Raw genomic sequence first — 223,942 nt, 5'->3', positions numbered from 1 at the left:
GAGCGGCACGCTCGCGCTGGATATGGATGTGCCGGTGATTGCACTTGGACAGGCAATCTACGACATTCCCGACATCACGTTTCAGGACGGCCTCGACCGCTTCTGGACCGAAGCGACCCCGCCGGATCGCGGCACATTCAATGCATTCCGCCGCGTTCTGGTTGAGCGTTGTCTGATCCCGGGCGGCTTCTTCTCGGAAGAAGCGCTCGACAAAGTGGTGCGTCACGCGGTTGCACGCTTCGAGGGCAAGGGCCTCCTGCCCGAATAACCTCGCCGCACCTCAGCCGATAGCTCAGCTGGGTGCGACGATGTTGTCGTCCGAATTGCGGTCCACGTATTTGTTGTAAGGGTCGATGCCGACAAAGGCAGGGCGGCGATCGGTCACGATCGTGATCTCCTGCTCACCCGACTGAACCGCACGGCGTTCGAGCAGGATCACATTTTCCGCTGCGAACTCTTCGCCACCGGGTCGTTCCGTGAAAAGCCCGACTTCAATCTGGTCGCTGAGATCGGCTTCGGTCTCGACCCCTTCGCCATCGGCATACAGTTTCGCCGCAGCCACGGTCAGCGTTGTTTCGAAACGTCCATCGTCGAGCTCGCGCACGACAGCTTCCTCTGCCTTGAGATCGTAGACCGTGATCCGCTGCAGGAGGTCGCGCACAAGGCCGCGCTCTTCCTCGCTACGGGCAAGTGTATAGAAGCCGTCGACGAGATCGGTCGAGGTCGCATAAGGCTGCGCCTTGAAGCGATAGCGGTCGAGCAAGCCGGACAGCATCTCGTTGACGCGGTCCTCACCGAGGCGATCCTGCAGGAGGTACATGACCACCGAACCTTTTCGGTAATGGATGTAACCCTGGTTCTCGACTTTCTCGAGCGGAAGTTCCTCGATCGCCTCTGACCCGCGCGCGGTGAGGTAATTGTCGAGCTCGAACTTGAGGAAGCGGCGCATCTGGTCCTCGCCGTAAAGCTCCTTCATCACCATAAGCGCCGAATATTGCGCGAGTGTCTCGACCATGATCGTGCCGCCCTGCATGTCCGCGCTGATCAGCTGGTGCGCCCAGTACTGGTGCGCCACTTCGTGGGCGGTGATGTAGGTGACGTAGTCAATCTCCCCGGGGTCGGCGAGATTGGCGAGAAAGCCGATGCTCTCCGAATAGGGCATCGTCCCGGCAAATGCCTGTGCGAAGCTGGCGTAACCCGGAAACTCTATGATGCGTGCGTGATCGAACTGATATGGTCCGAAGTTTCCACGGTAATAGGCGAGCGAGCGCTCCATCCCATTGAGCATGCGCTCGACGTTGTAGGGATGCTGCGCATCGTAATAGACCTGCAGTTCGACCCCGTCGGCCATTCGTGTCGCGATCTCATAGTCGGCTGACTGGATCGAGAAGAAGCCGAGGATAGGATTGGTCGACTGGAACCGCGCCGTGCGGCGATCGCCCTCGGTGACGTCCGAAATGCGCGACCCGGGAGCGATGGGGACCTGGTCGGCGCTGGTTGTGATCGTGATGTCCGAATTCACCCAGTCGACATTGCCGACATAGTTACGATTGCGAGCCTCTTCATCACCCAGCTTGGCGGGGCGCAGTTCTGGTTCCAGCCCATAGCGACGACGGGTCGCACGGTCCTGAAGCAGCCCGCTGCGATCCATGCCAAGTTGCGGTGCAAACTCGCTGTTGTTGAGGAATGTCCCGTTCTCGACGAGCCTTGTGCCGTAACCGGTCGTGGTGAGTGCAGCATGTTCGCGCCTGCTCTTGAAGGTCAGCGTGCCCGTCGCATCGACTGCCATCGGCTGATCGAAACGATAGATCCGGTGCTGATAGGCCTCGTCATTCTCGACCAGCGTCGCCCCCCGAATCTCGACCTCGAGAAGCTCGGTGTCGGGATCGGTAAGGCGCACGTGAAGCATTTCGACCGGAGCGCCCGTGTCGTTGACGAGGTTATAGGTCCCGCTCACCTCTAGCCGCCGCTCTTGTGGGAAGATTTCCACGTCGAGTGTCACGTCGGTCAGCGAAGGCGCGGCGAGCGACTGATACTGGAGATACTTCTTCTCGTACTCTGCCAGAAGTTCTTCCTGCGCATCCTGATTGCGGTAGGTGTTCTGCACATTCATCTGGTTGAAGAGGAACGCGCCCGTCCCTGCTGCAACAACAATCCCGGCAATCCCGAGCGCACCTGCACCCGAGGCAAACCGGCGAGGCAATTGGCCGATGCGCGGGGCGAGCTTGGTTTCGGTCCCACGCCGCCATAGCATGTGGGCGAGCACCGCCAGCAACAGGGCTATACCGCCCCAATAGAGCCGCAACCACCAGCCTAGCGTGCCTGCTACAGCATCGCCGTTCATGTCCGAGACCGGGCTGAAGCCCGTTGTCCCGTAAAGCAGCAGCGGATGATCGAAGCCGAGATTGTCGAGCGTGATTGCCCCGACGAGGTAGAGCACCATGATGCCCCAGCCGACGAATTTGTTCGGGCTCAGCGCCTGCACGAAGACCGACAGGATCGCGATCAGCACCATATCGATCGTACCGGGCAGGATGTACCACATCAGGTACTTGTCGAACTCGAAGTTGAGGTAGCCCCGGAACGCCTGGATCACCATCGCAGCAGCGACCGAAATCAGCAGCGTAGAAAGCAGCACGAAGGTCACAGCGATAGTCTTGGGGACCATGTAGGCCCAGCCGGGAAGCGAGGTGCTGTCGATCACTTCGTGAAACTTGCGGTCGCGGTCACGCCAGACGAGCTCGCCGCCGTAATAAATCGCGATAATCACGGGAATGATACTAAAGGTCCCGGCAAGGATCGGGATCAATGAGAACGTGGCTGGTACCGGAGGTGTGCCGTAAACTTCGTTCCCGAATGCGAGAGCGGTCACAGAGTTGAACAGGCCGATCAGCATGAGCACTCCGAATGCCGGGCTGCGAAGCACCTGGCCCATCTCGAACTTTGTGGTCTTGATCAGGCGCGCCCAGCCGGCTTTTTCCGGCTCGGTCGGCGGAAGAGTATCGACGGTGAGCGGCTGCGTGCGAGCAAGCTTCTGCGCTTTCTTTTCCATCCGCTTGGCCTTGCGGGCCGACACACCCTTATCGGAAAAGCTGAATCGCCAGAACGCGACGACCAATGCAAGCGCTGCAATGCCGAGCACCGCGATGCGATTGATCAGTATCGTTCCGGTAAACTCGGGCAGCCGCGAATTGAGCTCGGCCGCGGTCCAATAGCGCGTCTCATTCGCCACCGCGCTGAAACCGAGCGGGTCAACCAGCGCTGCGAAATCGCGGTATTCCGGCTCCCCGCCGACCACGACGTTGAAGCTCACATAGGCAACGAGGAAAGCGACCACCGCGACGTATGAGTAAATCATCGAGCGCGTGATTGTTGCGACGGCGAAGAATATCGCGCTCAACAGAATAACCGTAGGCGCCGCGAACAAAGCGTAGCTAACCGCGTAGTCCGCAAACCTGTTCGGGCCGACAGTCTCCGGGTCGATCCATGGCATGAGCGATCCGAAAAAGACCGCAAAAGGCACGACGGCAAATGCCAGAAGTGCAGCGAGGGCCGCTCCGGTGAAGCGCCCGATGAGGTACGCAAAGCGCGTCACCTGTGTAGAGCGAACCATCGGCCCGAACCCGCTTTCATCGTCGCGCACAACGACGTTGGCGACAAATGCCGTGGTCACGAACATGAAGAACAGCGTCAGCACCATCTGCGTCTGCAGGATGGCGAAGGGGCTGTTTACGTTGACATTCCCTCCCCCGCCGATCTGGATGTTCTCCGACGCTGTCGCGCCGAAGGTCAGCAGGAAGAAAATGACCAGCGCCACCCAGAAAACCGGGTTGCGCAACTGGTAACGCAGCTCAAAAAGCGCGATCGATCCGAACATTGGTGCCCTCCCGTCCTGCGCGCTTACGCGGCGACCGTTTCAGCATTGTCGCTGCGGCGTGAGGCGGCGAGGGTCGAGAAATAGACATCCTCGAGGCCACCGTCGACAGACGTGAAGCCATCGCCAGGATCGTGGTCGCACAGAATGTGGATGATCGTGCGGCCAGCAAACAGGCGGGTCGAGATGACCTCGTACATGTTGCGATAGGCATCGAGCTCACTGCGCTCGATCGTCTTTGCCCAGATCGTGCCACGCGCCTTATCGATCAAGTCCTTGGGCGCGCCTTCGAGCTTGATCTGACCGGTCACCAACACAGCCATCGACGGGCACAAATCGGCAACGTCCTCGACAATGTGGGTCGACAGGATCACCACGACATTCTCACCGATTTCAGCGAGCAGATTGAGGAAGCGATTGCGTTCTTCCGGGTCAAGACCGGCGGTAGGCTCGTCGACGATGATCAAGTCGGGATTGCCGATCAAAGCCTGAGCGATGCCAAACCGCTGACGCATGCCGCCGGAGAAGCCTGCGATGGCTTTCTTGCGCACGTCCCAGAGGTTGACCTGTGCAAGCAGGGTCTCGACCGTCTCCTTGCGTGCCGAGCGAGAAGATAGTCCCTTCAGAACCGCCATATGGTCGAGCATGTCATAGGCCGAAACGCGCGGGTAGACACCGAAGTCCTGCGGAAGATAGCCGAGGCGTTTACGGAGCGCTTCAGGTTCAGCGAGGATATCGATCCCGTCGAAAGTGATCTTGCCCGAGGTTGGGGTCTGCAGCGTTGAAACCGTCCGCATCAGGGTGGATTTGCCTGCACCGTTGGGCCCCAGAAGCCCGAACATTCCCTTGGGAATGCTCAAAGACACATCATCGAGGGCGCGCACGCCGTTGGGATAGACGTGGCTGACGTTCTGCAGTTGAAGCATGTAGTGATCCCTCCTGTTGGGCAGGAAGGTAGGTTGGTGTGTTACTTGTGTAAAGCGCCTAGATTGAGCGCTGTCTGCCAACGGCTAATGTTGATCGACGAGGGTCTGTCCCGCTCAGCGCGCCCGTGAAGGCGCGATCAGGACGGCGTTCGCAATGAGAAGGTCGAGACCGTCGAGATAGGCGCGGGTGGACGGATCGTGTGCAAATCCGATCGTCATGCCGCGCCCGGTCGGCTGCGCCAAGAGGTAAGGCTTGAAGGCAAGCTGGCGGCGGTTTTCTTCCCAGACATAACCGCTTGCGATGAGATCATCCAAAGCCGCAAAGCGCAGAACATTGGACCCTTGCGAGCGATCCAGCGGAGTAAAGATCTGAGATCCGCTGGCGAGGACCACTGCGCCATCGTCATAACCGGCGGAAAGGAAGTTCTCCTCATCAGCCACCGTATTGAGCAGTGCCCCGGGCAGGGTGTCCGGGAGAGCCTGCTGATCGGCGATGGCTTCGCGATATTCTTCCTCGCTTTCGAATTCCTGAGCCTTCGCGAGCGCCCCTTCCGTTCCTTTCTTGCCTTCCGCTGTAAGGCCAAGAGCGGCCTCGCGTTTTACCGCGAGGAGCGGATTATCGCCGCTTGCAAAGCTGCCCACGCTGCGTCCAACTGTTACGAGCACCCCGCCCCGCTCCACGAATTCGCGCAATGTCGACAGTCCACGGCTTCCCAGATCGCTCGCAGGCGAACCATCAGGGATGAGGACGACATCATAGTCGGAAAGATCGGCACGGCCGAAACGGTTGGTGCGAATTGGCACGACCGGAAGTCCGAGGCGCTGTTCTAGCACATAGCGCATCGCGCCTGCGCTTAGTTGCGAGATGCCTTCGTCCCAGGCCATGGCCACCTTAGGCAGAGTCAGGTCGACGAACGCTTCACTACCAAGGTTCGGACCGTCCTCGACCCAGCTGCTTTCAAGCGCCACGGTATGAGCACCAATCTCGCTGGCAAGGGCAGCCAGCTTGGCCATTTGTTCATCGGTGTTCGGGCCAGCCGGGAAAACTACAGTGCCGCGCGGATAGGTGCGCCCATTCTGAGTGAACGCCTCGTCAGTGGTTCGCGCCTTGAGGCCATTGCGCAGAGCAAGCGTTACAAGCCGCGCCTGACCGCTATCGGTCCAAGGGACGGCAACAGCGAAATTGCCGGCACCCTGCGCAAGCGGCGCAATGGGCGTGTCACCTGACAGTATATCGCCCGAAACCGCGTTGCCGCACAGGTTGACGTCAACGCCCGACATCAACCCAACCGACCATGCAGTTACATCGTACAGCTCATGGGGCAGATCTTCAGAACGGCGGCGTTCCTGTTCGGTGATGAATTGCGGCGGGAGTGCGGTGTCGCGATCGAGCAGGCTGCGAACAAGGCGCGCAGCTGGCTGAGCTTGCGGCACTGCGAGATATCCCTGCGGATAAGAGCGACCGCAAGCTGACGCCGAGCCTGACCGCCTCAGGACAGTGATACCTTGCGCAGCGAGTCTGCGGCCCAAGCTTTCGGCGTTCCAGCGCCGCGATGCGAGGTCGATGATATAGGCGCCTTGACCTGCGCCGCCTGTGGCATTGGCCGCGCGATAAGCTGCGAACTCGCTCAGGAAACGGTCCGCATTCTGCGCCACTGCTTCCGCTGTCGATATGCTCGCGATGAAATGGTTACGAACGGTGTGGCCGTAGGTGAGCTCGCTACCATCCGGGCGTTCCCACAACAGGCCACGAGATGACGCCTGCTCGTACGTGCTACCGATCGCGCCGTGATGGGTATTCCAGGTATCGCCATATCCGGGGTAGAACAGGTCGAAGATTTCACGGGTGTAATAAGGCTCACCCATCGCGTCGAAGTATGACGCGTTGTTGCGCCCGATGATCGCATAAGCGCGGCGCTGTGCATCGGTGATGTTCGGGTTGATCGGCTCGGCCGCTGGCGAGAAGAAGTAGGTGGAATCCCCACTCATTTCGTGCAGATCGACTACCACGACCGGGTTCCATGCACGGATTGCTGCGACCTTGCCGCGGGTCTCAGGCTGGCTCAGAGTAAACCAGTCGCGGTTGAGATCGAACATGTAGTGATTGACCCGGCCACTGGGCCACGTCTCATCGTGCTCCGCCGCCTGACGATCACCTGCTGGCACTATGCCGGTCGCGCCGCGGAAATGATTCACGAAACGCGCACGCCCGTCTGGGTTCTGCATAGCGTCGATCGCGACAATCGTTTCAGAAAGTATCGCATCGACCCGCGCATCACCTTGCGCTGCGAGCAGATGATAGGCGGTCATGAGGGCGGCATCGGTGGATGAAATCTCGTTCCCGTGCACACCATAGGTGAGCCAGGTCACAGGAAGCGCATTCCCATTGCCGGTACGACCGGCAGCGATCGTCGCAAGGTCTGACTGGATGGCATCGATCCGCGCCATGTTTTCACTCGATGTGATGATCAGGTAGTGCAGCGGGCGTCCTTCCCAGCTCGTGGCATACTGGACCATCCGCACCCGGTCTGGAGCTGCCTCTACCAGCGCACGCAGATAACGGTCTGCCTCTGCTGGCGACGTTATGCGGTCTCCGGGCGCATGACCTACGGTCTGGGTGAGGGTGGGAATGTCGGGGTCGAACTGGGCATCGAGGAAGGACTGCGCGTGAGCCATTGAGGGAAAGACCAGAGCGGCAAACACGGCCATCGCCGCGGCAAGAATTCGGTCTGTCAATTCGCGCATCTTTTGCCAGTCCTTTTTGGTCAACATGGTGCCCATCAGGCCCGCCTGTTCGGCCAAACATCATTCCCGGTCAAGCTGTAGGTTTCGCCGAATGACTCTTGAGGCGTCATGACGCGTAACAAAATTGCCACGCACGGCGCCAATCTGCACGATTCAACTGTAACCTTCTTGACACACATCGCTTCTGAGTCCGACCATGGTGCATCGCAACAAACACAGGGACTGACATGAGACCTCTCAAGATTTCTGGACAGGCGCTTTTACTCGCCGCCGCAAGCACCATGCCGTTCACAGCCTATGCCCAGTCAACTCCTGACGGCGATGAGGCTGGCGATGGTGAAGAAAACCGCATCGTTGTCACTGGATCGCGCATCGCGGTCGATCCCAATATCGGTTCACCTGCACCTGTCATATCAGTCGATGCTGAGGCTCTGACTCAGGCGGGTACGCCTGACGTTGTCGATGTCCTGCGGGATATTCCTGCGCTCTCGACCTCGACCACCGCAGAAGGTTCGATCGACGGTGTGTTTGCTGAAGCGGTCGGTCAGTCGATCCTCAACCTTCGCGGCTTGGGCGCAAACCGTACCCTCGTTCTGGTCAATGGTCGTCGTCATGTCTCTGGCGTCGCCGGCGAACAGGCTGTCGACATCAACTCTATTCCAACTGCCCTGATTGAGCGCGTCGAAACGCTCACCGGCGGCGCATCGTCGATCTACGGTGCTGACGCTGTGACGGGTGTTGTGAACTTTGTGCTCCGTGACGACTTTGAAGGCCTTCAGGCCAACGTTCAGTCGGGTATCTCCGACCAGGGCGATAGCTGGCGTATCAACGGGGACGTGACGTGGGGCGTCAACTTCGACGATGGCCGCGGTAACTTCGTGATCTCGGGCGAATACGCATACGGCGAAGAGCTTCAGTTCGGCGACCGTGCTTTTTCGCGCAACAACGGCATCTTTGATGACCAAGCAAACCCGGCGTTGCGCTTCCAGACCGGTGAACTGAACGCGACCGACACGCCCAACTTCATTGCCAACGGTTCGGTAATTGGAGGATTGATTCCGACGTCAGCCGACGGGTTCACGCCAACCGCTGCGGAGCAGGCTCTTATTGCTCGTTCGGTGAATGCGCCTCGTCGTTTCATCGCATTCGATCCCCGCTTCTCGCTTTCGTCGGCAGGCGGTATCGTGGCACCAGGCGATATCGGCCTTAGCGATGGTCCGGATATCAACGGCAACGGCACGCCAGACTGCCTCGAATCCGCAGTTGGCTTCAACAGCACCTTCAATGCTGGCGCCTTCGGCCTTGCTGGCGGTTGTGCGGTCATCAACAATGATGGCTCGCTCAGCGTCTACCAAGACGGCCTGATCACCGGCCTGTTCAACCAGTTCGGCGGCGACGGCATTCCGAACAACTTCGACGTGAACTCGCTGATCCCGGAAACCGAGCGTTGGTCGGTCAACGCCAACCTCACCTACGAGATTTCGAACGCAGCAACCTTCTTCTTCGAAGGTAAGTACGTGTCGAACTCCGCCGAATTCCAGGCGCAGCCGAACACGTTCTACGATCTTCTGACGATCCGTGCGGATAACCCGTTCATCACGCCTGATCTTCAGCAGTATGTCGCACCGCTGTTCTTCGGTGATGGCGTTGAAGAAGGCCTCTACCTTACTCGCGACCCAGCTGACCTTGGGCCGAACCGCAACCGCAACGAGTTCGAAACCTATCGTTTCGTTGCAGGTTTCCGCGGCGATACGTCGGACTACTTCTCGTACGAGGTTTCGGCGAACTACGGGAAGTTCAACCAGACCACGCTCGACGCGAACCGCGTCATCATGGACCGCTTTTTTGCAGCCATCGACGTGGTAACCGGCCCTGGCGGAAGCCCGATCTGCCGTTCGGACATCGACCCCACCGCCCCGGCCACGACGCCGTTCGGCATCCCGGCGGGCGATCCCGGCTTCTTCACCTTCAATCCGGGTGACGGTCAGTGCCGTCCTGCCAATGTTCTTGGCGGTGTAGGCGCGATCAGTCAGGAAGCGATCGACTTCATCACCACCACCGTGGTCAATGAGTTCGAGCTCGAACAGCTGGTATTCAGCGCGATCTTCACCGGCAACACCGGCGCTTTCCTCGAACTTCCGGGCGGTCCGATCGGCTTCGCTTTCGGTCTCGAGTATCGCGAAGAGGAATCGACTTCGGAATTCGACCCGCTGGTTCGCGGTGTCATTCCAGTGACGACGCCTGACGCAACCGAAGGAGCGCTGCTGCGCGACCTAGGCTTCTCGCAGAACTCGCTGGTGTTCGACCCTGCTTCGGTGATCAGCAATGCTGGTGGCCAGTATGACGTCTATGACATCTTCACCGAGGTCCGCCTGCCGTTCCTCGCGAATGTTCCGGGCGCAGAGTTGCTCGAGCTGAGCGGTTCAGCCCGCTTCTCAAGCTATTCGACCGTTGGCGATACCTTCACCTGGAATGTCAGTGGCCTTTATGCTCCGACACAGGATATCCTGTTCCGCGGCACCTACTCCGAAGCGGTGCGCGCACCGAACATCAACGAGCTGTTCAACCCGGCTCAAGGTGCGTTCTTCCGCCCGGTCGATCCGTGCGACGTGGGTAACCTCGTGACCGCTCCTGATGCCGCGCTGCGTCAGGCGAACTGTACCGCGTTCTTCAATCAGATCGGCTTCGACCCAACCTTCGGTACGGGCACTTACAGCTACGTCGATCCTCTGACCGCGCGTTTCTCGGGTTCGATCAGTGGTAACCCGAACCTTGAGGAAGAAACCGCCACGACCTGGACGGTTGGCGCCCAAATCACGCCGCGCTTCCTGCCTGGCTTCGTCCTCAGCGTCGACTACTACAACATCGAGATCGAGGACGCGATCAACCCCGTCGGTTCGCAGGACATCGTCGACAACTGCGTCGATAGTGCCAGCATCGAAAACGCTTTCTGCGGCCTGATTGATCGCAACCCAGCAACCGGTGGTTTCACCTTCCTGAGGCAGAGTTCGCTGAACTTCGCCCGTCAGGAAACGGCAGGTGTCGAAGCGGTCATGCAATATCAGTTCGGCGTCGGTCCACTCGACTTCACGCTGAATGCGAGCGGCACCTGGGTCGACAAGCTCAACAACTTCTTCGATCCGAGCGATCCGACGCTGGTTGATCCTGAGCTTGGCGAATTGCAGCGTCCCGAGTGGGCTGGCCGTGCTTCGCTTACTGCAGACTATGAGCGCTTCAGCTTCACCTGGTCGACCACCTATCTCGACTCGATGGGCCTTCGCGCCGTTGAGATCGAAGAAGTGGGCAACACCGGTGCAGACACGTTCTCGGTCGCCAACGGCCTTTCTGGTGACGCGTTCATTCACGACATCCAGTTCAGCTTTGAAGCTTCGGACATGCTGAACATCTATGGCGGTGTGAACAATGTCTTCGGTCGCAACCCGTTCCTCACCGAACAGGCCTACCCAGTGAGCCCGGTCGGCACCCTGTTCTTCCTGGGTGCGACGGTTACGATGTAACCATCGGCTCTCAGCCCAACGCAAAGGGGCGCGAAGGTTTCGACCTTGGCGCCCCTTTTTTGTGTTCGCCTGTCGCGGCCAGCGTCAGACGTTCCCGTGCTCCTTGCGAGCAATCTCGTGTAGCCAGTCTGCATGACGCGGCGCTTTTTTTGTCTGGCTCCACTCGTCCAGCATGAGCGGCGCCACGCGCTTCAATTCGGCATATTGTTCATCGGTTCCAATGTCCGCAGCGAGTTCGACGCGGTGGCCATTGGGATCGAAGAAATAGATCGACTTGAAGATGCCGTGATGCGTCGGGCCAAGCACATCGATACCTTCAGCTTCAATGTGCTCCTTTGCGGCAAGCAGCGCCTCTTCGTCCGGCACGCGGAAAGCGAGGTGCTGGACCCAAGCGGGCGTGTTCTCGTCGCGGCCCATGTCTTTCTGATTAGGCAGCTCGAAGAATGCGAGGATGTTGCCGTTCCCCGCATCGAGGAAGACGTGCATGTAGGGATCATACTCGCCGGTTGAAGGGACGTGATCCTCGGCAAAGGCGGTGGTGTAGTCCATGCCAAGGACGCGGCCATACCATTCGACCGTTTCCTTGGCGTCCTTGCAGCGATACGCCGCGTGGTGAACACCGCCCAGTTTGACAGGATGGCTCATTCTGCCGGTTCCTTGTCGGCAGTGTCGAGCACGCCGCGCGCGATCTGGTCGCGCTCGATGCTTTCGAACAGCGCCTTGAAGTTACCTTCGCCAAAGCCGTCGTCGCCCTTGCGCTGGATGAACTCGAAAAAGACCGGACCAACCTGCGCCTCCGCAAAGATCTGAAGCAGAAGGCGCGGCTGTCCGCCTTCGGTCGTTCCATCAAGCAGGATGCCGCGCATCTTGAGGTCATCGGCATTCTCGCCATGACCTGGCAGACGCTCGTCGAGCATCTCGTAGTAAGTCTCCGGCGGCGCGGTCATGAAGGGCACGCCGAACTCCTTGAGGCGATCCCAGCACGCGACGAGGTCTTCGCAGATCAGTGCGATGTGCTGAATGCCCTCACCGTTGAATTCGCGCAGGAACTCCTCGATCTGGCCCTTGCCGCCTTCGCCCTCTTCATTGAGCGGAATGCGGATCTTGCCGTCAGGCGCGGTGAGCGCCTTTGAGGTCAGTCCGGTATATTCGCCCTTAATGTCGAAGAAGCGGATTTCCTGGAAGTTGAAGAGCGTCTCGTAATAGTCCGCCCAGTATTTCATACGGCCGGTGTAGACGTTGTGCGTGAGGTGATCGATCGTGTGAAAGCCCGCGCCCTCGGGATAGGGATCGACGCCCGGCAGGTAGTCGAAATCGATGTCGTAAATGGTGAGGCTCTTGCCTTCGGCTCCAGCATAACGGTCGACGAGGTACAGAATTGCGCCGCCAATGCCGCGGATCGCGGGGATGCGCAGTTCCATTGGACCCGGCTCGTTTGCGACCGGCTCAGCGCCCTGTGCGATCAGGTGATCGTATGCCTTGGCAGCATCGCGAACGCGGAAGGCCATGCCGCAGGCTGAGGGGCCATGCTCGCGCGCGAAGTACCATGCTGCGCTGCGCGGCTCGTAGTTGACGACGAGGTTGATGCCGCCCTGACGCCAAAGGTGCACGTCCTTTGAGCGGTGCTTGGCCACCAGCGTGAAGCCCATCGCCTCGAAAACCGGCTCGAGCACGCCTTTTTCGGGCGCACAGAATTCGACGAACTCAAAGCCATCAAGGCCGGCGGGATTGTCGAACAAGTCTCCGGGGTGCTGTGTCATCAATGCGTCTCTTTGTTTCAAACTGGTTACGTTTGAAACTAAATACGCTCAATCGGCCCTTTTGTCAAAGAGCATTCACTCCAATTGGGTTTGCAAGCCGGAATGGATCAGGGCAGGCTATGCGCAGTCGGAGGGACGCATGATCAAGACCAAGGGTATCAACCACGTCGCGCTTGTCTGCCGCGACATGCAGGAAACCACGAAGTTCTACACCCAGGTCTTGAACATGCCGCTGTTCAAGACAGTCGAATTGCCGGGCGGCGGACAGCACTTCTTCTTCGATTGTGGCGGCGGGAGCGCGGTTGCGTTTTTCTGGTGGGAGGACGGTCCGCCAGCCGCTCCCGGCATCGCGTCGGTCCGCAAGTTTCCTATGGACGCCAAGACCGCTGTGGGGTCGATGAACCATCTCGCTTTCGACATGGCCGAAGAAGAACTCGAGGCAGCGCTCGATCGACTTGAAGAAGCTGGCGTCGAGCACACACATACTGTGGTCAATCACGATGACAGCCCCGCAGGCATGTCGCGCGAGATGCACGAGGGTGTATTCGTACGCTCGGTTTATTTCACCGACCCGAACGGGATCATGTTGGAATTTGCGGCGACGACCAAGCAATTCGGTCCCGGCGATATCACGCACAAGCCTGCAACGGCAGCAGACAGGGTGGAGGCGTAGAGCATGCCGCGCTTGAGAGAGGTGCCCAAGGACGAGGCCGACGAGAAGATCGCGTTGCCGCTTTATGCGATGCTGTTTGGCGATCGCGATCCGGTGGCCGAACCTGGAACGGCTACAGGAACCCCAGGCGATTGGTGGACCGTTTTTGCGAACTCGCCGGCTACGCTCAAACATGCGGCGCAGGGGTTCGCCTACTACCGCGATCCTGCTCGCAAGCTTGACCCGGTGCTACGCGAGTTGGGCCAGACATGGGCGGGATGGGCTTGCGGAAGCCAGTTCGTTTTCTCACAGCACTGCAAGTCGCTACGCGGCCTTGCTTATCCCGAAGACAAGATTGAAGCGCTGCCGGTTTGGCAGACCAGCGACCTGTACGATGCTCGCGAAAGAATGGTCCTTGCCTACGCGGACAGGCTGGTATCGCATCACGGCCGGGTTCCCGATGCGCTATTCGAAGCGCTCAAGGCCGAGTTTTCCGACGAGGAAATCCTCGAGCTCACCTACACGACCGCGATGTACATGATGCACGCCATGATGAGCCGCGCGCTTCGCACCGAATTCGACGACCGCGACGATCCCATTACCGAAGTGCCCGCGCCCGAAGGCTTCGACGCGCTCGACTTCCTCGGTGGCAATCGCGAGAACGACTAGGCGATCCGGGCGATGTTGCGTCCGCGTTCGTCGCGGATGACCGCAAGCTTCGCTCCGAATGGTTCGCCGCTCTCGAAGATCCTGCGTGTGGCCTCGTCGGCGAGGTCGGCATTGCCTACGACCCTCTCCCCATCTGCATTCCGTCCGATCCAGACAGCATCGCTACCGCTCTTGGAGTGGTTGATCGTGTAGCTTTCCAGCGTCGCGCTTTCGAAAGGCTGGTCGCTGCGGGCTATACCGTTGGCAGTCTTGGGAACCTTCACCACCCGTTCTGCGCCCCAATCGGCTGCATCGGCCGAATAGATCCCGGTCGCATACTTGCTCATCCAACCACCATTGGCGCCGACCAGAGCATAGCTGCCTCGGTCAACACGCACTCGCTCCACCGCTTCGCAGATTGCGTGAGCGGAATAGTTGTTCCCCGCACCGCCAAAGAAGGGCAGACCGCCAGTGAGCGTGAGCCCGCGCGGGTCGTCATGCGCGATGCCAAAGTGATCGCACTGGTTGAATACTGGGATTGAGAAGCACGAATAGAAATCGAGATAGCGCATGTCGGCCATCTCTTTCCCCGCGAGTTCAAGAGCGCGCTCGACCGACGCAATCGAAGCAGGGTTCGCCGCGAGATCGGGCCGCTCGCTTAGCTCCAGCTCCGTCGCGGAAGTGACCGCATGGATATGCACCCACTTCTCTTCGGGCACGCCGAGTTCGCGAGCCTTGCCTGCACTCGCGATAACGATTGCCGCTGCCTGGTTCACCTGATCGCGGGCAACGGTCATGCGTGCGTATGGCTCCGCGACGATGCGGTTGCGATCCGTCACCGTGGCAAGTTCCTCGGCGCTGCGTTCGACCGGGGCGGCAGAATGCGGGTTTGCCGCGGCAATCTTGGTGAAGGGTTCGAATAGCTCGCCAATGTCGCGGCGATACTCCTCCAGCCCTTTGCCAAGCTTCGCCCGCCGGGCGTTTTCGGCGATGGCGTAAAGCGGGATCGCGCCGGTCGCGCCATGAGCGAAGAGGCCCATCTCCATCATGCCATCGAGGCCGAAGCCGCGATCCTCGAACTCGCCGCCGGCTTTCTCGGACCAGTCCGGCTTTTCTCCCTTTGCTGCCAGAGCGAGGGCAGTCGAGATCGCTTCGGATCCGACAATGACTGCGCAATCACTCTCGCAGGCAGCAATGGCCGACGCAAATTCGCCGACATATTGCTGATTGGTCTGTCCGCCAGTTGGCGAGAGGATCAGCCGCTCAGGCCTTGCGCCAACACGCCTCGCCACTGCACCGGGGATGTTATCGGGCGCGCCAAAAGGCGGCTCCTTGCCAGGTCGCGACATCTCGAATGCACGGATCGAAGCAAGGGTATCTATTGCCCCCGCCACCGATCCGTCAGCCGTACAGTCGGCGATAGCTGAGGCCAGTGCGCGGCCGCTCAGATCGGCGTAGGACAGGGCCTCGTAACCGGGCTCGCCGACCCGCTCAGAATACTGCCCTACACCGATGATGACAGGTGTGTTGTCGGGAACCATCTTTGCGGATCAGTCGACGAAATCGTCCACGCGCTCGATGATGATGGCTGGCGCCATACCGCCTGCAGCACACATGGTCACAAGGCCGCGCTTGAGGTCACGCCGCTCGAGTTCGTCGACCATCGTCCCGATCAGGATCGAGCCGGTTGCACCGATCGGGTGACCAAGTGCGATGGAACCGCCATTGACGTTGACCTTGTCCCAGTCGAGTTCGAGGTCGCGCACGAATTTCGCAGCAACCACGGCGAATGCTTCGTTGATTTCGAATAGGTCGATATCGTCAAGGCTCATCCCTGCCTTCTCGAGCACCTTCTTCGCTGCAGGAACAGGCGCGTTGAGCATCAGCGTGGGGTCATCCCCCATGTTGGCAGTTGCGACAATGCGAGCCCGCGGCTTGAGGCCGTGCTTCTCGGCATAGGCTTTCGAGCAGACCAGCACCGCAGCCGCGCCATCGACCACGCCCGAGCTGTTGCCCGCATGGTGGAAATGCTGAATCTCAACGTCCGGATACTTCTGGTTTACGAGGCCACGGAACGTGGTGCCCTTCGCATCAAGCGGAACGTCTGCGATCTTGGTAAAAGCTGGTTCAAGCTTGGCGAGATCGTCCATCGTCGTCTGCGGGCGCGGATATTCCTCGCGGTCGAGCACCACCGTGCCATCGTCGAGCGTCACGGGAACCACCGACTTGTCGAAGCGGCCTTCGCTGATCGCTTCGGCAGCGCGCTGCTGCGAGCGATAGCCAACCTCGTCGAGTTCTTCGCGGGTAAAACCTTCGATGGTGGCAATGGCGTCGCCACAGATTCCCTGGTGCGATTGCGGGTGAACGCCCTGAAGGCGCTCGTTGTAGCTGCCCATCATCATCGGCTTGATGCCCGCCTGCATCTTCTCTTTGGTCATCGCAGCGGTGAGGCTCATCATCTCCGTACCGCCTGCGACAATGCAGTCTTCCATGCCGCTCATCACCTGCGCAGCTGCAAGGTTCACCGAGGTGATGCCGCCGCCGCAGAACCGATCGAGCGTCGTACCCGAAGAGGTAATGTCATAGCCTGCATCAAGTGCAGCCATGCGGCCCATGTCGCCGCCCTGCATGCCGTCCTGCGTAGAGACCGACCAGATCACATCATCGACGGTCGAGGTGTCGAGGCTGTTACGCTCGGCAATCGCCTTGAGAACCGTCGCAGCGAGATGCTGAGGGTGCTGTTCAGCTAGAGCGCCCTTGCCCTGCTTGCCGATCCCGCGCGGAGTGCGCACTGCGTCGATGATGTATGCTTCTGCCATTTGGGGTCTCTCTCTCGTTTTCGCCGATAATCCGGTTGACGTATCCGTAAAGCCCCTGCACTCCTTGCACAAGAATGAGTTTCATTTTGCAATCCCAAGATTCGAGAAACTGGAGAGAGAGCCTGTGTCCGAAGAAGTACTGACCGAAGTTCAGGACGGTGTCCTGATCGTCACCATCAACCGTCCCGAAGCCAAGAACGCCATGACCAAGGCCGCAGCCGAGGGTATTGCTGCGGCCATGGATCGCCTCGATGCCGAAGACGACCTGCGCGTCGGCATCCTGACGGGCGCGGGCGGCACGTTTTGCTCCGGGATGGACCTCAAGGGCTTCCTTCGCGGAGAGAGCCCGACGGTCGAGGGTCGCGGCTTTGGAGGCGTTGTGCAGGCACCTCCTTCCAAGCCGCTGATTGCCGCGGTTGAAGGCTACGCGCTCGCTGGCGGGCTTGAGCTCATGATCGCCTGCGACCTCGTGGTGGCAAGCGCTGGTGCGAAATTCGGCATTCCCGAAGCCAAGCGCGGCCTCGTTGCAGCGGCGGGCGGCGTGATGATGCTGCCGGATCAGATTCCTGAGCGCATCGCCATGGAGCTGGCCCTCACGGGTGATTTCATTGACGCACCGCGCGCATACGAGCTTGGCCTGATCAACGAAGTGACCGACGGCTCGGCCATCGACGCAGCGAAGGCGCTTGCGGCTCGCATCGCTGCAAATGGCCCGCTTGCGGTTCGGGTGTCGAAGCAAATCATCAAGGAATCGCGCGGTTGGGCGATGGAAGATCGCTACACAAAACAGGCCCAGCTCATCGCGCCGGTCTTCGTGTCCGAAGACGCCCGCGAAGGCGCAGCTGCCTTCGCCGAAAAGCGCGCGCCCAACTGGAAGGGCAAGTAAGTTTGAAGCTGGTGCAGGCCGCCTCCGGGAGAAGGCGGTCTGCGTAGCTTTTGGGATTCAACGAGAGAGGAACACACCATGCCCGTCATCGACGTGCCCCAGCCCGAATTCATGGAAGACGAAGAGATTTCGATCTTCGCGGATGCCGTGGGCAAATTCTATCAGCAGCATGCGCCCGAAAAGCGCGTCCAGAAATGGCGCGATGAAGGCCAGGTCGAACGCGAATTCTGGAACGAGGCTGGCCAGGCTGGCCTTCTCGGCGTGTCCGTGCCTGAGGAATATGGCGGCCACGGCGGCGACTTCCGCCACGACATCGTCGTCATCGACCAGCAGGCCAAGCACAATGTCGACGGCTTTGCGGCAAGCCTGCACAACACGATCATCCTACCTTACCTCGTTCGCTACGGCACCGAGGAGCAGAAGCAGAAATACCTGCCCAAGCTGGTGACCGGAGAGCTTGTCAGCGCCATCGCCATGACCGAGCCAGGCGTGGGAAGCGATCTTCAGTCGATCACGACCACCGCCCTCAAGGATGGCAACGGTTACCGGATCAACGGGTCGAAGACCTATATCTCGAACGGTCAGACCGCCGACTTCATCGTCGTCGTGGCTAAGACCAACCCGGAAGAGCGCGCCAAGGGCATCTCGCTTATGCTGCTCGAAACCGAAGGCGCCGAGGGCTTCCAGCGCGGACGCAAGCTCGACAAGATCGGTCTCGATGCCGCCGACACCTCTGAGCTGTTCTTCGACAACGTCTTCGTCCCGGCCGAAAACGTTCTCGGCGGTGAAGAGGGCAAGGGCTTTTACCAGCTGATGGGAGAGCTCGCACAGGAGCGCCTCGTGATCGCCATGGGTGCAGCCACGGGGATCGAGAAAGCGCTCGAGACCACACTTGACTATGTGAAAGAGCGCAAGGCGTTCGGCCAGACCATCTGGGATTTCCAGAACACCCAGTTCGTGCTCGCCGACCTCAAGGCGCGCGGTACGGCTGCCCGCGTTTTCGTCAACGATTGCATCGCCAAGCTGCTCAAGGGCGAGCTCGACGTCGCAACCGCTGCCATGGCGAAATACTGGGTGACTGAGCTTCAGAGCGAAGTCGTCGACAAGTGCCTGCAACTGCACGGCGGCGCCGGCTACATCAACGATTACCCGATCGCGAAGATGTACCGCGATGCACGCATCACGCGTATCTTTGGCGGTTCGAATGAAGTCATGAAGATGCTGATCGCTCGCTCAATGTAATCGGCTCTCAGAGCGTCATACAAAAAGGGCGGCCCGGTTTCCCGAGCCGCCCTTTTTTGTGTCCGATCCCTTCAGATCAGAATTCGGTACGCAGCGTCACGCCGTAGGTGCGCGGCTCGGCGATGAAGGCCGAACGGGCCGAGAAGCCCGGGCTTGCACGAAGCGTGGTGTTGAAGGTCACGTTGCGAGTGATCTCGTTGGTGAGGTTCACCGCCCATGCTTCCAGCGTCCAGCTCTTGTCCTGGGCACCGATACCAGCGCGCATGCTAATCATGGTGTTGCCGTCCTGAACATCGAACGGAAGCAGCTGAGCGCCGTTCGAACCTGGGTTGGATGCCTGCGTCGAAGTGCGACGATCGCTCTCCGTGCGGACCTGGCCGTTGAGGAACCACTGCAGATTGTCGCCCAGGTCACGCTCATAGGTAGCACCAACGATGGCGACTACGTCCGGAGCGTTGGTCAGGTCATTGCCGCACAGTTCAGTAACCTGCGCAAAGGTCACATTGCCTGCACAATCATCCGGATAGGACGCGTCGGTATAGGTCAGACCAAGATTGATGGTCAGGTTCTCATCCGGACGGACCACCGATTCCAGTTCGAAACCCTGACTGACAGCTTCCGGCACGTTGAACGTCTGGAATGCTGCGCCGGTGAACTCGAGGATCTGCAGGTTGTCGAATTCCTCGCGGAAGATTGCGATGTTTGCGGTCACTGCATCATCGAGGAACTGCGCCTTGATGCCGAGTTCGTAGGCGTCGACTTCCTCGGATTCGAAGGTCGGATCCGCGCCGCCGATTGCTGCGGTCACGTCGAGGTTGATACCACCTGCCTTGTAGCCGTGCGTAAAGCTTGCATAGGCCGTGATCGGAGCCTCGAACTCGTAGCTAATCTTACCGGTGTAGATCAGTTCTTCGTCTTTGAAGGTAGCCTGATATTCCTGCGGCAGCGGCAGGGTTGCTGTGCCAATCGCCGGAGCGGTGAAGCCGAAGCAGCCAAGTCCGATGACAACAGGAACGGCGGCTGCCGGAATAAGCCCAGCGTTCAGCGCCGCCACACCGTTCAAGCAGGCCGGGTTGTTCGAAGCGATCTGCGTGTAGCCGCCTTCTTTCTTCTCGTCCGAATAACGCAGGCCCAGCGTAAAGCTCAGCCCGTCGGTCACTTCGAGCACGTTGTGGGTGAAGACCGAGAAGCTTTCCGCTTGCTGATCGTAGCGGTTCGTTGCCGTCGTGCCAGCCGGATTGACACCGGTGAGCAACTGGATCGGTGCCGGGCCAAGCGCCCCGCCAGCGAACGCGCCATAAAGCGCATCGGTATCCTCGCCGAGCGAGAAGTCGGTGACCGCGCTGATGTCCTCATCGGAATAGAAACCACCGATCAGCCAGTCGAGACGGCCATCGAATGCTTCGCCCTGAATGCGAAGTTCGTGGGTCATCGTCTGAATTTCGGTGCGAAGATCATCCACGTCGAAGAAGTCGACGCCGGTGAAGTCGGTGTCATAGTTCTCGTTCGACTGATAATCGCGATATGAACCGATATAGATCAGGTCGACAGCATCGCTGAGAGGGACCTGGATCTCACCGGTGACACCCCACTGCTCGACGTCTGACATCGGCACACGGTTGGCGGTGACGGTGCGGTCATCCATTGCGTCCTGCATTGTGGACGTGTCGAACTGATCGCGCGCCACGAAGGGCTGCACCTGGCGACCGCGCGGGCCAAGGCCCACTGCTGCGAAAACGCCGTTGGATTCGTTCTGCGCAGCAAGCAGCTCGATGGGCGAGCAGCACTGGTTGTTGTTCGCCGAGTAATCGAAAATGAAGCGTGCAGTGACGCCGCTTTCACCCTCGTAGCCCAATTGAGCGCGGACAAGGTGCTGGTCAATCAGGCCGGATTCGCCGATCTCGTTTCCGTTGGGATCGAGAATGTCGATGAAGCCATCGCGCTCACGATATGCGCCGGTCAGGCGCAGCGCGAGTGTATCTTCGACCACCGGCACGTTGATCGCGCCCTGAACATTGATGAGATCAAAGTTACCGTAGGTCGCGTTTGCGAAGCCGCCAAACTCGGTTACGTCAGGGCGGTTCGTCGTAATGTTGAGAGCACCAGCCGACGTGTTGCGACCGAACAGAGTGCCCTGCGGACCGCGCAGCACTTCGACCCGCTCGATGTCGACAAATTCGCTCAGCGCGACGCCAGGGCGCGACTGGTAAGCGCCGTCGATGAAGATACCGACCGCACTTTCGAAGCCGATGTTGTTGGAAGTCGTACCGACACCGCGAATACGCAGCACAACCGTACCCGAAGCGATCTGTGCCTGCGAGGTCGAGAAGCTAGGGCTGACCTGCGTGATGTTCTGGACGTTGACGACGCCCTGCCGGTCGAGCTGCTCCTGCGTCGCAGCAGTCACGGCAATTGGAACGTCCTGAATATCCTGTGCACGACGCGTTGCCGTCACAATAATCACCCGGTCATTAGCCGCAGGCGATGGCTCTGCTTGCGTCTCATTGTCCTGAGCAAATGCGGGTGCGGTGAATGAACTGCAGGCCATCAGGCCAGCAGCGTAGGCTGCGAGCTTACGTGTCATAGACTTCTCTCTCCTCTACCACCCGACTTGTTGGCCGGTGTGGTTCAACTCCAACTCGCGAGACTATCAGCGCTTTTCGGCCTGCCAAGTCGTGGAGGCGGGTTCCTTGGAAAGAGTTGTAGATATGTCACAGTTTGCGCTGCAGTGCAGCATAAATTGCAGCAAAAAGGAGCAAATGTGAACGAATCTTTCCCGCAGCGCGGCAAAAGACTCACAATCCAAGCCGCACGCCAAACCAGAACGTGCGCGGTACGCCGAGGTCAATCGCACCGCCAGCGTTGCGGGTGACGATGGTTTCGTCGAGGAGGTTCTCGGCTCGCGCGACCAGCGACAACTCACCCTTGATCGGAATTTGAGCGAACAGATTGAGCGTCGTCGCCGCCGGAAGCAGGTCGGTTTCCTGATCGTCCTCGAACTGAGAGCTGACGTGGCGCACCGTGCCTGCGAGCCGCCAGCCTTCCACCGGCTCCCATGCCAAGGTGGCGGAAGCGGCGAATTCGGGCGTTTGCGGTGGGCGGTTGCCGTCGAGTGCAGCCGACGTGCCGTCTCCGGCGATCTCGGCATCGGTGTAAGCGAGCGACGCGTCGAAACTCACTTCGCCCAGCCGAAGCACCACGGCTCCTTCGATACCCTGCGCCTCGATGGCGGGCAGGTTCTGGCGCTGGCGAAGGTTCGGGGCGAGGGTCACATTGGCAATCGCGTTCTCGACCTCGTTGTCGAAAGCGGTGAGCGAGATGACCAGTTCATTCACCGGTTGCCAGTTGAGGCCGATCTCGAAGCCTTCCAGCCGCTCATTCTCAAGCGCGGCGTTTGCCTGCGTCACGACCGGGAAAACCACGAAAGGCCGGTAAAGCTCATTCAAGGTCGGCAGCCGCAGCCCGGTATACGCCGCGGCGCGAAGGTCGAGGCGGCGCGTCGCGTAGAAGGACGCGCCCGCACGCCAACTGAGCGCCCAGTCGGAGCGGTCAGGTGCCACCACTTCGCTGACCAGCGCGCCATTGGCATCGACTGCGCGGAAGAAGCCGTTTTCGATCCGCGTGTGATCAGCGCGCAGGCCTCCGGTCAGCACTACAGGTCCAATCGACCAGTCGTCCTCGACGAAAAAGCCAAGATTACTGTTCACTCCGCCTGCATTGCGGCTCTCGCGAAGCGCGCCGGTGAAGGCGCTGAAAGCGTCCTCGAACAGCTCGCCATCGGCGCGGCGATAATCGGCACCCACGCGCAGGTCGTGACCCTCTGCGATCGGCGGGCGGATCTCAAACTTGCCGCCGATTCCGGTCGAGGGCGTGTTGCGCTGATCGAGGACGCGGGTGAAGCGGGTCGATGAGATGATGACATTAGAAAAGTTGCGCGCCTGGACGTAGGCAAGCGCGTCGAAGCCCCAGTCTCCGCGCCCGACGATACGGATGCTTGCGTCCTGACCCTCATGGGTTGAATCGGCCCCGTCGAAGCGCAGCGTGCGCTGATCGTCGAATAGGCTAACGCGCGCCTGCAATTCGACATCCGGGCTTAGCGGCGCAACTCCGCGCAGACCCACGTTCCAACTGTCGAAGGCCGCGCGCGCACTGGCAGGGACGCGCTGGCTTTCGGGAGCGGTGAAGAAGCCTTTGCCCCGATCCCAGCGTCCACTTGCAACCGCGAAGCCGCTACCCAGTTTGCCCGCAACGATGCCGGTCGCCTCGGTAGCGCCGCGATCATTGGCAAGCAGGCTCGCATTGACCCCGTCGATCGTGCCAAGCCCGGCGCTTTCCAGTTCAATTGTCCCTGCAAGCGCGCCCGAACCGAACGGCCCCGAACCGCCGCCGCGCGTCACGCGAATATTGCCAAGCGTCTCGGGCGCAATCGCGGAAAGCGGAATATAGCCAAAGAACGGATCGGCAATCGGAACGCCGTCGAGCAGCACGAGGGCGCGGCTGGTCGCGTTGCCGCTCAGTGCCCGCAAGGTCACGCCTTGCGCGGTCGGGTTCGACGAACGGCTGTCCGAGCGGCGAAATTGCTGGAAGCCTGCGACATTGGCTAGCACGTCGTCGAGGCGCCCCGAACCGGTCGATGTGATGGCCTCGCGGTCGAGCTCTATCGTCGAATAGACGATGTTCGAGAGCGCCGGCTCAAGTCCTTCGCCGGTCACGACAATCTGCGTGCCTTCGTCTTCATCGTCCTGCCCGGCCTGCGCAAAGGCGGGGAAGGCGGACGAAAGAGCGATGGCGGAAGCGGCAAGACGCAGGGGGGTATTCATAGGACGGGGCGCCTAACGCGTCTTGCGGGCAAAGTCAGTTGCAAATTGCCATCAAGACTCGCTTTTGCCTGCGACGTGTGTTTACATTGTTGTCAATTGGCCCTGAGTGCCAAGGGGAAGAGAGAGACCTGATGTTAGCAACACCCCCAGATTTCGATGTGCTGATCGTCGGCGCAGGGATTTCCGGTATCGGCATGGCCGCGCACATGACGATGAAGGCGCCGCACCATTCCTACGCCATCGTAGAGCGACGCGAGAACCTCGGCGGGACATGGGACCTGTTCCGCTATCCCGGCATCCGCTCGGACAGCGACATGCACACGCTGGGCTATGACTTCGAACCGTGGCGGCATGAGAAAAGCATCGCCGATGCGCCTGCAATCCTCGACTACCTCAACAAGATCGTCGACGAGCGCGGCATTCGCGAGAACATCCGTTTTGGCCACAAAGTCATAAGCGCCGACTTCCGCGAAGACGAGGCGCGCTGGCATGTGGAGATGGAGCTGGATGATGGCTCGCGCACGCGCCTTACCGCCAACTTCCTATACCTGGGCTCTGGCTATTACGATTATGACGAGCCGCATGATGCAGGGTTCGAACTTGACGATTTCGAAGGTCAGGTGATCCACCCGCAATTCTGGCCCGAAGACCTCGACTATGCAGGCAAGAAGGTCGTGGTGATTGGTTCGGGCGCGACCGCTGTGACTATCGTCCCGTCGATGGCGGACAAGGCCGCCAAGGTCACGATGCTTCAGCGCACGCCGACATGGATGTTCGCGCGTCCAGCAAAGGACCGGATCGCGAACTTCCTTCGTAAGGTGCTGCCCGATAGCGTCGCTTATGCGATCACCCGCTTTAAGAATATCCGGATGCAGGATTACGCCTTCAAGACCGCGCGCAACAAGCCGCAGAAGGTCAAGGATGCACTTTACAAGGGCATCGAGAAAGCGCTCGGCCCTGGCTACGACAGGGACGCTTTCACACCGCCTTACAATCCGTGGGAGCAGCGGCTGTGCCTCGTTCCCGACGACGACCTGTTCGAAGCGATGAAAGCAGGCAAGGCCGATGTCGTCACCGGCCATATCGACAAATTCGAAGCAAACGGCGTGCGCCTCAAATCGGGCGAGTTGCTCGAGGCTGACATCATCGTGACCGCGACCGGTCTGAAGCTCGCGATTGCGGGCAAGATCGCAATCAGCGTGAACGGCGAAGCGGTCGATTTCTCGCAGCGCTATTACTACAAGGGCTGCATGTATTCGAACTTGCCCAACCTTGCGGTGGTGTTCGGCTACATCAACGCAAGCTGGACGCTGCGCGCGGATATCAACTCGGACTATGTCTGCCGCGTGCTCAAGGAGATGCGCGCCCGAGGCGCCGATATCGCAAACCCGGTGCTGACGCCCGAAATGGAAGCGAATATCGAGGAAGAGGATATCTTCGCAGGCTTTTCCAGCGGCTATCTCGCCCGCGCGAAGGACATCAATCCAAAGAACGCGACCGAGTATCCTTGGCGTCTCAACCAGGAATATGTCCTCGATAGAAAGCGCATGGCGAACGATCCTGTTGCCGACGGCATCCTCACGTTCACGCGGGCCGGAGCCAACGCTCAAGCCCCCGAGGAGCAGCTCGAAGCGGCGGAGTGATTTTGGAGCCGATAGCGGTAGCAATCATCTGGGAGTTGGCTTAAGCCTGCCCCCATGAATTCCCCCGACAAGATCTGGACCGCAGGCCTCGTCATTATCGGCGACGAGATCCTTTCGGGCCGCACCCACGACAAGAACATCGCGCAGGTCGCAAGCTGGCTTCAGGTGCAGGGCATCCGCCTTGCCGAAGTGCGCGTGGTAGCCGACGATGAAGATCGCATAGTCGAGGCGGTGAACGCCTTGCGAGCCGATAACGACTACCTCTTCACTACCGGCGGGATTGGGCCGACGCATGACGACATCACCGTCGATGCGGTCGCCAAGGCGCTGGGCGTCGAGGTCATCATTCACCCCGAAGCGCGCGCATTGCTCGAGCGCTATTATGCCGACAAGGGCGGCCTTAACGAAGGGCGTCTGCGCATGGCGCGCGTTCCCGATGGGGCGCAGCTCATACCCAACCGCATGTCTGGCGCACCTGGTATCCGGCGCGGCAATGTCATCCTGATGGCGGGAGTCCCTCACATCACAGCCGGCATGCTCGATGCCCTGACCGGCAAGCTCGAAGGCGGCGCGCCATTGCTTTCCGAGACGATCGGCTGCTGGAGTGCCGAGAGCGAAGTCGCACACTTGCTTCGCGAAGTCGAAGAGGCGCATGAGAACTGCCAGATCGGCTCCTATCCGTTCTTCCGGGACGGCAAGGTCGGGGCGAATTTCGTGATCCGCTCGACCAGCGAAGAAGACCTAAAGAGCTGCGTTGACACCTTGACCGATGGCCTCGCTACGAACGGATACGACTTCACTCCGGGCGGTATCTGACGCGCTCGGCCACATCCCAAACGCGGCCTTAACCCTTCTGCGCTATCGCGATCCTCGCGATGACGTGCGTCTACATCACCATCGATACCGAGTATTCCTCGGGCCTCGTGCGCGACCTTTCGGCCGATAGTCGCAAGGACAACTTCGCACGCTCGGTCGCCTGCCTGACGCCTGACGGGCCCGCCGGTGTGACGCACAAGCTCGACCTGTTCGAGCGTTACGGTATCAAGGCGGTCTTCTTCGTCGACCCCATGCCCGCACTCGTCTGGGGCGTGGCGGCGATCGAGGATGTGGTCGCGCCGATCCTTGAGGCAGGGCAGGACGTGCAGCTGCACTGCCATACCGAATGGCTGGCTCTCGCAGGCGATGCAAACCCGCTTGCCTCAAAGCGGACGGGACAGAACCTGTTCGATTTTGGCCTCGAAGAGCAGACCGAGATCCTCGAGTATGCGCGCCGTACGCTAATAGCAGCGGGCGCGCCAGAACCGGTGGCTTTCCGGGCAGGCAATTACGGCGCGGACGACAACACACTGCGCGCTCTCGCCTCACTCGGCCTCACCTACGACACCAGCCACTGCCCCGCGCTTCCCAGCGGCGCCAGCCGTATCTCGCTCGGCCCCGAAGTGCGCGACCCGGTCGAGCACATGGGCCTGATCGAAGTGCCCGTGGGCAGCATCGGGACGCTCGGCAAAGGCCAGCGTCACGCGCAGATCACCGCGCTCAGCCTGTTCGAGATGCGCGCCGCGATCCGTCACGCACGTGACAGCGGGCGAGATACCTTTACGCTCGTCACCCACTCCTTCGAGCTCATCAATCGCCGCAAGCTCGCGATCAACCGCATCGTGAGACGCCGCTTCGAGGGGCTGTGCAAGGCGCTGTCCTCAATGGAAGGCGTAACCACCGGCACCTACCGCGACAATCCGCCGCGCGTGGCCGAGCATCCCACCAGCCTTCCGCTCCCCGCCAGTGCGATCCGCACCGGCCACCGCTATGCCGAGCAGCTTGTTTCCAACACGCTTTACGGAGCGCTGTGAGATGGACGAGGTCGCAGCCATCGACTTCACCATCGGCTCGCGCCGCCTGCTGTCGGTGGGCCGCGAGTTGGCGACATGGGGCTTCAGTCTCGAAGACGTGCTCGCAAGCGAACCGCGTCTGGAACCGCCGTCGCCTGGGCGTGACGGGCTGCGCGTGTTGTCGGCTCCTGTGAGCATGTTCCCCGCAATCACCGCCCGCTTCCCTCGCCATCTCGTGGGCGGACGGCAGGACTACCGTCGGCACTACATCGACATGTCGGGCAGCTACGAGGACTACCTCGCGCGTTTCTCTGGCAAGACCCGGTCGACCCTGCGTCGCAAGGGACGCAAGCTTGCCAAGGATGCGGGCGAGTATGAGATCAGCGAGCATCGCACGCCGGCCGAGGTGGATGAGTTCCTCGATGCCGCCCTGCCCCTATCGGCAAAGACCTACCAGGCGCGGCTGCTCGATGCCGGTCTGCCGGATAGCGACGCCGCGCGCACCCGGATGCTCGAAGTAGCCGAGGCAGGCCAGATGCGCTGCTTCCTGCTGTCCATTGATGGCGCGGCCATCGCTTATCTCTCGCTTCCTGTCAGCGGGCGCACCTTGGTTTACGAGCATCTCGGTTACGATCCCGACTTCGCTCGCCTGTCGCCCGGTACTGTCCTCCAACTCGAAGCGCTCCAGCGGCTGTTTGCCGAGGAGCGCTTTGACTACTTCGATTTCACTGAGGGCGACGGGGCGCACAAGGCGATGTTCGGTACCGATCACGCCGAGTGCGCAAGCTTCGTTCTGCTCGATCCGACGCTTGCCAACCGGGCGCTTTTGGGAGCGCGGGCTGGCTTCGACGGGGCGGTCAGCACGGCCAAGGCCCTTGCCGAGCGGACAGGTGCGCTCGCAAAGGTGCGCTCCGCTCTCAAGGCCTGATTTACGAGCGCGGGCCGGTGTGCTGGCGCTTCTGCCGCGCGGTGGCGCGTTCGGCGTCGCTGAAGTCCGCTTCCTCGTCCGAGCGGTTGGCTGCCCATGCATAGATGATCACGGCGATCAGCGCAGCAGCGCCGACCACCGGCGCAAGGCGCGCATCGGTCAGCAGCGTGGCGATGAAGAGGATGAGGCCTCCCGCGATGAGGATGGCTTTGGTGTTCATAGCAATGTCTCCTTTGCCTAACCAATGGCCGAACCGGGCGGATGGTTCACTTTTGGGTGAATGAGCAACCGGCAAGGAGGCTTGCGCGGCGAGCAACCGCTCGGTTTGTCGAAGCGTTCAGCGCCTCGAACGCAGGCGAAATTCCTTGAGCCTCGCAAGCCGCGGGCTCGACGCCATCCGGCGGACCCGTGCGACCATCGCGCCGGGCTTGGATTTGAGTTCGCTCTTGTCGGTATCGCTCGAAAGCCAGGCAGACAGGGCAAGCTGCGCAAGCGCGACGAGCGCGATCAGCGTGCCCACCGCCATCCCGATCATCGGGTCGTAATTGAACAGGATCGCGAACACGGCGAGCGCGGCGAACGTCACGTACCAGCCCAGCATCGAGGCCGAGGCGTCGTCGTCTTCCTGTTCGGGATCAATCTGCTGCGTCATTGGGATATTGGCTCCACCAGCATCCTCCATACAGCCTAAACCAAACGGGGGCCAGAAGCGCGTGGCTTCCGACCCCCGTATGTCAGTACGTAGCGATGTAGGAAAGCGTTACGTGGTGTGTTCACGCGCCCCATCCGGGGCGCGGTGTCCTCGCGCCTTTCGCGCTGCGGGCGGCCGGTCGGCCTTGCGGTCCCGTACGGGACCGAGCCAGGGCCAAAACGACTGCACAGCAATCGCAAGCGCGACTGCGCGCCCGCAGCGACGCGATCGCCAGATCGCGTGAGCGAGGAGGAGTGAGCGCGGATGCGCTCACTCACCCAGCAAATTACGCGCCCTCAACTTCGCCCATGTCGATCTTCAGGCCCGGGCCCATGGTCGAGGTCAGCGAGACCTTCTTCACATACTTGCCCTTGGCGCCTGAAGGCTTCGCTTTCACGATCGCATCGGTGATTGCCTTGAAGTTGGCCTTCAGCGCATCGTCGTCGAACGACAGCTTGCCGATGCCGGAGTGGATGATGCCCATCTTCTCGACGCGGAACTCGACCTGGCCGCCCTTGGCGTCCTTCACGGCCTGTTCGACGTTCGGGGTGACGGTGCCCAGCTTCGGGTTCGGCATCAGGCCCTTGGGCCCGAGGATCTTACCGAGGCGGCCAACGACGCCCATCATGTCGGGAGTTGCGATAACGCGGTCATAGTCGAGATCGCCGTTCTGCATCTCTTCCATGAGGTCTTCAGCGCCAACCTTGTCAGCGCCTGCAGCGGTGGCCTTTTCGGCGTTGTCGCCGCGTGCGAAGACCGCAACCTTGACGTCCTTGCCGGTGCCCGAAGGCAGCGAAACCATGCCGCGGACCATCTGGTCAGCGTGGCGCGGATCGACGCCGAGGTTCATCGAGATTTCGACGGTCTCGTCAAACTTGGCCTTGTGCTCGCGCAGGGTCGCGATGGCTTCGTCCACCGAGTAGAGCTTTTCAGGGTTCAGCTCGGCAACAGCCTTCTGCTTCTTGGTCATCTTCGCCATTGGTTCAGCCCTCCACCACGTCGAGGCCCATCGAACGCGCGGAGCCTTCGATGATCTTCATGGCCTGGTCGATATCGTTTGCATTGAGGTCGGCCATCTTCGCTTCCGCGATTTCCTTGACCTGGCTCTGCTTGATGGTGCCGGCAGAGGTCTTGCCCGGTTCGCTCGAACCCGACTTCAGCTTGGCAGCCTTCTTGAGCATGTAGCTCGCAGGCGGGCTCTTGTAGGTGAAGGTGAACGAACGGTCCGCGTAGACGGTGATCGTGGTCGGGATCGGGGCGTTCTTCTCAAGGTCCTGCGTCGCGGCGTTGAACGCCTTGCAGAATTCCATGATGTTGACGCCGCGCTGACCCAGAGCCGGGCCGATCGGGGGTGAAGGGTTCGCAGTGCCCGCGGGCACCTGCAGCTTGATATAGCCTTCGATTTTCTTGGCCATCACTGGCCTCCTTTCGCACTGTTGCCCGCGCGCTTGCGCACCGGGCTCATGTTAAGCGGTCCAGCGCTTCGATCGCTCGAAGCTCCCGCACGGTTTTCTCATCTGAGTGACGAGAAGCGGCGCAGATAGCGGTTTTGCGCCGCAATGCAAGGGGAAAGGCGGCTCTTCGGGCGCGGGTTGGACCACGCAAGGGGGTGCTTTGAAAAAGTAGCGCAGCCCCGCAAGTGCCTGTTGTTGCGCTAGAATGTGGCGGATCGGGTTGTAGGATGTGTGACCTTTCAATCTTGCGCCAGCTGGCCTGCGCGTGAAGGCCGACCTTGTAGTGGCCGCAAGGCGAGTAGGAAAACGCTTGTTGGATCGCCCGATTCCGCCGCAGAGGTGTATTACTCGCACTAGACACCCAGTTCATCTCGCCCTAACGCCGAGCGCGATTTGGATATCGAGGGATCGGACTATGCCAACGACAGATCAGCTATTCGGCTATGCGGGACAGGCCGCGATGGTCGGTTGGGTCATTCTCATCTTTCTGCCTCGGCGCTGGGCGCTGCTGACAGCGATCCCGCGCTTCGTCATACCGCTGGGTCTTTCGCTGCTTTATGCGGGTCTTGCGATGAGCAATTTCTTCCTCGTCGAAGGCGGCGGCTATAGCTCGCTCGACCAGGTCGCGGCATTGCTCGGCAATCGCGAGATGCTGCTTGCCGGATGGGTGCATTACCTCGCTTTCGACCTCTTCATCGGCGGGTGGATCGCGGTGAAGGCGGATGAGGCAGGCGTGAACCGGTTGATCCAGGCGCCGATCCTGCTGCTGACCTTCATGTTCGGTCCCGTTGGGCTTGCACTCTTCCTGCTGATGCGCGCGGGTTATTTCGCGAAGCCAGAAGCGGCGCTTGCCAAGCAGCCCACCCAGCAGGAGGTGCCCGCATGATGGCGACCCGCCCCGTTTCCGCGCCTCGCATGGCGCTCGCGCCCATGCTCGACGATGATCACACCACCCGGCTGAATCTGACGCTGGCGATCTTCATGTTTGCCTCGTTCCTCGTCTTCACGCCTGCGTGGCTGATGGATACGCGCCTGCTTGATAGTGCAGCGGTGTGGACCAAGCCGCAGAAGTTCAACATTTCGCTCGGCCTGCACTTTTTTACGATTGCGGTTCTCTTGCAGCTGGTCCCGCGCGATGTGCGCACCGGGCCGGTGCTGATCGGCTTCTCTTATCTCGCAGCCATCGCGCTGGTGTTCGAATTCGTCTGGGTCTCACTGCAGGCCGCGCAGGCCAAGCGCTCGCATTTCAACTTCGACAGCGGGTTCGAGGCGATGATGTACGCGCTCATGGGCCTTGGCGCGTTCTTCCTGATGACGATTGCCATGGCGCTCGCGGTGCAAATCTGGCGCAAGGGAGATCGAACGCGGCGCGGGCTCTGGCTTGGCGCTATCGTCGGGCTGACGGTTGCCTTCTTCTCGACGCTGTATTTCGGCTTCACCATGTCGAACAGCGGCCGCTATGTCGGCGCCGAACTGAGCGGAGGCGGCGCAACCGTACCATTCTTCGGCTGGAGCCGCGAATATGGCGATCTTCGCCCCGCGCATTTCGTCAGCTTGCACATGATGCAGACGGTGCCCCTGGCCGGGTGGCTGGCAGATCGGTTCGGCTGGAACGCCGTACTGGTCGTGAGCGGCGTTTCGCTCGTTCAGCTGGCACTCGCAGCTGCTCTGTTTGCGCAGGCGCTTGCAGGGCAGCCTTTCTGGCCGGCCTAGGCGGTAACGGTGATGTCGGCGGGCGGATGGCCGGCAAACCAGCGCTTCCACGCCGCTTCGAGCCCTGCCTCGAAGGCGCGCGTATAGAGCTTTGTGTCGAAGAAGGGCGCTGCCGTGCGGCTTCTGGCGAACTTCTCGCGGATCGTTGAAAGCCGGTCCGCGTCCGTGGCCAGCGCGACGATCAGCGTCTCGTATTCTGCATCCGAATGTGTGACGAGCTCGTCCAGACCCGCCGCGTGCAGTACGCTTGCCGCCACTCGCGCGGCGAACTGATCGCCCGCCCGCGTCACGATCGGCAGGCCGGCCCACAGGCAATCGCTCGCGGTGGTGTGCGCGCCATAGGCGCTTGTGTCGAGCGCGAGGTTGGCGTGGCGATGGCGGGCAAGGTGCTGCGTGCGCGGCAGGTGATATGCGAAGACCAGCCGATGGGGGTCGATCCCGCAGCGTTTGGCTTCCATCCGCAGATTGGCTTCGGCGACCGCGTCGGAGCGGTAGAGCCACAGGACGCTTCCCTCGACAGCGCCAAGAGCCCGCATCCAGAGCGCGAAGCGGTCGCGCGTGATCTTGTAGCTGGCGTTGAAGCAGCAGAACACGAATGCATCGCCCGGCAGGCCGTGATCCGCTCGCGTGTCGCTTGGCTGAGGTACCGCGGCGCTGTCATCGCCCGGCTGATATGTGTGCGGCAGGCGAATGATCCGCTCGCTGACATGCGCGCGCTGCGCATCGGGCAGGACGGTCGGATCGGCGAGAATGTAATCGATGAAGCCCGCCCCCATCGTGCCCGGATAGCCGAGATAGTTGACCTGCACCGGAGCAAGCCTGTGCGCAAATACCTGACTGCGCGAACCCGTCGTATAGCCCTTGCAATCGAGCGCGATGTCGATCTCCAGCTTGCGCGACAGGGCGACGATCTCATCATCGGTCAGGCACGCAACGTCGTGAAACTGGTCAACGGCTTGCTCGGCCAGAGCGCGGTATTCATCCTCGCGCGCCTCGCCATAGCTGAAGGCGTGGATCTCGAACCGGTCGCTATCATGCGCAGCGAGCAGCCCAGCAATCAGGTGCATGGTCGCGTGGTCGTGAAAATCAGCTGAGAAATAGCCGATCTTGAGCTTCTCCGGACGCGCAGCGCGCCGCTCGATCGAGGCTGGTGCGATATTGCCAAACCGCTGCATTGCCCAGTTTCGCGCCCGCGCCAGCTGACGCGCGGGTGCGTCTTCGAGCGCCAGCAGCGAAAATGCGGGCACCGCACCCCCGCTCACCCCCAGCTGCGCAATTGCGCCCGCATGCTCTTCCAACGCGTCCCAGTCGCACATCTTTGCAAGCGATTGAACGAGCCCTGCCCGCGCCAATGAATGACCGGGCTGCGCCTTGAGGACAGCCCGGTATTCCTCCACCGCTTGCGTAATTTCGCCATGCTCCTGCTCGAGCGAGCCGAGATTGAAGCGCGCTGTGACAAAGTCCGGCTGCGCTTCAAGCGCACGCTTATAGGCCTTGCGCGCTTCCTCAAGCCGGCCCGCTTTCTTGAGCGCATTGGCATGGGTGTTGTGCACCTCGGCAAGCTCGGGCCGCAGGGCGCAGGCCTGCTCCAACTGCGCGATTGCCTCGTCGAGACGCCCTTGCGCGATCAACACACCGCCCAAATTGTTGCGCGCCTGTGCAAGCGATGGGTCAATGGCGATGGCGCGTTTGTAGGCCGCCTCGGCGCCTGCCGGATCGCCCTTGTCCTCCAGCACGAGACCGAGATTGTAGGCCGCGCCTGCGAAATTGGGGCTCAATGCCTCGAGCCGACGGAAGCTCTCTTCGGCAATCGCAGTCTGGCCAAGCACGCGTGCGCAGGCACCGGCAAGGTTCCACGCCGCCATTGTATCAGGAAATTCGCGCAGCATCGCCTGCGCCGAGCCGAGCGCGTCGGCAAACCGTTGCTGGCGATAAAGCGCGGTAAGCGCATCGATCGCCGATCGCGGCGCGACCCTTTGGGTGAGCCCGGCAATCCCGGCCGACGACAGGCCAGAGCCGTCCGCCGCCCCGCTTCGCGGAACGCGGCTGATTTTCACCGGTGGCTCGCCTGATTTTCCCATGCGAAGGCGAGACTACGGACTTTGCCGATGTGCGCCAAGAGCAGCGCTCATTCGGGGCGGTCCAGTTCGTGGACCGGGAGCTTCATCCCCTTGGTGCGGCTGGTGAGATGAAATCGGTGGCACAGCGAGCATTTGTACGCGCGTAGCGTGAATGGCGCGCGCGCAGCCGCTTCCTCCGCCTCCTCGCGCGTCGCAAACCGTTTCTTGCGATTGCAAATGGCGGGACGAGTTTTCATACACGGGGTACTAACCCAGGGGCGGCAAGCCCACCAGCGCGCGGCCCTCCTCAGTCTTGATCGAGAAGTCCGTACCCGCAAATTGCCGACCACCGTCGCCGCACAGAAACAGGATAGCGCGCGCTGCCGCTTCGGGTGATATATGGTCCGAGGGATCGAGCTTGCTAACTGGGTTCATTCCCGATTGACGGATTTGGTCCATCATCGGAGTGGCGACGGTGCCAGGGCTCAGACCAACAAAAGTGACCCCGCGTTCAGCATATTCCCTGTGCCCGACTTCTGTCAGCTTACGTGCGGCTGCCTTGCTCGCGCAATAATGGCTCCACCCTTCAAGTGCGCTGTTCACAGCGCCTGAACTCATGTTGATCACCGTTCCAGAGTGTTGCTCAAGCATGTGAGGCAGGACAGCGCGGATAGCATTGAAAACACCAATGACATTGGTGTTGATCGCCTGCGCCCATAGGTCGGGATCGACATCGCCGATATGTCCGATGGGGGTTATCGTGCCCGCATTATTTACGAGTATGTCGATCCGCTCGAATCTCTCGATGGCACGCGCAATCGCTGCATCGACATCGCTTCGCACGGCAACATCGCAGACATGCGTCTCGACCTCGGCCCCTTCGCTGCGAAGCCGCCTGGCGATTTCATTAAGCCGATCTTCGCGCCGTGCGAGAAGCACAAGGCGCGCTCCACTCGCGGCCATAAGGCCCGCACATGCCTCACCGATCCCGCTGCTCGCGCCGGTAATGATGACGGTTTTCCCATTAAGCTCTTCCATGGTTGCTTCCTTTTTGAGCGAAGTCAGAAGCCAAACGATTACACCGGCGCTCGACGCAATAAAGAGTTCCACCTGCAATATACTTGTGCGAATGTCGCAACAATGAGCATTGAGAACCTTCGCACCTTCTTGGCCGTATGGTATTCGGGCAGCTTCACCGCCGCCGCAGAAGAACTCGCTGTCGCACCCTCATCGGTGTCACGCGCAATTGCCGCGCTGGAAGGTGAACTTGGCGCGCGACTCTTCCAACGCACCACGCGCGCGATGCGGCCGACAGAGGCGGGAGAACGGTTGTTTCCACGGGCAAGCGGATTGGTCGAGGAATGGGACGCGGCGCGCCAGGCGCTGGCCGGCGAACAGGCACAGCTTGCGGGACGCCTTCGGATCAGCAGCTCAATCGCCTTTTCTCAGATCGTGATCGCTCCGATGCTGAAACGCTTTAAGGCAGATCATCCGGACTTGACCATCGACCTTCACCTTTCGGATGACCGCGTCAATCTGGTCGAGGAACAAATCGACATCGCAATCCGGCACGGAAGGATGGAGGACAGTTCACTGATCGCGCGCAAGTTGGGCGCTGTCCGATACCATCTCGTGGCAAGTCCGAGGCTGAGTGAGCAAATCGGCAAGATCGAAGACCCAGAAGAGCTGCGCCAGGTTTCTCTCGTCACATTCTCATTCGGAGAGTTTCGCCGTCAGTGGGAATTTCGCAGGGGCCAAGACACTCGCAGAGTCCAGATTTCGCCGACGATAACCGCAACAAACGCTCTCGTCATTCGCGAAGCTGTGCTGAACGACTGCGGTGCAGCGCTGTTGGCCGACTGGATGATCGAAGACGAATTAGAGCGCGGCGAGCTTGTGCCAATCCTGCCCGACTGGAATGTATCGGGCGCACTCGCACAAAGCGATCTGTGGCTGGTTTATCCCAGCAGGAGTTTTATCCCGGCAAAGACACGGATCTTCGCGGAATTTCTGGAAGCGGAATTCCGCAGCCAGGTGCGCTAACCCCCGCTCAAGCAGCGAAGGGGTAGCGCGGGCAGTAAGCTCTTACTTGACCAGTTCGACCTGTTCGAAATCGAGCTCGACCGGCGTTGCACGGCCGAAGATCGAGACCGAAACCTTGACCTTCGCCTTGTCGAAGTCGAGTTCCTCGACCACGCCGTTGAAGCTGGCGAACGGACCGTCGAGCACCTTGACCTGGTCGCCGATTTCGTAGTCGACGCTGACCTGGGTCTTGGGCGCGGCTTTCGCTTCCTCGACGCCGCCGAAATAGCGTGCGGCCTCTTTTTCGGAGATCGGCTGCGGCTTGTTGTTGTTGCCGAGAAAGCCCGTCACCTTGGGCGTGTTCTTCACGAGGTGATAGATGTCGTCGTTCATCCGCAGCTTGGCGAGAACGTAGCCGGGCATGAACTTGCGCTCGACCTGGACCTTCTTGCCGCGCTTCACTTCGGTCACGGTCTCGGTCGGGACTTCGATTTCCTCGACGCCCTCTGACAGGCCAAGACGGTCAGCTTCGGCGATGATCGCTTCCTTGACCTTGTTTTCAAAGCCCGAATAGGCGTGGATGATGTACCAGCGTGACATGCGTTTGGTCCTTGAGAATTCTGGCGCTTAGGCGAGGGTCAGCAGGAAGTTGGCGTTTAGGCGAGGGTCAACAGGAAGTTGACCAGCGCATTGAACAGCGAATCGACGCCGAAGAAGAACAGCGACAGGATCACCATGAAGATGAAGACGAAGATCGCGGTGCGGATCGTCTCCTCGCGCGTCGGCCATACGACCTTGCTCGTCTCGGTGCGAACCTGATTCACAAATTCGGGAATCGAGGTCTTGGTCTTCTTTGCTACGGCCTTTTGCTCGTCAGCCATCTCTCTTGCGCCTTTCGCGTGTCGCGTCGTCGATCTGATCCGGCTTTCAGGTAGGGCTCGTCGCCGCCCGGAACAAGGTCACGGAGGGGCTTTTGTGCGGCTACCAATGTCGGAATTGAAGTTGCTAATATGGTGCACGGCCGAACAAAGCAAGGGGAACCCGCAAGATTAAGGCTGGCCAAGCTACGCGCTCGCCCTTAGCGTGCGCCGCTTATCGTTGAGGGCCGTAAAGAGAGCCGGCCCACCTTCGGGGAAACAATCAAGGGGATAGCCACCAATGGCTGCAGTAGACATCGCGGGCAACGCGATAGCGAGCTCGACTGTCGTAATCGACTTTATTGAGGACGTATCCAACCTGGTGTGGGCCGGGACATGGGGTGATGCCACAATCATTCCAGTTCCACCTATGGTGGTCATCCTCCTGGGCGCCGGTCTCTATATCATGATCGGCCTCAAATTTTATCCGATCCTGAAGCTCGGCAGCGCGTTTGCCGGGCTTTTCAAGAGCCGAAAAGGCCAGGGATCCGGTGAGATTTCGCCGTTTGCAGCGCTGTCGACAGCGCTTTCCGGACAGGTAGGGACCGGCAACCTCGCTGGCGTCGCGACCGCGATTGCACTTGGCGGACCGGGAGCGGTCTTCTGGATGTGGGTCACCGCCCTGATCGGCATGGCGCTCGCTTTTGCCGAAGGCTCGCTCGCAATTCGCTATCGCGAGACGACGAGTGACGGCGTGAAGCGCGGCGGTCCGATGAGCTACATCATGATGGGCCTTGGCCCGAAGTGGTCCTGGCTGGCGGTGATCTTCTGTATCGCCACCCTGTTCTCTGCGTTGATTACCGGAAACGGCATTCAGGCCAACTCGGTCGCCGACAGCATGAACGAGCTGTTCGGTATGAGTGAGCAAATGGCCGGCGTCATCGTTGCGGTTGCCGTGTTCGTCGTGATCATCGGCGGTATCAAATCGATCGGTAAAGTCGCCGAAAGCGTGATCCCGTTCATGGCAATCGCGTATATCGTGATGGCGGTCATCGCGCTTGCGCTCAACGCGCCTGCTATACCGGGCACATTTGCTCTCATCTTCGAGAGCGCTTTTTCTGAGACAGCTGCCGCCGGTGGTTTCATCGGCGCATCGATGATCGTCGCAATCCGCGCAGGTGTGGAACGCGGCCTTTTCTCGAACGAGGCTGGACAAGGGTCGACTCCAATCGCTCACGCAGTGGCGCAGACCGATGACCCGGCGAGCCAGGGCCGCATGGCCATGCTCGGCACCTTTATCGATACGGTAGTGGTTTGCACCATGACCGCGCTGGTCATCCTTACCGTTCAAGGTCAATTCGCAATCACCGGCGCCGATGGGGCGGTGGCTTATGTTGACCGGGTCTGGACTTCGGACCTGGGGCCTGAAAGCGCGGCTGGATTTGCAACGACCTCAGCTGCCTTTGCCTCGGTGTTTCCTTTCGAAGTTGTTGGCATCCCGCTTGGAACTCTGGTTGCCAGTGTGGTGCTTATCCTGTTCGTTTTCACCACACTGCTGACCTGGTCGTACTACGGCGAGCGCGCCATCACCTTCATCTATGACCGCGTCCCGGGTTCAAGCCGCGGCGGCGAGAAGGTCCTGCACATGATCTGGCGAGTGATCTGGTGCGTTGCGATCTTCTTCGGCGCTTTTGCTCCACTCGACACGATCTGGCGTTTGGGCGGCATTTCCAATGCTCTCATGGCGCTGCCGAACCTGCTGGCGCTGCTCCTTTTGTCGGGTGTCGTCTTCAAGCTGGCTCAGGGCGTCAGGGACGCAGGGCCCGACCATGTTGTCGACACGCCGGAAGAACCGAACGAGTACTGACCGGCCCTTCCGATCAGTTGACCAAAACAAAACGCGCCCGGTTCATCACCGGGCGCGTTTTTGTTTGTGCGAAGGCTTCGGGTCAGGCGTTCAGCGGCGACCGAACCATCTCGCGAAGAGCCCCGGTTCCTCCATGGGACGCACCGCGCCGTACTTTATCCGGCGCAAGCTGGCGTCGGTATGCGGGCGCGGGCTGGACCACTCGTCAGGGGTGCTCGAACGGATCGGCGCAGAGGTCATTGGATTGATCTCCTTGGATAATCTACTCATCGTGTGGGAAGAAAAAGTCCGCAGCAGCCAATTTGTTCCCGCGAAGTGACAGGTGGTTTTTGCGCAAGTGGGGCGCCCCGCGCAAACGACGCGCCCCTCCCCCACGCGGCCCGCAGCGAAAGCGGGCCTCCCAAAAACTGTCTGGAGATAGAGTGCTGGCGTCCAAATGGTCAGTACCAACCAAGGATTTTCGCCAGCCAGCTGGGCTCGTGCATCGACTGGACCGGGCCGTAGGCGAGAGAGCGCTGGCTCGGGTCGGAATGCGGGCGCGGGCTAACCCAGTGATCGGGTTTCGAAGAGCGGAAGCTGTACTGGCTCATGATCGTCCTCCTTGAATGCGAGGGGGCTCGGATCATGATTCCCCCTCAACTCAGCGATCAAATTGCACGGTTCGTCTGGCGCCAACCTGAGCGGCGTGGTTAGCGCGTATTCATGTTGACGCCATCAATCGCCGGGCGCGGGCCATCCGGCCCGCTTGGCTTTCCTCGCATAAGCTCGGGCGCGCAGTCGCGCTTGCGACGCCTGCGGCGTCGTCTCTTCCTAAACCGGGTATCTCTGAGGGAGACGGGTGCGCAGCACCCGCAAGGCCGACAGGCCGCCCGCAGCGGAGTCGCAGACGGCGCGAAGCGCCACCCGGCAGTCAGGCCGTGTGAGCGAGGATTTCGCAGCCCGCACGGGCTGCGGATAACAAAAGAGAAAAATGGCAGGGGTGACAGGATTCGAACCCGTGGCCCTCGGTTTTGGAGACCGATGCTCTACCAGCTGAGCTACACCCCTGCATTGGGAAGGGCGCGCTTTATCCGCGATGCGGTCGATAGGCAACACCTCTTTGTTCAGCGCCTCATCTGGCTGAGACTATGTCCGTTCAATCCGTCGCAAATTAACTAGCCTGCCAATATCGCTCTGATACAGTCTGCGACATTATGCACTCGCCACTTCGCGCCACCATCCCGGTCGAGACGCTGCTGCTTGCCTATCGCAGCGGTATCTTTCCGATGGCCGACAAGCGCGAGGATCAAGACATCTTCTGGGTAGAGCCGCGCGACCGGGCGATCATCCCGCTAAGCGGCCTCCACGTCTCGAAAAGCTTGCGCAAGGTGCTTCGCTCAGACCGCTTCGAGGTCACGCATAACGAGGCCTTTACCGAAGTGATGCGCGCCTGCGCTGCGCCGCGTCCGGGCCATCCCGAAAGCTGGATCAGCGAACGCATCGTCGCAAGCTACACCGGCCTTCACCGTGCCGGCCATGCGCATTCGCTCGAATGCTGGCTTACGGGCGATGCGGGCGAGCGCCGACTTGTGGGCGGCCTCTACGGTGTCTCGTTCGACAAGGTGTTCTGCGGCGAAAGCATGTTCAGCCTTGCGAGCAATGCGAGCAAGGTCGCGCTGTGCTGGCTTGTCGCGATGCTGCGCGAGGCGGGTTACCAGTTGCTCGACTGCCAGTTCATGACCGACCACCTCGCCTCGATGGGCGCGGTGGAGATGCCGCAGAAGGATTACCTCGCGCTCGTCGAGAAAGCGCGCGGGGAAGCCGAACTGAGCCTTGATGTGACCTATCAACGGTTCGCCCATGGCGATCCGTACAATCCCGATTATTCGTCGCCTGGAAAGCTCATCGCGCAGTCTTTGACCCAGACATCGTAGATCGGGTGTTCGACAACGTTCAGGCTGGGATTTTCCTTAAACAGCCAGCCTGAGAAAATGCGAGCATGTTCGCTGGCTCCGCGCTCAAGCACGTCGACCTGAACGAATGCGCCGGTTTCCTGCGGGAATTCGTATGGCGCTGTACGCTCGCACGCTTCGAGCCGCACGATCACCGGCCCGACCTCGGCAGTCTCGCCCGGACTTAGCTCAAGGTCCTGGCTGACATTGTTGCGTTTGTTGAGGAGCCCGATCGTCGCGACGCGCTCGTCCATCGGGGTCGATTCGCCGACCTCAAGCGGCGTGAGCGCCGGTGCCTCATCAGGCCCTGCAATTTCCTCAGCGGTTTCTTCGACTGAGGCAGCTTCAGGCTCGCTCTCTTCCTCGCCGCACGCCGCGAGCGCGAATGTGGGAAGAATGGCGAGAAGAGCGAAGCGGGCGTGCATTGCGTGAGGGGCGATCAGCCCTCCGGTGCCCAGGCTTCGTAATCGCCGTCGGTCGCGGCACGCTTGCCGCCGCGCTCAAGCGCGCCCTTGGGCAGATAAGCATCGGCGCTGCCCGTGGCGTTGGGCGTGTAGTCGGCTTCCCAGATCTTCGCGGGCGGAAGGTTGCTTTCCGGCACATCGTCAAACGCGCCGTGGAGCCAGCCGTGCCATTCGCTCGGCACGCGGCTCGCATCGTTGATGCCGTTATAGATCACCCAGCGGCGTTCTTTCTGGGTGTAGGAGCCGGTGTTCGGTCCATCCTTACCCTTGGAACGGTAGTATTTGTTGCCTTCCGCATCGGTGCCGACATGCTCGCCGCCAACGCGCTTCGACCACCAATGCGTGCCGATGGTGGCGCCGTCCCACCAGGTGAAGATTTTTCCGAAGATTCCCATGGGCGCGCCCTTAGCCGAACTGACAGGCAGCGCCAAGATGCAAGATCACTCGGGCAGCTCCCATTCCACCATATCGCCCGGCTTGATCCCGAGCTCTTCGGACAGCCCGCCGCGAATCTCGAAAACCGCGACCGCCGGGCCGTCGGAGAAGACGCTGTCGGTCGAATAGGGAACGCCCGCCTCGATATTAGTGATGCGGTTGCCGGGACCGATGAAGATGATGTCGAGCGGCAGCGGCGTGTTCTTCATCCAGAAGCTACGCGCCTGCGGCTGATACGAGGGGAACAGCATCCCCTCATCATCGCCCATTTCGGTCCGGAACATCATTCCGCGCGCCTGCTCGGCATTGGTCAGCGCCAGTTCGGTCGTGAAAGTGTGGCGCTCATCGCCGCTCACGACGGTCACATCGGTCAGTTGCAGACCGGCTTCTGACAAGGCGGGACCCGTTTCGGCAGCAGGGGCAGGCGCGGTATCCTGAGCCGCAGAGCCATTGGGCGAACACGCCACCAGCGCCATCGCCCCCAAACCTGCAATCAATCGTACCATGATCCGCCCTTTTCCTGCGCTTCTTCGTCTTCGGCTTCTTGCAGCCATTCGTCTATTTCGTCGCCGCCCGGTGCATCCACGATGAACGCGGCCGTTTCGAACGAGTGCCCTGCACGAAGCATCGCGGCAACCTGTTTTTCGCGCCTTTTGTGGCGTGCTTCGGGCGGTTCGTCTTCATCGGCGCGACGACCGAACGGACCAAAGCCGCGTTTGCGCGCGAGCAGGATGGCAGCCCGGCGGCTTTCGGCAACACTGGGCGCATTGTCCTCGCGCACGCTTTCCTCGACGCCCGCCGCCCAAAGAGCCTGTTCGACCCGCCTTGCGCCGTATCCGCGCGCGGTGAGACCTTTGGATTTGGCCCGCGCATAGGCATCATCATCGACATAACCGAGCTCTATGAGGCGCGTGACCAACCCTTTTACGTCCAGCTCTTTCAGGCGGCCATCTTCATCTTCGGCCACTCCGCGCTCTCGGATCTTGCGCGCGAGATATCCTTCAAGCTTGGAACCAGTCGTGGAAAAACGCGCAACATAGGCAAGTGCTAGATCTTTCAGGCTGGTTTCTTCGAGAGGGCGCGACTTGCGTGCCTTGCGCTCCCGAAAGCCTCTGGATTTGCGCGGTTTGTTCGATTTTTCGCAAGCGTCATCATTGCCCTCAGGGCGTCCCGGATCACTACCGGGTGATGACGTTTTGCTTCCATGTGAAACCATTTCGCCTTATTCGTGCCACAGTCCTTATCAAATGGGAAAAAATTAAGCCGGATTGGAGGGATCCGTACCGGCAGGGGATGAATTTAGCGCGCCGCACCGCGCACAGCAATTGACGGGTATCGCCACGACAATGACCGACGCCGCACTTACGCCGACGCCGAACGATTGCGACTTGCCGCGCATTCGCGCGCAGTTTGCAACCTTCAACGAAGCGATCGACTACGCCGCCCGTTCGAAGAAGGGCATGAATTTTCACGACATGCGCGGCCAGCTCGAGCGCGTCTATCCTTACGGCGAAATGCGCGAGGACGGGATCGAGATGGCCTATCGCCTGATCGAATGGGGCATCAAGCCTCAGGACCGCGTCGCGTTGATTGCCGAGACCGGTGCGGATTTCGCCGCCGCGTTCTGCGCCTGCATCTATGCGGGCGCATGGCCTGTACCGCTGCCGCTGCCGACCACCTTTGGCGGCAAGGAAAGCTATATCGATCAGCTCGCGGTGCAGCTCAAAAGCTCCGATCCGGCGCTGCTATTGTACCCGGCGGAAATTGGCGAAATGGCCGCTTCGGCTGCCGAGCGTCAGGGTTGTGCGGGCGAGAGCTACGAAGATTTCGTCACCCGCGCAGCGCCGCAGGTCACTCTGCCCGAAGCTGACCCCGAAGACATCTGCTACCTGCAATATTCGAGCGGCTCGACCCGCTTCCCAACCGGGGTCGCGGTCACGCACAAGGCGCTGCTTCACAACCTTTATGGCCATGCCGAAAGCATGAATCTCACCACTGGCGACCGCTGCGTCAGCTGGCTGCCGTGGTATCATGACATGGGGCTGGTGGGCTGTTTCCTGTCGCTGGTTGCCAATCAGTTCTCGGTCGATTTCCTCAAGCCCGACGCGTTCGCGCGCCGTCCGCTTGCGTGGCTCGACATGATCACCCGCAACAAGGGCAACACAGTCTCCTATTCGCCGACCTTCGGCTACGACATCTGCGCGCGCCGTATTTCCAGCCAGAGCAACGTTGCCGAACGCTTCGACCTGTCGCGCTGGCGGCTTGCGGGCAATGGCGCGGACATGATCCGTCCCGACGTCATGCAAAGCTTCGTCAATGCGTTCTCGGACGCGGGCTTCAAGGCATCGGCTTTCACCCCGTCCTACGGCCTTGCCGAAGCAGTTCTTGCGGTCACCGTCATGCCGCCGGGCGAAGGCATTCGCGTTGAACTGGTCGAGGAAGAGCGCCTGTCAGGCACGCCGCGCGATATCTCGCGCCCGGCCCGCTACCGCGCAATCGTCAATTGCGGCAAGCCGCTGCCCGACATGGAAGTCGAGATCCGCGGCGAGGACGGCCACAGCCGTGCCGACCACCAGATCGGCAAGGTCTGGTGCCGCGGCCCCAGCGTCATGCACTCCTATTTCCGCAACCCGGAAGCGACCGAAGACTGCCTGATCGAGAGCGACGACCCGGAAAAGGGCTATTGGCTCGACACCGGCGACATGGGCTACATGGCCGATGGCTACCTGTTCATCGTGGGCCGTGCGAAGGACATGATCATCATCAACGGCAAGAACCATTGGCCGCAGGATATCGAGTGGGCGGTGGAGCAGCTGCCCGGCTTCAACCACGGCGACATCGCCGCCTTCGCGCTTGAAACCGAGGGCGGCGAAGAAGCGCCTGCCGTGTTGGTCCATTGCCGCGTTTCCGATCCGGTCGAGCGGCTGAAACTTCGCGAGCAGATCTCGGACAAGGTCCGTTCGGTGACGGGCATGAGCTGCGTTGTCGAGCTGGTCCCGCCGCGCACCTTGCCGCGCACGTCCTCGGGCAAGCTCAGCCGCGCCAAGGCGAAGAAGCTGTACTTGTCAGGTGAGATCGTACCGCTGGAACTCGCTGCGTAAGTTGTGTGCTCGCCCATTAGCGCGAGCTTCCTCGGCGCTGTTGCTCGTTGCGCCTGCGGGCGCGTGGTCACGCTTGCGGTCGCTGGCGCGACCGAGAGTGCCTCAGCGAGCAGTGCTGTGACTACTGCCCGCCCCAATCGGCGCGCAGGGGAGCCGCGCCGGGACGCACTGTCACGCTTACTCCGCGCTGAGCGAGGAGCTCGGCGGCTTGCGATGCCTGCTCCTGCGGTCCTACGAGCACGATCGGCAGGTTAATCCGCTCCGCCGACCATTCGATCACCGCCAGCGCCTGCGCGCCAGCCGGTGTCGGGCCGTCTTCGCCAAAGGGAATGTTGTCTGGAAGTTCGCCAATCGGAGGAAGCAATTCGATAAACCAGTCAGGCTCCGTATCCGCGATCCGCATTTCGAGTGCGCGGTAGGCAGCCAGCGTTGCCCCGTCGAGCACCTCCGCACGCACCGTCGCCCGTCTGCGAGTGCGGTCTACGGTAACATCCTCTTCCGACACACCAGCAACCAGCGCGAGCCGGGTCGCGAGATTCTCCGCCCGTTGAAGCTCGGCGGCCTCCTCGCTCGCACGCGCGGCGGAAAGCTGCGCGGCCTGGGCAGCGCTCGCTGCGGTGCCGACCTGCAGCTGCGTCAGGCTGAGTTCGATGGGACGGCCAAGCCTCCTCGCCAGCGCCCGTTCGATCTCGGCCTCGGCCTCGGTTTCGGGCTCGGGAGTGTAGACAGAGGCGACCACGACGATCGGCTCTGCACGGAAATCGACATCGAAGCGCGAGATTTCGGTTCCGGCGACGAAAGGCTCCTCGATCTCGGCGCGGATCACGCGCTGGGCGTTGGTCTGGAACGCGATCTGTTGGAGCGAGAGCGCCAGCGGGATCGCGAGCGCAACGAACACAGCCGCAACCGCAAGGTTCTGGAAAATGGTGTTGCGCGAACTCAGCGCGGTCTTGAAACCATACAGGCGCGCCATAGCCAGCGCGGTCAGAGCGATGGTGATGAGGTTGGTCACATAAAGAAGCAGCGCGCCTGAAAAGACCGTCCAGTTCCACGTCGCAAGGCCAAAGCCCACAGTCGCAAGAGGCGGCATCAAGGCGGTCGCAATCGCCACACCGACAATTGTGCCCTCGCGCCCGCGGATCATCGCATAAGCGCCGGCAAGCGCCGAAAACAGCGCGACGAACAGGTCGAACAGGTTCGGCTGCGTGCGCGCCGCAATTTCGGGCGTGATGGTCTGGATCGGCGACATGTAGACCAGCAGCGCGGTCAATCCGATTGCCATCAGCGTGCCATAGGCAAGGCTGCGTGCTGATTTCTTGAGCCACGCATAATCGCCGATCGCAAGTGCGAATCCGAGGCCCATTATCGGATCCATCAACGGCGACAGAAGCATCGCGCCGATCACGACTGCAGGCGAAGACAGCAGCAGGCCGAGCACCGCAATCCCTGCGCTCATCGCCGTCATGAACAGATAGCGCTCGGACAGGGCGCATTCGGCGCGCCGCTTCTCGATCACGCGCGCCTGATCGACGGTCCCAACCACATCCTCGCGCCACCAGCGGCGGAAGGAGAACAGCACCCTCGAAATCGACATGCCCTCGTTCGAGTCTGCAATGGACCCGGTCTTCTCAGGGATAGGTGTATGGCCAAGGCTCGAAGGCGCCTGAGGCGAAGGGGTGGTCGTCTTTTCGTCGCTCACAACAGTGGATTGTCCCGATACTTGATGAGCGCCCTTACTCGCATCGGATGCGCTGTGAAAGCAAATTGCGTGTGTGCAGCGGGGGCTTGGCGCAAAATGCCGCTTGGCGCGCTGACGCGAAACGCGCTACCTTCGCGCGCATATCGTCAGTGGCTTGAAACGCGTGTTTTAGATCACTAATACAGTAGGAGGGCTGCGGGGTGTCAGCGAGACGCTTTCGCCTGAGCAGCTGAGGGAGCAAAACCAGACGCATGAGCACCGAGACTACGCCAGACCTGAACATTTCCGCACCGACCAAGACGGCGACAGATTTCGAACTGACACCGCCTGCACCGGTGCCTGACGTTGCACCTGAAAAGGCAGCGGGCCTTGTTCCTGTCTCCGACGAGCAGAAATCGAAGCTCGACACCAAGGTCGATGCCTTCGTGACCGACCTCGTCTCGACCGATGCAAACTCGCCCGCCTTTGGCGAGAAGGTCGACCAGATCACCCGCATGGGCCAGGAACAGATCCGCGCAGCCGCTGCGCATTCCAACCGCTTCCTCGATCGCCCGGTGCGCGCGATGGACGCGGACAGCAGCGTTGGCAGCGACCTTGCCGAACTGCGCCGCACAGTCGAAGACCTCGATCCGGGTCGCAAGGGCAAGCTGCTTAGCCCGCGCAAGCTGTTCGGCATCATCCCCTTCGGCAACAAGCTGAAGAACTACTTCGACAGCTACACATCCGCGCAGGGACACATTCAGGCGATCCTCGAGCGGCTCGAAGGCGGCAAGAAGGAGCTGCATCTCGACAACGCGGCCATCGACACCGAGCGCGCAAAGCTCTGGGAAGCGATGGGCGAGCTTGAGCAGATGATCCACATCGCCAAGACGCTCGATGCGCGGCTTGAGCAAAAGGCGATTGAGCTCGACAGCTCCGATCCCGAAAAAGCCAAGGCGCTGCGTGAAAGCGCGCTGTTCTACGTGCGGCAGCGCACTCAGGACCTGCTGACGCAGATGGCGGTCTCGGTGCAGGGCTACCTCGCGCTGGACCTCGTCAAGAAGAACAATGTCGAGCTGGTGAAGGGCGTCGACCGCGCCTCGACCACGACTGTTGGCGCTCTGCGCACGGCGGTGACGGTGGCGCAGGCGATGACCAACCAGAAGCTGGTGCTTCAGCAGATCACCTCGCTCAACCAGACCACCAGCGACATCATCGATTCCACCAGCACGCTGCTGCGCGAACAGACCGCTCAAATCCATGAGCAGGCGGCGTCGAGCACCATCCCGCTCGAAACGCTGCAACGCGCGTTCCAGAACATCTACGACACGATGGACGAGGTCGACGACTTCAAGGTCCGCGCGCTCGCCAGCATGAAGCAGACGGTGAACGTGCTCAGCGACGAGGTCGAGAAGTCGAAAGGCTATATCGCCCGCGCCGAAGGGCAGTCTCAGGCGCAGGCCAAGGTCGCCTCGGAGCCGTCGCTGCTCGGGCTGGATAGCTGAGGAACGCTGCAAACGTGAACGACACCACCCGCGATTCCGAACAGATCATGAGCGCCGCCAAGCGTTCGCTGGTCACCCAGCAGCAGGGCGGCACACATCGTCCCGGCCCACCGAACTGGGCCGGTTCCGGTGCGGCGCGGCGCAAGAACTGGATCAAGCGGGCGAAGTATTTTGCTGGCGCGATCCTCACGATCTTAATCAGCGCCTCGATTGCGGGTGTGGTCCTGAACGGGATTGGCTTTACCGGCGTGATGATGGTCGCGCTTGCGGTGATGGCGGCCGCTTTCGTTTTCGGCAATTTCCCCAAGGTGAAAGTGCCCAAGCGGCCCGAACTTGGCAAAGGCAATCCCAAGCAGATGGTTGCACGGACCGAGCTGTGGCTGGAAGCGCAGCGCGCATCGCTGCCAGCACCGGCCGTGGCCATTGTCGACAAGCTGGGCATGCAACTCGACGCGCTTGGCGTGCAGCTCGAAACGCTCGACGAAGGCCACCCCGCCATGAACGAGGTGCGCGAGCTTGTGGGTGAATACATCCCCGAGACGATCGACAATTACCGCAAGATCCCGGCCCATCTTCGCAGCGAGGAACATGCCGGCGGGACCGCCGACGAACGCCTCGTCACCAGCCTCACGAAGCTTTCGGGCGAAGTCGACCGGGTGACGCGCAAACTTGCCGAGGGTGCGCTTGACGATCTCGCGGTCAAGTCGCGCTATCTCGAATATCGCTATGGCGGCGATGAATTGCTCGCCGACATGACCGGCAAGCAAGGTGAGCAGGGCTCTGGCGTTCCGCTCCCCGATTTTGCCGCCGCGCCAGAAAAAGCGAAGGAGCCACGGTAATGCGCGTCTCGCTCCCCCATTCGCTCGGCAAGGAAGAAGTGCGCCGCCGCATGCACAAGCACGGTCACGAAATCGGCAGCTATTTCCCTCCCGGCATGGCGAGCGTTGAAACAAGCTGGCCGCACGAGGACCGGATGGACCTGTTCATCGTGGCCGCCGGACAGCAGATTGAAGGCGGCATCGACATCGCCGAAGACTCGGTGACGATCGACCTCGATCTTCCAGCCATTCTCGGCTTTTTGCGCGGGACGCTTGAGAAAGCCGTTCGTAAACATGGCGGTCGATTGCTCGAAAAGAGCTGAAACTAAAGCCAAATCCGAGGGGGTTGTGCTTGCAGCCGCACCGGCAATTCGGCAGCCTTTTCAATGTCCTTGTCAACTGACAGGGCAGGTGTCATAAGCCCCTCACATCGCACAGGTGGGATCGTGCTTTCTAGGCGCAGGCATATCGCTGACTTGGCGGTGCTTGTGGCCCAAATATAGCGGGGTCCAGATATTTTGGCAGTCGTTGCTCCAGATCTACGGGCCGTCTTGCGCCGCGAAACCGCGCGATTGCACGATCAGCTCGACATGACCATGCACGAAGTGGCTGGCTGGAAGTCGCGCGCCGACTACGCCCGGTTCCTGAGCTTGCAATATGCAGCGCGCCGTCCGGTCGAAGCCTGGCTTGACCATCATGCACCAATCGAATGCCTTGCGCCCGCGCAAACCCCCCGCATTGCCGAAGACCTTGCTGCGCTTGGCCATGACCTTCCCCCGCCCGCGACCAGTTTCGCTATTTCAAGCAGCCAGGACGATGCGTCGCTTGCGGCATCGGCTCTTGGTGCGGCCTGGGTGCTGGCAGGTTCGTCGCTCGGCAATCGCGCGATCCTTGGCGAGATGCGCAAGAGCGGCAGCGATGCCGCCAGCTGGCCCCATGCGTTTCTCGGTGATGAGGACATGCTGACCTTCTGGAAGTCGCTGCGCCGCCAGATCGAGCGTCCTGCCGACCTTGCCGAAGTTCAGGCTGCGAGCGCCGCTGCGAAATCGGTCTTCGACCATTTCCTTCGCATTGTTACCCCGAACCGGACCGAGCCAACGCCAACCCTCGCGGCGCGAGCATCATGAACATCTCGTACAATCCCAAGGCGCTGACCGAGTGCGACCGTGAGCCGATCCATAATATCGCTGCGGTCCAGTCCTTTGGTGGCATGCTGGTGACCAATTCCGAGTGGGTCATCTCGCAGCGTTCGGTCAATTGCGCCAAGCTGCTGGCGATCGACGCCCTGCCGGAACCGGGCACCAACCTGGCCGACATCATTGAATCCGCCGCGCTTCAGGCGCTGCGCGAGGCGGCATCGCGGCTTGAAGGTGCCGACGCGGTCGAGCGCATCTTCGGCATCAGGTTCACGGAAGAAGCGGAGCTGTTCGATTGCGCCCTGCATTGCAGCGAGGGCAAATTCATCATTGAGTTCGAGCCGCATGATGCGAAGGGATACGCCGATCACCTGATGCTGATGGGTCCCGCGCTCGCCCAGCTCGAACCGATCCGCGACCTTGACACATTGTGCCGCAAAGCTGCGAAACTGGTGAAGCAGATGCTCGGATATGACCGGGTGATGATCTACAAGTTCTACCCGGACGAAAGCGGCGAAGTGATCGCTGAAGAGAAGCGCGAGGATCTTCAGTCCTATGAGGGGCTCCGATATCCGCGCGCGGATATCCCTCAGCAGGCGCGCGAGCTGTTCCGCCGCAACCGTTTCCGCATCATCGCCGACATGGAAGAAGCGCCGGTACTGATCGAGCCAACGCTGTCGATCAAGAATGAACCGCTCGATCTGTCGATGAGCACGTTGCGGGCCCATTCACAGATGCATGTCCAGTACATGAAGAACATGGGCGTGAAGGCTTCGCTCGCGATTGCCATCGTTCGGCACGGTGAATTGTGGGGCATGATTTCTTGTCACCACTACGAGCCGCGCTTGCCGGCCTATTCATTGCGGACAGTGGCGGACATGTTCAGCCAGATGTTCTCGCTGATGATCGATCGCCTCCTGATTGACCGCTCGGAAGAATTGCGCAGCCGTGGCCGCGCCTTGCACGATCAGCTGATGGTGCGCCTGGCTGGCGGAGCAAAACTATCAGAGCACCTCCCGATGCTGGAGGAATTGCTCAATCACCTCATCCAGCACGACGGAATGTCGGTCCTGATGGACGAGACTTACATGACCAGCGGTGTGGCTCCGACGAGGGAGCAATTCCTCGCGATCACGCCAACTTTGGGCAGCATGCCGATAAGCGAAAACTTCGCGACATCGGAAATCCAGTCTCAAATCCCACAGGCTATGGGATTCAAGGATGTGGCAGCAGGCGCGCTTGCCCTTCCCATCTCGCGCAGCCCGCGCGATTACCTCGTGCTGTGGCGCCGCCCTCTGACGCAGAAGGTCACGTGGGCGGGCAATCCCGAGAAAGCCGTTGCGACGCCGGGCGAACGCCTGCAACCACGCGGCAGCTTCGATGCCTGGGAACAGACCGTCGAAGGGTGCAGCGAGGAATGGTCAGACGACGAACTGCAGATCGCAGAAGGTCTGAGGGTCACCTTGCTCGAAATCGTACTGCGCATGACCGACGAGATCTCGCGCGAACGCAAGAAAGCGCAAGAACAGCAGGAATTGCTGATCGCGGAGCTCAATCACCGGGTTCGCAACATCCTCAATCTCATCTCCAGCCTCGTGCAGCAATCGCAGGGCGCGGCGCATGATGTGAAGGACTTTGCGTCGATCATCGGGGGCCGCATCGCCGCTCTTGCGAGCGCGCACGACAACATCACGCGCGAAAATTGGGCCCCGGCGCCGCTTTCATCGCTGATTGAGAGTGAGTTTGCTGCCTATGCTGCGGGCAACGAGAACCGCTGCCGTCTTGTCGGCGATGACATGCTGGTCACGCCTGAGGCTTACACGGTGCTGGCGCTTGTCCTGCATGAATTGGTGACGAACTCTGTCAAGTATGGCGCCCTTTCCAACGAGACCGGGCGGATCGAAGTGACCGTCGGCCTTTCGAGTGCAGGCGCTCTCAAACTTGGTTGGCGCGAAAGCGGAGGGCCTCCGGTCAAGCCGCCCACACGCCGAAGCTTCGGATCGATCATCATTGAACGCTCGATCCCTTTCGAACTGAGCGGCGAGGCGGATTTGCGCTTCACGCTTGGCGGGGTCGAAGCCGACTTCGTCGTACCGGCCCGCTTCGTCGGCGAGAAAACCGAAATGCCGCAGGAGGCGACAAAGTCGCGGAAGGCAGCCGATGCCAGTGGCACATCCGGCAAGACCTCTGGTAAGACGCCGAAAAAATCACTCCCCAATCGCGTGCTGCTGGTTGAAGACAACATGATCATCGCGCTGGGCACAGAAGACAATCTTCGTATCCTTGGCGTTGAGGACATCGACGTGCAAAGCACGGTGGCAGGGACGCTTGAGGCGATCAAAAGTACCCCCCCCGATTTCGCCATTCTCGATTTCAATCTTGGCACAGAATCGAGCCTCGCGGTTTCCGAGGAGCTTCGCGCACGGGAGATCCCCTTCGTGGTCGCCACCGGCTATTCCGAGATCGACGACCAGATCAATGAACTTGGCGCGGAAGGGGTGATCCAGAAGCCCTATGGTCTCGAAGAAATAGAGCTGGCGCTGACCACGATCATCAACTGATCGCTCGCGAGCCCAGCGGTTCCTTCCCTACCGCTCGCGAAAATCGACGCGGTAGCCGTAACGCGCCTCGACCGGATTGCCCGCGCGGTCCCTTGCGGGATTAAAGCGGATCTTTTCGACGACCAGTGGGCAAACCAGCGCTGTCGTTTCCGCATCCGCGCTGGTGCGCGCGACCGAGCAATTGCGAGCGCGGCCTTCTCGAGTGACGGTGAACACGACCGTGACCGAAGAACCAAAGCGCGCTGATCTCCCGCCTTCGGGCACGGGAAAGTCGCGCCTTGGATCGAGCCTGCCCGAAAGGACGCTTGGCCTTTCCGCAGCATTGCCCTGACCGCTTCCGTCATTGCCGCTGCCCGTGCCAAGCCCTTGCCCCTCTGCGCCAGTACCGTCTCCGGCCTCGCGCGCGCCTGAGCGGCTAGCATCTCCCGTCGACGAGGCTTCGGGTCGCTCTTCGGGATTTCGGCGAATGGGCGTGGTGGGCGCTGTCACCGGCTCCGGGATGGCATCCTCTCCCGGTGCGCCCGCGGCCCCTTCGTCGGGTTCGGGCTCCAATTCGGGTTCATCCTGAGGGACGGTGACGACGACTGTGAATGCGTTGACCACCTCGCGCTCGACCGATGCGGTGAATTCGGGGGCGAGCAAGCGCGAAAGCCCGTAGAGCGCGGCGATGTGGAACAGGACGATGCCCACGAGCAGCGGCCAGCGCGGGCCTTTCGGTTTTCCCTGATAGCGAGCGGGTCTTTTTATCATCTATCCTGTGACAGGTTGCTGAGTGAACGGGGACGAAGTGGGCGGGAAACACTTGGGTTAAGCAATTCAGGGCCACGCAAACGTGAATATCCGACAGCAAATCGTTTCCAGCAAATGCAGGCGCTTAGAGCGCTTCTGTATCTCAAGGTTCTACGCATACCAAATGCGCATGGTTCCAAGCCCGTGTGAAGCGAGCCGCCGGCCTATCCCGCGCGATCGCGATGGGAGCAAACAATCAATATGGGACGCAGTGAATGACACCGAGACATTCGCATTTTCGCGCGCAGTCGGCCTATGAAACATCATCCTGCTCTTTCAGCGATGGCCATGAGCGCCCCCGCACTTGCTCCAACAGCGCAGCCAACTGACGATACTGCCGAGCAGGCCAACGCGCTTGGCGGCCTGCCAGCGTCAGGGGCCGTCGACTTCAGGACCCTGATGGCGGGATTAGCGGCAGGCATCGGCTTCTTCATTCTCGGGCTTGCCTGCCTCAACTTATCGCGCTTCGATGCAGCTTTGGCGAGCGTTTGGCTGCCCAATGCCTGCGCGGTTGCGATGCTGCTACTTGTTCGAGCACACAACGAAATCCCTCTCTATGCAGGCATCGCCGCAGCCAGTGTCGCAGCGAATGTCGTGGCGGGCACACCGCTCGCAAACTCGCTCGTCTTTACCGCGGCCAACCTTGCAGGGATCATGCTGGTGACCGGGCTCACCCGCGCAAAATGTGGCGCCCGGCCCGACATGACCGAGCTCGCGCATTTGGGGCGATTTCTCCAGTACGGAGGCGCCGTCGGTCCCCTGGTCGCCAGCGCAATTGCAGCATTCGCCATTCCGCTTGGCGGCCAACCGGTATGGGTAGGGGCGCTCACCTGGTTTCTCGCCGATGCCCTCGGGATGATCCTGGTCGTCCCGGCTGCTCTGCTTGTCGCCGACGCTGTTCGTACGGCGACCGCTCCAAAAACCACCGCCTTGTTCAAGCGCGCTGTCTTTACCGCAGTCGCGCTGGTCGCGGTCTGGCTCGTGTTCCGGCAGGATATCTATCCGCTTTTGTTTCTGGTGCCGCCCATCACATTGCTGGTTGCCTTCAGGGGTGGCGGCATTGGGACAGTGTTGTTCGTCCCGATGATCGCGGGTGTGGCGAGCTGGATGACCGTCGCCGGTTACGGGCCGATCGTGAACAGTTCGAAGTCGGCCCTGGATGCGGTTTTCGTGCTGCAAGCCTTCGTTGCGGCCAATTTTCTCACCGGACTGCCAATCGCGGCGATTCTGGCTGGCCGAGAGCGGATGACCGAGGAATTGGCGCGCGGAAGAGGCGAGTTGGGGCTACTTGCCGAAACGATTACGGACGCGGTCCTGCGGCTCGATCGCGACCGGGTCTGCATCTACGCCTCCCCTTCCGTTGAAGACGTCATGGGCCGCCCGCCCGAGGACCTGGTGGGCCACCCGATCGCATCTCGCGGACCGGAGGACGCGCATGCCCGGATCGAGAGCGCGCTCGACAGCCTGCTGAGCGGTCAATCGGACAAGGAGCGCATCACATACCGGCGGCTGCTGGACGACGAGGAAGGCACACCCGTTTTCATCGAGGCAGACTGCGCGATTGTTCTCGATCCGATCACCGGAGAGCGTGATGGCGTCGTGGTTTCAGCGCGCGACGTGACCGAGCGCGTGGAGCTCGAACTCCTGCTGACCCGTGCCCGCCGCCACGCTGAGAATGCGGCGCGCGCAAAGAGCGAATTCCTGGCCAATATGAGCCACGAAATCCGCACACCGATGAACGGCGTTCTCGGCTTTGCGGAACTCATGCTGCAAGGCGACCTCGAACCCGACAATCGCCGACACACCGAAATGATCGTGGAATCGGGTCGATCGATGATGCTGCTGCTCAACGACATTCTCGACCTTTCGAAGATCGAGGCAGGGCAGATCGCGATCGACAGCCAGCCTGTCGACCTTGTCTCGACGCTGGCCGAATGTGTCCAGCTGCACCTTCCCAACGCGGAAGGAAAAGGCCTGCGACTGAACTTCACAGCTTCGGACGCGGTAAAACTCGGTGGCGAAGGCGCGCGCGAGAATCCCTGGGTGGCAACCGATGCGCTGAGACTGAGGCAGATCGTCCTCAATCTTATAGGGAACGCAGTGAAGTTCACCGAAAAGGGCAGCGTCGACGTGCAGCTTTCGATTCAGGCAGAGCAATTCCGGGTCGATGTGAAGGATACCGGGATCGGAATAGGGGCCAAGCGGGTACAGACGATTTTCGCCCCGTTCACGCAGGGAGAAAACGACACGTCGAGGCGCTTTGGAGGAACAGGGCTCGGTCTCACGATCAGTCGCCAGTTGGCAGAGCTGCTCGGAGGCCAGATCGAGGTCTGCAGCGAAGTTGGTATCGGCTCGACATTCAGCCTGATCCTGCCAGCGCACTACGTCGAGCCGGAGGTCCCGGCTTTGAGCCAAGCAGCTGAGGCCAGTCCTGCCGATCTGCCCGAAGCATCGCGCATCCTGCTGGTCGAGGATCACGATGTGAACCGCATGCTGGGAACCGAAATGCTTGAACGCTGCGGGCAATGCGTCGCCACGGCGCATGACGGCAACGAAGCGATTGCGATGGTGATCGATTCGGTGATGCGCGGGTCGCACTACGACCTCGTTCTGATGGATATCCAGATGCCGGGCTGCGACGGCTATGCCGCGACCCGCGCGATCCGGGCCGAAGGTATCAGTCCGGCCGACCTGCCGATCATTGCGCTGACCGCAAACGCCTTCCCTGAGGATATTTCAGCGGCCCGCGATGCCGGAATGCAGGGCCATCTTGCAAAGCCGCTTGTCTTCGCCGACCTCGCGCGAATGCTCCAGCGCTGGCTGCCAACGCGGATTGTCGAGGATCAGTCGGTGGAACATGCTGCACCGGTCGCGAAAGCGGTGAATCGGGGCGAGCAGGAGGCACCATCGCCAGCCGGTCAGTCCGAAACAGCTGGTGGCCATTCGCCAACGCTGCTCAAACGCTGGAACCAGCGGCGCAGCGAAGCGATCGAGGCGGTTCGGGGCGCGCTCGAACAGGGGCATCTCGGCGGGGAGAGCGCTGCCGAAGAGAACCGCGACGAGCTAGCCAGGCTGGTCCACAAGCTTGCTGGAACAGCAGCGATGTTCGGGGAGGCAGAGCTCGGCGATCAGGCCGCTGCGCTTGAGCGCGCCCTGAGGATGGGGCTCGATGCAGAAACGCAGGCTTCACTCGCATTCGAACTGCTCAGCGTTGCCGACGACCCGGCCGATGCGCCAGGTGCTGCGGCGTCCTGAACTTACTGCTCAATCGACAGCCCCAAACGCAAACGGCGGGACCCGAAGGCCCCGCCGCTCGTGTTTCGTAGTCGGTAGCTGACGAATTAGAATTCGTAGCGAGCACCGATCTGGATACGCCATGCCGACGCCGAGATGCCGATGTTGTTGTCATCGTCCGGACGGAAGCCCGAGATGATGTAACGGCCCTGGTCGTCCACACCGCCATCGACGAGGTCGAGGAACTGCGTGCGCTGGCGACGGATGTTCGCGCTGCTGTCGAGCAGGTTGAGGAAGTTCTCAAAGTCGACGAACAGTTCGACACGGTCTTCGACGATGCCGGTCAGGCTGCCGATGAAGGGCAGTTCCTGGCTGAAGCGCAGGTCGAGGTCGTAGTGCCAGTCGTTGCGGCAGGTGTTACGCTCAATCGATTCGCCCAGCTCGAAGTCACAAGCTTCGCCCACATCGCTGGTTGCGAGGTAGTCGAGCAGCGAAGTGATCGCAGCCGGATCCGAAAGCGGCGAGACGTTTGCGTCACCAACACCCGACGGGATGTAAAGCAGCGCGTTGTCGTTACCCGACGAGCTGTCCGCGAACACGCCGCCACCGTCGAAGGTGAGGCTGAACGGAGTGCCAGCCTGCGCACGGAACAGGATCGCGAGACCCGTGTCGTAACCGTCGAAGAACTCTTCACGGAAGAACGCCGAAGCGGTGAAGTTGTGACGGGTTTCGAAGTTCGAGGTCGAGATTGCCGGTGCCTGACGGTCGAAGGCCGCGCTCACGTCGAAGGACGAGGTAGCGGTCGACGAACCGACGTTACGGAAGTTCTCCGAGTCGGTGAACGCGTAACCGAAGTTCAGGGTAACCGCGCCACCTTCGGTGAACAGGCCTTCGCTGAAGGTCTTGTTCAGGATGAACGAAGCAACGTGGCTCTCGTAACCCGGGCCGTTGGTCAGCTGGATGTTGTCGTCACGGCGAGTGTTGAAGCACTCAGGCGTGAGACCGGTGTAAACCGGCGGCGTGCCGCCCGAAACCAGCGTTGCGTTACAACCAGCTGCGGTTGCGTCGACTGCCTGGTAGATCGGACGACCGTCGACGGTGAAGCCACCGTTGGTGCGGATGTCCGGAGCCTGCGACAGGTCGACGAAGTTCAGCGTGTCCTGGAACCGCGAGTAGATGTAGTCGAGGTTCATGTTCCAGTTCGAGAAGAACCCGGTTTCCGGACCGAAGGTGGTCTGGAAGCCAATGTTCGCACGAATGACGGTCGGGACGTCGAAGTCCGGATCGGTCGACTGAACGTCGGCGAGACCTGCACCAGCAGCTGCTGCACCTTCGTCGATGGCACACTGCGGGAAGCCGGTGAACGTGCCGTTGTTCAGAACGTTGAACGATCCGTCAGCGTTGGTCAGGCCAGCACAGCCTGCGTCAAAGGTGTCGCCGTTGGCACTTGCGAAGCCGTCGTTCGAGAAGGCGTTCGAGTAGTACACAACCGGGTCACCGCCCGAGAAGACGCCCACACCACCGGTGATGCTGCTGTCCGAGAAGAACCCGTCGTTGAACAGCTCGTACGTGGCCGAGATGCGCGGCAGAATGACCGGCGAAAGACCACCGAACGACTGGGCGTTGGTGAAGCCATAACGGTTCAGGAAGTTCGGGTTCGCACGCGGTGCGTCGCCATCATACAGCTGTGCACGAACACCAGCGGTGATCGAGAGCTGGTCGGTCGCCTGCCATTCGTCCTGGGCGTAGAACGACCAGATGGTGCGGCCGAAGCGAGCAGCTGCGTTGTTGATGTCGCCATTGAGGCTGGTTGCGATCGTACCGCCACCGAGCGGGCCGCCGCCGACGAGGTCGTCGACATCGCCGAATACGCTCGAGAAGCCGCCGCCTGCAACGTTACCGGCTTCGAAGTTGTCGAGGCCGTCGAAGAACAGCGTACCGGTCGCGTTGATTGCGAACAGGTTGAAGACTTCAAGGTCGTTCACTTCGACGCCGAACTTCAGGAAGTGGCCATCGCCAGCGTCCACGTTCATCTGGAAGCGAGCCTGGTCGATGCGGGTGTCGAGCTGGTTGGCCGAACGGAAGATGCCCGGGCCGGTCGACAGGAGGCCGTTTTCGGTCGAGGTGCCGTCAGGTGCGACGCCAACTGCGAGACGGACGGTCGGGTTGTCCGACTGTGCTTCGCCGAAGCCAACCGGGCCCTGAATGTCGCCGACTTCGGCGCGGCTCACACGAAGCTCGGTCGAGATCGTGTCGTTCCAGTCCGAATACAGGCGGACGGAGTAGTAGTCGCTCTCGGTGCCTTCGTCTTCGAAGCTGTTGAAGCCGGTGATGTTCTGGCCACCGAAATCGCTTTCGATGTTGGTCTCTTCGAGGCGCTGGTAGGTCGCTTCGAGACGGTGCTGGTCGCTAAGGACAGCGTCGATACGGCCGAAGTAGCGGACCGAAGCTTCTGCGAGCGAAGTCGGGTAGCCGCCAATGTCCTGGCCGTACACGTCACGAGCGATCTGAGCAAAACGGTCGAACTGTGCCTGGCTAACGAAGTCGGCTTCGTTGGTGAAGCCGCCGCCGGCGGGGCCGAAGTTGTTGCCGTCGCCAAGGTCGGTTTCTTCGTAACCGAACGAGAAGAACAGACGATCAGGGATGATCGGACCGTTGAGGGTAGCACCCCAGCGCTTTTCCGAACCCGCGTTGAGCGGACGACCGTCGATCGAGTTGGCGAAGAGGCCATCGTCGAAATAGGTGATGAAGGCCGAGCCGTGGAAACGGTTCGAACCAGCCTTGGTCACGACGTTGACGAGACAGCCGGTGAATTCGGAGTACTCGACGTCAAACGGTGCGAACTCGACCGAGGTCTGCTCGATCACGTCGAACGGAAGCGGCAGAGCGTTACGCGCTGCGAACGGCGTGCCGTTGAGGCCGAAGACGTCAGCCTGGACGATGCCGTCAACGGTGAAGGTGTTCGAACGGTCGTTACCGCCAAGGCACGATACGCGATCGACTTCGTTGGCGCGGTCAAGACTGACACGCGGGTCGATGCGGATGATGTCGCGAACGTCGCGGGTGATCGACGGGAATGCTTCGAGCGTCTGGGTGTCGAATGCAGTACCCGGACCAACGGCAACCTGGGTCACCTGGGCGCGTGCACCGGTAACGACGATGGTGTTGCCGGTCGCGCTCTGGTCGAGCGTGAAGCCAAAGCTGGTGTTACCCGAGATGTTGACGAAGACGTTCTCGACCGACTGGCCTTCGAAGCCGTCAGCGGTCACGGTCACGGTGTACGGGCCGCCCGGCGGGAGCGACTGGACGCGGAAGGTACCGTTCGCACCGGTGGTCGAGGTACGGGTCTGCGACGTACGTTCGTCGGTGATGGTCACCATGGCGCCGGCGAGCGGGCCGCCATTTGCGTCGGATACGGAACCCTCGACACCCGAGGTAATCTGCTGCGCGGCAGCAGGGGTGGCGATGGTAGCTGCAGCAGAGAGTGAAACAACACTCGCTGCAAGGAGATACTTAAGTTTCATGAGAGGAAGCCCCTGGTCACGGTTAGGATGCAACAAAACGCTGCGGACGGGCGCGTCCCTAGTCGCGCTGCGCTGCACAAAAGCGACGGTTTTGTGACAGACGTGTTACAATGACCGGAGCAGGAAGCCGCCGCGCGTTCTTCCACAGCATATTTCGGGCCCGAAACCACGGAAATCCGCCACTAAACCGGCCCGTGTTGCATCAGAGCAACGAAACAGGCTTTTTTGCCAATTGCTTCGGGCCGGTTCGATAAGGCGTTTCTGGCGCGCGATGGCCTTGAGAATCAGGCGAGATTGATCTCGCGAAGACGCTGCATCAGGAAGTCGTGCGAGCTGATCGGCTCCTGCGGCTTGGCACCCTTTTCACTCACGCAGCTTTCGAGTGGCGTGATCATGTAGTCAGGGCGGAAGTGCAGGAAGAACGGCATCGAATAACGCGAACGACGCGCGCCCTCACCGCTCGGATTGACGACCCGGTGCGTGGTCGAACGCAATACGCCCGCGGTCAGCCTTTCAAGCATGTCGCCGACATTGATGACGAGCGAACCTTCTTCTGCATAGACTGGGTGCCATTCCCCTGACTTGGTGAGGAGTTGCAGGCCTGCCTCCTCGGCCCCGAGCAACAGCGTGATCGTGTTGATGTCGCCATGCGCAGCGGCCCGGATCGCGCCTTCGGGGGCGTCTTCGGGGAGCGGCGGATAGTGAAGCAGGCGCATGACCGAATTGCCGTCTTCGACCGTGGGAGCGAAGAAATTGCGATCGAGACCAAGGTGAAGCGCAATCGCTTCGAGCACGCGAAGTCCGGTCTGCTCGAATGCCGCGTAGAGTTCGCTGAACGTGTCCTCGAACTCCTTGATCTCATCAGGCCAGACATTGGGAGCCATGTATTCGGCAAGATCGTGGCCTTCGGGAAGCGAGCGCCCGACGTGCCAGAATTCCTTGAGGTCGAAGACTTCCGCGTCTTTCGCCTTCTCCGTGCCGAACGGCGTATAGCCGCGCGCGCCGCCGCCGCCTTCGATCTTGTAAGCGCGCTTCACATCTTCGGGGAGCGCGAAGAACGCCTTCGAAGTCGCTTCGGCGCGGTCGATCAGGTCTTGCGGGATGCCGTGATCGCGCACGACGGCGAAGCCGAATTCGCCAAAGCTGCGGCCAAGCTCGTCGGCGATTTCCTCGAGCGGCTTTGCAAGTGAGACAGAAGCGATTTCGTTGGCGGATTGATTGTCGGTCATGAGGTTCATTTATATGGTCGCCCATCGGTGTGCCAAGGCCTTGATTGCCTGAGCCGCTCCTTAGGGCCGGGATTGCGAAGGAGTAATTGCGCCAGATCAAGATGTCGCAGGGGTTGCGACGTGCGGCGCAGATCGAATGTTCGGCGCTTTAGTCGTTTGTCGGCGGAGGGGAAGCGGAAATCTTTCCCAGAGCAAAGACCCCGTCATAGCGTTGAGGCTTGGTGTCGTCGTTCAAGTGAAAGCCGCGCTCCATGGGCGGGCGACTCGGGCCGGCTGGATGCGCCTTGCATGACACCATGTCTGAGGTGACCGGCTTGGTCGGATCGAAGTCAGCGCCCACCTCAAGTTGGCAGCCCCAATTCTCGCCGCCATCGCTGTGCATGACCAGCGACACCACGCGGTTTGCCGGAGCCAGAAGGTTGGCCATGGGGCGGGTCGGGGTCTGGCCCAGGACCGCCGGAAGCTTCTCGGCATGGAAACCGCCAACCAGAACGACAATATGTGCGTAATCGCGCGCCTGTGAGGCCTCGCGAATATTGGCGGCCTGCGCTGCCTCGTGCGGCTCCTGTCCGGGCAATCCGGCAAAGGCGGCGCGCTGCGCATCGCCATTCGCGCCATTGAACGCGACGATGTCGATGTCGCGCCCCGCTTCCTTGAGGGCGTGCAGCCGTTCGAGCATTTCCAACATTGCGAGGCTCGCAACGCCATCCTGCCGCGTGCCCCAGTCGGACACTTCGGCAAACAGCGCCGCACGAAACTCATCGTACGGCTTTGCCCAGGCGCGCTGGAAACCGTCATCATCCGGCGAGGAAAACTCGATCGCAAGCAGGACAGGACCATCCTCGGCAACGGCGCAGATGTACTCCGCTGTCGCTGCCGGAGCTTCGACGGTCCCATGGCTTTCGCCCAGCACCAGATACTTGCCCCGCGCCTCGCTTGCGACCGTCTCCCAGCCCGGCAGCGGATCGCAAGCCTCCCCCGGTGACCCCGATGCGAGCGCGATGGTGAGAGCGAGCGACAGGGCAGACATGGACGGCCTCTTCTAAAGCGGCAGGAAGATACTCGCGAGCGCGGCGCTCATCAGGTTGGCGAGGCTGCCCGCAGCCAGCGCCTTGAGGCCAAGTTTCGCGATCACAGGTCGCTGGTTCGGGGCAAGGCCGCCCGTCACCGCCATCTGGATCGCGATGGACGAGAAGTTGGCAAAGCCGCACAGCGCGAAGGTGATGATCGCGCGGCTGCGCTCGGTCAGTACGCCGCCCGCATCAACCGCCGCCATCGCGCCAAGGTCGATGAAGGCGACGAATTCGTTGAGCACGATCTTGGTACCGAACAGTCCGCCCGCAATGCGCGCCTGCTCCCAGTCGGCGATACCGATGAGGAACATGACCGGCGCAAAGACATAGCCAAGCATTTTCTGGAAACTCAGCGTCGAAAGCCATTCAGCCGTTTCCGCACCAAAGGGCACGCCAATTCCGGCAGCAGCGGCGACGATCCAGCCACCCACGCCTGCGAGCAAGCCATTGGCAAGAGCGACCAGAGCCACGAAAACCATGACCATCGCACCGACTGCGACCGCAAGCTTCACGCCGGTCTGCGTGCCTTGCGCGGCGGCCTCAATTATATTGGCAGGGCGGTGGCCTTCCTCGAAGGTCTCGGCCATTTCGACCTCGTCTGCCCTGCCCGTCTCTCCAATTGCTGCAGGCCCGGTTGCGCTGATGCGCGATTGGGGAAGCTCTACCTCTTCGCCGTTCTTGCCCACCATCGTCACACGGCTCACCTGATCGGTGGGCGCGGTGCCTTTAGCCTGGGCGCTGCCGCTTGCCTGCAGGCCGACACCGGCGCTGGGCTGCATCGGTTCTTCGGGCATATCGGGCATGATAATCTTGGCCATGAGGATACCGCCGGGCGCGGACATGAAAGCCGCCGCCAGCAGGAACGGCACGGCTTCCGCCCCGATAAAGCTCGCATAAGCGGCAAGGATCGTCCCCGCGACACCGGCCATGCCGACGCTCATCAGGGTGAACAGGCGCGCTGGGGGTAGTGCAGCAAGATAGGGCCGCACGACCAGCGGGCTTTCCGACTGACCAACGAAGATATTGGCCGCGCTGCCCAGCGCCTCGACCTTGCTGATTCCGGTGATCCAGCCGATCGCCCCGCCGACCCAGCGCACCAGCTTCTGCATGATGCCAAGGTGGTAAAGGATCGATACGATCGCCGCGAAGAACACAATCACCGGCAAAGCGGCGATGACGAAAGTGTTGGCGAACGGGTTGTTTTCAAAGGGCCCAAAAACCGAGGCGATCCCAACCTTCGAGAAATCAAGAAGCGCGATAACGCCGTCGGAAAGGAACTGGATCAGTGCGACGCCGAAATCCGTGCGCAGCACCAGCAGCGCCATGAAAGCCTGCAACGCGAAGGCTGCGCCCACGACGCGCAGGTTGATGTGCTTCCTGCCCGAAGACAGCGAATAGGCAATGCCCAGAATCGCCGCGATCCCGATCATGCTGAAAATTACCGAAGTTACGCCTTCACTCATGTACCCGCACTCATACCCTTGCGCCCCTCGCAGGTCTTGAACCCAAGCGACGCGGACCCTCATTTGTTGTTCTGTCGAGTTAGCAACCCGTCGCGCAGACCTTCCCGTCGGGACGTCCGCTGCACGGGTCATAGGCGTGGCAGCTTGTGCGCGAGCGCGCAAGAGGACTCTGTCAACCGCGCGGTTGACAGCTTTGGCCCCCGTGCTTTTCTTTTGGCAAGCGCTGGCTTAACGCCGTGTCACGATGACCGAGACCAAGCCTGCGCCTTCGACGCCTGAGACCGACGCACCCGATTTGATGGGCTCGTTCCCAATGGGCCTGTTCGTTTACATCATCCTCTATGGAGGAATGACAGTTCTGGCGGGCGTGGTCGCTTACAAGCAGGTCCAGTTATGGCCCACGCCGCTCGCCGTGGAAGCCGGGATTTTTCCGTTCCTGTTGCTGGTCGTAATCACAAGCACGATTGCCCAGCTTTACGGCAAGAAACTCGCCAACCGGCTGGTCTGGGTGGGCTTTTTGCCGCTCGCTTTGTCAGCGGCGCTGATCTTCCTTGTTCTCTCACTGCCGGCCTCGGTCGAGATGCTAGAGTTCCGCACCGACGATCTTGCTGCGTTCGAACGGGTTCTTGGCCAGACGCCCCGCATTCTCATGGCGGGGCCTGCGGCTTACATCACCTCGCTGCTGCTCAATGTGTGGATCTTCTCAAAGCTACGGGGCGAAGGGGAAGCGTCAACGATCGGTTTGATGATTCGCGGCGCGATTGCATCGGCGCTTAGTCAGGCGATCGATTCGGTGATCTTCATCACGCTGGCCTTCTATGGTGAATTCGACATCACCGACCTTCTGATCGGTCAGGTGCTTGCAAAGGTCACACTCAGCATCGTGCTGGTGCCCTTCCTCATCACTTTCGGTGTCAAACTCGCCAAGTGGCTCGACGCCCGTCAGGCGACGGCTAACTAAGCTTAGACCTTGCTGGCTGCGTCCTTGATGGCCCGGCGAATGCTCATATAGGTCGCACAGCGGCACAGGTTGCCGCTCATCGCACTATCGATATCCGCGTCGCTGGGACTGGGGTTTTCCGCGAGCAGAGCCGCTGCCGACATGATCTGACCGGACTGGCAGTAGCCGCATTGAGGCACTTGGTTTTCGATCCACGCCTCGCGGATCGCATCGGCCGCTCTTCCGTCGACGCCTTCGATGGTCTTGATCTCGGCACCATCGAGCGAATCGTGCGGCGTAATACAGGAGCGTGTCGGGGAGCCGTCGATGTGAACGGTGCATGCGCCGCATTGCGCGACCCCGCACCCGAACTTGGTACCCGTCATCTTTAAATGATCGCGCAGGACCCAAAGCAAAGGAGTGCCGGGCGCGGCGTCGACCGTCTTGGGTTCGCCGTTGATCGTAAGCCTAACAGCCATCTGGGCCTCCTTCCTTATGCGTTGTCGGTTTGCGGGATCGTCAGGCGTGAACCCTGAGCGCCGATGATGGGCAGGGTGCGGATCCGGTGCCCGGTGGCATTGAAGATCGCGTTCGCCAGCGCCGGCGCAGCGGGCGGCGTTGCCGGTTCGCCCACGCCCGCAGGCGGCGCGTTCGATCGCACAATCTCCACCTCGAAGGCGCGCGGCGCTTCTCCCATTCGCATCAATCGCCAACTGGGGAAATTGTCCTGCACCACTGCCCCGCCGCGAGCTGTGATTTCGCCATAGAGGGCATTGGACAGGCCGTAGATTGTTCCGCCTTCCATCTGGGCACGGACATGGCGCGGATTGATCACTGTGCCAGCATCAACCGCAAGCCACACGCCGGGAATGCTGAGCTCGCCGTTCTCGCCAACCGCAACCTCGATGACGGTCGCGATATAGGACAGGAACGAGCGGTGTGCCGCGATCCCGAGCCCGCGGCCATCGGGCATGTCGCGCCCCCAATCGGCCATATTGGCCGCGATGTTCACGACATTGCGAAGCCGTGCGGTCTCGATCGGATACTCTTCGAGCGAGGCGTCGTAATTGGAGTAGGTCGCCCCTTCCGTGCCAGGATCGATTTTCCGGTCTGCACCGATGAGATCGAGCAGATAGTCTTTCTGGTCGCGCCCTGCCGCGTGAGCCATCTCGGCGGCGAAGCTCTGGACGGCAAAGGCGTGGTAGATGTTGGAGACCGAGCGTAGCCAACCGATCCGCAGATGGCCCTTGGCATCACCCGATTCGACCCGCAGGTTGGGCACGGCAAACGGCACGTCGGTCGCGCCAAGGCCCATTTCCCCATCCGTCGGCGTCGCCATACCGTCAACGAAGGTCGAGGCAATCGGCGGAAAGACCGTGCGGTGAAGATAGGCGGTGCAATTGCCTTCCTCGTCGAGGCCCGCCTCGCAAAATTGCGCACTCACCGAATGATAAAAGCCGTGAGCAACCTCGTCCTCGCGCGTCCAGGTGACTTTCACCGGCCTGCCGACTTCCTTCGCGATCAGCGCAGCCTCGACGACGAAGTCAGGCTTTGACTTGCGGCCAAAAGCGCCGCCAAGCCACGTCGCGTTGACCGTGATGTTCTCCTTGTCGATGCCAAGCACTTCAGCCAGCACGTTGCGCGTCGACTGGGGGTCCTGCACGCAGGCCCAGCAGGTGAGCGTATCGCCGTCCCACTCTGCCGTCGCAGCGGGCGGCTCCATCGGTGATTGCGAAAGGTGCGGCGCGTAATACTCCGCCTCGATCCGGGTGGCCGCCGATGACAGCGCCGACGCCGTGTCGCCGCGCGACCTGCGCATCGTACCCCTCCGGCGCGCGGTGGCTTTCATCGCCTCGCCGTAGCTTTCGGAATCGTACCCCGCATTGGGCCCATCGCGCCACGTGACCGCGAGCGCGTTGCGCCCCTCGATGGCTGCCCAGGTGTCTTCGGCAACAACCGCTACCCCGCCCATGGCGTTGAACACCGCTGGCGGCCTTGCGTCGGGTAGCCTCACGGTTCGCAAGACGCCCGGCACTTCGAGGGTTGCGGCATCATCGACACTGCCCGTGCGCCCAAATACCTGCGGCGGACGAGCGACGACTGCATAAACCATGTTCGGGCGGTCGACATCGATCCCGAACGTGCCCTCACCCTTCACCAGCTTGGGGATCGTGAGCGATGGGACTTCCTTGTTGATGAAGCGCCATTCGTCAGGCTGTTTGAGCGTGATTTCGTCTTCGGCTGGAATCTGAAGACGCCCCGCAAGCTCAGCGAGATTGCCGTAGGAAAGCGTGTCGGAATTCTGATCGTTACTGACCTTGCCCTCGGCGGCGGAGCATTGTGCAGGATCGAGCTCCCAGTACATGGCAGCGGCACCGATCAGCATCTGCTTCATCGCCGCACCAGCAATCCGCAAACGATGGAAATTGTAACGAACCGAGCGCGAACCGTCGGTGTTCTGGTCGCCATAGCGCTCGTGCCCTTCGGCCTGGACGATCTCGACATTGTCCCAGTCGGCATCGAGTTCATCCGCCACGATCTGCGCCATCGAAGTCCAGACCTGCTGCCCCATTTCAGAGCGATGGCAGGTGATCTTGACCGTGCCGTCTTCCTCGATCGCGATCCACAGCGTTGGCGTTGCATCGCCGCCCTTGACCTCGGTCAGCGGGCTGGGGCCAGCCTCGGGCAGATCGAAGGCGTTGGCATCGACATCTGGCTCAACATAATTCGAGCAACCGGCAAGCGTTACGCCAAGCACGAACAGGCCCGAACCGGTCACAAAACCTCTGCGGCTGAGATTGGTCAGCTGCGAGCGCCCAAGCCCGCCTCGCCGCCCTCCTTGCGCCCTGGAATGATGCCGATATCGTGCAGAAACATGGTGCTCTCTCCCAGGGCCCGTCACACGATCTTGGCCGATCCACCCAAAGGAGGCAATATCGGCAACTAGGTGCATGCGTGATGAGAGAGAGAATGGTGAGCCCTGCTGGGTTCGAACCAGCGACCTACTGATTAAAAGTCAGTTGCTCTACCGACTGAGCTAAGGGCCCCCATGGGGTCGCGTGCGGGCCGTGGCGGTTGTAGTGCCCGGCGCACATCGGAGCGCTCACCTAGGCAGGGTAGCCTTTCGGGTCAAGCGGGCTTTCAACTGTCGCACATTTTGGCCCGAAATCGGATCGCGCCAATCAGGTACGATCGCGCTTGCCGGGGTAAGTACGAAGTCGCGCTCACGAAGGCCTGGATGCGGGATAACAAGCTCGCGGCTGCGCCACACACCGCCGCTCCAAAGCACGATATCGAGGTCGAGTACCCGGTCCCCCCAGCGCCGGGATCCCCGTCGCCCAAACTCGCTCTCGAGCCACTTGAGGCCCGCGAGCATCGCCTCGGGATCATACTCGCTCTCGACCAGCGCAGCGGCGTTGGCAAAACGGCGCCGCGCTGCGCCCATCGGAGCAGACGAGATGATCGGCGAGCGCGCAGTGACCGTGCCGAGCGCAGACAATTCCTCCATCGCTGCGCGCACCACGCCCTTCGGCAGGCCGTAGAGGTAGTGCCGGCGATTCGATCCCAGCGCGATGAGGAAAGTGCTGCTCAAGTAATATGTCTCAGATGTCTTCGGCGATGCGGCCGTAAAGCTGCGGGCGGCGGTCGCGGAAAAAGCCCATGCCAGCCCGGTGCGTGGCGGCTCGTGCGAGGTCAAGCGTAGTGACCAGCACGCCGCTTTCAGCCGCGCCAAACTCCTCCACCAGATCGCCCCATTCGTCGCTGATGAAGGAATGGCCGTAAAAGCTCTGCTCTCCCGCAGGCCCTTCTGCGCCGATGCGGTTCGAAGCGATGACCGGCATGCAGTTCGACACGGCATGCCCGATCATGGCGCGGCGCCACATGCGGCTGGTGTCGAGATCGGCGTCGTATGGCTCCGAACCGATTGCGGTGGGGTAGAGCAGCATTTCTGCTCCTTTAAGCGCCATCACCCGCGCGCATTCGGGGTACCACTGGTCCCAGCAAATGCCGACACCGATGCGCACCGACTGCCCCTGGTCGCCGCGCACGTCCCACACCTTGAACCCGTCATTGCCGGGCCGGAAATAGTACTTCTCCTCGTAGCCCGGACCGTCGGGAATGTGGCTCTTGCGATAGGTTCCCAGCACCTCGCCATCAGGGCCGATCATGGCGAGCGTGTTGTAATAGTGATGCCCGTCGCGCTCGAAGAAGCTGGTCGGGATCGCGACCTTCAGACGCGCCGCAAGCTCGCGCATCGCGATGACGCTCGGGTGCTCTGCAGTCGGCTTGGCGAGCGCAAACAGCGCCTCGTCTTCCTCGCGACAGAAATAGGGGCCGGAGAACAATTCAGGCGGCAGGATCAGCTTCGCGCCTCGCTGCGCAGCCTCTTCGACCAGCGCGGCAACGGCGGCGATGTTATCGGCCTCGTCCTCGCGCTGAAGCTCGAGCTGGAGGGCGGCGACGGTGAGTGTGCTCATGGGGATGAGCGCTTACTTCTCCCGCAGGGCGAAGTCCACTTGCACGCTGACGCTGCTGGTCGTCTGGCCCGGCATGATGGTGGAGCCATTGCTTGTCTGCTCAACGGATTCGGGTCTGATCGACATGGGTGGAGGCGGAGCAACCGGCGAAGGCGGGGCGTAAGCGGCGGCATCCATCGCGGTTGCCATCGCTCCGCCAAGATATCGCCCGCCCTGCGATCCGCCCGCATCGCGGATGTAGAGCACGCGCGAGATCTCCATGTCGGCCGCCTCGGCATAGGCTTCGGCGCGTTTGCGGGCGTTGGCATAGGCATTGGCGTAGGCCATGTTCGCCGCCGCCTCGACATCGGAGATACGCAATTCGGGACCAGAAACGATATTCGCGCCGACACCAGTGACAGCGGTGACCGCCTGGCCTGCCAGATCGACGTCACGCACCCGCACGCTCAGCGTGTTGTATGCCTGAAACTGCCCGCGCCTGTCGCCGTAATTGATCCGCTGGACGTTGACGGCGCTGGTCTGGATGTCCTTTTCCTCGATCCCGAGTTCGAGCAGCGCGGCGACGATCTGGTCGATATCTTCCTGCGTTTCCTCGCTCGCCTGCTCGGCATTGCGCGCCCAGTTCTGGACACCCGCCTGAAAACGCGCTTCGTCGGGGCGCATGTCGGCTTCGCCCGTGGCGCTAACCGATAAAAGCGTTTCAGCGCGGTCCACGCCGCGCGGATCGCCCGTAGACGAACAGCACGCGGCCAGCGCAAGGGCAAGCGCCGATGCGCCAGCGAATTTGAGCATAGTCATGTCCATATTCTCCATTGGCGAGACACTCGCCGATGGAGAATATGGTGGTTTTTCAATGTGAACCGGCTTTGAACGCAGCTCTCAGTGCGACGCCGTCACTCTTCGCCGGTCTTGCGGAAGAGCAGTGTCATCCGGTCGCTTTCGCCGATGGCGGTGTACTTGTCGCGGTCCTGATCGCCGAGCGCATAGGTCGGCGGCAGCGTCCACACGCCTGCCTCGTGATCGGCGGTGTCGGCGGGGTTCGCGTTGATTTCCGAGCTGTCGACCAGTTCGAAGCCATTCTCGGAGAAGAAATCGACGAGGTCGGCTTCTTTCACATAGCCCGCATTGCCGTCCGCGAATTCATCATCTGCATCGGGCTTGGCGCGGTGCTGGACCACGCCGATCACGCCGCCGGGTTTCAGCGTATCGCGCAGCGCAGCGATCTCGCTTTCCGCGATCCCCCAGCGCAGCAGGTTGTGCATCATGCGGATGATGAGGACCGTGTCGACCGTGCCATCAAGTTCGTCAGGGATCGAATCCCCGAAATGGAACGGCAGCTTCTCAGCCTCGATGCCGAGCGCCTCGGACTGTTCGGCGGAGAAGTTCTCGCCCCCTTCGCGCACCCGCGCCTGAAAGTCAGCTCCCAGAGAATCGATGCCTTCGGGTGCAAAGCCGACCGCGATATATTGGCCATCCTCGGCAAGGTAGGGCGCAAGGATGCGCGTGTACCAGCCGCCGCCCGGCGCGTATTCGATCACGGTCTGATCCGGTGCCAGCCCGAAGAAAGCGAGCGTTTCGCCAGGATTGCGAAATTCATCGCGTTTTGCGTCATCGGCGCGGCGTTCATCCGCGAGCACTTCAGCCAAAGCATCGTCGTCGATCACGTTGGCTGCCGGTTCGTCATCGCTCGGTGCCTGTTCACCGGGCGCGCAGGCCGCCAGTGCAAGCACGCTGGCAGCCGCGATGGTCCAATGGCGCACAGCGCCCTTCGTCGAGGTCATCATGTTTCCTCTCCCTGTTCTGTGATGTGCACGCTCGCCCCCGAGCGGGTTGCTCAGTCCGCCTTGCGGAACAGCAGCGTCATGCGGTCGCTTTCGCCGATCGCCATGTAGCGTTCGCGGTCCTGATCGCCGTAACGAAGGATCGGAGGAAGCGTCCAAACGCCGCCTTCCCAATTGGCGGGATCGTTGGGATTGGCGTTGATCTCGCTTTCGCCGGCGAGTTCGAACCCGTTGGCTTCGAAAATCGCGACGACGTCCTGCTTGCGCATATAGCCGCGCTGGCGTGCGCCGTAATCATCGTAGCTCGCGCCTTCAGGAGCGCGGTGCTGCACGACGCCGACCATGCCGTCGTCCTTTAGCATCATGCGCGCAGCCTTCAGAACGCTGTCAGCCGAATTGCCGATATTGAGGCCGTGCATCGAACGGAAGATCAGCACGCGGTCTACCGTGCCGGCGACATCCTCAGGCATTTCGTCGGTTTCGAAAGCCATCACTTCGCTGGCCTCGACACCCATGCCTTCGGCGAGCGAGGTCTTGAAGTTCTCAGTCCAGCCCTTGGAGCGCGCTTCCTGTGCGCGTGTGTTGTAGCTGCGGCCATCGCTGTCCTGATTGAACGCGATATATTGGCCCGCAGGCATCAGGTAAGGCGCGAGCACGCGGGTGTACCAGCCGCCGCCCGGACCATATTCGGCGACCGTCATGGTCGGCTCGACCCCGAAGAAGTCGAGCGTTTCGGCAGGGTTACGATATTGGTCGCGGGCGCGGTCATCGTCGCGGCGCTCGTGCGCAAGCACGTCTTCAAGCGACGGCGCGGCGGCGTCCATGTGAGCCTCTGCTGCAACAGGCGCGGTAAAGCTGACCATGGCGGTCCCAGCGGCAAGCGCGGCGAGCGGAGCAAGCAATTTAATGTTCATGACGGCGAGTCCTCTTTCTCCAGTGTCGTGGAGAGACTCCTGACGCGCCAAGGCCGTCATGACAAGGCATCTGATCGAATGCGGCCCTACCACTGGCAATACCGGTCGGCCTCCCTATGTCGTTGGTCGAAAAGGAGACTGATTAGACATGGAACAAGCGATCATTGCAGGCGGATGTTTCTGGTGCACCGAGGCGGTGTTCCGCGATGTCGTAGGGGTAAGCGAGGTCGAAAGCGGCTATATCGGCGGCACGGTCGATAACCCCACCTACAAGCAGGTCTGCACCGGCAACACCGGCCATGCCGAAGGCATCCGGGTAACGTTCGACCCCGACGTGACAAGCCTTGCCGAAATCTACGACATGTTTCTCGGCACGCATGATCCGACCCAGCTGAACCGGCAGGGCGGCGATATCGGCACGCAGTACCGCAGCGCGATCTTCCCGCTTTCCGCAAGCCAAGGCGAGGAAGCCAAGGCCGCGATCGGGCGCTGGAATGCAGAGAATGGCAAAATGGCCGTGACCACGATCGAAGGGCTCGAAGGCGATACGCAGACCGCGGCCTGGTATCCGGCAGAGGATTACCACCAGGAATACTGGGAAGGCGAAGGCCAGCGTAATCCCTATTGCCTCGCCGTGATCCCGCCCAAGCTGATGAAGCTGAGAAAGAGCTTCCAGAACAAGGTGAAGGCTTAAGCCGCAACCGATCGGAGCGCCGGTAAGAGGGGAGAGGCGATGCCCGACTATTCGAACAATCCATATGCGACCGGGCAAGTCATCACGAATGACGGCTCGGTCGCATTTGACTGTTCGCTCGATGTGCAAAAGCTGCCCTGGCTGACCCTCCCGCCCCATCATCCTGTCGTAATCCAGACGCAGGCGTTCTGGACGGCCGTGGGCGCTTCGGTCGCGCTTGCGGGGCTTGAGGCAACGCAGTGGAGCGCGCTGACCTGGATCGATTGGGAACTGGGCGATGGATCGGGCGGACACGCGGTGCGCGGCGTCTACACCCGCGATGAAAGCTCCGAAAATCCCGCTTACGATGTCGTGCTTTTTAACGCTGCCGACTCGGTCATCGTGACCATTCGCGGGCGCGGTGTCGTGTTCCGCAACCGCAATTTCGAGAAATGGCGCGAAGGGGCGAAGGAAGAGGCGCGCAAGGCCGCTCCGCAGGACGATTTCGTTTACGCCGAGCGCGAGGCGTTGGGCCTGACAGAACACGAGCGCGTGCTCGTTGCGCCCTTCCAACCTGGCGCTGATTATGTCGAAGCCTTGGTGACCCCGGCGAACGGATTTCCTCCGGGCAATCCGGTGATCGGCGGTTCGGGCGATCATGTAAACTCGACCCACTTTCACGAGATTGCCCGCCAGGCGCTGTTTCTTATTAAGGGGCGCACCGACATCGATACGAGCGGCGAAATGACGCTCAACCGCTATGTCGAGCTCGGCACGCCGCTCAGGCTCCAAATAAGCGATCAGGCGGATCGCTCGATCACTTTCGAGCTTCGTCAAATGGACCGGGCCTGCGCCGAAATCACCCTGCGCTGGTAAGCGCGCTCACAGGACGAAATAGGCGATCGCAAGGCTCGCCATTACGGCAATTGCGAAGAGGTTGAGCGCGCGGAACGCTTTCGACGGGCGCGCTTCTTCGGGCATGGAGCAGCGTGTCACCACAAGGTGGTTCAGCGTCGCAATCACCGGCGCTCCGACAAAGGCCGCGCTGGTCGCAAGGTCCAGCATCGCGGTGAAGCTGCTGGTGAAGGCGTAAAGCACGGCAGCGGTCAGCGCGATCAAGACCGGGATTGCGATGCGGTAGACGATCGTGAACTGCGCCTCGGTCTCTGCACCCACAGTTTGCTGCCACACCGATGCGACGTGCCGCCCCCCGATATCGAGCGCGGCCAGCACCGTCGTCGTCATCACAGACAATGCTGCGATGGAGGCCAACACCGCTGCGCTTTCTCCTAGCGTGCTCGAATAGAGCGCGATGATCTGCTGCGCGAAACCGGGTGCGCTGGTTTCAGGCGCGATGCCATCGGCGTGCATCACGCCCGCTCCGATCACGCAGAAGCACAGCGCAAGAAACGCCGTCATCACATATCCCGAAGCAAAGGCGCGGCGCGCATCGGCTAGGCCCGACTGGTGATCCTTGTCCTCGCGGCTCTCAGCCTCGGCGATCCACATCGAGGTCGTCACCGACACGTCGAGCGGATTGGGCATGAACCCGGCGAGCGCGACCACGAACAGAATTGCGCCCGGATCGCTGACCCAGCCAAGCGCGCCAATCGTGCCCCACTCGACACGCGGCAACACGAAAGCGGTGACGAGCAGCGTCGAAACCGCCAGAAACGCGACCAGCACGCGGTTGATGAGGTCGAGCCAGTCATACCCACCGATCAGCAGCACCGCCCCTGCCGCTGAAAGCACGATCAGCGCGAGGAGCGGTACGGCGATGTCGATCCCGAACACCGCGATTGCGATCCCAGCCGTAGCCGATGCGAGGGCTGCGTAGATTATCGGCACGACCAGGATTGCGAAGCACGCAAAGACGATCGGCGCCCACAGTCCCAGCTCGCGATAGCCGTGAAGCAGCGACCGGCGCGCCGCGTGGCCGTAATCGACCCCGAAACGAAAGGCTGGATATTTGAGGATACAGGCGAGCGCGATCACGCCCATCAGGCCCAGCCCGTAAACCGCGCCCGCCCGCGTCGATTGAATCAGGTGCGATGTCCCGATGGCCGCGCCCGAAAACAGCAGCGCGGGACCGATGATGCGCCACATTGGCCTCTCCCCCTCGTGTCAGAGGGGTGGCACATCACGGGTGTGAGCGCAAAGCGCGCCGGTCAGCTTTTCCGCCAGCGCGCCACGAAGAACCCGTCGAGACCGCCTTGCTCCGGCAGCATGCCGGGATGCGTGCGGACATGGCCTTGCGCTGTCGGCGCAAGGCCGGCGGGCAGTTCATCCGCCGCGATCGGCATTGGCTGCAGTCCAAGCTCGGAGTCGATCCACGTCGCCTGCTCCTCGCCCTCCTCGCGTTCGAGCGAACACACCGCATAGACGAGCGTGCCGCCAGGCTTGAGCAACTCGGCAGCCCGCGCGACGAGGCCGCGCTGGATCTCGACCATCTCTGCAATCTGGCGCGCGCCGATGCGGTGGAGCACATCGGGATGGCGGCGGCAGGTGCCGGTCGCGGTGCAGGGCGTGTCGAGCAAGATCGCATCGAAGTGATGCTTCGGCTCCCATTGCATCGCATCGGCGCGAACCGGTGAGGCCTTCAACCCAGTGCGCTTGAGGTTCTCCTTGAGAGTGCCGAGCCGCCGCTTCGAGATGTCGAGCGCGGTCACGTCCCAGCCTGCGCTCGCAAGCGCCATTGTCTTACCACCCGGCGCAGCGCACAGGTCGAGCGCGTGGCCCTTCCCCTCACCAATCACCATCGAAGGGATCATGGCGGCAAGATCCTGCACCCACCAAGCGCCGTCCTTGTAGCCGTCGAGGCTTTCGATCCGGCTGCCGCGCGGGATGCGGACATGGCCGGGCGCAAGGCTCTCCCCGCCAAGCTTCGCCTGCCACTGCGGGGTTTGCTTGGCATCCTTGATGTGCAGGTCGACCTCGGGCGGATGGACGAGGCCGGGCGCGATCTCGACCGCCCTATCGCCCCACCGCTCGCGCACGTTCTCAGGCAGGGTCGGCACATCCGGCAGCGCGACCTCGCGCTTCATCAGCGTCGAGAAAACACCATGCGCGAGCCTACGCGGCCCCCCGGACAACAGCGGCAGGCCGGTCGCGATCACCGCGTGCGGCGGAGTCTCGAGCCTGAGCGCCTGTGCGAGCATCAACCGCAGAACACTGCGCGGCTTGGCATCGTCCGGGAGCCGCTGCCGGGTCGCGCTGTCGATAAGAGCGTCGAGGTCGGTCAGCCAGCGCAGCGCCTCCCCCGCAATCGCACGGGCAAGCGCCTGATCATTCGCATCTCGTACATCGCGAAGCGCGCCGGGTGCAGCTTGCTCAAGCGTCTCTCCCCGGCGCAAAACGGCGTCGAGCATCTTGAGCGCAGCGCGGCGCGCGTGGATTCCGGTGGGTGTTGCCATTGCGACAAGCCCCTAACGGGACTTGAAACCATGCGCCAGCTTGTGCGTATCTATGAGTGTATGACTCAGGAAAAATCCAAGACCGCAAAAGACTTCCAGAAGCCCGCGCACTGGACCAACGATCCGCCGCCCGAGCCGAAAGCCGTCGATCCGATGAAGGACGAACCGCGCGAGATCTCTCCCACCCGCTATGGCGACTGGGAAAAGAACGGCATCGCCTGGGATTTCTGACTAAAGACGCTAGCGCGGCCTAATTCGGAAAGTCCGGCTGAAGGCGGGAGCTGACACCTCTTCCCACTTCGAAATTCGCTGCGTATCGAACGATGCCTCTCATGGTAACACAGGTTACCACGCTGATTTCGCCGTCGCGGCGAAACAGCTCGCACATCCCGATCGCTGGGCGCCAACGGCGATCTTGCTGACGGGTTTCAAGGATTTTCCACCTCTCACCGTCCGGTTGTGTTCGAAACCCCACAGCAAACCTGCGGCCGGTGTCGATGAAGCTAAATACGACATTATCGCCCGCGCGCTCAATGCGAACAGAATCGCAATCTACGAAGAACACGCCTTCAGCAAGGAGCGGGGCGTAGCGATCGGCATAAAAGCATTGCCCTTCGCCGATCTCAGGCAAATCCTGCGCGCTGACGGGTGCTGCCGCCACGGCTGCGACAAAGGCGACGCCCATGGCGAAGAACCGGTTTCGCGCTGTCATGCGAGCTGATTTGCGCCGCATTCGCTGCACGAAAGCTAAACCGTCACAGCGGCTTGAAGGTGACCTTCAGGCCGTCCTTGGGCTGCGGGATCGGCCAGGGTTGCCAGTCGGGCGCGTAGCCTTCGGGCGCTTCGATGCGATAACGTTGCAGCAGCTGCGCCATCAGCACCTTCACCTGCATGTAGGCAAAGTGCAGGCCGAGGCACATATGCGCGCCGCCGCCAAAGGGCACCCATGCGTATTTGTGCCGCGCCTTCACCTTTTCGGGCGTGAAGCGCATCGGGTCGAAAGTCTGCGGATCGTCCCAGTATTCGTCCGAATAATGCGTCCAGTAGATGTTGATTCCGACATGTGTGCCCGCCGGGATGCGGTAGCCACCGAACTCGAAGCTCTTAAGCGCGCGGCGCGGCATCGAGGGAACCGGCGGCATCATCCGCAGAGCTTCCTTGAAGGCCATGTCAGTCAGCTCAAGCTTTCCGAGATCGTCGTAGTCGAGCGGACGCGGATTGCCGTCGCCATCAGGGCCGCCGGTCACCGCGACGATTTCCTCGCGCAGCTTTTCCTGCCATTCGGGATTGATCGCGAGATAGTAGATCAGCGAGGTCGCCGACGAGGTAATCGTATCGTGCGCGGCCATCAGCAGAAAGCTCATGTGGTCGACAACTTCATCAACGGGCAGCAACTCGCCATCTTCGCGGGTCGCGGTCGCGAACTGGCTGAACATGTCCTGTCCGCCGCCTTCCTTGCGCCGCCTAATCGTTTCGGCAGTGAGGAACTCGACCATGAACTTGCGCCCGTCGACGCCCTTTTTCATCTTGGTGAAGGGCAGCGGGCTGCGCACGGGCGCGACGCTGGCCTGCACCATGTCGACAAAGGCTGTGTTGATCGCGTCGGCTTCGGGCCCCCACGGAATGCCGAGAAAGCTGTCGGCAGCAAGGTCGAGGGTGAGCGACTTGATCGCGGGGTAGAATTTCATCTCCCCTTCCCACTTCGCGACTTCGCGCGAGATACCCGAGTTCAATGAGCCCGCATAATGGCGCATCGGACCCGGCTTGAACGCGATCGAAAGCGCGCGGCGGTCGATCCGGTGGTGATCGAAGTCGAGCAGCATCAGCCCGCGCGGAAACAGCTGGTCGAGCACCGGGCCCCAGCCCTGTTCGGAGGAGAAGATCTTGTCCTTGTTGAACAGGACAAGCTCGTTCGCCTCAGCCCCGATCAGCGCGACGTTCCAGCCGCCGAATGCGTGGGTCTTGTACACCTTGCCATAGTTTTCAACCATGTAGCTGGTGAAAGCGTGCGGGTCGGCAAGCGTGCGGAAAGTGTTGCCAACCAGCGGCCAGCCTTTTTCGCCCGGAATGTGATCGAGCGCGTCATCTTCGGGCACGCCTTCGGACCAGTGCTTTGGCGCGGCTTCTTCGCTCGCAGCTTCTTGGGTGGTGTTGTCTTCGGGCGATTTGGCAAGCGTTGCCATCAGTGGCGGCTCCGGTATTGGGCAGGTAAGGTCGGTCGGTATGCTATGTGCTACTTACCACAGTGTAAATAGACGTGCACTTAACCTGATAGGACCGATCCGCCCATTCGCGTGGCCGCGCTCAGATCCAGCCCGATAGTTCTCGCCGGATCATCGCATCGAGCATGACAACGCCCGATTGCGATACGTTGAGGCAGTCGAGCACCGCATATTGCTCGCCCCCCGCCTCGAGAAATTCGTCGCGCCCTTCGAGCGCCAGTTCCTCAAGCGTCTCGACGCAATCGGCAGCAAAGCCGGGGGCTGCAACAACGAGACGCTTGGTGCCCTTTTCGCCTTCCTCGATAAGCGTATCGTCGGTGGCAGGTTCAAGCCACTGCGCCGGGCCAAAGCGCGACTGGAAAGTGGTCTTGAACTCCACCCCCTCGAATTCGGGCCGGGTTTCAAGCCGTTCGCGTAGAAGGCGTGCGCTCTTGTGGCAGTGGCAGTGATAGGGATCGCCGCGCTCAAGCGTGCGTTGAGGCATGCCGTGAAAGCTCAGCAGCATCGTCTCGGGCTTGAACGAGAGCGCATTCACCTGCCGCGTCAGATCGTCAGCGAGCGCGGTGAGGTAAAGGTCATCGTCGTGATAAGGCGGCAGGAACCGTAGCGCGGGTTGCCAGCGCATTTCGCGCAGCACGCGGGCGACCTCATCGAAAACGGTCGCGGTCGTGGCGGCACAATATTGCGGATACATCGGCGCGATCAGGATGCGATCGCAGCCCTTTTCGGTCAGCTCTTTGAGCCGTTTTTCGATCGAGGGCTGGCCGTAACGCATCGCATAGTCGACGATTACGTTCTCGCCGAAATCATCGGCAATCGCCTCGGCCTGACGAGCGGTGATGTCCGCCAACGGCGACCCGCGGTCGGTCCATATCTTGGAATAGGCTTGCGCGCTTTTCTGCGGCCTTGTGTTGAGGATTATGCCGCGCAGGATCGGCTGCCACGCGATAGCCGGTATCTCGATCACCCGCCGGTCGGACAGGAATTGCTTGAGATAGCGCTTCACCGAACCTGCATCAGGGCCATCGGGCGTGCCCAGATTGACCAGCAGCACGCCGATTGAGCCGCTCGATACGGGCGGGTGATCGTTAGGAAGGTGCTGCTTTTGCCAGGTCATGTTTCGCGGGTATCGCCTTAATTCTCGTGCCGAGCCCATATACGTTCTCGTCCAGCCCGTGGAGGCAGACGCGATCCCGCACGCCATGGTGTCAGATTTTTACAGTCCGCTTGAAAGTAGGGGCAAGCGGCGAAGTCGCAACCCTGTAGCGGAAAACAGGGCATTGGCAATCGCCGGAGGGGCAACCACCGTGCCCAGTTCGCCCGGATCGGCAGGCGCGGCTTCACTGGGGAGGAAATCGACATCGATCTCGGGGCAATCGGCAAGCCGAGGCAATCCGAGATCGGCGTAGTCGAAGCTCGCCGGAAGGCCGCCGCGCATTCGCAGCGCGTTGCCAAGCGCAATGCCGATGCCGAACATGAGGCCGCCTTCGATCTGCTGGCGGGCGATGTCGATATTGACGATCCGCCCGATATCGACCGCTGCCGAAAGCCGCGCAACGCGCACTCCGCCTTCTCCGCGCCGCGCGGTGGCCACACAGGCGATGCGCGCGCCCGTTTCCGCATCGCCGATGCGGTGACAGGCGAGACCCTGTCCGCTCTGGTTTACGCCGCCATCCCACTCGGCCATCGAAGCGGCGCGCTGGAGGCAGGCGGCAAGCCTGATATCACCGCCAAGCATGCTCATGCGGTAGGACAGCGGCTCGCGATTGTTCTCGGCCGCGACTTCGTCGATGAAGCTTTCGATTGCGAAGGCGCTGACCTGGTGCGCATTGCCGCGCACGCGCCCGGCGGGGTAGCCCGTTTCAACCGGTACATGGTGCACACTGACGCTCGGCAAATCGTAAGGCGGTACAGCCCCTTCGAGCGCGAGTTCGTCCTTCTGGCCGGTCGTGTCGCGGATCGCGGCGGATGGGATGAGGTTGCCGAACAGGCGACGGCCGAATTCGTGGCTCGACGGCTGGCAAGCAACGCGCACCCGCATCGCGTCGATCGAACCCTGTCCACCCTCGGCCAATTGCGCTCCGATCAGCACGCCTGCGGGCGCGCGGGGGCGCGACCGGATGAGTTCATCGCGGCGTGGCCATGTCAGCTGGACCGGGCGGCCAAGCTCTTTTGCGATGTGCGCGATTTCGATAGCGTGTTCATGCTCAAGCCGCGCATCGAAGCTGCCGCCTGCGGGCATGGGGTAGAGTGCGACGTCCTCGGGCGAGATGCCGACCGCTTTTGCCGCCGCCTTACGAGCCTGTTCGGGGGCCTGGCTTGCAATCCAGAGTTCGAGCCGCCCGCCCGACCAGCGCGCCGCCGCGCTCGCGGTTTCGACCGGGGCGGCATGGGCGGGCTCGACATCGTAGCGTCGCGCGGTGTCGACGCGGGTCATGCCCTCTTCGCCAAAGCCGGTTTCGGCCACGAGATAGCTGTCGCCCGAGCGAAGCAGCGTCTCGATCCGGGCTTCGATATCGGCGCTGTCGACAGGGTAGCTGACCGTGAATTGCGGGGCCATCGCCTCCAGCGCGCGCTGGGCGCTCCACCACGTTGTCGCCGCCACGGCGAGCCAGCGCTTGTGCCGCACCGCGCCAACGATCCCGCTGATGCCCTCGGCGGCCGCCTCGTTGAAGCCGGTCAGCTCGCTGCCATTGTTGGGCCCGTGTCGGATCGCGGCGTAGACCATGCCGGGTAAGCGCACATCGGCAGCAAAGCGGTACGAGCCGTCGACCTTGGAGGGCAGGTCAATGCGCGGAAACTGCGGAATTGCGCTGACATCGTCTGGCAGGCTGCCGGGAGGCGGATTGTCGCTCGGGGCTTCGGGTCGTAGCGGAGGGGGATCGGGCGGAGACTGATCGGCGGCGCCGCCTGCAAGCTCACCGAAGGTGGCGCTTTTATCACCGTGGCTGACGATGCCGCTCACGACCTGGCATTCTTCCCAGGCAACGCCCCAGCGATCCGCCGCTTCGAGCGCCAGCATCGCACGAGCGGCCGCTGCGGCTTCGCGGGCGGGAGCCTCGTAGGCGGCGAGCGAGGTGCCATCGGCGGTCGCGGTGAACCGCTGCGCCCTTGCAAAACGCTGCGCAAGCATGTCGTCGGTGGTCTCGGAAACGCCAACCGATACCGGGTCCCACAGCTCCGCCCAGCGCTCTGCAAGCGGTACGTTGGGATAGGCCGAGGCGACCGGTGCTGGCTCCACCGCAACCTGCCGCCAGTCTGCACCCAACTCCTGCGCAACGATCTGCGGGATCAGCGTCGTAACACCCTGCCCCATCTCAAGCTGAGGCACCGCGACCGAGACGACGCCATCCTCGGCAATCTTGATCCACGCGCCGAACAGATGCTCGCCGCTCGCCGGCTCTAGCGGGTTCGCGTAATTGCGCGGCAGGAACCACCACGCAACCAGCAACCCGCCGCCAACGGCAGCGCCGGTCACAAGGCCGCGGCGGGTCACCTGCATCGCGTCAGATCGCTCCGTTGGTCAGCCAGCGATCTAGCTTGTCAGCCACAGCCATGAACGGCGCAGCGCCCTCATCGTCACCGGCAGCAGGAGGTTTGCCCGCATCGCCTGCAATCCGGGTGTCGATGGTGAGCGGAATGCGGCCAAGGAACGGGATCTTGAGCGCGTCGGCGAACTTTTCCACCCCGCCCTGGCCGAAAGGATCGGAGACCTCGCCGCAATGCGGGCATTCGTAGCCTGCCATGTTCTCGACCAGTCCGATGATCGGCACCTCGCCATCCTCGAACAATTGCCCGGCGCGCGCCGCATCGAGCAGCGCGAGGTCCTGCGGGGTTGAGACCAGCACCGCGCCATCGGGCTTGCTGTCGGCCATCATCGAAATCTGCACGTCGCCCGTTCCCGGCGGCAAGTCGATCAGGAGAAGCTCGGTATCGCCCCACGCTGCATCGACCAGCTGGCCCAGCGCCTTGCCCGCCATCGGTCCGCGCCATGCAAGCGCCTTTCCAGGAGGGACGAGGTGCCCCATCGAGAGCACCTTCACCCCGTGCGGGCTATCGACCGGGACCAGCTTGTCGCCTTGCGTAAGCGGCTTTGCGCGGTCGGTTGCGAGCAGGCGCTGTTGCGAAGGGCCGTAGACGTCGCCGTCGATCACACCGACCTTGCGGCCTTTTCGCGCCAGCGCGACCGCGAGATTGGTGGTGAGAGTTGATTTGCCGACGCCGCCCTTGCCCGACCCGACAGCTATAATCATCCGGCGGCGGCGATCCGCGATCAGCGCGACATGCACCGTCTCGACGTCATCCAGCTTGCTGATTTCGTTCTCGATCAGCCCTTCAAGCTCTTCGCGAGCCTTCGCGCCAAGGTCTCCTGCCTCGGCAACAACGATAGCTCGCCCGTCCTTCAGGCGCAGCGAGCGCAGGCGCCCGTGGATCTCGATCGGCAGAGCCGCGCGCAGGCGCGCTTCGTCGTCGGCAGGGTTCGCAGAAGGTTTTGGATCGTCAGACATATTGCATCGGCCTCTATCACCAAAATCGCCCCTAACACCAAAATCGAAGCGCCAACCCCTGTTTTTCCCCAAAAGGCGTTCCTATAAGGAATGCATGCGAATGTTTGACGGCTTTAAAAAGCAATTTGGCCTTGCGATGGCGGGAAAGAAAAATCCCTGGGGTGGCTCAGGCGGTGGATCGGGTGGAGATGATGGCTCGGATGGCGGTGATACGCCAACCGGTGGTGGCTCCGACGGCCCGCGCAATCCTTGGCTTCCCGGCGGGAAGGGCGGAGACAAGAGCGGCGGCCGCCGTTCAGCCTCCATCGAAGACATCTTCAAGAACCGCGGCCCCGAAGGCCCGCGCCGCGCTGGCGGCGGTGGCGGCATCAAGCTGCCCGAACGCCCCGGCGGCGGAAGCTGGGTTCCGGTCCTCATCGCAGCGGCGCTTGGCCTGTGGGTCATCATGTCGAGCGTTCACTTCGTTCAGCCGGGCGAAGCGGCCACTGTCACCCGCTTTGGCGGCAAGTATGTCGGCAGCTACGGGCCGGGTACCAACTGGTCCTATCCTTATCCGATCAGCGTGGTCGAAACCGAAAACGTGATCGAAATCCGGACCGAGGAAGTTCCGACCAAGCTGATCCTCACGGGCGACCAAAACCTCGTCGACCTCAGCTATTCGATCCGCTGGAACATCAAGGACCTGACCCTGTTCCAGTTCCAGCTTGCCGACCCGATCGAAACCGTGCGCGAAGCGGCGGAAACAGCGATGCGTTCATCGGTTGCTGAAAAGACGCTTGATTCGGTGATCTCGGGTGAAGGGCGCGCAGACATCCAGGAGAACGTGCGCATGCGCATGCAGTCGATCCTCGACGGTTACGGCGCAGGCATCGCGGTGCAGGGTATCGAAATCGACAAGACCGACCCGCCCGAAAGCGTGGTTGAGGCCTTCAACGACGTCCTTGCCGCACAGCAGGATGCCGAGCGTGAACTGAACCGTGCGCGCCGTTATGCGCAGCAGGTGCTCGCCCGCGCCGAAGGTGACGCCGAAGCGTTCAACCAGATCTATTCGGAATATGCGCTTGCGCCCGAAGTGACGCGCCGCCGCCTCTATTACGAGACAATGGAAGCCGTGCTTTCGCGTACCGACAAGACGGTGATCGATGCCGATGGCGTAACGCCTTACATCCCCTTGCGTGAAGTTGAGCGGGGTCGTTCAAGCGCCGCCCAGCCTGCAACGCCAACGGGAGGCCAGTAAGATGCAGAACGTCTGGAACCAGTATAAAATCGCCATCATCGCGGTGGCCTTGGTCCTGATCGGTGCCGCCTCGACGCTATTCGTGACGCCCGAAACCAAGCAGGCCGTAATCATCCGTACGGGTGAACCGCGCGAGATCGTCAACATGTACACGCCTGAAGACCCTTATGGTCAGACCGGCGCAGGCTTCTGGTATCGCATCCCGTTCATCGACCGGGTGCAGATGGTCGAACGCCGCGTGCTCGATCTCGACATGGACAACCAGCAGGTTCTCACCAGCGACCAGCAGCGCCTTCAGGTGAACGCCTATGCGCGCTTCCGGATCATCCAGCCGGTGACGATGGTGGAACGTGCAGGCGACGAAGCGCGTCTGCTGACGCAGCTGTCGCCGATCCTGACCTCGGTGCTGCGCCAGGAACTGGGCCGCCGCACCTTTGCAAGCCTGCTCACGGCAGATCGCGGTACGGCAATGACCAACATCCGCGACATCCTCGACGAACAGGCGCGCGAATATGGCGTGCAGATCATCGACGTGCGCATCAAGGCGGCCGACCTTCCCGAAGGCACTCCGCTTGAAGCTGCCTTCACCCGGATGATCTCGGACCGGCAGGAGCAGGCCGAGACGATCCGTGCACAAGGTCGCAAGAACGCGCAGATCATCCGCGCCGAAGCCGATGCAGATGCGGCCAGCACCTACGCAGATGCCTACGGCAAGGACCCGGATTTCTACGATTTCTACCGGGCCATGGAGAGCTATCGCCAGACTTTCATCAATGGGGAAGGAAACTCCTCGATGGTGCTTGATGCGGACAACGAATACTTCAACCAATTCAACGGTCGGCCCTAGGTTCGGCGGATGAGAGATGGCTGAAGACCTCTGACCGACGAAGCGCTGATCTGACGCTACCGATTACAAGCGTCTTCATTCAGCGTTCAGCGCATCTGCCCTCTTTGTTGGGGCGTAACTGGAAGACAAGCGGGCGCGCCTGACCGGGCGCTGCCCCACTCAAGAGAAGGAACGAGAGGACGTGAACAACGTGCGGTATGTTTATGGACTGACAAGCGCGCTTCTGGTGGGAGGCGCAGCAGTTTCGCTGATGACCGGCTACCCGGCCGGCGCACAGGTCGCCCAGAACGACGAAGCGGTCATGGACCGTGTCGTTCCGGTCGAAGGGGCCCCGGCAAGCTTTGCCGACCTCACCCAGCAACTCCAGCCGGCAGTGGTCAACATCTCGACCCGCCAGTCGATCGAAGTGAACCGCAATCCGTTTGCCGGCACTCCCTTTGCAGAGCTGTTCAACCGGCGCGGCGGCAATAACGGTCAGCAGCCCCAGCGGCGCGAGGCGAACTCGCTTGGCTCGGGCTTCATCATCAGCGCCGACGGCTTCGTCGTGACCAACAACCACGTGGTCTCGCCCGACAACCGGGCCCGGCTTGAAGAGATCACCGTCACCATGCCCGACGGAACCGAGTACCAGGCCGAACTGGTCGGCGCGGACGCTCAGTCGGACCTCGCGGTGCTCAAGATCCAGTCGTCGGAAACCTTCCCCTTCGTGCGCTTCGGCGACAGTTCGCAGACGCGCGTGGGTGAATGGGTGGTCGCGATCGGCAACCCGTTCGGCCTCGGCGGCACAGTCACCAGCGGGATCGTCTCGGCGGTCTACCGCAACACCGGTCAGGGCGGCGCCTATGACCGCTACATCCAGACCGACGCGTCGATCAACCGAGGCAATTCGGGCGGTCCGCTGTTCGACATGCGCGGCAACGTGATCGGCATCAACAACGCGATCTTCTCGCCTTCGGGCGGCAGTGTGGGCATCGGCTTTGCCATCCCGGCTGAAATCGCAGCCCCGATCGTCGACCAGCTCAAGCAGGGCCAGGAAATCGAGCGCGGCTATCTCGGCGTCAGCCTCGAACCGATCAACGACGACCTCGCCGATTCGCTCGGGCTTGAGCGCAATCGCGGCGAGATCGTCCAGATCGTCACCGATGACAGCCCCGCCAGCCGCGCAGGCCTGCGCCCCGGCGATGTGATCGTCGGCGTGAATGGCCGCGAAGTGACATCGGAGCAGAGCGTCTCCTTCATCGTCGCCAATATCGAGCCGGGCGAAAGCGTACCCGTCGAGGTGCTGCGCGAAGGCCGCACGATCACGGTCAATGCGACGCTTGCCCGTCGCCCGAGCGAAGAGGAAATCGCTCAGCAGACCCAGACCTTCGATCCTGAAAGCGAAGAGCCGATGGATCCCGAGGCGTCCGACGAGATGATCGCGGAAAAGCTCGGATTGCAGGTCCTCGACCTCACCCCGCAGATCGCGCGCAGCCTTGGCGTGCCGACGGAGACGACGGGCCTCGTGATTGGCGCGGTTGATCCCAACTCGGATGCTGGCCGCAAGGGCCTGCGCCGCGGGGACATCATCCTGTCGGCCAACTATCAGGAAGTCGCCTCGACCGAGGCGCTGCGCGAGCAGATCGCCGCAGCCGAGAGCGAGGGCCGCGACGCCGTGCTCCTGCGCATCCAGCGCCGCGGCATGCCAGCGCGCTTCCTCCCGGTGCGCCTGCGCTAAGCGACGCTCTTAAAGCGATAAGAAAAGGGCCCCGGAGCATCGCGCTCCGGGGCCCTTTTTTCATTGGTTCCTGATCCCAGTCCCTAGCCCGATGGCTGCGGCGGCCTTGGCGGCGCAACCTCAAGCGGCTGGGTGGGTGTAGGCGATGGCGAGGGCCTTGAACGCGGAGGCGGCGGCGCTTCCACCGGCCCGCGGATGGCGCGGTCAAGGAAATCGTCGTCCACGGCAGAAGGCGGCTCGGTAATCGGCTCCAGCCCGCCTTCGCTCTCACCTTCGATATCGAAGGGCGTCCCGATTGGATCGCGGCGGCCCGGCTCGATCAGGTTCCCCTGCTCATCGATGAAGTAATAGTCGTCCGGATCGCCGAACAGCGCCTCTTCATCGGGCTCAAGCTGCCAGTCGGGAAGGTTCAGCTCGGTGTCGAATTGCTCGATCGGGCGGTCTTTGACGGCGTAGCGCATGTAAGCAGCAAAGGCGCGGGCTGGCGCTCGGCCACCCTGTAGGCCCGGAACCGCACGCGCGTCGTCGCGGCCCATCCATACGCCTGTGGTGATGCCGCTGGAGAAGCCGACGAACCAGCCATCCTTGTTCGAACTGGTCGTGCCGGTCTTGCCAGCCACCGGACGCCCGATCTGCGCGGCGCGGCCCGTGCCTGTCTGGACGGCGGCCTGCAAAAGATCAGTGATCCCAGCGGCGACATAGTCAGGGATCAGCTGACGCTCGCGCAGTTCCTCTCGCTCGTAAATCACCTCGCCCCCGGCGGTTGCAACTTTGAGAATGCCATAAGGCTCGATCCCGATGCCGCCCGAGGAAATGCCTCCGAAGGCGCGGGTCATTTCCAGAAGGCGCACTTCGGACGAGCCGAGCACCATTGAGGGGAAAGTCGAAATCGGGCTGGAGACACCAAAGCGCCGCGCCATCGAGGCGACAGTTCCGAAACCCACTTCGTTGCCCAGTTGGGCCGCGACGGTGTTGATCGAATAGGCGAATGCGGTGCGCAGGTTCGTCTCGCCGACATTGCGCCCGTTGGAGTTTCGGGGGCTCCACCCGTCGATCGTCACCGGCGTGTCGACCACGCGGTCATCGGGCGTATACCCGGCTTCGAGCGCGGCGAGATAGACGAACAGCTTCCAAGAGGAACCGGGCTGACGCATCGCGTTGGTCGCGCGGTTGAAGTTGGTTTCGACGTAGTCGGTCCCGCCCACCAGCGCGAGAATCGCACCGTCACGGTCGAGGCTGACGAGCGCGCCTTGCGATCCATCCGGCGTGTTGGAATCGATCGCCGCAGTCGCTGCGCGCTGCATGCCTACGTCCAGCGTGGTCCAGACCTCCAGCGGCGCGTTCGTTTCAGGCAGCAGGATGTCGAGCTGCGGCAGCGCCCAGTCGGTGAAGTAACGCACCGAGTTCTGTCCTGCCTGCTCCTTCAGTTCGACCGTGCTCGTATCGACGCTCGCCTGCTGCGAGGTGATGTAGCCCTGCTCGCGCATCAGACGCAGCACGACCTGCGCGCGCGCCACGGCGGCATCGACATCGGCGGTCGGCGAATAACGGCTCGGCGCTTTCACAAGCCCTGCAATGATCGCGCTTTCGGCGACCGATAGCTCGGTGCCGGGATGGCTGAAGAACTTGCGGCTCGCGCTGTCCACTCCGTAGGCGCCGCCGCCGAAATAGACCTTGTTAAGGTAGAGCTCGAGGATCTCTTCCTTGGTGAATTTCCATTCTAGCGCCATCGCCAGCACCGCCTCGCGCGCCTTGCGGTCGACGGTGCGGTTGGATGACAGGAAGAGATTGCGCGCAAGCTGCTGCGAGATGGTCGAGGTACCCCCGACGCGGCTGCGCGTCCCGGTGATACCTTCGATGATCGCGCCTCCGGTGCGCCAGAAATCAATCCCGAAATGTGAATGGAAGCGCCGGTCCTCGACCGCGATCATCGCGTTGCGCATATTGGCCGGGATTTCGTCATGCGGCAGCCATTCGCCAAAGCTCGGGCCGATTTCGACGATCTCGGTCCCGTCGCGCGCACGCACCAGAATGGTCTGGCCTGCCTGCGTTGCCTGCAATTGCGTGAATGTGGGGATGGAGCGCGCGGCAAAGCCGACAGCGAAGCCGAGGAAAACAACCGCAAGAAGCGCGGCGGCTACGCCGCCGATCGCAAGACGCTTGAACCACTTCCAGAAAGACGACGGCCGCTTCATTTCGCTGCTGGAGGACGAACCGTTCGCGACCTTCTTGGCCCGCGTGGTTTTGCCCGAAGAGGCCTGTGCCCGCTCGGTTGCAGCACGGCGCGACCCGCGCTTGCCCTTGTTTTGCAGACGGTCACCGCGTTTCGACATGAATTTCCAAAAAGACCAATGGCGCCCAATACCTCAAATTCCGGCCCTGCATAGTTAACTTGTAACCCTGCGTGAACGGGCTGGAACGCCCAATGAGCGCTCCTTGAGGGTAAAACGCGCTGAAAGGCGATTTTATCCGCCGATTTTACAAGTGCGGGCGAGGCGAGGCGCGGCCTCAATCCTCCGGCGCGAACTCAAGCGCGGCGGAGTTTATGCAGTAGCGAAGGCCGCCTTCCTCGGGCGGGCCATCGGGGAACACATGGCCCAGATGGCTGCCGCAATTGCCGCAAGTGACCTCGGTGCGGATCATGCCAAAAGAGGTGTCGCGGTGCTCGTCGATCACCTCTTCGTCAGCCGGCTTGGTGAAGGCAGGCCACCCGCAGCCGCTGTTGTATTTCGCCGCGCTGATGAAGAGCCGAGTGCCGCATGCCGCGCACATATATTCGCCCTTCTCGTAGAACTTGTCGTATTTGCCGGTGAAGGCCCGCTCGGTTCCCGCTTCGCGCAGGATGTGGAACTGCTCGGCGGTCAGGCGCTCGCGCCATTCGGCTTCGGTCAAGGTCTTGGGATCGTCGGTCATGGTTTCTCGGCCTCTCTCGCTTAGTGGCAATATCGGTGCGAGTTGGCGGGACTGCAAGCGCCGCGCGTTTTCCTACTCGCCTTCACCCGGTTATCTGAGGTGAGATGCCGTGTGATCTTGCTCTCAAATCCCGCCTGAACTCAAATTTGCGAAAGGTCACACGTCCTACAGGCATGAGCGGGCATTCGCTCAACGCGATCAGGGACTTGGATTGCTACGGCACTTTTCCAAACGCACCATTTGCGCGGTCCATCGCTAACAGCTCACGCATCGACCTGACTGTAATGCGCAGGCGGCTTGATCACGTCCATACGTTCGGAAAGCAGCGGGCGGAAACTGGGGCGGCTCTTGAAGACCGCGTACCAGCCGCGCGTCTGTTCGTGCCCCTTCCAGTCGATCCCGCCAAGGTAGTCCGCAACGCTGATCTGCGCGGCAGCGGCAAGGTCCGCCATGCTCATGGTCGACCCGGCGAGCCACGGGCGATTGTCGATCAGCCAGTCCATGTAATCGAGGTGCCCGTGTGCCAGCCGCATCGCGTCGCGCAGTTGGCGGCTGTCGGGTGGTTGGCGGGTGATGATGCGCTTCTTCATCCGCTCGTGCAGCAGGGGCGCGGTGACATCGGCGTAGAAGTTCTCGTCGAACAGCGCCACCAGCCGGCGGATCTCCGCACGGCCCGCTGCGGTGCCGTTGATCATCGGCGATGTGTCGATCGTCTCTTCAAGGTACTCGGCAATCGCCCGGCTGTCGGCGAGCGTGATGCCCTTCTCCTCGTTCACAAGCACCGGCGTGCGGCCCGCCGCGTTGAGGTTGTGGAACGTGTCGGACGGAGCCCAGGGATGCTCACGCACCAGATCGTAAGCGACGCCCTTCTCCCCCATGAGCAGCCTGATCTTGCGCGAGAACGGACACAGGGGAAATTGGTAGAGCTGCCACATTACAAGGATCCTAAAACCTCAGAGCGAGGCCGGTTCCCTCATAGCGAGGCTGCGAGATGCGCGAAAGCGTCAGTTGGTGCGATTGTTGGTGGCATCAAGCAGCGTCAGGCACGCCGGCAGCATCGCCTTGACCGCCTCGCCGCCATCGGCCTCGTGACGCGCAACCTCGCTCTGGACGAGGCGGGTCACGTCCTCGCGGTTGAGCGCGTAGGTGTCCATCAGTCGCACCATCGCAACCACGAAGAACTCGCGCCCGCCGGTCTCGGTCATAGTCGGCCATTCGCTACCGCGCGGATCGCCCGACTTCTGCCACCCTTCCAGCGTCGCAAACGCCACCCCGCAGCGCGGCGCGGTGGCTTCGGTGACGGGGAGGTCTTCGAGCGTTGCAGGCTTGGCAGCGTCGGGGGCCGGAGCAGCTTGCAGCGCGAGTGGAGCCGCGATGGCGGCAAGGAGAGGCAAGGTCATGGCGCATTCCTATAGCGGGGCGGATGAACGCTTGGCTACGGCGCGTCGCAAGGCTGTTGGACAAAGCGCTTGTGATGCCCGCAACCGCGCCCTACCTCGACCTATGTCGGTTGCAATTGACCACTAAGAGAGAGGACAAAGCGAAATGCTCAATCACGTGATGATCGGGTCGAACGACATCGAAAAGTCGAAGACCTTCTACAACGCCGTGCTCGGCGTGCTGGGTGCGGGCGAGCCGATGGTGCACGTCAACGACACCGGCCAGACCCGCCTGTTCTACATGCACAATGGATCGACCTTCTCGATCAGCGAACCGATCAACGGCCAGCCCGCCGAATGCGCCAACGGCATGACGATCGGCTTCAAGTGCGACAGCCTTGAGCAGGTTACCGAACTGCACGATGTGGCCGTGGCAAACGGCGGCAAGAGCATCGAAGACCCGCCGGGCACACGCAACGGATCGATGGGCCCGATGAACCTGTGCTACTTCACCGATCCCGACGGTCACAAGATGTGCGGCATCCACCGGCCTTCTTGATAGGCCTAACGGCTTAGCTGGAACACAGCGAACTCAGCGCGCCAGTTGGCCCCGACGGGGCCGATGGCGCGCTCATTTGCAAAGAACCAGGTGCGCTCGATCTTGGCGCCCTTGGCCCTCGCAAGCTCGCGGAAATCATCCACCGTCACGTGGTGGATGTTCTGGGTTTCGTACCACGTCACCGGCAGGGCGCGGGTGACCGGCATCCGCCCACCGAGCATGAGCGCAGTGCGCGTGCGCCAATGCGCGAAGTTGGGGAACGAGACGAAAGCGCGCGTTCCCACCCGGAGCAACTCGTCGAGCATCAGGTCGGGCCGGGTCGCGGTCTGGAGCGTCTGGCTAAGGATCGTGTAGTCGAACGCCTTGTCGTGATAGTCCGAAAGGTCGGTGTTGGCATCGCCCTGCACCACGGAAAGGCCCCGCCCGACACAGCGGGCCACAAGCGCCGGGTCCAACTCAAGCCCGCGCGCATCGCACTGCTTCTCACCCTCGAGCACGGCCATCAATTCGCCCTCGCCGCAGCCGATATCGAGCACCCGCGTCCTGCGAGCAACGTGGCGCGCAATCGCAGCAAGGTCAGGGCGCAGTGTGTTTAGAGACCCGCTCATTCGACGAAGGCCTTCACAACGCGGTCGAGCTCTTCATGCGGCAACAGGAAGCTGTCATGCCCGTTGGGAGCGGACAGCTCGACAAAGCTGACCTTGGCTCCAGCGGCGTTCAAGGCGTGGACGACGTGCCGGCTCTCCGACGTCGGATAGAGCCAGTCGGTGTCGAAGCTGACGATGCAGAACCGCGCGCTCGTCCCTGCAAAGGCATCGGCAAGCTTCCCGCCATGCTCTTCGGCGATATCGAAATAGTCCATCGCCCGCGTGATGTAGAGGTAGGAATTGGCGTCAAATCGCTGGGTGAAACCGCTGCCCTGATAGCGCAGATAACTCTCGACCTGGAAGTCGGCATCGAAGCCGAAGCTCTTGGCATCGCGGTCCTGCAAGCGCCGCCCGAACTTGGCGGTCAGTCCTTCCTCGGAAAGGTAGGTAATATGCGCCGCCATACGCGCCACGGCGAGGCCATTGTCGGGCGAGGAGCCGCTCGCATAATAGTCGCCGTCCGCCCAAGCCGGGTCCGCCATGATCGCCTGGCGTCCGACTTCGTGAAAGGCGATGTTCTGCGCCGAATGCCGCGCGGTCGAAGCGATCACCAACACCCGCGCTGCGCGGCTTGGCCAGTTAGCGGCAAGGCTCAACGCCTGCATGCCGCCCATCGATCCGCCGACAACCGTATGAAGCTGCTCGATCCCGAGCCCGTCGAGCAAAGCCACAAGCCCGCGCACCATGTCGCGGATGGTGATAACGGGGAAGCGCATCGCATAAGGCGCACCGTCGGATGCTTCGGACGCAGGGCCGCTCGACCCCATGCAGCTGCCGATCACATTGGCGCAGATGACGTGGAAGCGATCCGTGTCGATCGGCTTGCCGGGGCCGACCATCCGCTCCCACCAGCCCGGCTTGCCGGTGATCGGGTGATTGCTCGCAACATATTGGTCACCGGTTAGCGCATGGCAGATTAGCACCGCATTCGAGCGATCCTCGGCCAACTCGCCATAGGTCTCATACGCGATTCTCGCGCCTTCGAGCGCCTGCCCGCTATCAAGCGGCAGGGGAGCGGGCAGCGCATAGCTCTTCGAGGCTGGGGCAGCGTTCATAAGCCAGCGCGAAGTGGGGTAGCGAGGCGTGCAAGTCAATTGGGCTGTTCTTGCGCGCCGCAAGCGGTTATCGCCCCGCGGCCATGACCACACGTCCCGAACCCAAACCCTATATCCTCGGCATCCACGCCTATGTCCCCGGCAAGGCGACCGCGAGCGATGGGCGCAAGCTGGTGAAGCTGTCGGCGAACGAGAACCCGCTCGGAACCAGCCCGGCGGCGCTCGAAGCGCTGGAGCAAGCGCGCGGGGAAGCGGCAAGCTATCCGGACCCTGACGCAAAGGCGCTGCGCGCGGCGATTGCGGACCTCCACAGCCTCGACGCGGAGCGGATCGTGTGCGGGACGGGATCGGATGAGCTCTTGAACCTTGCCGCACAGGGCTTTGCCGGTGTTGGCGATGAGGTGCTGTTCTCGCGCCATTCATTTGCGGTCTACGACATCGCAGCAAGGCGCTGCGGGGCTGAGCCGGTCGAGGTCGATGACCGCGACTACACTGCCGATGTCGACGCCATCCTGGCTGCGGTGACGCCAAAGACGCGTGTGGTGTTCCTCGCGAACCCCAACAACCCGACCGGCACCTGGATCGCACCCGCCGAGGTCGAGCGCCTGCACGCAGGCTTGCCTGCTGACGTGCTGCTGGTGGTCGACGAGGCCTACGCCGAATATCTCGACCCCGCGCATCAGCGTATCGGCTTCGAGCTTGCCGCGAAGCGCGACAACGTGCTGGTCACGCGCACCTTTTCCAAGATCCACGGCCTTGCTGCTGAACGGATCGGCTGGGCAACCGGCGCGCCGGGCCTGATCGACGTGCTCAACCGCATTCGCGGACCGTTCAACGTGACAGTAAGCGGCCAGAAAGCTGCTCTGGCCGCGCTGGGCGACACTGGCTTTGTCGAGGCGAGCCGCGATCACAACTCTGCCGAACGCGCGCGCTTTGTCGAAGCGATTTCAGCGCTGGGCAATCACGGCCTGAGCGCCGTCCCAAGTGAGGCGAACTTCGTGCTGGTGCGCTTCGATGGCGATGTGAAAGCCGAGACCGCCCTCACCGCCATCGCCGAGGCAGGCTACGCTGTGCGCCACCTGCCCTCGCAAGGCTTGCCTGATGCACTGCGCATCACCATCGGCAAGTCGGAAGACATGGAGCGCGTCATCGCCACCTTGCGCGAACTCTGCGGAGAAACCGCGTGAGCATCGAGCGCGTCGCGATCATCGGGCTCGGCCTGCTCGGCGGGTCGATTGGGCTCGCGGTCAGGGAACATGCGCCGGGCATCACAACCACCGGCTATGATCGCGACGAAGGCGTGCGGCGGGTAGCGCGTGAACGCGGCCTTGCCGCGGCCGTTTGCGACACTGCTGCCGAGGCGGTGCGCGAGGCCGACCTTGTTATCCTGTGCGTCCCAGTGGGCGCGATGGAGGCTGCCGCTGCCGAGCTTGCCGACCTCCTGCCAGATGGCGCCATCATCTCGGATGTCGGCTCGTCCAAGCAGAGCGTGACCGAGGCCCTCGCGCGGGCATTACCCGGCAAGACGATCATCCCAGCGCACCCGGTCGCGGGGACCGAGGAAAGCGGACCGGAGGCAGGCTTTGCCTCGCTTTTCACCAATCGCTGGTGCATTCTCACCCCGCCCGAGGGAACCGACGAGGAGGCGCTCGCTGCGCTCTCCGATTTTTGGGCGAAGCTTGGTGCGATGGTCGAGGTGATGGACGCAGAGCACCACGATCTGGTCCTTGCGGTCACAAGCCACATCCCGCACCTCATCGCGTTCACAATCGTCGGCACAGCGAGCGATCTCGAAGACGTCACTCGGTCCGAAGTTATCAAGTATTCGGCTGGCGGCTTTCGCGACTTCACCCGCATCGCGGCCTCCGACCCGGTGATGTGGCGCGATGTGTTCCTCAACAACAAGAGCGCGGTGCTCGAAATGCTGGGGCGCTTCACCGAAGACCTCACCGCCCTCCAGCGCGCGATCCGCTCAGGCGATGGTGATGCGCTGCACGATCTCTTCAGCCGCACCCGCGCGATCCGCCGCGAAGTCATCAAGGAAGGCCAGGACGATGGTCGCCCAGACTTCGGGCGCGAGGATCATGGGTGAGGCTTAAGCTCGGCCCGAAGGGCCGCAAGGGCGACCGCCCGTCCGCAGCGGGCGCAGCCTTGCTGCGCGTCTAGCGAGGACGAACCCGCGGATGCGGGTTCGCAGTCAGGGATATGCTCTCGCCTGAATTGAGCACGTTGATCGCGCGGTGCACGCGGCGCTCCATTTCGGCGCGCGGGAGACCTGCCGGGATGGTCTCGCCCACGCGGTAGGTGATCGTGCCGGGCTGCTTGATGATGCGATGATAGAGCGGCCCGCTGTTCACGGCGACCGGCACCACCGGCAGACCGAGAAGCTTGTAGATGCCCGCAAAGCCGGACTGAAGCGGCGGCTCCTTCCCGTGCGGCACTCTGGTGCCTTCAGGGAAAATGATGAGCGGGCGCCCTTCGCTCACGCGCTCCTTGGCAAAGGCGATCATTTGACGCAGCGCCTGCGCGCCCCGGTCGCGCGCCACGGGCACAAGGCCATAGACCTTGGCCGAGTACCCCCAGCCTGGGATCAGGAACAATTCACGCTTGGCAAATACCGTGGGAAAGCGAAACAGGCGCGGCATGTCGATCGCCTCGAAGAAACTCTCGTGCTTCACCGCGATCAGGACAGGCTCATCGGGAATTTCACCTTCCTGCACGATCGTGATGCCGAGCAGGTTTTCAACGCACCACTTGTGCCAATTGCCCCAGAGCGCCACCACTCTCTTCAGCGCCTCCAGCCCGAACAACAGCGCGAACAGCGATACCACCACGAGGATCGCGCTGAAGCCGTAAAAGACCGGGTAGAAAACAAGGCTGCGAAGAAACGCCACTCAGGATGCCTCAATAACCGAAAAGGCCTGCAATAAAGCTGGCGATCAGCTTGTGATATTCAAGGAAGAGGCTGGCAAGGCTCGGCTGCGATGGCACAGCGTCGCGAACAACCGTGACCGATGAAGGCAGCTCGCGATCAAGCTCTCCGGCAGCGCGGCGCATATGCCAGTCGGTCGTAACGAGGCGCAGCGAGGTGATGTCGTTGGCGGCAACCCATTCGGCGGTCTCGGTCGCGTTCGAGCGGGTGTCGACCGCTTCCGAGCCGAGCGTGATGCAGCAATCCATCCGCGCCTCATCGACTTCGAACTCGGCGGCGAATTCGTCGCGCGTCACTTCCGGATCGACACCGGTGACCAGCATCCGCTGGGCCTGACCTTGCTCGAGAACCTGCAACCCTTGCGCGATGCGGCCCGGCCCGCCGGTCGGCACGATAACCGCATCGGTTGAAAGCTCTTCGGCAGGCTGCGGCAAGGCGGCGGCGAACCAGAAAAAGCCCAAAGCCCAAACGAGCACGCTCGCGGCGAGGAGATAACGAATAGCAACCATTGTGTTTACAGCATCGACTTTAGCGCAAGTCCGATCGTTATCCGACCCGTGATGAGCGCAAGCAGAACGCCCGCGACAGGAACCGCGCCGATAACTGCCCAATCGACCACGTCAAGGCCGCCTCCGCCCACCATGCCGCTGTCGAGTGCGGCAAACTGCTGGCCGAGCAGCCAGACCGCGGCAAGGCCGAGGATCAGACCGACGAATGCTCCGAACGCTGCATCGCGCACGACCGAGCGCTGGAACACCCGCGTCACCTGCCTGTCGGTCCCACCGAGGAGGTGGATGATCTCCACCGTGTCGCGGTGGTTGGCAAAGGCACTTCTCGCGGCGAGCCAGACCGCCGCAGCCGTCGCGAAGCTCACCAGCGCGATGAGCGCGAGCGCGAGATATTGGAGAGCGGCAAGAGCATCGTAGACCGGGCGCAGCCATTCCGATTGGGCATCGATGCGGGCTGAACCTCCAAGTGGCTCCAGTGCCTCGTCCAGCGCGGTCTGCAACTGGGCGATTTCCTGCGCGTTCGCTTCGCGCGTCAGTTCGACATCAATCAGCGCCGGAATCGGCACGTCTTCGGAGACCGCGCTCTCCCCCAGCCACGGTGCGAGCAATTGCTCCAGTTCGGCCTCGGGAACCACCCTTACCGAAGTGACGAGCCGCGAATTGCCCAGCGCCTCGGCTGCGGCCTCTGCCTGCGCGTTGCGGGCATTCTCATCGGCCTCGACAATCTGCACGGTCACGGCATCGGACAGGTCGGCGCGCGCGTTTTCGGCGAGGTTTCGCAGCGAGAGCCCGCCCGCAGCCGCGATCACGACAAGCGCAATAAGGATCGCAATCACCCACGGTATCGGCCCGCCAAAACGCGTCTGCGGCAGCAGTTTCGCGGTGACCGAGCCCTTCATCGGCGCGACCTTCTCGATCCGTTCTTCGGGGACGGGAGGCGTCCTCACGCCGCACCCTTGCGCGGGGCAGGCCGCGACTTGGGCTGCGGCGGATAGCGCAGCGCGCCCGTCGGGTCGGAAAGTCGCCCCTTGTGCAGCCGCATTATGAGCGATTCCGGCACTTTCTTGAGCAAGTGCACATCGTGGGTCGCGACAATGACGGTCGTGCCGACGCGGTTGTTCAACGCCTCGAACAGGCGCAGCAGCTTCAGGGCCATGTCAGGATCGACGTTGCCGGTCGGCTCGTCCGCAATCAGCATTTGCGGGCGAGCGATCACCGCCCGCGCAATCGCGACCCGCTGCTGCTCACCGCCGGACATCGTCGCGGGGCCCGCCTGAGCTCGGTGAGAGAGCCCGACCCACTCGAGCATGTCGGACACCGCTTTGACCACCTTGGCCTCATCCGTTCCGGCCAGCCTCAACGGCAAAGCGACATTGTCGAAGGCTGAAAGATGCGGGACGAGGCGGAAGTTCTGGAACACCACTCCCAGACGCCTGCGAAAATCAGGAAGCTTCTGGCGAGGGAGAGTGATCATGTCCTTGCCGAACATGCGAATACTGCCGCGTGAGGGACGCTGAGCGAGGTAGAGCAGCTTCAAAAGGCTGGTCTTGCCAGCACCGCTAGCACCGGTGAGAAAGTAGAAGCTGCCGGGAAACAGCGTGAACGACAGGTCGCTCAACACCTCAGGGTCGGTGCCATAGCGAAGGCCCACATTGTCGAATTTCACGATTTCTGGTGGCCGCTCGTTCATCACCGGCGCGTTTACCAAGCTGCCAGCACGCAGGGAAGCCCGCGAGGTGCGCTACTCCCACAATATGTCGCAGCATTGTTACGCCTGATTGCAATTTTCGCTCTGCAGTGTGGAAAAAGACAGCAATTCGCCCATGGTAAACGCGCCCGCCCTTGCAGCGCTCGCCAAGCTGATTCATGCCATTTGTCGAAATGATCATTTCGTGCCCAGAGTGCTCGACACGATATGTCGTCCCGGAAAGCGCGATTGGCGCTGAGGGCAGGACCGTGCGCTGTGCAAAATGCAAGCACAGCTGGTTCCAGGAACCAAAGCCGCTCGACCTCGACAAAGAAGTAGCCGCCGAACCGGAGCCGACACCGGCTCCGCCACCACCTCCGCCGCCTCCTGAGCCTGAACCGGTAGCCGAAGCCGAAGAAAGCCTGGCGCCCGCATCCGAGCCCGAAGAGGCGGCAAGCCCTTCAATCAGCCACTGGCGCACCTCCGATCGACCAGAATCTACCGACACGGAAGAAGAGCAGGTCGAAGAACCAGCGCCAGAACCCGATCCCGAACCAGAGCCTGAACCCGAGACCGAAAGCGGCTTCGAGTCCGGAACCGATCCTCTGGCGGGCGAATTCAGCGATGTGGACGGCGAAGCCCACGTCGATGCCGCTTTTGACGACGACTATGATTACGAGGAAGAAGGCTCGCAGTTCGACTACAGCCCGCCCTTCTCGCGCCGCCGCAACTCGCTCAAGATGTGGACGATCGCCGCAGGGGTCTTTGCGCTACTGGCAAGCGGTACTGCGGTCGCGGTCAATTATTACGGCCTTCCCGACTGGCTCCCGATCAGCAAGCCGACCTTCGGCATCGGCAAAGAAGAACTCGTCCTCGACTTCCCGCAAGCACGGCAGCGCAAGGAAACGCTCGAAAGCGGGGAAGAGATTTTCCGGGTGAGCGGCAGCATCTCCAACGTCTCGCAGGAAAGCCAAAGCGTGCCGAGCGTGCTGGTCGTCTTCCGCGATGCGCGTGAGAAGAACGTCTATTCCTGGGTGGTCGTGCCCTCGAAGCGCGAGCTTGCGCCGGGCGAAAGTCTCAACGTGACCGAGGCAGTGACCGACATTCCCCCTGCAGCACAGGCTGCGGAAATCGGATGGTCGCCCAGCTAAGGGCGCCGGTCATTCAGCTGAATTCGATCCAATAGGTTCCCGCGTCGTCGCGGCTGCGCTGGAGCGTGTGGTTTTGCGCGTTGCCCGTGACCTCGATGCCGCTTTCTGCGTCGAATGTGATTTCAACCGAACGGATGATCCGGGCGCTGGCGCTTGCCTGTACGCTGACGCTGCCTGCCGATGCGCCCGATGCTTGCTCGACCGGCGCAACAGCAACCGAAGGGGCGGCGCTCTGTGCAATAATCAGGAGGGCAGCGGTGAAGCTCATGCCCAATGGTTACCGACCGATTTACCATTTCTGCAAGCGACCCGTTAACGCGGTCCCGCAGCGGGACAGCGGCTCGTCAAGGGTTACCAAACGCACCAAGTCATGCGGCAATGCATCAAAGCTCTTGCGCACCCTCAAACCTGTTGCTAGGGGCGCGCTCCTACCAAGGGCGGCAGCGAATTTGCGCAGCCCTGACACCCCGAGTGCGGTCGTGGCGGAACTGGTAGACGCGCAACGTTGAGGTCGTTGTGGGCTAACGCCCGTGGAAGTTCGAGTCTTCTCGACCGCACCATTTTTCAAGTCAGACATGCAGCATGGTCAAACCCGCTCTTGCGGGCACTTGCCGCTGTGCTAGGCCGCTCTCTCACATGATGGAGAGAGCCCGATGAAAACCCGCGCAGCCGTAGCTTTCGAAGCGAAAAAGCCGCTCGAGATCGTCGAACTCGACCTCGAAGGTCCAAAGGCTGGCGAGGTGCTGGTCGAGATCATGGCAACCGGGATCTGCCACACCGACGCTTACACGCTGGACGGGCTCGACAGCGAGGGGATCTTCCCCAGCGTGCTTGGCCATGAGGGCGCAGGCATCGTGCGCGAAGTGGGCGCAGGCGTAACCAGCGTTGCACCCGACGATCACGTTATCCCGCTTTACACGCCCGAATGTCGCCAGTGCAAAATGTGCCTGTCGGGCAAGACCAATTTGTGCAGCGCAATCCGCGCGACCCAGGGCCAAGGGCTGATGCCCGATGGCACGAGCCGGATGAGCTATCGCGGCGAGACGATCTACCACTACATGGGCTGTTCGACCTTCTCGAACTTCATCGTCCTTCCTGAAATAGCGGTCGCCAAAATACGCACCGACGCACCGTTTGAGACCTCCTGCTATGTCGGCTGCGGGGTGACGACCGGCGTTGGCGCGGTGGTCAACACGGCCAAGGTCGAGCCGGGCGACAATGTCGTCGTCTTTGGGCTTGGCGGGATCGGGCTCAATGTCATCCAGGGCGCGAAGATGGCGGGCGCGGACCGGATCGTCGGCGTAGATATCAATCCGGCAAAGCGCGAATGGGGCGAGAAGTTCGGCATGACCGACTTCGTGAACCCCAAGGAGACCTCGGACGTTGTCGCGCACTTGGTCGAGCTGCTTGATGGCGGTGCGGACTATTCGTTCGATTGCACCGGTAACACCGACGTGATGCGCGACGCGCTCGAGTGCTGTCACAAGGGCTGGGGCACCTCGATCATCATCGGCGTAGCCGAAGCCGGCAAGGAGATCGCGACGCGGCCCTTCCAGCTTGTCACCGGGCGCAACTGGCGCGGTACTGCCTTCGGCGGCGCCAAGGGGCGCACCGACGTGCCCAAGATCGTCGACTGGTACATGAACGGCAAGATCGCGATCGACCCGATGATCACGCACACTTTGAGCCTCGAAGAGATCAACAAGGGCTTTGACCTCATGCATGCAGGCGAAAGCATCCGCAGCGTGGTCGTCTACTGATGGCCGTGAAGGTCCGCCTTGCCGAGAAGTTCGCTCTGTTCGACGATCACTGGGCTCCGCGCCTCGCAGCTCGCTACAACGGCAACGAGGTGCGGCTCGCCAAGGTCGAAGGGGAGTTTCACTGGCACAAGCACGATGAGACGGACGAGCTTTTCCTCGTGATCGAGGGCGAGCTCGACATGGAGTTCCGCGACCGCACCGAGCACATGAAAGCCGGCGACCTCATCGTCGTCCCGCGCGGCACCGAGCATCGTCCCTGCGCGCGCTCAGGAGAGGTGAAGCTGCTGGTGATGGATGCCGACGGCACGCCCAACACGGGTGACGAGGCCACTGCCTTCAAGCCGGTCGAGGTCTGAGAGTGGCGCTTGAAACCGTTTCCGAAGTCCGCAGCCATGGCGGCACGCAGGGCGTCTATCGGCATGCGAGCGAGGCAACTTCGACCGAAATGACCTTTGCGGTCTTCGTGCCCGACCATGAAGAGGGCGCACGGCTTCCCGTACTGACATATCTGTCCGGCCTCACCTGCACGCATGCCAACGTCATGGAGAAGGGCGAATATCGAGAAGCCTGCGCAAAGCACGGCATCATCTTCGTCGCGCCCGACACCAGTCCACGCGGCGATAATGTTTCCGATGCCGCAGACGAATACGATTTTGGCAAGGGCGCTGGCTTCTATGTCGATGCGACGGAAGAACCGTGGGCCAAACACTACCGGATGCGCACCTATATCGAGGAGGAGTTGCCCGCCGTCATCGCGCAATATTTCCCGGTCGACACGGGTCGCCAGTCGATCACCGGTCATTCGATGGGAGGCCACGGAGCGCTCACAATCGGCCTGCGCAATGCGGGACGATTCCGCTCGATCAGCGCGTTCTCGCCCATCGTTGCGCCGTCGCAAGTGCCGTGGGGAGAGAAGGCGCTCGGGCGGTATCTGGGAGCTGGCCGCGAAAGCTGGCGTGCCCACGACGCGGTCGCCTTGATCGAAGGCGGCGCAAGGCATGATCACATCCTCATCGACCAGGGCACGGCAGACAATTTCCTCGAAGAACAGCTCCAGACCCATCGGTTTGTCGATGCATGCAAGGCGAACGGCGTCCCTGCTGATATCCGGATGCAGGAGGGCTACGACCACTCCTATTTCTTCATCTCGACCTTCATGGCCGAACACATCGCCTGGCATGCAAAGCATCTGAAGTCATGAGCGATCCTCGCTTTCATCCACCCGCCGGTGGCCTCGTCCCGCATATGGGGATCACGCTGGCCGACGAAGGCGAAGGGTGGTTGGAAGCGAAAATGGTGATCGAACAGCATCACCTGCGCTCGGGCGCGAATGCCCTTCACGCAGCCAGCATGATCGCGCTTGCCGACAGCGTATGCGGTTTTGCGGCGGGGCAGGTTTTGCCCGAAGGCGCGAAGGGCTACACCACTATCGAGCTCAAATCGAACTTCCTCGGCACTGCAAGCGAGGGAACGCTTATCGGCAGGGCCGACGCCGACCATCTTGGACGCACGACGCAGGTGTGGAGCTCAATCGTCACGCATCAGGAAACCGGGCGCAAACTCGCCCTGTTCCGCTGCACTCAGATGATCTTGTACTAGGTCGCGCCGTGACCGTTGGTGAGCAGGCGTCTCACCAGACGTCGCAGTTCCTGCGGGTAAAATTCCCCGATCCGGTCAAACTCTTCTTTCCCGTAAAACCGGGCAAGAACCGCATCCGAGCCGGCGTAGAACTGGATCGCCGAGATAAGCAGGTAAACCCGCGCGATCTTGTCGGCCATCGGCAGGTCAGCCTGACCCTCGATCGTTTCGAGCAGGGCGATGAGTTCGCCAAGCCAGTTCTTGAAGAACCAATCCCCCTCGGGCGCTTCGCTGCGCTGGTCCTCGAGCAACTCGCGCATTAGCAGCTTGGTGTCGAGCGGGTTTGCTACCGCGCGCTCGTAGACGGCTAGAATAACGTCCTCGAAGCGTTGTGCGGGCGATGCCCCGGCGTTCTGGCTCGCCCGCGTCACCTCGAACAGGCGGTCGGCGATGCGCTTGAGGACCTCGCGATAGAGATCATCCTTGCGTTTGAAGTGATAAAGCAGAGCCTGCTTGGTCAGCCCGATCTCGCCGGCGATCTGGGCGATGCTGGCTCCGTAAAATCCGCGTTCGGCAAATTGAGCGTGGGCCGCGTCTAGCAGCTGTTCTCGCGTATCATCTTGCGATTCGGCGGGAATCTCATCACTCATTCGTTGCCGATACTAAAAAAGCGCCCTTTGAAAAAGCCAAGCGGCGAAACGCCTGCCTCTTCCTCGCCTTCTGTCGCAGGGAGCGGGCTCATCGCGGTGACTTCGCCGAGAAGCATGGTGTGGTCGCCGGCAGTATGGCTCGAATATTGGCGGCACTCGAAATGGCCGACCGAACCGATGATCGAGGGCAGCCCGGTTGAGCTTGTCGCGAAGTCGTCGGCGACCAGTCGACTGTCGCCGCGAGCGGCATATCGCAACGCCACTTCGGCCTGGTCTTCGGAGAGGATGCTGATCGTGAAGCGTTCAGCCTTGGCAAACAGGTCGAACTGGCTCGATGAATTGTGCAGGCTCCAGCACAGGAGCATCGGCTCGAGCGAGACCGAGACGAGCGAATTGATCGTCATCGCCGCCACGCCGCCACTTTCCGTCTCGACCGCGACCACGCACACGCCGGTCGCAAACTGGCCCATCAGCTTTCGAAACTCGGACGTGCTCGGCAAAGACGCCTGGCCCGTGTCCTGAGCATGGGTATCGCGATGAGCGGCAGGATCGCGCAAGAAGAACTCCGAAGAAAGTGGGTGGGATCGCCTAAGGATGGGGTGGACCCTGCGCGGGTTCAACCAAGCGGGGGCAATTGTCAATGAGACCCCGCCACGCAGGAACGCCTGACCGCGTCCTGCGTTGGCACTTAAGGGATTACTGCAAGCCAGCACGGGAAGACGGTTCATGATCAGCAAGGTGAGCGCCGCGCTCAAGGATTTCCTCAAACAGGAAAGCGCCGGGGGGATCGTCCTGATCGCTGCAGCCGCGCTGGCGTTGCTGATCGCAAACAGCCCGCTTGCACCATTTTATTTCGGCACGCTTGAAACCAAGCTCAACGTGTCCTTCGGCGACTTTGCCATCAACAAGGGCCTGATCCTGTGGATCAATGACGGGCTCATGGCGATCTTCTTCTTCCTGATCGGTCTCGAAGTTAAGCGCGAGATCATAAACGGACAGTTGTCCTCGTGGGACAAGGCTTCCCTGCCGCTCGCCGCGGCCATCGGCGGTATGGGGATTCCGGCGGCCATCTACGTCGCCTTCAACTGGAACTCGCCCGAAAGCATAGGCGGCTGGGCCATCCCGGCGGCGACCGATATTGCTTTTGCGCTCGGTATCCTGTCGCTGCTCGGCCCGCGTGTGCCGGTCGCGATGAAGGCGCTGCTTCTCGCAATCGCCGTGATCGATGATATCGGCGCGATTACGGTCATCGCGCTGTTCTACACCGGCGAGATCAAGACCGACATGCTGATCGGAGGCGGCGTTATGCTGGCCCTGCTCTTCGCGCTGGGCCGCGCGCGCATCGCATCGGTCATTCCCTATGTCCTTTTCACCGTCATCATGTGGGTATTTATCCTTAAGTCCGGCGTCCACGCGACGCTTGCCGGTGTGACGGCCGCGATGATGGTGCCGATGGTGGCTCGCGATGGCTCGCACCTTCTCGAACACATGGAGCATGCGCTGCACAAATGGGTCGCGTTCGTCATCATCCCGATCTTCGGGTTCGCTAATGCGGGCGTCACCCTTATCGGACTGTCACCTGCCGACCTGTTGCAGCCGCTGCCGCTCGGCATTGCACTTGGCCTCTTGATCGGCAAGCAGATCGGGATCGTCGGTTTTGCCTGGGTCGCGGTGAAAGCTGGCTTTGCCAAGCTTCCCGAAGGCGTGGGCTGGCGCAAGATCCACGGGCTTTCGCTGCTCGCGGCAATCGGCTTCACGATGAGCCTGTTCATCGGCAATCTCGCGTTCGAGGACCAGGCACAGGTTGACGCGGTCAAGCTCGGCGTGCTCTCCGGATCGCTGATCGCAGCGTTTGCAGGCTATTTCATGCTCAAGGCCGCGCTGCCTGATGAGCCTGCCCCCGAAGACGAAGAGATTGAATAGCCCTCGCAATGCCTGACAATGCCAAGCCGGTCACCCGCAGCGTCCGGGTCAATGACATCGCGCTGACCTATTACGAGTGGCGCGCCGCGCCCGGCAATCAGGAGCCGCCGCTGCTGATCGCGCACGCGACAGGCTTTCACGGCCGCTGCTACAGCGCGATTGCAGAGCGATTTCCCGACCGCCGCGTGATCGCGCTCGACCTTCGCGGTCACGGTCGGAGCGAAGGCGGGCCGGTGAGCCATTGGCAAACGTTCGTGGACGATGTGACCGCGTTTCTCGACCAGCTCCGCATCCGCCGCGCCGTGGGTGTGGGTCATTCAATGGGCGCGCATGTGCTGCTGCAGGCCGCAGCCGACCGCACCGAGGCGTTCAGCCGCCTCGTCCTGTTCGATCCGGTGATCCTTCCGATGGAGTACTATTCGCAAGGGTCCGCAGGCATGATGGGCGATGCGCCCCACCCTGCTATCCGCCGCAAGCGTGACTTCGCATCGCCCGAGGCGATGATGGAGCGGTTTCGCACGCGCGAACCCTACAGCCTTTTCGCGCCCCGCGTTTTCGAAGACTATTGCCGCCATGGCCTGATTGAACGGACCGGAGGCGATTTCGTGCTCGCCTGCACGCCCGAAATGGAAGCGAGCGTCTACGGATCGAGCCGCAGCAATGCCGGTATTTTCGACGCGGCAAGGGCGGTCGAAATTATGGTAACAGTTGTTCGGGCCAAGCAGACGGGGCTCGCGGATTTCAAGGGATCGCCGACCTGGCCGGGTCTCGCTGGAACAATCCCGAATGGCACCGACCTCTATCGCCCTGACATGACCCACTTCCACCCCTTCGAAGACCCCGAAGACGCAGCGACGATCATCGCCGAGGCTGAAAACGCCTAGGCGGACTTTGCAGCCTCAAGCAGGTCGGCGAAATCGGTTCTCACCTGTGTCAGCTCTTCAACCGAAGGTCGCACGCGGTTGCGCGTGAGGGTCGTGACCAGCCCGCCATAGAATTGCACCAATGCACTGCGCATCGGGTTATCGGGCGCGACACTGCGTGCGAGCCAGATCGCAATACCGTGGGCCCGGGCCAAAGGCTCGTTCGGGACTTCATCGGGAGCCCGTTCGAGCGCAAACAGCGCCTGCCCCAGCGCCGCCACAACCTCCTCAAGGCAGATAAGCGTCAGTTCGCCGCCGGAAGACGCCTCGATCCGGGCGTCGAGGTCGATCCGGCGGTAGGCTTTTGCAGGGCTTGTCGCGAATTCATGCATCATTTCTCTGGCCGCCTTAGTTCGATCCGTTCCAGGCTTCGATCTGCTGCTCGAGGAAGCTCAGCGTTGATTGCGAGGCGGAGATACGGCGTTCCGCTGCCACCAGATCGCGGGTCAGCCGCTCGCGCAGGTTCTCTTGCTGCTCGGCAATGCGGTCCAGCTTGTCGGAATTGCGCTCCACTTGCGCCTCGTATCGCGAGACCGATCCTGCAAGCGAACCCGGATCGCTTCGTGTCGTGTTGTCGCGCGCCAGTCGGTCGATGGTCGCGAAGAGGCCGAACGGACCGGTCGTGAACATCGCGGCTGCGGCCTCGGGATTGTTGCTGAGCGTTTCATTGAGCCGCTCGGTATCCAGCTCGAACCGGCCTTCTCGGGTCGTCTTGAGGCCAAGGTCGGCGAGCGTCGAGGGTTCACCCGGTGCAGCTCCCGGCATGACAACTTCGTTGGTGAGGCGCGCCAGATCGCGCTTCAGCTCGCGTGCACCGGGATCGTTGCCAAGCGTCCCGCCAAGCGGCGTTGCTTCTTCGGCAAGCAGACCCGCCAGATCGTTCAGCGCCACCAGAAAATCGTTCATCACATCGGTGATCGCGCTGGTATCGTTGCTGAAGGTAATCGTGGTCGGCGCGCCGACATTGGTCGCCTTGAGGTCGAAACTCAGACCTTCGGGAAGGTCTGTGACTGTGTTGCTCGGGCTCGAGTATTCGACCGTGTCGAGCGTGTAGAGCGCATCACGCGCGCTCTGGCGCAATTGACCTGCGTCGGTTGCTGGATCCCAGGCGAGGTAAGTGAGATCGCCCGGCGTCGCGGTGGGAAGAAGGGCAGCGCTGGTGGCCTCGACAACGAAGCCATTGCTGGCGCCATCCTCACCCTTGATCACCAGTTGCGCGCCGCCATTTCCCTCGGCCACGTAAGCCTGCAGCGCTCCGCCGCTTGCCGAGGAAATCTTCGCCGCGAGCGTTTGGACCGTGTCGCTCGCATCCACCGCGATTTCGAGCGCCGCTTGCCCCGCATCCTCTGTGAATGTGGCTCCGTTCACCTCGCCAAAGCGGATGCGAAGCGTCCCTTCACCGACAAGATCATCACCCGATGTATAGGCCTGCGAAATGAGCAGCTGGCTGTCCGCCAGTTGGCTCACCTCAAGCGAATAGCTGCCGCGCGGCACCACCCCAGAGGTTGTTGACACGTCAACAATCGCAGGGTCCGAAACGTTCGCGCGTGGCGCAAGCTCGCCAGTGCGAACCCGGTCGCCAAGCGCGCTCGACAGCTGAGTCAGCGCGTTGCGCAGGAGCGAGGCAGAAGAAATGCGCGCCTCCAACCCCTGATTGCGCGTCTCCAGATTGCTGCGCTGAAAGGCGTATGTGGCCTCGGAAAGCTGGTCGGCGAGCTGGACAAAATCCACCCCGCTGCCAGCGCCGAATGCGGAAATGATCGATGAGCCGGGATTGTCCATGGATCGAAGAACGGTCGCATGGGATTGGACTTAAGCGGGATTAGCGAGCTTTCCGTCCGTATCGAATTGAAGAGCTGCAGGCACATCGACCGCCGGCTTGTGAGGTCGTTCACCGCGTTTGAGCGACATCACGAAAGCCACCAGCGCTGCAATCGCGACGTAGAGCTCTTCGCGCACCATCTGGTCTGCCCGCGTCGTGAAATAGAGCGCGCGCGCAAGCTGGGGGTAGTGCAGCACGGGCAGTTCCATTTCGCTTGCAAGCTCACGCATCGCCATCGCCGTTTCTCCGCGCCCCTTGGCCAGCACAACGGGAGCGGGCGCTAGGTTGGGATCGTATGTCAGTGCAACGGCAAAATGCATCGGATTGACCACGATGAACTGCGCTTCCTTCATCGCCTTGCCGATGCTTCCGCGTGACAGATCACGCTGGCGCTGGCGGCGCGCCATCTTCATTTCGGGCGAGCCTTCGGATTGCTTGTTTTCATCCTTGAGGTCTTGGAAACTCATCTTGAGCCGCTTGTCGCGCTGAAGCCTCTGAAGCGGATAATCGATGACAGCAATCACAAGCAGACCGACAACCAGCATCGCCACCAGCGTCGTCATCGCGTCCCACGCGAAATTCAGCTGCGCATCCAGCGTTCCGCGACCAAGACCAAGCATACCATCGAGACTTCCTGAAACCCACCAAGCCGCGATGCTGCCGAGCAAAAGCAGCTTCAGGATCGACTTGCCCAGTTCGATCAGTCCCTGCATGCCAAAAATGCGCTTGAGACCCGAAAGCGGATTTATGCGCGATGGCTTGGGCTTGAGATTTTGCGGTACCCAGCGCCCTTCGCCCAGCACCATCTGCGATCCCACCGTGACCGCGATCACGACAAGCCCGATTGCAAAGATGGGAGGCAAAATCTCCTGCGCGATCTGTGAGATCATGGCTCCGGGCGCGAAGTCGCCTAGTCCAGCCGGATCAAACCCGAAGGCAGCACGCGCCACTCTTTCCATCGAATCAAGCAGCCACGGCCCGATGATGAGGATCATGAAAGTGCCCGCTGCCATCACGGCGGCAGTGGCGACCTCCTTTGATCGCAGGACGTCGCCCTTCTTGGCCGCGTCGCTGCGCCGCTTGGGCGTGGGGTCGAACCGCTTCTCGCCATTCGTCTCCTCGCTCACGCAGGCACCTTGGGCACGGTCAGCGCCTCTGCTTGCTCAAGCGTCGCGACGAGGAGCGCAGTGAATTGTTCGACCATAATCGGCATCACGACAATCAGCGCTGCGATCCCCGCGAGCACCCCGGCCGGAAGGCCGAGCGCAAACAGATTGAGCGCCGGCGCCGAACGGGAGATCGTCCCGGTGACGACCTGCACGCACAAGAGCACCAGAACGACGGGCAAACCGATCGCGGCGGCAGTGGCTATGCCGTATCCTGCGAACGCTACGATGTCGCGCGCGCTCGTCTCGGCGAATGCGTGGGTGCCAGCGGGCAGGATGCGATAGCTTTCGATCAGCAGCTCGAACCACAAGAGGTGCCCACCTATCGCATAGAAAAGCAACGTCAGGATCAGCCCGAAATAGGTGCCAAGTGCGCCGGACTGTGCCCCGCTTGCAGGATCAATCGATGTCGCAATCGCGAGGCCCATCGTGCCAGAGATTTGCTCTGCTGCGATAAGCGGCACTGCAAAAGCGACCTGTAGGACAAAGCCGAGCGCAGCCCCGATCACGACCTCCTGCACCACCGCAAGCACCGCGGCAAAGCTCATCATCTCTGGAAGCGGCGGCAAGGGGATCCAGGTCGATACGAACACCGCCAGCACGATCGCTATCAGTGCGCGGAATTGCGGCGCGACCACCATTCCGCCGACCATGGGAGCCGCAAGCAAAGCTGCGCCGCAGCGGATCGAGAGGAATAGGATCTGCCACAGTTGCTCTTCGAGCCCTGTAAAACCGAAATCGAGAACATTCATCGCGCGCTATCGATCAGGTCGAAATGGCCGCGATCTGGCCGAAAATCTCGCGCATGAAATCGCCGAGCAGGGCCATCATGGTCCCTCCGAGGATCACGAATACCAGCGCGGTGATTGCAAGCTTGGGGACGAAGGTCAGCGTCTGCTCGTTGACGGATGTGGCAGCCTGAATGATCCCGACGATCAGGCCCACCGCGAGCGCAGAAAGCAACACCGGCCCGACGATCAAGGCGGTGACCCACAAGGTCTGGTCGGCAAGAGCCAGCAGTTGAGCATCATCCTGCACCGCGGGCTCCTCAGGCGAAACTCATCGCAAGGCTTCCCATCAGGAGCGACCAGCCATCGACCAGCACGAACAGCAACAGCTTGAAGGGGAGCGAGATGATGGTTGGTGAAAGCATCATCATCCCAAGGCTCATCAGCACGCTCGCAACGACCAGATCGATCACGAGAAAAGGCAGGAACAGCATGAAACCAATCTGGAACGCCGTTTCCAACTCGCTCGTCACGAAGGCAGGCAGAAGGATCGAGAAGGGTATCGCATCGGCATCTGCAAATGCGCCGATACCGGCAATATCGGCGAACATGACGAGGTTGGCCTCGCGCGTCTGACGCAGCATGAATGTGTGAAACGCCTCGCCTGCGCTGGCGATTGCAGCGTCCGCTCCGATCGTGCCCGCCGAATAGGGTTCGATCGCAAGCTCGCTTACCGTATCGAGCGTCGGGGCCATCACGAAAAGCGAGAGGAACAGCGACAGGCCCACCAGAACCTGTGTCGGCGGAGATCCCTGTAGGCCCAGGGCTTGCCTCAGGATCGAAAGCACGATCAGGATGCGCAGGAAGCTCGTCATCATCAGCACGATCGCTGGGAGGATCGTGAGAAGGCTAATCACCAACAGAAGCTGGATCGAGAAGCTGAGCGGCGTGTCCTCGCCAGTGCCGTCGTCGCCTAGCGCACGTTCAATCGCGCTGCCGATACCCACCGGGTCGCCTGAGGCTGCCAAGGCGGCGTCGGGCAGAGCGAACATGGTTAACGCTGAGAAGCAAGCGCCCAGACCGATTGGAATTCGACGGCCCATCATTGCTGTCCGGCTTGAGCGTCAGGCTGGCGGCGCGCGTCTGCCTCGCCCAACGGCACCAAACCGTTGCGCGAACAGCCAAGCAGGATCTCACGGTCATGGAAGCGAACGACGGCGAGTTTGAGCCCCGGTGCCAACAGGCTCGTTTCGACCAGTTCCACAGCCCGGCTTTCGCCCCCGACGCCGCTGACCAGACGAGACTGCAGGCTTCGCGCAAGCCGCAAGCTGCCCCAGATCAGCACGCCGAGCAGCGGCAAGAGCAATGCGAGCCGAAGGATATACTCGGTCATCATGCGGGCGGGTCCACGGGCCTGTCGCCCAGCGCAGCCGGGATCGGCTCCTCGGCTGACGGGTCGCCTACCAATTCGACGATCCGCAATGCGAAACGTCCGTCCTGCGCGATGACCTCACCGCGCGCGACCACGCGGCCATTGGCGGTTACGTCCAGCAATTCGTCGGTCAGGCGGTTGAGCGGCACGACGCTTCCCTCGTCGATGGCGAGCACATCCTTGAGAGGCATTTCGGTGCGTCCGAGTTCGACCGACAGCCGCACGGTAACATCGCCGAAGCGCTTGAGAGCGGGATTGAGAGCGTTCATGTCGCTGCCCCTCGTGACGCTTCGGGTGACGTTTCGGTCGATGCTTGAGCTGGTGAATGTCCTGACGCCGCCCCGGCAAGCCCGTGGCCAGCCTGTTTGCCTTGCGACCTTGAGGCTTCACCAAGCGCGGTGACGCGCAATGCAAGATTGCTGTCGAGACGGCCCACTTTCCCGCGTGCGAAGACAGTCTCGCCGATGCGCAGCGGCAAATCGCGTGAGATGGTGAGCGGTATTTTGTCGCCAGGCCTTAATTGCTCCAGCCGCCCCAACGTCAGGTCAATTTCGCCAACCACCGCCTCAAGGGTCAGCGGCATCGCGGCAAACCCGCTGCGCTCGAAGTCTCCTGATCCTTCGAGGCTGCGAGAGCGGATGCGAACTGCTTCGAGGCCGGGCAGCAGGCCATCGACCCGGTCGCTCGCCACCGCGAAGAGAGCGCACCAGTTCGCGCTCTCACCTCTGTTGATTGTGAGTTTGAACAGCGCAACCTCGGCGTCGGCACCGAAGGGCTTGAGCCGTGTTACGCTCTCGCTCCGGACAAGCACATCGCCCCGCGCGCGCTCGGCTGATCCATTGGTCATGACAATCGCTTGAGCGACCGTTGCTGCGAACTGTTCGACCAGCATCGCGGCTGAATGAGGCAACTGCGAAGGAGCCTCGTCTGGCAGGGTACCTTCTCCCCCGAACGAGCAGTCGGTCAGCCCGATCGCGGTTGCGTAGTCGAGCGAGAAAAGCACCGTTTGGTCCCCCTCGCCGCAGCGCAACAGACAATTGACTGCGATCGGTCCGATCAAATCGAACACATCCTGCGCCCCAACCTGTTCGGGTTCAGCAATGCTGACATTGAGTCTCCCGCCGGACAGGAGCGGCGCGAGCTCTTGCGCCAATTCCTGCGCAAGATCGCGGCACCAGGTCGAAATCGCCTGCGCACGCTCTTCTGGCCGCGGTCCGCGCCAAGTCAGTTCAGCGCAATGTGATGCGATGGCGCGCGCATGCGTGACGTCTTCAGCCGAGATGCGTTGCATGTTCACTGGACGAGGATCCCCTTGAAATGGACTGCATCCACCCCGCCGAAGCCCTCGTTTTCTTCGAGCACATCGTTGACCGCCTCTGTAAGCCGAACGGCAAGCGCATCTTTTCCTTCAACCGAATAGATCTCGCTTTCGGATGTCGCGGCCAGTTGCCCGAGGATCGCTGAACGCAGCGCCAGCTCATGCGCCTGCACCCACTGCAGCACGCGTCCATCTCGGCGGGTCGATACGGCGAGCTCTACCTGGATAAGCGCCGGAGAATCTGCGAGATTGGCGGTGAAGCTGTCGTCAAAGCTGTAGTAAGCGGTGCGATATTCGCTACCGCCATCGCCATAGACGATGCTTGTCTCGTCGCCCTTGTCGCTGCTTGGCAAGGCGTAGGGGTCGCTGTCACCCTTGCGGACATATTCGGGAAGATCGGGACCACCTGCCCCGCTATCGCCAAAAGCGCCCGACGCTACCGCAGCATAAGCGCCGCCAGCACCCGCCACGAGCAGGAAGACGCCGCCAAGAGCTATCTTCATCAGCCCCTTGCCCGATTTCTTGTCGGTCTCGTCATCCTTGTCGCTTGCCATGCTCGATCAGATCCTCTTGCGCATCACGCTTCACTCACGCGAACAGGTCGCTGTCGTGCGCTGAACCGCCGCCGCTTTCTTGCGTGGGAGGTGCAGGCATCAGATCAGCCTCTTCATCGCTGTCCATGATTTGCGCCGAGTATGGTTGAGGGGAGCCTTGCCCTGACCCAAGGAATGACCCGTATCGTGGCTCACCGTGCGCGCCGGGTTGTCCGGAATGCGAGTTCTGACCCGGCTGGCCTTGCTGGCCGGGCGAATGTTCGTGCCCGCGTTGAGATTGAGTTGCGGTGCCCTCGCCAGCGGCCACGATGGCTCTGTCGGCCAAAGCTGATTGAGCGGCGATGACAAATCCCGGATCACGTGCCGACAAGGTCGCGCGAAGGTCGAACCCGGTTGCTTCGAGCCGCACATTGATGGCGCCAAAGTCATGATGGCGAAGCGTAACGTGGGACTTTGCCGTACGACCGGTTTCGCGGGTTTCGGCGAGATGATCGATCACGCTTTCAAGGGCGGTCGCGGGACGGCTTTCGGAGCGAATGTCGCTGGCCGCTTGCGGCCCGGCAACCGGGACCTGGGCCAGAGCCTGCAATGGGGATTGAGCCTGCGCCAGCGGCTGTTGAACTGATGAAATGCCAGAGGATGTGGAAGTAGGCGAGGGCGAACCGGCGGATTCGCCCAAGACGCTCTGAGATAGCTTGGCCGGAGTCGGCTCAGCTGGGCCCTTTGCATTGAAAATGGACGCCGCCTCTGATGCGGGTTTTTCAACCGGGCGACTGTCCGCGCGCGGCGGTGCCGCATCCGTAATTGGCACTGACTCTGCTCGAAAGTGGCGCTGGCTGGGCGTCTTTTTGGGCGGCGCGGTCTCTTGCGGAGGAGCTGGCAGTGATCCGCCTCCGGCGAGCGTGGCAACCACGGGCTGAGGCACAGTAAGGAGGGGGCGTGGCTCGGCAGGCTGCGAACGTTCCTGAGCGAGAGGCGGCGCTGGAGTTGGTCGGCGGGGTTGTTGTTGGTCGGCCTCTTCGAACGTTTTCGTAGAACCCATGATTGGCACAGGCTGCGGTAGCTGCATCGCCAGTCTTGGTTCCGCGTCGACCTGCTCGGGCTCAATGGTCGGATTGTCTTGAACGCGCAGCGGAGGGCCGGAGCTCGTTGGAAGCTCCTTTCGATCAAGCATTGCCTGCCCAGATTCACGTCCACCAGCCGGATCGGCAGGCAGCGGTGACTGACGAGTTGCTGGAGCAGTTCGCTTGAAGCCAGCCGCGGTCGGTTCGGCCTCGCCTTGCGCTACATCGCTCTCGGGCGGCAGGTTCGGGGTTGCCATTTCAGCCTCGATGCCGTGTTCTGACGAACGGATAAGACCTGATGCGACGGGAGCGGGATTAGTCGCCGACCGGATCGTCGCGGCGGCTTGCGGTTCCAACTCGCCAGCAGCCTGACCCGGTCGATCAGGCAATGTTTTTCCGGCTGTCGGCATGAAATTGCCGGGGTCTTGAATTGGCGCTGGAAGGGCTGGAGTTCCCGCGCTCACCCAGTCGCCGGAAGCTTCCTCAAGCGGCGCAAGGGCCCCTTCGAGCACCTCGCTAAACCCCTCTTTCGCAACGATTTCTGCGCCCAAATCACCGGGCAAAGTGGGTTCTGGTTGGACAGAGTAATTCGCGCTTCCAGCGAGCAGGCGAAAGTTGAGGTCGATCACGCGCAATTCCCGAGTTCTCGTGCCGCGCCTTGTTGCTCGGCTTCCTACTCGTCAGTCTGCAACTTGCGTGCCACACGCCGGGGCGTTTCTTCCTCGCGCCTCTCGAGCGCCACTGACAGTGCGCGTCTCGCACTCAGGAGCCGGTCATCAGCCGCGTCTGCGCGCGCTGAAGCCTCGGCAAGGGTTTGAGCATGCCATTGCATCTGCGCGCTCGCATCGTGCTGGGCTTCCTCTGCCTGCGAAGCCACGATCCCGAGCGACTGCGCGAAAGCGTGAAGGTCGCGTAGGTCTTGCGCGCAGGCATGGCCCGGCTTGTCCGTGTACTGTGCAAGCAAATGTTTGCTGCGCTCTGCCAGCGTATCGCTTCGCAATTCTTCGCGCGCTGCATCGGCGAAGCCTGCCATGGCCTCGCGCCGCGCCATTTTGGCTAGCAGGGACTGGCGTGCAGCAAACTTCAGGCGGGCACGTTCACGCATTGGCGACCAGAGGCGCATCGATTTTTGCGAGCATATCCATCAGCTGCGCACGGCTTTGGGTCATGTTGACGCAAGCGTTGCGCGGTTGCTGTAGGAACGCGTCGATTGCATTCGAATGGGCAAGCGCACAATCGAGATCGGGGTCCGATCCAGCGCGATATGCCCCCATCATGACCAGGTCACGGTTGTGTTCGCGCGCCGCAATCAAGGCGCGCAATCGGCGAGCCGCCTCCAGCTGCTCGGCCGAAGCAATGTCGTGCATCACCCGGCTGAGCGATGCGGGAATATCGATTGCGGGATAATGGCCGCGCTGGGCGAGCTCGCGCGAAAGGACCAGATGCCCATCGAGGATCGCTCGCGCTGTATCGACAACCGGATCGGACGTATCGTCCCCGTCAGCCAGCACCGAATAGATCCCCGTAACCGCTCCGCCCGAAGTCGCGCAGTTACCCGCCCGCTCGACGAGCCGCGTGATCGTCGAAAGAGCGCTGGGCGGATAGCCGCGCGCCGCTCCCGGCTCGCCCAGGACCAACGCCAATTCGCGCGCGGCATGAGCAACGCGGGTGAGGCTGTCGAGAACAAGCAGGACTTTCCGGCCTTTCGCGCGAAAGTGCTCTGCAATCGCGCTAGCATACTGAGCGGCGCGAAGGCGCAGGTTCGGTGCATGGTCTGCAGGCACAGCCACCACCACCATGCGGCCGCGCTCAGCGCCCGACATATGCCGGGTAACAAAGTCCGAGACCTCGCGGGCGCGCTCACCGATCAGCGCGATGACGGCAAGATCAGCCTTGGCGTTGGCGGCGACAGTGTCGATCAAAACCGACTTGCCAACGCCGGAACCGGCGATAATGCCCATGCGCTGGCCTACACCCATTGTCGCCAGCGCATTGACGGCCCGAACTCCGCAATCGAAGCTTTCAGAGACACCGCTTCGTGCAAGCGCGCTTTCGCGTTTTCCCAAGAGCGGCCAGGTTTCGCTAGCGTGGATCGCTGGACCGCCATCAATCGGTTGGCCCAACCCGTCGACGGCTCTGCCCAAAAGCGCATCTCCCACACGCACGCTGCCCGGCGAACCGATCGCGCGAACGCTTGCGCGCGGTTGCAGCAATTGCGCATCGCCCAAAAGCATCATCAGCGAATGGCCGCGCCGAAAGCCAATGACCTCTGCCAATGGCTCGTCGCCGCTGTCGCTCTCAATTGCGCCAAGCGAACCGATCGGCACGCTTAAACCCGAAACTTCAATGAGCCCTCCATCACAGGCGACGACCCTGCCCGAGGGGACAGGGCCGCGCTCTATTGCAGCACCTCGAAAGCGCGCCAGTTCGAGGGCCATCGTGTCGAGCATGACAAGCCTACCCCTTCAACGCGGCAGCGATCGATCGTCGCCAATCGGTCGGCGTGTCGCTGATCGTGCCATCATGGGCCTCGAACCGAAGGCCCGAGCGTTCGACACTTTGGTCCGCGATCACATCCCAGTCTGAAAGCGCCTGATCGCCCAGCAGCTCCAGATCTGCTGGATTGAGATGGAGTCTGCAATCGCTCGCAGCTGCCCCAAAGCGTGAAGCAGCGATCTTGCAGCGCGCGAGGAGACTTTCCGGATCTGCACGAAAATCTGCAATCGCCGCCTCGCAAAGCGCCATGACGGTTTCGGCCAGTTCCGCCGCGAACGCGTCTGTAGCTTCACCGTCAAATGCTTGGAAAGTGAGCCGCAGTTCGCGTCTGGCGCTTTCAATCTTGGTTTGCTCGGATTGCGCCTCGGCAATTCCCTCTGCTTTGCCGGTTTCGAAGGCTTCGGCAATGTGATCAGGCGTATCCTCGGTCTGCGGCTCTCCCTCTGAAGGTGGCGGCGTTGTCAGCGGAGCGGGCGACGATATGCCGGCGGATGGCAGGCCTTCGACAAAGCCGCCAGAATCAGCGAGTGCGCTGATCCAGTCGTCTACCCTGGGCTGTTCTTGCGCATCGACCTGCTCGAGCGCATCGATCCAGTCAGACGAATTCGCCATCATCGCCTCCCAAGATGATCTCACCCGTATCGGCAAGCTTGCGCGCAAGATCGACGACCTTGCGCTGTGCTGCGTCAACTTCGCTGCGGGTCAGGCGTCCGCGCAGCTCGATCTCGTCGCGGATGCCGTCAGCTGCGCGCGAAGACATGGCACGGAAGAAGAATTCGCGCTCTTCTTCACTGATGCCCTTGAGCGCATCGATGAGCACTTCGCTCTCTACATCGCGCAGCACCACACCCATATCCTTGGGCTCGAGGTCGAACAGCATTTCGAACGTGAACAGCTCTTCTTCGATCTTTTCGGCCAAGGGCGCGTTGCGCTGGGCGATGGCGGGTAGGACGGTGCCGCGAACTTCTCCGGCTGCAAGGTTGATCAGCTGCGCAGCTTCACGCGGGCCCCCGACGCTGAGCGCGCTCGCTCCGAAGCTTGCGCCAATGCGCTGCGAGAGAAGCTCGTCGATCATGGCAACCGCTTTGGCGGACACGTTGCCCATCGATGCCACCCGTTCGACCACGCCGGGTTGAATGTGACCGGGCAGCTCGGACAGGACCTGCGCAGCTGGCTCGGGATCGAGCAACAGCAGAAGCGCGGCGATCACCTGCGGGTGTTCGTCTTCGACCAGTTTGAGCAATACCGAAGGGGCCAACCAGCGTGCCATTTCGATAGTGCGCGGGCGGGCATCGGGCTCGATCCGCAGCATCATGCTTTCCGCCTTGGTCGGGCCGAGCGAGCGCTCGAGCAGAGTACGCACCTGGCCGGTCCGGTCCTGTCCGGTGATCACTTCGCGCGAACTTTCCGATACGAAATCGTCGAGCGCCTCGGTCATGGCCCCCTGATCAATCTCGCCAAGCGCGCACATCGAAGCGCCGATCCGTTCAAGTTCGTCAGGCCCGAGCCGCGCAAGCAATCCGACGGCTTCGTCATCGCTGAGCAGCATCAGAAAGACCGCGACCCGGTCGATCCTGCTAAGCCGTTCTGGCAAAGCCGTGTCAGTTGCCTGTTCAAGCATTTCGCTCGCCTCGTTCATGATGCGCTCGCCTTAGCCTTTGTTTCTGCCGACACGTCGAGCATGCGTTGCAGCGCCTCGACTGCCCGGTCTGGCTGGCTGGCGGCGAGCTGGCGGGCGAGTTCCACCTTCTGCGGGAATGCGTCCGAGACAGGCTCTTCGGCGATCTGCTGTTGATCGTAAGCTGTTTCGTCTCCCTCGCCTTCGTCAGACGCCAGTTCAGCAGCGGCAGCAGACGGCTCGCGCAAACGTTTGACCAAAGGTCGAACGCCGAGAAGCAGAACCAGGAGCACGGCAATCAGCGCGGTGGCATATCGAAGGACGTCAGCGAACCATTTCTGCTCGTAGAAAGCGAGCGGCTGGGTCTGCGCATTCTCGAATGCACTCACGACAACCTCTACTGTGTCACCGCGCCCCTCATCAGCGCCAACAGCGGCACTTATAAGTGATTGAAGCTGCTCGGCAGTCATGGGTGCTGCGGCCGCAAGCGCAGCATCGCTTACCGCGACCGCCACCGAAAGCTTCACCAATCCGCCTGGCCGGGTGGAGGTGACGGCAACCTCGCGACCGAGCTCGTAATTGCGCTGTGTCGAGACCTCCTGATCGCGGTCAGCAGCCTGCTCGCCGTCGACGGCGGTTGCCTCAGGCGGACCATCGACCAATTGCGCGTCGGGCGGCGGGGTGTTGGCGGCAACACCCGGGATCCCTCCGACCGCACCTCCTGCCATCCGGGTCGCGCTGCGTTCGCTTTCACTGCGAATGACGCCCTCGCGATCGTAGCTTTCGCGCGCAGACGTCGATTCCTCCTGCTCCAGTTCCACCTGGACCTGGCTTGAAAAATTGCCCTCTCCCAAAAGCGGCGCGAGCAAGGTGCCCAGTTGCTCGCGCAGCTTGGCTTCGAACTCGCGTTGCAGCACGAGCCCGCCCAAGGCTTCTTCGCGCGCAGCCGATAGGAGCCGCCCATTTTGATCGACCACGCGAACCTTGTCCGGCGTTAAACCGGGGACCGAGCCAGACACGAGATTGACGATCGCCTCGACCTGCGACCGGCCAAGCGAGCGACCGCTAACAAGGCGCACCATAACGCTGGCGCTGGGCGGATTATTCTCGCGCACGAAGGCCGATCGCTCGGGCGTTGCAAGGTGGACGCGCACGCTCTCAATCCCGTCGATCTCACGGATGGTGAGCATCAATTCGCGTTCGCGGGCAAGTCTCAGCCTTTCGCCTTCCAGCGTTCGGCTCGATCCGAGCGGGATAGCATCCAGCATCGCGCTCGCCCCTTCTGGCGCGGCAAGTCCGGTGTCGCTCGCAACCAGCATGCGGGCGCGATAAAGATCGGTTTCTGCGACGGTTATGGCACCGGTCGAATTGTCGATGGCGTAGCCGATACCGCCGGTCTCAAGCGCCTGCACCACCTTTGCGCGCTCGACATCGGAGAGGTCGGAATACAGGATACGCTGCGGCCCCTGCGCAATCGCAAAGTAAAGCGCACCGGCAACCACGACAGCGATCAATCCGACAAGTGCCGCCAAGGCGCGCTGAAATGCTGGCTGCGCCATGAAGGCTCGCGCTCGCTCGCGCCAGTCGCCAGCCGCAAACGAAGGCGCTGGCTCAAGCGGGATCGCGCCAGCGCCCGCAGCGGGAAGGTTTGCCTCTGCCACTTACGCTAGCTCCCCATCCGCATGATGTCCTGGTAAGCGGACAAAAGCTTGTTGCGCACCTGGAGCGTCGCCTCGAATGCGACGCCTGCTTCCTGACGAGCCAGCATGACCTTGGCGATATCGGTGACCTCGCCGCGCTCATACGCCGCCTGCATCGCGCCCGATTTTGCCTGCACAGCGCTGACTTCCTGAAGCGCGCCATTGAGCGCATTTGCAAAGCTGCTGGCTGGCTGGGCGGCGTCGATCGGCTGTGTCCCGGTTGCGGCCCGCACCTGCTGAAGTGCCTCACTGCGTCCAAGGACCTCCTGCCGAAGTGCCATGATCTGGTTGACCGAAGCCATCGGCCCGCCCGCGCCCCCGACGCCGCTCATGCCTCACCTCCGGCTGCGATCAGCCCGGATTCGCGCATTGAAGCCAGCCTATACCGCAGGGTCCGCTCCGAAATTCCGAGGCTGCGGGCGGTCTTGCCCCGGTGGCCATTATGCGTTTGCAGCGTACTCAGGATCGCCTTCGCTTCCGATCGGAAAGCGACGTCCGATAGCGAGCTTGGCGAAGGCCCGCTCACAGGCACAGGGGCGGCTACCACCGGTGCCTCGGCAGCGCGCGCGGCCAGATCGAAAACGATGTGTTCGCTGCCGATGCGCGGTTCTTTGCCTGCGAGCAGGATCGCGCGGCGAATGACATTTTCCAATTCGCGCACATTGCCGGGCCACGGATGCGCTTCGAGCAGCGCCATGGCTTGTCCCGATATCCATGTCGGGCTTCCCGGCTGACAGGCGTGGCGGAGCAACATGCCGAAAGCGAGCGGCGCGATATCGCCGCGCCTGTCGCGCAAGGCCGGGATGGAAAGCGGAAATACGTTGAGCCGGTAAAGCAGGTCTTCGCGGAAACGCCCCTTGGCAACTTCGGCTGACAGTGTGCGATTGGTGGCGGCGATTATCCGAACGTCGACTTTGACGGGCTTCGTTGCGCCAAGCGGCAGAACTTCGCCCTCCTGCAAGGTGCGCAGCAACTTTGCCTGAAGCGCAAGCGGCAATTCGCCAATCTCGTCAAGAAGCAAGGAGCCTCCATCGGCTGCGCGGAAAAGGCCCTCGCGTGCCTCGCCCGCTCCGGTGAAAGCGCCCTTGCGATGACCGAACAGCAATCCCTCGAGCATTGCTTCGGGCATCGCTGCGCAATTGATCGCAAGGAAGGGGCCTGACCGACGCTCGCTCATCGTGTGAACGAAGCGCGCCATCACTTCCTTGCCTGTCCCGGTCGGCCCTTCGAGAAGAACAGGAATGGCACTTTTCGCAATCCGCTCGGCCAGAGTCAGCAGCGCCAGGCTCTCGGTATCGCCCGCAATGGGCCAGCCCGGCTGAGCGGCGCTCGCCAAAAGCGCCGGTTGAGCGGCCGCGCTTTGACGAGGGTCGTAGGCGAGCGTGACTATGCTGGCCTGAGCGCGGCAAAGCGCCGCCCTTGGCGCGTGAGCAAGGTTGATTGCAAGAGCGCCAGCCTGCCTGCCACCTTTCAGCGGCACGAACTTGCCGTTCTCGCCAATCAGCAGGTGATCCTTTTGCCAGCTCTGAGAAAGGAGCGGCAATGTCGAATCGAGCAAAGCTGCATGTGGTGCCTGGGCTGGAGCGAATTCTGAGCTGCGCGAAACACTCGGTTCAACGGGGAACGGGGTTACGGCGCTCGTGTTCAGGCCTGTCATGCTATCCACCTTCGGCAAGTTCTGGTGGAAATGATTTGCCGCCCGCACGTCCAAGATAGAGCAAATTTAAGCCCTAGTTGCTGCCCTTAGGACTTATCCTGAAAAGCACGTAAGCGTTCATCGCCGACACGGTGGGGCCTGCCCCGATAAGTCACGAAAGGCCCTTAAACTCCCGCCTCAATGGTCGCTCTACCTCTCAGCAACGGCGGCGCAGTGTCGCCTGAGCGGTGACCACTTTTCCTCAGATCCCAAGGGAGTTTGACCAATGTCCGTAATCAACACCAATATCTCAGCCCTCAAGGCCCAGAACGCGAGCATGCGCGCCAACGACATGCTGAGCACTTCGATGGAACGCCTTTCGACCGGCCAGCGTATCAATGGCGCAGCTGACGATGCTGCGGGCCTTTCGATCGCCACCGGTTTCACCAGCGACATTCGAGCTCTCAATCAGGGTATCCGAAACGCCAATGACGGCATTGCACTTGCGCAAACCGCTGAAGGCTCGCTCGACGAAGTCACCAACATGCTTCAGCGAATTCGCGAACTGGCGGTGCAATCGTCAAGCGGCACGTATGATGCGGACGCTCGCGGATTCATGAACCAGGAAGTCGACGAGCTGCGCGGCCAGATCACCGATATTCTCTCCAACACCGAGTTTAACGGCGTGACCCTGTTCAGCACGACCAGCGGCAGCGACGTCACGGTCGATATCCAGATCGACGCGGGCCGTAATGTGACGCTGACCAGCACCGCAATCGATGGCACCAACATCAGCGCATCCGGGCTGAATGTCAGCGATACAACGCAAGCCGGCACGACAATCACCAATGTCGATGGCATCCTGTCCGATGTGAACTCGGCACGATCCTCGCTTGGTGCCGGTCAGAACCGACTGGAATCGGCGATCAACAACCTGACGACAACCGCGACCAACCTCACTGATGCGCGCTCGCGCATTCAGGATGCGGATTACTCGTCCGAGACGACCGCGCTCGCCAAGGCTCAGATCCTGGGACAGGCGTCGACCGCGATGCTCGCACAGGCGAACCAGTCGCAGCAGAACGTCCTTTCGCTCCTGCGGTAAGTCCATCGAGCCAAGACGCTCCCTTCGCGGGGAGTGACAAGGGACCCGGGGTCGAAAGGCTCCGGGTTTCGTGTTGTCGGGATCAAGGAGAGCGGCTGTTTGGCCGCCGCGTCAGGCGCAGCGATCCTGCCAATCGATCACTTCAAGCCAGTTGCGCAGCCGGTTTTCCTCGAGCCGGGCGATCAACGGGTTCGCATGATAAGGAAGCAGGAATTCTGCGATCGGCGTCGACCAGCTGGCCGATGCATCGAAGATGATCCCGAGCCCGAAGACCGCAGGAACATGCACGTAGAAAAGCGGACGCTCCTTGGTGTCGGCTTCGCGAAGGAAGTCCTCGACAGCGGTGAGCACGCCATTGCGCGGCCCCCCGATTTCAAGGGCTACCGCAAACGAGCCCATCCCGCGCATCCCGCGCCCTGCGAGCACTTCGTCAGCGTCGAGGCGCACGCCGTGATCATAGCTGTGCGGGTGACGCCAGCCGGGGGGTACCCGGTCAGGGGCATAGTAGAAATCGCGCCTTGCGCACGGCCAGGAGACGTCATGCATGAATGCCAGCAGCGGCCTGCCTGCCTCGCGCTGGATTCGGTCGATCGCCTGCAATTCGTGAATGACGGTGTAGTAGTTATGATCGCCGTCGACGAACCAGGCATCGGCTGCGTCGTGATCGCCCAGCGCTTCGAGACTGGGTCGCGCGACGTGGTGGACGTGCGCATGTTCATTGGTCCAGCTGGCAAAGCCATCAGCTGGTTCGGGGTCGATGCAGGTCAGCGATCCTCCGCGCTCTCCCGTCCACCCGGCGAGCACTTTGGACATGCCGCCGAATTCGCTGCCGATCTCGACAATCTCGCGTGCTTTTGCCTGTTCGAGGCACGGGAGAATCACACTCGAAAACTCGGACATGGAATGGATGAGCAGTTCACTCATGCGGCGGCATCCTTGATAGTGTTTGTGGTTTGGTTCGGTCGAAGAGCGTCGGTCGAAGCCGAACGCGTGCAAAGGGGGCGCAGGACAAATTCGATCATATGCGGTGCCCTTTCATCCAGCTTGGGCGGGACAAATGCCACCAATGTTGCCCCCGGATTGGTGCATTCGACGATGCCTGATGCGTGTTCACGCGCTCCGTCAAAGTGTGGTGCGAGGTTGCGGCGCTCCTGATCCATGTCCGTCTCGCCCTTGAGGCTGGCGATGGGACTGAGCGAGATCTCGGCGAGCTCGAACCACTCGAAAACGGACCCCACAACCAGGGCAACGGCCTTCGCACCCGCCGGGATGGGCACTCTTGCCGCGAAAAAGCCTTCATGCGTTCTTTGCGCCTCGATACGGGTGTGCGCCCCGTCGCCATCGCTCATCACGATTGCCGAGAGCGCAATCGAATGCGCAGAGCCATCGGTGTAGGAAAGGCCAAGAGCGAAGCGTTTCTGCACGAGTAGCGACAGGCGCGAATGGATGTCGTCGGCCTCCAGTTCTGCGGGCAGGAACATGCGCTCTGCCCCCTTCATGTAGAACAGACCTCGGCGTCTCATCCCTGCGCGGGCGTGCGCCTGATCAAACAGGGCGACCATGCGTTCGCTGCCCAGATTGACGTCATGCTCGAAGCTCTTGACCACTTCGAGTTCATCGGTGCCCGGAAGGAACATGAAGCGCATGAGCGTCGCGAGCGCCGCTTCGCGCGAGGCTCGCTCTCGGTGTGGGTCTTGCTCTCGAATAACCGGCGGGCGGGCGGCGGCGCGGGCGTATTGAACCACGCCGTTCTGCACTCGCTCACGCACCTCGCTTTGCGCTCCCTTCACCGAATTTTGCGTCCGGATCGGGTCACCCTCGCTCGTGTAGTCGACCACTGATCCGGTCGCGCAGGTGGCCAGTTGTTCAAGCACTGCGACATTGGCGCATAGCGCTTCGAGCAATTCCGGATCGAAATGGCGCGCGTCGATCAGGCCCTTCTTGTCGAGCCCGCTCGCAGCCATTTCGCGCAGCAACAGGTAGCGACCGGCGACATGGCAATCGAACGCCTGCGCCAGCAGAGCATCAATTCGGTCCTGAGCCGATCCATTGTAGCCAAGATCGACCAGCATCAGCACATCGCCCGGCTTCGGAACGACCGCTTGGCGCACGTGGTTGATCAGCCGCTCGGCGCGTTCACGTGAGCTTCTGCGCGTAAGCTTTTGTCGCTGCCCTTTTCGCAGCTCGCCCTGCAGGCGCTGGCTCGCCTCCGCCTTCGCCCTCTCGCCTTTGGGATCACCGACAATGCGCGCGATCTCGCTTTCGTCGAACAGCATTTGCCTTGCCAGTGTCGACGGGTTGAGCGCGGCCTCCAGCATCCATTGCCGTTCATAGGCCTCGCGCGTTGTCAGATCGGCGGCGATTGCGGTGAACCGACTGATCTCGATTCGCGCGGTGCTTGGCGCTTCTTCGCCAGCCGCGTGAACGATCTGCGGCAAGTGCCCGTCGCGCAGCATGAAGAGCCAATGGACGCGCCCCTTACTGTTCGAGCCGAGAGTTTCAGCCTCCTGCCTTAGCCACTGGTCAAAGGCATGAAAGACAGGGCCAAGGACGCTGAGGCCGAGTGCTTCTGCCTTGTCGCTCACTTGCGGCTCTTGATCGGCAAGCAACGCGCGCTGGGGCATCAATCCGCGCACAGCTTCATTCGTGTCGCCGACGAATTGCCCGCAGGCCCGCTCCAGCCGCAACCGGCTTCGCGCCGACTCGCTGAATTGCGAAAGGTGGAGAGCCGGAATGCCAAGCGCGCGTGCGCTCTCGTAATCCGCCTTCGGGTTGTCTCCGATATGGAGCACCTCACCCGCTTGCACTTTCATCGCCTTGAGCGCCTTGGCGAGAAGGCCCTGCGATTTGGAGACTCCCGCCTCGCTCGACGCGAAGACACGGGTTATCATCGCGGCGACCTCTTTGCCCGCTGCATCTTCGATGAGCCGGGTGAGCTGTTTCGCATCGAGATAGGTGTCGGATACGATGATGATCGAAAGTCCGCGCGATTTGGCCTGACGCATCAGCTCTACTGTCGGAGCAAAGGCAAAGCAGGTGCGCGCCTCCAAGGTGAGCTCCTGTGCGATCGCTGCATCGCGCTCACCTGCGGTCGCATTGGGCATGGCCTCTGCGTAGATTTCGCCGAGCGCAACCTCGCTGCCTCTTTGACGAATGGCCTTGAGCTTGCGCGCCTGCGTCTCTCCGCGCACCCGCTGCCCCACACTCAGCCCATCGAGACCGGCGAACACGTCTGTCGGTGCATGGCAATCGCGCCACAAAAGCGTATCGAAACAATCGAGCGAGAGTACTTTGACGCCCTCGGGCGCTCGGTCGAGAGCGCCGGGTAATTCGTGCGGCAGAATGGTGTGGTTCATGGCGTCGCGCTCTCCCAGTGGATGTTGGGAAAGAACGCTAGGCAAACATGGTTTACGAGCGCGGAGCGGTGCCCTCGGCGCTTATCCTTACGGAGGATTGCGCAGGCGATGCGGTCTGCGCTGCATTCACTGGCGGCGCGCGCCGCCTTCCCGACCCGCGCTGCTGTTCAAGCAAAAGCAGCGAGATACGCCGGTTGCGCGGGTCGGCGGGGTTGTCGGCAATCAAGGGCTCGGTATCCGCGACGCCTTCAATCCGGGCGAACCTGTTCGCTTCCAGCCCGCTTGCGATCAGGGCTTGCCGTGTCGCTTCGGCCCGGCCTGCAGAAAGCGACCAGTTGTTGGCCGTGATACCGTCTCGCCAGGGGAGCGAATCGGTGTGGCCACGGAGGATCAGCGGCGTGCGCTGCGCTTCCAACACTTCACCGATCACCTCAAGCAATCCGCGCGCGTCCTGCGTGAGGATCGTCGTGCCGAGTGCGAACATCGAGAAGTCGGCATCATCGACGAGGTCAATACGAATCCCATCGGGCGCGCGCATCACCTTCACCTGGCGTGCCAGGTGCGAGATTTGGCGTCGCTGAGCGAGGGCCTCGTCAATCTGCTCTCGCAATCGGTCGAGCCGCTCTGTCTCGATATCGCCATCCCCGCCGCCTTCCATCGGCCCACCCTCCGCTCCGCGCGGAACCGTGATCGACAACGTGCCCGTCTGACCTTGAGCATTGGGGTAGTTGTCGACGTCGGTCAGCGAACTGCCACCCAGCATCCCGTCTGCCCCCGCGCTTTGCTGGCGTGTCTTGACCAGCGTTGGCGCGAAGTAGTCTGCGATGCCTCGGCGTTGGTTCTCTTCGGTTGCCCCGAGCAGCCAGAGAAGCAGGAAGAACGCCATCATTGCCGTCACGAAGTCGGCATAGGCAACCTTCCACGCGCCGCCATGATGGCCATCGCCTTGCGCAATCGTCACCTTCTTGACGATGATCGGAGCGGGCGGGACAGGTGCCTCAGCGTCAGCCACCCTAACGCCCTCTCATCGTGTCGAGCAGATCGGTGAGCTTGGGTCTGTGTGCAGGCGGCAGGCCGGAGCGCGCTGCTTCCAGAACGAGCGGCTGCGGATATCCGTGCAGGCTTGAGACGATGACCTGCTTGATCGAATGAAAGATCTGCTGGTCGTGCGTATTCACCTGCTTCAGGCGGCTCGCCATGGGTCCGGCAAACCCGTAGGCAAGGAGCACACCCAGAAAAGTCCCGACCAGCGCCGCTCCGATCATCTTGCCTAGGATTTCGGGTGGCTGATCGATGGCGCCCATGGTCTTGATGACGCCGAGCACCGCAGCCACGATCCCAAGAGCGGGGAAGGCATCCGCGAGCGATTGAATGGTGTGCGCTGGCTCTTCCATTTCGTGAAGCTGCGTCTTGATCGCATTGTCGATCACATCTTCGATTGCGTGGGTGTCAAGCGAGCCCGATGAAACCACCATCAGCGTAAGCGGGTCGCAGATCATGTCGACTACGACCGGATCGCTCTGAAGGCGCGGATATTCGCTGAAGATCGCCGAATTGGCCGGATCGGTCACATGGCTTTCAAGCGCAACCGCTCCATCGGAACGAAGGACTTTCATCAGCTTGCTGGTGAGCGCAATCGCGTCGATGTGGTCTTCGTTCGTGAATTTGGGCCCCTTAAAGACCTTCGCCACTCCTTTGCCGAGCAGCTTGATCTCGTGCATCGAGTTGCCGATCAGGACCGCGCCGATTGCCGCTCCTCCGATCATCATCATCTCAAGCGGAAGCGCGGCAAGGATCGGTCCCAAGGCGCCGCCTGCCAGCGTGAAGCCGCCAAAGACCATCACGATCAGAACGATGATACCGATAGCGGCGAACATGGCTGGCCTTCCTTGTCTTGGCTGACGTCAGAGCGCGTTGAACAAGGTCAGCGACGAGACACGCGTGAAGCTTGCCTGGCTGGCTTCGAGCGCGGTCAATGCCTGTTGCAGACGAACGATCGTATCGGCGACGTCGGTGTCGGCTATTTGCGAGCGTTTTTCGGCAACGTCGATGGCGCGGGTCTGCTGGTCCTGCTGAATCGCCTCGACCCAGCCTGCGCGCGTGCCGATCACTGTCTGGCTCCGATTGGCCGTGTCGATTGCGGCATCGATCCCGGCCAGCGCGTCGCGGGCGGCCTGTGCCGGATCACCGCCAGCGGAGCGCATGGCAATGGCAAGGTCGGCGATGACGGCAAAACTGCTGGTCGGCGCGCCTCCCACGTCGAATTCGAACAATTGGGCGCCGGTGACGCCGCGCTCAATCTCGGTCCCCGGCGCGACCGGGATCGCGCCGCTCTGGCCGTTGCCATTATACGTGACGACCCCATTTGCATCGCGCACGAATGCAGGTGCACCAGCGGTTCCCGCAAATAGCGGCGCGCCTGTGATCGAGAGCGAGTTGGAGCGCGCGAACAGCTCGTCCGACATCTGATCGAGTTCGTCTGCAATCGCGGCCCGCCCGGTCTCGCCCGTCGTGTCGCTCGCTGCGAGAACGGCGAGCTCGCGGGCGCGCTGGAGAATGGAGACAACGCCCTCGATCTGGTTGCCCGCTTCCGCAAGGTCCTGTTCCAGCCGCGCCGCGTTTTCCGCCTCGGTCGCTCCGCGCGTCTCAAGCCGTGCAAGAGCCCGCAGACGCGATGCGGCAACAGGGTCGTCGGAACCGCGCTCGATCCGAACGCCTGTCGCAATCTGGGTCTGGAGGCGCTCGACGTCCTTACGAAGCGAACCCATCTGGGTCAGCGAGCGTTCGAAAAACGCGCCGGTGGAATTGCTGACGAAGCTCATCAGTTCAGCCCCAGTATAGTGTCGAAAAGCTCGCTCGCGACCTGGATGACGCGGCTGTTGGCTTCGAATGCCTGTTGCAACCGGATGAGGCTCGCCGCCTCTGCATCAAGGTCCACTCCGGTTTCAGACAAAAGATCGGCCTGGGCCGACGAGTTGATGATCGCCAGCCCCTCGCGCGTCGTCTCGATGCCGGAAATCCTGCTCGACAGCGACAATAACAACCGGTCGACCGAGGCGATCGGGCCGTCATCTGCACCAAGCGCATCGAGCGCATTCGAGAGGTTGGCCGTGTCCCGGCTTGCCGGTGGCGAGCCAGCTGGCGCTAACGCGAGGTCTTCACCGCTGGCAAGCGCAAGCTCTATCGTCCCAGCATCTGAGCCGCTGAAGAGCGGCTGCCCAGCCGAACCGTCGAGCGCGGCGCCCGATGCCTGCGCTGCATTGGCCTGCGCAATAGTCTGGCCTGCGATCGCGTCGAGCGAGGATTGCCTGCCAGAAAGATCGGTGAGAGCCGATGCGCGGCCTGCCATTGCCCCGCTCAGCGGAGCAAAGGGAGCGCCGCCGAAATTGAAGCTGGCCGTGCCCTGGGGATCGATCTGCGCGCTCAATTCACTGAACTTGCCGCCTTCGACCAGCAGGAGACCTTCCTCACCCGCTGGCGAAGGTGTGCCGACCAACCGAACCTCGGCCGCGCCGAACTCGTCAAATCGGGCAATGATTCCAAATTCGGACGAGATTTCGCGCAGGGCCGCATCGCGCGCGTCGAGCAGCGAAGCCTGCGCAGCCGTGCCATCACGCGCATTGGCAAGTTCGAGATTGATGCGCGCCACTTCGCTCGCCGCGCCGTTGATCCGGTCGACACCGACATTGACGTCATCCTCGACGAGTTGGCGTGCGTTGCCGAGCGAGAAATCGGCCAATTGAAATGTCTGTGCCAGTTGGCGAGCGCTTTCGAGCGCTCCTGCGCGCAGCGCCTGATCGGTTGGATCACCCTCAAGCACCCTCAGAGCCGCTTCAAAGTCGACGAGCCCGCGAAAGAGACCGGATTGCTCCAGAGCTGTCTCCGCATCGCGAAGCCCTGTGAGTTCCGCTTCGGCACGAGCGAGATCGGAAGCGCTGTCACGCGCTCGGCGCTGGATCAACTCGCTGTTGGGACGCTCAATCCCGCCGATCCGTACACCTGCAAGCGAGCTCGACGATTGAAAGTCGATCCTCGCCACTCCGACAAATTCCGTGAGCTGCAAGCTGCGGCGGACATAATCCGGGTTCGACGCATTGGCGATGTTTTGCGCGGTCAATTCGATGCTGGCCTTCGCCGCTGCGGCGCCGCTTCTGCCGATGGATATGAGGTTGGTTGGCATTACCCTTCACCCTTCGCATCTAGGAATTGAGCAAGCTGTTCCTCGATGCTCCGGGCAAACCCGAGGGTGCCGGACCGGGCGGCGATTTCAGCGAAGTGTTCGTCGCGCATCGTCTCGAATTGCTGGCGCCCGCCGCCAGTGAGCGGGGTGTCCTCCGCCAAGCTGGAGGAGCGCGCGGCCTCGAGCATCTTGCGAACCATGATGGCCTCGAACCCTTCAGCCGCTTCGCGCAAGGCAAGGCGCTCGGAATCGAGTTGGTCAGGGCCGGAGATCGGCGAGATGCGCGGGGCATCGATCACAGGACCACCATTTCGGCCTGCAAGGCGCCCGCCTGTTTGAGGCTCTCCAGGATCACCACCAGATCCGCCGCGCCCACGCCCAGAAGGTTGAGCGCATCGACAATTTCGCTGAGCGAGGCTGCTCCAGGCATCAGCGCGACACGGCTGGATTGCTGTTCGACCGTTATCTCGGAGGATTCCTCGATCTCGGTGTCGCCAAGGCCAAAGGGTTCGGGCTGGACCACGCGCGGTGCTTCATCAATGCGGATAACGAGCTTGCCGTGACTGATCGCAGCGGGCGCGAGGCGCACGGACTGATTTATGACAACGGTCCCGGTGCGCGAATTGACGATCACGCGCGCCGCGACTGGCGCGGGGGTGACAGGCAACATCTCTATGGTGGCAAGTGCAGCGGCGCGCTCGTCATTACCGAAGGGGAGCGCGAGCTCGATGCTCACCCCGTCGGCGATCCGCGCCATGCCCGGATAGGCGACATTGATCGCATCGCGCACGCGCGCTGCGGTCAGGAAATCCGCCTGGTGAAGGTTGAAGCGCAAAGTGCCTTCGCGTTCGAATCCGGTTGCAACCGTTCGCTCTACCGTTGCGCCATCAGCTATGCGTCCAACTGTCGTTACATTGACCGAAACCTGCGAGCCATCGCGTCCGGATACGCCCAGCCCGCCAACCGCAACATTGCCCTGAGCCATCGCGTAGATCTGCCCATCCGCCCCGTAGAGCGGCGCGAGCACCAGCGCGCCTCCGCGCAAGGACCGCGCTTGGCCAAGGGTCGAGACCGTGATGTCGATGCGCTGTCCAGGCTTGGCGAAAGCGGGCAATTCAGCCGTGACGATCACCGCGGCCGCATTGCGCAGGTTCGGGTTGACGCCGGGAGGCAATTGGAGGCCCAGCCTACCCGAGACACCGCGCATCGCTTCGGTGACATAGGCGAGGTTATCGTCGCCCGTCCCCTGAAGCCCCACGACGACGCCATATCCGGTAAGCTGGTTCGCGCGCAGCCCTTCGAACTGGCCAAGATCGCGAATGCGCTCGGCCTGGGCGGCTTGCGGCGCGGCCCAGGCGACTATTGCGAAGAGGGCGAGCAGGAGTTTGGAGAATGTCGTCATGGTCGCGCGCCTCAGAACGGAGAAATCGAGCCGAAGAAGCGCGACAGCCATCCCGGACGGCTCGCCCGCTGGACCGCGCCCTGGCCCGTGTAGATGATCCGCGCATTGGCAACGCGCGAGGACGGCAGCGTGTTGTCGACATCAATATCGACGAGCCGGATGCGACCTGAGAACTGGACCCACTCATCGCCCTGCGAAAGCGCCATTTGTTTCTCTCCAACCACTTCAGCCGTTCCGTTCGGGTAGATCGCGGCAATCGTGACCGCGACGGTGCCGGTCAGCTGGCTCTGCTGCGCGGCATTCCCAGAACCATTGAACGACCCAGAGCCCGAAGCATTAAGAGCATCGGGGTTGAGAAAGCCGAGCGGCCCGGCGCTGGGCGGTATAAGTGCGAGGCCGCCGGAGCGGTCTGTCTGCCCGGTTATGCTCTTCGATGTGGCGGTGCTTTCAACCAGCAGGATCGTGACCATGTCGCCGAGGCCCCGCGCGCGCGTTCCGGTGACGAGCGGCGCATAGCCCTGGCTCGCCTGATAGATCGAACCCTTGTTCGCATATTCGGCCCCTGCGATCGGCGCCATGGCAGGCGGCGGCGGAGGTGCAGCAAAGCCAAGCTCGCGCTTGGCTCCGTTCGCAAGGCAGGCGGAAAGCGAGAATGCGGCAAGTGTCAGCGTGGCGAGGCGGAAGATCCGTTTCATGATCGGCCTCACAGCGTCTGGTTCGCGTTGCGAAGCATCTCGTCGACCGAGCTCACCATCTTCGAATTGATCTCGTAAGCGCGCTGCGCCTCGATCATTTCGACCAGTTCCTCGACCACGTTGACGTTCGAGGTTTCGAGCATGCCCTGGCGGATGTTCCCGCGCCCGAACTGCCCGGCAAGGCCTGCATCGACCGGACCGCTGGCCGCCGTCTCGACGAGGAAATTGTCGCCGATCGCGCGAAGCCCTGCCGGATTGACGAAGCTTGCGACTTGAAGCTGCCCGATCTGGATCGGCGCGGTCTGTCCCGGCTGCACTGCGCTGACCGTGCCATCGGGAGCGATGGTGATATTCTGCGCGCCCTGCGGCACTTGGATCGGCGGGGTCAGCGCATAGCCCTGGGTCGTGACCAGCTGGCCTTCGGGCGACAGCGTGAAGTTCCCTGCGCGGGTGTAGGCAATGTCGCCGCCACCGGGCAGTTCGACCTGGAAGAAACCGGGTCCGTCGAGCGCGAGATCGAGCGAATTGCCTGTCTGGTTGAGCGTCCCCTGCGCCTCGATCCGGCTTGTGCCGGTCACCTGCACGCCCGTGCCGAGATTGAGCCCGGTCGCAAAGGCGGTCTGCTGGGTGGATTGCTGCCCGGCAACGCGCATCTCCTGATAGGCGAGCGTCGCAAATTCGGCGCGGTCGCGCTTGAAGCCGGTTGTGCCGATATTGGCGAGGTTGTTGGCGATGACGCGCATGCGCGCATCCTGTGCCTCGAGCCCTGTGCGGGCGACGTGAAGGGCGGAAGTGGGCATGGTTCAATAGTTCCTTGAAATTGGGTCTGAGGCTCGGGCGCTTTGTCAGCCCATGGAGAGCAAGCGGCTGCTCGCTTCATCGAGCTCGCCGGCGGTCTGGATGATCCGCGCGCGCTGTTCGAAAGCGCGCTGGGCATCGATCATGTCGATCAGGGTCCCGGCGGTCTCCACATTCGATCCCTCAAGCGCTCCGGGGATCACCCGCGCAGTCGGGTCTGTGGGAAGCACACCGCCACCGGGAACTCGCAGGAAGCTGTCGGTGCCCTTTGCGAGCGCGCTGCCTTGCGGGGAGGCCAGCTTGATCCGGTCGATTGCAGCGGGTTCCTCACCCGGCGCTGCGGGGTCGGATGCAAGCAGCGTCCCGTCGGGCGCGACTGTCACGCGAAAACCCGCGGGCACCGTCACCGGCGCGCCGCTTTCGCCAAGCACCGGCAGGCCCTCTCCGTTTTCGAGCAGGCCCGTGGGCGCAACGCGCAAGTCTCCGCGGCGCGAATAAACCTCGCCTCCGCCGGGCGATTGAAACGCGATGAGCGCCTCGCCCTCCACCGCGATATCGAGCGGCTGTCCGGTGGGATTGACCTTGGCAGGTGCCATATCCGCCGATCGCACCGCGCCCTTCGCCAGCGAGCGCGCCTCTATCGAACCGTCTCGCAGCGTCGAAGGCGTTACCGTGAAGACCTCCTTGCGAAAGCCCGGTGTCGAGGCGTTTGCGAGATTGTTTGCCACCATGCGCTGGCGGTTCATGCTCGCATCCATGCCGGTGAGCGCGGTGTAGATCAGGCGGTCCATCGTCTACGCCTTACCGCTGCAGGTTGAGCACGGTCTGGGTAATCGCGGTCGCTGTGTCGATCGCGCGCGCATTCGCCTGGAAATTGCGCTGTGCGGTGAGGAGCGAGACCATTTCCTCGGCAAGATCGACGTTCGAGCGTTCGAGCGTGCCCGTCGCGATCGCGCCGAAGTTGCCGACGCCGGGCTGGCCGAACTCGGGATCGCCCGATTCCGCGGTCGCCTCCCACTTGGTCTGCCCGATCGAGCGCAGGCCCCCATTTGCGGGGAAGGTTGCGAGCGACAACATCGCAACCGGCTCGCTGAAGCCGTCGGAATAGGTCGCTGTCAGCACCCCGCGCGCATCGAAGCCGACGCTGGTGAGCTGGAAATCCTGCGTCGCGCCCGTGCCGGGATCGGTCACCGTGCGCGAGGTGGGGATGGTGATGTCGGCGGGGACATTCGAGGTCGGTGTGCCCGCGCCGTCGACCGGGAAGCCCTGAATGCGGTCGCCGAATGCGTCCTGCAGAGTGCCGCTGGCGACAATTTCGAGGTTGCCGTTGCGGGTAAAGTTTATGTCGCCCGAAATCGCGTTGGCAGAGGTGATGAAGCCTCCACCATTGATCGCGATATCGAGCGCCCGGCCCGTCTGTTCCAGCTGGCCGAGGCCGAAATCCTGCGAGATGCGCGAGACAGTCGCGCCGATCCCGGGCGTAGTGCGCGGATCGGTGCTACCACCGCTCGCGACGAGGTCGGAGAATTGCGCGCTCGACTTCTTAAAGCCGGCGGTTTCGGCATTGGCGATGTTGTTCGAGATGACGCGAAGGTCGGTCTCTGCATTGCGCATGCCGCTGAGCGAGGTGAAGAATGACATGGATTTGTTCCTTGGGTGGTTCGGGGGTCAGGTGGCGATCTGGTTCGCAAAGGCGGCAGCCTCGGCAGCCGAAGCGGCGGCGGCTGCCGCGCGCTCCTGCGCTTCGATCAGCGCGTCGAGCTTGGCGGAAATCTCATCGAGCGTGGCTCGCGAGGCCGTGCCGTTCTCAAGGTTCGAGAACTGCGCCAACTGGGCGAGCATCTGCTCGTTCGATTGTGGTTCAAGCGGGTCCTGATTGGCGAGCTGCGCAGTCATCAGCCGCAGGAAATCTTCGGAATCGAGCGATGCCGCGGCGCTCTCCCTTCGAATGGTCGAAGGCGCGTTGATCCGGTCGAGATTGGCCTTGAGGTCAGCGCCAGACGGCGTGGTGATGGCATTCATTTCAATTGCTCCTGAGCGTTTCCAGCATCAGCTGTTTCGCGGTCTGAAGCGCCTGAACCATGTTCTGGTACTGGCGCGCGCTATCCATGATCTCGACCATCTCGGCGCTTTCATCGACGGGCGCTTCGAAAACGTGCCCCGTCTCGTCGGCGAGCGGATGCGAAGGGTCGTAGCGCTTGCTGGGCGCTTCATTGGACTGGGTGATGCCGGCTGTTTGCACGCTCGAAAGCCCGCTCGCGCGGTCGAGCTCGGCCCGGAAAACCGCGCGCATCGGCCGATAGGCTTCGGCCTCGGACGAAGCGACCGATCCGGCATTGGCGAGATTCGAGGTGGCGACATTCATGCGCACGAGCTGCGCTGACATCGCGCGCTCGGTCATGGAGAAGAGGGTGGTACGCTCAGACATCGATCACTCGCCCTTAAGCGCGCGGGTGATCGTGCTGACCTTCCCCTGCACGAAGCTGAGCGTTGCGGAATAGGCCAGAGCGTTCTCGGCAAAGGCGACCTGTTCGCGCGACAATTCGACCGTGTTTCCATCGAGCGTGGGCATGGCGGAGCGCCGATAGAGCAGTTCGGGCTCGCCAAAGGCTGCAGGCGCGCCGCGCTGTGTCTCCAGCCGCGCATTGAGTGCCGCGTTGAAGTCCATGTCGCGCGCCTTGAAGCCCGGCGTTGCCGCATTGGCGATGTTCGACGCGATCACGCCCATGCGCTGCGATCGAAGCTCAAGCGCGGCACCGTGTATTCCGAAAATCGTCTCTGACATGATCGAGCCTTCGCATTCCTCTGGACGGTGAGAACCGGGTTTGCCGGGAGGGTTGCAGAATGCGTGCCAAGTGCCTCGGAAGGGGCAGGATCGGGCGCCGGAGCACGGCGGACCGGCAAACAACGGCAAAGCCTTGCAGGCGAACGGCAATCCGCTGCCTTGCCGTGTCCATCACCTTAATCCTGCACGTTGGCATCCGTTCTCATGGCGACACACAAACGGTCGATCACGCGGGAGACGGTACGAATGATGAGCGCGCTTGCGCCCCTGATCGACATTTCCGCGATCAGCATCGTGATTGCCGGGACCTGGGCGGCGGCTGCCGCACGCAGCGGGCGCAGCGGCTTGGCGAGCGGCGTGCGCGCGCTTTTGCGCCTTGGGCATCGCGGGTTCGATGAAGGTGCCAACCGTTCAGCGCTCGCACGGTGCGCCGTCAGCATCAGCAAGCGCGGCGCCCTTTGCAGCGAAACCGATCTGCCGCCTGACCCTGACCTGGCAGCATCGGTCGAACGCTATCTTTCAACGGGTAGCCTCGATAAACTTCACGAAGCCGCTTGCGAAGCGCGCAAGGCGCGCCTTGCCGACAGAGCGCGCGGGGCACGCCTTTTCGAGACTGCAGGCGAACTTGCACCGGTTTTCGGTCTGGTCGGCACTCTTTTTGCCATCACCCAGCTGATGCCGGGCCCGGGGTTCGAGACCTCGCAGACAATCATGGCCTCGCTCGCAAGCGCGGTGCTCTCCACGCTCTACGGCGTGCTGACCGCGCATCTGGTCTACTTCCCGATTGCCCGAGCAATCGAGCGCCAAAGCGATGCGGAAGAACACGTCCGCAGCGCAATGCTAGACTGGTTTCTGAATGAGATCGGCCCGCATCGCGTGCGCAACACGTCGCAATTGAGAGACGCCGCATGAACCCGGCTGCACCGCAAAGCTGGCAGCTTGTGCTCGCAGATCTTGCGCTGATCCTTTTCCTGGTGACGCTTTCCGGATTGGCCGGCAGCGAAACCGAGGATGTGGCTGGCGGCAAGACGTCCTCGCCAACTCAAGAGCCACAATTCGCGCCCTCCCAAGCGCTTTTTCGGCCATCGGCGTCAGGACCAGACTTGCGCGAATGGCTGGCCAGCCAGCCCGTCGATCATCGCTCCACATTAACGATTTATGCTCAGTATCAGGGCGAAGACCGAGCCGCAGCGTGGGCTGCTGCGCAAAGGCTTTCCGCGCAAGCGGATGAGGCAGGTTATGCCGTGCGCATCGTCATCGCGCGCGGGGAGGAAAGCGACCTCTATGCAAGCCTCGCTTACGATGCGCCAATGCAGCCGATCAGGCCCTAGCCCGTGACAATCCGATCGCGGCCCTCGCGCTTGGCCTCATACAAGGCTGCGTCAGCGCGCGCGAGCGCATCGCGGGCGTCGCCCGCCCCATGCACCTGTGCAATACCGCCTGAGAACGTGATCTTCCCAAAGGATTTACCGGTTTCGCGGTTGACCATGCGCTTGAGTGCCTGAGCCCGCCGGACTGCGTCGAGCTTGCGCCATGCCTCCTCAAGATCGACATCGTGGAGCAACAGGACAAACTCCTCTCCACCGTGGCGAGCGACGAAGCAGTCGTTACTGGCATGATCGTTCAAGGTGCCTGCAATCGCGACCAACACCCGGTCACCGGCATCGTGGCCGTGCTTGTCATTGACCTGTTTGAAATTGTCGACGTCGCAAAAGGCAACGCAGAGCTTTGCTCCCTCTTGCTCGACCTTCTGTGCGGCCGCGATCAGCTGGCGCTCGAACGAACGGCGATTGGGAAGCCGGGTCAGGTGATCGACATCGGCCTCGATCCGAGCCTCGGCGAGACTTGAGCGCAGCTTGTCGGTCTCGGCCTGACTGCGTTCCATGGCGGCTTCCGCCTCGCTCAGGCGGTCCAACATTGCACGAGACAGGTCAATCACGCGGGTTACGTCCGGGGCGATCGGCTGCGCATCGTCATTGATCGACAGCCGCTCTATTTCCGCACCCAGCGCGCCGCGATGTTCGCATGTCTCGTCCTGAGCCGACTTCGCCGTCTGGGCAAAACGCATCAGCGCATATTCCATCCGGTCCATAAGCTTTTCGAGCTCGTTCATGCGTTTGCCCGTCTCCGGGTCGAGCCGCATCACCGTATCAAGCCAGCGCTGGTCAATCGGTTCGCGCGCAATCTCTCTTTGAGCGACCGCCTCTGCCAAGGCGACATTCGTGCCTGAAAGGGCGGTCCCGATCGCGGCGAGATTGGCGCCGGTCACGTTCAGATCATGTCGCATGATAAAATCGGAAATGCGCTCAAGCAATTCGCGGCGCGCCTCACGCGCCCGGCTCATCGGTGGATTGTCGAGCGGCTTGAGAAGCGGCTGTGTCGGCATTGCGGCGTCGTGTCCTTGGCATGGCTGGCAACACCCAAGTGCCTATGGCCGCGAAGTTAAATCGGGCCTCTGCCACGCTTCGCAATCTCCCTTAATGCGCTGATTGGCATGGCGTTTGCTTCATGAGCTCGCAGGAAAAAGCAAATCGCTCATGGCCAATTGAAAGGCAGAGAATGAAACTCACCGCACCAGCACGCTACCCGCGCGTAAAGGGCGCCCTGATTGCAGTCGGGCTTTCCGGAATGCTCGCAGCCGCCGCGCCCGTCGGCGCGCAAAATGCCACTCAGGGTCCCCACATGGATCCCGCCGCGATTGACCGCGCCATCGTCGAATTTACGGGCTTGCCCATCGGACAGGAAGGCAGTGCACGCATGCCCGCCGACCGGCGGCTCAGGCTGGCGGCATGCGCTGCTCCGCTTGGCATCAGTTGGCATGGCAGGGCGCGTACGACCCTTGCGGTGAGTTGCGCAGGGCCCCAGCCTTGGCGCATCTTCATCGCCGCTCACACAGCCAATGTGCCGGACAAAGCGGAGCCTGTTGTCACCCGAGGCGACCCGCTCACGATTGCGGTGCGGGGACGCGGCTTCACGGTTCAGCAGGCAGGCGAGGCGATGGAAAATGGCAGCCCAGGCGACTGGATCGCCGTGCGCACTTCGCGCGATGCTCAGCCGGTCCGCGCCCGCATTGAGCGGCCCGGCCTCGCGATCATTCCGGCCCCGTGAACAATCGCTCCCACAGGCCTTAAAGACGCGCTCGCCCAGCCGTTCTCACCCATGATAGCACCACCCGGAGAAGCACCATGCCCTCTTTCGAACTGAGCAAATTGCAGTCCGTCACTGCGCCTCGCGCTCTGTCCGACACCGACATCGCCGCAGGTCGTCCACCGGCAGGCGAGAGCAATCGGACGGGTGTCCCGTCCGGGGCGCAGGGCGTCTCCATCGAAGTGAGCGGATCGCTCGACACGCAAAGAGCGCCAGTCGACAATGATCGTGTCGCGCAAATTCGCGAGGCTCTCAAGGACGGCAGTTACCCGTTGGTGCCGACGGAAATCGCCGATGCGATGATCGCAGCGCAGCTCAGCCTAGGGATAGGGCGTTGAGCACCGGCGCCACAAATCTCACCGGCAATCTGCGGCAGATGATTGCCGTGCTGGAGGCCGAGCGGCAAGCGCTTGCCGGACTTGATGCCGATGCCCTTCTTGAACTCGCGCGCGACAAAGAGGCGCTGTGCGATGCGATTGCACCCTTTGGCCCCGAAGCGCTTGACCCGCGGGTTCGTGACCTCGCCGAGGCCGCACGGTCGCTGAACGAAGTAAACCGGCGGGTGCGCAACCTGCTCGCTGCCAATGTGACCACCCGGCTTGAAGCGCTTGGCGGAGCGCGGCCAGCTTACGAAGTGCGCGGCGGAGCAATCGCCTGACGGCTTGGCTGACGCATTAACCGTGTTTGGCACGGCGCTTGCTGACCTTCCTCTCGCGGGCTTCGCGGATTGAGCGGGGCCCAAGAGAAGCAGCAAGCGAGGCCCCACGTGAACCCGCAATCCGTTCCCAGTTCCGCGATCCGCAGCGCCTTTGAACAGGCTGCCCGCGTCCATCATGGCGCGCACCCTCAGCAAGGGGCCACCAGACAGATCGCCGCGCAAGCCGCACTCGAAGCCAGCACACCCGCGCGCCCGAGCGTAGAAGAAGCCATTGCAAACGCGGCGCAGGCGACGAGCGTCGACTTCGATTTCCTTGTGGCTCAAGCTCAAGTGGAATCGGCCATGAACCCGACGGCGCGCGCGAGAACGTCAAGCGCCACTGGGCTCTACCAGTTCATCGAGAGCACCTGGCTCGGCACCATGCAGCGCCATGGCGCACGCTTCGGCCTTGGCAATATCGCCGCGCAAATCGACACGACACCAGGCGGCACCGCCTATGTCGCAGACCCCAATGCGCGTCAGGCGATCCTTGCGATGCGCAACGACCCCGAAGTCGCCTCGCTCATGGCAGCAGGACTGGCAGAGGACAACCGCTCACATCTCGCCCCGATCCTTGGTCGGCAACCCGATCATGGCGAGCTTTACCTTGCGCATTTCCTCGGCGCTGGCGGAGCCGGGCGGTTCCTGTCGGAGATGGCGCAGGATCCCAACCAGAGCGCGGCTGCGCTGTTCAGGCGGCCTGCCGCTGCAAACCAGCCAGTGTTCTTTGAAAGAAACGGCGCGCCGCGCAGCCTTGCAGGGGTAATGGATTACCTGAGCGCGAAGCTGGAGCGCGCTCGTTCGGATGTGCCAGCGAGCCCCCCGCCAGCCTACGCCGCAGCCTCGCTCACCCCGCCGGACAGTATCCGCCCGCCTTACATGATCGCGGACGAGGCCGTGTTCGGCCCGCGCACTCCGCCGACCCTGACAGGTCAGGATCGCCCAACCATTGCATCGTCATCCACATTGGCGCTGGCAGCGCCCAGTTCGCGCGCTCCGATATCCGACATGCTCGACAGTCAGGAAAGCGCAGCCAAGCTGGGTAGCGAGGCCCATGCGAAACAGGTTCGTCGCGCCTATGATCAGCTGAAGGCGCTTGGCCTGTGAGCACGGCGACAACCCCCGCGACCTCGCTGATTGAGCGGCTTCAGTCTGCACCAGCCGCGATGGCATTGCCGGTCGGCATATTCGCGCTGTTCGTGCTGATGGTGCTGCCGATCCCGCCGCTGCTGCTCGACATGTTTTTCGTGCTCAACATCGCGATCGCGGTCGCGGTGCTCATGGTCGCGTTGAACGCGCGCGCGCCCCTCGATTTCTCGTCCTTTCCGAGCGTGCTTTTGTTCGCGACGCTGCTGCGCCTGGCGCTCAACGTGGCCTCCACCCGGATTGTGCTCGTCAACGGCCACGAAGGCGGAAACGCCGCGGGCGAGATTATCGAGAGCTTCGGTCAGTTCCTTGTCGGCGGCAATTTCGCTGTGGGCCTGTTCGTTTTCTGCATCCTCCTCATCATCAACATGATCGTCATCACCAAGGGTGCGGGGCGGGTCTCGGAAGTGTCCGCCCGCTTCGTCCTCGATGCCTTGCCGGGCAAGCAGATGGCGATCGACGCCGACATTGCCGCTGGCCTGATTACTGCCGACGAAGCCCGCGCGAGGCGGCGTGAAGTAACGGTTGAGGCGGATTTCTACGGCTCGATGGATGGCGCGTCGAAATTCGTGAAGGGCGATGCGATTGCCGCGCTGCTGATCCTCGGCGTCAACATTATCGCCGGTTTTGCGCTCGGCATGATCAGCCATGGCCTGTCAGCCGCCGAAGCGGGCGAGCTTTACATCACACTCGCGGTTGGAGACGCGCTTGTGGCGCAGGTCCCCGCGCTGCTGCTCTCCATCGCGGCCGCCGCCATCGTCACGCGCGTTGCCGATACGCGCGATCTTGCCGGTCAGATCGGCGGACAGTTCGCCGATCCGCGCGGATGGTTGCCGGTCGCAGCGATCCTTGCAGCCATCGGTGTGGTCCCGGCGATGCCGCAGATGATCTTCATCCCCGCCGCCGCCATCGCAGGCGCGATTTGGTGGACCTTGCGCAAACGCGCGGAGCAGCCCGTGCTTGAAGGGCCGCTGGAGGAAAGCGCGCCCGCAGACCATATCGACATTGCCGAGGTTTCCGACCAGACGCTTGTCACGATAGAGCTTGGCTATGGCCTCGTGCACCTCGTCGACGAGGCGAAAGGCGCGCCGCTCCTCACCCGCATTACTGGTATTCGCAAGCAGATGAGCCGCGATCTCGGCTTCGTCCTGCCGCAGTTCCGCATCAGGGACTCGCTTGAGGCAGGCGCGAACGAATACCGCGTGATCCTGGGCGGGTTGGTGGTCGCGAGCGGTGCGGTAAGGCCGCAAAAGCTGCTCGCCATCGACACCGGCGACGTGCGCAATGGCCATGCGGTGACGGGCGAAGCCACGCGCGATCCCAGCTTCGATTGCCCCGCCCTTTGGATCGACCCTGCCGCGCGCGATCACGCCATCGCCGAAGGGTTCCTAACCGTCGATCCGGGCACAGTTATCGCCACGCACACCAACCAGGAATTGCTGCGCCTCGCTCACCAATTGCTCGGCCCCGAGGAAGTGCGCGCCATGATCGAGGATTTGAAAACCCGCGCCCCCGCGCTGATCGACGCTGTGCATCCCGACCCGCTGACCCTGCCCGCGCTCACCCGCATCCTGCGCGCTCTGATCGCTGATGGTATCGGGCTGGCTCACCCTCAGCCGCTTTTCACCAGCCTCGCACTCGCGCTCCAGACCACGCAGGATTTCGACGCGCTGATCGATGCGGTGAGAGCCGATCTCGGCGCGCGGCTGATCGCGCGGATTTGCGAGCCAGGTGCGCGGCTCAGGGTGCTCACTCTCGATGCAGCGCTCGAAAGCGCGATCCTTGGTGGGATGGTCGATCCGGCAAGCGGCCAGCCGCTGATCGAACCCGATTGCGGCGCAATGATCGTGGCGCGCGTCAATGCTGCCATCGACGAGGTCGGCGGGCCTGTTGCCCTGATCGTGCAGCCTCCTGCACGCCGCGCTCTCGCGAGCCTGCTTCGCCCGCGCGCGCGCCAGTGCCAGGTACTCTCGATCAACGAGCTGCCTGCAACGCAGCCTGTGGAGGTGATCGCTACCATCGGCGCTGAAACCGCGCCTGAAGGCCTGCCCGCTCCAGACGTCCCGCAGGCCGCGCCAGCGCAGGAGATGGCCGCGTGAAGCACGACCATTCCGCTTTCGCCGGCGCGCATGGTTATGGCGCAACCTCGCGCGATCAGGTCGAGGACCGTGTGCGCCGGTTCCTGCCGCTGGTTCGCCGCGCGGCTTGGCACATTTACGGTTCGGGCCGCGAGGGACTGGAGATCGAGGACCTCATGCAGGCAGGCGTCGTCGCGCTCACCGAATGCGCTCAGCGGCACGAGGGGCCGGGCGAGGACGGCTTTGCCGCCTATGCCAAGATCCGCGTGCGCGGCGCGATGTTCGACCAGATCCGCAAGCTGATGAACGACACGCGCACCGCGCGAAAGAAACGCGCGCAATTGGGCGAAGTGGTCGAGCGATTGCGCAACGAGACGGGCGAAGAGCCCTCCCGCGCGCGGATTTGCGAGACGCTCGGGATCAGCGACGCCGAACTGCTCGAAATCGAAGCCTCGAGCGTCACCGTCACCTCGATCGCCGATGAATACGACGAGACCAGCACCGCCTTTGCGAGCGACGATCCCGACCCGTTTCAGGTGCTCGCCGGAAACGAGGATCGAGAGCGCCTGATCGCGGCGATGGTCAAGCTACCCGACCGGCTGAAGCTCGTGCTCCAGCTGTTCTTTGTCGAGGAGCTGAACCTCACCGAGATTGCTACCGTGCTCGAAGTCAGCGTCCCGCGCGTCCACCAGCTGCGCGCAAAAGCCCTGAAGGATTTGCGCGCACTGATGGAGGCTGACGCCTAGCCTGCATCCTCATGCGCGGTTGCGGCGTGAGTTGCGCCCTCGGAGCCACCGGCGCCGCCCGCTTCCCACCAATAGTCGCGCCGCCCGCCATCGCCGGTCTCGACTTCCTGCATGGTCGCCGCGTCATACAGACGCCCGCCGAGCATCACGCGCACGATCTTGTCCGAATTGCGGATATTCTCACTCGGGTCTTCGCTCAGGATCACGAGGTCGGCGAGTTTGCCTTCCTCAAGGCTGCCGATGTCACCCGCCATGCCGAGCGAGCGCGCAGGCGCGATGGTGGCGGCGCGCAGCGCCTCGACCGGGCTCATACCGCCGCGAGCAAAGCTCCAGATTTCCCAATGCGCTCCGATGCCCGCTTGCTGGCCGTGTGCGCCAATCGAGACCTCGACCCCGCGCTGCGCGATCTTGTGCGCCTCGCGTGCGGCGTTGTCGTCGACGAAGGCCCATTCGGGCGCGGTCGTGCGGCGCCCGGTCTGCGCGAGCAGCACCTTGGGCGGGGTGTGAACCATCAGCGGGTTCTCCCAGACATTGGTCGCCTGCCGCCAGTACGGATCGCCAGCCAGCCCGCCATAGGTCACGTTGAGCGTCGGCGTATAATTCGAGTTCGACGCGCCGAAGAATTGCAACACATCCTCGTACATGACGTCGCCGGGGATGTTGTGCTCGATGGTCGAATTGCCGTCGGCGATGAGGTTCATGTCCATCCCGAACAGCGAGCCACCCTCAGCCACGACCAGTACGTTTTCCTCGGCAGCGGCGCGTGCGACCATCTGGCGCTGTTCGCGGCGCGGCTGGTTGTAGTTCTTTACCGAAATGCCGCCCTGCGCCTTGATCCGGCGGACGTGAGCGAGCGCGTCGTCATAGTCGTCGATCCGGGCAAAGAAGCCGGGGGCCTTAGCACCGTAGATGATCTCGCCGGTCGAATAGATGCGCGGACCCAGCATCGTGCCCGCACGCTGGCGTTCGGCAGCGGCGAAGACGGTCGAGGCATCGCTTGACGGGTTGTGGATCGTGGTCACGCCAAGCGCGAGGTCCTGAACCAGCGTCCAGTTCTGCTGCGGAATGAAATCGCCGGTGCCATAAGGTCCGTGCGCATGCGCATCGACGAGGCCGGGGATGATCACCTGTCCGCTTGCATCGACCATGGTCGCACCAGCCGGAACCGTGACCTCGTCAGCCGTGCCAATTGCGGTGATCCGGTCGCCGGTGATGACGATCGTGCCGTTCTCGATCGCGCCCGCATCGGTCGCATCGAGCCCGTCGGCCATCGTCAGGATACGCGCGCCGGTGATAGCGACGGTGCCGGTCGGCTTGTCGGCGGCGACGGTAAGCGCCATCGAGATGCCCGTCTCGGGCGGTGAGTATCCCTCGTCCTCGTCACCCTCTCCCTTGGGAGCATTGGCGAAGAAGTCGGAGACGCTTGCGCGCATAAGCTCAGGCCCGATGGACCAGAACAGGGTCTCTCCGCCATTGGCAAAGCCGATATAATCCGCCCCGCCTTCGGAGACCTTGGTGATCGGCAGCGGGCCGCTGGTTTCATCGACGCTGATCGCCTGACCGCCGGGGATCAGCGGCATTGCGAAGACCTCGTAATTCTGGCGGAAGGCGACCGTGCGGCCATCGGGAGAGACACGAAAATCGCTCGGCAGCGCGCCCTTGATGATGGTGCGCTGGTCTTCGCCATCGAGATCGGCGGAAACGAGCTGGAGCCCATCACCGCTGCCGGTGGTCATGTAGATGCGCTCTGGGTCGCTGCCGAATTGCGGGTTCGAGCCTGAGCGGCTCACCCGCATCGGCTCGCCGCCGTTGGACGGGATCATGTAGATGCCAGTCGTCTCGGAATAGGCAGGCGAGGTCAGGAAACCGCCGCCGCGCTTTTCGTAAGCGATGTGGCGACCATCGGGTGACCAGGTGAGGTCGCCGTAATGGCCCGGCTCGCTGGTGATGGCGCGCGGGTTCTGTCCGTTCGCATCTGCGGTGATGATGCGGCCCAGATCCTCATCGGTCCACTCGACATAGGCGATGCGCGAACCATCGCGGCTGAATGCGAGGAAGCCTTCGATAGTGCCCTCTGCCGCCCCGGTCAGCGGACGAGGCGCATCGCGGCCTCTCGCAGATTTGGTGTAGAGCCGCCCGAGGCTTTCGAACACGACCTGCGTGCCATCGGGCGACAATTGCCCGAAGCGCGGCATGGTGGTGGTGAAGCGGTCTGGCGACACCTCGATTGCAGGGTGCGGGGCATCGGCGATGCCGCGTGTATCGTCGATGGAGAAGGGTATCTCGGCAAAGTTCGACCCATCGCTATCGATCCGGTTGAGCTTGCCGCCCGCCCAGAAGACGATGCTGCGCCCGTCAGGTGTCCAGTCCATGTTCGGATAGACGCCGTAGACCGCCCAGGTTTCCTGCAAGTCGAGATCAAGCGCGTCGTAGATCATCCGCTCAGCCCCGGTGGCGAGATCCTTGACCCACAACTGGCTCGTATCCTTGTCGCGGCGAACGAAGGCCATCTCGGTTCCGTCAGGCGAAGGGGTCGGGCGAACCGCGCCGCCATAGCCATCGACCGCAGTGGTAACTTCGCCCGTTTCAAGGTCGTGGCGCTCAATCGCGAAGATGCCGGTCTGCGAATCCTGCGCGTAGATGAACTGGTTCCCCGGCGTTGTGTTGCGGGTGTAGTAGATCGCCTCGCCATCGGGAGAGAAGACGGGTTCGCCCAACTCCTTTTGCAGAGCCTCGTCGGCGCGTTCGACAATCGCGACCCCGCCGCCGCCCGAGACGTGGTACATCCAGATTTCGCCCGTGCCCGCGCTTCGCGAAGTGGTGAAGTGCTTTTTGGCAATGATGAAGCGGCCATCGGGCGACCAGTAGGGCTGGTTCAGCAGGCGGAAGCTCTCCTTCGTCACCTGTCGCTTGTCCGAGCCGTCGACGTTCATCACCCAGATATTGTCACCCCCGCCCCGGTCCGAGGTGAAGGCGATCTTGGTCCCATCGGGCGAGAAACGCGGCTGCACCTCCCAAGCGAGCCCGTCCGCGATCCGGCGCGGCGTGCCGCCGGCGATCGGCATGGTGTAGATGTCGCCCAGAAGGTTGAACGCGATGGTGGAGCCGTCGGGCGAGACGTCGACATCCATCCACGTGCCTTCGTCGGTCTGGATGCGCACCTGCTCAATCGTCGCCCCGCGCGGCGCGGTCACGTCCCAGCCTTCCTCCTCGTGATCGTCGGCAATCGCCAGCGAAGGCATGGCAAGCATCGAGCCTGCCAGAAGTGCAGTGGTAAAGCGGCGCATGAAGGTATCTCCCGTGTTTGGCGCGGGAGACTAGCGGGGCGAATGAATATTGCTAGAGGGCGAAAAGTCGTTGGTCGATTTGACTTTGCTCGCTCGCCACCGTCTAGTCCGTCGCAGGGGCATCGGGGGAAAAGTTCATCGCATATGATATGAAGCCACCGCGCGTGGTTGGCCTTGGTGGCGCGATCCTGACCAGTCTCAACGGTGTGGTCGGCTCAGGCATCTTCGCGCTTCCCGCATTGCTCTTCGCTGCGGCGGGGAGTTTCTCGCCCATCGCGATCCTGCTGTTCGCCTGTCTTTATGGCTCGGTGCTTCTGGTTGTCGCGAAACTGTCGACTGTCTTCCGGCAATCGGGTGGCGCACAGCTTTATACAGAGCACGCCTTTGGCCCCGCCGTGGGATTTCAGGTCGGCTGGTTCTCATTAGCCACTAACATGGCCGGCGCTGCGGCGAATTTTCATGTCCTCGTATCCTACCTTTCGGCGATCTTTCCATTCTTCGAAGACCCGCTGGTTCGCATGGTCACGATGGCCTCACTGGTCGTACTGTTCATGGCGATCAGTATCAGTGGCACCTCACGATCGATCGGTGCGATCGCGCTGGGGACTTTCCTCAAACTCACCCCGATCCTCGTTCTGGTCGCGGTTGGCTTTGCCCAAAACGGCGTGCCGACCGAGGTCAGCCTGCCGAGTTTCGGAGAGTTTGAGTCGGTCGCTCTGCTGCTCGCCTTTGCCTTTTCGGGATGCGATGTGGCGGTTTATGCAGCGGGCGAAGCTAAGGAGCCCCGTAAGACCTTGATGCGGGCATTGATGCTAAATCTCGGGGGCGTTGCGATCTTCTATGCGCTCGTCCAGCTGGCCTATGCAGCGACCGCACCTGACCCGAGCGCAGTGGATATTCCCCTTGCTGCGATGGGCGAGAAACTGCTCGGCCCGACCGGCAGTCTCATGGTCAGCCTTGCTGCCATCTTCTCGATTGCAACGTTCCAGATCAACGTCTTCTTCCTTGTACCAAGGCTCGCATACGGAATGGCTCGCAGAGGGCATTTGCCGCATGTGCTTGCGTATGTCTCGCCCCGGTTCAAAACGCCTGCCGTCGCCATCGCAGCCTATGCCGCAATGGTGGGCGCTTTGACGCTTTCGGGAACATTCGAGCTTCTCGCGGTGCTTGTTGTCAGTGTCGAGCAACTGGGATTTCTAGCCGTAATCGGCGCGCTCGTTGTCATGTGGAAGCGCGGCGATGCCGGCCTTCGCCAAAGCATGGATCTGCGCTGGGCCGTGATCATTCCGGTCGCGCTTGGCTATATCGTCTGGCTGATGTCGCAGCTGGAAGCGAGGTCGGTGCTTTATATGCTGATCATGGTCGCGATCGGGATCGCGCTGTACTTCCTGTCAAAGACGAGCGCAGTGAAACAGGATGGTATCGACCTGCCGGAAACGCGCGAGGTCTAGCCGAACATGCCCTTCTTCGGACCCAGATAGCCGAACAAATAGGCCGCGACTTTCCGCATCTGTATCTCCTCGCTCCCCTCAGTAATCCGATAGCGGCGGTGGTGGCGGTAGATGTGTTCGAAGGGCTTGTGACGCGAATAACCGATGCCGCCATGCACCTGCATCGCGCGGTCGGCGGCTTCGCAAACCAGCCGGTTTGCCCAGTAATTGCACATCGAGACCTTGTCGGAGATCGTGCGCTCGATCTCCTCGTGCGGCATATTATCCATCTCCCAAGCGGTCTTGAAGATGAGCAGGCGGAGCATCTCGGCCTGTGTCGCGAGCTCGACCAGCGGGAACTGGATCGCCTGGTTCTTGGATAAAGCTTCGCCGAAGGGTTTGCGTTCACGCGCATATTTCACGCTCTCATCAATGCAGAACAAGGCCGCGCCGCAGGAGGAAGCCGCCTGCCGGATGCGGTTCTGGTGGACGAAGCTCTGTGCGAGCGCGAGCCCGCGCCCTTCGACGCCGAGGATCGCGCTGTCGGGGACCCACACATCCTTGACCGACAGCCGCGGGTGGTCGGTGGGCATGTTGAAGGTCCACATCCACTCCTCGATTTCCAGCCCCTCGGTGGGATTGGGGACGAGCAGGCAGGTGATCCCCGACGCGTCCCCCGCCTCACCGCTGGTGCGAGCAAACATCGCGCAGTGGGTCGCGACATGCATGCCGGTGATCCACATCTTCTCGCCATTGATGAGCCAGCCATCGACGCCGTCGCGGGCTTCGCGCACTGCGGTCGTTTCCATGTGGGTGGCGTCGGAGCCGTGGTCGGGTTCGGTCAGGCCGAATGCAACGCGGCGTTCCCGGTTGAAGCCGCCGGTGATGAATTCTTGCTTCTGCTCCTCGGTCCCCCACTGGTCGAACATGGCGACAAAGGGGAAGTTGCCCACGATCGAATGCTCGTTCTGAAGGTCGTTATGGAGGCCGAGGCCCATCCGCGCGAAATGCTCGCGAATGACCGCCATCCAGAGGTTCGAGCCGTCCTTGCCGCCATACTTCTTGGGTGCGGAGAAGCGCCAGTGACCGGCCTTGTCGGCGCGGGCGGTGGCCTCGCGCAGCAGCGCTTCCCAATCCTCGCGCGGCAGGCCACCTTCCTCGAAGTTCGTACGCGCCCATTCGCGGCGGTGGTCGAAGAAGCGGATGTTGTCGTCAGCTTGCTCGAGCGGCTTGATCTCGGCCTCGATGAAGGCGTCGAGTTCGCCCAGATAGGCCTGCAGGTCGGCGGGAATTGCGAAGTCCATGCGTTAATCCTCTCCTAGCCACTTCTTTCGCGCCGCTCTAAGCGCGGGATATTTCGGGACGTCCGCGCTTAGTTTTTCGATTGCGGTCGCCCTGAGGTGACGGAGTAGCCCCTTGCTAGCGAGTGTACTTTCGCCAGCCAGAATGTCTTGAGCCTCGGGGCGCTCCATACTTCCCTGCGGCTGAATCGCATCGTCACGTGCAATCATGCCTAGCGCGTTGCGCGCCACCGCCAATTGAAACCGGTCGTGTCCTGAAAGGTGCGGCTTGATTGTCTCAAGCCACTCAGAGATCGCGGTCGCAATGTTCCCGTTGGTGGCTTCGCCTCTGCCAAGGTGCATCTCTAGCATTGGATCAACATACTTCTGACGCTCCTCCTCCGGCGCATCCTCTTCAAGCAGCATCAAGAGGTCGAGCTCCTGCTCGCTCGTCCGGCGCGAGATTACCACGCGTTCGAGCATTCGGTCAGACCCATCGCGCCAGAACTTTGCCATCCGCAGGCAGCCCAGCGCCCACCACACAGTGCGGTGGATCAGCCAGTAGCGGAAGCGGGTGCGGTCAACGGTCACGCCCGCTTCGGCTTCGTAGGCGGCAAAGTAGTCTTCAAGGCTTCCGAGCCCCAGCGCGGGCCGATCGTATCGCGCGAACCGCCACACGGCCATGCAGCCGAACGCCAGATCCTCATGACGGTCGCCGAAATGCGCAAGCTCCCAATCGAGAACGCCGGTGAGCCTACCCGGTTCGGCAAGCAGATTGCCCATGCGATAATCGCCGTGGTTGAGCACCGGCTCGCACTGGTCGGGGCAATTGTCCTCCATCCACTTGAGGCCCAGCGCGATGATCGGGCGATCGCCGCCCGCTTCCTCGAACTGGGCGCGCAGCTCCGCGATGGCCTGTCGGTAATTCATCACCGGCACCGCATCGGGCACGTCCCCACGCCCGAGCGAGTGGATGCGGGCAAGGTCGCGCGCCGCCTGTTTCAGCAGCGCATCCGCCTCGTCGAAAAGCAGGATTTCCTTGGGGTTCGGCGTACCCGGCAAAGCGCGCATCACGAAGCCAGAACCGATGTCGTCGTCTGGCTCAAGCTCGGCCACCACTTCGGGCGCGGTCACGCCTGCGGCATGCGCGGCGCGGATCACCGCAGCTTCGACATCGTGGCCGAAGGGGCGGTCCTCCATGAATTCGATGCTCGGCGCGCGGCGCAGGACGAAAGCCGCGCTTTCTCCTTCCGGGCCCGCCTCGAACCGCCAGCTTTCCATAGTCGCGCCGCCGGTCAGGCGCGTCAGCGCCGACGGTGACGAAAGGCCGGCGCGAGCACACACCCTCGCCAGCCCTTCGATCAGTTGTTCAGGAGTGCTGTCGCCCATCTATCAGGCGACAACGTTATCCTTCTTCACGGTGATCACCTGCGGATAGGTGAACTCCTTAAGACCTTCCTTGCCGTATTCAGCGCCGAAGCCCGACTGCTTGTGCCCGCCAAACGGAGCGAAGGGCGACAGGTGCATGAACTCGTTGATCCATACCGTGCCGGTTTCCAGCTGCTCGGCAATCTCGACACCCTTGTCGTGGTCGGCGGTCCAGACCGCACCAGCAAGGCCGTAGTCGGAGTTGTTCGCGCGCTCGATCACCTCGTCCTCGCTCGAGAACTTCATCAGCGGCATGACGGGGCCAAACTGTTCCTCGGCAACGATCCGCGCATCTTCTGGCGGGTTGTCGAGGATGGTGATCGGCACGTAATAGCCGCTGCCCGAAGGATCCTTGTCGCCGCCGGTCAGGAACTTGTAGCCATTGTCCTTGGCATCCTGAATCAGTTCGAGCACGCGCTCATACTGCTTCTTGTTCTGGATCGGCCCGACACCCGTGCCCTGTTCGGAGCCGTCGCCCACCACCACGCTCTTGGCGTATTCGGCGATTGCCGCCGAGAGCTCGTCATAGATGTCTTCGTGGATGTAGACGCGCTTGGCCGCGATGCAGACCTGCCCTGCGTTCTGGAAGCTCGACCAGAACAGCTGTTCGGCAACCTTCTTGGGGTCGGCATCGGGAAGCACGATCGAGGCATCGTTGCCGCCAAGCTCGAGCGTGATGCGCTTGAGGTCTCCGGCTGCGCCTTCCATGATCTTCTTGCCCGTAGCGGTCGAGCCGGTGAAGGTGATCTTGTCGATATCGGGATGGCCGGTGATGAGCGGGCCGAGGCTGTCTTCGCCCGTGATGATGTTGACCGTACCGGCGGGCACCTTGTCGGCAATGAGCTCGGCAATGCGAAGCGTCGCGAGCGGCGTGAAGGGCGATGGTTTCAGCACGATCGTGCAGCCTGCCATCAGGGCAGGAACGATCTTCTGGATCGCCATCATGACAGGAAAGTTCCACGGCACAATGCCGCCGACCACGCCAACCGGCACACGGCGATGGCGGTGCAGGCGGGTGTCGTCGTCCTGAATGATCTCTTCTTCAAGTTGAAGCGTCGACTGCGCCGCCGAGATACCGGCAGCGCCGAAAATCTCGCCCTTGGCCTGCGCATGCGGCTTGCCCTGCTCGCTGGTCAGCAGGCGGAAAAGCTCATCGGCGTTTTCCTTGATCGCGCCCGAGATCGCCATGCAAGCGGCCTGACGCTCTTCAAAGGTCGACTTCTTCCAAGTCTTGAATGCTGCGCGGGCCGCAGCGACGGCTTCGTCAAGCTGCGCCTCCCCGCAAGCCGGGACCTGGCCGATGACTTCTTCATTCGCGGGGTTGACGACGTCCATCCACTCGCCGGTGTCGACCATCTTGCCGTTGATGAGGTTCTTGTACTGGGTGACCATTATCTCTCTCCAATCCGAAATGTGCGCAGGATTCTCTCTTGCTATTGAAGGTGGACGTCTCACCGCAAAAATCAATCTCGAATTGCAACCTGGCGCTCCGGATCACCTTGCAAGCTTCACGCTTGAGCCTATGGAACATGGCCAAGAGAGACACGAGGGAGAGCCAAGCAATGACCGACACCCCGCCCGATTTTCTGTTCTACGGAAGCCCGGTCTCGCCCTTCGCGCGCAAGGCGATGGCGACTGCGATCGAGAAGGGTGCAGACTTCGATGTCGAGCAGGTCAACATCATGAAGATGCCCGACTGGTTCCTCGAAATCTCGCCCATGCGCCGGATTCCGGTGCTGCGCGACCGCTCGATCGCGGCCGAAGGGCCGGGCGGCACCATCGCCGATTCCTCTGCGATCTGCGCCTATATCGAGCGCAAGCATCCCGAGCCTGCGATCTATCCGGCAGACGACTTCGCCTATGGCCGCGCGCTCGCGATCGAGGAATATGCCGACACCGTACTGGCTCCCGCAGGCGGGCTGGGCATCTTTCGCCCGATCTTCTTCTCGCTTCTGGGCGGAAATGAGCCGGACATGGAAACCGCGCGCGCAAGCTGGGCAGAAAAGCTGCCGCCGATCCTCGACTATCTGAGCGCAGAGCTTGGCGACAACGAGTTCATGGCAGGGGGCGCCTTCTCCATCGCCGATATCGCGGTGACCTGCACCTTCATGCAGATCAGCCTTGTTGCGCAAACGCCGCTGGACAATTGGCCCAATCTCGAAGCCTACTTTGAGCGCTTGGCTTCGCGCCCATCCATCGCCGGGCCGTTCGCCAAGGCCGATGGCTTTATCCGCAAGGCCTTGCCCGAGCGCGTAAACCTAACCTAAGGCATCGCGCATTAGGACGACCCGGCAAGAGCGGTCGCGCAAAGGAATACGCTTAACTTTATGGCCAAAGACTGGTGCATCGGGATTATCGGAGGCTCGGGCCTCTACGATATCGCTGGCGTCGAGGATAAGCAGTGGCTGCTTATCGATACGCCATGGGGCGATCCGTCCGATGAGATCCTGTGCGGAAACATTGGCGGGGTGAAGGTCCGCTTTCTGCCGCGCCACGGCAGGGGCCACCCGATCTCGCCAACCGAACTGAACGCGCGCGCCAATATCGACGCGTTGAAGCGCGCAGGCTGCACCGACATCCTTGCCATCTCTGCCGTGGGATCCTTGCGCGAAGAGATCGAGCCGGGCCGCTTTGCCGTGGTCGAGCAGTTCATCGATAATACCAAGCAGCGCGCCCCGACCTTCTTCACCAGCGGTTTTGTCACACATGTCTCGATGGCCGACCCGGTCTGCCCGCGCCTATCGAAGATGGCGGCAAAGGCGATCAGCGATTGCAAGGGCAAGGTCGCAACCGGCGCGACCTATCTTGCGATGGAAGGCCCGCAATTCTCCACCCGCGCCGAAAGCCACATGTACCGCGCCTGGGGCGCTGACGTGATCGGCATGACCGGCATGCCCGAGGCCAAACTCGCGCGCGAGGCGGAGCTACCCTACACGCTGGTTGGCATGGCAACCGACTACGATTGCTGGCGCGACGGCGAGGAAGAGGTCAACGTCGCGCAAGTTATTGCGCAGATGCAGGAAAACGGCCAGCTCGCGCGCGAGATGGTCGCGAAGTTCATCGAGAACCTGCCCAAGACCCGCAAGGCCTCGCCGATTGATACCGCGCTCGATGATGCGGTGATTACGGCCCCGGAAGAGCACGACCCGGCGGTTGTGGCGAAGCTGGATGCGGTTGCGGGGCGGGTGTTGAAGTAGGCCTGCTGGGCCAGCAGCAGCGCAGATCCGGGCCAATACAGTCGGTCCGGTTACGACCCTAATTGTCGGTGTTCAGGTGGTTCTACGCCTTTCTCAGGCGCAGGCAAAACCCGGTTTTGACCCGAATGTCATGAACGCAGAGCACCTACCTTCACAATCGGTCGATGGCCTAAATACCCCTTGCTCGAATTAGAAGCTATGTGTTTGCTGGCTTCGCGGCGTTCTCGATCGCGTCTGCCACTCGTTCGAGCAATGGCAACACCAGTGTTCGCTCATCTTCTGATAGGGGGGCGAGCATTGTGCGCATATTTTGTAGATCATGCGCATTCATTTTTGCCCTAATAGCCTGCCCTGCCGTGGTCAGGTGCAGTGTCTTTATTCTGCCACCAGCAGGATCGGGCCGCTTCTCGATCAGATCCGATTTCTCAAGCCTATCGAGCGCTGATTGGATCGAAGTTCGCGGCAAGCCAAAGCGGCGCGCAATTTCAGATCCGCTCAAACCGTCCGAGGCCTCGAGAGCCTTCAGTATTGAATAGTCCTTTGGATTGTAGGGAATTGGGCGACCGTCCTCGCTAGGCTCCTGCAAAAGCATTTGGTCGAGCATCGTGCCCACGACTTTCAACAAACGTTCGGCATGGTCTTCGGAAGGTGGAACCGATTTAGAACTTGCCATTTACGAATCTCGTATATATCTATTTACGAGATTCGTACAAACCGTGTTGGAGGTCGCAGATGCCATTCGCTTTCCGTCCCTTACTTGCATTGGCAGGAAGTCTGTCGCTTATCTCTTGCGCTAGCAACCCTACTCCCCCAGCCGCTCCACCAGAACTGACCACGCCACCGGCTTTATCCGACGGATGGCATGCCACGTTCGAGACGACCAAAGTAATCGATGCACCTCTGATCCCGTTGCAACAATGGATTGTTGCAAGCAACGAATTGGTTCTCGCGATGGAGGAAACCGAGCAAATCAAAAAGCCTGTCGATGTGAGGGTCGTCTCCGGTAATTGGCCGGAGAAGGGATCTGTGCGCTGGGTTAAACTAAGCGATGGTCACTACACCTATGAGCGCGTTCTCGAGAATCGCTTGCCGGAGCACTTTAGCTATCAGATTTGGGGCCTCACCAGCAGTGCCAGCGATCACATTACTTACGCAAAGGGACAATGGGATTGGCGCGAGGTCGAAGACGATAAATCTGAATTCACCTGGACATACAGTTTGCGCCCAAACAGTTTCATAAAACGCCCATTCGTATCCAGTTTCCTCGAAAGCGATATGAGGCCATTTATGGAAGGTGCGATCGACCGCATGACCGTGAAGGCCGAAGGAGAGTTCGCTGGTTGGCGCCAAGGAGACACTGACTAACGCGGCCAACTTCTCAGTCGGCTTGGCTCGCAATTGCCTTGTGACCGCCGTTTGATAGATCCGGCGATTGTGGCCAAGCTCGATGCGGTTGCGGGGCGGGTGTTGGGTTAGGCGCCAGTCGGCCTTTGGCTCAATCGCTGCCCATCGGGGCATGTGCGCGAGCTGAGATCAATAGTCGCTGACAGCAGGATTGCGGTCCTGTCTGGTCTCTGTGGTTTCCAATCGTTCTGGCTCGCTGCTTTCACTGACAACATTTTCGACCGATCTGACAATCACAGTTGCCACCCGATCTTTCTGGTAACGCTCCATGTTAAACCAGAAACCACCCGCCGCGATCAAAATGGCCGCCGCGGCAAGCTTCACGTTGTCCTTGAATGCAGCGGACATGTGTTCTCCGTTTGAATTGCGTGCCTACTAAGGGACCATTCCGACAAGCGGCAAGGCTCTTTTTAGGCAAGTATCGCAAGCTGTCGACAGCCCACTTTTTGCCCTTGTCGCGGTCAGTCAACGACCCGCCTACTTCAGCCCTTCTTCCAGCGCCCCTTCACAGGCTCGAACCGGTCCACGCGGATCGACTGCCATACGCCTCCGGTCACGTAAGGGTCGTCGTTGATCGTTGCGCGTGCTTCTGCCTCGTCCTCGGCCTCGATGATCAGCAGCGAGCCGACGAAATCGCCGTTTGCGTTCAGCAAGGGGCCGGCGGTCAGGTAGTTCTTGTCATGCTCCGCCATCCATTCGCGCTGGGCGGCCTTGTGCATTGCGCGCAGCTTCTCGCTGTCTTCGCCGTCGCGGCAGTAAAAGCAGTACAGCGCCATCGCGAAAACCTCCCATAAGCTGCGGACAGACCATGCGATAACACAGCGCTGCGAGCGATCAAGCACCCCTCGAAGCGTGGAACACACAAGGCAATTCGTCGTACGTATGGCTCACTTCGCTTGATCGCGAGCGAGTGCGGGTCCAATTACGCCCCACGACGCGAAACCAAAGCGAATCTGCTCAAGAAAGGACGCACACTGAACGTGACCTCACCCGACCTGCCTAAGTCCGCCGCCCATTTCCTCGACCGCAGCGAGCTGCGACGCGCCTATCGCGCGGAAGAAGAGAAATGCATTGCCGAGCGGCTCGAGCAGGCAGCGCCCGCCAGGAAAGTGAGCGAGACGGCATCAGGCCTCGCAATCGACCTCATCGAAGGCGCGCGTTCGCACAAGGCGAGCGGGATCGATGCGTTCCTGCAGCAATATGGCCTCGACACCGAGGAAGGCATCGCGCTGATGTGCCTTGCCGAGGCGCTGCTGCGCGTGCCCGACGATGAGACCGCTGATGCGCTGATCAAGGACAAGATCGGCGAGATCGACTGGGGCGAGCATCTGGGCGAAAGCTCATCGACCTTCGTCAATGCGGCGACTTTTTCGCTGATGCTGACGGGCGAAGTGCTCGAACAGCCCGAGGCGCACCAAAAGGGCATGGGCCGCACGTTGAAGCGCACCATGAACCGCCTTGGCGAGCCGGTGATCCGCAAGGCGACGCTTCAAGCGATGCGCATCCTTGGCGGGCAGTTCGTTTATGGCCGCACGATCGACGAAGCGCTCAAGCGCGCCAAGCCCGAACGCGCCAAGGGGCTGACGCACAGCTTCGACATGCTTGGCGAAGCGGCGATGACCTTTGCCGATGCCGAGCGCTACCGCGTGGCTTACGAAAGCGCGATCGAACGGCTGTCGGGCGAGATGTCGGGCAATGTCGGCACCTCGCCAGGCATCTCGGTCAAGCTCTCGGCGCTCCATCCCAAATACACATACCTCCACGCCGACAAGGCGCGCGCCGATATCGTGCCGGTGGTGAAAGCGCTCGCGCTCAAGGCGCGCGATGCGAACATGCACTTCACCATCGATGCCGAGGAAGCCGAGCGGCTCGAAGTCAGCCTCGACATCATCGAAGAGCTGATGGCCGATGACGAGATTTTCACCCGCGAGGACGGCTCACGCTGGGAAGGTTTCGGTCTTGCCATTCAAGCCTATCAGAAGCGCGGACTGCCGCTGTGCGACTGGGTGGCAAAGCTCGCCCGCCGCCATCGCCGCCGCCTGTTCGTGCGACTGGTGAAGGGCGCGTATTGGGACACCGAGGTCAAGCTCAGCCAGGTCGGCGGGTTCGACGATTATCCGGTCTTCACCCGCAAGATCGCAACCGACGTCTCCTACCTCGCCTGCGCCGCGCGCCTGTTCGAGCATGACGATGTGATCTACCCGGCTTTCGCGACTCACAACGCCTATTCGGCGGCGGTCGTGAAGGAGCTGTCGCAGGGCCGCCCATTCGAATTTCAGCGCCTCCACGGCATGGGCGAAGAAGTCTACGACACTTTGCGCAAGCTTGAGGGCAACGACCCGACCCCGGTGCGCATTTACGCGCCTGTCGGAGGGCACAAGGAACTGCTCGCCTATCTCGTTCGCCGCCTGCTCGAAAACGGTGCCAACACCAGCTTCGTCAATCGCATGGGCGATGCCGAGTTCGCTGCCGAGGACCTCGTCGGCGATCCGGTGGCGGAGCTTGCCGCGATGGACCCGCGTCGCAACCCGGCGATCCCGCTGCCCAAGGACATTCTAGGCAAGCGCGTGAACAGCGCAGGGCTCGATCTCAGCGATCCGCTGGTGCTGGGGCCGTTGCAGGAGCGCCTTGCCAAGCTTGCCGAGCTTCAGTGGCATGCAGAGCCGACTTTCCCGGCGCAGGAATCGGGCGAGATCGCGCCGATCACCATGCCGCACGACCTCGAAGCCGAAGTCGGCACACGCCGCGATGCGACGCAGGAGGAGGTCGACGCCGCCTTCACCAGGGCCGCTGCGATCCAGCCGGGCTGGGACGCGCTTGGAGGACACAAGCGCGCGCTGCTCCTCGAAGAAGCGGCCGACCTGTTCGAAGCGCATACCGGCGAATTCCTATCACTGTGCCAGCGCGAGGCGGGCAAGACCCTGCTCGACGGGATCGCAGAAGTGCGCGAGGCGGTCGACTTCCTGCGCTATTACGCCAGCGAAGCGCGCCGTCAGTTTGGCGACCCCATCCAGCTGCCCGGACCTACCGGCGAGGACAACACGCTGCGCATGCATGGGCGCGGTGTGTTCGTGACGATTTCCCCGTGGAACTTCCCGCTCGCGATCTTCACCGGCATGGCTTCGGCGGCGCTCGCGGCAGGCAACTCGGTGATCACCAAGCCTGCTGAACAAACCCCGCTCATCGCCGCGCTCGCGGTCAAGTTGTGTCACGAGGCGGGCATTCCGCCTGAGGCGCTGCAGATGCTTCCGGGCGCAGGCGATGTTGGCCAGATGATCACCAGCGATCCGCGCGTTGCAGGGGTTGCTTTCACCGGATCGACCGAAACCGCGCAGACGATCAACCGCACGCTCGCCGGGCGTGACGGGCCAATCGCCACGCTGATCGCCGAGACCGGCGGCCAGAACGCGATGATCGTCGATTCCAGCGCGCTCCCCGAACAGGTGGTGCGCGATGTGCTTGCAAGCGCCTTCCAGAGCGCAGGCCAGCGCTGCTCGGCGCTGCGCATGCTCTACGTTCAGGAGGACGTCGCCGATGAAATGATCGCGATGATCCGCGGCGGGTTCGAAGCGCTGCATGTCGGCGACCCCGCGCTGCTCGCAACCGATGTTGGCCCCGTGATCGACCCCGATGCGCAGGCAGCGCTCGAACGCCACGTCGCGCGTCGCCAGCAGAACGATCGCATCGTCTGGCGGCTCGAACTGGACGCCAGCACGGCCAAGGGCTGCTTCGTTGCGCCGACCATCATCGAGCTCGATTCGATCCTCGACCTCAGGCGCGAGAATTTCGGACCTGTCCTTCACATTGCGCGCTTCAAGGCAGAGGAGCTCGATCAGGTGATCGAGGATATCAACGCCACCGGTTATGGTCTCACCCTCGGCCTGCACTCGCGCATCGCGGCAACGCACCGCTTCGTTCAGCAGCGTGCGCGGGTCGGCAACATGTACATAAACCGCAACCAGATCGGTGCGATCGTCGAAAGCCAGCCGTTCGGCGGCGAGGGGCTGTCTGGCACCGGACCCAAGGCGGGCGGGCCGCACTATCTCGCACGTTTCGCGACAGAGCGCGTGACCTGCATCGACACCACCGCCGCGGGCGGAAATGCGAGCCTGCTCGCAAGCATCTAATTTGGACTTGTGATTGGGCGCCCGGACTGCATAGTCTCGGCGCCCATGACCAGACGCTTTGCCCGCGCCTTTACCCATTTGTTCGCGCTCATCGCTTTTGCGTGGAGCGGCGCGGCATGGGCCGAGGTGCAGATCCACTTCCATTCGTTCAACGGATCGGTTCTGTTCGGACGCTATCCGCACACTTTCATCGTGCTCGAAGGAACGGTGGAGGCGACCGGAGAGGCCGTGAACGAAAACTACGGCTTCACCGCGCGCTCGGTCACGGCAGCGGCGACGCGCGACTGGGTAGAGCATCTGGTCGAGGCGGAGCCGGACAAGTATATCAGGAGCACCAACCGCCACTTCTCGATCACGCTGACGGATGAGCAATACTATAACGTGATCCGCGAAGTGCGCCGCTGGTCGATGGAGCCCGGCAAGCGCTATAGTTTGAGCGAACGCAATTGTATTCACTTCGTCGGAGAGATGGCGCGGGTGCTGGGCCTGAGAGTCGAATACCCGGAAAACATGCTGCGCCGTCCGAAGAGGTGGCTGAACCACATCACCGCGCTCAACCCGCAACTGGGTGCAGAGCCGATCTGATCAGCCGCGTGGGATAGGGCCCGCAACGCGCTCTGATCCGGGACATGCTTAACAAAAACCTACTAAGTGTTGTCACTTAGCTGCTGAACAGGTACCTTCCGGCGCATGAGATTGGGGACTCGCGTTCCCTGATCGGTGCACTCGGCGCGTTTCTAGCGCGTCGATCAAAGCCTGGGGGGGCTTACAATGACCAAGACAACTTTCACCACTGGTGCGGCCATAATTGCTTTGGCTGCAGCCGCGCCCGCTCATGCGCAGGTGACCGGCGACACCAGTACGGTGACGCAGAACGGCTCCGACAGCACGGTTCTCGTCAACCAGCTCGGCAGCGACGGAAACGAGTCCACGGTCACGCAAGCTGCGGGTTCGACCCAGAACGACACTGAGGTCAATCAGGACGGCAGCGGCAACATTTCGAATGTCGACCAGAACGGCGACAAGAGCTTGGTGGCTGGACGCGCAGACATCTTCGTCGACCAGATCGGCACGGGGAACGATTCCGATGTTGGACAAGGCGGAGACGGGCCCAATGACATCGACGTTGTGCAGGAAGGCACCACCAACCGCAGCACCGTGTCACAGGCCGAGAACGGCAGCTCGTTCGGTTTCCGCAACGTGGTCGACGTCGACCAGTTCGGGACGTCGAATGTCAGCACCATCGTTCAGGGCAACTCTGGCATCAGCGACGACAACCAGGCGCTGGTCGACCAGGACGGCACTGGCAACGAAAGCACCATTCAGCAGAATATCCTCGGCAACGGCGACTTCCAGATCGCTGACGTGACGCAGGACGGCACCGGCAACATGAGCTTCGTGCTGCAGGACGAGGATCTCAATGAAGCAACGGTGGTCCAGATCGGCACGACCAACTTCAGCGACATCGACCAGAACCGCGTGTCGGTTGCCGAAGACAACTTCGCCGACGTGATGCAGACCGGGACAAGCAACCGCAGCATCATCGTTCAGGAGGAGGACCTCAACGAGGCGACCGTCGTCCAAGACGGCATGACGAACGAAAGCCTGATCGACCAGAACAGCACCAATGGCGGCGGCTCGGATAACGAAGCGCTGCTGACGCAGATCGGCAACGGCAATATCAGCGAGATCTTCCAGGGCGGCACCTTGAACACTGCCGATGTCGGTCAGTTCGACCCGCTCGGCAGCTTCTCCAGCGTTGACCAGGTGGGCACTGGCAACCTTGCCACCGTAACGCAGGGCACGGCGCCGGGGCCCTGATAGTCGCGCGTCGAAACGCTCGTTTCACTAGCTGATAAGCAATTGAAAAACGAGACAGTGGTTCAAGGACTACACTTGTAATCGTTTGGTGGCTTCTGTAGCTGATCCGCATGGGATCACTCGGGAGCCACTTTCTTATGCGCCTTCTCGCCGCCTTCACCGCACTCATCACCGCCGCAATGCCTTTCCAGGCGCCGCTCTTCGCGCAGACTGCGGGCGACCCGGCGCTGGAGGAGAAACTTGCCGAGTTCGACGCCTTCGTGCGCGAATACCGGACCGAGAACACCGTCTTTTCCATGTCCTATGCCGTCGTGGTCGATGGCGAGATCGTCGCAGCGCACGGCATCGGCTGGCAGGACCACGACGCCGAGGAGCGCACGACCGCCGACACCAGCTACCTTGTCGCCTCGATCACCAAGACCTTCACCGGCGCGACGCTGATCGGGATGGACGCGGACGGGATCATCGACCTCGACGCGCCCTTCACCGACCTGAGCGACTGGGACGGGCGGTGCGAATGGCTCTCGGGCGCTGGCCTGCCGATGAGCGGCGGCGTCACGCTCGACGATGGCTATACGCCGCCACCGATCAACTGCGATGCGACGCTCAGCCTTCGCAACGTGCTGCAGATGCGCGTGCTGGGCGAGCCGGGGAGTAACTTTCTCTACAACCCGATCGTCTTCGGACGCCTCGCCAACTGGGTCGAGGAACAGACCGGCGAGCCCTTCGATGTCTGGGTCCGGCGCTACGTGATCGACAAGGCAGGCCTTGCAAACATCGCGGCCGGTTGGCGCGATCCACATGGCGGCGATGCGCTGCGGCTGCTTGCCCCGCCATTTCGCCATGCGCCCGAGGAAGGCGACAACCTTGCGCCCTCGCCGCTTCCCAATCCGGAGATGAACGCCTCCTCCGGCATCATCGCCAGCGTGCGCGCGCTTGCCGAATATTCGATCGCGCTCGACGAAGGCCGCATCCTGTCGCCTGCGCTTCGCGATACGATGTGGACCCCGCCGACCGAGGCCGACGGCACGCCTGCGAGCTATGCCTATGGCTGGTGGACGCAAAGCTGGAACGGCAAGCGGCTGGTCTGGCACGGAGGCTGGTGGCCCGATGCCTATGCGGGCATGCTGCTCAAGCTGCCGGACGAGGGACTGACGCTGATTGCGCTCGGCAACACGGACGGATTGCATTGGCCAAACCGCCTGCAGGTCGCCGAGATCGAGAACTCGCCGCTTGCCGCCAAGTTCCTCCAACTGTTCGCGGGCGAAGACTCCCCCGGATAAAAACGCCTCGCCTCTTGCCGCACGCCGAGCAATCGGGAATCACTTGAACCATGGCAATTCTTTCCGACAAGTGGATTCGCGAGCAGGCGCAGCAGCACGGCATGATTGAGCCGTTCGTCGAGGCGCAGCGGCGTGAGGGGTGCATTTCCTACGGCCTGTCGAGCTTCGGCTACGACGCGCGCGTCGCGCCCGAGTTCAAGATCTTCACTAATGTCGACAGCGCGGTGGTGGACCCCAAAGACTTCGCCTCGAACTCCTTCGTCGACCGTGACACCGACGTGTGCGTCATCCCGCCCAACTCCTTCGCGCTCGCCCGCACGGTCGAATATTTCCGTATTCCCGAAGACGTGCTCGTCATCTGTCTTGGCAAGAGCACCTATGCGCGCTGCGGGATCATCGTGAACGTCACCCCGCTGGAGCCTGGCTGGGAGGGTCATGTGACGCTCGAATTTTCGAACACCACGCCGCTGCCGGCCAAGATCTACGCCAATGAAGGCGCGTGCCAGTTCCTGTTCCTCAAGGGCAACGAACGTCCCGAGGTCACCTATGCCGACCGGGCGGGCAAATATATGGGCCAGAAGGGCGTGACTCTGCCGAGGCTTTAAGGGCGAGTGCGCCGTCCGCTCACGTCTCATTAGCCGCCATCGAAATAGCGAGCTATTATCACTTCATGATTCCGGCAGGTTATCTCTTGAAGCGAACCAAGCCTCCACCGGGCTGGCTTAAAACCAAAGACACTAAGGTCGAAGAAGTTTGCAGCGTTTCCGCATGCGTAAATGACGACATTGTCGAACTCTTGGATGGCTGGCAATTCAACAAATTTGGCTTAGCGAATACCAAGGATCTGCTCCTCAATCTTGCTCAAGAAGCGAGCATCAGCCTGGAGGGCACGTCGCTTTTCTTCTACGAGATCTACGAGCATGAGCTCGACAGCGATGGCTGGTTCTTCGATCCCAACGGTTGGCAAAGCCTCACGCTAGCGCGTAGCTCGAGCATTGAAGTTGATGTGTCACCGCCCGAGCAAACTGATCGTCGAATGAAGCTCGGGTATGACGTCGTTGCCTACGGTGACTTCCCAGACCACTCCCCGCTTTCGTGCAACTCAGTTGCTACCAAACTGAGGACAAACCGATTTTGCCTCTTCGATGATTTTTATGAGGCTAAGGAGGCAGTAGACACCGGCAAGTTCGGCGGAGGCTGCGAGATGGGCCTTTATCGGATCATGTCCGTGTATAGGCTGGAAGGCTGGCAGGCCTAACGTCAGCTTACCACCGCAATCGTGGACATTTGCTCGTTTCGCCAAACGGCTCGCGCATCAATGTTCGCGCACCAGCCGGTCTTCGCTCACTCCTCGTGCGGTTAGGAGGGTCTGTACATCTTCCTCCATTGCGGGTGGGCCGCACAGGTAGAAGGTTTCGCTGAAATCGAGGCCGGCCTTGTCGAGGTAGTCTGCATCGACCTTGCCGTGATGCGTGCCCTCGGTGTCTTCTTTGCTGAGCAGAAGATCGAGCGCGAGGCCGGGCATGCGCTCCAGCTCTTCGCGAAGGATGATGTCCTTCTCGCGTGAGTTGGAGAAGATCAGGCGATAGCCATCGAGATCGCCATGGCTCGCCTGGCGTGCGCGCAGGATTGAGAGCATCGGGGTCAGCCCCGCTCCGCCCGCAATGATCGTGCCCGGTCCCTTGTCTTCGATCGCGCCCCACGGGTCTTCGATGATGACGCCGTCGCCTGCCTGCATCATCCCGATCTGCTCGGTCACGCCGTCATGGCTGGGGTAGGACTTGATGGTGAATTGCAGTTGGTCTGCATCGGGAAGCGAGGTGAAGGTAAAGGGGCGTTTCTCCTCGCGCCAGCCATCGCGGTCGAGCGCGAAGTCGGTCGCCTGTCCCGGCGTAAAATCGTAGCCCTGAGGCCGCTCGAAGGTGAGCTCGTGAACATTGTGCGTGATCGGGCGGATCGCTTGCAAAGTGAGGTTGTGGGACATGGTGAGAGGGCTCCTTGAGGGGGGATAGGCTTGCGTAAGTTCAACGCCGCTCGGCGCGGCTGGTTTCATCCTTTCGAACAGGTCCGCGCCTGCGGCGTTCCAAAAAGGGGTGGCTGAGCGCATTGGCCGTCCATTTTCCTACTTGCGCCAAATCTGCTTCAAGCTGGGAGATGCAAACACCCGCGCTCACCCACAAAACCCCTTCCCGCCGCATCCCCGTTGGCGCTGCATCACTAGTGTCGGCAATGAACTCTCACCCTCCCGAAAGGTCACACTTTGCCCCACCCTACAGTGACGCTTTGCTGACTCAGGGTGACACTTCGGGGCCTAGAGTGACGCTTTTTGCACCCAAGGTGACACATCGGCGGTTTTTGCCCCTGGACCGTGTAACATGCGGTCCACTTCTCGCCCCGAACCAGCTGCTCAGCCGCCTGAAATGGCCCTTTGACTCAGCCCCCTTGCACCTCCACATGGGGGCCAAAGGAGAGTGAACATGGCTGACAGCAAAGACACTAACAAAGAGACCCGCGAATTCGACATCATCGTCTATGGCGCAACCGGTTACACCGGCCGCCTCGTCGCGGAGTACCTCAACTCGCATTACGGCAACTCTGACAACGCGCCCAAATGGGCGATGGCGGGCCGCAATCAGGCCAAGCTCGAAGACGTGCGCACTCTGATCGGCGCGCCAGACGATACCCCGCTGGTCGTGGCCGACGCTGACAGCCGCGAGGCGATGGAAGCCATGGCGAAGCGCACGAAGGTCGTGCTCACCACCGTTGGCCCGTACCAACTCTATGGCGATGAACTTGTCGCCGCCTGCGCGCGAGTCGGAACCGACTATGCCGATCTGTGCGGAGAACCTGCCTGGATGGCCGACAAGATCAAGGAACTGCACGATGTCGCCAAGGAAAGCGGGGCGCGCATCACCTTCTCCAGCGGGTTCGATTCGATCCCGTTCGACCTTGGCGTGATGATGACGCAAAAGGCCGCGCACGATCGCTGGGGCGCGCCTTCAAGCCGCATCAAGGGCCGTGTTCGCGCGATGGCCGGAACCTTCTCCGGCGGCACGGCAGCAAGCCTTGGCGCAACGATGAAGGCGGCTGCCAAGAACCCCTCGATCTTCAAGACGCTCGCCAACCCGTTTGCGCTCACCGGCGACTTCGAAGGACCAAGCCAGCCTTCGGGCATGGTGCCAACCTATGAGAGCGGGCTCGGCAAATGGGCCGCGCCCTTCGTGATGGCGCCGATCAACACCAAGAATGTGCACCGCACCAACTACCTCCTCGGCCACCCTTATGGCGAGGACTTCAAGTATGACGAGATGATGCTCACCAGCCCCGGCGATGCAGGCAAGCAGATGGCCGAAGCCGCGGTGCAGATGATGAAGAACCCGTTCGGAGCAAAGCCGCCCAAGCCCGGCGAAGGGCCGACCGCAGAAGAGCGCGAGAAAGGCTTCTACGACGTCGTCTTCGTCGCCGAAGGTCCGAACGATGAAACGCTGAACTTCGGTGTGAAGGGCAAGTACGATCCGGGCTATGGCTCGACCAGCCGGATGCTCGCCGAGACCGGCATTGCGCTGTTGTCGTGCGACGCAGAGGGCGGGGTCGGCACACCGGGCGCGTTCCTGGGCGAGGCACTGGTCGACCGGCTTCAGGAACATGCCGAGATCAGCTTCACGCTGGAAAGCTGAGGGGCAGGCGGGAACCGGCAAAAAGGAGGCGCGTTGGAAAAGCGAGATCGAGATTGAAGGAGCAAAGCCCTTGTCGGTCCCCGAACTCCAAGTCCTCCTCTTCGCGCTTACCGGCGGCTGGATGCTCAGCGCCGTCTGGATGATGAGCCACGCGCGCGACGTCGTGCTCGTGCTCAGTCAGTTCCTGCCGCTCGATCCGGGCGAAGGCCGGGTCGTCACAACGCCCAAGGGCGTCTGCACCGCGCTCACCATCTTCGGCTTCAGCGTGGTCGCCGAAGGCTGGGTGCTCGTGCGCTCGGGCGTGCAATTCTAGCCAGCCCCAACGAACCGGCTCCAACGAACGGGCGGGCCGACCGGTCATCCCGGCGGCCCGCTCGCATTAGCGTTTTCCTACACGGCTGTGTGCCGCTACGCCTGATTAGAAGCTGAGACGTACGCTTGCGCGGATGTTGCGTCCCGGGAGCGGCACAAAGTCCTTGGTGAAGCTTGTGTGGCGGCGACCGGTGACGTCGAACAGGTTCTCACCAGCCAACTGGACGACGACGTTCTGGTTCGTCTCGATCGGGCGCCATGAGAGGTAGAAATTGACGAAGGTGAAGTCGTCGGTCTCGGTCTCGAACTCGGCGGTGTCGTTCTGCTCACCGAAGTGCTGCACCTCGGCGCGCGCTTCGAACGGGCCGGTTTCGCCAGTGACCGCAGCAAGCAGACTGAGCGGCGGGATGCGCGGGACGTTGCCGCCATTGTTCGAAAGCTCGGCGTCGACATAGGATGCACGAAGGTCGGTCGAGATCGTGAAATCGTCACGCTCGATGATCGGCATCGCGATGTCGGCTTCGAAACCGAAGAAGCGTGCGTCTTCCTGAAGGAAGACGAAGACCGGAAGCTCGTCCTCTTCCTCACCGGTGGGCGAAAGGAAGATGAAGTCGTCGAACTGCTGGTAGTAGATTGAGCCTCCGAACGAGATGTCGCCGACATCGCCGCGCACGAAGGTCTCGATGCCCCACGCGCTCTCTACGTCGAGGTCGGGGTTGCCGATCTCGAAAGTCTGGGTCGCGATGTGCGGGCCATCGGCGAAGAGCTCTTCGCCAGCCGGCGCGCGCTCGGACCGCGAAAGGGTAAGGCCAGCGCGCACGCCGCCTTCGCTTTCGACGATGGCCGACAGGGCGCCAGAGAACAGGTCGAAGTCGCGCTCAAGGCCGAGCGGAGCGGATTGGACGTCGACCATCTCGTAGCGGCCAGCCGCTTCAAGCTGAACGCCGCCAAGGTCGAACTCCTGTGCGGTGAAGATCGAGAACTGGTCGGTCTCATTCGGAGCGACAAAGGCTTCCTCGCCTACCGCAGAGAAGTCGCGGTTGAGGAACTGGACGCCGATCACGCCGCCGGTCGACTGGATCAGCTCGGCGCGCGCTTCGAATGTCTCGGTGTCGAACACGGTGCCGACTTCGGTGCCTTCGAACTCGGTGTGGGTGTAGTCGGAATAGCCGGCGCGGATCTTGAGGCGCTCGATAAAGCCTTCGCCAAGCGCGACGTCGCCGCTGAAGTCGAAGCGCCACTGTTCAAGGCCGATTGAGACGGTCTCTTCGCCTTCATCCTCGCCCTCTTCCTCTTCGCCTTCCTCGCCGTGGTGATGGCCGCCTTCAGGGTTGCCGATGAGGCCGTAGGTCGTGTCGTAGTAGCCGACCGCAGCGCCAAAGGTGGACTCGCCAAGGATCACCCCAAAGCCACCGTTGAAGGTGTAGGCTTCGGTCTGGCTGTTGGGGAGGAAGTCCTGCTGGTTGGCAGCTTCGCGGAGCTCGTCGGCTTCCTCGAACTCGCCTTCCGCTTCCTCTTCAGCTGCATCGGCGAGCAGGTCGGCGCGCAGATCGTCGGTCAGCTGGAAGCCGGGGATCTCGAGATTGTCGGTCTCGCGGAACGAGCCGTCGAGGTGGAGGACGAACATGTCATTGAGGCCAACGTCGATCGACGCACCGCCACTGCGAAGGTTGCTCGCGGTGTCGAAGGCGGTGAGCGCATCGAGGTGGATGGTGTGGTCGGGAACGACCGTCGGCATACGGCGGTCGATGACGTTAACGACGCCGCCGATCGCCTGGCTTCCGTAAAGGAGCGCTGCCGGGCCGCGAAGGACCTCAATGCGCTCGACCGTCAGCGGGTCGATTGTGGTTGCGTGATCGGCAGAGGTGTTGCCAACGTCAGCGGTGCCGAGGCCGTCGATGAGGACGCGCACGCGTTCACCATCGAGGCCGCGCAGGATCGGACGCGATGCGCCGGGGGCAAAGCTGGTTGCGGAAACGCCGGGTACCTTGGCGAGCACTTCGCCGATCTGACCGTTGAAGTTGCGCTGGATCTGTTCGACTTCGAGGACGTCCTGCCCGGCGATGAAGTCGAGCTCCTGCAGGCCTTCGGCCGCCACGATGATGTTGCCGCGATAATGCACGTCGTCCTGTGCCTCCGCGCGCCGAGCGGACGAGGTCTCGCCAGTATCCTGCTGCGCGCTTTGGTTCGCTTCGGGTGTCTCGTCCGCTTCATTCGCCCAAGCCGGTGCAGCGACAACGGCAAAGGAGAGCGCGGTGGCGACGGCGATTCGAGAGGTAATCGGTTTCACGGCGATCCAGTCTTCTTGTCTTTGATGAATGAGATAACGTTACAATGTAACAACGTATCACGCCCTAGCGGGGCCAGTCTCAAGATCAAGGAGAAATGCGGCACAAGCCGACAAACCGCCGAAATTGGCCGACCTCCGGCGCGATACACGGTAAAGAGGCCACGCAATCTGTCGGACGCATGAACTGCGCCGATCGCGACCGATCGAACTTGGCTGAAAGAAAATGGAGCGGGCGAGGCGATTCGAACGCCCGACCCCAACCTTGGCAAGGTTGTGCTCTACCCCTGAGCTACGCCCGCTCACTGACGCCACACAGAGAGACGAATTCGCCACTTCTCTGTCGGGGAGGCGGCGCGATTAGCAGCGCCTATCGGAGCCTGCAAGCGGAAAATTGCATCGAATCTGCAATATTGCGCCAACGCCACCTAGCCAGCGCACATTGCAAGGTTCACAAGGCCGCAAAACGCCCCACATAAGGGCCGGTTATTCACCAATCACGAATTCAGGAGCATTCCCTTGGCGAGCATGGGTCTCAATATCGAAGAGCAAAAGGCAGTCGAACGCTTTCGCAACGAGGTCGTCGAGCCTTCAAAGACGAAGCTGGTGATCGTCGACTTCTGGGCCGAATGGTGCGGACCGTGCAAGGCGCTTGCCCCGGTGATCGAGAAGGTCGCTGCCGAATACGCCGACAAGGGTGTCGTGCTAGCCAAGATCAACGTCGATGAAGACAAATTTGTCGCCAGCCAGTTCCAAGTCCAGTCGATCCCGACCGTCTACGCTCTGTTTCAGGGTCAGCCGGTTGCCGACCTTACCAGCGCGCGGACCGAGTCGCAGCTGAAGCAGGCGCTCGATCAGCTTCTCGCGCAGCTTCCAATCGAAGCCGGCGCTGGCGGTGCGGATGGTGCACCGCAGGGGCCTTCGGCTGAGGAGCTGGAACAGTTCGTCAAGATGGGCGAGGATGCACTTGGAGAAGGTGATGCACAGCGCGCCGCCAGCATCTTTGCCCAGGTCACTGAGTTCGCAAGTGATAACGCGCCCGCTCATGCCGGCCTCGTCCGCTCGCTCGTCGCGCTGGGTCAGGTCGAGGAAGCCAAGCAGGTCATGACCGCGATCGAGGCTGATCCAAAGCTTGCCAGCGATCCGTCGATCGCGGCTGCGAAGAGCGCGCTGGAACTTGCTGGTACGCAGGTCGATGACGGCGAACTCGCAAGCCTGCGCGATACTGCCAAGGCCTCGCCGGACAATATGGAAGCGCAGATGGCCTATGCCGAAGCAGCCTTCGCGGGCGGTCAGCGCGACGAGGCGGCGGACACGCTGCTCGCCATGATCGAGGCCGACCGCGAATGGAACGACGGCGCTGCGCGCGCCAAGCTGCTGCAGATTTTCGAGGCCACCGGACTGGAAGACGAATGGGTCGTCGCCACCCGTCGCCGTCTGTCGAAAATCCTGTTCGGATAAGCGTGTTGGCTAAACCTTTGCGCCTTTCGATCTTTCCTCTGCCCGGTGCGATACTGTTTCCGGGCCTGCAATTGCCGCTGCACATCTTTGAGCCGCGTTACCGTGCACTTGTCGGCGATGCTCTCGTGCGCGACCGCCGGATCGCGATGATCCAACCCCAACGCCCGGTCGAAGGATCGCCGCTCTATACCGTTGGATGCGTGGGCCGGATCGGCGAGATTGAGGCGATGGATGACGGGCGCTACAACCTCATCCTAGAAGGCATGTCGCGCTTCCGCCTGCTGCGTGAGCTCGACGTCGCCACCGCCTTCAGGCAGGTCGAAGGTGAGCTCATCGAGGATGACGAGGACGAAGTGCTCAGCCACGCTCAGCGCGGCGGGTTCGAACGCGAAGCGCGCGAATTTGCCGACGCGCAGGGCTATAGCGTTGATTGGGACTCGGTCGAGAAGCTTGACGACCAGTCGCTGATCAACGGCGTCTCGCAGATCGCGCCTTTCGATCCTGCTTCCAAACAGGCGCTGCTGGAAGCGAACAGCCTGACGGACCGCTGCGAATTGCTGATGCAGCTGATGCAGTTTTACGGTCGCAGCGACGGGTCGGAAGAGATCACAACGCTGCAATAGCGATCCACTGCGACAAATCGTCGCATGAGAGCGCTTTGAGCCAGGCCCAGAAGTAACTAAACGGTTACTTATGAACATCGGTGCCAACCTCACCAAAGGCGAACGCACGCGCGCCCACATAGTGGCGACGGCGGCACGCCTGTTCTGGCAGCACAGCTTTCATGGCGTGTCCGTCGACCTCGTCGCGGAGGCGGCGGAGGTCAACAAGGCAACTGTCTATCGCTACTTCGCCGACAAGCGCGATCTGGCGCTCGCAGTTGTGCAGCATAACGGCGCCACCACCATCGAAACGATCTTCTCGGCAACCTTTGATCATTATTCCCAGCCCGAGGACAGGCTCGCGGCAATCTATGGGCAAATCTACGCGATTCACGTCGCGTTGCATCAGGAAACGGGCGACGTGTATGGCTGCCCCATCGTCGGTCTCGCTCTGGAGCTAGGGCGCGACATGCCCGAGATCCGCGCCGAGGCGCAGGCAGTCTTCGATATCGTCGAAGAGCATTTCACCATCATCGCCGCTGACGCGATAGCGGCGCGGGCAACCAAGGGCGTCTCCAGCTCCCTGGGGCGAACATTGACGCAGCTACTCCACGGCGCGTTCGCCTCTGCCCGCGTCGCAACCGAGCCTTCGCGCGTGCTTGACGCAGGCCGTGCCTCGCTCGCGCTGATTGGCTTTGCCGACACTCCCATCCCCCAACAGGAGCCGCCCACATGAACCTGCCCCTCTACACTGCCGCGCTCGGCGCATTCGTGATCGTCTTGCAAGTCGCACTGATGCTGAGTGTCGGCATGCATCGAACCAAGGGCCAGTTCATCGGCATCGGCGATGACCGCGATCTTGAGCGCAAAGTGCGGCGACACGGCAACTTGGCGGAGAACTCCGGCCTGTTCCTGGTCGTGATCGCGCTGTTCGAGATGCTGGTCGGGCAGACGACCTATGTGCTTGTCCTGTGCATCGCCTTCGCGGTGGCGCGGGCGTTCCATGCGCTCGGCTTCAGCTCGATGGCAGGGTCGCATGGCGAAGACCTCACAGGTGCTCGCAGGGCGTTTGCAGGCATGCGCGCGCTCGGCGCCTTCGGGACAATTGGCGTAGCGCTCGGTTCTGCATGGGGGATCACCAGCGCTTTGATCTAGTCGGCGAGGCGAGCCCTGTCAGAAGCGAGTAACATTAGGATTGCAAACGATTTTCTGGTTGTGCAGGTTGGAGCCATGCCGCTTCCGTCCTGGGTGAATTATTGACGCAACCGCGACAGAGGTGTCAGCTCGCGAAGCTGCCCCTCAAACCATCGATCACATATTGCGCAGCGAGAGCCGAGAGCAGCACGCCAAGCAGGCGCGTGATGACGGCCTCGACCTTGTCGCCGAGCAGGCGGATCAACGGCCCGGCTGCGACTAGTGACACTGCAGTAATGATCAGCACCAGGCCCAATGCAGCGAACACTTCGATCGTTTCGGTCGGCGTCTCGGCTTCGTTCATCAGCAGCATGATCGCAGCGATTGCGCCCGGCCCTGCCAGCATTGGCATCGCCATCGGAAAGACCGAGACGTCCTCCACCTCGCTTGCGCTGACCTTGTCGGCGCGTTCCTCGCGGCGCTGGGTGCGCTTCTCGAACACCATTTCGAAAGCGATGAAGAACAGCATCAATCCGCCGGCAATGCGGAAACTGTCCAGCTCAATATGAAGCGCGCCGAGCAGGTCCTCGCCGAAAAAGGCGAAGATCAGCAAGATAATCGCTGCGATCCCTGTCGCGCGCAGGGCCATGTTACGCGCCTGTGCGTTGGTCGCGTTTTTGGTCAGCCCGGCATAGATCGGTGCGCAACCCGGCGGGTCGATCACGACGAACAGGGTGATGAAGGCAGAGATGAAGAGTTCAGGCAGCATGGCGGCTCGTGCAAAATCGCGTCAAAGCCCGCCCTGAACACCCTTCGCACCGAAGATCAAGAGGAGGATTCGAAGGATTCCTCGATCGCGGTCACCCACGCGCCGTTGTAGAAATACTCGGCGACGACATATTTGTCGTTCGCGCCGCGATGCTCCCAGCGCCAGCGCAAGGTGCCATCTCGAGAGGTTTTGACGTTCTCGCCGCCCAAAGCGACCGGCGAATCTTCGGGAGCAGGTGGCAGGACGATACGCTCGCTCGGACATGTCGCGACGAGGCCCTGAACGGAATCGATGGCGGTCACGACGATGTCGCCGTCCTCGAACTCCGTGCGAGGCGGCGGTTGCGGATTGTCGCGACCAGCCACGTCATAGGTCCACTTGTAGGTGAGATCGCTCTGCCGCGACCATGCTGTGACGTAATTGCCAACGAAGCCATCAGGGTCCTTGAAGCGCCCCTGCGTCAGCGCGACTGAGCCATCGCAGCTCATGAGCACGGTGCGCGGTCCCCATTCGGTCGCGGTCGCGGGATCTTCCAGCGCAGGAACAAGGGTGGCGAAGGGCACACCGCCATTGCGGGTATGGAAGATTGCACCGGCCGCCGCGAATTCAGAGCCTGCGGTAAATTGTCCCTGCTCCTGCGCAGCGCGCGCATAGGCGATTTCGGTCGAGACAAGTGTGCTCGGCTGCGCTTCACCCGGAGCGCCCGTCAACGCGCGAGCGATGATCGCGTTGGAAGGACCACGAGGGCGAGGGCTCCCGCAGGCTGCAAGCATGGCGCCAAGCGTGACGAGCGTGATCGCGGCAGTGGTCTTCTTCATAGTCCCTCCGGCACCTCGAGGCCTGCATTGCGATAAGCGGCGACCGCGGTGTTTCTCAGAAGCACGGCAATCGTCATCGGCCCCACGCCTCCGGGAACCGGCGTGATGGCCGAGGCGACTTCAGACGCTTCGTCGTAAGCGACATCGCCGACCAGCTTGCCCTTTTCCTTGCCCGGTTCGGGCGGCAGGCGGTTGATGCCCACGTCGATCACGGTCGCGCCATCTTTCAGCCAGTCCTTGGTTATCATCTGCGGACGACCGACTGCCGCAACGACGATGTCCGCGCGCTTAACGACGCTGGCGAGATCCTTCGTACGGCTATGCGCGATGGTGACGGTGGCGTTGGCGTCGAGCAGCAGCTGCGCCATCGGCTTGCCGACAATGTTGGAGCGACCGATCACGACCGCCTCGAGACCCGACAGATCGCCGAGCCGGTCCGTCAGCAGCATCATGCAGCCAAGCGGCGTGCACGGCACGAAGCCGGATTGCCCGACGCTCAGGCGTCCGGCGTTGATCACATGGAAGCCGTCGACGTCCTTGTCCGGACTGATCTCGGCGATGATCGATTGCTCGTCGAGGTGATCGGGTAGCGGTAGCTGGACGAGGATGCCGTCGACGCGGTCATCATTGTTCAGATCGTCCACCAGCTTCATGAGCTGCTCTTCGCTGGCATCGGCAGGAAGCCGATATTCAAAGCTCAGCATGTTGGCGGCAACGGTCGCCTTGCCCTTTGAGCCGACATAGACCTGGCTCGCCGGATCGTCGCCAACCAGCACCACCGCGAGGCCTGGCTTGCGCCCTGCGGCCTCGGCGAATTCGAGAGCGCGTTCGCCTACACGCTCGCGCAGGCGCGCGGCGAAGGCTTTGCCGTCAATACGGGTCGCGGTCATACGGTGCTGGCGATAATCGAACGCAGAACAATCAGCACGATCTGAGCCCCGACAATCACGACCAGCGGCGACAGGTCGAGCGCGCCGGTCTGGGGCATGATGTTGCGGATCGGGCGAAGCACGGGATCGAGCAGGCGATTGATCGATTCGTAGACCTGCCGCAGGAAATCGTTGCCCTGGTTCACCACATTGAACGCGAAGAGCAGCCCGATCACGAACTGGACGATGATGAGCATCACGAAGACCTGCACCAGCAGCTCGATGATCTCGTAAAGTGCGAATAGTCCTTGCATGCTTTTCGTGCCGTACCTTTGCTTTAAGTGCCTTGTTTAGCGTGTTAGCCGACTAACACGCCCATTTCCAGTGTCGCTCGTCGATTGGCCTTATTGGTCCGCCTTGACCAGTGTGCCCGCGCCGCGTGCAGTGAAGAATTCGAGCAGCATCGCGTGCGGCACGCGCCCGTCGAGAACGACCGCAGCCTCGCAGCCCGATTCCACCGCCGAAACGCAGGTCTCCAGCTTGGGAACCATGCCGCCCTTGATGACGCCTTCATCCTTGAGCTTGGCGATATCGGCAGGCGTAAGATCCGAGATTAGCTGTCCCTCGACATCCAGCACCCCTGCCACATCGGTCAGCAGGAACAGCCGCGCAGCGCCGAGCGCCGCAGCGATTGCACCAGCCATCGTGTCGGCGTTGATGTTGTAGGTCGCCCCATCTTCGCCGCCTGCTATCGGAGCGATGACCGGGATCATTCCCGCAGCGACCGCGGTGTCGATCACCGAGGTATCGACGTGAGCAGGTTCTCCCACGAAACCCAGGTCCACCGCCTTCTCGATCAGGCTTTCGGGATCGCGCGCGGTGCGCGACACCTTGCGCGCGGTGACCAGCCCGCCATCCTTGCCCGACAGCCCCAACGCCTTGCCACCGGCATTGCTGAGCCAACCGACCAGTTCCTTGTTGATCGCGCCCGACAGAACCATTTCTGCAACCTTGGCGGTGGCTTCGTCGGTGACACGCAGGCCATCGATGAAGGTGCTTTCAACACCGAGGCGCGCCAACATCTCGCCAATCTGAGGTCCGCCGCCATGGACGACCACCGGATTGATGCCGACCGCCTTCAGCAGCACGATGTCCTCTGCAAAGTCGCGCGCGGCCTTGGGCTCGCCCATGGCATGACCGCCATACTTCACCACGAAGGTGCGTCCGGCATAGCGCTGAAAGTAAGGCAGCGCCTCGATCAGCACTTCGGCCTTGGACAGGCCCTTTGCCTGGTCTTGCAGCGGGGTATCAGCAGTCATGGGGCAAGTTGGCCTTCATCGCGCGAATGTACGTCCCGGGCCGCTTAGCGGCTTCATGCGGCCTAGGGAAGCAGGGGCACCGCTCACCGCTGTTTTGCGCATTTTGCACTTGGCACTGTAACCAAACCCTGTTTCTCTTCGAATCGGTTGGGAACGGCGCTGAACCTTGGTGCCGCTTGGGATTAACAGGACTGGAGGAACAACCATGAACACTCGTTTTACCGGATCGATCGCCATAGCTGCCGCAGCAGGCCTTGCCGCTGCGTGTTCGGGCGGAGCAGAAGCGCCGACCGAAGCAGCCGCTGAAGGCGAAGTCACTGAAGTCGCGGCCGCAGATGATGGCGCAAAGGAAAAGTGCTTCGGCATCTCGCCCGCAGGCCAGAATGACTGCGCCGCAGGGCCCGGCACCAGCTGCGCAGGCACCAGCGTGATCGACTACCAGGGCAACGCCTGGACCTATGTCGACGAAGGCACCTGCGTGACGATCGAACGTCCCGACGGCTCCTACGGCTCGCTCGAAGAGACCGAGAATCTCGCCGACGCATAAGTGGTCGAAGTGGCGTGCCGATGAGGCACACAAAAGCCGCGACACTGACGAAGGGCCGCCCGGAGAGATCCGGGTGGCCCTTTGTCGTTTGTGACCACTATGCGCTGGCGGTGGAGCGCGGTGTTGCTCCCTGCTAGCTATCCATTCATGGCTCGCACACGTTTCCGCCGCCCGAAAAGGCGCTCCGCTTCGCGCGGAAGATTGCTCGACTGGTGGCTCCTCTGGCGCGTGCCGCTGCTCGCGCTGATCGTGATGGCAGTCTGGTGGTTCGCCTTCAGGCCGCTTCTTCACGAGCGCGGATGGGTCAAGGTGGACGAGCGTTTCGTGATCTGCGGCGCAGGCGAGAGCGCGCCGGGCTGTGTGGTCGATGGCGACACGGTCGTCATTGGTTTCGGCGCCGAGCGACGCCGCATTCGCCTTACCGGCTTCGATGCGCCCGAACTCGACGGCGCGTGCGCCAGCGAGAGCCAGCTTGCGCTCACCGCACGCGACCGCCTTCTCGATTGGCTCGAGCAAGGCACTTTCGAATGGAACGGCGATGTGAGCCCGCCGCGCGATCAATATGGCCGCGAGCTTCGCTCAGCGCGCCGGGTCCTGCCCGATGGCTCGCGCGAATATCTTGCACAGACGATGATCTCGGGCGGCCTTGCCAGCGAAAGCGGATGGGGCAGCGTGCCGCAGGACTGGTGCGCGTAGGGCGCTAGCTGCTGCCCTGCGCCGCATTGACTTCGTTCGCTAGCGAGGCGAAGTCGGCGTGGCCCGTGACCGGGGCGATCCGCTCGGCCCACATCGCGTCGATTGCATCCGAGATGCTGGCTGGCAGCGCGTCGAGCGTGCTGCCGCTCTTTTGCACCTTGGTCGAATCGCTCGCCGCTTCGACGCCGCAGCGCTCTTCGAGCACCGCGCACACCATCGCATCGTCGAACACGTGCTCGTGCTCGCTCATGAATTCGCGGGTCGTGCGATCGAGCACCAGAGCCTCGATTTCAGGCGTCAATTCGATATCGCACAGCTGCGCCATCTGGCGGATTGCCTGTGCCCGGTTCTTCACCGTCCAGCGATAGGTCATCACCAGGCTATCGGGCTCGTGCAGGCGCGCATACCAGCTATTGAGATGCGTGGCATAGTCGCAGCCCCCCGGCCCACCGCCTTGCCAGAAGGGCAGGAAGTCCTCCATCCGCACAGCGTCGCGTTCCAAGTGCCAACCATTGAGGAAACGGTAGAACGAGACGAAGGTCTCCTTCGGGTCGCGCAGCGTTACGACGTAGCGCATTCCGGCAGGCAGGCGCTCATATTCGCGGTGCGACTTGAAGCCTCTTGGCGAGGCGACCTGCGGCGCCGTCATGTCGAAGTCGAGCATGTAGGCGGTGTCGTCCCACGGCACGACGCGGCTGATATCGTCGAAATCCATGTCGCCGCCCGCCGCGCCCGTCCGCAGCTGGTGGAACATCTGCTGCGTCATCGTGGTGCCGCTTTTCGCCCAGCTGGTGATGAATACATCGCCGTCCTGAGGCTCGTATGGCTTATGGTTGGGACGCTCGCCAGACATCGCGCGGCCCATCATCGCGCCGTATTCCTCAAGGCTGGTCGCGCGCCCCGGCAGATCGCTTGCTTGTGTCGTCATCGCCATTTCCCCCACTGGCCCGTGCGCCCCACATCCCTTGCCTAGCGCATCGAAGCGGCGGCGCAAGTCGCGCAAAGGTCGAGACATCTGGCCCGCAGCCCGCTACTCCGCTGATATGACAGCCAGCACGATCCGCTTCGCCCCCGCCATATCACTTGCTCTGCTGTGCGCATGCGCCGAGCCCGAGCAGCCGGAAGCCCCTTCGCCGCAAGACGCATTTTTCGACGCGCTCGCCAGCCATTGCGGCAAGGCCTTCGAAGGGCGCCTCGTGAGCGAGGATGCCGCCGATGAAGCCTTCAAGGACGCCGCAATGGTGATGCATGTGAGCGAGTGCAGCGAAGATCGCCTAGCTGTCCCCTTCCATGTCGAGCTTGACGGCGAATGGGACCGCTCGCGCACCTGGCTTATCACTCGGACGGGCGATGAAGGCGCTGTCGGATTGCGGCTCAAGCACGATCACCGCCACGCAGACGGTGAGCCTGACGCGGTCACTATGTATGGCGGCGACACCGCTGACGAGGGATCGGCCGGCTCACAGGACTTCCCCGTGGACGATGAAAGCATTGCCTTGTTCGAGCGCGAAGGGCTCGGTGCATCGGTCACGAACGTATGGACTGTCGAGGTCGATCCTGCTGGCGCTGAAGACGCTCGCTTCGCCTATCAACTTGAGCGCACTGTCGAAGGCGGCGCACTGGAGCCGCGCTTCTTCCGGGTCGAATTCGACCTCACAAGCGAAGTGGAAGCCCCGCCGCCCGCGTGGGGCGACGAATAGCGTCTTCAACAACAGGCGAGAGTGACGCCTCGCCTCTGACGCCACTCTCATACATTGCATCGCGCGGCGCTGCCCTCTCCCGCAGCGCCGGATCCCAGCGCGTTGCATTCAGGCCGTGATGGGGTCTCCATTGCGGCCGAACAGACGAGCCGCCGCAGGCGTCGGCGTCGCTTGTGTCTCGACCAGTTTGCTCTCGGCATCCTCGATCAGGGCCGCGATCTCGTCGAGCAGCATCAGCCGCTGTTTCTTAAGCCGCGTGAGATAGGCGTCGGACGAGCATTCGATCTCCACCTCGATGCGGTGGATCGAGCGATTGAGCGCGTGATAGCGCCCGGCAAGGTTGCAGAAGTGATTGTCGGTGAGCTTGAGCCGGGTGAGCATCGCCGCGTCATGCGGGAACTCCTCGTGCAACTCGTGCGGCGTGTGTGCGGACATTCATCTCTCCTCGTGCGGCTTACAGGGCAGAGCTTAAAGAGGGTTTGGGCAAGGGTCTTTGATGTGCGTCAAAGGGTGCCGCGAGGGGCGCGATTTACATTGCGGACGGCCGGGCGTAGTCTCGCGGCCCTGGGTCGTCGGCGATGGGACGAACGCATCTGCGTGTCGCCGGGCAATAGGGGATCGCTGGCATGCCGCATCTGAGCGGATGGCCTGCCGAAACGTTGTCGTCACCCTGTCCCGATCAAAGTGGTCGCGCTTTTGCCTGTCGTGGCAGCACGGTTGGCGTCACGTTGATTAGGGGGAATACAATGAAGACACTTGCACGCAGTTTCGCAGCGCTCGCCGCGCTCACCATCGCCACCGGCGCACTTGCCGAGGCGCATGAGGATGCGAGCGAAATGCCGCCTGTCATCCATTTCGAAATGGAAGGCACGATCTCCGACACCATGCTCGTAGGAGGCGTGGGCGGCGAGGTCTTCGCAGCATCCTGGACCGAGACTCTGACCTTCTCCGCTGGCGACAACACCAGTGCAGTGACCGCCAAGTGCGCAGGCATGGACATGCCCGATGGCAACATGTTCGACCGCCATTTCACCTGCACACTCGAAGACACGAACGGCCAGTCGGGCGCGGTCCTCTATGGCTGCGCGATCGCCAACGAGGCAGGTAACGAGATGCGCTGCTATGGCCACTTCGAAGGCATGGAAGGCGAGGTGAAGGATCACGCGGCGCTTCACACGGCCTATTACACCTTCATGCCCGACGGCACTGGCAAGGTCGTCGGCTCGGGCCAGTGGTACAAGTGATCGCCACCAGCTGAGCGGCCGCAAGGCCGCTCTAACAGCAGAGCCGCGCCTTCGTTTCGGGACGAAGGCGCGGCTTCTTGCTTGAGCGTATGCTCGGTATCTATCGAGCGGTGCTTAGCCCGGTTCGATGTCGTTGGTCGGCTCTGCGCCCGAGGGGGCTTCGGGTTCGGTCATGTCGGGTTCGCCATAAACGTCTTCGCCCGGTACGGCTGTCACTTGCTCCGCGCCGCCATCGGGATTGGCGACGCCCACACCCGGAGCGGTCGCGTCAACCACGGTGCTTTCCTCGATCGGGGCTTCGGCGACTTCGTCCGGCTCGGTCGTGCAGGCGGCCAGCGTGAAGCTGGTGGCGCAGGCGGCGGTCATCAGGGTCATGATGGGCTTGAAGGTGTTACGCATGGATCAGGTCCTTGAGTTCATCTGTGTGTTCGTGTTCATGTTTGACTGACCTATGCGCAAGGGCCCGCATGTGTTCCATTTTCGTTGAACACACGCGGGCCAAGAGCGCGGGCTTACTCGCTCGGAGGCTCGGTGCCGGGCTCGCCATATTCGGCGTTTTCCTCGTCGCCAAGGTCAGCTGTGTTGCCGGTGTCGCCCTCGGCATCCGCGCCTTCCACGCCGGGGACCGCTTCGACGATCTCGCCATCACTGATCGCTTCGGGCTCTTCGGCAATCGGGGTTTCAGGCAGGTCATCGCCGCCCGCATTGGCGCTCTCGCTTTCGGCGGTGCAGGCCGCGAGGGTAAGGGCTGCGCCGGCGGCAGCGGCAAAGCCGAAGGGGATTTCGGTGAAGAGGGTGCGCATGGGGGGTCTCCTGAGGTGTTCTCCAATGTGTGCCCCCAAGCAACGCAGCAATGCGGCGCTCGGTTCCGAGAGCCCCCACGCCGCTAGCCTCCGCTTGTCGAAGGCTGAGGCGGGTATGCGGGCGCCGCGCCGTGATCGACGCTGATGCTTTCGGCGAGGCGGAAGCGGCCTTCCTCGCTCATCCAGCGCCACACATGGATGTAGCGCGCCCCGCCCACCTGCACCCAGGTTGGCCCGCCCGGATCGTTCGCATCGTAGGTTCCCGCTGGCCGCATCCGGCGTTCATGGAAGGTGTGCCAGCCCCGCTCAAGCACGCCCCAATCGCCCAGCGGCGTTACCTGCCGCGTGCCTGGGACGAGCAGGCGGCGGTTGAGGTAGCCCTCTTGCGGCCCGCCTTCCTCGCGGTCGTTGCAGCTTTGGGCGATCTGGCCCGCAAACGCGTCTCCGCCTTCGACCACCAGACCGCCCAGATCATGGATCATGCGGAAGTCATCGGTGACATAGCGGCGCACTTTCTCCCCGTCGCATCCCTCGAACGCCGCCCAGAACAGCGCGCCGTCCTGCGCAGCGATGGTCTCGCGCGCGGTGTCGAGCGGCGGGATGGGAGCGGGCGCAGGCGCAGCGCTTTGCGCTATAAGCAGGGCAAGGGCGGTGATCATGGATAGTGTCTCCCAAGGTGTATTACCTTAGTCATACACGCCGCCCGATTCGGTGCAAGCCGAAGAGGCTTCGCAAAGCCCTCCCGGTTCGAGAAGTGGACCGCATGTTACACGGTCCAGGGCCAAAAACCCCAAAGTGTCACTGTCGAGGCCCAAAGTGTCACTCTGGCCGCCAAAGTGTCACCCTGCGCGCTCAAAACGTCACTTTGCGAGGGACACAGCGTCACCTTTGGCGCGGCGCTCTCTTGCGTCGCAGCGCAGGGTTGGCAGGGCGGCAGGCAGGCACAGATCATGCGCCCGCAATACCACCGCGCCCCGCCTGTAGGAAAACGCCGCGAGCGCCCCCCTTTACGAAGCCGCCGTCCGTTCGCGCGATACGATGGCGGTGATCTCGTCGAGCAGCTTGAGCCGCTGTTTCTTGAGGCCTTCGGTGCGCTCGTCGCTGGCCGCCTCGGTTTCCGCCTCGATCCGGTGCACCTCGCGGTTCACCTCGTGATATTCATCCGCGAGCCGCGCGTAATGCGCATCCTCGCCTTTCAGCCGGGTCAGGATTTCGCGGTCGCGCTTGAAGATTTCGGTCAGCTCGTTGGGCGTGTGCTGCGACATATTGGTGGTTCTCCCATCTGGTGTGTGAGCAAGCTCTAGGCGCGCGCCGCAGCGCGGTAATTGACCTGCATCAATTCGCGTCCCTGCCATCGCGGTGTAGGTTTGCCCCATGCCCGACCTGCGATCCCAGCCCGCCCCCCGCACCGCGCCGAACCGCGCGATTGCGGCGGGCACGGCTTATTGGGCGGTGGTCTTTGCCATCGGCTTCATGCTCGGCACCGTGCGCACCTTGTGGCTCGCGCCGCGCGTGGGAGAGGAGATGGCTGTCCTGATCGAGATGCCGATCATCATCGCCGCCTGCATGATCGCCGCATGGTGGCTGACGGCGCGCTTCGCGATTGTGAGCGTGCGAGCGGCGCTGGCGATGGGCGCGCTTGCCTTTGCGCTGTTGATGATGGCCGAGCTTGCCCTTGCGGTGGGCGTCTTTGGCGAGACCCCGCGCGGTTGGCTTGCCGGTTTGTTTGAGCCACCGGGAGTGTGGGGCTTGCTGGGCCAGATCGGTTTTGCGCTGTTCCCGGCTGGCGTAGTGCTGGCGCGACGGCCAGATGAGCGGATGCGAAAGCCGGCGTCAGAGGCTAAAAGAAACGCATGAGCACAGTGACCGCCTGCGACGTGCCCGAAGGCAGCCTGCTCGCCCAGTTCGGCGGACCTGAGGATTATCGTGACTGTTTCTGGCGCGACGTAGCGGGCGAAGTGACGCTCGCGCAATTTATCGAGCGGTTCTACTCCAGCACGGCCTTCCTGCCCGAACGCCTGATCCTCAAAGCCCTGCGCACCCCCGCATCAAGCGCCGACATCCGCGCACTGGCCAAAGGCGAGACGGACAGGTTCGGCGCCTGGAGGCTGGTGGAGCGGCGGGAAGCGCGCTCAAGCAGCGGAGCGGTGGGGCGAGAAAACGCGCAGGTGCTGCTGGAGAGCAAGGACACGAACACGGCGAGCTGGTTCTGCGTGGAGCCGAGGGAAGGCGGGACGCGCCTCTATTTCGGGTCGTGGGTCGGAGGGATCGACCAATCCGGCTGGCGCGCGATGTTGGCGGCGCATGTGTGGTATTCGCGGGTGTTGTTGGGTGGGGTTTGAGCTTGACCGTGCTGAAGCGCGGTATCTTTACTATTGAAAATCCAACAAGAATAATGGAACTCTTCCGAAATCCAGGGGGGAGTATACGAAATGAGTGAGCTACCAACTTGTGTCGAAAGTGGTGAGCGCGCGCGTTTGTTTCCGATATTGGCGGAACGCTCCATAGAAGGGCGGACGCTTTCGATCTTCCTAGCGACACTTATCTCGGTGCGGCCATTTGCGGAACGTTTACTTGAGCAAATGGGCCGGAAAATTGGTCCTTTGGCTAAGCTTCACGCATGGACCGAAGTTCGATTTGCACATCTTGATGATGATGGGCACGACCGACCCGACGGGCTTCTCATTGTCGATACCGGCCGGGCCAAATGGACGGCACTTGTCGAAGCCAAGGTGCGAAAGAGCGACATTCAGGCCGAACAGTTGGCCCGGTATCTGAAGATCGCAAAAGCGAACAAGTTGGATGCTGTGATAACGTTATCCAATCAGTTTTCGCTTGCCCCTCATCATCATCCACTATCCGTATCTAAGCCTAAGCATGTTGAGCTCTTTCATTTATCTTGGATGAGGGTTCTTACCGAAGCGTATCTGCTACTAAATGAGGGAATTGATGACGGGGATCAGGAGTACATCCTGAACGAGTTCAAACGTTTTATCTCGCACCCAAGCGCTGGTGTAGAGAGTTTCACCCAAATGCCGCCTGTTTGGGGTGATGTCACCGACACCGTGCAGACTGGCGGCTCGATACTCATAAAACCGGGCAAGGAAGTGGTCCAAGCTTGGCATCAGGAATGCCAAGATTTGAGCCTCATTTTCTCTCGTCAGATCGATGCGGGTGTCACACAAAAGTTGACGCGAGCGCAAAGGGCGGACCCATCGGTTCGTATCGATCAGGATTTTGAAGAGTTGCGCAGCGCTCAGAAGCTGAGCGTCGAGTTGGAAGTCCCCGATGCTGCCGATACCGTGAAGGTCTGTGCCGACTTCACGCGCAGGACGGTGTCAGTCTGGATGTATGTAAACGCGCCGGGCGACAAGAAACGCAACTCCGCGCGACTAAACTGGTTATTACGGCAACTCCCGCACGAGGATGAGGATGGCATCCACATCAGGGCACAATGGCCCGGCACGTCACCATGGACCCAGATTTCACTGAGCGACGCTCGCTCAAACGGTGATGACCTATTTGCAGAGAAGGGAGATATGACGCTTCTCGGCTTTGAAGTCGTGAGCGTTGTCGATCTAGGCCACCGCTTCGGTCAGCGGCAGACCTTCATCAAAGAGCTTGAAGATGCGGTCCCTGACTTTTGGGAGCGCGCTGGCCAGAACCTGCGAGCTTGGGTGAAGCCGGCTCCGAAAGTTAAGCAAGAACGTTCAGAGCCGGAAACAGTCAGCCCGACGGCGATCTCAGATTCTGACTAGTCGTTACTCCGCCGCTTCGAACATATCCGGGCCGTCCTCGCCCTCGGCGTCTTCGTTGACGGCCTTGGCTTTCTGGCGGTTGTCGAAGCTTGACCACACGTCGTTCCAGTTGCCCTTGGTCGCGCCTTTTGAATATTCGGTTGCGCGGGCTTCGAAGAAGTTGGCGTGCTCGACACCGTTCAGCAGCGGGCTGAGCCATGGCAGCGGGTGTTCATCGATCATGTAGATCGGCTGAAGGTTCAACTGGCCCAGTCGCCAGTCAGCGATGTAGCGGATATATTTCTTGATGTCCTTGGCCGTCATCCCTTCGACCGGGCCCATTTCAAAGGCGAGGTCGATAAACGCGTCTTCGAGGCGGACGGTCTTCTGACAGATGTCGATGATGTCTTCCTTCACCGCCTTGGTCAGGCAGTCGCGCTCTTCGCAGAAGGTGTGGAACATCTTGATGATGCCTTCGCAGTGCAACGTTTCATCGCGCACCGACCAGCTGACGATCTGGCCCATGCCCTTCATCTTGTTGAAGCGCGGGAAGTTCATCAGCATCGCGAAGGATGCAAACAGCTGCAGCCCCTCGGTAAAGCCGCCGAACATGGCGAGCGTGCGGGCGATGTCCTCGTCGGTGTCGACGCTGAACTGGTGCATGTAATTGTGCTTGTCGGCCATCTCCTCATAATCGAGGAAGGCGGAATATTCGCTCTCGGGCATGCCGATCGTGTCGAGCAGGTGGCTGTATGCCGCGATGTGCACCGTCTCCATATTGGAGAAGGCGGCAAGCATCATCTTGATCTCGGTCGGCTTGAACACGCGGCCATATTTGTCGTGGTAGCAATCCTGCACCTCGACATCGGCCTGCGTGAAGAAGCGGAAGATCTGGGTGAGCAGGTTGCGCTCATGCTCGGTCAGGTTCTGCGCCCAGTCGCGGCAATCTTCGCCCAGAGGCACTTCCTCGGGCATCCAGTGGATCTGCTGCTGACGTTTCCAGAACTCATACGCCCAGGGGTATTCGAACGGCTTGTAGGTGTTCCGGGCTTCGAGCAACGACATCTTGTGTATCCCTGTGTTTAAGGTGAACGACTCATATAGGGAATCAAACTGCGTTTTCGAAGGCAAGCAGGGATGATTCGGCGGGGATAAACCGTGCAAAATCTGAGTCGGACGGAGTGCGGCGTGTGGCTCCGAGGCGCGACTTGTGCGCGGTGCATCAACTTAACTTGCATAGCATACAAGCGCCGGGAAAATCGCGGTGTTTTTCGGAACGAAGGGGCGGGGGCGTTCATAGCTGTGGTGAACCCGTAAGAAATGAAAGGATCCCCCCATGGCTAACAACAGCCCCGTGACCGGCCCCTTCCCCGATGGAGACAGCCGCAACATCACCCTCACCAAGTCGGACCACCCGTTCGAGCCCGAACGCTCGGGCCCCGCAGAGCCGCGCTACCGCGAAGACGGCGCGCCGCAATCGGTCATGGGCAACCTCCCCTATGGCGAGAACGACAACGACACGGTCGCTCAGCGCCGCACGAAGGAGCGCCGGCGCTAAACCTCTCGCGATACGGATTTGAAAGGCCGCCCTTGCCGCGAACGGCGACGGGCGGCTTTTTCGTGCCTAGCCCCTGGCCTTCTTCGATCCGAAGGCGCTTCCCCCGCCCAGCACCGTGATGCCGAGGAAGAAGCCGAAATCGTACCACGCGCCCGAATTGGGCACGGCGTAGACCGCGATGTCGGGTGAGAAGAGCGAGCCGAGCCAGGCCCACGGGAAGATGAAGCCGTGCCAGATGCCCCAGAACACGCCGGGTGCTTCAGGGTCCGAGCTGACGCCCGCATCAATCTGGCTCGCGCAGGCCGATAGCAGCAGCGCAAGAGCGATTGTGGCGATGACCCGCATCATGCGCTCATCACCTGGAAAATCACGATCAGCCAGAGCACCGGAATGAACAAGGTCGCCATCGCGATATGCAACCGCCCGGCGTTGGCGAGGTGTCCCTCACCCCGGCGGATGTGACGTATTCCGTTGGCCACAAATGCGAGCGCTACCAGCGTGCCCCCAATTCCGACCCATATTTGCAGAGGCATGCTCTTCTCCCTTCAAGCGGGAGCAAGATTGCCACAATTTGAAGGAGTGCGCGAGAGGCGTCTCAGCAGAAACGCTGCGGCTTGGCGTCCTGCATCGGTGTGAAAGTGGCACCGGCGTTGGATTGGGAAGGGTCCGGCACATGGCTACCCATGAAGCTGTCGACCTGCGCCTGCGATAAAGGTCGCTCGAAGGTCAGACCGACCTCGTCCTTGTCGATCCATTTGACGATGGCGCGATGAGGACCGGTTCCAGCGACCACGATCTGCAAGGGAGAGCCGAGGGTGAAGGCGCGCTGCCCCATCTCGAAGCGGCATCCGCCAACCGACACATCGCGCAAGACAACGTCCTGCGGTTCCCCGTTGCCAGCGAGATAGCGGCCCGGAACATTGCTCTGCTTGCGCTTGGTCTGCCTCGTCTTCATGGCGCTCAGAATAGAGGATTACACTTAAAACCAAGTAAAACGCTCGTTCCCCGTGGGTCTATTGAGACGAAGCGGCAAAACTGTCCAGGGGCCTGCCGATGCAGGCAGAAAGGATTGCAGCTTCCTCCGAAAGCCCGGCAGGAGCGGTGACTGTGCTGACTGTCACGTCATCCCAGACGAAGCGAACCTCCTCGATCAGCGCAAGCTCGCGCGCGACCCAGCCCGGGGCGGCGGACATGAAGACCGGTCCGTTGCCATCATCCAGAAACCGGATCGTGCCTTCGCCAAGCGCTTCGTCTCGGCCATCGGAAAGACTGAAGCGAAATCCGAAATAGCCAGAGTGTTCGCTGTTTTCCGGCGGGGCAATTGGGCTGGCATCGAAACTCACGCGAACGAAATCACCTTCGCGCGCGGCGAGGACGGTCATATCGCTCGGCGACCCCGCGACGCGCAAAGTGCAAAACTCCTCGTGCGCGATAACGACATGGCCAGCGGCGCTGCGACCGAATTCGTTCTCGGGTTCGGGCGCACAGGCAGAAAGGCCCAGCGTGCCCACAACGCAAAACGCGGCCCAACCGAGGGTTGGACCGCGTCTTGTCATGAAACTGCCGGTTTCGATCACTGGCAGCTCAAGCATTCCTCGTAATCAGTCTGCTCTGCAGCGAGTTCGAACTTGGCCGCGTCGGCGGTGTTGTCCGCTTCGACCCCACCGGCAAAACCGGCGCGCTGCACCGACTTCGAGCGCAGGTAGTAGAGCGACTTGATGCCCTTCTCCCACGCCTGGAAGTGCAGCATCATCAGATCCCACTTGTCGACGTCAGCCGGAATGAACAGGTTCAGCGACTGAGCCTGGTCGATATAGGGCGCACGGTCAGCTGCGAATTCGAGCAGCCAGCGCTGGTCGATCTCGAAGCTGGTCTTGAAGCTCGCCTTTTCCTCGTCGGTGAGGAAGTCGAGATGCTGAACCGACCCGCCACGCTCGAGGATCGAGTTCCAGACATTGGTCGAGTTCTTGCTCTTCTTGTCGAGCAGCTTTTCAAGATACGGGTTCTTGACGATGAACGAACCCGACAGCGTCTTGTGGGTGTAGATGTTGGCCGGGATCGGCTCGATGCAGGCGCTGGTACCACCGCAGATGATGCTGATCGACGCGGTCGGCGCGATTGCCATTTTGCAGCTGAAACGCTCCATCGCGCCCATTTCGGCCGCATCGGGGCACGGCCCACGTTCCTGAGCGAGCAGCATCGAGGCTTCGGATGCCTTGGCCTGAATGTGCTTGAACATTTTGAGGTTCAGCGCCTTGGCCATCGCGCTTTCGAAGCCGAGGCCCTTCTGCTGGAGGAAGGAGTGGAAGCCCATCACGCCAAGTCCGACCGAACGCTCGCGCTCGGCGGAATAACGCGCACGGGCCATCTCGTCTGGTGCGCGGTCGATATAGTCCTGAAGAACGTTGTCGAGGAAGCGCATGACGTCTTCGATGAACTGCTTGTCGGTCGACCACTCGTCCCACTTTTCAAGGTTGAGCGAGCTGAGGCAGCAAACCGCGGTGCGGTCGTTGCCAAGGTGGTCGATGCCTGTCGGAAGCGTGATTTCCGAACACAGGTTCGAGGTCGAAACCTTGAGGCCCAGATCGCGATGATGCTTTGGCATCATGCGGTTCACGGTGTCGTTGAAGACAATGTAAGGCTCACCCGTCGCAAGGCGGCATTCGACCAGCTTCTGGAACAGCGAACGCGCATTGACGGTGCCGCGCACTTCGCCGGTCTTGGGTGACTTGAGGTCGAAATCGGCCCCGTCGCGCACGGCTTCCATGAATTCGTCGGTCAGCAGCACGCCGTGGTGCAGGTTCAGCGCCTTGCGGTTGAAGTCGCCCGACGGTTTGCGGATTTCGAGGAATTCCTCGATCTCCGGGTGGCTGACGTCGAGATAGCACGCCGCCGAACCGCGACGCAGCGAGCCTTGCGAAATTGCAAGCGTGAGCGAATCCATCACGCGCACGAACGGGATGATGCCCGAAGTCTTGCCGTTTAGGCCGACCGGCTCACCAATACCGCGCACATTGCCCCAATAGGTGCCGATGCCGCCGCCCTTGGAAGCGAGCCAGACATTCTCGTTCCAGGTACCGACAATCCCGTCGAGGCTGTCGGAAACCGAGTTGAGATAGCACGAGATCGGCAGGCCGCGCGAAGTGCCGCCATTTGAAAGGACCGGCGTTGCGGGCATAAACCACAGGTTCGAGATGTAGTCGTAGAGCCGCTGCGCGTGCTCCTGATCGTCGGCGTAGGCATCGGCCACACGGGCGAACAGGTCCTGGTACTTTTCACCGGGCAGCAGATAGCGGTCGGTCAGCGTTTCCTTGCCGAATTCGGTAAGGTTCGCATCGCGGCTCTCGTCGATCTGCACGTCGAAACGGCGATCATTCACCTTCTTGCTGTCAGGCACGGCTGCGGCCTTCGCGGCTTCTGCCACGGCATTGCCCAGCGCTTCCGCGCTCTTGGCGGCAATCAGCTCTTCGCTGCCTGCATCCGACTTGTCCATCGTAACGGCCTTTTCGTCTTTCATCTCTGTGCCGAGAGTTTCCCCAGTGTCGGCATCGCTCAGCACTTCGTCACTTGCCTTGAATTCCATCGTTGCCCCGTTTCGCGTCAACTCAGTCGCGTTCAATTCGAATCGGTTTTTTGCGTTCGTTTCGTCTTACCCGAAAAGCGCGCATGTTCCGATTCTGTTCTGCACCAATCCATCGACAGCTTCTGCACTGCTTTGCCCCTCCCGGCTCACAGGCTTATCCGCCAACACATCAACATTCCGCCCCGCCTCGACCCTGTTTTGCAGCGACTCCTTCCCTGATCGCGCCCGTTACCGTTAAGTTTGGGGCTCGAGAGTGAGCGCTATAATTTGGGGGTTCAACGCGAACCGAACCACTAGATACTGAATCAGCCGGTGAATCGGGTCAACGGGTGATTAACCCTAATTCGCGCGATCGGACCGGTGTATTGTCATGCTGCAACGCCGCGACGCGTGGTCAAAGCTTGAGTCGCGAGACGCGCAAGACCCAAAATGAATCTGTGAAGAAAAATTTGGTGATTGAATCATTCGAATCAAGCTGTGAATCATTGCATCACCGGCGCAGCAACTTTGTTGCGTGATCGCGTCCGGTGGACAGCTGGCGCGGGCCCATGGGGAACCGAAAAGGGAGGTTAATGACGTGTCCTTGCTCGATCCGATCCTGACCGCGGCGATCCGCTTTGGTGAACGGCACGAGCGCACCATCACCATCCTTGGCGGCGCGTGGTTTGTGATCTCGTGCGCTTCGTGGATCCCGCAATTGGGCGTGCCCGAGGTGCCTTACCTCACCGATCGCAATTCCTGGATGTTCTCAGGCGCATGGAACGGCATCTGGTGGGGCGCGGTGCACCCCGCCCTAGAAAAGCACCGCGAAAAGCTGGAGGCCGCCGATAAGCAGCCCCAGGCCATTTCGCGCGATTGATCGTTCAGGCGTGAACCGATTCGGCTTCGCTGACCGAGCGCGTGTGGGTCGTGATCTCGCCCACCATGCGGTCCACCAGGTCGAGCGGCAGATCGTGCCCCCAGCCCGGAATGGTGACGAGCTTCGCGCCCGGAATATGCTTGGCGGTGTCCTTGCCTGCTTCGAGCTTCACCAACGGGTCGTCCTCTCCGTGAAGAACCAGCGTCGGCGTTGTCACCTGCGCGAGACGTGAGCGCCGATCGCCGTCGTCGATGATCGCGGCGAGCTGGCGCGGGAGGCCGGGCGGGTAGACGCTGCGCTGGACGAGCATCTGCACACGCTTGCGCCGCGCTTCCGGATCGGCGGGGAAGCCGGGGCCGGTGATATTGCGGGCGATGTTGATGCCATGCTCGATCACCGCCTCTTCCTCGAGCGAAGGCAGCGGAGCGGTCAGCGCTTCGATCGCGCGCTTTTCCGCCTGAGGAAGGCGCGGATTGCCGGTGGTCGACATCACGGAGGTAAGCGAGAGCAGGCGCGGCGAATGATGGATTGCCATCAGCTGCGCGATCATCCCGCCCATCGAGGCGCCCACGACATGCGCGCGATTGATCTCCAAAGCATCGAGCAGCGCAATCCCGTCATCGGCCATGTCGCGAAGGGTGTAGGGCACATCCATCGGCCAGCCGATCCGCTTGCGCAGCAATTGCCAAACGAGCTTGGGCGGCTTTGCATCGCCCATCTTTTGCGAGAGGCCGATATCGCGATTGTCGTAGCGCACGACGTGGTAGCCCTCGTCCGCCAACGCTTCGACAAATTCAATCGGCCAGTGCGCCAGTTGCGCACCCAGCCCCATGACGAGCAAGATCGTCTCATGCTCCGGATTGCCATGGGTTTCGTAACACAGCTCAATTCCGTTGGCCGTGACGTGCGGCATAATCTGCTCCTGCTGCGCCCTCAAAGTAGGGCTACGTAATGTCCAGGAAACAGACAAAGCGCCTTTGTCCGGTCAGATCAAGCTCAGAGGCGCGATGAGCCGTGCGCAAAGCAAAGGCCCCGCCCAGCCCTTCGCGCGGATGCAACAAGCGCGAAGAACTGAGCGGGGCTGCGACTTGGCAGGCCAGGGGCTGCTAGCCGCCAAGGGTGATGAAATCGTCACCTGCGGCAACGCGGGCGCGTTCGGTGCGCTGGAGCTCTGCGTTGAGCTCGCGATATTCGCGCGGGCTTTCGGCAAAGATTATGTTGGCAAGGAACTGCGCGTTCTCGGCATCGGCCACAGGCACATCGCTCATGTCGCCGAGCCAGCGGATTGCGTGCTTGGCCGTGCGCGCAGAAGCGCCATCGCCGGTGTTCGAAACCAGCTCGACATTGGCAGGCTTGCCATCATCGCCCATCTCGAAGGTCAGCTGGACGATGCCCGATGCCGGACGCAGATTGCGGCGAGCAGGCTCGCGCTGGAGCGCACGGTCGAGCGTCGCATTGGCGTTCTCGCGCCACTCGGCAAACTTCTCTGGCGAGGTCACAACGATGGCATCGGAATGCTCGGCAGCGGCAGGCGCTGCGAAAGCGAGGGCAGCGGCCAGAGCGGCGGCAGGAGCGATTGCAAACTTAACGGGGGTCTTCATTGGATCATCCTTTCCAAACAGGTTGGTTCTTGTCGGATGATCGGCCGGAAAACGCATGGAGCAGCAGGGCATCAGCCCATACCCGCAAAGCTTTCAGCATTAGGGTCGATCAGGTGCTCTGGGAGAAAAACGGGGTAAGTCGGGGCCTCCCTCAGCAGCCGAATGAAAAGTGCCCGCTGAGCACGATTCTATCAATCACAGCTCTGCAAACAGGCAAATCTATCGTTTGGCGGACATAAAACGCGACGAACGACATAGAGGCGTCGACAAGTGTAGTCGTCTGATCGGTCGGTAAAGCGCTGTTATCCTGAGCGCACTAGCGCCAGTTCGGCCCGCCGATGGGGAAGCCTTCCGCTTCCAGCTGGTCGAGCACGCCGTCTGGCTCCGCCAGCACGCGCAAGGGCACGACCGCGACCGTCACGCCGGGCTGCCGCGAGGCATCGGCGATCATGCCGACCCACTGGCTGCGGATCTCTTCGCCAAGCTCATCGTCGGCCCAGGGCCAGCACTGGCCAAGCGCGATTTCGAGCGGGTTTTCCATCACCGCCGGCACATCGTATCGGCGCCAGTCCGCGCCGCGCTTGTCGATGATGTCCTGCCCTGCTTCAGTGGCGCCCATTGCGGCTTCGAGGCAGGGAATGTGGCTCCTCGGATCGGCCTCGGCGAGGTTGTCCAGCAGGTCCTCGCCGCGAAACCGCTCTGGCCGGATGATCGGGATATCGGCATCGTCGGCGGCGTCCTTCACCACCTCGGTCGCATCGTCGGTGGTCTCGTCATCGAAATCGAGCCGGCGCGCGAGCAGGTCGAAGCTCGTCATCAGGAATGAGCGGCGATCATAATCCTTGTCATATTCCTCTTCGAGCGCGGCAAGCCGGGCGCGCTGCGGTGCGTCGAGATAATCGGCCGCGACCGAGCCATCGGGCAACTTGGTGAAACGTCCCCCGCGAAAGATCAGCCGCAACACATCGCCGGGCGAAAACTTGGGCCGCGCGCGAATGATGACGCGGTTGGCCTCTTTCGTGGCTTCCTCCAGCCGGTCGGGCCGCCACGGCGTCGACTTGGGCACAGCGCGGATTTCGCCGACAAGGATCACCGTCCCGGTCGGCGTCTCGATAAACCACATCGGCGCACCTGAACGCTGCGCGGTGACGACGATGGAGTTCTCAGATATGTCGGCAGTAGAATTCTGGGCGAGGGCTGGAAAGCCAGCTAGGAGCAAGAAAGCTAAGGTGTGGCTTGGCCAGAAACTCATCTTTTGCCCTATTCTGCTGGTGGAGTTCAGGCTTTTATCGATAGCAAGTCATGAACAGAGACAGAATGCCCTAGTTGTTGTCTAGTATGCATTGCTTTCGAAAGAAAAGGCTGCAACTTACCTTACATGCAAGTGCTTTCACAGCTCTTTGAGCAAATATCAGAAGCGGTAAGGGGGGAACCCACCTTACATGAGCTTAGAGCGCTCCGAGACAGTTGCGATGCCCAAACTACACGCCGAGCGACTTTTGAATCGTTTCGCGGGATCAACAACCCCAATGATGCGGATAGCATCATCGATCTTCACAAAAAGCTGATCCGCGACTTGGAAGAAAAGATCTCTAGCACAAGAGAGAAGCGGGATCAGGCCAAAACGGTCGGGATGGGAATTGGCGGCTCAGTTGCTGGCGGTGGCATAGTGGCCGCATTGGCGCTCGCAGTTCCAGCAGTCGCGCTCATACCTATCGCAGGGGGAGCATATTGCGTATGGAGAGGAAGTGAGAATGCAAAAACTCTGACTTCCGAGCTTACGCTCTACATTCAGCTTAAGGATGCTGTAGAACAGCTCTTACCGAAAGATGATTAACCTCACCGATCTCTCAGATGTAGAAACCATCGTAAATATCACCGCAGTTGTGGTGCCGATAGCGTATCATTTACTCAGTGGTCGATTGTTACGGCGAGAAGGTCTTAGAGACGGACTGTTGGCTAAAATCGAATCTCTCATATCAAAAATCAAGGAAGAGGCCGATTCGGAGAGGAAGAGTTCTCGCAAGACTCATTGAGCTCACGGAACCAGCACCGTGTCCTTCACCACGTCGCTCGTCTCCGGGTAATCCATCGTAAAGTGCAGCCCGCGGCTTTCCTTGCGTGCCAGTGCTGAGCGCACGATCAGCTCTGCGGACTGTAACAGGTTGCGCAGTTCGATGAGGTCGGTGGTAACGACGAAGCTGCCGTAATATTCCTCGACCTCGCGCTTGAGCATCTCGATCCGGTGCTGCGCGCGTTCGAGCCGCTTGGTGGTGCGAACGATGCCGACATAGTTCCACATGAAGCGGCGGATTTCGGTCCAGTTCTGCTTGATGACGACCTGTTCGTCTGAATCCGACACGCGGCTTTCGTCCCATGGCAGGATCGCGGGCGGTTCGGGAAGCTCGTCCCACATGGTGAGAATGTCGGATGCCGCTGCTTCTCCGAAAACGAAGCATTCGAGCAGCGAATTGGAAGCAAGCCGGTTCGCGCCGTGAAGCCCGCTTTCGGTGCATTCGCCTGCCGCCCACAAACCGGGCAGATCGGTTCGGGCATAGAGGTCCACCACCACGCCGCCGCAGGTGTAGTGCTGCGCGGGCACGACGGGGATCGGCTCCTTCGTCATGTCGATGCCAAGGCCCATCAGCTTGTCGTAGATCGTCGGGAAATGTCCCTTCACGAAGTCGGCTGGCTGGTGGCTGATGTCGAGGTGGACATAGTCGAGGCCAAAGCGCTTGATCTGGTCGTCGATCGCGCGCGCCACGACATCGCGCGGGGCAAGCTCCATGCGCTCTGCGTCGTAATCGGTCATGAAACGGTGGCCGGTTTCGGGGTGATAGAGCCGCCCGCCCTCGCCGCGAACCGCCTCGGTGATGAGGAAGTTCTTGACCTCCAGATTGTAGAGGCAGGTGGGGTGGAACTGCATCATCTCCATGTTTGAGACGCGCGCGCCTGCCCGCCATGCCATCGCGATGCCGTCTCCGGTCGCGCCGCGCGGGGCGGTCGAGAACTGGTAGACGCGGCCTGCGCCTCCGGCTGCCAGGATGGTCGCGCGTGCAACGTGGCGTTCGACCGCGCCGGTCTCCTCGTTGAGCGCATAAACGCCCCAGACATGGCCCGCGCCCGAGTAGTTCTCGCGGTGGCGGTCGGTGATGAAGTCGATACAGGTGCGCCCGCCCAGCATGGTGATGTTGGGGCTTGCTTCGGCGGCCTTGAGCAGCGCCTCCTGCACCGCCCACCCGGTCGCATCGTCGACATGAACGATGCGGCGGTGCGAGTGCCCGCCCTCGCGGGTGAGGTGGAGGGAATCGGTATCCTTGTTGAACGGTACGCCCAGTTCGACCAGCCGCTCGATGCTTTCCGGTGCGCGTTCGATCACGAATTCGACCGCTTCGAGATCATTGAGCCCCGCACCAGCCACCATCGTGTCGCGCACGTGGTTTTCGAACGTGTCGCCCGCATCGAGCACCGCAGCAATGCCGCCCTGCGCCCACGCGGTCGAGCCTCCGGTGAGCGTGCCCTTGGCCAGCACAAGCACCTTCAGCCGGGTCGCAAGCTCAAGCGCTGCGGTAAGACCGGCAGCCCCGGACCCTATAACGATGACGTCGAATTTCTCGTTTGGCGACGCGTCGGATTGGCCGTGATTTTCCATGCGCCCTGCCATGGCGCGCATGGCTTCGGCTGGCAAGAGTTCGACCCGTTCGAGCGCGCCTCTCGGTGAACCGTGGCCCAAATCACGTCAGCCGTCCAAATCGCTGCAAAATTTGAGACCAGCGACATGGGAGCGTCATTTCAGTGGTGGTACTATGTTTTGATAATCGGTCGGTGCTGCGCCTGCGTCATGATCCCCGACATGGCGCACCTGCAAAGAGAGCCGGTTAGCGAGAGAGTACATAACCCCTAACGAGAAGTCGCAAGCTCCATGTCTCTTATTGCCTCGATTAATTGCCTGCGTGGTCGCCACGAACCCCTGCGCCGCGATGTCGAATGGAATGGCAAATGCTATGTCGGTGAATGCCGCTACTGTGGCAAAGCGATAGAGCGAATTTCCCATCGCAAGTGGCGCGAAGCATCGGTTCAGACCGCTTTGCCCTGAGCTCGCGCTTTATCGAGCCTCATCGCCAAGCGCGAAGCATTCAAGGTCCTGTGTGACGTCGACCGCCCCCTCATAACTGGTCGCGATGGCCGCGCGGCTGTCCTCGATGCGCGAAAGGCTGCGCTCCATATTGTGAGTGAGCAATAACCGCGACGGGTTCAACGCGCCCGCCAGCTGCCCGATTTCAGCCGGTGTGCGGTGAAGTCCGCGCGGCTGGCCCTGCTCTCCGTTGATCACGTGATGCGCGAAGAGGATGGTCGGCTGGCTGCCGCGCAACCCTTCGAGAAAGGTCTGCGAGAGCGCGCTCTGGTCGCCCGTAATGACGAAGCTCGCACCGCCGATTTCTACTGCGTATCCAAGCGCAGGGACCGGCCCGTGATGAACCGGGTAAGCGGTGACAGAATATTCGCCTGAAACATCGAGGACGGTCGCTTCTGCTGTCCCTTCGGCGGTGGTGATGTCCTGCGCTTCGAGCAAGGGCTTGTTCTCGGTCCCGTCGAGATAGCCTCCGTTATAGGCAAAGGCGCCGCTCTCTTTCGACAAGAGCCGTTCGAGGAATTCGCCCGTGCCCGGAAAGCGCGGGGCGGCGTCGGGGCCGATCACTGCAAGCGGCTGGGTTCGGCCTTCGAAACCGCCCGAATTAAGAACACCTGCAAGATCGCCTGCATGGTCGGCGTGAAGGTGTGTGAGCAGGATAGCATCGAGGCTGGCAATGCTCGCGCCCGCCTCGGCGAAACGCAGAAAGCTGCCCGCGCCCGCATCGATCAGCAGGCGGGGCTCGCCGTCGATCCAGAGCAGGTAGGACGTGCCCGCACGGGCAGCTTCGGCAATCGGTCCGCCGCTGCCGAGAACCTGCAAGGCTGCGCCGGTTGCAGGGCATGGTTCGGGGGTGGGCGAAGGCGCGGGCTCAACCCCGCCTGCGGCTGCAAGCGCGTCTTCCCTGCGCTGTTCGGGCACGTCGCAAGCGGCGAGCATCAAGGCGAGCGATGCGGTCCCAATCAATCCCGTTGTGATCCGCATTCGATCTGCTCCCTTTGCCGTTTACGCGCCAGTTCCCGTCAATTGGACGAATACATCTTCAAGGTCAGCCTCACGCGTCGTCACGTCCTCGATGGTCAGGCCCTTTTCCTGAAGGATGGCAAGAACCTGACCAGCGCTGAGGCTGTCTTTATCATATGTGACCTCGACCCCGCGATCCCCGGTCAGCTCGACCTTGTGAAACGCCTCGTGCGAAGGCGCAGTGGCGAGGTCGGAGGCGACCGTGACCGCGACGATCTTCTCGCGCGCCATGTCGATCAGTTCGCGAGTCGGTTTCTTCGCGATAAGCTCGCCGTGATTGATGATCGCGATTTCGTCGCACAGTTCTTCGGCTTCTTCGAGATAGTGCGTGGTGAGGACCACCGTCACGCCCTCGCGGTTGAGCTGCGTGACCAACTCCCAAAGTTGGCGCCGCAGTTCGACATCGACCCCGGCGGTCGGCTCGTCCAGCACGAGGATCGGGGGCGAATGCACCATCGCCTTGGCAACCAGCAGTCGCCGCTTCATCCCGCCGGACAACGTGCGGGCATAGGCGTTGCGCTTGTCCGAGAGACGCACCGCCTCAAGCAGGGCCTCGCTGCGGCGCTCGCTCGCCGGAATTCCATAGAAGCCGCCCTGGTTTTCGAGCACCTCATAAGGCGTGAAGAACGGGTCGAACACGATCTCCTGCGGGACGATCCCGATGGCGCGGCTCGCATTGCGGCGCTGAGCGTCGATATCGAAGCCCCAGATCTCGGCGCAGCCGCTGGTCTTGTTAACGAGGCCGGCCAGAATGTTGATCAGCGTCGACTTGCCAGCGCCATTGGGCCCCAGAAGGCCGAAGATCGAGCCTTCCGGCACATCGAAGCTTACGCCTTTGAGCGCAAGCTTGCCCTCGGCATCTGCACCTTTGGCGCCTTTTGGCGCGGCGTAGCGTTTGACGAGGTTGTCGATACGGATGGCTGGCGGGTTCATGGGGTAAAGCCCTTACGCATGAAGTTTGCGCTCGCAAAGGGCGCAATGTGTAACTCGCCCGTTAACCATTTGTGGTCAGCATCGGATCACGCTCTGCGCTTAGTGAGGGCATCGTGATGAAAAGGTTCGCTCCGATTCTTGGCCATGAAAAAGCCCGGCATTTGGCTGCAGCTTGCGGGCTGCTGGCTGCGGCTATGGCGCTGCCGACGGCGGCTCACGCGCAATCGAGCGACAGCTACGATGCGCGTGCCGCGGTGATCGAACCGCTCTCGATCACCAAGCTCAGCGATCTCGATTTCGGAGACATGGTCGTTACCACCGGAGGCACCGTGGTCCTGACCCCGACCGCAACCGCGACCTGCTCGACGACCGGCGGAGTCATTCACAGTGCAGAATGTGTGCCAGCGACCTTTGCAGGCCTTGGCCAGTCGGGTCAGCGCGTGCGTGTGCGTCGTCCCAACGGTCGGACGATCACGCTCACCGGCCCCGGCACCGACATGACAGTCACAAACATTACAATTGATGGCGACCCCGACCTCGTACCGGTCCGCTCCAATCCCAACTGGGAGCGCTACACGATCGGTTCGGCTGACGGTACATTCATCTTCCGTGTCGGCGGCACGCTCAACGTGAATGCGGGCCAACTGCCCGGCGTTTACACGGGCACCTTCGATATCCGGCTCGACTACCAGTAAGGCGCGCGATCTCGTGAACTTCTCGCCATCGGCGCTCGCAGCGCCAACCCACATCGCCCGCTTCATGGCCGTAATCGTGCTGGCGCTTTGCGTGCTTGCCACCCCGCATGTTGCGCAAGCACAGGACGTGGCGTCCACCACAGCGGTCGTTCGGATACCCGGAGAGACCCGGATCGAGAAACTGGGCGACCTCAATTTCGGCGACATCCTGCCGGGCGATAGCGGCGGTACGATCACTCTGGACACCGCTAGCAATGTTTCGACCACGGGCACGGTCCAGTCGCTCGGCGGAGATCCGGTCGCGGCAGAATTCCTGATCACGCGTCAGATCCTTGCGGACTTCCCGAGCTACGACGGGCCGCAGTCAGGCGACACGATCGAGCTGGCGCATATCAGCCTGCCCGGCGAGACCATGACGCTGCGCGATTTCACGACCGACTTCAATCGCCCCGGCTTCTTCGGACTGCCCGCATACTTTTTCCGGACCAGCTTCGATTTTCGCGTCGCGGGAACGCTCGATGTGGCTGCCGATCAGGAGCCGGGCAGCTATCTCGGCTTCTTCACTGTCATCATCGACTACAACTGACTTACTCGCAAAGCGCATTTGCGCAGTTGAAATCGCACGGCGGCACGACTAATCCACGCCCCCATGAACACGCCTCCACCCGAAACTATTCTGGTCGACACTCGACGCGTAAGCTGTGACGGCGCAAGCGCCATTCGCGGCGGGGACAATTATCGCCCCGCAGCTCTGGGCCACCCGCGCATCTATCTCGAGATCGACGAGCACGGCTATGTCGATTGCGGCTATTGCGACCGTCGTTTCGTTTTGAAAGGTGGTCCGGCAGACGGCGTGGATCAGGCGACCCTGCCCGATATCTCCGAAGGCGCCGACCCCGGCCACCGCTGAATTTCGTGTATTCGGCGTCTTGAAGGCGCTCAGCGTCCATTCAGCTACCTCTGCCTAGCCTTCGTCCGACAACATCGGAGAAGTGCGACATGACCAAATTGGCAAATCCCCTCTCGCGCGCGCCCCTCTTTCGCGCAATTGCCCCCGCAGCCGCAATTGCTGCGCTGGCGATGGTTGCATCGCAGCCCGCCCTCGCTGAAGAACATAGCGACGCCGAGGCGACCGAGATGACCGAAGGCGAAGAACGCCTTGCGAAGATGCTCGAAGGACGCGTGGCCGGCGAACCCCGGCGCTGCATTCGCAACACGCTGAACCAGCCTGTGACCATCATCGATGAAACCGCGATCGTCTATGGCCGCGGCAACACGATCTATGTTCAGCGCACCAAGAACCCTGAAAGCATCGATGATCGCGATGCGCTCGTCTCGCGGCGCTTTAACGCCAGCCAGGTGTGCAGGCTCGACATCGTCAACACGATTGACCCGTTCAACGGCTTCTTCACCGGCGCGGTCTTCTTCGACGATTTCATTCCCTACACCCGCGTCGACGAGGACGAAGGCTAAGCACGCATTCTGCGACGGGGTTCGGCGGCCTGCGAGATCGCGGGCGGCTGATGCTCGTCCGAGCTGACAATCTCGATTTCGTCATGCTGCGCCTCTTCGTGCATGGTGGCGCCGCTGCGAGAGCGAAGCCGCGCGATGGCGCGTTTGTAATTGACGATCACATCCATGGACGCGAGCTCGTGCGCGACCGGCAAAGGTGTATCTTCACATTCGAGCAGCCGGATCGCGCCGCTGCGTTCGGCTTGCCGGATCTTCTCGACCTCTTCCCGAAGCGCATCGAGCTCGGGCATCTCTGCAAACATCGACTGGCGCGCCTTGGCGCGCGGTGAAGCGTAGTCAGACGGCGCCGCAATGCGAGATCGCGGCTCTGGCACGCTTGGCTGATTTGCGAGCCCGCAATTCCGGTTGCGGGCGAACCGGCTGCCGCTGTCGCTGAGGGCGAGCGTGAAAAAAGGACTGGTTCGAGCCACCGACCGGCGAACCCATTCGGCGGGCCGCATTGGACCCAGCTTTTCTGCGAGCAGCCATCCAGCCGCCCCGGTCATCGCACTGGACACAATCCAGCCGCCAAGCCCAATCCATTCAAGCATACGCGCTCCCGCCCCGCTCGGCCGGTTGCGTACAACCCGTCGAACTCAAGTCCCGAACAATCCCGGGATCAAGGATCGCTCAGGAATCCGAACAAAGCGCGAGCCGCGGGATAGGGGTTTTGCCGTAGTGCTCCGGCTCAGTCGGCTGCGAAGGTTGCCGGATCGATGGCCTCGCCTTCGAAATTCCCACCTACCATCGGCGTCAATTCGTAGGTGAGCGTCATTGCCGAGCCTTCCGGAAACTCGACGGCTTCGGGGTCCTGCGATGCGGCGCTAAGCGCCGCAAAACTGGCGCAATCGGCGGCAAGGGCGCCGCCGGTTGCGTACTGAATGCGGTAAGTGCCGTCCGGTACGTCGCTCACCTGCGCGTCCGATCCCTCGGCTACGAAAAACGAGAGAACAAGATCGTCGGAGGCTGCATCGCGGACATTGACGATCGTGTTGCCCGCTGCCGAGTTGACGATCGCGACCGTGTGCGGTCCGGAGCCCTTCTCAAAATCGCGGTCAAGAATGGCTCCGTTTTCCGGAGGCGTGGCGCAGGCCGCGATGTTCGGGGATTCGCTTTCACCGCCCGCGCGGCCGCCCGCTGGCTCACTCTCCGAACACCCGGCAAGCAAAGCGGCAAGCGAGGCAGCGACTAGGGCTGCGCGCTTGTCTGGCAATCCGCCCATCAGGCGAGCATGCCGCCCATACGCTTGGTGATGATCTCCTCGGCCTCGGCCATGATCCGGTCGATCAGCTCCTTGCAGGTCGGTATATCGTTGATGAGACCTGCGACCATACCGCAGCTCCACGCGCCTGCGTCCATGTCGCCTTCGGTCATGATGCGGGGATAGACGCCCGCGACCTGTTCGATGATGTCTTCGAACTTGAGGTCCGCGCCCTTCTCGCGCTCGATTTCGAGCAGTTCCTCGACGGCGTCGTTGGTCATTACGCGCTCGGTGTTGCGCAGCGGGCGCATGACAAGCCGGGTGTCGAGTTCGGACGCCGCAACAATCGCAGCCTTCACGTTTTCATGAACCGGGGCTTCTTTCGTAGCGATAAAGCGGGTGCCCATGTTCATCCCTTCCGCGCCCATGGCGAGACTTGCGACCAGGCTGCGCCCGTCGGCCATGCCGCCACTGGAGACGAAGGGGATCTCAAGCTCATCGGCGGCGCGCGGGAGCAGGATGAAGTTGGGCACATCGTCCTCGCCCGGGTGGCCGCCGCATTCGAAACCGTCGACGCTTACCGCGTCACAGCCGATCGACTGTGCCTTGAGCGCGTGGCGCACGCTGGTGCATTTGTGGATCACCTTGACGCCGGCTTCCTTGAAGAAGGGGAGCACTTGCGCAGGATTGTTGCCCGCCGTCTCGACCGCCTTCACCCCGCCGTCGATGATCGCTTTCACCAGCCCCGGATAATCGGGCGCGTTGACGGTCGGCAGGAACGTGAGGTTCACGCCGAACGGCTTGTCGGTCATATCCTTGCAGCGCGCGATTTCGTCAGCGAGCTTTTCCGGCGTGCCAAGCGTAAGGCCGGTGATGATGCCAAGCCCGCCCGCATTCGACACAGCCGCCGCCATCTCGGCAAACCCGACATAGTGCATGCCGCCCTGAATGATCGGATGCTCGATGCCGAACAGTTCGGTGATTGCGGTCTTCATGGCTGGGTGGTTCCTCTCGTGTCTGTTGTTCGAAATTTGCGCTGGAGAGAAGCCGAATATAGGCTTGGGTGCAAGCGTGGTTTTGGAAGTAAATCTGCCTGACGCAACGCGCCGTAACGTCACGGCATCGGGCAAAGTCTGAGGGGAACGCGGTATGACACGAGAGAATTCTGTTCCCGGCACACCGGAATTGTTCTTCGCTAGCCTCGTTGCAACGGCGCTCGTCTATTTCACCGGCATTGCGATCATCGCGGTGATGGTCGGCCTTACCAGTTCAGCCGGCGCGCTCAGCAACATGCTCACATTCCTCGCAATGTTCGCGACGATAGGGGTGGGCGCTGCGGTGTTCGTAGCCTTCCTGATTGTCGCGCCGCTCGGCACGGCGGTTGGGCTTGCAGTCCTGAGGCTGACCCCGCCAGCCTGGTGGCAGGGACCGTTGGCAGGTGGCCTCGTCGCTGCAACGCTTGTCGCGGTGACCTTGCTGCTGTTCCAGCTTGGTGGTCAGCCACTCGACTGGGGTGTTTATGCCATGGCCGCAGTGCCGCTTGCCCTCGCTCCGGTTGCCGGGGGGCTCGTACAGAAACATCTCCTACATTGGCCGGGATCGGACCGGCAGGAGCTCACGCCGGCCTAGTCGCCGCGCTCGATCGGGCCGGTTTCGCAAAGGTCGCTGACCACGCAGATATCGCATTTGGGGATGCGCGATCGGCACACGCGCTTCCCGAACTGGATGAGCCAGAAATGGCCATCCGCAAGCGCCCATTCGGGGCTGCGCTCTTCCAGCTGCTGCGCTGTCTTTTCGGCCGTCTTGGCATCGGTCAGCCCGATCCTGTTGCACACGCGGTGGACATGCGTGTCGACCGCGATCACGTCCTTCCCGAAAGTGAAGCTCATCACGATGTCTGCGCATTTGCGACCGATGCCGGGCAGGCTCATCAGCCCCTCTCGCGTATCGGGTACGACGCCGTCATGCTCCTCGATCAGCGCAGTGCAGAACTTGCGGATGTTCTTGGTCTTGTTGTTGTAAAGCCCGCACGGCTTGATCGCCTTTGCGATTGCCTCATCATTAAGCGCGAGCATGTCCGCGGGCGTCTTCGCCAGCTTGAACAAAGCCTTGGTCGCCGCCGCCGTGTTCCGGTCGAGCGACTGCGCGGACAGCATGCAGGATATGCACGAACGAAAGGCGTCCGGCTGACCCTTGGGGCCTTTGGCGCCCTTGGTCCGGCCCGGCATGGCATCGGCCAGATTGCGGTAGACCTCTTCGACTTGCGCTTCGTTCAGCATGTCTGAACAGCGCTTCGCACCGGCAGTGGTTCCCGCCTAGCCCTTGGGCTTTAGCAGCTTGTCCGGCCTGATCCGCCGCGCTTCGCCGAACATCGAATAGGTTTTGTTCACGTAATTGGAGACATCGACAATGCTGTCGAGATACTTGTCGAGCTCGGGCGTCTGCTCCTGCTCGACGAGCCTGACGTGCGCGCCCGGATTCTCGGTCTCGAAACGCACGTAGAACCACGGTTCGCCGCGCTTCAGGACGAGCGGCTTCGACGTGTCATGCCATTCGAAGCCCCAGCTCAAGGGGCGCGGCCAGATGTGGACGGGGAAGCGCCCGCCCATCTGCACACCCGGGCGCGGGGTCGCGAAATAGTCGAGATAGGGCGCGGTCTGGACAACGTAGCACGGCTCATCCGCGACGAAGACGTAAGGCGCGGTGATCTGGATGATCGGGCGCTCCGGGTGGCGCCATTCGTTTTGCGGGTGCATCACCAGCATATTCGCGCGGCCCTGAGGGCGCATCGCGGACTTCTCGCCATCGGCGTCGAGCAATTGCAGCTGGCCATTCGGCTGCCGGCCAAAGGACAGCTTGAGGTCGATCGGACAGGGAATGACGAAATGCCGCCGGTCAAAGTCAATCGCCGCCGGGCAGACCTGCACCGATTTGGCAGACGATGGCTTGGGATCGTTGCGGGTGAAGGGCTTGGGCGGAGACCAGATCGCATCGCCGCCTTGCGGGAAGCGCACCGTCCAGCCCACCGTCACGCTGCGCGATTTGCCCTTGGCCTCTGCCTCTCGTTCGTCGGCGTCTTCGGCGAATTGGTCTTCCCAGCTCATGTTCGATCCCGTTTGTTCGTCTGGTGCGCAGTCATGGCGACTTGCGCGCGGTTTCGCAATCGGGCGCTGCCGGACAATCTTCGCAAAGCGCCGCGCGCGGGCGGCAGCAGGTCTGGCCGAGCTTTTTCAGAAGCAGGTGATGCTCGTCGATGTCAGCCGCAGACCACTCCTCCGGCACGATCGGCATCAGCGCATCGTAGGTCTTCGCGGTGTCAGCCTTGGCGGGGACGATGCCCATGCGCTGCATGATCCGGCGGTGATGCCCGTCGATCACCATCGCGCGGCGGTTGAAGGAGCTCGCATTCATGACGCCAGCCGAATTCTTGCGCGCAACGCCCGGCAGCGTCTCGAGCCACGCCATCGCCTCTGCCGTTTCGAGGTTGGACAGGTGACGCAGATCGACCGAGCCACGCTGCTCGATAATGGTGTTGAGGCATTGCTTTAGACGCTGTGCTGCCACTGTAGGAAAGGTCTGGCGCTGGAGCCGCGCCTCCAAGTCGCCGACAGGAGCCGCAGCCACCGCTTCCCACGATCCGTACTCCGCGATCAAGCCGTCGGTAGAGGCGTTCGAGGCAGCGGTCTTGGTTTGCGCGCCGATCACCCCGTGGACCAGCACCCAGACCGGATCGCGGCGCTTGTCGGACGGGCGAATGATCCGCCCGAACCGCTCGATCAACGCGGCCTGCAAGCGGCGCAGGATGCCGGTGCGGGGGTCGGGGCCGAAATTAAGTTGCAACGCCGAACCCCCGCGCTGCTTCAGGACAGGAGCTGGCCGCGAATTGCGCCCTTGGGATATTCGGCGGTGTGGACGTTGACGTAGTAATTCTGCAGCCCTTCGTCGAATGCCGGCTGAACCCAGTCAGTGTCCGAGCTGCACCCGCGCCAGCCACCTTCGGTCGCCTGCGAAAATGCAAGGACGACGGGGCCATCTGTGCCTGCCGCACCGCGATGGATGTGCGCGCCGGTGATCGGACCGAGATTTTCAAGGTCGTTGAGGTCCCAGCAAACCCGCGTCAGTTCATCGGAGAAACTGATCTCAGCGGTTCCCGAGCCGTCGCGGTCGCCCTGGTGCACTTCGTTGGCACCGGTGAGTTCGACGGTGTAGGTGGTCGAGGTCCGCTCGGTATAGGCTTCCTGAATGGTTTCGCAGCCCGCCAGGGGGAGCGCGACGGCGCACAGGAGAAAAGCGGTAAGACGCATAGCAAATCCTTTCGAGGCAATCACCGCTCCATCAACGAGCGGCGCTCCGCCTCGTTCCACGCCTGAGCGGCGCGGCGCTCCAGAACTGCGACGATCCTGTTTGTGACGATTCAGCGCTCAAAGGCGAGGCTGAACGTCACCGGCACCGCTGGCGTGATTGAAGGAAGGCCCGCAAGCTCCTGCAACTGGGCAAGGCCGTCAGTGAGTTCGAGGCGTCCTGCGTCAACGATCACCGGCTTGCTTGACACTGCGAGCACACGGTCCTCTGCGGCGCGTGTTACGGTGACGTCGGCCTGAAACGGCGCTTCGACCCCTTTGAGGCTGAGCGTTCCGTCGAGCGTGGTCATCGCGCTTTCGCCAAGGCCAAGTGCTTCGAACTGCGCGGGGTCGATCTGCGCGGTGACGGTCGCGGTGGGGTTGTCGGCGACCACGAAGAAGATGTCGCGCATGCGTTCATCCCGGATGTCGACGCCGGTGGAAACGCTCGACAGGTCGATCTCGATCGTTGCCGCGCCCTCTGCCGTGATGCCGCCGGTCACAGTTTCAAAGGTATTCGCTTCGGCGATCTCGCCCGCCTTGATCGAAACATAGGACAATTCGGACGCGACCGGATCGACGCTCCACGCCGTGTCGGTGAGCGAGGCGGGTTCGCTTTCGGCAGGGGCACCACATGCGCCGAGCGAAAGGAGCAAGGCGCCGGTGGCACCGCAAGAAAGGAGCGTCTTCATTTTCGAAATTTCCCCGCGAGTTGAAAGGTTCACGAGAGGAGCGAATACCAGAAGACAGCGCCCTCGCAAATGATCCGAATTGGAAGCAATCGGGGCGCGTCGCGGCGCAGGCTCAGTGCGGTTTTCGAACGAACGCGGGCACGCAGTAGAACGGGAGCTTCTCGATCTTGAGGCTGTGCTCGCGCGCAAACGCATCGAGCACCCGCGTCGCGCCCTCGACCGCATTGTAGTCATCGAACACGATTAGGCCTCCCGGGACGACCCTCTCGTAAAGCTGCTCGATCACAAACTGCGTCGGCTCCATCACGTCTAGGTCCAGATGCAGCAGCGCGATCCGGGTCTCGGGCCGCTTCGCAAGGTAATCCGGCAGCGTGTCAAAGACGTTGCCTTCGACGAGTTCGATATTGTCGAACCCCTTGCCAGACAGCACGGACTTGGCTTCATCGAGGCTCAACCCCTCGCCGCCCTTGGCCTCAAACCCCTCGATGAACTCAAGGTCCGCTTCGCTTTCAAGTTGGTCGACGGGGAAGGCTCCGAACGCATCGAAGCCCACGATCCGGCGCGCAAAGTCGTTTTCGAGCGCATCGCGAAAGGTCGCAAAGCGGACGAGCGAGGCAGCCTTGTAGACGCCGAACTCGAAGACGTGTCCGGGCAGGTTGGTGATCGATTTGTAAAGCTCGTAGTGAGCCAGCGCCTTGTTCAGCCGGGTCTTGTGCGAATGCCAGTAGAACCCGTTTTCGTAGTCCCATGACTGATCGGCGCTGAGGCCGCGCAAGGTCAGCTCGCTCATGCGAGCGCCTCCACGAAGGACGGCGCGCCGCCTGGCCTACTCCCACTCGATCGTGCCGGGCGGCTTGCTGGTGTAATCGTAGACGACACGGTTTATCCCCTTGACCTCGTTGATAATCCGAGTGGCTACCTGCGAGAGAAAGGCAGCGTCAAAGGGGAATACATCCGCAGTCATTCCATCTGTGCTTGTCACGGCGCGAAGGCCGCACACCGAATCGTAAGTGCGCCCATCGCCCATCACGCCGACGGTCTTAACCGGCAGCAGCACGGCGAAGGCCTGCCAGATCGCGTCGTAGAGGCCCGCATTGCGGATCTCTTCGAGATAGATCGCATCGGCCTTGCGCAGAATGTCGCAACGTTCCTTGGTCACTTCGCCCGGGATACGGATGGCAAGGCCGGGGCCAGGAAAGGGGTGGCGACCGACAAACGCTTCGGGAAGGCCGAGTTCGCGACCAAGCTCGCGCACTTCGTCCTTGAACAATTCGCGAAGCGGCTCGACCAGCTCCATGTTCATGCGCTCGGGAAGGCCGCCGACATTGTGGTGGCTCTTGATCGTGACGCTCGGCCCGCCGGTGAAGCTGACGCTTTCGATGACGTCGGGATAGAGCGTGCCTTGCGCAAGGAAGTCCGCGCCGCCGACTTTCTTAGCCTCGGCCTCGAACAGGTCGATGAAAGCGCCGCCGATGAACTTGCGCTTCTTTTCAGGGTCGGTGACGCCGGCGAGGCCCGCGAGGAAGGTTTCCTCGGCGTCCACTGCGATCAGCGGGATGTTGTAATGGTCACGGAAGAGCGAGACGACCTGCTCGGTCTCGTTCAATCGCATGAGGCCGTGATCGACATAAACGCAGGTGAGCTGGTCGCCGATCGCCTCGTGAATGAGCACAGCGGCGACCGCGCTGTCGACGCCGCCCGAAAGACCGCAGATCACGCGGCCTTCGCCAACCTGAGCGCGGATTTCCTCGATCTTGGTCTTGCGGAACTCGGCCATGGTCCAGTCGCCCTTGAGGCCGCAGACATGGCGCACGAAGTTGGCGAGCAGCTTGCCGCCGTCTGGGGTGTGAACGACTTCGGGGTGGAACTGGGTGCCGTAGAACTTGCGCTTCTCGTCCGCGATCACCGCGAAGGGCGCGCCGTCGCTGGTGGCGACGATCTCGAAGCCAGGGGCAAACTCGGTGACCTTGTCGCCGTGGCTCATCCAAACCTGATGGCGCTCGCCTTCTTTCCAGAGGCCGTCGAACAGCGCGCATTCCTTGGTCACGGTCAGGTAAGCGCGGCCAAACTCGCCGCCTTCCCCGGTCTCATGTCCCGGGCGCACTTCGCCGCCAAGCTGGTGGCTCATCACCTGCTGGCCATAGCAAATGCCAAGGATCGGGACGCCCGCTTCGAAGAAGGCTTGCGGAGTGCGCGGGCTGCCATCATCGGGAACGCTTGCGGGCGAGCCTGAGAGAATGATGCCCTTGGGATTGAGCCGCTTGAATGCCTCTTCGGCCATGCTGAATGGCGCGATCTCGGAATAGACCCCGGCCTCGCGCACGCGGCGCGCGATAAGCTGGGTTACCTGGCTGCCGAAATCGACGATGAGGATCGAATCTGGGAGGTGCTGGTCATCCATGCGCGGCGGTTACGCCAGCGCAACCGCGAAAGTCCAGCGCGGCGCGTGCGCTTTTGCCTTGTGGTGGGGCTTTCAAGTCGGAGTTCGCGAGAAAAATCGGCGGAATTACGCTTACCCAGCGGTAAAATTTGCAACTTTCGGAAAGCCGGGCAATTGCTAAGTTTCTTCGCGCTCTCAGCATCTTACGCTTTAATCGCGCCACTATGTTGCAAAACTTGCAAATAAATTGCGTATTTTCGCATTTGGGTTTCACGCAATCGAACAGTATCTGGCCTCCAGCGACGCGCCGTCAGGTCCTCTCTCTCCAGCCTGGCGCGGCGCATTTGGTAGGAAAAAGCCGGGAAAACGGCAGCCTGCCAGTCTGCTTGTCGATGAAGCAGGTAGCTCAAACACGGATGTTCGTGACCCGGTGACTTCCAGCACCCGCGTCACATCAAGTGACAACCGTTTATGCAGCGTCCCCTCGCTGCGGCTTCCTGTTGCGCCGCCTGGCACGAAAGCCTCTGGTGCCTCCTTTCCCCCTCTTTGGCACCGGGATCGAGGCTTTCGTTTCCAGACCCGCGCTTTTCATCACTGCGACAAAGCAGCGAGCGAGACGCGGCCACCACTCTCTCCCCCTCCCCCCGAAGGGTGGCCGCGTCTCCCACCCTCTACGTTGCAGACTCGGCTCCGCCCACTCGCTGATCGAGCAATCAGATTGCAGTGAGCGGAAATGACGCTCTCTTGAAGGGTAACAATCTTGCGCCCTGCTTCGTATTTATAAGCAGAAGGCGGGCCCCTCTCCCCTCAAGCCCCCGCCGCAGGAGCATATGATGCGTACGATTACCGAACGCACGATCGCGCTGTTCCTCGCTGTTGTGATCAGCAGCGGGGCCTTCAACACCCTGATCGTGTAACCGCACAGAAAAAGGCCGGGCAGCGCGCTTGTATCAAGCGAGTTGTTCGGCCTTTTCGCGCAAGGTGGTCTTCAAGAGCTTGCCAATATGGCTGCGCGGCATCTCGTCGATCGGATGGAGCGCGGACAGCCGCTGGGTCTTGCCCAGCCGTGCATTGACGCTTGCGAGCACTTCTTCGCACTCGCGCCCATTTTCTTTCAACACCACGAAGCCCACAGGGGTTTCGCCCCATTGCTTTGAAGCGATACCGACCACGGCGGCTTCGACCACGTCGTCTTCACGCTCCAGCTCTGCTTCAAGGTCGCTTGGGTAGATATTGAACCCGCCCGAAATGATCATGTCCTTCGCGCGGCCAACCAGTTCAACGAAGCCATCCTCATCGACCCGCCCGATATCGCCCATGCGCATCCACACACCGCCATCCGGGTCGACATATTGCGCCTCGGATGTTTTGTCGGGCCGGTTTTTGTAGCCGGACATCATGGTGTGCGAACGGCCAATGAGATTGCCCGGAGTGCCGGGCGGCACCTCGTTGTCCTCGTCGTCGAGCACCTTCATCTCGCTTCCGGGAGCGGGGCGCCCGACCGTGTGCAGCTTGTCAGGGAATTCGTGGCAGGCGAGCAGACACACGACCCCGCCTTCGGTCATCGAATAGATCTCAATGAGGCCGCCGGGCATCCGCTCAAGAACCTCGCGCTTCAGCTCGGCGGAGAAGGGTGCGGAGGTGCAGTATTTCATCGCGAGTGACGACAGATCGTGATCGTCGAAGCCCGGATGGTCCATCAAGCGTTGATACTGGACTGGCACAAGCATGGTGATCGTCGTGCGATCGCCTGCTGCATGGTCGAGCCAGCGCGCGCAGTCGAACTTGCCCATGACGCGCACGGTGCCGCCTGCCAGCAGCGGCGCAAGGAACGCGACCATCGTCGTGTTCGAATAAAGCGGCGTCGAGGCGAGCGAGCGGACCTCAAGCCCACTTGCGAGATAGGAAAGCGCGGTCGCGGCAAACTGGCGCCAGCGCATCTGGTGCGAATGGACTATGCCCTTGGGGATGCCTGTGGTGCCGGAGGAATAGATGATGTTGAACGGATCCTTGCGGTCCGGACCGAAAGCCGGCGCGCTAGTGCCTTCCGGTGCCATCCACGCATCCACCTCTTCGAGCCGCACATGCTCAAGGTCGGGCATGAACTCGTCACCCAGTTCTGCGGCCTTACCGGCATCGATGAAGAGATGCCGTGCTCCGGAATCGGCTGCCATGCCCTCCAATTGCTCAGGCGAAGCGCTTGTGGTGAGCGGCGCTGCCACGCCTCCTGCACGCACGGTGGCCAAAAAGACCAGCGCATAGTTGGTCGACGACGCGCCGAGGATCGCAACCGATTGTCCGCGCTCAAGCCCGGTTTCGACGAGCCGCGCTGCGAGCCGCTCGATCCGATCATCGAGCTGCGTCCAGCTACAGGTGCCGCTATCATCCAGCAGCGCAGGCAGGTCGCCAAGCGCCTGTGCCCATTCCTTGATTATGTCGGAGAATGATCCGAAGGGCTGCGCCAGCCGCTCGCTCATGCTTTGCGTAATGCTCTCTCTCGTCATGGCCACATGAATAGCCGCCCGCCTTCCCACGGCAAGCGCGCGTGCAATTTCTTTACGCTGGCACGCCAAGATGCGATCACGCCTAGCGAGGTTGGCGCCAAAGAGAGGATCACCAGTGAGCGATATAAGCACTTTGATTAAAGCGGCGGGAAGCATCCCAGCCGCCATTGCGCTCATGACAGCGCCAGCCTCTGCGCAGATACAGGCCGAGCCAGTACCCGACGATCCGGACAATCCGCTCGAAAGCCTGGAGCGGCCCGCGCAAAGCCAGGAAGCAGGTCCTGCGCCGGTCCCGCAGCTTCGTTCAGCACGGCGAGCAACAGGCCCCAATGTTCTCGCCATTGTCGCTCACCCGGACGACGAGCTTTTCTTTGCTCCCGTTCTGGCAAGGGCCGCGCGCTCGGGCGGCAAGGTCACGGTCGTTTTCGCAACCAGCGGCGATGCGGGCCCCGGGGTGACCGATATGGAGCCCGGCGCTGAATTGGCCGCCTTGCGCGAAGAAGAAGCACGCTGCTCCATCAACGCGCTCGGGGCGTCCGAGCCTCGCTTCTGGCAAATGGGAGACGGGACGCTGGCGGTCATGGCACGAAAGCCGGATAGCCCGATGCGCAGTCTGACACTTCGCGTCGCCGAACTGATCGAAGAGATCGAACCCAATGTCGTAATCACCTGGGGCCCCGATGGCGGTTACGGCCATTCAGACCACCGCGCCATGAACACCGCTGTCACGCAAGTCCTTCAGGCGATGGAAGGCGCGAGACCAGACCTGCTCTACCCGGCGCTTCCGGTGAGCGATGATGCGCCGAGCCAACTTGAAGGGTGGGCCAAAACGCACCCCTCGCTGATCACCGATCGGCTTTCCTACGAGCCGCGAGACCTCGATGCGATGCGCGCCGCTGCCAATTGCTATGAAAGCCAGTTCAATGCTGCCGCACGCGCAGCTCTGCCCGAATTGCTGCACGCCGCTGTATGGCGTGGCAACGTCTTTTTCCGCCTCGCTTTTTCGCGCAGCAACTAGAGCAAAACGCAGCCACTTCGCACGTCTCATCGGAGGCCGTGGAAAAGCGCCTCGGATTAGGCTCAAAAGCTTGGGAATCACCCCTTGCGCGCCTATATGTCTTGTATGGAAGACAACACCCCCGAAAACGGCGCAGGCGCGCCCAAAAACGAAAAGATGAAGGGCGATTACGGCGCCGATTCCATCAAGGTTCTCAAGGGCCTGGACGCAGTGCGTAAGCGCCCGGGCATGTATATCGGCGACACCGACGATGGCTCGGGCCTGCACCACATGGTGTTCGAGGTTTCGGACAACGCCATCGACGAAGCGCTCGCAGGGCATTGTGACCTCGTTCTGATCGAACTGAACCCCGATGGCAGCGTTTCGGTCGAAGACAATGGCCGCGGCATTCCGGTCGACATGCACAAGGAAGAAGGCGTGTCGGCAGCAGAGGTCATCATGACCCAGCTTCACGCAGGCGGTAAATTCGAAAACACCTCCGACGACAACGCCTACAAGGTGTCGGGCGGCCTTCACGGCGTGGGCGTGTCGGTCGTGAACGCGCTGTCCGAATGGCTCGAGCTCGTCATCTGGCGTAATGGCCAGGAGCATTGGATGCGCTTTGAGCATGGCGATGCGGTGAACAGCCTCGAAATCAAAGGCGATGCGCCCAAGGTCGAACAGAATCCCGACGACAACGGCTACAAGAAGGGCACGCGCGTGACCTTCAAGGCCTCGACCGACACTTTCAAGAACGTGACCGAGTTCGACTTCGAAAAGCTTGAGCACCGCTATCGCGAGCTCGCTTTCCTCAATTCGGGCGTGCGTATCCTCATCCGCGACCTGCGCCACGAAGAGCCGATCGAGCATGACCTGTTCTACGAAGGCGGCATCGCCGCATTCGTAAAGTGGCTCGACCGCAACAAGGAAGCACTGATCGAGGACCCGATTTCGGTTTCGGCCGAGAAGGACGGGATCGGCATCGACGTCGCTCTGGAATGGAACGACAGCTACTACGAAAATGTGCTGTGCTTCACCAACAACATCCCGCAGCGCGACGGGGGCACGCACCTTGCCGCCTTCCGCGCCGCGCTGACCAGCACGCTCAACAACTATGCCGAGCGTTCGGGGCTCTTGTCGAAGGCGAAGGTCTCGCTTTCGGGTGAAGACATGCGCGAAGGCCTGACAGCGATTGTCAGCGTCAAACTGCCCGACCCCAAGTTCTCCTCGCAGACCAAGGACAAGCTTGTCTCGTCCGAAGTGCGCCAGCCGCTTCAGTCGCTGATGGGCGAGAAGATGAACGAGTGGCTGGAAGAAAACCCCGGAGATGCGAAGGCGATCATTCAGAAGATCGTCGACGCCGCCGCAGCTCGTGAAGCCGCAAAGCGCGCTCGCGAGATGAGCCGCAAGGGCGCGATGAGCGTCGCCTCGCTCCCCGGCAAGCTTTCCGATTGCCGCGAACGCGATGCGACCAAGGCCGAACTGTTCCTGGTCGAGGGCGATAGCGCAGGCGGCTCGGCCAAGGGTGGGCGTGACAGCCAGTACCAGGCGATCCTCCCGCTGCGAGGCAAGATCCTCAACGTCGAACGCGCGCGTTTCGACCGGATCATCTCCAGCCGCGAGGTCGGCACGCTGATCCAGGCGATGGGCACCGGCATTCGCGACGAATTCGACCTCGAAAAGCTGCGCTATCACAAGATCGTGATCATGACCGACGCTGACGTCGACGGCGCTCACATTCGCACGCTGCTGCTCACCTTCTTCCATCGCCAGATGCCTGAGATCGTGAAGGCCGGGCACCTTTTCATTGCCCAGCCACCTCTGTTCAAGGTCGCAAAGGGCAAGAGCGAGGTTTACGTGAAGGACCAGGCGGCGCTCGACCGTTATCTCGTCGATGCTGGGCTTCAGGGCCGTGTGCTCGAAACATCGGGCGGCGCGCGCTCGGGTGAAGACCTGCGCGCATTGGTCGACAATGCGCTGCGCCTCAAAAACCTCATCGCCTTCGTCCCGCGCCGGTACGACCGCGCGGTGATCGAGCAAATGGCGCTTTCGGGCGCGCTAGACCCCAAGCTTGCGGACGCCGACCGTCTCGCAGCGCTCGAGGCCGCCGCCTCGCGTCTTGAAGCGAGTGATGCAGACGCGAAGTGGAGTGTTTCGGTGCGCGAAAACGGCTCGGTGCAGTTCTCGCGCCTGTGGCGCGGCGTCACCGACGTGCACGAAATCGACGGCCGTTTCCTCACCAGCACCGAGGCGATCAAGCTCCACGGTCTCGCCTCGCCGCTGGCTGATGCCTACGAAGGCTCGGTGCGCCTTGTGAAAGCGGGCGACGTAGCCGAGGAGGAGCCCGACACCGCGTCCGAAGACGAGGATGGCGATGAACCTGCCGCTCTCGCCGAAGATGCGATCACCCGTCCGAGCCAGCTGCTCGACACGGTGCTCGCGGCAGGGCGCAAGGGCCTCTCGATCAGCCGTTACAAGGGCCTGGGCGAGATGAATCCTGAGCAGCTCTGGGAAACTACGCTCGACCCGGAAAACCGCATCTTGCTTCAGGTGAAGGTCGAAGATGCCGACGTGACGGACGAGATTTTTACCCGCCTGATGGGCGACGTGGTCGAGCCGCGGCGCGAGTTTATTCAGGATAATGCACTCAACGTTGCCAATCTCGACGTGTAAGACTTGATGTTTGGCGCGCCAGCGCCGACATCTCGTTTCATGTCAGAGCAGGAACCCAACGACACCAGCGCGCTCGAACATTGGAGCTTTCTGCTGATCCTGGCAGTGGTTTCGATCCTGTTCGTGTGGGTCACCTGGCCCTTTGTCGGCCCGGTCATGTGGGCGGCGCTTGCCGCGATCATGTTCCAGCCGCTGTACAAGTGGTCGCTCACAAAAACGCGCGGACGGCGCAACATTGCCGCCAGCCTGTCTTTGCTGATCATCTTCGTGGCGGTGCTGCTGCCCGCGCTGTGGATCGGATCGCTGGTCCTCGATGAGGCAGTGGGCGTCATCAATGCGTTGCAGGCGAACCCGATCGACATCGCCCAAACGGTCAATTCGATCTTTTCGATCCTCCCGGATTCGCTCCAGCGCATGGCTCTCGAAAATGGCTGGACCAACGTGAGCGTGATGCAAGATCGGCTTGAGAGCCTGCTTGGCGAAAGCGCCGGGCTTATCGCTCAGTCGGCGGTCTCGATTGGCAGCGGCGCGCTTGGCTTTTTCCTGAGCTTCGGCATCGGGCTGTATGTCCTGTTCTTCCTGCTTCGCGACGGTTCGCGCATCGGAGAGACGATCCTTCATTCAGCCCCGATCGAGCGTGAGATTGCCGACAGGCTGGCAGATCGGTTCCTCGGGATCGTGCGCGCCGTGATCAAGGGATCGGGCGTCGTTGGCCTTGTTCAAGGCACGCTGGGCGGCATCATGCTGGCGCTTGCGGGCGTGCCATCGGCGCTGTTGCTGGGCGTCCTGATGGCGATCCTCGCACTGATCCCGGCGGTTGGCACGGCGCTGGTCTGGGCGCCTGCTGGTATATGGCTCATCATCGCGGGCGAGGTCTGGACGGGCGCATTCGTGCTCGCGGCCGGCACTATCGTGATCGCCAGCGTCGACAATGTGCTCCGACCCATCCTGGTGGGCCGCGACACGGGCATTCCCGACTGGATTGTCCTCGTGACCACTCTCGGCGGCATTTCGCTCGCCGGGTTCTCTGGCATCGTCCTTGGCCCGCTGGTCGCAGGTCTGTTCCTTGCGAGTTGGTCGATCCTGCAGGAACAGCGCGCAGAGGATGAGGAGGCGATCGCCAAATATCGCCTGAGGGTCGGCCCCGACGGCAAGACCCGCTCCGATGAAGAGCTCGCAGCAGACGCGGCGTCGAGAGAGGCCGCCTGACGCGATGCAGTCGATGGTTCAACCCGGCAGTCAGGCTGAGCAGGTCGGTAGGCTCGTTCTTGCCGTGGCAGTGGTGATCTTCCTGCCCTCGCTGCCTTTCGGGACCTATCTGATCTACCCGTTTGCAATCCTCACCACATGGTTCCACGAAATGGGGCACGGCCTCATGGCAATCGCGATGGGGCAGGAGTTCGATCGGCTGATGATCTTTGCCGATGGGTCGGGCGTCGCCGAAAGTCGGCTCAACATGGATGTCTCGCGCTTCACCCGCGCGATAATTGCCGCAGGCGGGCCGCTTGGGCCGGTGCTGGCTGGCGCTGGTCTTATAATCGCAAGCGCGCATCAGCGCCTGTGGCGTCCTGTCCTTTGGGGCACGGCGGGCGCGATTTTCGCCTCGGTCATCATCTATGTCCGCTCGCCCGTGGGTTATGCGGTACTGCCGCTCGTGGCTGCGGGAATCTCGCTGATCGCGTGGAAGGCCTCGGACGGCATCGCGCGCTTCACGCTGCAATTCCTTGGCATCCTCGGCGCGATGAGCATGCTGCGCGATTTCAACTACCTGTTCACCGAAGAAGCCCTGATCGGCGGCGAGCGCATCCTGTCTGACACCGGAGCGATCGAAGCGGCGTTGGTGCTGCCGCACTGGGTGTGGGCAGCCCTGATCCTGACGATCTCGGTGGTGTCAGTCGGAGCGAGCCTCAAATATGCGCTCAGCGACAAGCGCCGTGTTCGCATAGCGCCCAAGCGCCCTGCCAATGTCCTGCAATTCAAGCGTTCTTCGCGAGACAAACGCTAGCGCGGATCAGTTTGCGCTGGATGCCACGCGGATCGTGTTGATGCCGCGCGCGCCATCACCCGTTTCTGCCGACAGCCCGATGAAGATCGTGTCGATAATGCGCGCCAGCTTGTCCTCGGTCAGCTTGTCGCCAAGATAGATCAGCGCGTCGGGCAGCGTATAATTCGAGACGATCTGGTTCACGAGACTGAGCGCTTCGTCGATTTCGAGGCCCGCCATGAAGCCGTCCGCCTGCGCCTGCACAATGATTTCGCAAAGGTAGTGGTCGGCAAGGTCGACATAGGACCGCACGCGCTCGAAATTTGCAGCGCCCATTTCGCACAGCAGCGTGAAAGTTTCGGGATCCTTGCGGAAGCGATCGCGCGAAATCACGAAGCGGCTGCGGAAGAACTCGTACATCTTGCGGTTGGAAGGCAAGTCGGCAGCGCGAACCTCTTCCATCGCTTCCATGTGCGGTGCGAGCCAAATCTGCGCGACCGCGTCGAACAGGTCGTCATAGTCGGGGAAAATCTGCTCGAACCGGCTGCGCGCAAGGCCGCTTTCGGCAAGCGCGGTGGGGTAGGAAATCTCCGCGCCGCGTTCCTTGACCATGTCGAGCACCATCCGGCCGATGCGCGCTCGTTCCGCCTGCAATGTTTTCTCGCTGAGTGGCATTTGGGGACCGCCCTCCTGAAGCTTTTGCTTAGATAGGAGGCGAGTGGCTCACCTTAAAGACATATCTTCGCATTGATTTGTGCGCCGCAATATAACCACGCGGCCCACACTTCAAGTCAGCGCATTGCGACGGCAAGCCTCAGAATTCGTTGCGGCCCGCAATGATGTCCCGCGCCTGCTGTTCGAGCACTTTGTAGCGTTCGAGGTCGGGGATTTTGGAGCGGAACCATTCTGCGATTTTCAGAAGATCTTCGCCATAATTGCCCGTTGGCATCATCGGCTGGCTGAAACCGATCGTGCGTTTGTCGTTGTCGGCGTAGGCAAGGACGATTGGCACGCCGGCCGCCTTGGCGATGTTGTAGAAGCCCGACTTCCACTTGCCATCGGAACTGCGCGTGCCTTCTGCGGCGATGACGAGATTGAGCTCCGCGCGGCGGGCGAACTCCTCTTTCATCTGCTCGATGGTTCCGGCGCGCCTGGTCCGGTCGACCGAGATGCCGCCCATGTCGAGCATGAAGTTTTTCATCGAGCCTTTGAAGAGCGTGTGCTTGCCCATGAAGTTGGGCTGGACCTTCTCCTGCTTGGTGGCACCTGCGAAGAACACGAAATCCCAGTTCGAGGTGTGCGGCGCGCCTGCAATGACGCATTTCTTCACGCCCTCGGGAAAGCGCTCAACGATGCGCCAGCCCTTGAGCCAGTAGAAGAACAGGATGATGCGGTTCACGATCCGCGACAGCAGCGTGACGTTACGGGTTTCGTTGTGTTGCAATTGTGCGTGATCCCTCTCTTGGCAGCCTTGCTAGCAGTTACGTAGCGGAATGCGAGGGGGATTTAGTCGAGGTCGCGCAGCTCACCTCTTGCCTCTTGCCAAGCCAGCCAGACATTTTCCGGGTCGATATCGATATATCCGCGTTTCTCGATCATCTGCAGGTGCATATCTCGAGGAAGCGCTATGCAAGGGGCCGTATCCCGTATGTGTAGTACTTCAGCCTCGGTAAGAGGCTCGCCCTTCTCGCGCTCTTTCGCATGAAGAACAGCGACGAGCGCCGGCATTGGAACGATATCAAGCAACTGATCAGTCATCGCATCACATTCGGAAAACACCAAACGCAGGACGATCCGCAATCGGGGCCTCCAGCGTCGCGGCAAAAGCAAGGCCCAGCACATCGCGGGTCTGCGCCGGGTCGATCACGCCGTCATCCCACAGCCGCGCCGTGGCGTAGTAGGGGTTGCCTTCGTCCTCGTATTTCTGGCGGATCGGGGCCTTGAAGGCTTCGGCCTCCTCCTCGGTCCAGCTGTCGGCATCGCGGTGCACGGTGGCGAGCACGCTTGCGGCCTGTTCGCCGCCCATCACGGAAATGCGTGCATTGGGCCATGTGAAGAGAAAGCGTGGGCTGTAGGCGCGGCCCGCCATGCCGTAATTGCCCGCGCCAAAGCTGCCGCCGATTACCACGGTGATCTTGGGTACGGTCGCGGTGGCAACAGCGGTGACGAGCTTTGCGCCGTGCTTGGCGATGCCTTCCGCCTCGTATTTCCCCCCGACCATAAAGCCCGAGATGTTTTGCAGGAACAGCAGCGGAATGCGGCGCTGGCAGGCGAGCTCGATGAAATGCGCGCCTTTCTGTGCGCTCTCCGAAAACAGCACGCCATTATTCGCCAAAATCGCGACCGGCATGCCCCAGATGTGAGCGAAGCCGCACACAAGAGTAGAGCCGTAATGCTGCTTGAACTCGTGAAACTCGCTTCCATCGACTAGCCGCGCGATCACTTCCTTTACATCGTAAGGCGCGCGCACATCGTCGGGGATGATCGAGTAGAGATCGTCGGCGTCGAACTTCGGAGCGCGCGGCTCCTGGACCGCGATGTTCTCGGCCGCGTTGGTATTCGCGCCAAGTTGGCTGACGATATCGCGCACGATCGTGAGCGCGTGCTCGTCATTCTCCGCCAAGTGATCGACCACGCCCGATTTCTTGGCGTGCAGGTCGCCGCCGCCCAGATCCTCGGCGCTGATCTCCTCGCCCGTCGCGGCCTTCACCAGCGGAGGGCCTGCAAGGAAGATCGTGCCCTGATTGCGCACGATCACAGTCTCGTCGGACATGGCGGGCACGTATGCCCCGCCAGCGGTACAAGATCCCATCACGCACGCGATTTGCGGGATGCCGAGCGCGCTCATGTTCGCCTGATTGAAGAAGATGCGCCCGAAATGGTCGCGGTCGGGAAAGACCTCGGCCTGGTGCGGCAGGTTCGCGCCGCCGCTATCGACGAGGTAGATGCACGGCAAACGGTTCTCTTGCGCGATTTCCTGCGCGCGCAGATGCTTCTTGACCGTCATCGGATAGTAGGTGCCGCCCTTAACGGTGGCATCGTTGCAAACGATCATCACCTGACGACCCGACACGCGACCGATCCCGCAAATGATCGAGGCCGCGTTGATATCGCCTTCGTACATGCCGTTCGCGGCAAGCTGGCCGATTTCGAGGAAAGGTGAACCGGGATCGAGCAGCCGCTCTACCCGCTCACGCGGAAGCAGCTTGCCGCGCGACACATGACGCTCGCGGCTGCGCTCAGGCCCGCCCAAAGCGGCATCAGCCACCGCGCCGCGCAGATCGTCGGCAAGCGCCTTGTTGTGCTGAAACCGTGACTTCGCTTCGGGAGCTTCACGGTCGAGCTTGGTGGTGAGAACGGGTGCGGTCATGATCCCTCGATTTGGCTATGCGTCGCCTGCCAATGCCTCCAAGCGACGAAAAACACAAACGCTGCAAACGGTGCCTGGAAGGCGAGGCCGAAGTAGAACTGCTGATAGCCGAGCCCGAACGCGGTGTAGCCATTCACCAGCACGTTCGAAGTCATGATGAGAGCGCCGAGCACCACGGCCCATCACTCGCGCAGCCAGATCAACAGCGCCGCCAGAGGATCGAGGAAAGTGAGGCTCGTCCAGTAGATGTTCCACGGCAGAGGGCGGAAATCGTAGGGCAGCCAGCCAAAGTTGATCAGGTCGAGCGTGTGCGTCGTCGTCCCCACGAGAAACCCGATCGTCCAGATCGCCTTGGCGTAGACCGGCATCAGGTTCCAGGCAGGTCGCCGGGCTCCAGGCCCTTGACGATGATCGCTTCAGCCGTGCTGCCCGCATCACGAAATTTGCCGATCTCTTGATATTCGGGCGAGGTTAGCCAGGCGAAGAGCTGTTCCTTGGTCGGAAACTGCATCAGCACACTACGGGTGGCTTTCCAGTCACCGGCCACGACTTGCGGCTCCTCATCGACGCTCAGCATGGTGCCGTCGAACTTCTCGAAAATTTCCATGAAGCGCTCTTCATATTTGTCGTACTTAGAGCGGTCGTGGATCGTCATGCGGCTGATCATATAAACGGGCATCAGCCAGCCGCCCCAATCAATTCACGCCCGATCAACATCCGGCGGATCTCGTTCGTCCCCGCGCCGATGTCGAGCAACTTCGCATCGCGCATGTAGCGCTCGACCGGCCAGTCGAGCGTGTAGCCTGCGCCGCCCAATGCCTGAACGCTTTCAGCGGCGACCTTGAAGGCGCTTTCGCTCGCATACAGGATCACGCCCGCCGCATCGAAGCGCGTTGTCTGGTCGGCATCGCAGGCTTTGGCGACCGCGTAGGTGTAGGCCCGCGCGGTCTGAAGCGCGACATACATGTCGGCGACCTTGGCCTGCATCAGCTGGAAGGAGCCAATCGGCTTACCGAACTGCTTGCGCTCGCGCAGGTAGGGGATGACCGTGTCGAGACACGCCTGCATGATCCCGAGCTGAAGCCCCGCAAGCACCACGCGCTCGTAATCGAGACCGCTCATCAGCACGCCCACGCCGCCATTGAGAGGCCCCATCACGCGGTCCTCTGGAATGTGGCAATCGTCGAACACCAGCTCTGCCGTGGGCGAGCCGCGCATGCCCACCTTTTCGATCTTCTGGCCGATAGAGAAACCCTCGTCGTCCTTTTCAATCAGGAAGGCCGTGATCCCGCGCGAGCCTGCATTGCCGTCGGTCTTGGCGTAAACGACCAGCGTGTCGGCATAGGTCGCATTGGTGATCCAGAACTTTGTGCCGTTGAGCACGTAGCCGCCCTGAACTGCCTCAGCCTTGAGCTTCATCGAAACCACGTCCGATCCCGCGCTTGCCTCTGACATCGCGAGGCTGCCGACATGCTCGCCTGAAATCAGGCCGGGCAGGTATTTCGCCTTCTGCTCCCCGTTGCCCCAGCGTCGGATCTGGTTGATGCAAAGGTTCGAATGCGCGCCATAGGAAAGGCCGAGCGAGGCGCTTGCGCGGCTGACTTCCTCGACGGCGATCACGTGCTCAAGATAGCCGAGGCCAAGCCCGCCATCTTCTTCGCCCACGGTGATGCCGTGGAGGCCAAGCTCGCCCATCGCCTGCCAAAGCTCAGCCTGCGGGAAATAGTCTTCGCGGTCGATCTTCTCGGCAAGCGGCGCGATCTGCTCATCGGCAAAGCGGCCGACGGAATCGCGGATCATCTCGGCGCTTTCGCCAAGCTGGAAATCGAAATCGGGGGTAGCGCGCATTACTTTGTCTTTCGCTGTATTTCTATCGGCAGGCGATCCTCGCCAGCCCTCTCCGGTTGATTGTGCAAGGCCCTTAGCAAGTGCTTCGCCCAAGGCCAACGCTTGGCCGACAACGCTGCGCTTGGCGGATCGGATTTTCGCTTCTAGGCTTGGCGACACCATGCAAATTCGAACACCGCTGATCGCCGCAATCGCCGTCGCTGGCATCCTCACGCTGGGCGCCTGCGCGGAAGAAACAGGGGGCGGCGAAGCCGAAAGCGCGCCCGCCACCGACGCCGCAGGAGAAAGTGGGGGCGGCGGTTCCACCACCGAAAGCATCACATTGGCAGTCACGGACAGCGGCTGGTTGACTGTGGGAACCGACGGTGCGGTCCAGACAACCTTCTTTGATGAAGGCGGGCGCTACCGCGATCTGCGCAACGGAGCGCCCTTTGCCCAAGGTTCGTGGGAACAGCGCCCCGACGGGACCATCTGCTTCGAACCCGATTCAGGACTGGGCGCATGCTGGGAGACCGAGGCGGAGGACGAAAACGGCCTCGTCATCGCGACCAATGGCGACGGCAAGTCGATCGAGATCAAGCGCGTGACCTATCTCCCGCCGCCCGCTGAGGAGGAGGCAGAAGCGGAAAGCGACGCCGATCCCTCCGGGGACGGGGGCTAAAACCATCACCACTGCAAGCACAACCGGGGGCGCGATCCTGCGCTTCGATCAGGCCGAGCGGCGCTATGGCGACGTCATCGCGGTTGGCGGCGTTTCGTGCGAGATCGCGGCGGGCAGCTTTGTTGCGCTGGTCGGATCGTCTGGGTCGGGGAAATCGACTCTGCTCAAGATGGTCAACACGCTGGTCGAGCCGACCGGCGGGCG

The 223,942-nt window shown here is 61.8% G+C and carries 226 protein-coding genes and 4 tRNA genes (2 of these 230 running past the window's edge); 86 read left to right on the top strand and 144 right to left on the bottom strand.

Annotation, left to right across the window (positions count from 1 at the left end; genetic code table 11):
• Positions 1–268: the end of a capsule biosynthesis protein gene (locus NAP1_RS15165; RefSeq protein ID WP_007166210.1), read on the top strand. The gene continues 1,061 nt to the left of window position 1, outside the view; 268 of the gene's 1,329 nt are visible here — the last part of the coding sequence; the start codon falls outside the window, past its left edge; its stop codon occupies positions 266–268.
• A gap of 24 nt (positions 269–292) precedes the next feature.
• On the opposite strand, the gene NAP1_RS15160 is transcribed toward NAP1_RS15165, so the two are convergent.
• From NAP1_RS15160 to NAP1_RS15150, 3 genes are all read right to left on the bottom strand, one after another.
• Positions 293–3,877 carry a M1 family aminopeptidase gene (locus tag NAP1_RS15160; RefSeq protein ID WP_007166209.1) on the bottom strand — a complete coding sequence of 1,195 codons (3,585 nt, stop codon included), beginning with the start codon at positions 3,875–3,877 and terminating at the stop codon, positions 293–295.
• Positions 3,878–3,900: 23 nt separating this feature from the next.
• Positions 3,901–4,800: an ABC transporter ATP-binding protein gene (locus NAP1_RS15155; RefSeq protein ID WP_007166208.1), complete on the bottom strand. Its 900-nt coding sequence runs from the start codon at positions 4,798–4,800 to the stop codon at positions 3,901–3,903.
• Positions 4,801–4,914: 114 nt separating this feature from the next.
• A complete protein-coding gene (locus NAP1_RS15150; protein WP_050750502.1) occupies positions 4,915–7,545 on the bottom strand; it encodes a M14 family metallopeptidase in 2,631 nt (876 codons plus the stop codon).
• A 227-nt stretch (positions 7,546–7,772) separates the two neighbouring features.
• Between NAP1_RS15150 and NAP1_RS15145 the strand changes: the two genes are divergently transcribed.
• Positions 7,773–11,063, top strand: a complete 3,291-nt coding sequence (locus NAP1_RS15145; RefSeq protein ID WP_007166206.1) for a TonB-dependent receptor domain-containing protein — start codon at positions 7,773–7,775, stop codon at positions 11,061–11,063.
• A gap of 84 nt (positions 11,064–11,147) precedes the next feature.
• On the opposite strand, the gene NAP1_RS15140 is transcribed toward NAP1_RS15145, so the two are convergent.
• A complete protein-coding gene (locus NAP1_RS15140) occupies positions 11,148–11,708 on the bottom strand; it encodes a VOC family protein (protein WP_007166205.1) in 561 nt (186 codons plus the stop codon).
• The gene (gene hppD / locus NAP1_RS15135; RefSeq protein WP_007166204.1) at positions 11,705–12,823 is read right to left on the bottom strand and encodes a 4-hydroxyphenylpyruvate dioxygenase; all 1,119 of its coding nucleotides are present in this window, start codon (positions 12,821–12,823) and stop codon (positions 11,705–11,707) included. The genes NAP1_RS15140 and hppD overlap by 4 nt, the downstream gene beginning before the upstream one ends.
• A 139-nt stretch (positions 12,824–12,962) precedes the next feature.
• Between hppD and NAP1_RS15130 the strand changes: the two genes are divergently transcribed.
• Together NAP1_RS15130 and NAP1_RS15125 are read left to right on the top strand one after the other, a co-directional pair.
• A complete protein-coding gene (locus tag NAP1_RS15130; RefSeq protein ID WP_007166203.1) occupies positions 12,963–13,496 on the top strand; it encodes a VOC family protein in 534 nt (177 codons plus the stop codon).
• A 3-nt stretch (positions 13,497–13,499) separates the two neighbouring features.
• A complete protein-coding gene (locus NAP1_RS15125) occupies positions 13,500–14,144 on the top strand; it encodes a carboxymuconolactone decarboxylase family protein (RefSeq protein ID WP_007166202.1) in 645 nt (214 codons plus the stop codon).
• Here NAP1_RS15125 and NAP1_RS15120 read toward each other — a convergent pair.
• Together NAP1_RS15120 and NAP1_RS15115 are read right to left on the bottom strand one after the other, a co-directional pair.
• Positions 14,141–15,664, bottom strand: a complete 1,524-nt coding sequence (locus tag NAP1_RS15120) for an acetyl-CoA acetyltransferase (protein ID WP_007166201.1) — start codon at positions 15,662–15,664, stop codon at positions 14,141–14,143. The genes NAP1_RS15125 and NAP1_RS15120 overlap by 4 nt on opposite strands.
• 9 nt (positions 15,665–15,673) lie before the next feature.
• Positions 15,674–16,942 (bottom strand): acetyl-CoA C-acetyltransferase, encoded by a 1,269-nt coding sequence (locus NAP1_RS15115; protein WP_007166200.1) that lies wholly within the window; start codon positions 16,940–16,942, stop codon positions 15,674–15,676.
• Positions 16,943–17,066: 124 nt separating this feature from the next.
• Here NAP1_RS15115 and NAP1_RS15110 point away from each other — a divergent pair, with 124 nt between their 5' ends.
• Positions 17,067–17,828, top strand: coding sequence for a crotonase/enoyl-CoA hydratase family protein (locus NAP1_RS15110; RefSeq protein ID WP_007166199.1), 762 nt, complete (start codon positions 17,067–17,069; stop codon positions 17,826–17,828).
• A 78-nt stretch (positions 17,829–17,906) separates the two neighbouring features.
• A complete protein-coding gene (locus tag NAP1_RS15105; RefSeq protein WP_007166198.1) occupies positions 17,907–19,070 on the top strand; it encodes an acyl-CoA dehydrogenase family protein in 1,164 nt (387 codons plus the stop codon).
• Positions 19,071–19,146: 76 nt separating this feature from the next.
• Here the strand turns inward: NAP1_RS15105 and NAP1_RS15100 are convergent, their stop codons facing one another.
• Entirely contained in the window at positions 19,147–21,654 is a 2,508-nt protein-coding gene (locus NAP1_RS15100) for a TonB-dependent receptor (protein WP_007166197.1), read from the bottom strand.
• A 211-nt stretch (positions 21,655–21,865) separates the two neighbouring features.
• On the bottom strand, positions 21,866–23,890 hold the full coding sequence (locus NAP1_RS15095; RefSeq protein WP_007166196.1) for a TonB-dependent receptor: 2,025 nt from the start codon (positions 23,888–23,890) through the stop codon (positions 21,866–21,868).
• Positions 23,891–24,021: 131 nt separating this feature from the next.
• Here NAP1_RS15095 and NAP1_RS15090 point away from each other — a divergent pair, with 131 nt between their 5' ends.
• Genes NAP1_RS15090 through NAP1_RS15075 form a run of 4 tightly spaced genes read left to right on the top strand, consistent with a single transcriptional unit; the run spans position 24,022 to position 28,290 of the window.
• Complete coding sequence (locus tag NAP1_RS15090) at positions 24,022–25,533, top strand: NAD(P)/FAD-dependent oxidoreductase (RefSeq protein WP_007166195.1); 1,512 nt, start codon at positions 24,022–24,024, stop codon at positions 25,531–25,533.
• A 54-nt stretch (positions 25,534–25,587) separates the two neighbouring features.
• Complete coding sequence (locus tag NAP1_RS15085) at positions 25,588–26,349, top strand: molybdopterin-binding protein (RefSeq protein WP_007166194.1); 762 nt, start codon at positions 25,588–25,590, stop codon at positions 26,347–26,349.
• Between the two features lie 59 nt (positions 26,350–26,408).
• Positions 26,409–27,383, top strand: a complete 975-nt coding sequence (locus tag NAP1_RS15080; RefSeq protein WP_007166193.1) for a polysaccharide deacetylase family protein — start codon at positions 26,409–26,411, stop codon at positions 27,381–27,383.
• A 1-nt stretch (position 27,384) separates the two neighbouring features.
• Entirely contained in the window at positions 27,385–28,290 is a 906-nt protein-coding gene (locus tag NAP1_RS15075; protein WP_007166192.1) for a GNAT family N-acetyltransferase, read from the top strand.
• 1 nt (position 28,291) lies between these two features.
• Here the strand turns inward: NAP1_RS15075 and NAP1_RS15070 are convergent, their stop codons facing one another.
• The 4 genes from NAP1_RS15070 to rplK form a co-directional block, all read right to left on the bottom strand.
• Complete coding sequence (locus NAP1_RS15070) at positions 28,292–28,510, bottom strand: hypothetical protein (RefSeq protein WP_007166191.1); 219 nt, start codon at positions 28,508–28,510, stop codon at positions 28,292–28,294.
• Positions 28,511–28,627: 117 nt separating this feature from the next.
• Positions 28,628–28,942 (bottom strand): hypothetical protein, encoded by a 315-nt coding sequence (locus tag NAP1_RS15065; protein ID WP_156777294.1) that lies wholly within the window; start codon positions 28,940–28,942, stop codon positions 28,628–28,630.
• 325 nt (positions 28,943–29,267) lie between these two features.
• Positions 29,268–29,960: a 50S ribosomal protein L1 gene (gene rplA / locus NAP1_RS15060; protein WP_007166189.1), complete on the bottom strand. Its 693-nt coding sequence runs from the start codon at positions 29,958–29,960 to the stop codon at positions 29,268–29,270.
• Positions 29,961–29,964: 4 nt separating this feature from the next.
• Positions 29,965–30,396, bottom strand: a complete 432-nt coding sequence (gene rplK / locus NAP1_RS15055) for a 50S ribosomal protein L11 (RefSeq protein ID WP_007166188.1) — start codon at positions 30,394–30,396, stop codon at positions 29,965–29,967.
• 454 nt (positions 30,397–30,850) lie between these two features.
• Between rplK and NAP1_RS15050 the strand changes: the two genes are divergently transcribed.
• Positions 30,851–31,321 (top strand): ABA4-like family protein, encoded by a 471-nt coding sequence (locus tag NAP1_RS15050; protein WP_007166187.1) that lies wholly within the window; start codon positions 30,851–30,853, stop codon positions 31,319–31,321.
• Positions 31,318–32,148: a hypothetical protein gene (locus NAP1_RS15045; protein WP_007166186.1), complete on the top strand. Its 831-nt coding sequence runs from the start codon at positions 31,318–31,320 to the stop codon at positions 32,146–32,148. The genes NAP1_RS15050 and NAP1_RS15045 overlap by 4 nt, the downstream gene beginning before the upstream one ends.
• Here the strand turns inward: NAP1_RS15045 and NAP1_RS15040 are convergent.
• The 3 genes from NAP1_RS15040 to NAP1_RS15030 all read right to left on the bottom strand — a co-directional run bounded on the left by NAP1_RS15040 (position 32,145) and on the right by NAP1_RS15030 (position 35,246).
• Complete coding sequence (locus tag NAP1_RS15040; protein WP_162013490.1) at positions 32,145–34,205, bottom strand: tetratricopeptide repeat protein; 2,061 nt, start codon at positions 34,203–34,205, stop codon at positions 32,145–32,147. The genes NAP1_RS15045 and NAP1_RS15040 overlap by 4 nt on opposite strands.
• A gap of 71 nt (positions 34,206–34,276) precedes the next feature.
• Positions 34,277–34,465, bottom strand: a complete 189-nt coding sequence (locus NAP1_RS15035) for a hypothetical protein (protein WP_007166184.1) — start codon at positions 34,463–34,465, stop codon at positions 34,277–34,279.
• Positions 34,466–34,475: 10 nt separating this feature from the next.
• Positions 34,476–35,246 carry an SDR family oxidoreductase gene (locus tag NAP1_RS15030; RefSeq protein ID WP_040465135.1) on the bottom strand — a complete coding sequence of 257 codons (771 nt, stop codon included), beginning with the start codon at positions 35,244–35,246 and terminating at the stop codon, positions 34,476–34,478.
• Between the two features lie 102 nt (positions 35,247–35,348).
• Between NAP1_RS15030 and NAP1_RS15025 the strand changes: the two genes are divergently transcribed.
• On the top strand, positions 35,349–36,251 hold the full coding sequence (locus tag NAP1_RS15025; protein ID WP_007166182.1) for a LysR family transcriptional regulator: 903 nt from the start codon (positions 35,349–35,351) through the stop codon (positions 36,249–36,251).
• Between the two features lie 42 nt (positions 36,252–36,293).
• Here NAP1_RS15025 and nusG read toward each other — a convergent pair whose 3' ends face one another.
• Together nusG and secE are read right to left on the bottom strand one after the other, a co-directional pair.
• A complete protein-coding gene (nusG, locus tag NAP1_RS15020; protein ID WP_007166181.1) occupies positions 36,294–36,830 on the bottom strand; it encodes a transcription termination/antitermination protein NusG in 537 nt (178 codons plus the stop codon).
• 56 nt (positions 36,831–36,886) lie between these two features.
• Positions 36,887–37,111: a preprotein translocase subunit SecE gene (gene secE / locus NAP1_RS15015; RefSeq protein ID WP_007166180.1), complete on the bottom strand. Its 225-nt coding sequence runs from the start codon at positions 37,109–37,111 to the stop codon at positions 36,887–36,889.
• A 277-nt stretch (positions 37,112–37,388) separates the two neighbouring features.
• On the opposite strand from secE, the gene NAP1_RS15010 reads away from it, so the two are divergent.
• Positions 37,389–38,954: a sodium:alanine symporter family protein gene (locus NAP1_RS15010; protein ID WP_007166179.1), complete on the top strand. Its 1,566-nt coding sequence runs from the start codon at positions 37,389–37,391 to the stop codon at positions 38,952–38,954.
• 90 nt (positions 38,955–39,044) lie between these two features.
• Here NAP1_RS15010 and NAP1_RS16605 read toward each other — a convergent pair whose 3' ends face one another.
• The 3 genes from NAP1_RS16605 to NAP1_RS15000 form a co-directional block, all read right to left on the bottom strand.
• Entirely contained in the window at positions 39,045–39,194 is a 150-nt protein-coding gene (locus tag NAP1_RS16605; protein ID WP_193353882.1) for a hypothetical protein, read from the bottom strand.
• Between the two features lie 200 nt (positions 39,195–39,394).
• The gene (locus NAP1_RS16600) at positions 39,395–39,544 is read right to left on the bottom strand and encodes a hypothetical protein (protein ID WP_193353881.1); all 150 of its coding nucleotides are present in this window, start codon (positions 39,542–39,544) and stop codon (positions 39,395–39,397) included.
• 381 nt (positions 39,545–39,925) lie between these two features.
• Positions 39,926–40,001, bottom strand: a tRNA-Trp gene (locus NAP1_RS15000).
• Positions 40,002–40,147: 146 nt separating this feature from the next.
• On the opposite strand from NAP1_RS15000, the gene aat reads away from it, so the two are divergent.
• Entirely contained in the window at positions 40,148–40,867 is a 720-nt protein-coding gene (gene aat, locus NAP1_RS14995) for a leucyl/phenylalanyl-tRNA--protein transferase (RefSeq protein ID WP_007166177.1), read from the top strand.
• Here aat and NAP1_RS14990 read toward each other — a convergent pair.
• From NAP1_RS14990 to NAP1_RS14975, 4 genes are read right to left on the bottom strand one after another with little or no spacing between them, the layout of a single operon-like run.
• The gene (locus NAP1_RS14990; protein WP_007166176.1) at positions 40,816–41,310 is read right to left on the bottom strand and encodes a DUF2155 domain-containing protein; all 495 of its coding nucleotides are present in this window, start codon (positions 41,308–41,310) and stop codon (positions 40,816–40,818) included. The two genes, aat and NAP1_RS14990, sit on opposite strands and share 52 nt — an antisense overlap.
• A gap of 14 nt (positions 41,311–41,324) precedes the next feature.
• On the bottom strand, positions 41,325–41,744 hold the full coding sequence (locus tag NAP1_RS14985) for an NADH:ubiquinone oxidoreductase subunit NDUFA12 (RefSeq protein WP_007166175.1): 420 nt from the start codon (positions 41,742–41,744) through the stop codon (positions 41,325–41,327).
• A gap of 45 nt (positions 41,745–41,789) precedes the next feature.
• Complete coding sequence (locus NAP1_RS14980) at positions 41,790–42,290, bottom strand: DUF192 domain-containing protein (RefSeq protein WP_040464525.1); 501 nt, start codon at positions 42,288–42,290, stop codon at positions 41,790–41,792.
• Positions 42,278–43,000, bottom strand: coding sequence for a regulatory protein RecX (locus NAP1_RS14975; RefSeq protein WP_007166173.1), 723 nt, complete (start codon positions 42,998–43,000; stop codon positions 42,278–42,280). The genes NAP1_RS14980 and NAP1_RS14975 overlap by 13 nt, the downstream gene beginning before the upstream one ends.
• A 130-nt stretch (positions 43,001–43,130) precedes the next feature.
• On the opposite strand from NAP1_RS14975, the gene NAP1_RS14970 reads away from it, so the two are divergent.
• Positions 43,131–44,885: a fatty acyl-AMP ligase gene (locus NAP1_RS14970; protein ID WP_007166172.1), complete on the top strand. Its 1,755-nt coding sequence runs from the start codon at positions 43,131–43,133 to the stop codon at positions 44,883–44,885.
• Positions 44,886–45,006: 121 nt separating this feature from the next.
• Here the strand turns inward: NAP1_RS14970 and NAP1_RS14965 are convergent, their stop codons facing one another.
• Positions 45,007–46,479: a DUF389 domain-containing protein gene (locus NAP1_RS14965; protein ID WP_040464521.1), complete on the bottom strand. Its 1,473-nt coding sequence runs from the start codon at positions 46,477–46,479 to the stop codon at positions 45,007–45,009.
• 356 nt (positions 46,480–46,835) lie between these two features.
• On the opposite strand from NAP1_RS14965, the gene NAP1_RS14960 reads away from it, so the two are divergent.
• The 5 genes from NAP1_RS14960 (at position 46,836) to NAP1_RS14940 (ending at position 52,583) form a co-directional block, all read left to right on the top strand.
• Complete coding sequence (locus tag NAP1_RS14960) at positions 46,836–48,068, top strand: toxic anion resistance protein (RefSeq protein ID WP_007166170.1); 1,233 nt, start codon at positions 46,836–46,838, stop codon at positions 48,066–48,068.
• Positions 48,069–48,082: 14 nt separating this feature from the next.
• Positions 48,083–48,907, top strand: coding sequence for a hypothetical protein (locus tag NAP1_RS14955; protein WP_007166169.1), 825 nt, complete (start codon positions 48,083–48,085; stop codon positions 48,905–48,907).
• The gene (locus NAP1_RS14950) at positions 48,907–49,209 is read left to right on the top strand and encodes a polyhydroxyalkanoic acid system family protein (RefSeq protein ID WP_007166168.1); all 303 of its coding nucleotides are present in this window, start codon (positions 48,907–48,909) and stop codon (positions 49,207–49,209) included. The genes NAP1_RS14955 and NAP1_RS14950 overlap by 1 nt, the downstream gene beginning before the upstream one ends.
• 267 nt (positions 49,210–49,476) lie before the next feature.
• Positions 49,477–50,013 (top strand): biliverdin-producing heme oxygenase, encoded by a 537-nt coding sequence (locus tag NAP1_RS16135; protein WP_206740589.1) that lies wholly within the window; start codon positions 49,477–49,479, stop codon positions 50,011–50,013.
• Positions 50,010–52,583 carry an HWE histidine kinase domain-containing protein gene (locus NAP1_RS14940; RefSeq protein WP_007166166.1) on the top strand — a complete coding sequence of 858 codons (2,574 nt, stop codon included), beginning with the start codon at positions 50,010–50,012 and terminating at the stop codon, positions 52,581–52,583. The genes NAP1_RS16135 and NAP1_RS14940 overlap by 4 nt, the downstream gene beginning before the upstream one ends.
• A gap of 27 nt (positions 52,584–52,610) precedes the next feature.
• Here NAP1_RS14940 and NAP1_RS14935 read toward each other — a convergent pair whose 3' ends face one another.
• Entirely contained in the window at positions 52,611–53,333 is a 723-nt protein-coding gene (locus tag NAP1_RS14935; RefSeq protein ID WP_007166165.1) for a hypothetical protein, read from the bottom strand.
• A gap of 327 nt (positions 53,334–53,660) precedes the next feature.
• Here NAP1_RS14935 and NAP1_RS16130 point away from each other — a divergent pair, with 327 nt between their 5' ends.
• On the top strand, positions 53,661–56,627 hold the full coding sequence (locus NAP1_RS16130; protein ID WP_162013489.1) for an ATP-binding protein: 2,967 nt from the start codon (positions 53,661–53,663) through the stop codon (positions 56,625–56,627).
• Between the two features lie 86 nt (positions 56,628–56,713).
• On the opposite strand, the gene NAP1_RS14925 is transcribed toward NAP1_RS16130, so the two are convergent.
• The 4 genes from NAP1_RS14925 to NAP1_RS14910 all read right to left on the bottom strand — a co-directional run bounded on the left by NAP1_RS14925 (position 56,714) and on the right by NAP1_RS14910 (position 63,895).
• On the bottom strand, positions 56,714–60,130 hold the full coding sequence (locus tag NAP1_RS14925; RefSeq protein WP_007166163.1) for a TonB-dependent receptor: 3,417 nt from the start codon (positions 60,128–60,130) through the stop codon (positions 56,714–56,716).
• Positions 60,131–60,414: 284 nt separating this feature from the next.
• Complete coding sequence (locus NAP1_RS14920) at positions 60,415–61,368, bottom strand: isopenicillin N synthase family oxygenase (RefSeq protein WP_007166162.1); 954 nt, start codon at positions 61,366–61,368, stop codon at positions 60,415–60,417.
• Positions 61,369–61,507: 139 nt separating this feature from the next.
• Entirely contained in the window at positions 61,508–62,389 is an 882-nt protein-coding gene (locus NAP1_RS14915) for a hypothetical protein (RefSeq protein WP_007166161.1), read from the bottom strand.
• Between the two features lie 12 nt (positions 62,390–62,401).
• Positions 62,402–63,895 (bottom strand): NupC/NupG family nucleoside CNT transporter, encoded by a 1,494-nt coding sequence (locus NAP1_RS14910; RefSeq protein ID WP_007166160.1) that lies wholly within the window; start codon positions 63,893–63,895, stop codon positions 62,402–62,404.
• Between the two features lie 244 nt (positions 63,896–64,139).
• On the opposite strand from NAP1_RS14910, the gene NAP1_RS14905 reads away from it, so the two are divergent.
• Positions 64,140–64,856, top strand: coding sequence for a queuosine precursor transporter (locus tag NAP1_RS14905; protein ID WP_007166159.1), 717 nt, complete (start codon positions 64,140–64,142; stop codon positions 64,854–64,856).
• Between the two features lie 2 nt (positions 64,857–64,858).
• Here NAP1_RS14905 and NAP1_RS14900 read toward each other — a convergent pair whose 3' ends face one another.
• The 8 genes from NAP1_RS14900 to NAP1_RS14865 all read right to left on the bottom strand — a co-directional run bounded on the left by NAP1_RS14900 (position 64,859) and on the right by NAP1_RS14865 (position 72,008).
• On the bottom strand, positions 64,859–65,314 hold the full coding sequence (locus tag NAP1_RS14900; RefSeq protein WP_007166158.1) for a (2Fe-2S)-binding protein: 456 nt from the start codon (positions 65,312–65,314) through the stop codon (positions 64,859–64,861).
• Positions 65,315–65,328: 14 nt separating this feature from the next.
• Positions 65,329–67,614, bottom strand: coding sequence for a xanthine dehydrogenase family protein molybdopterin-binding subunit (locus NAP1_RS14895; protein WP_007166157.1), 2,286 nt, complete (start codon positions 67,612–67,614; stop codon positions 65,329–65,331).
• Positions 67,615–67,806: 192 nt separating this feature from the next.
• Positions 67,807–67,882, bottom strand: a tRNA-Lys gene (locus NAP1_RS14890).
• Between the two features lie 56 nt (positions 67,883–67,938).
• Positions 67,939–68,427: a 2-amino-4-hydroxy-6-hydroxymethyldihydropteridine diphosphokinase gene (gene folK / locus NAP1_RS14885; RefSeq protein ID WP_007166155.1), complete on the bottom strand. Its 489-nt coding sequence runs from the start codon at positions 68,425–68,427 to the stop codon at positions 67,939–67,941.
• A 10-nt stretch (positions 68,428–68,437) separates the two neighbouring features.
• Positions 68,438–69,313 (bottom strand): N-carbamoylputrescine amidase, encoded by an 876-nt coding sequence (aguB, locus tag NAP1_RS14880; protein WP_007166154.1) that lies wholly within the window; start codon positions 69,311–69,313, stop codon positions 68,438–68,440.
• 12 nt (positions 69,314–69,325) lie between these two features.
• Entirely contained in the window at positions 69,326–70,111 is a 786-nt protein-coding gene (locus NAP1_RS14875; protein WP_241761227.1) for an SIMPL domain-containing protein, read from the bottom strand.
• 95 nt (positions 70,112–70,206) lie between these two features.
• Positions 70,207–71,097: a class I SAM-dependent methyltransferase gene (locus NAP1_RS14870; protein WP_007166152.1), complete on the bottom strand. Its 891-nt coding sequence runs from the start codon at positions 71,095–71,097 to the stop codon at positions 70,207–70,209.
• 50 nt (positions 71,098–71,147) lie between these two features.
• Positions 71,148–72,008: a class I SAM-dependent methyltransferase gene (locus tag NAP1_RS14865; RefSeq protein WP_007166151.1), complete on the bottom strand. Its 861-nt coding sequence runs from the start codon at positions 72,006–72,008 to the stop codon at positions 71,148–71,150.
• Between the two features lie 148 nt (positions 72,009–72,156).
• Between NAP1_RS14865 and msrA the strand changes: the two genes are divergently transcribed.
• Together msrA and NAP1_RS14855 are read left to right on the top strand one after the other, a co-directional pair.
• Positions 72,157–72,702, top strand: coding sequence for a peptide-methionine (S)-S-oxide reductase MsrA (msrA, locus tag NAP1_RS14860; protein ID WP_007166150.1), 546 nt, complete (start codon positions 72,157–72,159; stop codon positions 72,700–72,702).
• A 39-nt stretch (positions 72,703–72,741) separates the two neighbouring features.
• Complete coding sequence (locus tag NAP1_RS14855) at positions 72,742–73,557, top strand: hypothetical protein (RefSeq protein WP_007166149.1); 816 nt, start codon at positions 72,742–72,744, stop codon at positions 73,555–73,557.
• A gap of 6 nt (positions 73,558–73,563) precedes the next feature.
• Here NAP1_RS14855 and NAP1_RS14850 read toward each other — a convergent pair whose 3' ends face one another.
• Both NAP1_RS14850 and NAP1_RS14845 read right to left on the bottom strand, forming a co-directional pair.
• Positions 73,564–74,787 carry an NRAMP family divalent metal transporter gene (locus NAP1_RS14850; protein WP_007166148.1) on the bottom strand — a complete coding sequence of 408 codons (1,224 nt, stop codon included), beginning with the start codon at positions 74,785–74,787 and terminating at the stop codon, positions 73,564–73,566.
• Positions 74,788–74,849: 62 nt separating this feature from the next.
• Entirely contained in the window at positions 74,850–76,094 is a 1,245-nt protein-coding gene (locus NAP1_RS14845) for an RsmB/NOP family class I SAM-dependent RNA methyltransferase (protein ID WP_007166147.1), read from the bottom strand.
• 60 nt (positions 76,095–76,154) lie between these two features.
• Between NAP1_RS14845 and NAP1_RS14840 the strand changes: the two genes are divergently transcribed.
• A complete protein-coding gene (locus tag NAP1_RS14840) occupies positions 76,155–76,325 on the top strand; it encodes a DUF1674 domain-containing protein (protein WP_083776338.1) in 171 nt (56 codons plus the stop codon).
• 19 nt (positions 76,326–76,344) lie between these two features.
• Here NAP1_RS14840 and NAP1_RS14835 read toward each other — a convergent pair whose 3' ends face one another.
• The 5 genes from NAP1_RS14835 to NAP1_RS14815 all read right to left on the bottom strand — a co-directional run bounded on the left by NAP1_RS14835 (position 76,345) and on the right by NAP1_RS14815 (position 82,824).
• Positions 76,345–76,779 (bottom strand): hypothetical protein, encoded by a 435-nt coding sequence (locus NAP1_RS14835; protein ID WP_156777292.1) that lies wholly within the window; start codon positions 76,777–76,779, stop codon positions 76,345–76,347.
• 70 nt (positions 76,780–76,849) lie between these two features.
• The gene (locus NAP1_RS14830; protein ID WP_007166144.1) at positions 76,850–78,277 is read right to left on the bottom strand and encodes a cytochrome P450; all 1,428 of its coding nucleotides are present in this window, start codon (positions 78,275–78,277) and stop codon (positions 76,850–76,852) included.
• 121 nt (positions 78,278–78,398) lie between these two features.
• Positions 78,399–79,433 (bottom strand): ferrochelatase, encoded by a 1,035-nt coding sequence (gene hemH, locus NAP1_RS14825; protein ID WP_007166143.1) that lies wholly within the window; start codon positions 79,431–79,433, stop codon positions 78,399–78,401.
• Between the two features lie 99 nt (positions 79,434–79,532).
• Positions 79,533–81,818 carry a xanthine dehydrogenase family protein molybdopterin-binding subunit gene (locus tag NAP1_RS14820; RefSeq protein ID WP_007166142.1) on the bottom strand — a complete coding sequence of 762 codons (2,286 nt, stop codon included), beginning with the start codon at positions 81,816–81,818 and terminating at the stop codon, positions 79,533–79,535.
• 4 nt (positions 81,819–81,822) lie between these two features.
• Positions 81,823–82,824 (bottom strand): Mrp/NBP35 family ATP-binding protein, encoded by a 1,002-nt coding sequence (locus NAP1_RS14815; protein WP_007166141.1) that lies wholly within the window; start codon positions 82,822–82,824, stop codon positions 81,823–81,825.
• A gap of 100 nt (positions 82,825–82,924) precedes the next feature.
• Here NAP1_RS14815 and hflK point away from each other — a divergent pair, with 100 nt between their 5' ends.
• The 3 genes from hflK to NAP1_RS14800 all read left to right on the top strand — a co-directional run bounded on the left by hflK (position 82,925) and on the right by NAP1_RS14800 (position 86,625).
• Positions 82,925–84,061, top strand: coding sequence for a protease modulator HflK (gene hflK, locus NAP1_RS14810; protein ID WP_007166140.1), 1,137 nt, complete (start codon positions 82,925–82,927; stop codon positions 84,059–84,061).
• 1 nt (position 84,062) lies between these two features.
• Entirely contained in the window at positions 84,063–84,908 is an 846-nt protein-coding gene (gene hflC / locus NAP1_RS14805; protein ID WP_007166139.1) for a protease modulator HflC, read from the top strand.
• A 181-nt stretch (positions 84,909–85,089) separates the two neighbouring features.
• Positions 85,090–86,625, top strand: coding sequence for a Do family serine endopeptidase (locus tag NAP1_RS14800; protein WP_007166138.1), 1,536 nt, complete (start codon positions 85,090–85,092; stop codon positions 86,623–86,625).
• Positions 86,626–86,708: 83 nt separating this feature from the next.
• Here NAP1_RS14800 and NAP1_RS14795 read toward each other — a convergent pair whose 3' ends face one another.
• From NAP1_RS14795 to NAP1_RS14780, 4 genes are all read right to left on the bottom strand, one after another.
• Positions 86,709–88,958 carry a transglycosylase domain-containing protein gene (locus NAP1_RS14795; protein WP_007166137.1) on the bottom strand — a complete coding sequence of 750 codons (2,250 nt, stop codon included), beginning with the start codon at positions 88,956–88,958 and terminating at the stop codon, positions 86,709–86,711.
• Between the two features lie 175 nt (positions 88,959–89,133).
• Positions 89,134–89,538, bottom strand: coding sequence for a peptide-methionine (R)-S-oxide reductase MsrB (gene msrB / locus NAP1_RS14790; RefSeq protein ID WP_007166136.1), 405 nt, complete (start codon positions 89,536–89,538; stop codon positions 89,134–89,136).
• Between the two features lie 263 nt (positions 89,539–89,801).
• Positions 89,802–90,473 carry a glutathione S-transferase family protein gene (locus NAP1_RS14785; protein ID WP_007166135.1) on the bottom strand — a complete coding sequence of 224 codons (672 nt, stop codon included), beginning with the start codon at positions 90,471–90,473 and terminating at the stop codon, positions 89,802–89,804.
• A 69-nt stretch (positions 90,474–90,542) separates the two neighbouring features.
• Positions 90,543–90,938 (bottom strand): hypothetical protein, encoded by a 396-nt coding sequence (locus NAP1_RS14780; RefSeq protein ID WP_007166134.1) that lies wholly within the window; start codon positions 90,936–90,938, stop codon positions 90,543–90,545.
• Positions 90,939–91,083: 145 nt separating this feature from the next.
• Here NAP1_RS14780 and NAP1_RS14775 point away from each other — a divergent pair, with 145 nt between their 5' ends.
• Positions 91,084–91,476, top strand: coding sequence for a VOC family protein (locus tag NAP1_RS14775; RefSeq protein WP_007166133.1), 393 nt, complete (start codon positions 91,084–91,086; stop codon positions 91,474–91,476).
• Positions 91,477–91,481: 5 nt separating this feature from the next.
• Here NAP1_RS14775 and metW read toward each other — a convergent pair whose 3' ends face one another.
• Positions 91,482–92,084, bottom strand: a complete 603-nt coding sequence (gene metW / locus NAP1_RS14770) for a methionine biosynthesis protein MetW (protein ID WP_007166132.1) — start codon at positions 92,082–92,084, stop codon at positions 91,482–91,484.
• The gene (locus tag NAP1_RS14765; RefSeq protein ID WP_007166131.1) at positions 92,081–93,178 is read right to left on the bottom strand and encodes a homoserine O-acetyltransferase; all 1,098 of its coding nucleotides are present in this window, start codon (positions 93,176–93,178) and stop codon (positions 92,081–92,083) included. The genes metW and NAP1_RS14765 overlap by 4 nt, the downstream gene beginning before the upstream one ends.
• Positions 93,179–93,261: 83 nt before the next feature.
• Here NAP1_RS14765 and hisC point away from each other — a divergent pair, with 83 nt between their 5' ends.
• Complete coding sequence (hisC, locus tag NAP1_RS14760) at positions 93,262–94,365, top strand: histidinol-phosphate transaminase (RefSeq protein WP_040464515.1); 1,104 nt, start codon at positions 93,262–93,264, stop codon at positions 94,363–94,365.
• On the top strand, positions 94,362–95,270 hold the full coding sequence (locus NAP1_RS14755) for a prephenate/arogenate dehydrogenase family protein (RefSeq protein ID WP_007166129.1): 909 nt from the start codon (positions 94,362–94,364) through the stop codon (positions 95,268–95,270). The genes hisC and NAP1_RS14755 overlap by 4 nt, the downstream gene beginning before the upstream one ends.
• Before the next feature lie 70 nt (positions 95,271–95,340).
• On the opposite strand, the gene NAP1_RS14750 is transcribed toward NAP1_RS14755, so the two are convergent.
• The 4 genes from NAP1_RS14750 to ftsE are packed head-to-tail and all read right to left on the bottom strand — an operon-like array spanning position 95,341 to position 98,309.
• Positions 95,341–96,072 (bottom strand): 1-acyl-sn-glycerol-3-phosphate acyltransferase, encoded by a 732-nt coding sequence (locus NAP1_RS14750; RefSeq protein WP_007166128.1) that lies wholly within the window; start codon positions 96,070–96,072, stop codon positions 95,341–95,343.
• A 10-nt stretch (positions 96,073–96,082) separates the two neighbouring features.
• The gene (locus tag NAP1_RS14745) at positions 96,083–96,619 is read right to left on the bottom strand and encodes a YdcF family protein (protein WP_007166127.1); all 537 of its coding nucleotides are present in this window, start codon (positions 96,617–96,619) and stop codon (positions 96,083–96,085) included.
• 5 nt (positions 96,620–96,624) lie between these two features.
• Positions 96,625–97,566: an ABC transporter permease gene (locus tag NAP1_RS14740; RefSeq protein WP_007166126.1), complete on the bottom strand. Its 942-nt coding sequence runs from the start codon at positions 97,564–97,566 to the stop codon at positions 96,625–96,627.
• Positions 97,563–98,309 (bottom strand): cell division ATP-binding protein FtsE, encoded by a 747-nt coding sequence (gene ftsE, locus NAP1_RS14735; protein ID WP_007166125.1) that lies wholly within the window; start codon positions 98,307–98,309, stop codon positions 97,563–97,565. The genes NAP1_RS14740 and ftsE overlap by 4 nt, the downstream gene beginning before the upstream one ends.
• A gap of 176 nt (positions 98,310–98,485) precedes the next feature.
• On the opposite strand from ftsE, the gene NAP1_RS14730 reads away from it, so the two are divergent.
• Positions 98,486–99,457 (top strand): zinc-ribbon domain-containing protein, encoded by a 972-nt coding sequence (locus NAP1_RS14730; protein ID WP_007166124.1) that lies wholly within the window; start codon positions 98,486–98,488, stop codon positions 99,455–99,457.
• A gap of 13 nt (positions 99,458–99,470) precedes the next feature.
• Here NAP1_RS14730 and NAP1_RS14725 read toward each other — a convergent pair whose 3' ends face one another.
• Entirely contained in the window at positions 99,471–99,725 is a 255-nt protein-coding gene (locus tag NAP1_RS14725) for a hypothetical protein (RefSeq protein WP_007166123.1), read from the bottom strand.
• Positions 99,726–99,930: 205 nt separating this feature from the next.
• Here NAP1_RS14725 and NAP1_RS14720 point away from each other — a divergent pair.
• The 5 genes from NAP1_RS14720 to NAP1_RS14700 all read left to right on the top strand — a co-directional run bounded on the left by NAP1_RS14720 (position 99,931) and on the right by NAP1_RS14700 (position 102,816).
• Positions 99,931–100,017: transfer RNA gene (locus tag NAP1_RS14720), tRNA-Leu, on the top strand.
• Between the two features lie 93 nt (positions 100,018–100,110).
• The gene (locus NAP1_RS14715) at positions 100,111–101,217 is read left to right on the top strand and encodes an S-(hydroxymethyl)glutathione dehydrogenase/class III alcohol dehydrogenase (protein WP_007166122.1); all 1,107 of its coding nucleotides are present in this window, start codon (positions 100,111–100,113) and stop codon (positions 101,215–101,217) included.
• On the top strand, positions 101,217–101,573 hold the full coding sequence (locus tag NAP1_RS14710; protein WP_007166121.1) for a cupin domain-containing protein: 357 nt from the start codon (positions 101,217–101,219) through the stop codon (positions 101,571–101,573). Before NAP1_RS14715 ends, NAP1_RS14710 begins: the two co-directional genes overlap by 1 nt.
• A gap of 2 nt (positions 101,574–101,575) precedes the next feature.
• Positions 101,576–102,418 (top strand): S-formylglutathione hydrolase, encoded by an 843-nt coding sequence (gene fghA, locus NAP1_RS14705; protein WP_007166120.1) that lies wholly within the window; start codon positions 101,576–101,578, stop codon positions 102,416–102,418.
• Positions 102,415–102,816, top strand: a complete 402-nt coding sequence (locus NAP1_RS14700) for a PaaI family thioesterase (protein WP_007166119.1) — start codon at positions 102,415–102,417, stop codon at positions 102,814–102,816. Before fghA ends, NAP1_RS14700 begins: the two co-directional genes overlap by 4 nt.
• Here the strand turns inward: NAP1_RS14700 and NAP1_RS16125 are convergent.
• Positions 102,813–103,445 carry a TetR/AcrR family transcriptional regulator gene (locus tag NAP1_RS16125; protein WP_007166118.1) on the bottom strand — a complete coding sequence of 211 codons (633 nt, stop codon included), beginning with the start codon at positions 103,443–103,445 and terminating at the stop codon, positions 102,813–102,815. The two genes, NAP1_RS14700 and NAP1_RS16125, sit on opposite strands and share 4 nt — an antisense overlap.
• Entirely contained in the window at positions 103,442–104,002 is a 561-nt protein-coding gene (locus NAP1_RS16355) for a flavin reductase family protein (protein WP_162013488.1), read from the bottom strand. The genes NAP1_RS16125 and NAP1_RS16355 overlap by 4 nt, the downstream gene beginning before the upstream one ends.
• 169 nt (positions 104,003–104,171) lie before the next feature.
• Here NAP1_RS16355 and nhaA point away from each other — a divergent pair, with 169 nt between their 5' ends.
• On the top strand, positions 104,172–105,368 hold the full coding sequence (gene nhaA, locus NAP1_RS14685) for a Na+/H+ antiporter NhaA (RefSeq protein ID WP_007166116.1): 1,197 nt from the start codon (positions 104,172–104,174) through the stop codon (positions 105,366–105,368).
• 8 nt (positions 105,369–105,376) lie between these two features.
• Positions 105,377–106,252 carry an alpha/beta fold hydrolase gene (locus NAP1_RS14680; RefSeq protein ID WP_007166115.1) on the top strand — a complete coding sequence of 292 codons (876 nt, stop codon included), beginning with the start codon at positions 105,377–105,379 and terminating at the stop codon, positions 106,250–106,252.
• Here NAP1_RS14680 and NAP1_RS14675 read toward each other — a convergent pair.
• Genes NAP1_RS14675 through NAP1_RS14590 form a run of 18 tightly spaced genes read right to left on the bottom strand, consistent with a single transcriptional unit; the run spans position 106,249 to position 121,846 of the window.
• On the bottom strand, positions 106,249–106,626 hold the full coding sequence (locus NAP1_RS14675) for a flagellar protein FliS (RefSeq protein ID WP_007166114.1): 378 nt from the start codon (positions 106,624–106,626) through the stop codon (positions 106,249–106,251). The genes NAP1_RS14680 and NAP1_RS14675 overlap by 4 nt on opposite strands.
• A 13-nt stretch (positions 106,627–106,639) precedes the next feature.
• Positions 106,640–108,073, bottom strand: a complete 1,434-nt coding sequence (fliD, locus tag NAP1_RS14670; RefSeq protein ID WP_007166113.1) for a flagellar filament capping protein FliD — start codon at positions 108,071–108,073, stop codon at positions 106,640–106,642.
• 30 nt (positions 108,074–108,103) lie between these two features.
• Positions 108,104–109,240 carry a flagellar biosynthesis protein FlhB gene (locus tag NAP1_RS14665; RefSeq protein WP_007166112.1) on the bottom strand — a complete coding sequence of 379 codons (1,137 nt, stop codon included), beginning with the start codon at positions 109,238–109,240 and terminating at the stop codon, positions 108,104–108,106.
• The gene (locus tag NAP1_RS14660; RefSeq protein ID WP_007166111.1) at positions 109,237–110,031 is read right to left on the bottom strand and encodes a flagellar biosynthetic protein FliR; all 795 of its coding nucleotides are present in this window, start codon (positions 110,029–110,031) and stop codon (positions 109,237–109,239) included. Before NAP1_RS14660 ends, NAP1_RS14665 begins: the two co-directional genes overlap by 4 nt.
• A 13-nt stretch (positions 110,032–110,044) precedes the next feature.
• Positions 110,045–110,317, bottom strand: a complete 273-nt coding sequence (fliQ, locus tag NAP1_RS14655) for a flagellar biosynthesis protein FliQ (protein ID WP_007166110.1) — start codon at positions 110,315–110,317, stop codon at positions 110,045–110,047.
• Between the two features lie 10 nt (positions 110,318–110,327).
• Complete coding sequence (fliP, locus tag NAP1_RS14650; protein ID WP_007166109.1) at positions 110,328–111,059, bottom strand: flagellar type III secretion system pore protein FliP; 732 nt, start codon at positions 111,057–111,059, stop codon at positions 110,328–110,330.
• A gap of 50 nt (positions 111,060–111,109) precedes the next feature.
• Complete coding sequence (locus NAP1_RS14645; protein WP_007166108.1) at positions 111,110–111,403, bottom strand: hypothetical protein; 294 nt, start codon at positions 111,401–111,403, stop codon at positions 111,110–111,112.
• Complete coding sequence (fliN, locus tag NAP1_RS14640; protein ID WP_007166107.1) at positions 111,400–111,708, bottom strand: flagellar motor switch protein FliN; 309 nt, start codon at positions 111,706–111,708, stop codon at positions 111,400–111,402. The genes NAP1_RS14645 and fliN overlap by 4 nt, the downstream gene beginning before the upstream one ends.
• Positions 111,705–112,730 (bottom strand): FliM/FliN family flagellar motor C-terminal domain-containing protein, encoded by a 1,026-nt coding sequence (locus NAP1_RS14635; protein ID WP_040464510.1) that lies wholly within the window; start codon positions 112,728–112,730, stop codon positions 111,705–111,707. Before NAP1_RS14635 ends, fliN begins: the two co-directional genes overlap by 4 nt.
• A gap of 2 nt (positions 112,731–112,732) precedes the next feature.
• Positions 112,733–113,311, bottom strand: a complete 579-nt coding sequence (fliL, locus tag NAP1_RS14630) for a flagellar basal body-associated protein FliL (protein ID WP_007166105.1) — start codon at positions 113,309–113,311, stop codon at positions 112,733–112,735.
• Positions 113,312–113,345: 34 nt separating this feature from the next.
• On the bottom strand, positions 113,346–115,004 hold the full coding sequence (locus tag NAP1_RS14625) for a hypothetical protein (RefSeq protein WP_050750438.1): 1,659 nt from the start codon (positions 115,002–115,004) through the stop codon (positions 113,346–113,348).
• A 44-nt stretch (positions 115,005–115,048) separates the two neighbouring features.
• Positions 115,049–115,480 carry a hypothetical protein gene (locus NAP1_RS16120; protein ID WP_007166103.1) on the bottom strand — a complete coding sequence of 144 codons (432 nt, stop codon included), beginning with the start codon at positions 115,478–115,480 and terminating at the stop codon, positions 115,049–115,051.
• Positions 115,473–116,825, bottom strand: coding sequence for a FliI/YscN family ATPase (locus NAP1_RS14615; protein WP_007166102.1), 1,353 nt, complete (start codon positions 116,823–116,825; stop codon positions 115,473–115,475). Before NAP1_RS14615 ends, NAP1_RS16120 begins: the two co-directional genes overlap by 8 nt.
• 7 nt (positions 116,826–116,832) lie before the next feature.
• A complete protein-coding gene (locus NAP1_RS14610) occupies positions 116,833–117,483 on the bottom strand; it encodes a FliH/SctL family protein (RefSeq protein ID WP_007166101.1) in 651 nt (216 codons plus the stop codon).
• Entirely contained in the window at positions 117,467–118,510 is a 1,044-nt protein-coding gene (locus NAP1_RS14605; protein WP_007166100.1) for a flagellar motor switch protein FliG, read from the bottom strand. Before NAP1_RS14605 ends, NAP1_RS14610 begins: the two co-directional genes overlap by 17 nt.
• Positions 118,507–120,150, bottom strand: a complete 1,644-nt coding sequence (gene fliF, locus NAP1_RS14600) for a flagellar basal-body MS-ring/collar protein FliF (RefSeq protein WP_007166099.1) — start codon at positions 120,148–120,150, stop codon at positions 118,507–118,509. The genes NAP1_RS14605 and fliF overlap by 4 nt, the downstream gene beginning before the upstream one ends.
• 5 nt (positions 120,151–120,155) lie before the next feature.
• A complete protein-coding gene (gene fliE / locus NAP1_RS14595; protein ID WP_007166098.1) occupies positions 120,156–120,521 on the bottom strand; it encodes a flagellar hook-basal body complex protein FliE in 366 nt (121 codons plus the stop codon).
• A complete protein-coding gene (locus tag NAP1_RS14590; protein ID WP_007166097.1) occupies positions 120,518–121,846 on the bottom strand; it encodes a sigma-54-dependent Fis family transcriptional regulator in 1,329 nt (442 codons plus the stop codon). Before NAP1_RS14590 ends, fliE begins: the two co-directional genes overlap by 4 nt.
• A gap of 265 nt (positions 121,847–122,111) precedes the next feature.
• On the opposite strand from NAP1_RS14590, the gene NAP1_RS14585 reads away from it, so the two are divergent.
• Entirely contained in the window at positions 122,112–122,930 is an 819-nt protein-coding gene (locus NAP1_RS14585) for a flagellin (protein WP_007166096.1), read from the top strand.
• Between the two features lie 111 nt (positions 122,931–123,041).
• Here NAP1_RS14585 and NAP1_RS14580 read toward each other — a convergent pair whose 3' ends face one another.
• The 15 genes from NAP1_RS14580 to flgB are packed head-to-tail and all read right to left on the bottom strand — an operon-like array spanning position 123,042 to position 136,146.
• Positions 123,042–123,854 (bottom strand): class I SAM-dependent methyltransferase, encoded by an 813-nt coding sequence (locus NAP1_RS14580; protein WP_007166095.1) that lies wholly within the window; start codon positions 123,852–123,854, stop codon positions 123,042–123,044.
• On the bottom strand, positions 123,851–126,286 hold the full coding sequence (locus NAP1_RS14575) for an HAD family hydrolase (protein WP_007166094.1): 2,436 nt from the start codon (positions 126,284–126,286) through the stop codon (positions 123,851–123,853). The genes NAP1_RS14580 and NAP1_RS14575 overlap by 4 nt, the downstream gene beginning before the upstream one ends.
• Before the next feature lie 52 nt (positions 126,287–126,338).
• Complete coding sequence (locus NAP1_RS14570; protein ID WP_007166093.1) at positions 126,339–127,298, bottom strand: flagellar motor protein MotB; 960 nt, start codon at positions 127,296–127,298, stop codon at positions 126,339–126,341.
• Position 127,299: 1 nt separating this feature from the next.
• On the bottom strand, positions 127,300–128,163 hold the full coding sequence (gene motA, locus NAP1_RS14565; RefSeq protein ID WP_007166092.1) for a flagellar motor stator protein MotA: 864 nt from the start codon (positions 128,161–128,163) through the stop codon (positions 127,300–127,302).
• A gap of 27 nt (positions 128,164–128,190) precedes the next feature.
• Positions 128,191–129,108, bottom strand: coding sequence for a flagellin, N-terminus (locus tag NAP1_RS14560; RefSeq protein WP_007166091.1), 918 nt, complete (start codon positions 129,106–129,108; stop codon positions 128,191–128,193).
• Entirely contained in the window at positions 129,108–130,466 is a 1,359-nt protein-coding gene (flgK, locus tag NAP1_RS14555) for a flagellar hook-associated protein FlgK (RefSeq protein WP_007166090.1), read from the bottom strand. The genes NAP1_RS14560 and flgK overlap by 1 nt, the downstream gene beginning before the upstream one ends.
• The gene (locus NAP1_RS14550; RefSeq protein WP_007166089.1) at positions 130,466–130,765 is read right to left on the bottom strand and encodes a rod-binding protein; all 300 of its coding nucleotides are present in this window, start codon (positions 130,763–130,765) and stop codon (positions 130,466–130,468) included. The genes flgK and NAP1_RS14550 overlap by 1 nt, the downstream gene beginning before the upstream one ends.
• On the bottom strand, positions 130,762–131,868 hold the full coding sequence (locus NAP1_RS14545; RefSeq protein ID WP_040464503.1) for a flagellar basal body P-ring protein FlgI: 1,107 nt from the start codon (positions 131,866–131,868) through the stop codon (positions 130,762–130,764). The genes NAP1_RS14550 and NAP1_RS14545 overlap by 4 nt, the downstream gene beginning before the upstream one ends.
• Positions 131,869–131,879: 11 nt before the next feature.
• A complete protein-coding gene (locus NAP1_RS14540) occupies positions 131,880–132,563 on the bottom strand; it encodes a flagellar basal body L-ring protein FlgH (protein WP_007166087.1) in 684 nt (227 codons plus the stop codon).
• Positions 132,564–132,571: 8 nt separating this feature from the next.
• Entirely contained in the window at positions 132,572–133,363 is a 792-nt protein-coding gene (gene flgG, locus NAP1_RS14535; RefSeq protein WP_007166086.1) for a flagellar basal-body rod protein FlgG, read from the bottom strand.
• Between the two features lie 45 nt (positions 133,364–133,408).
• Entirely contained in the window at positions 133,409–134,152 is a 744-nt protein-coding gene (locus NAP1_RS14530) for a flagellar basal body rod protein FlgF (RefSeq protein WP_007166085.1), read from the bottom strand.
• A 10-nt stretch (positions 134,153–134,162) separates the two neighbouring features.
• Entirely contained in the window at positions 134,163–135,002 is an 840-nt protein-coding gene (locus tag NAP1_RS14525; protein ID WP_007166084.1) for a flagellar hook-basal body complex protein, read from the bottom strand.
• A 27-nt stretch (positions 135,003–135,029) separates the two neighbouring features.
• On the bottom strand, positions 135,030–135,383 hold the full coding sequence (locus NAP1_RS14520) for a flagellar hook assembly protein FlgD (RefSeq protein ID WP_007166083.1): 354 nt from the start codon (positions 135,381–135,383) through the stop codon (positions 135,030–135,032).
• Position 135,384: 1 nt separating this feature from the next.
• A complete protein-coding gene (gene flgC / locus NAP1_RS14515; RefSeq protein WP_040464501.1) occupies positions 135,385–135,789 on the bottom strand; it encodes a flagellar basal body rod protein FlgC in 405 nt (134 codons plus the stop codon).
• Between the two features lie 3 nt (positions 135,790–135,792).
• Entirely contained in the window at positions 135,793–136,146 is a 354-nt protein-coding gene (gene flgB, locus NAP1_RS14510; protein WP_007166081.1) for a flagellar basal body rod protein FlgB, read from the bottom strand.
• 204 nt (positions 136,147–136,350) lie between these two features.
• Here flgB and NAP1_RS16115 point away from each other — a divergent pair, with 204 nt between their 5' ends.
• Together NAP1_RS16115 and NAP1_RS14500 are read left to right on the top strand one after the other, a co-directional pair.
• Entirely contained in the window at positions 136,351–137,058 is a 708-nt protein-coding gene (locus NAP1_RS16115) for a MotA/TolQ/ExbB proton channel family protein (protein WP_083776310.1), read from the top strand.
• Positions 137,055–137,477: a hypothetical protein gene (locus NAP1_RS14500; protein WP_007166079.1), complete on the top strand. Its 423-nt coding sequence runs from the start codon at positions 137,055–137,057 to the stop codon at positions 137,475–137,477. Before NAP1_RS16115 ends, NAP1_RS14500 begins: the two co-directional genes overlap by 4 nt.
• Here NAP1_RS14500 and NAP1_RS14495 read toward each other — a convergent pair.
• Positions 137,474–138,532 (bottom strand): diguanylate cyclase, encoded by a 1,059-nt coding sequence (locus NAP1_RS14495; RefSeq protein ID WP_007166078.1) that lies wholly within the window; start codon positions 138,530–138,532, stop codon positions 137,474–137,476. The genes NAP1_RS14500 and NAP1_RS14495 overlap by 4 nt on opposite strands.
• Positions 138,533–138,705: 173 nt before the next feature.
• On the opposite strand from NAP1_RS14495, the gene NAP1_RS14490 reads away from it, so the two are divergent.
• From NAP1_RS14490 to NAP1_RS14465, 6 genes are all read left to right on the top strand, one after another.
• On the top strand, positions 138,706–139,254 hold the full coding sequence (locus tag NAP1_RS14490; protein WP_007166077.1) for a flagella basal body P-ring formation protein FlgA: 549 nt from the start codon (positions 138,706–138,708) through the stop codon (positions 139,252–139,254).
• Positions 139,255–139,331: 77 nt separating this feature from the next.
• Positions 139,332–139,631: a flagellar biosynthesis anti-sigma factor FlgM gene (locus NAP1_RS16110; protein WP_007166076.1), complete on the top strand. Its 300-nt coding sequence runs from the start codon at positions 139,332–139,334 to the stop codon at positions 139,629–139,631.
• Positions 139,628–139,951: a flagellar protein FlgN gene (locus tag NAP1_RS14480; RefSeq protein WP_007166075.1), complete on the top strand. Its 324-nt coding sequence runs from the start codon at positions 139,628–139,630 to the stop codon at positions 139,949–139,951. Before NAP1_RS16110 ends, NAP1_RS14480 begins: the two co-directional genes overlap by 4 nt.
• A gap of 108 nt (positions 139,952–140,059) precedes the next feature.
• The gene (locus NAP1_RS14475; RefSeq protein WP_007166074.1) at positions 140,060–141,097 is read left to right on the top strand and encodes a transglycosylase SLT domain-containing protein; all 1,038 of its coding nucleotides are present in this window, start codon (positions 140,060–140,062) and stop codon (positions 141,095–141,097) included.
• Positions 141,098–141,156: 59 nt separating this feature from the next.
• On the top strand, positions 141,157–143,235 hold the full coding sequence (locus NAP1_RS14470) for a flagellar biosynthesis protein FlhA (RefSeq protein ID WP_050750436.1): 2,079 nt from the start codon (positions 141,157–141,159) through the stop codon (positions 143,233–143,235).
• Positions 143,232–143,960: a sigma-70 family RNA polymerase sigma factor gene (locus NAP1_RS14465; RefSeq protein WP_007166072.1), complete on the top strand. Its 729-nt coding sequence runs from the start codon at positions 143,232–143,234 to the stop codon at positions 143,958–143,960. Before NAP1_RS14470 ends, NAP1_RS14465 begins: the two co-directional genes overlap by 4 nt.
• On the opposite strand, the gene NAP1_RS14460 is transcribed toward NAP1_RS14465, so the two are convergent.
• Positions 143,957–147,247 (bottom strand): amidohydrolase family protein, encoded by a 3,291-nt coding sequence (locus NAP1_RS14460; RefSeq protein WP_007166071.1) that lies wholly within the window; start codon positions 147,245–147,247, stop codon positions 143,957–143,959. The two genes, NAP1_RS14465 and NAP1_RS14460, sit on opposite strands and share 4 nt — an antisense overlap.
• Before the next feature lie 149 nt (positions 147,248–147,396).
• On the opposite strand from NAP1_RS14460, the gene NAP1_RS14455 reads away from it, so the two are divergent.
• Positions 147,397–148,698 (top strand): APC family permease, encoded by a 1,302-nt coding sequence (locus tag NAP1_RS14455; RefSeq protein ID WP_007166070.1) that lies wholly within the window; start codon positions 147,397–147,399, stop codon positions 148,696–148,698.
• Here NAP1_RS14455 and NAP1_RS14450 read toward each other — a convergent pair.
• From NAP1_RS14450 to NAP1_RS14440, 3 genes are read right to left on the bottom strand one after another with little or no spacing between them, the layout of a single operon-like run.
• Positions 148,695–149,981 carry an acyl-CoA dehydrogenase family protein gene (locus tag NAP1_RS14450; protein ID WP_007166069.1) on the bottom strand — a complete coding sequence of 429 codons (1,287 nt, stop codon included), beginning with the start codon at positions 149,979–149,981 and terminating at the stop codon, positions 148,695–148,697. The genes NAP1_RS14455 and NAP1_RS14450 overlap by 4 nt on opposite strands.
• Before the next feature lie 3 nt (positions 149,982–149,984).
• On the bottom strand, positions 149,985–151,346 hold the full coding sequence (locus NAP1_RS14445) for a phosphotransferase (protein WP_007166068.1): 1,362 nt from the start codon (positions 151,344–151,346) through the stop codon (positions 149,985–149,987).
• A gap of 3 nt (positions 151,347–151,349) precedes the next feature.
• Complete coding sequence (locus NAP1_RS14440) at positions 151,350–152,777, bottom strand: aldehyde dehydrogenase family protein (RefSeq protein ID WP_007166067.1); 1,428 nt, start codon at positions 152,775–152,777, stop codon at positions 151,350–151,352.
• Positions 152,778–152,947: 170 nt separating this feature from the next.
• Between NAP1_RS14440 and NAP1_RS14435 the strand changes: the two genes are divergently transcribed.
• Both NAP1_RS14435 and mtnP read left to right on the top strand, forming a co-directional pair.
• A complete protein-coding gene (locus tag NAP1_RS14435; RefSeq protein ID WP_007166066.1) occupies positions 152,948–153,652 on the top strand; it encodes a glutathione S-transferase family protein in 705 nt (234 codons plus the stop codon).
• A 60-nt stretch (positions 153,653–153,712) separates the two neighbouring features.
• Positions 153,713–154,582 carry an S-methyl-5'-thioadenosine phosphorylase gene (gene mtnP, locus NAP1_RS14430; RefSeq protein WP_007166065.1) on the top strand — a complete coding sequence of 290 codons (870 nt, stop codon included), beginning with the start codon at positions 153,713–153,715 and terminating at the stop codon, positions 154,580–154,582.
• A gap of 196 nt (positions 154,583–154,778) precedes the next feature.
• Here mtnP and NAP1_RS14425 read toward each other — a convergent pair whose 3' ends face one another.
• On the bottom strand, positions 154,779–155,255 hold the full coding sequence (locus NAP1_RS14425) for a MarR family winged helix-turn-helix transcriptional regulator (RefSeq protein ID WP_083776307.1): 477 nt from the start codon (positions 155,253–155,255) through the stop codon (positions 154,779–154,781).
• 59 nt (positions 155,256–155,314) lie between these two features.
• On the opposite strand from NAP1_RS14425, the gene NAP1_RS14420 reads away from it, so the two are divergent.
• On the top strand, positions 155,315–155,947 hold the full coding sequence (locus NAP1_RS14420; protein WP_156777288.1) for an SRPBCC family protein: 633 nt from the start codon (positions 155,315–155,317) through the stop codon (positions 155,945–155,947).
• 168 nt (positions 155,948–156,115) lie between these two features.
• On the opposite strand, the gene NAP1_RS14415 is transcribed toward NAP1_RS14420, so the two are convergent.
• Positions 156,116–156,334 carry a hypothetical protein gene (locus NAP1_RS14415; RefSeq protein ID WP_007166062.1) on the bottom strand — a complete coding sequence of 73 codons (219 nt, stop codon included), beginning with the start codon at positions 156,332–156,334 and terminating at the stop codon, positions 156,116–156,118.
• 134 nt (positions 156,335–156,468) lie between these two features.
• Positions 156,469–156,762, bottom strand: a complete 294-nt coding sequence (locus NAP1_RS14410) for a YciI family protein (protein ID WP_007166061.1) — start codon at positions 156,760–156,762, stop codon at positions 156,469–156,471.
• A gap of 204 nt (positions 156,763–156,966) precedes the next feature.
• Here NAP1_RS14410 and putA point away from each other — a divergent pair, with 204 nt between their 5' ends.
• The 6 genes from putA (at position 156,967) to NAP1_RS14380 (ending at position 164,475) form a co-directional block, all read left to right on the top strand.
• Positions 156,967–160,113, top strand: a complete 3,147-nt coding sequence (gene putA, locus NAP1_RS14405) for a bifunctional proline dehydrogenase/L-glutamate gamma-semialdehyde dehydrogenase PutA (RefSeq protein WP_241761225.1) — start codon at positions 156,967–156,969, stop codon at positions 160,111–160,113.
• 45 nt (positions 160,114–160,158) lie between these two features.
• The gene (locus NAP1_RS14400) at positions 160,159–160,698 is read left to right on the top strand and encodes a hypothetical protein (RefSeq protein ID WP_007166059.1); all 540 of its coding nucleotides are present in this window, start codon (positions 160,159–160,161) and stop codon (positions 160,696–160,698) included.
• Positions 160,699–160,884: 186 nt separating this feature from the next.
• Positions 160,885–161,934: a major subunit of curlin, may bind calcium gene (locus NAP1_RS14395; RefSeq protein WP_007166058.1), complete on the top strand. Its 1,050-nt coding sequence runs from the start codon at positions 160,885–160,887 to the stop codon at positions 161,932–161,934.
• Between the two features lie 137 nt (positions 161,935–162,071).
• Complete coding sequence (locus NAP1_RS14390; protein ID WP_007166057.1) at positions 162,072–163,217, top strand: serine hydrolase; 1,146 nt, start codon at positions 162,072–162,074, stop codon at positions 163,215–163,217.
• 50 nt (positions 163,218–163,267) lie between these two features.
• Complete coding sequence (gene dcd / locus NAP1_RS14385) at positions 163,268–163,822, top strand: dCTP deaminase (RefSeq protein ID WP_007166056.1); 555 nt, start codon at positions 163,268–163,270, stop codon at positions 163,820–163,822.
• 65 nt (positions 163,823–163,887) lie between these two features.
• On the top strand, positions 163,888–164,475 hold the full coding sequence (locus NAP1_RS14380; RefSeq protein WP_007166055.1) for a hypothetical protein: 588 nt from the start codon (positions 163,888–163,890) through the stop codon (positions 164,473–164,475).
• A 57-nt stretch (positions 164,476–164,532) separates the two neighbouring features.
• Here the strand turns inward: NAP1_RS14380 and NAP1_RS14375 are convergent, their stop codons facing one another.
• Positions 164,533–165,201: a flavodoxin reductase gene (locus tag NAP1_RS14375; protein WP_040465102.1), complete on the bottom strand. Its 669-nt coding sequence runs from the start codon at positions 165,199–165,201 to the stop codon at positions 164,533–164,535.
• Positions 165,202–165,694: 493 nt separating this feature from the next.
• On the opposite strand from NAP1_RS14375, the gene NAP1_RS14370 reads away from it, so the two are divergent.
• Positions 165,695–166,894 (top strand): trans-acting enoyl reductase family protein, encoded by a 1,200-nt coding sequence (locus NAP1_RS14370; protein ID WP_007166053.1) that lies wholly within the window; start codon positions 165,695–165,697, stop codon positions 166,892–166,894.
• The gene (locus NAP1_RS14365) at positions 166,863–167,207 is read left to right on the top strand and encodes a hypothetical protein (RefSeq protein WP_007166052.1); all 345 of its coding nucleotides are present in this window, start codon (positions 166,863–166,865) and stop codon (positions 167,205–167,207) included. The genes NAP1_RS14370 and NAP1_RS14365 overlap by 32 nt, the downstream gene beginning before the upstream one ends.
• A 105-nt stretch (positions 167,208–167,312) precedes the next feature.
• Here the strand turns inward: NAP1_RS14365 and NAP1_RS14360 are convergent, their stop codons facing one another.
• The gene (locus tag NAP1_RS14360) at positions 167,313–169,496 is read right to left on the bottom strand and encodes a TonB-dependent receptor (RefSeq protein ID WP_007166051.1); all 2,184 of its coding nucleotides are present in this window, start codon (positions 169,494–169,496) and stop codon (positions 167,313–167,315) included.
• A gap of 224 nt (positions 169,497–169,720) precedes the next feature.
• A tRNA-Gly gene (locus tag NAP1_RS14355) sits at positions 169,721–169,795 on the bottom strand.
• Positions 169,796–170,021: 226 nt separating this feature from the next.
• Between NAP1_RS14355 and trxA the strand changes: the two genes are divergently transcribed.
• From trxA to NAP1_RS14335, 4 genes are all read left to right on the top strand, one after another.
• Positions 170,022–170,954, top strand: a complete 933-nt coding sequence (gene trxA / locus NAP1_RS14350) for a thioredoxin (RefSeq protein ID WP_007166050.1) — start codon at positions 170,022–170,024, stop codon at positions 170,952–170,954.
• Positions 170,955–170,971: 17 nt separating this feature from the next.
• Positions 170,972–171,577 (top strand): LON peptidase substrate-binding domain-containing protein, encoded by a 606-nt coding sequence (locus NAP1_RS14345; protein WP_007166049.1) that lies wholly within the window; start codon positions 170,972–170,974, stop codon positions 171,575–171,577.
• Positions 171,578–171,647: 70 nt separating this feature from the next.
• Positions 171,648–172,292, top strand: a complete 645-nt coding sequence (locus NAP1_RS16105) for a TetR/AcrR family transcriptional regulator (RefSeq protein WP_007166048.1) — start codon at positions 171,648–171,650, stop codon at positions 172,290–172,292.
• Positions 172,289–172,711, top strand: a complete 423-nt coding sequence (locus NAP1_RS14335) for an MAPEG family protein (RefSeq protein ID WP_007166047.1) — start codon at positions 172,289–172,291, stop codon at positions 172,709–172,711. Before NAP1_RS16105 ends, NAP1_RS14335 begins: the two co-directional genes overlap by 4 nt.
• 124 nt (positions 172,712–172,835) lie before the next feature.
• On the opposite strand, the gene NAP1_RS14330 is transcribed toward NAP1_RS14335, so the two are convergent.
• The 5 genes from NAP1_RS14330 to argB all read right to left on the bottom strand — a co-directional run bounded on the left by NAP1_RS14330 (position 172,836) and on the right by argB (position 176,465).
• Positions 172,836–173,456, bottom strand: a complete 621-nt coding sequence (locus NAP1_RS14330; protein ID WP_040465100.1) for a MarC family protein — start codon at positions 173,454–173,456, stop codon at positions 172,836–172,838.
• 59 nt (positions 173,457–173,515) lie between these two features.
• Positions 173,516–174,277: a hypothetical protein gene (locus NAP1_RS14325; RefSeq protein ID WP_007166045.1), complete on the bottom strand. Its 762-nt coding sequence runs from the start codon at positions 174,275–174,277 to the stop codon at positions 173,516–173,518.
• The gene (folD, locus tag NAP1_RS14320; RefSeq protein WP_007166044.1) at positions 174,274–175,167 is read right to left on the bottom strand and encodes a bifunctional methylenetetrahydrofolate dehydrogenase/methenyltetrahydrofolate cyclohydrolase FolD; all 894 of its coding nucleotides are present in this window, start codon (positions 175,165–175,167) and stop codon (positions 174,274–174,276) included. Before folD ends, NAP1_RS14325 begins: the two co-directional genes overlap by 4 nt.
• Positions 175,164–175,460, bottom strand: coding sequence for a YggT family protein (locus NAP1_RS14315; protein WP_007166043.1), 297 nt, complete (start codon positions 175,458–175,460; stop codon positions 175,164–175,166). The genes folD and NAP1_RS14315 overlap by 4 nt, the downstream gene beginning before the upstream one ends.
• A gap of 90 nt (positions 175,461–175,550) precedes the next feature.
• Complete coding sequence (gene argB, locus NAP1_RS14310; protein WP_007166042.1) at positions 175,551–176,465, bottom strand: acetylglutamate kinase; 915 nt, start codon at positions 176,463–176,465, stop codon at positions 175,551–175,553.
• Positions 176,466–176,670: 205 nt separating this feature from the next.
• On the opposite strand from argB, the gene NAP1_RS14305 reads away from it, so the two are divergent.
• A complete protein-coding gene (locus NAP1_RS14305) occupies positions 176,671–177,012 on the top strand; it encodes a DUF2282 domain-containing protein (protein ID WP_007166041.1) in 342 nt (113 codons plus the stop codon).
• 147 nt (positions 177,013–177,159) lie between these two features.
• Entirely contained in the window at positions 177,160–177,708 is a 549-nt protein-coding gene (locus NAP1_RS14300) for a thermonuclease family protein (protein WP_007166040.1), read from the top strand.
• A gap of 4 nt (positions 177,709–177,712) precedes the next feature.
• Here NAP1_RS14300 and NAP1_RS14295 read toward each other — a convergent pair whose 3' ends face one another.
• Positions 177,713–178,636, bottom strand: coding sequence for a sulfotransferase domain-containing protein (locus tag NAP1_RS14295; RefSeq protein WP_040465096.1), 924 nt, complete (start codon positions 178,634–178,636; stop codon positions 177,713–177,715).
• Between the two features lie 115 nt (positions 178,637–178,751).
• Here NAP1_RS14295 and NAP1_RS14290 point away from each other — a divergent pair, with 115 nt between their 5' ends.
• Positions 178,752–179,408 carry a hypothetical protein gene (locus NAP1_RS14290; protein WP_007166038.1) on the top strand — a complete coding sequence of 219 codons (657 nt, stop codon included), beginning with the start codon at positions 178,752–178,754 and terminating at the stop codon, positions 179,406–179,408.
• 108 nt (positions 179,409–179,516) lie between these two features.
• On the opposite strand, the gene NAP1_RS14285 is transcribed toward NAP1_RS14290, so the two are convergent.
• Positions 179,517–179,843, bottom strand: a complete 327-nt coding sequence (locus NAP1_RS14285) for a YdcH family protein (protein ID WP_007166037.1) — start codon at positions 179,841–179,843, stop codon at positions 179,517–179,519.
• 311 nt (positions 179,844–180,154) lie between these two features.
• Here NAP1_RS14285 and NAP1_RS14280 point away from each other — a divergent pair, with 311 nt between their 5' ends.
• Complete coding sequence (locus NAP1_RS14280; protein ID WP_007166036.1) at positions 180,155–180,652, top strand: hypothetical protein; 498 nt, start codon at positions 180,155–180,157, stop codon at positions 180,650–180,652.
• Positions 180,653–180,766: 114 nt separating this feature from the next.
• On the opposite strand, the gene NAP1_RS14275 is transcribed toward NAP1_RS14280, so the two are convergent.
• From NAP1_RS14275 to NAP1_RS14260, 4 genes are all read right to left on the bottom strand, one after another.
• Positions 180,767–181,051 (bottom strand): hypothetical protein, encoded by a 285-nt coding sequence (locus NAP1_RS14275; protein WP_040464498.1) that lies wholly within the window; start codon positions 181,049–181,051, stop codon positions 180,767–180,769.
• 113 nt (positions 181,052–181,164) lie between these two features.
• On the bottom strand, positions 181,165–181,455 hold the full coding sequence (locus tag NAP1_RS14270; protein WP_007166033.1) for a hypothetical protein: 291 nt from the start codon (positions 181,453–181,455) through the stop codon (positions 181,165–181,167).
• A gap of 83 nt (positions 181,456–181,538) precedes the next feature.
• Positions 181,539–182,114, bottom strand: coding sequence for a DUF4440 domain-containing protein (locus NAP1_RS14265; protein ID WP_007166032.1), 576 nt, complete (start codon positions 182,112–182,114; stop codon positions 181,539–181,541).
• 348 nt (positions 182,115–182,462) lie between these two features.
• On the bottom strand, positions 182,463–182,720 hold the full coding sequence (locus NAP1_RS14260; protein WP_007166031.1) for a YdcH family protein: 258 nt from the start codon (positions 182,718–182,720) through the stop codon (positions 182,463–182,465).
• 109 nt (positions 182,721–182,829) lie between these two features.
• Here NAP1_RS14260 and NAP1_RS16100 point away from each other — a divergent pair, with 109 nt between their 5' ends.
• The 3 genes from NAP1_RS16100 (at position 182,830) to NAP1_RS14245 (ending at position 185,213) form a co-directional block, all read left to right on the top strand.
• A complete protein-coding gene (locus NAP1_RS16100; RefSeq protein ID WP_007166030.1) occupies positions 182,830–183,312 on the top strand; it encodes a hypothetical protein in 483 nt (160 codons plus the stop codon).
• Entirely contained in the window at positions 183,309–183,797 is a 489-nt protein-coding gene (locus tag NAP1_RS14250; RefSeq protein WP_007166029.1) for a hypothetical protein, read from the top strand. The genes NAP1_RS16100 and NAP1_RS14250 overlap by 4 nt, the downstream gene beginning before the upstream one ends.
• Before the next feature lie 90 nt (positions 183,798–183,887).
• Positions 183,888–185,213 carry a hypothetical protein gene (locus tag NAP1_RS14245; RefSeq protein WP_007166028.1) on the top strand — a complete coding sequence of 442 codons (1,326 nt, stop codon included), beginning with the start codon at positions 183,888–183,890 and terminating at the stop codon, positions 185,211–185,213.
• A gap of 3 nt (positions 185,214–185,216) precedes the next feature.
• Here the strand turns inward: NAP1_RS14245 and NAP1_RS14240 are convergent, their stop codons facing one another.
• Positions 185,217–186,257: a ribonucleotide-diphosphate reductase subunit beta gene (locus NAP1_RS14240; RefSeq protein WP_007166027.1), complete on the bottom strand. Its 1,041-nt coding sequence runs from the start codon at positions 186,255–186,257 to the stop codon at positions 185,217–185,219.
• A gap of 271 nt (positions 186,258–186,528) precedes the next feature.
• On the opposite strand from NAP1_RS14240, the gene NAP1_RS14235 reads away from it, so the two are divergent.
• A complete protein-coding gene (locus NAP1_RS14235; protein WP_007166026.1) occupies positions 186,529–186,750 on the top strand; it encodes a hypothetical protein in 222 nt (73 codons plus the stop codon).
• Between the two features lie 66 nt (positions 186,751–186,816).
• Here the strand turns inward: NAP1_RS14235 and NAP1_RS14230 are convergent, their stop codons facing one another.
• From NAP1_RS14230 to NAP1_RS14210, 5 genes are all read right to left on the bottom strand, one after another.
• Complete coding sequence (locus NAP1_RS14230) at positions 186,817–187,098, bottom strand: hypothetical protein (RefSeq protein WP_007166025.1); 282 nt, start codon at positions 187,096–187,098, stop codon at positions 186,817–186,819.
• Positions 187,095–187,283, bottom strand: coding sequence for a hypothetical protein (locus tag NAP1_RS14225; protein WP_007166024.1), 189 nt, complete (start codon positions 187,281–187,283; stop codon positions 187,095–187,097). The genes NAP1_RS14230 and NAP1_RS14225 overlap by 4 nt, the downstream gene beginning before the upstream one ends.
• Positions 187,284–187,345: 62 nt before the next feature.
• The gene (locus NAP1_RS14220; protein WP_007166023.1) at positions 187,346–187,705 is read right to left on the bottom strand and encodes a PilZ domain-containing protein; all 360 of its coding nucleotides are present in this window, start codon (positions 187,703–187,705) and stop codon (positions 187,346–187,348) included.
• A 58-nt stretch (positions 187,706–187,763) separates the two neighbouring features.
• Positions 187,764–188,342, bottom strand: coding sequence for a hypothetical protein (locus NAP1_RS14215; protein WP_156777286.1), 579 nt, complete (start codon positions 188,340–188,342; stop codon positions 187,764–187,766).
• The gene (locus NAP1_RS14210) at positions 188,324–190,333 is read right to left on the bottom strand and encodes a ribonucleoside-diphosphate reductase subunit alpha (protein ID WP_007166021.1); all 2,010 of its coding nucleotides are present in this window, start codon (positions 190,331–190,333) and stop codon (positions 188,324–188,326) included. Before NAP1_RS14210 ends, NAP1_RS14215 begins: the two co-directional genes overlap by 19 nt.
• A gap of 583 nt (positions 190,334–190,916) precedes the next feature.
• Between NAP1_RS14210 and NAP1_RS14205 the strand changes: the two genes are divergently transcribed.
• On the top strand, positions 190,917–191,192 hold the full coding sequence (locus tag NAP1_RS14205; protein ID WP_007166020.1) for a hypothetical protein: 276 nt from the start codon (positions 190,917–190,919) through the stop codon (positions 191,190–191,192).
• Positions 191,193–191,196: 4 nt separating this feature from the next.
• Here NAP1_RS14205 and NAP1_RS14200 read toward each other — a convergent pair whose 3' ends face one another.
• The 3 genes from NAP1_RS14200 to NAP1_RS14190 all read right to left on the bottom strand — a co-directional run bounded on the left by NAP1_RS14200 (position 191,197) and on the right by NAP1_RS14190 (position 194,045).
• Entirely contained in the window at positions 191,197–192,105 is a 909-nt protein-coding gene (locus NAP1_RS14200) for an alpha/beta fold hydrolase (RefSeq protein WP_007166019.1), read from the bottom strand.
• Between the two features lie 193 nt (positions 192,106–192,298).
• On the bottom strand, positions 192,299–192,793 hold the full coding sequence (locus tag NAP1_RS14195) for a hypothetical protein (RefSeq protein WP_156777285.1): 495 nt from the start codon (positions 192,791–192,793) through the stop codon (positions 192,299–192,301).
• Between the two features lie 316 nt (positions 192,794–193,109).
• A complete protein-coding gene (locus tag NAP1_RS14190) occupies positions 193,110–194,045 on the bottom strand; it encodes a TraB/GumN family protein (RefSeq protein WP_050750434.1) in 936 nt (311 codons plus the stop codon).
• 126 nt (positions 194,046–194,171) lie between these two features.
• Between NAP1_RS14190 and NAP1_RS14185 the strand changes: the two genes are divergently transcribed.
• Complete coding sequence (locus NAP1_RS14185) at positions 194,172–194,630, top strand: hypothetical protein (protein ID WP_007166015.1); 459 nt, start codon at positions 194,172–194,174, stop codon at positions 194,628–194,630.
• A gap of 201 nt (positions 194,631–194,831) precedes the next feature.
• Here NAP1_RS14185 and nadB read toward each other — a convergent pair whose 3' ends face one another.
• The 3 genes from nadB to NAP1_RS14170 all read right to left on the bottom strand — a co-directional run bounded on the left by nadB (position 194,832) and on the right by NAP1_RS14170 (position 198,881).
• Positions 194,832–196,445, bottom strand: coding sequence for an L-aspartate oxidase (gene nadB, locus NAP1_RS14180; protein WP_040465092.1), 1,614 nt, complete (start codon positions 196,443–196,445; stop codon positions 194,832–194,834).
• 453 nt (positions 196,446–196,898) lie between these two features.
• Positions 196,899–197,909 carry an MBL fold metallo-hydrolase gene (locus NAP1_RS14175; protein ID WP_007166013.1) on the bottom strand — a complete coding sequence of 337 codons (1,011 nt, stop codon included), beginning with the start codon at positions 197,907–197,909 and terminating at the stop codon, positions 196,899–196,901.
• A 21-nt stretch (positions 197,910–197,930) separates the two neighbouring features.
• Entirely contained in the window at positions 197,931–198,881 is a 951-nt protein-coding gene (locus NAP1_RS14170; protein ID WP_007166012.1) for an ABC transporter ATP-binding protein, read from the bottom strand.
• Between the two features lie 116 nt (positions 198,882–198,997).
• Here NAP1_RS14170 and NAP1_RS14165 point away from each other — a divergent pair, with 116 nt between their 5' ends.
• The 4 genes from NAP1_RS14165 (at position 198,998) to NAP1_RS14150 (ending at position 201,049) form a co-directional block, all read left to right on the top strand.
• A complete protein-coding gene (locus NAP1_RS14165) occupies positions 198,998–199,576 on the top strand; it encodes a DUF4402 domain-containing protein (RefSeq protein WP_007166011.1) in 579 nt (192 codons plus the stop codon).
• Positions 199,577–199,589: 13 nt separating this feature from the next.
• Entirely contained in the window at positions 199,590–200,162 is a 573-nt protein-coding gene (locus NAP1_RS14160) for a DUF4402 domain-containing protein (protein WP_007166010.1), read from the top strand.
• Positions 200,163–200,225: 63 nt separating this feature from the next.
• Complete coding sequence (locus NAP1_RS14155; RefSeq protein ID WP_007166009.1) at positions 200,226–200,486, top strand: zinc-finger domain-containing protein; 261 nt, start codon at positions 200,226–200,228, stop codon at positions 200,484–200,486.
• Positions 200,487–200,575: 89 nt separating this feature from the next.
• Positions 200,576–201,049, top strand: coding sequence for a hypothetical protein (locus tag NAP1_RS14150; RefSeq protein ID WP_007166008.1), 474 nt, complete (start codon positions 200,576–200,578; stop codon positions 201,047–201,049).
• On the opposite strand, the gene NAP1_RS14145 is transcribed toward NAP1_RS14150, so the two are convergent.
• The 3 genes from NAP1_RS14145 to NAP1_RS14135 all read right to left on the bottom strand — a co-directional run bounded on the left by NAP1_RS14145 (position 201,046) and on the right by NAP1_RS14135 (position 203,284).
• Positions 201,046–201,639, bottom strand: a complete 594-nt coding sequence (locus NAP1_RS14145) for a hypothetical protein (protein ID WP_007166007.1) — start codon at positions 201,637–201,639, stop codon at positions 201,046–201,048. The genes NAP1_RS14150 and NAP1_RS14145 overlap by 4 nt on opposite strands.
• Positions 201,640–201,776: 137 nt before the next feature.
• Entirely contained in the window at positions 201,777–202,310 is a 534-nt protein-coding gene (locus NAP1_RS16095; RefSeq protein WP_007166006.1) for a hypothetical protein, read from the bottom strand.
• On the bottom strand, positions 202,310–203,284 hold the full coding sequence (locus NAP1_RS14135; RefSeq protein ID WP_007166005.1) for a nitronate monooxygenase family protein: 975 nt from the start codon (positions 203,282–203,284) through the stop codon (positions 202,310–202,312). The genes NAP1_RS16095 and NAP1_RS14135 overlap by 1 nt, the downstream gene beginning before the upstream one ends.
• Before the next feature lie 154 nt (positions 203,285–203,438).
• Here NAP1_RS14135 and NAP1_RS14130 point away from each other — a divergent pair, with 154 nt between their 5' ends.
• Entirely contained in the window at positions 203,439–203,918 is a 480-nt protein-coding gene (locus NAP1_RS14130) for a hypothetical protein (RefSeq protein ID WP_007166004.1), read from the top strand.
• Here the strand turns inward: NAP1_RS14130 and nth (NAP1_RS14125) are convergent.
• From nth (NAP1_RS14125) to NAP1_RS14090, 8 genes are all read right to left on the bottom strand, one after another.
• Positions 203,915–204,568: an endonuclease III gene (gene nth / locus NAP1_RS14125; RefSeq protein ID WP_007166003.1), complete on the bottom strand. Its 654-nt coding sequence runs from the start codon at positions 204,566–204,568 to the stop codon at positions 203,915–203,917. The two genes, NAP1_RS14130 and nth (NAP1_RS14125), sit on opposite strands and share 4 nt — an antisense overlap.
• A 36-nt stretch (positions 204,569–204,604) precedes the next feature.
• The gene (locus tag NAP1_RS14120) at positions 204,605–205,393 is read right to left on the bottom strand and encodes a hypothetical protein (protein WP_007166002.1); all 789 of its coding nucleotides are present in this window, start codon (positions 205,391–205,393) and stop codon (positions 204,605–204,607) included.
• Between the two features lie 31 nt (positions 205,394–205,424).
• Entirely contained in the window at positions 205,425–206,129 is a 705-nt protein-coding gene (nth, locus tag NAP1_RS14115) for an endonuclease III (RefSeq protein WP_007166001.1), read from the bottom strand.
• Between the two features lie 20 nt (positions 206,130–206,149).
• The gene (locus NAP1_RS14110; protein ID WP_050750432.1) at positions 206,150–206,593 is read right to left on the bottom strand and encodes a CHRD domain-containing protein; all 444 of its coding nucleotides are present in this window, start codon (positions 206,591–206,593) and stop codon (positions 206,150–206,152) included.
• A gap of 110 nt (positions 206,594–206,703) precedes the next feature.
• The gene (locus tag NAP1_RS14105; protein WP_007165999.1) at positions 206,704–207,321 is read right to left on the bottom strand and encodes a YceI family protein; all 618 of its coding nucleotides are present in this window, start codon (positions 207,319–207,321) and stop codon (positions 206,704–206,706) included.
• A 112-nt stretch (positions 207,322–207,433) separates the two neighbouring features.
• A complete protein-coding gene (locus tag NAP1_RS14100; protein WP_007165998.1) occupies positions 207,434–208,111 on the bottom strand; it encodes a TylF/MycF/NovP-related O-methyltransferase in 678 nt (225 codons plus the stop codon).
• Between the two features lie 36 nt (positions 208,112–208,147).
• Positions 208,148–209,722 (bottom strand): glutamine-hydrolyzing GMP synthase, encoded by a 1,575-nt coding sequence (guaA, locus tag NAP1_RS14095; RefSeq protein WP_007165997.1) that lies wholly within the window; start codon positions 209,720–209,722, stop codon positions 208,148–208,150.
• Positions 209,723–210,651: 929 nt separating this feature from the next.
• Positions 210,652–212,178, bottom strand: coding sequence for a class I adenylate-forming enzyme family protein (locus tag NAP1_RS14090; RefSeq protein WP_040465087.1), 1,527 nt, complete (start codon positions 212,176–212,178; stop codon positions 210,652–210,654).
• 142 nt (positions 212,179–212,320) lie between these two features.
• Here NAP1_RS14090 and NAP1_RS14085 point away from each other — a divergent pair, with 142 nt between their 5' ends.
• The 4 genes from NAP1_RS14085 to NAP1_RS14070 all read left to right on the top strand — a co-directional run bounded on the left by NAP1_RS14085 (position 212,321) and on the right by NAP1_RS14070 (position 217,880).
• Positions 212,321–213,223: a PIG-L family deacetylase gene (locus tag NAP1_RS14085; RefSeq protein ID WP_162013487.1), complete on the top strand. Its 903-nt coding sequence runs from the start codon at positions 212,321–212,323 to the stop codon at positions 213,221–213,223.
• 105 nt (positions 213,224–213,328) lie between these two features.
• Positions 213,329–215,875, top strand: a complete 2,547-nt coding sequence (gene gyrB / locus NAP1_RS14080) for a DNA topoisomerase (ATP-hydrolyzing) subunit B (RefSeq protein WP_007165992.1) — start codon at positions 213,329–213,331, stop codon at positions 215,873–215,875.
• Between the two features lie 39 nt (positions 215,876–215,914).
• Positions 215,915–217,084, top strand: coding sequence for an AI-2E family transporter (locus NAP1_RS14075; RefSeq protein WP_156777284.1), 1,170 nt, complete (start codon positions 215,915–215,917; stop codon positions 217,082–217,084).
• Positions 217,041–217,880 carry a M50 family metallopeptidase gene (locus tag NAP1_RS14070; RefSeq protein WP_241761224.1) on the top strand — a complete coding sequence of 280 codons (840 nt, stop codon included), beginning with the start codon at positions 217,041–217,043 and terminating at the stop codon, positions 217,878–217,880. Before NAP1_RS14075 ends, NAP1_RS14070 begins: the two co-directional genes overlap by 44 nt.
• A gap of 6 nt (positions 217,881–217,886) precedes the next feature.
• Here the strand turns inward: NAP1_RS14070 and NAP1_RS14065 are convergent, their stop codons facing one another.
• From NAP1_RS14065 to NAP1_RS14035, 7 genes are all read right to left on the bottom strand, one after another.
• Positions 217,887–218,534: a hypothetical protein gene (locus NAP1_RS14065; protein WP_007165989.1), complete on the bottom strand. Its 648-nt coding sequence runs from the start codon at positions 218,532–218,534 to the stop codon at positions 217,887–217,889.
• 139 nt (positions 218,535–218,673) lie between these two features.
• Positions 218,674–219,303, bottom strand: a complete 630-nt coding sequence (locus tag NAP1_RS14060; protein WP_007165988.1) for a lysophospholipid acyltransferase family protein — start codon at positions 219,301–219,303, stop codon at positions 218,674–218,676.
• Between the two features lie 318 nt (positions 219,304–219,621).
• Positions 219,622–221,229 carry a carboxyl transferase domain-containing protein gene (locus tag NAP1_RS14050; protein WP_007165986.1) on the bottom strand — a complete coding sequence of 536 codons (1,608 nt, stop codon included), beginning with the start codon at positions 221,227–221,229 and terminating at the stop codon, positions 219,622–219,624.
• Positions 221,226–221,402 carry a hypothetical protein gene (locus NAP1_RS16090; protein WP_156777283.1) on the bottom strand — a complete coding sequence of 59 codons (177 nt, stop codon included), beginning with the start codon at positions 221,400–221,402 and terminating at the stop codon, positions 221,226–221,228. The genes NAP1_RS14050 and NAP1_RS16090 overlap by 4 nt, the downstream gene beginning before the upstream one ends.
• A gap of 9 nt (positions 221,403–221,411) precedes the next feature.
• Positions 221,412–221,597 carry a hypothetical protein gene (locus NAP1_RS14045; RefSeq protein ID WP_007165984.1) on the bottom strand — a complete coding sequence of 62 codons (186 nt, stop codon included), beginning with the start codon at positions 221,595–221,597 and terminating at the stop codon, positions 221,412–221,414.
• Positions 221,597–221,908: a DUF1330 domain-containing protein gene (locus tag NAP1_RS14040; RefSeq protein WP_007165983.1), complete on the bottom strand. Its 312-nt coding sequence runs from the start codon at positions 221,906–221,908 to the stop codon at positions 221,597–221,599. Before NAP1_RS14040 ends, NAP1_RS14045 begins: the two co-directional genes overlap by 1 nt.
• Entirely contained in the window at positions 221,908–223,077 is a 1,170-nt protein-coding gene (locus tag NAP1_RS14035) for an acyl-CoA dehydrogenase family protein (protein WP_040465084.1), read from the bottom strand. Before NAP1_RS14035 ends, NAP1_RS14040 begins: the two co-directional genes overlap by 1 nt.
• A 160-nt stretch (positions 223,078–223,237) precedes the next feature.
• On the opposite strand from NAP1_RS14035, the gene NAP1_RS14030 reads away from it, so the two are divergent.
• Together NAP1_RS14030 and NAP1_RS14025 are read left to right on the top strand one after the other, a co-directional pair.
• Entirely contained in the window at positions 223,238–223,738 is a 501-nt protein-coding gene (locus NAP1_RS14030; RefSeq protein ID WP_007165981.1) for a hypothetical protein, read from the top strand.
• A gap of 37 nt (positions 223,739–223,775) precedes the next feature.
• Positions 223,776–223,942: the 5' end (the start) of an ATP-binding cassette domain-containing protein gene (locus NAP1_RS14025; protein ID WP_371170602.1), read on the top strand. Its footprint extends 604 nt past the window's final position; 167 of the gene's 771 nt are visible here — the first part of the coding sequence; the start codon lies at positions 223,776–223,778; its stop codon lies beyond the right edge, outside the window.

It is taken from the genome of Erythrobacter sp. NAP1, assembly GCF_000152865.1.
In the GTDB taxonomy this organism is placed as follows: Bacteria; Pseudomonadota; Alphaproteobacteria; order Sphingomonadales; family Sphingomonadaceae; genus Erythrobacter.
This window is presented reverse-complemented; position numbering and strand designations above follow the sequence as displayed.

Coding starts and splice junctions, on each gene's coding strand:
- NAP1_RS15035 (WP_007166184.1), bottom strand. CDS start 34,465: ATGAAAACTCGTCCCGCCATTTGCAATCGCAAGAAACGGTTTGCGACG.
- NAP1_RS15030 (WP_040465135.1), bottom strand. CDS start 35,246: ATGGAAGAGCTTAATGGGAAAACCGTCATCATTACCGGCGCGAGCAGC.
- NAP1_RS14280 (WP_007166036.1), top strand. CDS start 180,155: ATGAAGACACTTGCACGCAGTTTCGCAGCGCTCGCCGCGCTCACCATC.
- NAP1_RS14290 (WP_007166038.1), top strand. CDS start 178,752: ATGACAGCCAGCACGATCCGCTTCGCCCCCGCCATATCACTTGCTCTG.
- NAP1_RS14850 (WP_007166148.1), bottom strand. CDS start 74,787: ATGTGGCGCATCATCGGTCCCGCGCTGCTGTTTTCGGGCGCGGCCATC.
- NAP1_RS14975 (WP_007166173.1), bottom strand. CDS start 43,000: ATGGTTTCACATGGAAGCAAAACGTCATCACCCGGTAGTGATCCGGGA.
- NAP1_RS15085 (WP_007166194.1), top strand. CDS start 25,588: ATGAATTCCCCCGACAAGATCTGGACCGCAGGCCTCGTCATTATCGGC.
- NAP1_RS14130 (WP_007166004.1), top strand. CDS start 203,439: ATGACACGAGAGAATTCTGTTCCCGGCACACCGGAATTGTTCTTCGCT.
- ftsE (WP_007166125.1), bottom strand. CDS start 98,309: ATGAACGAGCGGCCACCAGAAATCGTGAAATTCGACAATGTGGGCCTT.
- NAP1_RS14635 (WP_040464510.1), bottom strand. CDS start 112,730: ATGCAACGCATCTCGGCTGAAGACGTCACGCATGCGCGCGCCATCGCA.
- NAP1_RS14875 (WP_241761227.1), bottom strand. CDS start 70,111: ATGACTATGCTCAAATTCGCTGGCGCATCGGCGCTTGCCCTTGCGCTG.
- nadB (WP_040465092.1), bottom strand. CDS start 196,445: ATGGAAAATCACGGCCAATCCGACGCGTCGCCAAACGAGAAATTCGAC.
- NAP1_RS14845 (WP_007166147.1), bottom strand. CDS start 76,094: ATGGCAACACCCACCGGAATCCACGCGCGCCGCGCTGCGCTCAAGATG.
- NAP1_RS14830 (WP_007166144.1), bottom strand. CDS start 78,277: ATGGCAACGCTTGCCAAATCGCCCGAAGACAACACCACCCAAGAAGCT.
- mtnP (WP_007166065.1), top strand. CDS start 153,713: ATGGCCAAAGACTGGTGCATCGGGATTATCGGAGGCTCGGGCCTCTAC.
- NAP1_RS14530 (WP_007166085.1), bottom strand. CDS start 134,152: ATGGACCGCCTGATCTACACCGCGCTCACCGGCATGGATGCGAGCATG.
- fliD (WP_007166113.1), bottom strand. CDS start 108,073: ATGGACAATCCCGGCTCATCGATCATTTCCGCATTCGGCGCTGGCAGC.
- NAP1_RS14030 (WP_007165981.1), top strand. CDS start 223,238: ATGCAAATTCGAACACCGCTGATCGCCGCAATCGCCGTCGCTGGCATC.
- NAP1_RS15010 (WP_007166179.1), top strand. CDS start 37,389: ATGGCTGCAGTAGACATCGCGGGCAACGCGATAGCGAGCTCGACTGTC.
- NAP1_RS14305 (WP_007166041.1), top strand. CDS start 176,671: ATGAACACTCGTTTTACCGGATCGATCGCCATAGCTGCCGCAGCAGGC.
- NAP1_RS14120 (WP_007166002.1), bottom strand. CDS start 205,393: ATGAGCTGGGAAGACCAATTCGCCGAAGACGCCGACGAACGAGAGGCA.
- NAP1_RS16110 (WP_007166076.1), top strand. CDS start 139,332: ATGCCCTCTTTCGAACTGAGCAAATTGCAGTCCGTCACTGCGCCTCGC.
- NAP1_RS14775 (WP_007166133.1), top strand. CDS start 91,084: ATGCTCAATCACGTGATGATCGGGTCGAACGACATCGAAAAGTCGAAG.
- NAP1_RS14300 (WP_007166040.1), top strand. CDS start 177,160: ATGGCTCGCACACGTTTCCGCCGCCCGAAAAGGCGCTCCGCTTCGCGC.
- NAP1_RS16115 (WP_083776310.1), top strand. CDS start 136,351: ATGGCGACACACAAACGGTCGATCACGCGGGAGACGGTACGAATGATG.
- flgK (WP_007166090.1), bottom strand. CDS start 130,466: ATGCCAACCAACCTCATATCCATCGGCAGAAGCGGCGCCGCAGCGGCG.
- NAP1_RS14450 (WP_007166069.1), bottom strand. CDS start 149,981: ATGGACTTCGCAATTCCCGCCGACCTGCAGGCCTATCTGGGCGAACTC.
- NAP1_RS14970 (WP_007166172.1), top strand. CDS start 43,131: ATGACCGACGCCGCACTTACGCCGACGCCGAACGATTGCGACTTGCCG.
- NAP1_RS14035 (WP_040465084.1), bottom strand. CDS start 223,077: ATGCGCGCTACCCCCGATTTCGATTTCCAGCTTGGCGAAAGCGCCGAG.
- NAP1_RS14525 (WP_007166084.1), bottom strand. CDS start 135,002: ATGTCATTCTTCACCTCGCTCAGCGGCATGCGCAATGCAGAGACCGAC.
- NAP1_RS16095 (WP_007166006.1), bottom strand. CDS start 202,310: ATGGGCGGATTGCCAGACAAGCGCGCAGCCCTAGTCGCTGCCTCGCTT.
- NAP1_RS14435 (WP_007166066.1), top strand. CDS start 152,948: ATGACCGACACCCCGCCCGATTTTCTGTTCTACGGAAGCCCGGTCTCG.
- NAP1_RS14765 (WP_007166131.1), bottom strand. CDS start 93,178: ATGAACGCTGCCCCAGCCTCGAAGAGCTATGCGCTGCCCGCTCCCCTG.
- NAP1_RS14835 (WP_156777292.1), bottom strand. CDS start 76,779: ATGGGCGTCGCCTTTGTCGCAGCCGTGGCGGCAGCACCCGTCAGCGCG.
- NAP1_RS15120 (WP_007166201.1), bottom strand. CDS start 15,664: ATGGTTCCCGACAACACACCTGTCATCATCGGTGTAGGGCAGTATTCT.
- flgG (WP_007166086.1), bottom strand. CDS start 133,363: ATGCCCACTTCCGCCCTTCACGTCGCCCGCACAGGGCTCGAGGCACAG.
- NAP1_RS15150 (WP_050750502.1), bottom strand. CDS start 7,545: ATGCGCGAATTGACAGACCGAATTCTTGCCGCGGCGATGGCCGTGTTT.
- NAP1_RS14245 (WP_007166028.1), top strand. CDS start 183,888: ATGAGTGAGCTACCAACTTGTGTCGAAAGTGGTGAGCGCGCGCGTTTG.
- NAP1_RS14585 (WP_007166096.1), top strand. CDS start 122,112: ATGTCCGTAATCAACACCAATATCTCAGCCCTCAAGGCCCAGAACGCG.
- hppD (WP_007166204.1), bottom strand. CDS start 12,823: ATGACACAGCACCCCGGAGACTTGTTCGACAATCCCGCCGGCCTTGAT.
- NAP1_RS14380 (WP_007166055.1), top strand. CDS start 163,888: ATGATTCCGGCAGGTTATCTCTTGAAGCGAACCAAGCCTCCACCGGGC.
- NAP1_RS14980 (WP_040464525.1), bottom strand. CDS start 42,290: ATGGTACGATTGATTGCAGGTTTGGGGGCGATGGCGCTGGTGGCGTGT.
- NAP1_RS14315 (WP_007166043.1), bottom strand. CDS start 175,460: ATGCAAGGACTATTCGCACTTTACGAGATCATCGAGCTGCTGGTGCAG.
- NAP1_RS14940 (WP_007166166.1), top strand. CDS start 50,010: ATGAACATCTCGTACAATCCCAAGGCGCTGACCGAGTGCGACCGTGAG.
- NAP1_RS14270 (WP_007166033.1), bottom strand. CDS start 181,455: ATGCGCACCCTCTTCACCGAAATCCCCTTCGGCTTTGCCGCTGCCGCC.
- NAP1_RS16605 (WP_193353882.1), bottom strand. CDS start 39,194: ATGACCTCTGCGCCGATCCGTTCGAGCACCCCTGACGAGTGGTCCAGC.
- NAP1_RS15145 (WP_007166206.1), top strand. CDS start 7,773: ATGAGACCTCTCAAGATTTCTGGACAGGCGCTTTTACTCGCCGCCGCA.
- NAP1_RS14175 (WP_007166013.1), bottom strand. CDS start 197,909: ATGCGGATCACAACGGGATTGATTGGGACCGCATCGCTCGCCTTGATG.
- fliL (WP_007166105.1), bottom strand. CDS start 113,311: ATGGCAAGCGACAAGGATGACGAGACCGACAAGAAATCGGGCAAGGGG.
- NAP1_RS14215 (WP_156777286.1), bottom strand. CDS start 188,342: ATGCTTGAGCTGCCAGTGATCGAAACCGGCAGTTTCATGACAAGACGC.
- NAP1_RS14220 (WP_007166023.1), bottom strand. CDS start 187,705: ATGAAGACGAGGCAGACCAAGCGCAAGCAGAGCAATGTTCCGGGCCGC.
- msrB (WP_007166136.1), bottom strand. CDS start 89,538: ATGACCGACGATCCCAAGACCTTGACCGAAGCCGAATGGCGCGAGCGC.
- guaA (WP_007165997.1), bottom strand. CDS start 209,722: ATGGATGACCAGCACCTCCCAGATTCGATCCTCATCGTCGATTTCGGC.
- NAP1_RS15155 (WP_007166208.1), bottom strand. CDS start 4,800: ATGCTTCAACTGCAGAACGTCAGCCACGTCTATCCCAACGGCGTGCGC.
- rplK (WP_007166188.1), bottom strand. CDS start 30,396: ATGGCCAAGAAAATCGAAGGCTATATCAAGCTGCAGGTGCCCGCGGGC.
- fliN (WP_007166107.1), bottom strand. CDS start 111,708: ATGAACGCTCTCAATCCCGCTCTCAAGCGCTTCGGCGATGTTACCGTG.
- NAP1_RS14660 (WP_007166111.1), bottom strand. CDS start 110,031: ATGAATGTTCTCGATTTCGGTTTTACAGGGCTCGAAGAGCAACTGTGG.
- NAP1_RS14745 (WP_007166127.1), bottom strand. CDS start 96,619: ATGGTTGCTATTCGTTATCTCCTCGCCGCGAGCGTGCTCGTTTGGGCT.
- NAP1_RS14520 (WP_007166083.1), bottom strand. CDS start 135,383: ATGAATGCCATCACCACGCCGTCTGGCGCTGACCTCAAGGCCAATCTC.
- NAP1_RS14590 (WP_007166097.1), bottom strand. CDS start 121,846: ATGACAGGCCTGAACACGAGCGCCGTAACCCCGTTCCCCGTTGAACCG.
- NAP1_RS14265 (WP_007166032.1), bottom strand. CDS start 182,114: ATGATCACCGCCCTTGCCCTGCTTATAGCGCAAAGCGCTGCGCCTGCG.
- fliP (WP_007166109.1), bottom strand. CDS start 111,059: ATGTTCGCTCTGCCCGACGCCGCCTTGGCAGCCTCAGGCGACCCGGTG.
- NAP1_RS14420 (WP_156777288.1), top strand. CDS start 155,315: ATGCCATTCGCTTTCCGTCCCTTACTTGCATTGGCAGGAAGTCTGTCG.
- NAP1_RS14540 (WP_007166087.1), bottom strand. CDS start 132,563: ATGAAACGGATCTTCCGCCTCGCCACGCTGACACTTGCCGCATTCTCG.
- hemH (WP_007166143.1), bottom strand. CDS start 79,433: ATGACCTGGCAAAAGCAGCACCTTCCTAACGATCACCCGCCCGTATCG.
- NAP1_RS14910 (WP_007166160.1), bottom strand. CDS start 63,895: ATGAGTGAAGGCGTAACTTCGGTAATTTTCAGCATGATCGGGATCGCG.
- NAP1_RS14195 (WP_156777285.1), bottom strand. CDS start 192,793: ATGAAGACCCCCGTTAAGTTTGCAATCGCTCCTGCCGCCGCTCTGGCC.
- gyrB (WP_007165992.1), top strand. CDS start 213,329: ATGGAAGACAACACCCCCGAAAACGGCGCAGGCGCGCCCAAAAACGAA.
- NAP1_RS15025 (WP_007166182.1), top strand. CDS start 35,349: ATGAGCATTGAGAACCTTCGCACCTTCTTGGCCGTATGGTATTCGGGC.
- NAP1_RS15050 (WP_007166187.1), top strand. CDS start 30,851: ATGCCAACGACAGATCAGCTATTCGGCTATGCGGGACAGGCCGCGATG.
- NAP1_RS14840 (WP_083776338.1), top strand. CDS start 76,155: ATGACTCAGGAAAAATCCAAGACCGCAAAAGACTTCCAGAAGCCCGCG.
- NAP1_RS14460 (WP_007166071.1), bottom strand. CDS start 147,247: ATGCGCCGCTTTACCACTGCACTTCTGGCAGGCTCGATGCTTGCCATG.
- NAP1_RS14370 (WP_007166053.1), top strand. CDS start 165,695: ATGGCTGACAGCAAAGACACTAACAAAGAGACCCGCGAATTCGACATC.
- NAP1_RS14210 (WP_007166021.1), bottom strand. CDS start 190,333: ATGGAATTCAAGGCAAGTGACGAAGTGCTGAGCGATGCCGACACTGGG.
- metW (WP_007166132.1), bottom strand. CDS start 92,084: ATGAGCGGGTCTCTAAACACACTGCGCCCTGACCTTGCTGCGATTGCG.
- aguB (WP_007166154.1), bottom strand. CDS start 69,313: ATGAGCACACTCACCGTCGCCGCCCTCCAGCTCGAGCTTCAGCGCGAG.
- NAP1_RS14185 (WP_007166015.1), top strand. CDS start 194,172: ATGCAAGTGCTTTCACAGCTCTTTGAGCAAATATCAGAAGCGGTAAGG.
- NAP1_RS14335 (WP_007166047.1), top strand. CDS start 172,289: ATGAACCTGCCCCTCTACACTGCCGCGCTCGGCGCATTCGTGATCGTC.
- NAP1_RS14050 (WP_007165986.1), bottom strand. CDS start 221,229: ATGACCGCACCCGTTCTCACCACCAAGCTCGACCGTGAAGCTCCCGAA.
- hflK (WP_007166140.1), top strand. CDS start 82,925: ATGTTTGACGGCTTTAAAAAGCAATTTGGCCTTGCGATGGCGGGAAAG.
- NAP1_RS15125 (WP_007166202.1), top strand. CDS start 13,500: ATGCCGCGCTTGAGAGAGGTGCCCAAGGACGAGGCCGACGAGAAGATC.
- dcd (WP_007166056.1), top strand. CDS start 163,268: ATGGCAATTCTTTCCGACAAGTGGATTCGCGAGCAGGCGCAGCAGCAC.
- NAP1_RS14065 (WP_007165989.1), bottom strand. CDS start 218,534: ATGCCACTCAGCGAGAAAACATTGCAGGCGGAACGAGCGCGCATCGGC.
- NAP1_RS14240 (WP_007166027.1), bottom strand. CDS start 186,257: ATGTCGTTGCTCGAAGCCCGGAACACCTACAAGCCGTTCGAATACCCC.
- flgB (WP_007166081.1), bottom strand. CDS start 136,146: ATGTCAGAGACGATTTTCGGAATACACGGTGCCGCGCTTGAGCTTCGA.
- nusG (WP_007166181.1), bottom strand. CDS start 36,830: ATGTCACGCTGGTACATCATCCACGCCTATTCGGGCTTTGAAAACAAG.
- NAP1_RS14990 (WP_007166176.1), bottom strand. CDS start 41,310: ATGCACGCCCGCTTCGCTCTTCTCGCCATTCTTCCCACATTCGCGCTC.
- NAP1_RS15095 (WP_007166196.1), bottom strand. CDS start 23,890: ATGAATACCCCCCTGCGTCTTGCCGCTTCCGCCATCGCTCTTTCGTCC.
- NAP1_RS15080 (WP_007166193.1), top strand. CDS start 26,409: ATGACGTGCGTCTACATCACCATCGATACCGAGTATTCCTCGGGCCTC.
- NAP1_RS14445 (WP_007166068.1), bottom strand. CDS start 151,346: ATGGGCGACAGCACTCCTGAACAACTGATCGAAGGGCTGGCGAGGGTG.
- NAP1_RS14500 (WP_007166079.1), top strand. CDS start 137,055: ATGAACCCGGCTGCACCGCAAAGCTGGCAGCTTGTGCTCGCAGATCTT.
- NAP1_RS14965 (WP_040464521.1), bottom strand. CDS start 46,479: ATGTCGATTTCGAGGGTGCTGTTCTCCTTCCGCCGCTGGTGGCGCGAG.
- NAP1_RS14780 (WP_007166134.1), bottom strand. CDS start 90,938: ATGACCTTGCCTCTCCTTGCCGCCATCGCGGCTCCACTCGCGCTGCAA.
- hflC (WP_007166139.1), top strand. CDS start 84,063: ATGCAGAACGTCTGGAACCAGTATAAAATCGCCATCATCGCGGTGGCC.
- NAP1_RS14870 (WP_007166152.1), bottom strand. CDS start 71,097: ATGATGACCTCGACGAAGGGCGCTGTGCGCCATTGGACCATCGCGGCT.
- NAP1_RS15065 (WP_156777294.1), bottom strand. CDS start 28,942: ATGACGCAGCAGATTGATCCCGAACAGGAAGACGACGACGCCTCGGCC.
- NAP1_RS14395 (WP_007166058.1), top strand. CDS start 160,885: ATGACCAAGACAACTTTCACCACTGGTGCGGCCATAATTGCTTTGGCT.
- NAP1_RS14610 (WP_007166101.1), bottom strand. CDS start 117,483: ATGGCGAATTCGTCTGACTGGATCGATGCGCTCGAGCAGGTCGATGCG.
- NAP1_RS14815 (WP_007166141.1), bottom strand. CDS start 82,824: ATGTCTGACGATCCAAAACCTTCTGCGAACCCTGCCGACGACGAAGCG.
- NAP1_RS14700 (WP_007166119.1), top strand. CDS start 102,415: ATGAGCGATCCTCGCTTTCATCCACCCGCCGGTGGCCTCGTCCCGCAT.
- NAP1_RS14710 (WP_007166121.1), top strand. CDS start 101,217: ATGGCCGTGAAGGTCCGCCTTGCCGAGAAGTTCGCTCTGTTCGACGAT.
- NAP1_RS15140 (WP_007166205.1), bottom strand. CDS start 11,708: ATGAGCCATCCTGTCAAACTGGGCGGTGTTCACCACGCGGCGTATCGC.
- NAP1_RS14425 (WP_083776307.1), bottom strand. CDS start 155,255: ATGGCAAGTTCTAAATCGGTTCCACCTTCCGAAGACCATGCCGAACGT.
- NAP1_RS15090 (WP_007166195.1), top strand. CDS start 24,022: ATGTTAGCAACACCCCCAGATTTCGATGTGCTGATCGTCGGCGCAGGG.
- NAP1_RS14440 (WP_007166067.1), bottom strand. CDS start 152,777: ATGGTCACCCAGTACAAGAACCTCATCAACGGCAAGATGGTCGACACC.
- flgC (WP_040464501.1), bottom strand. CDS start 135,789: ATGTCTGAGCGTACCACCCTCTTCTCCATGACCGAGCGCGCGATGTCA.
- NAP1_RS14260 (WP_007166031.1), bottom strand. CDS start 182,720: ATGTCGCAGCACACGCCCAACGAGCTGACCGAAATCTTCAAGCGCGAC.
- NAP1_RS14200 (WP_007166019.1), bottom strand. CDS start 192,105: ATGCCGCACGTCACGGCCAACGGAATTGAGCTGTGTTACGAAACCCAT.
- NAP1_RS14560 (WP_007166091.1), bottom strand. CDS start 129,108: ATGAGCTTCGTCAGCAATTCCACCGGCGCGTTTTTCGAACGCTCGCTG.
- NAP1_RS15070 (WP_007166191.1), bottom strand. CDS start 28,510: ATGAACACCAAAGCCATCCTCATCGCGGGAGGCCTCATCCTCTTCATC.
- NAP1_RS14415 (WP_007166062.1), bottom strand. CDS start 156,334: ATGTCCGCTGCATTCAAGGACAACGTGAAGCTTGCCGCGGCGGCCATT.
- rplA (WP_007166189.1), bottom strand. CDS start 29,960: ATGGCGAAGATGACCAAGAAGCAGAAGGCTGTTGCCGAGCTGAACCCT.
- NAP1_RS14680 (WP_007166115.1), top strand. CDS start 105,377: ATGCCTGACAATGCCAAGCCGGTCACCCGCAGCGTCCGGGTCAATGAC.
- NAP1_RS14615 (WP_007166102.1), bottom strand. CDS start 116,825: ATGCTCGACACGATGGCCCTCGAACTGGCGCGCTTTCGAGGTGCTGCA.
- NAP1_RS14725 (WP_007166123.1), bottom strand. CDS start 99,725: ATGAGCTTCACCGCTGCCCTCCTGATTATTGCACAGAGCGCCGCCCCT.
- NAP1_RS14145 (WP_007166007.1), bottom strand. CDS start 201,639: ATGCTTGAATGGATTGGGCTTGGCGGCTGGATTGTGTCCAGTGCGATG.
- NAP1_RS14915 (WP_007166161.1), bottom strand. CDS start 62,389: ATGTCTGCCCTGTCGCTCGCTCTCACCATCGCGCTCGCATCGGGGTCA.
- NAP1_RS16135 (WP_206740589.1), top strand. CDS start 49,477: ATGACCATGCACGAAGTGGCTGGCTGGAAGTCGCGCGCCGACTACGCC.
- NAP1_RS14545 (WP_040464503.1), bottom strand. CDS start 131,868: ATGACGACATTCTCCAAACTCCTGCTCGCCCTCTTCGCAATAGTCGCC.
- NAP1_RS14225 (WP_007166024.1), bottom strand. CDS start 187,283: ATGCCTCTGCAAATATGGGTCGGAATTGGGGGCACGCTGGTAGCGCTC.
- NAP1_RS14295 (WP_040465096.1), bottom strand. CDS start 178,636: ATGACGACACAAGCAAGCGATCTGCCGGGGCGCGCGACCAGCCTTGAG.
- nhaA (WP_007166116.1), top strand. CDS start 104,172: ATGATCAGCAAGGTGAGCGCCGCGCTCAAGGATTTCCTCAAACAGGAA.
- NAP1_RS16600 (WP_193353881.1), bottom strand. CDS start 39,544: ATGAGCCAGTACAGCTTCCGCTCTTCGAAACCCGATCACTGGGTTAGC.
- NAP1_RS14105 (WP_007165999.1), bottom strand. CDS start 207,321: ATGAAGACGCTCCTTTCTTGCGGTGCCACCGGCGCCTTGCTCCTTTCG.
- NAP1_RS14950 (WP_007166168.1), top strand. CDS start 48,907: ATGCGCGTCTCGCTCCCCCATTCGCTCGGCAAGGAAGAAGTGCGCCGC.
- NAP1_RS14645 (WP_007166108.1), bottom strand. CDS start 111,403: ATGATGACCGAGTATATCCTTCGGCTCGCATTGCTCTTGCCGCTGCTC.
- NAP1_RS16130 (WP_162013489.1), top strand. CDS start 53,661: ATGAGCGCCCCCGCACTTGCTCCAACAGCGCAGCCAACTGACGATACT.
- fliE (WP_007166098.1), bottom strand. CDS start 120,521: ATGAGCGGCGTCGGGGGCGCGGGCGGGCCGATGGCTTCGGTCAACCAG.
- NAP1_RS14285 (WP_007166037.1), bottom strand. CDS start 179,843: ATGTCCGCACACACGCCGCACGAGTTGCACGAGGAGTTCCCGCATGAC.
- NAP1_RS14045 (WP_007165984.1), bottom strand. CDS start 221,597: ATGCCGGTCTACGCCAAGGCGATCTGGACGATCGGGTTTCTCGTGGGG.
- NAP1_RS14275 (WP_040464498.1), bottom strand. CDS start 181,051: ATGCGTAACACCTTCAAGCCCATCATGACCCTGATGACCGCCGCCTGC.
- NAP1_RS14580 (WP_007166095.1), bottom strand. CDS start 123,854: ATGAGTGAACTGCTCATCCATTCCATGTCCGAGTTTTCGAGTGTGATT.
- NAP1_RS14325 (WP_007166045.1), bottom strand. CDS start 174,277: ATGAAGAAGACCACTGCCGCGATCACGCTCGTCACGCTTGGCGCCATG.
- NAP1_RS14230 (WP_007166025.1), bottom strand. CDS start 187,098: ATGATGCGGGTCATCGCCACAATCGCTCTTGCGCTGCTGCTATCGGCC.
- NAP1_RS14785 (WP_007166135.1), bottom strand. CDS start 90,473: ATGTGGCAGCTCTACCAATTTCCCCTGTGTCCGTTCTCGCGCAAGATC.
- NAP1_RS14400 (WP_007166059.1), top strand. CDS start 160,159: ATGACCAGACGCTTTGCCCGCGCCTTTACCCATTTGTTCGCGCTCATC.
- msrA (WP_007166150.1), top strand. CDS start 72,157: ATGGAACAAGCGATCATTGCAGGCGGATGTTTCTGGTGCACCGAGGCG.
- NAP1_RS14040 (WP_007165983.1), bottom strand. CDS start 221,908: ATGCCCGTTTATATGATCAGCCGCATGACGATCCACGACCGCTCTAAG.
- NAP1_RS16100 (WP_007166030.1), top strand. CDS start 182,830: ATGCCCGACCTGCGATCCCAGCCCGCCCCCCGCACCGCGCCGAACCGC.
- NAP1_RS14960 (WP_007166170.1), top strand. CDS start 46,836: ATGAGCACCGAGACTACGCCAGACCTGAACATTTCCGCACCGACCAAG.
- NAP1_RS14605 (WP_007166100.1), bottom strand. CDS start 118,510: ATGAACGAGGCGAGCGAAATGCTTGAACAGGCAACTGACACGGCTTTG.
- NAP1_RS14135 (WP_007166005.1), bottom strand. CDS start 203,284: ATGAAGACCGCAATCACCGAACTGTTCGGCATCGAGCATCCGATCATT.
- NAP1_RS16105 (WP_007166048.1), top strand. CDS start 171,648: ATGAACATCGGTGCCAACCTCACCAAAGGCGAACGCACGCGCGCCCAC.
- aat (WP_007166177.1), top strand. CDS start 40,148: ATGCACTCGCCACTTCGCGCCACCATCCCGGTCGAGACGCTGCTGCTT.
- NAP1_RS14250 (WP_007166029.1), top strand. CDS start 183,309: ATGAGCACAGTGACCGCCTGCGACGTGCCCGAAGGCAGCCTGCTCGCC.
- secE (WP_007166180.1), bottom strand. CDS start 37,111: ATGGCTGACGAGCAAAAGGCCGTAGCAAAGAAGACCAAGACCTCGATT.
- NAP1_RS14925 (WP_007166163.1), bottom strand. CDS start 60,130: ATGAAACTTAAGTATCTCCTTGCAGCGAGTGTTGTTTCACTCTCTGCT.
- folD (WP_007166044.1), bottom strand. CDS start 175,167: ATGACCGCGACCCGTATTGACGGCAAAGCCTTCGCCGCGCGCCTGCGC.
- NAP1_RS14675 (WP_007166114.1), bottom strand. CDS start 106,626: ATGATGCATGAATTCGCGACAAGCCCTGCAAAAGCCTACCGCCGGATC.
- NAP1_RS14820 (WP_007166142.1), bottom strand. CDS start 81,818: ATGCAGGTGACCCGCCGCGGCCTTGTGACCGGCGCTGCCGTTGGCGGC.
- NAP1_RS14865 (WP_007166151.1), bottom strand. CDS start 72,008: ATGAACATTAAATTGCTTGCTCCGCTCGCCGCGCTTGCCGCTGGGACC.
- NAP1_RS14715 (WP_007166122.1), top strand. CDS start 100,111: ATGAAAACCCGCGCAGCCGTAGCTTTCGAAGCGAAAAAGCCGCTCGAG.
- NAP1_RS14575 (WP_007166094.1), bottom strand. CDS start 126,286: ATGAACCACACCATTCTGCCGCACGAATTACCCGGCGCTCTCGACCGA.
- NAP1_RS15075 (WP_007166192.1), top strand. CDS start 27,385: ATGGACGAGGTCGCAGCCATCGACTTCACCATCGGCTCGCGCCGCCTG.
- NAP1_RS14150 (WP_007166008.1), top strand. CDS start 200,576: ATGACCAAATTGGCAAATCCCCTCTCGCGCGCGCCCCTCTTTCGCGCA.
- NAP1_RS14190 (WP_050750434.1), bottom strand. CDS start 194,045: ATGAGTTTCTGGCCAAGCCACACCTTAGCTTTCTTGCTCCTAGCTGGC.
- NAP1_RS15115 (WP_007166200.1), bottom strand. CDS start 16,942: ATGGCAGAAGCATACATCATCGACGCAGTGCGCACTCCGCGCGGGATC.
- NAP1_RS14490 (WP_007166077.1), top strand. CDS start 138,706: ATGAAACTCACCGCACCAGCACGCTACCCGCGCGTAAAGGGCGCCCTG.
- motA (WP_007166092.1), bottom strand. CDS start 128,163: ATGTTCGCCGCTATCGGTATCATCGTTCTGATCGTGATGGTCTTTGGC.
- hisC (WP_040464515.1), top strand. CDS start 93,262: ATGACCACACGTCCCGAACCCAAACCCTATATCCTCGGCATCCACGCC.
- NAP1_RS14075 (WP_156777284.1), top strand. CDS start 215,915: ATGTCAGAGCAGGAACCCAACGACACCAGCGCGCTCGAACATTGGAGC.
- NAP1_RS16125 (WP_007166118.1), bottom strand. CDS start 103,445: ATGAGTGATGAGATTCCCGCCGAATCGCAAGATGATACGCGAGAACAG.
- NAP1_RS15105 (WP_007166198.1), top strand. CDS start 17,907: ATGCCCGTCATCGACGTGCCCCAGCCCGAATTCATGGAAGACGAAGAG.
- NAP1_RS14470 (WP_050750436.1), top strand. CDS start 141,157: ATGGCATTGCCGGTCGGCATATTCGCGCTGTTCGTGCTGATGGTGCTG.
- NAP1_RS14730 (WP_007166124.1), top strand. CDS start 98,486: ATGCCATTTGTCGAAATGATCATTTCGTGCCCAGAGTGCTCGACACGA.
- NAP1_RS14155 (WP_007166009.1), top strand. CDS start 200,226: ATGAACACGCCTCCACCCGAAACTATTCTGGTCGACACTCGACGCGTA.
- NAP1_RS14795 (WP_007166137.1), bottom strand. CDS start 88,958: ATGTCGAAACGCGGTGACCGTCTGCAAAACAAGGGCAAGCGCGGGTCG.
- NAP1_RS14375 (WP_040465102.1), bottom strand. CDS start 165,201: ATGTCCCACAACCTCACTTTGCAAGCGATCCGCCCGATCACGCACAAT.
- NAP1_RS16120 (WP_007166103.1), bottom strand. CDS start 115,480: ATGCGTGAACGTGCCCGCCTGAAGTTTGCTGCACGCCAGTCCCTGCTA.
- NAP1_RS15045 (WP_007166186.1), top strand. CDS start 31,318: ATGATGGCGACCCGCCCCGTTTCCGCGCCTCGCATGGCGCTCGCGCCC.
- NAP1_RS15100 (WP_007166197.1), bottom strand. CDS start 21,654: ATGACACGTAAGCTCGCAGCCTACGCTGCTGGCCTGATGGCCTGCAGT.
- NAP1_RS14170 (WP_007166012.1), bottom strand. CDS start 198,881: ATGAACCCGCCAGCCATCCGTATCGACAACCTCGTCAAACGCTACGCC.
- NAP1_RS14495 (WP_007166078.1), bottom strand. CDS start 138,532: ATGCCGACACAGCCGCTTCTCAAGCCGCTCGACAATCCACCGATGAGC.
- NAP1_RS15130 (WP_007166203.1), top strand. CDS start 12,963: ATGATCAAGACCAAGGGTATCAACCACGTCGCGCTTGTCTGCCGCGAC.
- NAP1_RS14365 (WP_007166052.1), top strand. CDS start 166,863: ATGCCGAGATCAGCTTCACGCTGGAAAGCTGAGGGGCAGGCGGGAACC.
- NAP1_RS14920 (WP_007166162.1), bottom strand. CDS start 61,368: ATGAACCTCATGACCGACAATCAATCCGCCAACGAAATCGCTTCTGTC.
- NAP1_RS14935 (WP_007166165.1), bottom strand. CDS start 53,333: ATGATAAAAAGACCCGCTCGCTATCAGGGAAAACCGAAAGGCCCGCGC.
- NAP1_RS14390 (WP_007166057.1), top strand. CDS start 162,072: ATGCGCCTTCTCGCCGCCTTCACCGCACTCATCACCGCCGCAATGCCT.
- nth (WP_007166003.1), bottom strand. CDS start 204,568: ATGCTGAACGAAGCGCAAGTCGAAGAGGTCTACCGCAATCTGGCCGAT.
- NAP1_RS14070 (WP_241761224.1), top strand. CDS start 217,041: ATGAAGAGCTCGCAGCAGACGCGGCGTCGAGAGAGGCCGCCTGACGCG.
- NAP1_RS14905 (WP_007166159.1), top strand. CDS start 64,140: ATGACCGAGACCAAGCCTGCGCCTTCGACGCCTGAGACCGACGCACCC.
- NAP1_RS14985 (WP_007166175.1), bottom strand. CDS start 41,744: ATGGGAATCTTCGGAAAAATCTTCACCTGGTGGGACGGCGCCACCATC.
- NAP1_RS14900 (WP_007166158.1), bottom strand. CDS start 65,314: ATGGCTGTTAGGCTTACGATCAACGGCGAACCCAAGACGGTCGACGCC.
- NAP1_RS14110 (WP_050750432.1), bottom strand. CDS start 206,593: ATGCGTCTTACCGCTTTTCTCCTGTGCGCCGTCGCGCTCCCCCTGGCG.
- NAP1_RS14410 (WP_007166061.1), bottom strand. CDS start 156,762: ATGGCGCTGTACTGCTTTTACTGCCGCGACGGCGAAGACAGCGAGAAG.
- argB (WP_007166042.1), bottom strand. CDS start 176,465: ATGACTGCTGATACCCCGCTGCAAGACCAGGCAAAGGGCCTGTCCAAG.
- NAP1_RS14100 (WP_007165998.1), bottom strand. CDS start 208,111: ATGAGCGAGCTGACCTTGCGCGGCCTCAGCGCCGATCAGTCATGGGAC.
- trxA (WP_007166050.1), top strand. CDS start 170,022: ATGGGTCTCAATATCGAAGAGCAAAAGGCAGTCGAACGCTTTCGCAAC.
- NAP1_RS14090 (WP_040465087.1), bottom strand. CDS start 212,178: ATGAGCGAGCGGCTGGCGCAGCCCTTCGGATCATTCTCCGACATAATC.
- NAP1_RS14455 (WP_007166070.1), top strand. CDS start 147,397: ATGAAGCCACCGCGCGTGGTTGGCCTTGGTGGCGCGATCCTGACCAGT.
- NAP1_RS15160 (WP_007166209.1), bottom strand. CDS start 3,877: ATGTTCGGATCGATCGCGCTTTTTGAGCTGCGTTACCAGTTGCGCAAC.
- NAP1_RS14855 (WP_007166149.1), top strand. CDS start 72,742: ATGCCCGACTATTCGAACAATCCATATGCGACCGGGCAAGTCATCACG.
- NAP1_RS14165 (WP_007166011.1), top strand. CDS start 198,998: ATGAAAAGGTTCGCTCCGATTCTTGGCCATGAAAAAGCCCGGCATTTG.
- NAP1_RS14235 (WP_007166026.1), top strand. CDS start 186,529: ATGGCTAACAACAGCCCCGTGACCGGCCCCTTCCCCGATGGAGACAGC.